Origin of the sequence: Tidjanibacter massiliensis, assembly GCF_900104605.1 — a bacterium.
GTDB lineage: Bacteria > Bacteroidota > Bacteroidia > Bacteroidales > Rikenellaceae > Tidjanibacter > Tidjanibacter inops.
This window is the reverse complement of record NZ_LT629960.1, coordinates 57,672-288,357: the sequence shown is the minus strand read 5'-3', so window position 1 is coordinate 288,357 and position 230,686 is coordinate 57,672. Positions and strand designations below refer to the sequence as shown.

Annotated in this window: 209 protein-coding genes, 5 tRNA genes, 1 other RNA gene, 2 pseudogenes and 1 riboswitch (2 of these 218 only partly in view); of the genes and pseudogenes, 97 read left to right on the top strand and 120 right to left on the bottom strand. The window is 56.9% G+C overall.

The genetic code is table 11. The features are described 5' to 3' along the window. Positions 1 to 1,830, bottom strand: the 5' portion of a protein-coding gene (locus tag BQ5361_RS02150) for a M3 family metallopeptidase (RefSeq protein ID WP_046445055.1). 312 nt of this gene lie to the left of the window's left edge; 1,830 of the gene's 2,142 nt are visible here — the first part of the coding sequence; the start codon lies at positions 1,828 to 1,830; its stop codon lies beyond the left edge, outside the window. Between the two features lie 72 nt (positions 1,831 to 1,902). Between BQ5361_RS02150 and BQ5361_RS02145 the strand changes: the two genes are divergently transcribed. The 5 genes from BQ5361_RS02145 (at position 1,903) to BQ5361_RS02125 (ending at position 5,473) form a co-directional block, all read left to right on the top strand. Then, positions 1,903 to 2,649 carry a 16S rRNA (uracil(1498)-N(3))-methyltransferase gene (locus tag BQ5361_RS02145; RefSeq protein ID WP_052130951.1) on the top strand — a complete coding sequence of 249 codons (747 nt, stop codon included), beginning with the start codon at positions 1,903 to 1,905 and terminating at the stop codon, positions 2,647 to 2,649. Next, positions 2,646 to 3,263 (top strand): chromate transporter, encoded by a 618-nt coding sequence (locus tag BQ5361_RS02140; RefSeq protein ID WP_399270629.1) that lies wholly within the window; start codon positions 2,646 to 2,648, stop codon positions 3,261 to 3,263. Before BQ5361_RS02145 ends, BQ5361_RS02140 begins: the two co-directional genes overlap by 4 nt. Further along, positions 3,260 to 3,784: a chromate transporter gene (locus tag BQ5361_RS02135; RefSeq protein WP_022063429.1), complete on the top strand. Its 525-nt coding sequence runs from the start codon at positions 3,260 to 3,262 to the stop codon at positions 3,782 to 3,784. Before BQ5361_RS02140 ends, BQ5361_RS02135 begins: the two co-directional genes overlap by 4 nt. Positions 3,785 to 3,809: 25 nt before the next feature. Next, entirely contained in the window at positions 3,810 to 4,112 is a 303-nt protein-coding gene (locus BQ5361_RS02130) for a GNAT family N-acetyltransferase (RefSeq protein ID WP_022063430.1), read from the top strand. Between the two features lie 140 nt (positions 4,113 to 4,252). Further along, positions 4,253 to 5,473 (top strand): GNAT family N-acetyltransferase, encoded by a 1,221-nt coding sequence (locus BQ5361_RS02125; protein ID WP_035471654.1) that lies wholly within the window; start codon positions 4,253 to 4,255, stop codon positions 5,471 to 5,473. A gap of 102 nt (positions 5,474 to 5,575) precedes the next feature. Here the strand turns inward: BQ5361_RS02125 and BQ5361_RS02120 are convergent, their stop codons facing one another. From BQ5361_RS02120 to BQ5361_RS02080, 9 genes are all read right to left on the bottom strand, one after another. Further along, a complete protein-coding gene (locus BQ5361_RS02120; protein WP_035471651.1) occupies positions 5,576 to 6,967 on the bottom strand; it encodes a C1 family peptidase in 1,392 nt (463 codons plus the stop codon). Between the two features lie 208 nt (positions 6,968 to 7,175). Next, positions 7,176 to 7,724, bottom strand: a complete 549-nt coding sequence (locus BQ5361_RS02115; RefSeq protein ID WP_399270627.1) for a GNAT family N-acetyltransferase — start codon at positions 7,722 to 7,724, stop codon at positions 7,176 to 7,178. Positions 7,725 to 7,796: 72 nt separating this feature from the next. Next, positions 7,797 to 8,609: a hypothetical protein gene (locus tag BQ5361_RS02110; protein WP_052130950.1), complete on the bottom strand. Its 813-nt coding sequence runs from the start codon at positions 8,607 to 8,609 to the stop codon at positions 7,797 to 7,799. Between the two features lie 167 nt (positions 8,610 to 8,776). Continuing rightward, the gene (locus BQ5361_RS10490; protein WP_022063435.1) at positions 8,777 to 9,427 is read right to left on the bottom strand and encodes a hypothetical protein; all 651 of its coding nucleotides are present in this window, start codon (positions 9,425 to 9,427) and stop codon (positions 8,777 to 8,779) included. Positions 9,428 to 9,446: 19 nt separating this feature from the next. After that, on the bottom strand, positions 9,447 to 11,258 hold the full coding sequence (locus tag BQ5361_RS02100; RefSeq protein WP_143047469.1) for a fibronectin type III domain-containing protein: 1,812 nt from the start codon (positions 11,256 to 11,258) through the stop codon (positions 9,447 to 9,449). A 163-nt stretch (positions 11,259 to 11,421) separates the two neighbouring features. Then, positions 11,422 to 12,621, bottom strand: a complete 1,200-nt coding sequence (locus BQ5361_RS02095) for an MFS transporter (RefSeq protein WP_035471643.1) — start codon at positions 12,619 to 12,621, stop codon at positions 11,422 to 11,424. A gap of 568 nt (positions 12,622 to 13,189) precedes the next feature. Next, positions 13,190 to 13,264 (bottom strand) — tRNA-Val (locus BQ5361_RS02090). Positions 13,265 to 13,446: 182 nt separating this feature from the next. Then, positions 13,447 to 14,400: a class I SAM-dependent methyltransferase gene (locus tag BQ5361_RS02085; RefSeq protein ID WP_052130949.1), complete on the bottom strand. Its 954-nt coding sequence runs from the start codon at positions 14,398 to 14,400 to the stop codon at positions 13,447 to 13,449. A 70-nt stretch (positions 14,401 to 14,470) separates the two neighbouring features. Next, a complete protein-coding gene (locus BQ5361_RS02080) occupies positions 14,471 to 16,330 on the bottom strand; it encodes a peptidase U32 family protein (protein ID WP_257525992.1) in 1,860 nt (619 codons plus the stop codon). Positions 16,331 to 16,511: 181 nt separating this feature from the next. Between BQ5361_RS02080 and BQ5361_RS02075 the strand changes: the two genes are divergently transcribed. Further along, on the top strand, positions 16,512 to 18,074 hold the full coding sequence (locus BQ5361_RS02075; RefSeq protein ID WP_154822292.1) for a phage minor head protein: 1,563 nt from the start codon (positions 16,512 to 16,514) through the stop codon (positions 18,072 to 18,074). On the opposite strand, the gene BQ5361_RS10485 is transcribed toward BQ5361_RS02075, so the two are convergent. Beyond that, the gene (locus tag BQ5361_RS10485) at positions 18,036 to 18,284 is read right to left on the bottom strand and encodes a hypothetical protein (RefSeq protein WP_074021956.1); all 249 of its coding nucleotides are present in this window, start codon (positions 18,282 to 18,284) and stop codon (positions 18,036 to 18,038) included. The genes BQ5361_RS02075 and BQ5361_RS10485 overlap by 39 nt on opposite strands. A gap of 20 nt (positions 18,285 to 18,304) precedes the next feature. Here BQ5361_RS10485 and BQ5361_RS02070 point away from each other — a divergent pair, with 20 nt between their 5' ends. Together BQ5361_RS02070 and BQ5361_RS02065 are read left to right on the top strand one after the other, a co-directional pair. Further along, the gene (locus BQ5361_RS02070) at positions 18,305 to 18,838 is read left to right on the top strand and encodes a phage virion morphogenesis protein (RefSeq protein WP_143047467.1); all 534 of its coding nucleotides are present in this window, start codon (positions 18,305 to 18,307) and stop codon (positions 18,836 to 18,838) included. Positions 18,839 to 18,851: 13 nt separating this feature from the next. Next, the gene (locus BQ5361_RS02065; RefSeq protein WP_035471636.1) at positions 18,852 to 19,292 is read left to right on the top strand and encodes a hypothetical protein; all 441 of its coding nucleotides are present in this window, start codon (positions 18,852 to 18,854) and stop codon (positions 19,290 to 19,292) included. A 467-nt stretch (positions 19,293 to 19,759) separates the two neighbouring features. On the opposite strand, the gene BQ5361_RS02055 is transcribed toward BQ5361_RS02065, so the two are convergent. The 3 genes from BQ5361_RS02055 to BQ5361_RS02045 all read right to left on the bottom strand — a co-directional run bounded on the left by BQ5361_RS02055 (position 19,760) and on the right by BQ5361_RS02045 (position 21,999). Further along, positions 19,760 to 20,302, bottom strand: a complete 543-nt coding sequence (locus BQ5361_RS02055; protein ID WP_022063445.1) for a DJ-1 family glyoxalase III — start codon at positions 20,300 to 20,302, stop codon at positions 19,760 to 19,762. A 160-nt stretch (positions 20,303 to 20,462) separates the two neighbouring features. Beyond that, positions 20,463 to 21,428 (bottom strand): tetratricopeptide repeat protein, encoded by a 966-nt coding sequence (locus tag BQ5361_RS02050; RefSeq protein ID WP_022063446.1) that lies wholly within the window; start codon positions 21,426 to 21,428, stop codon positions 20,463 to 20,465. A gap of 121 nt (positions 21,429 to 21,549) precedes the next feature. Continuing rightward, on the bottom strand, positions 21,550 to 21,999 hold the full coding sequence (locus tag BQ5361_RS02045; protein ID WP_022063447.1) for a nucleoside deaminase: 450 nt from the start codon (positions 21,997 to 21,999) through the stop codon (positions 21,550 to 21,552). Positions 22,000 to 22,125: 126 nt separating this feature from the next. Here BQ5361_RS02045 and aspS point away from each other — a divergent pair, with 126 nt between their 5' ends. The 4 genes from aspS (at position 22,126) to BQ5361_RS02025 (ending at position 25,836) form a co-directional block, all read left to right on the top strand. Further along, positions 22,126 to 23,883, top strand: coding sequence for an aspartate--tRNA ligase (gene aspS / locus BQ5361_RS02040; protein WP_035471631.1), 1,758 nt, complete (start codon positions 22,126 to 22,128; stop codon positions 23,881 to 23,883). 174 nt (positions 23,884 to 24,057) lie between these two features. After that, complete coding sequence (locus BQ5361_RS02035) at positions 24,058 to 24,495, top strand: hypothetical protein (RefSeq protein WP_022063449.1); 438 nt, start codon at positions 24,058 to 24,060, stop codon at positions 24,493 to 24,495. Between the two features lie 12 nt (positions 24,496 to 24,507). Further along, positions 24,508 to 24,972, top strand: a complete 465-nt coding sequence (locus tag BQ5361_RS02030; protein ID WP_143047466.1) for a hypothetical protein — start codon at positions 24,508 to 24,510, stop codon at positions 24,970 to 24,972. Positions 24,973 to 25,191: 219 nt separating this feature from the next. Next, the gene (locus tag BQ5361_RS02025; RefSeq protein ID WP_035471626.1) at positions 25,192 to 25,836 is read left to right on the top strand and encodes a class I SAM-dependent methyltransferase; all 645 of its coding nucleotides are present in this window, start codon (positions 25,192 to 25,194) and stop codon (positions 25,834 to 25,836) included. 214 nt (positions 25,837 to 26,050) lie between these two features. Here the strand turns inward: BQ5361_RS02025 and BQ5361_RS02020 are convergent, their stop codons facing one another. From BQ5361_RS02020 to BQ5361_RS01990, 6 genes are all read right to left on the bottom strand, one after another. Continuing rightward, complete coding sequence (locus tag BQ5361_RS02020) at positions 26,051 to 26,647, bottom strand: aminotransferase class IV (protein WP_052130947.1); 597 nt, start codon at positions 26,645 to 26,647, stop codon at positions 26,051 to 26,053. Then, a complete protein-coding gene (locus BQ5361_RS02015; RefSeq protein ID WP_035471624.1) occupies positions 26,644 to 27,630 on the bottom strand; it encodes an aminodeoxychorismate synthase component I in 987 nt (328 codons plus the stop codon). The genes BQ5361_RS02020 and BQ5361_RS02015 overlap by 4 nt, the downstream gene beginning before the upstream one ends. Next, complete coding sequence (locus BQ5361_RS02010; RefSeq protein ID WP_035471622.1) at positions 27,627 to 28,205, bottom strand: anthranilate synthase component II; 579 nt, start codon at positions 28,203 to 28,205, stop codon at positions 27,627 to 27,629. The genes BQ5361_RS02015 and BQ5361_RS02010 overlap by 4 nt, the downstream gene beginning before the upstream one ends. Before the next feature lie 551 nt (positions 28,206 to 28,756). Next, positions 28,757 to 29,164, bottom strand: coding sequence for a DUF5856 family protein (locus tag BQ5361_RS02000; protein WP_022063455.1), 408 nt, complete (start codon positions 29,162 to 29,164; stop codon positions 28,757 to 28,759). A gap of 132 nt (positions 29,165 to 29,296) precedes the next feature. Further along, entirely contained in the window at positions 29,297 to 30,325 is a 1,029-nt protein-coding gene (locus tag BQ5361_RS01995) for a hypothetical protein (RefSeq protein ID WP_035471618.1), read from the bottom strand. Beyond that, complete coding sequence (locus BQ5361_RS01990) at positions 30,312 to 30,893, bottom strand: RNA polymerase sigma factor (RefSeq protein ID WP_022063457.1); 582 nt, start codon at positions 30,891 to 30,893, stop codon at positions 30,312 to 30,314. The genes BQ5361_RS01995 and BQ5361_RS01990 overlap by 14 nt, the downstream gene beginning before the upstream one ends. Before the next feature lie 498 nt (positions 30,894 to 31,391). On the opposite strand from BQ5361_RS01990, the gene BQ5361_RS10660 reads away from it, so the two are divergent. From BQ5361_RS10660 to ung, 19 genes are all read left to right on the top strand, one after another. Then, a complete protein-coding gene (locus BQ5361_RS10660) occupies positions 31,392 to 31,550 on the top strand; it encodes a hypothetical protein (RefSeq protein ID WP_022063458.1) in 159 nt (52 codons plus the stop codon). A 21-nt stretch (positions 31,551 to 31,571) separates the two neighbouring features. Continuing rightward, positions 31,572 to 34,319, top strand: a complete 2,748-nt coding sequence (locus tag BQ5361_RS01985; protein ID WP_071424901.1) for a hypothetical protein — start codon at positions 31,572 to 31,574, stop codon at positions 34,317 to 34,319. 651 nt (positions 34,320 to 34,970) lie between these two features. Continuing rightward, positions 34,971 to 35,882 (top strand): 16S rRNA (cytosine(1402)-N(4))-methyltransferase RsmH, encoded by a 912-nt coding sequence (rsmH, locus tag BQ5361_RS01980; RefSeq protein ID WP_035471614.1) that lies wholly within the window; start codon positions 34,971 to 34,973, stop codon positions 35,880 to 35,882. Positions 35,883 to 35,896: 14 nt separating this feature from the next. Continuing rightward, complete coding sequence (locus BQ5361_RS01975) at positions 35,897 to 36,319, top strand: FtsL-like putative cell division protein (protein WP_052130945.1); 423 nt, start codon at positions 35,897 to 35,899, stop codon at positions 36,317 to 36,319. Between the two features lie 85 nt (positions 36,320 to 36,404). Next, complete coding sequence (locus BQ5361_RS01970) at positions 36,405 to 38,606, top strand: penicillin-binding protein (RefSeq protein WP_022063462.1); 2,202 nt, start codon at positions 36,405 to 36,407, stop codon at positions 38,604 to 38,606. Between the two features lie 76 nt (positions 38,607 to 38,682). Continuing rightward, entirely contained in the window at positions 38,683 to 40,164 is a 1,482-nt protein-coding gene (locus BQ5361_RS01965) for a UDP-N-acetylmuramoyl-L-alanyl-D-glutamate--2,6-diaminopimelate ligase (protein ID WP_052130944.1), read from the top strand. A gap of 81 nt (positions 40,165 to 40,245) precedes the next feature. Continuing rightward, positions 40,246 to 41,511 carry a phospho-N-acetylmuramoyl-pentapeptide-transferase gene (mraY, locus tag BQ5361_RS01960; protein WP_035471612.1) on the top strand — a complete coding sequence of 422 codons (1,266 nt, stop codon included), beginning with the start codon at positions 40,246 to 40,248 and terminating at the stop codon, positions 41,509 to 41,511. Between the two features lie 5 nt (positions 41,512 to 41,516). Next, positions 41,517 to 42,995, top strand: coding sequence for a UDP-N-acetylmuramoyl-L-alanine--D-glutamate ligase (gene murD / locus BQ5361_RS01955; protein WP_022063465.1), 1,479 nt, complete (start codon positions 41,517 to 41,519; stop codon positions 42,993 to 42,995). Further along, positions 42,995 to 44,512 (top strand): FtsW/RodA/SpoVE family cell cycle protein, encoded by a 1,518-nt coding sequence (locus BQ5361_RS01950; protein WP_052130943.1) that lies wholly within the window; start codon positions 42,995 to 42,997, stop codon positions 44,510 to 44,512. Before murD ends, BQ5361_RS01950 begins: the two co-directional genes overlap by 1 nt. A 64-nt stretch (positions 44,513 to 44,576) precedes the next feature. Then, a complete protein-coding gene (gene murG, locus BQ5361_RS01945) occupies positions 44,577 to 45,692 on the top strand; it encodes an undecaprenyldiphospho-muramoylpentapeptide beta-N-acetylglucosaminyltransferase (RefSeq protein WP_035471610.1) in 1,116 nt (371 codons plus the stop codon). Then, on the top strand, positions 45,689 to 47,068 hold the full coding sequence (gene murC / locus BQ5361_RS01940) for a UDP-N-acetylmuramate--L-alanine ligase (protein ID WP_035471608.1): 1,380 nt from the start codon (positions 45,689 to 45,691) through the stop codon (positions 47,066 to 47,068). The genes murG and murC overlap by 4 nt, the downstream gene beginning before the upstream one ends. A 195-nt stretch (positions 47,069 to 47,263) precedes the next feature. After that, positions 47,264 to 48,097, top strand: a complete 834-nt coding sequence (locus tag BQ5361_RS01935) for a cell division protein FtsQ/DivIB (RefSeq protein WP_071424900.1) — start codon at positions 47,264 to 47,266, stop codon at positions 48,095 to 48,097. A gap of 72 nt (positions 48,098 to 48,169) precedes the next feature. Further along, positions 48,170 to 49,630, top strand: coding sequence for a cell division protein FtsA (gene ftsA, locus BQ5361_RS01930; protein ID WP_035471602.1), 1,461 nt, complete (start codon positions 48,170 to 48,172; stop codon positions 49,628 to 49,630). A gap of 13 nt (positions 49,631 to 49,643) precedes the next feature. Then, positions 49,644 to 50,933, top strand: coding sequence for a cell division protein FtsZ (gene ftsZ / locus BQ5361_RS01925; RefSeq protein ID WP_022063471.1), 1,290 nt, complete (start codon positions 49,644 to 49,646; stop codon positions 50,931 to 50,933). An 85-nt stretch (positions 50,934 to 51,018) separates the two neighbouring features. Further along, positions 51,019 to 52,344, top strand: coding sequence for a gliding motility-associated protein GldE (gldE, locus tag BQ5361_RS01920; protein ID WP_022063472.1), 1,326 nt, complete (start codon positions 51,019 to 51,021; stop codon positions 52,342 to 52,344). A gap of 187 nt (positions 52,345 to 52,531) precedes the next feature. Continuing rightward, positions 52,532 to 53,182 (top strand): 4'-phosphopantetheinyl transferase family protein, encoded by a 651-nt coding sequence (locus BQ5361_RS01915; RefSeq protein WP_161940415.1) that lies wholly within the window; start codon positions 52,532 to 52,534, stop codon positions 53,180 to 53,182. 82 nt (positions 53,183 to 53,264) lie between these two features. Continuing rightward, a complete protein-coding gene (gene kdsA / locus BQ5361_RS01910; RefSeq protein WP_022063474.1) occupies positions 53,265 to 54,029 on the top strand; it encodes a 3-deoxy-8-phosphooctulonate synthase in 765 nt (254 codons plus the stop codon). Further along, positions 54,026 to 54,985, top strand: a complete 960-nt coding sequence (locus BQ5361_RS01905; protein WP_022063475.1) for a KpsF/GutQ family sugar-phosphate isomerase — start codon at positions 54,026 to 54,028, stop codon at positions 54,983 to 54,985. The genes kdsA and BQ5361_RS01905 overlap by 4 nt, the downstream gene beginning before the upstream one ends. 77 nt (positions 54,986 to 55,062) lie before the next feature. Continuing rightward, positions 55,063 to 55,725 carry a uracil-DNA glycosylase gene (gene ung / locus BQ5361_RS01900; protein ID WP_035471600.1) on the top strand — a complete coding sequence of 221 codons (663 nt, stop codon included), beginning with the start codon at positions 55,063 to 55,065 and terminating at the stop codon, positions 55,723 to 55,725. A gap of 618 nt (positions 55,726 to 56,343) precedes the next feature. Here the strand turns inward: ung and BQ5361_RS01895 are convergent. Together BQ5361_RS01895 and BQ5361_RS01890 are read right to left on the bottom strand one after the other, a co-directional pair. Next, positions 56,344 to 57,033: a hypothetical protein gene (locus tag BQ5361_RS01895; protein ID WP_022062745.1), complete on the bottom strand. Its 690-nt coding sequence runs from the start codon at positions 57,031 to 57,033 to the stop codon at positions 56,344 to 56,346. 46 nt (positions 57,034 to 57,079) lie between these two features. After that, the gene (locus BQ5361_RS01890; protein WP_161940414.1) at positions 57,080 to 57,919 is read right to left on the bottom strand and encodes a glucosaminidase domain-containing protein; all 840 of its coding nucleotides are present in this window, start codon (positions 57,917 to 57,919) and stop codon (positions 57,080 to 57,082) included. Between the two features lie 334 nt (positions 57,920 to 58,253). Here BQ5361_RS01890 and BQ5361_RS01885 point away from each other — a divergent pair, with 334 nt between their 5' ends. The 4 genes from BQ5361_RS01885 (at position 58,254) to mdh (ending at position 62,109) form a co-directional block, all read left to right on the top strand. After that, on the top strand, positions 58,254 to 58,856 hold the full coding sequence (locus BQ5361_RS01885) for a DUF4254 domain-containing protein (protein ID WP_035471597.1): 603 nt from the start codon (positions 58,254 to 58,256) through the stop codon (positions 58,854 to 58,856). 138 nt (positions 58,857 to 58,994) lie between these two features. Continuing rightward, a complete protein-coding gene (locus BQ5361_RS01880) occupies positions 58,995 to 60,056 on the top strand; it encodes a glycosyltransferase family 9 protein (protein WP_035471595.1) in 1,062 nt (353 codons plus the stop codon). Positions 60,057 to 60,654: 598 nt separating this feature from the next. Next, positions 60,655 to 61,032 (top strand): glycine cleavage system protein GcvH, encoded by a 378-nt coding sequence (gcvH, locus tag BQ5361_RS01875; protein ID WP_035471592.1) that lies wholly within the window; start codon positions 60,655 to 60,657, stop codon positions 61,030 to 61,032. Between the two features lie 135 nt (positions 61,033 to 61,167). Then, positions 61,168 to 62,109, top strand: a complete 942-nt coding sequence (gene mdh / locus BQ5361_RS01870) for a malate dehydrogenase (protein ID WP_035471590.1) — start codon at positions 61,168 to 61,170, stop codon at positions 62,107 to 62,109. A gap of 171 nt (positions 62,110 to 62,280) precedes the next feature. On the opposite strand, the gene BQ5361_RS01865 is transcribed toward mdh, so the two are convergent. The 26 genes and pseudogenes from BQ5361_RS01865 to cls form a co-directional block, all read right to left on the bottom strand. Beyond that, positions 62,281 to 63,405 carry a dTDP-glucose 4,6-dehydratase gene (locus tag BQ5361_RS01865; RefSeq protein ID WP_035471588.1) on the bottom strand — a complete coding sequence of 375 codons (1,125 nt, stop codon included), beginning with the start codon at positions 63,403 to 63,405 and terminating at the stop codon, positions 62,281 to 62,283. An 18-nt stretch (positions 63,406 to 63,423) separates the two neighbouring features. After that, on the bottom strand, positions 63,424 to 64,290 hold the full coding sequence (rfbD, locus tag BQ5361_RS01860; RefSeq protein ID WP_035471586.1) for a dTDP-4-dehydrorhamnose reductase: 867 nt from the start codon (positions 64,288 to 64,290) through the stop codon (positions 63,424 to 63,426). A gap of 41 nt (positions 64,291 to 64,331) precedes the next feature. Next, a complete protein-coding gene (rfbC, locus tag BQ5361_RS01855; protein ID WP_035471584.1) occupies positions 64,332 to 64,898 on the bottom strand; it encodes a dTDP-4-dehydrorhamnose 3,5-epimerase in 567 nt (188 codons plus the stop codon). A 249-nt stretch (positions 64,899 to 65,147) separates the two neighbouring features. Next, positions 65,148 to 66,014: a glucose-1-phosphate thymidylyltransferase RfbA gene (rfbA, locus tag BQ5361_RS01850; protein WP_035471582.1), complete on the bottom strand. Its 867-nt coding sequence runs from the start codon at positions 66,012 to 66,014 to the stop codon at positions 65,148 to 65,150. Positions 66,015 to 66,037: 23 nt separating this feature from the next. Beyond that, positions 66,038 to 67,123, bottom strand: a complete 1,086-nt coding sequence (locus tag BQ5361_RS01845) for a nucleotidyltransferase domain-containing protein (RefSeq protein WP_052130941.1) — start codon at positions 67,121 to 67,123, stop codon at positions 66,038 to 66,040. After that, positions 67,116 to 67,718, bottom strand: a complete 603-nt coding sequence (locus BQ5361_RS01840; RefSeq protein ID WP_035471580.1) for a sugar transferase — start codon at positions 67,716 to 67,718, stop codon at positions 67,116 to 67,118. Before BQ5361_RS01840 ends, BQ5361_RS01845 begins: the two co-directional genes overlap by 8 nt. Then, on the bottom strand, positions 67,705 to 68,907 hold the full coding sequence (locus tag BQ5361_RS01835) for a DegT/DnrJ/EryC1/StrS family aminotransferase (RefSeq protein WP_035471578.1): 1,203 nt from the start codon (positions 68,905 to 68,907) through the stop codon (positions 67,705 to 67,707). The genes BQ5361_RS01840 and BQ5361_RS01835 overlap by 14 nt, the downstream gene beginning before the upstream one ends. A gap of 9 nt (positions 68,908 to 68,916) precedes the next feature. Next, complete coding sequence (locus tag BQ5361_RS01830) at positions 68,917 to 69,762, bottom strand: polysaccharide deacetylase family protein (RefSeq protein ID WP_035471576.1); 846 nt, start codon at positions 69,760 to 69,762, stop codon at positions 68,917 to 68,919. Position 69,763: 1 nt separating this feature from the next. Then, complete coding sequence (locus BQ5361_RS01825; protein WP_035471574.1) at positions 69,764 to 70,924, bottom strand: carboxylate--amine ligase; 1,161 nt, start codon at positions 70,922 to 70,924, stop codon at positions 69,764 to 69,766. Between the two features lie 17 nt (positions 70,925 to 70,941). Continuing rightward, complete coding sequence (locus BQ5361_RS01820; protein WP_081976762.1) at positions 70,942 to 72,120, bottom strand: DegT/DnrJ/EryC1/StrS family aminotransferase; 1,179 nt, start codon at positions 72,118 to 72,120, stop codon at positions 70,942 to 70,944. A gap of 5 nt (positions 72,121 to 72,125) precedes the next feature. Next, positions 72,126 to 72,701 carry an acyltransferase gene (locus BQ5361_RS01810; protein ID WP_052130939.1) on the bottom strand — a complete coding sequence of 192 codons (576 nt, stop codon included), beginning with the start codon at positions 72,699 to 72,701 and terminating at the stop codon, positions 72,126 to 72,128. Between the two features lie 20 nt (positions 72,702 to 72,721). After that, complete coding sequence (locus tag BQ5361_RS01805) at positions 72,722 to 73,522, bottom strand: glycosyltransferase family 2 protein (RefSeq protein ID WP_035471568.1); 801 nt, start codon at positions 73,520 to 73,522, stop codon at positions 72,722 to 72,724. A 3-nt stretch (positions 73,523 to 73,525) separates the two neighbouring features. Further along, positions 73,526 to 74,824, bottom strand: coding sequence for a phenylacetate--CoA ligase family protein (locus BQ5361_RS01800; protein WP_035471566.1), 1,299 nt, complete (start codon positions 74,822 to 74,824; stop codon positions 73,526 to 73,528). A gap of 30 nt (positions 74,825 to 74,854) precedes the next feature. After that, positions 74,855 to 75,889 (bottom strand): CapA family protein, encoded by a 1,035-nt coding sequence (locus BQ5361_RS01795; RefSeq protein ID WP_071424898.1) that lies wholly within the window; start codon positions 75,887 to 75,889, stop codon positions 74,855 to 74,857. A gap of 44 nt (positions 75,890 to 75,933) precedes the next feature. Beyond that, the gene (locus tag BQ5361_RS01790; protein ID WP_143047463.1) at positions 75,934 to 76,809 is read right to left on the bottom strand and encodes a glycosyltransferase; all 876 of its coding nucleotides are present in this window, start codon (positions 76,807 to 76,809) and stop codon (positions 75,934 to 75,936) included. A 13-nt stretch (positions 76,810 to 76,822) separates the two neighbouring features. Continuing rightward, positions 76,823 to 77,707 (bottom strand): glycosyltransferase family 2 protein, encoded by an 885-nt coding sequence (locus BQ5361_RS01785; RefSeq protein ID WP_071424896.1) that lies wholly within the window; start codon positions 77,705 to 77,707, stop codon positions 76,823 to 76,825. 7 nt (positions 77,708 to 77,714) lie between these two features. Continuing rightward, on the bottom strand, positions 77,715 to 78,896 hold the full coding sequence (locus BQ5361_RS01780) for a hypothetical protein (RefSeq protein WP_071424895.1): 1,182 nt from the start codon (positions 78,894 to 78,896) through the stop codon (positions 77,715 to 77,717). 23 nt (positions 78,897 to 78,919) lie between these two features. Then, positions 78,920 to 79,081: pseudogene (locus BQ5361_RS10930) on the bottom strand (DapH/DapD/GlmU-related protein); the annotation flags it as partial. 461 nt (positions 79,082 to 79,542) lie between these two features. Further along, a complete protein-coding gene (locus BQ5361_RS01770; protein WP_143047462.1) occupies positions 79,543 to 81,039 on the bottom strand; it encodes a glycosyltransferase family protein in 1,497 nt (498 codons plus the stop codon). A gap of 5 nt (positions 81,040 to 81,044) precedes the next feature. Continuing rightward, the gene (locus BQ5361_RS01765; RefSeq protein WP_035474461.1) at positions 81,045 to 82,556 is read right to left on the bottom strand and encodes an O-antigen translocase; all 1,512 of its coding nucleotides are present in this window, start codon (positions 82,554 to 82,556) and stop codon (positions 81,045 to 81,047) included. A gap of 11 nt (positions 82,557 to 82,567) precedes the next feature. After that, positions 82,568 to 83,668: a DegT/DnrJ/EryC1/StrS family aminotransferase gene (locus BQ5361_RS01760; protein WP_035474463.1), complete on the bottom strand. Its 1,101-nt coding sequence runs from the start codon at positions 83,666 to 83,668 to the stop codon at positions 82,568 to 82,570. A gap of 1 nt (position 83,669) precedes the next feature. After that, positions 83,670 to 84,362, bottom strand: coding sequence for an acetyltransferase (locus BQ5361_RS01755; protein ID WP_052131154.1), 693 nt, complete (start codon positions 84,360 to 84,362; stop codon positions 83,670 to 83,672). 25 nt (positions 84,363 to 84,387) lie between these two features. Next, complete coding sequence (locus BQ5361_RS01750; RefSeq protein ID WP_071424892.1) at positions 84,388 to 85,323, bottom strand: GNAT family protein; 936 nt, start codon at positions 85,321 to 85,323, stop codon at positions 84,388 to 84,390. After that, a complete protein-coding gene (locus tag BQ5361_RS01745; RefSeq protein ID WP_071424891.1) occupies positions 85,316 to 85,732 on the bottom strand; it encodes a sugar 3,4-ketoisomerase in 417 nt (138 codons plus the stop codon). Before BQ5361_RS01745 ends, BQ5361_RS01750 begins: the two co-directional genes overlap by 8 nt. Next, positions 85,722 to 86,132 (bottom strand): sugar 3,4-ketoisomerase, encoded by a 411-nt coding sequence (locus BQ5361_RS01740; RefSeq protein WP_071424890.1) that lies wholly within the window; start codon positions 86,130 to 86,132, stop codon positions 85,722 to 85,724. The genes BQ5361_RS01745 and BQ5361_RS01740 overlap by 11 nt, the downstream gene beginning before the upstream one ends. Positions 86,133 to 86,342: 210 nt before the next feature. Then, positions 86,343 to 87,815, bottom strand: a complete 1,473-nt coding sequence (gene cls, locus BQ5361_RS01735; protein WP_022062717.1) for a cardiolipin synthase — start codon at positions 87,813 to 87,815, stop codon at positions 86,343 to 86,345. Positions 87,816 to 88,355: 540 nt separating this feature from the next. Here cls and greA point away from each other — a divergent pair. Both greA and BQ5361_RS01725 read left to right on the top strand, forming a co-directional pair. Continuing rightward, positions 88,356 to 88,829: a transcription elongation factor GreA gene (gene greA / locus BQ5361_RS01730; protein WP_022062716.1), complete on the top strand. Its 474-nt coding sequence runs from the start codon at positions 88,356 to 88,358 to the stop codon at positions 88,827 to 88,829. Between the two features lie 515 nt (positions 88,830 to 89,344). Further along, positions 89,345 to 89,779 carry a copper resistance protein NlpE N-terminal domain-containing protein gene (locus BQ5361_RS01725; RefSeq protein ID WP_052131023.1) on the top strand — a complete coding sequence of 145 codons (435 nt, stop codon included), beginning with the start codon at positions 89,345 to 89,347 and terminating at the stop codon, positions 89,777 to 89,779. A 19-nt stretch (positions 89,780 to 89,798) separates the two neighbouring features. Here the strand turns inward: BQ5361_RS01725 and dinB are convergent, their stop codons facing one another. From dinB to BQ5361_RS01690, 7 genes are all read right to left on the bottom strand, one after another. Beyond that, the gene (dinB, locus tag BQ5361_RS01720; protein WP_035472722.1) at positions 89,799 to 90,872 is read right to left on the bottom strand and encodes a DNA polymerase IV; all 1,074 of its coding nucleotides are present in this window, start codon (positions 90,870 to 90,872) and stop codon (positions 89,799 to 89,801) included. Positions 90,873 to 91,011: 139 nt separating this feature from the next. Next, the gene (locus BQ5361_RS01715) at positions 91,012 to 92,172 is read right to left on the bottom strand and encodes an endonuclease/exonuclease/phosphatase family protein (protein ID WP_035472725.1); all 1,161 of its coding nucleotides are present in this window, start codon (positions 92,170 to 92,172) and stop codon (positions 91,012 to 91,014) included. 22 nt (positions 92,173 to 92,194) lie between these two features. After that, positions 92,195 to 92,863: a rhomboid family intramembrane serine protease gene (locus BQ5361_RS01710; protein ID WP_022064142.1), complete on the bottom strand. Its 669-nt coding sequence runs from the start codon at positions 92,861 to 92,863 to the stop codon at positions 92,195 to 92,197. Between the two features lie 73 nt (positions 92,864 to 92,936). Next, positions 92,937 to 94,781, bottom strand: coding sequence for a DNA mismatch repair endonuclease MutL (mutL, locus tag BQ5361_RS01705; RefSeq protein ID WP_035472728.1), 1,845 nt, complete (start codon positions 94,779 to 94,781; stop codon positions 92,937 to 92,939). Between the two features lie 27 nt (positions 94,782 to 94,808). Continuing rightward, entirely contained in the window at positions 94,809 to 95,096 is a 288-nt protein-coding gene (locus BQ5361_RS01700; protein ID WP_052131024.1) for a hypothetical protein, read from the bottom strand. A 129-nt stretch (positions 95,097 to 95,225) separates the two neighbouring features. Beyond that, positions 95,226 to 96,404 carry a molecular chaperone DnaJ gene (gene dnaJ, locus BQ5361_RS01695; RefSeq protein WP_022064145.1) on the bottom strand — a complete coding sequence of 393 codons (1,179 nt, stop codon included), beginning with the start codon at positions 96,402 to 96,404 and terminating at the stop codon, positions 95,226 to 95,228. Positions 96,405 to 96,491: 87 nt separating this feature from the next. Then, complete coding sequence (locus BQ5361_RS01690) at positions 96,492 to 97,079, bottom strand: nucleotide exchange factor GrpE (RefSeq protein WP_022064146.1); 588 nt, start codon at positions 97,077 to 97,079, stop codon at positions 96,492 to 96,494. Between the two features lie 704 nt (positions 97,080 to 97,783). Here BQ5361_RS01690 and BQ5361_RS01685 point away from each other — a divergent pair. Beyond that, positions 97,784 to 97,854 (top strand) — tRNA-Gln (locus BQ5361_RS01685). Between the two features lie 109 nt (positions 97,855 to 97,963). On the opposite strand, the gene BQ5361_RS01680 is transcribed toward BQ5361_RS01685, so the two are convergent. After that, a complete protein-coding gene (locus tag BQ5361_RS01680) occupies positions 97,964 to 99,334 on the bottom strand; it encodes an MATE family efflux transporter (protein WP_035472733.1) in 1,371 nt (456 codons plus the stop codon). A 269-nt stretch (positions 99,335 to 99,603) separates the two neighbouring features. On the opposite strand from BQ5361_RS01680, the gene BQ5361_RS10655 reads away from it, so the two are divergent. Further along, positions 99,604 to 99,765, top strand: coding sequence for a hypothetical protein (locus BQ5361_RS10655; RefSeq protein WP_022064149.1), 162 nt, complete (start codon positions 99,604 to 99,606; stop codon positions 99,763 to 99,765). 284 nt (positions 99,766 to 100,049) lie between these two features. Beyond that, the gene (locus BQ5361_RS01675; protein WP_035472739.1) at positions 100,050 to 101,639 is read left to right on the top strand and encodes a hypothetical protein; all 1,590 of its coding nucleotides are present in this window, start codon (positions 100,050 to 100,052) and stop codon (positions 101,637 to 101,639) included. A 113-nt stretch (positions 101,640 to 101,752) separates the two neighbouring features. Here the strand turns inward: BQ5361_RS01675 and BQ5361_RS01670 are convergent, their stop codons facing one another. The 6 genes from BQ5361_RS01670 to BQ5361_RS01650 form a co-directional block, all read right to left on the bottom strand. Further along, a complete protein-coding gene (locus tag BQ5361_RS01670) occupies positions 101,753 to 103,048 on the bottom strand; it encodes a cysteate synthase (protein WP_035472741.1) in 1,296 nt (431 codons plus the stop codon). 184 nt (positions 103,049 to 103,232) lie between these two features. Further along, complete coding sequence (gene nspC / locus BQ5361_RS01665) at positions 103,233 to 104,363, bottom strand: carboxynorspermidine decarboxylase (RefSeq protein WP_035473008.1); 1,131 nt, start codon at positions 104,361 to 104,363, stop codon at positions 103,233 to 103,235. A 227-nt stretch (positions 104,364 to 104,590) separates the two neighbouring features. Beyond that, the gene (locus tag BQ5361_RS01660; RefSeq protein ID WP_143047460.1) at positions 104,591 to 106,462 is read right to left on the bottom strand and encodes a fimbrillin family protein; all 1,872 of its coding nucleotides are present in this window, start codon (positions 106,460 to 106,462) and stop codon (positions 104,591 to 104,593) included. 43 nt (positions 106,463 to 106,505) lie between these two features. Then, a complete protein-coding gene (locus BQ5361_RS10650) occupies positions 106,506 to 106,652 on the bottom strand; it encodes a hypothetical protein (protein WP_154818434.1) in 147 nt (48 codons plus the stop codon). A 369-nt stretch (positions 106,653 to 107,021) separates the two neighbouring features. Continuing rightward, a complete protein-coding gene (locus BQ5361_RS01655; protein ID WP_143047459.1) occupies positions 107,022 to 108,014 on the bottom strand; it encodes a leucine-rich repeat domain-containing protein in 993 nt (330 codons plus the stop codon). A 98-nt stretch (positions 108,015 to 108,112) separates the two neighbouring features. Beyond that, the gene (locus BQ5361_RS01650; RefSeq protein ID WP_257526416.1) at positions 108,113 to 109,330 is read right to left on the bottom strand and encodes a saccharopine dehydrogenase family protein; all 1,218 of its coding nucleotides are present in this window, start codon (positions 109,328 to 109,330) and stop codon (positions 108,113 to 108,115) included. Positions 109,331 to 109,526: 196 nt separating this feature from the next. On the opposite strand from BQ5361_RS01650, the gene pnuC reads away from it, so the two are divergent. The 4 genes from pnuC (at position 109,527) to BQ5361_RS01630 (ending at position 112,285) form a co-directional block, all read left to right on the top strand. After that, a complete protein-coding gene (pnuC, locus tag BQ5361_RS01645) occupies positions 109,527 to 110,108 on the top strand; it encodes a nicotinamide riboside transporter PnuC (protein WP_035472756.1) in 582 nt (193 codons plus the stop codon). Then, positions 110,080 to 110,742, top strand: a complete 663-nt coding sequence (locus BQ5361_RS01640; RefSeq protein WP_071424888.1) for a thiamine diphosphokinase — start codon at positions 110,080 to 110,082, stop codon at positions 110,740 to 110,742. The genes pnuC and BQ5361_RS01640 overlap by 29 nt, the downstream gene beginning before the upstream one ends. A gap of 134 nt (positions 110,743 to 110,876) precedes the next feature. Beyond that, on the top strand, positions 110,877 to 111,686 hold the full coding sequence (gene thiD / locus BQ5361_RS01635) for a bifunctional hydroxymethylpyrimidine kinase/phosphomethylpyrimidine kinase (protein WP_035472767.1): 810 nt from the start codon (positions 110,877 to 110,879) through the stop codon (positions 111,684 to 111,686). Beyond that, complete coding sequence (locus BQ5361_RS01630) at positions 111,683 to 112,285, top strand: thiamine phosphate synthase (RefSeq protein ID WP_035472772.1); 603 nt, start codon at positions 111,683 to 111,685, stop codon at positions 112,283 to 112,285. The genes thiD and BQ5361_RS01630 overlap by 4 nt, the downstream gene beginning before the upstream one ends. 351 nt (positions 112,286 to 112,636) lie before the next feature. On the opposite strand, the gene BQ5361_RS01620 is transcribed toward BQ5361_RS01630, so the two are convergent. The 5 genes from BQ5361_RS01620 to BQ5361_RS01600 form a co-directional block, all read right to left on the bottom strand. Further along, positions 112,637 to 113,410 carry a sulfide-dependent adenosine diphosphate thiazole synthase gene (locus BQ5361_RS01620; protein WP_035473011.1) on the bottom strand — a complete coding sequence of 258 codons (774 nt, stop codon included), beginning with the start codon at positions 113,408 to 113,410 and terminating at the stop codon, positions 112,637 to 112,639. 19 nt (positions 113,411 to 113,429) lie between these two features. Further along, positions 113,430 to 115,160 carry a phosphomethylpyrimidine synthase ThiC gene (thiC, locus tag BQ5361_RS01615; protein ID WP_022064162.1) on the bottom strand — a complete coding sequence of 577 codons (1,731 nt, stop codon included), beginning with the start codon at positions 115,158 to 115,160 and terminating at the stop codon, positions 113,430 to 113,432. Further along, positions 115,138 to 115,794: a thiamine phosphate synthase gene (locus BQ5361_RS01610; protein WP_022064163.1), complete on the bottom strand. Its 657-nt coding sequence runs from the start codon at positions 115,792 to 115,794 to the stop codon at positions 115,138 to 115,140. The genes thiC and BQ5361_RS01610 overlap by 23 nt, the downstream gene beginning before the upstream one ends. Before the next feature lie 67 nt (positions 115,795 to 115,861). Beyond that, a riboswitch (TPP riboswitch) is annotated at positions 115,862 to 115,958 on the bottom strand. A 258-nt stretch (positions 115,959 to 116,216) separates the two neighbouring features. After that, positions 116,217 to 117,029 carry a 1,4-dihydroxy-6-naphtoate synthase gene (locus tag BQ5361_RS01605; protein ID WP_022064164.1) on the bottom strand — a complete coding sequence of 271 codons (813 nt, stop codon included), beginning with the start codon at positions 117,027 to 117,029 and terminating at the stop codon, positions 116,217 to 116,219. 69 nt (positions 117,030 to 117,098) lie between these two features. Further along, positions 117,099 to 117,701, bottom strand: a complete 603-nt coding sequence (locus BQ5361_RS01600; RefSeq protein WP_035472774.1) for a phosphorylase family protein — start codon at positions 117,699 to 117,701, stop codon at positions 117,099 to 117,101. A 178-nt stretch (positions 117,702 to 117,879) separates the two neighbouring features. Here BQ5361_RS01600 and rnpB point away from each other — a divergent pair. From rnpB to BQ5361_RS01550, 10 genes are all read left to right on the top strand, one after another. Further along, an RNA gene (gene rnpB, locus BQ5361_RS01595) (RNase P RNA component class A) lies at positions 117,880 to 118,246 on the top strand. Between the two features lie 59 nt (positions 118,247 to 118,305). Next, positions 118,306 to 119,523, top strand: coding sequence for an S-adenosylmethionine:tRNA ribosyltransferase-isomerase (locus BQ5361_RS01590; RefSeq protein WP_022064166.1), 1,218 nt, complete (start codon positions 118,306 to 118,308; stop codon positions 119,521 to 119,523). Between the two features lie 13 nt (positions 119,524 to 119,536). After that, positions 119,537 to 121,540 (top strand): YgiQ family radical SAM protein, encoded by a 2,004-nt coding sequence (locus BQ5361_RS01585; RefSeq protein ID WP_081976814.1) that lies wholly within the window; start codon positions 119,537 to 119,539, stop codon positions 121,538 to 121,540. Positions 121,541 to 121,758: 218 nt separating this feature from the next. After that, on the top strand, positions 121,759 to 123,303 hold the full coding sequence (gene dnaB / locus BQ5361_RS01580; RefSeq protein ID WP_022064168.1) for a replicative DNA helicase: 1,545 nt from the start codon (positions 121,759 to 121,761) through the stop codon (positions 123,301 to 123,303). 117 nt (positions 123,304 to 123,420) lie between these two features. After that, a complete protein-coding gene (locus BQ5361_RS01575) occupies positions 123,421 to 124,956 on the top strand; it encodes a YifB family Mg chelatase-like AAA ATPase (protein ID WP_035472776.1) in 1,536 nt (511 codons plus the stop codon). A gap of 64 nt (positions 124,957 to 125,020) precedes the next feature. Continuing rightward, entirely contained in the window at positions 125,021 to 126,544 is a 1,524-nt protein-coding gene (locus BQ5361_RS01570) for a ComEC/Rec2 family competence protein (protein ID WP_052131025.1), read from the top strand. Further along, a complete protein-coding gene (locus BQ5361_RS01565) occupies positions 126,541 to 127,734 on the top strand; it encodes a THUMP-like domain-containing protein (RefSeq protein WP_035472778.1) in 1,194 nt (397 codons plus the stop codon). The genes BQ5361_RS01570 and BQ5361_RS01565 overlap by 4 nt, the downstream gene beginning before the upstream one ends. A gap of 55 nt (positions 127,735 to 127,789) precedes the next feature. Then, positions 127,790 to 129,130, top strand: a complete 1,341-nt coding sequence (locus BQ5361_RS01560) for a YhjD/YihY/BrkB family envelope integrity protein (protein WP_035472779.1) — start codon at positions 127,790 to 127,792, stop codon at positions 129,128 to 129,130. Beyond that, a complete protein-coding gene (locus tag BQ5361_RS01555) occupies positions 129,102 to 129,884 on the top strand; it encodes a Rossmann-like and DUF2520 domain-containing protein (protein ID WP_022064173.1) in 783 nt (260 codons plus the stop codon). Before BQ5361_RS01560 ends, BQ5361_RS01555 begins: the two co-directional genes overlap by 29 nt. Continuing rightward, positions 129,860 to 130,393, top strand: coding sequence for a KdsC family phosphatase (locus tag BQ5361_RS01550; RefSeq protein WP_022064174.1), 534 nt, complete (start codon positions 129,860 to 129,862; stop codon positions 130,391 to 130,393). The genes BQ5361_RS01555 and BQ5361_RS01550 overlap by 25 nt, the downstream gene beginning before the upstream one ends. A gap of 75 nt (positions 130,394 to 130,468) precedes the next feature. Here the strand turns inward: BQ5361_RS01550 and BQ5361_RS01545 are convergent, their stop codons facing one another. From BQ5361_RS01545 to asnS, 3 genes are all read right to left on the bottom strand, one after another. Then, a complete protein-coding gene (locus tag BQ5361_RS01545; protein ID WP_143047458.1) occupies positions 130,469 to 131,104 on the bottom strand; it encodes a hypothetical protein in 636 nt (211 codons plus the stop codon). Positions 131,105 to 131,567: 463 nt separating this feature from the next. Further along, positions 131,568 to 133,004 carry an RNA polymerase factor sigma-54 gene (rpoN, locus tag BQ5361_RS01540; protein WP_035472780.1) on the bottom strand — a complete coding sequence of 479 codons (1,437 nt, stop codon included), beginning with the start codon at positions 133,002 to 133,004 and terminating at the stop codon, positions 131,568 to 131,570. 203 nt (positions 133,005 to 133,207) lie between these two features. After that, on the bottom strand, positions 133,208 to 134,605 hold the full coding sequence (asnS, locus tag BQ5361_RS01535; protein ID WP_022064177.1) for an asparagine--tRNA ligase: 1,398 nt from the start codon (positions 134,603 to 134,605) through the stop codon (positions 133,208 to 133,210). A 226-nt stretch (positions 134,606 to 134,831) separates the two neighbouring features. Here asnS and BQ5361_RS01530 point away from each other — a divergent pair, with 226 nt between their 5' ends. The 3 genes from BQ5361_RS01530 (at position 134,832) to BQ5361_RS01520 (ending at position 138,552) form a co-directional block, all read left to right on the top strand. Continuing rightward, on the top strand, positions 134,832 to 136,574 hold the full coding sequence (locus tag BQ5361_RS01530) for a DUF4954 family protein (RefSeq protein ID WP_035473027.1): 1,743 nt from the start codon (positions 134,832 to 134,834) through the stop codon (positions 136,572 to 136,574). 62 nt (positions 136,575 to 136,636) lie between these two features. Further along, complete coding sequence (locus tag BQ5361_RS01525) at positions 136,637 to 138,013, top strand: glycoside hydrolase family 2 protein (protein WP_071424886.1); 1,377 nt, start codon at positions 136,637 to 136,639, stop codon at positions 138,011 to 138,013. Positions 138,014 to 138,078: 65 nt separating this feature from the next. Then, positions 138,079 to 138,552, top strand: a complete 474-nt coding sequence (locus tag BQ5361_RS01520; protein ID WP_022064180.1) for a 23S rRNA (pseudouridine(1915)-N(3))-methyltransferase RlmH — start codon at positions 138,079 to 138,081, stop codon at positions 138,550 to 138,552. A gap of 294 nt (positions 138,553 to 138,846) precedes the next feature. Here the strand turns inward: BQ5361_RS01520 and BQ5361_RS01515 are convergent, their stop codons facing one another. Further along, positions 138,847 to 139,851 carry a DUF898 family protein gene (locus BQ5361_RS01515; protein ID WP_161940413.1) on the bottom strand — a complete coding sequence of 335 codons (1,005 nt, stop codon included), beginning with the start codon at positions 139,849 to 139,851 and terminating at the stop codon, positions 138,847 to 138,849. A 272-nt stretch (positions 139,852 to 140,123) separates the two neighbouring features. On the opposite strand from BQ5361_RS01515, the gene lysS reads away from it, so the two are divergent. Both lysS and tpiA read left to right on the top strand, forming a co-directional pair. Continuing rightward, a complete protein-coding gene (lysS, locus tag BQ5361_RS01510; protein WP_071424885.1) occupies positions 140,124 to 141,845 on the top strand; it encodes a lysine--tRNA ligase in 1,722 nt (573 codons plus the stop codon). A 65-nt stretch (positions 141,846 to 141,910) separates the two neighbouring features. Then, a complete protein-coding gene (gene tpiA, locus BQ5361_RS01505) occupies positions 141,911 to 142,663 on the top strand; it encodes a triose-phosphate isomerase (protein ID WP_035472785.1) in 753 nt (250 codons plus the stop codon). A gap of 203 nt (positions 142,664 to 142,866) precedes the next feature. Here tpiA and BQ5361_RS01500 read toward each other — a convergent pair whose 3' ends face one another. Then, the gene (locus tag BQ5361_RS01500; RefSeq protein WP_035472787.1) at positions 142,867 to 143,442 is read right to left on the bottom strand and encodes a superoxide dismutase; all 576 of its coding nucleotides are present in this window, start codon (positions 143,440 to 143,442) and stop codon (positions 142,867 to 142,869) included. 281 nt (positions 143,443 to 143,723) lie between these two features. Here BQ5361_RS01500 and BQ5361_RS01495 point away from each other — a divergent pair, with 281 nt between their 5' ends. The 4 genes from BQ5361_RS01495 to BQ5361_RS01480 all read left to right on the top strand — a co-directional run bounded on the left by BQ5361_RS01495 (position 143,724) and on the right by BQ5361_RS01480 (position 146,337). Next, positions 143,724 to 144,233 carry an RNA polymerase sigma factor gene (locus tag BQ5361_RS01495; RefSeq protein WP_022064186.1) on the top strand — a complete coding sequence of 170 codons (510 nt, stop codon included), beginning with the start codon at positions 143,724 to 143,726 and terminating at the stop codon, positions 144,231 to 144,233. Further along, positions 144,220 to 144,816: a hypothetical protein gene (locus BQ5361_RS01490; protein WP_022064187.1), complete on the top strand. Its 597-nt coding sequence runs from the start codon at positions 144,220 to 144,222 to the stop codon at positions 144,814 to 144,816. The genes BQ5361_RS01495 and BQ5361_RS01490 overlap by 14 nt, the downstream gene beginning before the upstream one ends. Positions 144,817 to 144,959: 143 nt before the next feature. Beyond that, the gene (locus BQ5361_RS01485) at positions 144,960 to 145,826 is read left to right on the top strand and encodes an outer membrane beta-barrel protein (protein WP_035472791.1); all 867 of its coding nucleotides are present in this window, start codon (positions 144,960 to 144,962) and stop codon (positions 145,824 to 145,826) included. Positions 145,827 to 145,863: 37 nt separating this feature from the next. Beyond that, entirely contained in the window at positions 145,864 to 146,337 is a 474-nt protein-coding gene (locus tag BQ5361_RS01480) for a DUF4252 domain-containing protein (RefSeq protein WP_035472792.1), read from the top strand. Between the two features lie 168 nt (positions 146,338 to 146,505). On the opposite strand, the gene ribH is transcribed toward BQ5361_RS01480, so the two are convergent. Together ribH and BQ5361_RS01470 are read right to left on the bottom strand one after the other, a co-directional pair. Further along, positions 146,506 to 147,027: a 6,7-dimethyl-8-ribityllumazine synthase gene (gene ribH, locus BQ5361_RS01475; protein ID WP_022064190.1), complete on the bottom strand. Its 522-nt coding sequence runs from the start codon at positions 147,025 to 147,027 to the stop codon at positions 146,506 to 146,508. A 129-nt stretch (positions 147,028 to 147,156) separates the two neighbouring features. Beyond that, positions 147,157 to 147,879, bottom strand: coding sequence for a tetratricopeptide repeat protein (locus BQ5361_RS01470; RefSeq protein WP_052131028.1), 723 nt, complete (start codon positions 147,877 to 147,879; stop codon positions 147,157 to 147,159). A 243-nt stretch (positions 147,880 to 148,122) separates the two neighbouring features. On the opposite strand from BQ5361_RS01470, the gene recF reads away from it, so the two are divergent. Both recF and BQ5361_RS01460 read left to right on the top strand, forming a co-directional pair. Then, positions 148,123 to 149,235 (top strand): DNA replication/repair protein RecF, encoded by a 1,113-nt coding sequence (recF, locus tag BQ5361_RS01465; protein ID WP_022064192.1) that lies wholly within the window; start codon positions 148,123 to 148,125, stop codon positions 149,233 to 149,235. Beyond that, positions 149,232 to 149,525, top strand: a complete 294-nt coding sequence (locus tag BQ5361_RS01460; RefSeq protein WP_022064193.1) for a DciA family protein — start codon at positions 149,232 to 149,234, stop codon at positions 149,523 to 149,525. The genes recF and BQ5361_RS01460 overlap by 4 nt, the downstream gene beginning before the upstream one ends. Positions 149,526 to 149,785: 260 nt before the next feature. Here the strand turns inward: BQ5361_RS01460 and BQ5361_RS01455 are convergent, their stop codons facing one another. The 7 genes from BQ5361_RS01455 to pssA all read right to left on the bottom strand — a co-directional run bounded on the left by BQ5361_RS01455 (position 149,786) and on the right by pssA (position 157,877). Continuing rightward, positions 149,786 to 150,232: a hypothetical protein gene (locus BQ5361_RS01455; protein ID WP_035472796.1), complete on the bottom strand. Its 447-nt coding sequence runs from the start codon at positions 150,230 to 150,232 to the stop codon at positions 149,786 to 149,788. Between the two features lie 457 nt (positions 150,233 to 150,689). Continuing rightward, on the bottom strand, positions 150,690 to 151,700 hold the full coding sequence (locus tag BQ5361_RS01445; RefSeq protein WP_257587908.1) for a cation diffusion facilitator family transporter: 1,011 nt from the start codon (positions 151,698 to 151,700) through the stop codon (positions 150,690 to 150,692). A gap of 146 nt (positions 151,701 to 151,846) precedes the next feature. Then, positions 151,847 to 152,428, bottom strand: a complete 582-nt coding sequence (locus BQ5361_RS01440) for a LemA family protein (protein WP_022062911.1) — start codon at positions 152,426 to 152,428, stop codon at positions 151,847 to 151,849. Between the two features lie 63 nt (positions 152,429 to 152,491). After that, the gene (locus tag BQ5361_RS01435; RefSeq protein WP_035472801.1) at positions 152,492 to 153,391 is read right to left on the bottom strand and encodes a TPM domain-containing protein; all 900 of its coding nucleotides are present in this window, start codon (positions 153,389 to 153,391) and stop codon (positions 152,492 to 152,494) included. Positions 153,392 to 153,565: 174 nt separating this feature from the next. Beyond that, a complete protein-coding gene (locus tag BQ5361_RS01430; protein WP_081976816.1) occupies positions 153,566 to 154,924 on the bottom strand; it encodes a transglycosylase SLT domain-containing protein in 1,359 nt (452 codons plus the stop codon). A 69-nt stretch (positions 154,925 to 154,993) separates the two neighbouring features. Continuing rightward, positions 154,994 to 157,120, bottom strand: a complete 2,127-nt coding sequence (locus BQ5361_RS01425; RefSeq protein WP_081976817.1) for a putative porin — start codon at positions 157,118 to 157,120, stop codon at positions 154,994 to 154,996. 46 nt (positions 157,121 to 157,166) lie between these two features. Next, positions 157,167 to 157,877 carry a CDP-diacylglycerol--serine O-phosphatidyltransferase gene (gene pssA / locus BQ5361_RS01420; RefSeq protein ID WP_022062907.1) on the bottom strand — a complete coding sequence of 237 codons (711 nt, stop codon included), beginning with the start codon at positions 157,875 to 157,877 and terminating at the stop codon, positions 157,167 to 157,169. A gap of 251 nt (positions 157,878 to 158,128) precedes the next feature. Between pssA and ade the strand changes: the two genes are divergently transcribed. From ade to BQ5361_RS01365, 12 genes and pseudogenes are all read left to right on the top strand, one after another. Beyond that, positions 158,129 to 159,778 carry an adenine deaminase gene (gene ade, locus BQ5361_RS01415; RefSeq protein WP_035472804.1) on the top strand — a complete coding sequence of 550 codons (1,650 nt, stop codon included), beginning with the start codon at positions 158,129 to 158,131 and terminating at the stop codon, positions 159,776 to 159,778. Between the two features lie 43 nt (positions 159,779 to 159,821). Further along, positions 159,822 to 160,451 (top strand): annotated as a pseudogene (gene def, locus BQ5361_RS10255) (peptide deformylase); the annotation flags it as partial. 24 nt (positions 160,452 to 160,475) lie between these two features. After that, a complete protein-coding gene (locus BQ5361_RS01410) occupies positions 160,476 to 160,943 on the top strand; it encodes a nucleoside deaminase (RefSeq protein WP_035473045.1) in 468 nt (155 codons plus the stop codon). A 216-nt stretch (positions 160,944 to 161,159) separates the two neighbouring features. Further along, positions 161,160 to 162,239, top strand: a complete 1,080-nt coding sequence (locus BQ5361_RS01405) for a mannose-1-phosphate guanylyltransferase (protein WP_035472807.1) — start codon at positions 161,160 to 161,162, stop codon at positions 162,237 to 162,239. Between the two features lie 26 nt (positions 162,240 to 162,265). Continuing rightward, complete coding sequence (locus BQ5361_RS01400) at positions 162,266 to 163,573, top strand: UDP-N-acetylmuramoyl-tripeptide--D-alanyl-D-alanine ligase (RefSeq protein ID WP_257526450.1); 1,308 nt, start codon at positions 162,266 to 162,268, stop codon at positions 163,571 to 163,573. Positions 163,574 to 163,629: 56 nt separating this feature from the next. Beyond that, positions 163,630 to 163,989, top strand: coding sequence for a DUF488 domain-containing protein (locus BQ5361_RS01395; protein WP_035472811.1), 360 nt, complete (start codon positions 163,630 to 163,632; stop codon positions 163,987 to 163,989). Positions 163,990 to 164,594: 605 nt separating this feature from the next. After that, positions 164,595 to 167,558, top strand: coding sequence for a SusC/RagA family TonB-linked outer membrane protein (locus tag BQ5361_RS01390; protein WP_081976819.1), 2,964 nt, complete (start codon positions 164,595 to 164,597; stop codon positions 167,556 to 167,558). Between the two features lie 29 nt (positions 167,559 to 167,587). After that, positions 167,588 to 169,132: a RagB/SusD family nutrient uptake outer membrane protein gene (locus BQ5361_RS01385; protein ID WP_081976820.1), complete on the top strand. Its 1,545-nt coding sequence runs from the start codon at positions 167,588 to 167,590 to the stop codon at positions 169,130 to 169,132. Positions 169,133 to 169,154: 22 nt separating this feature from the next. Then, positions 169,155 to 170,030 (top strand): hypothetical protein, encoded by an 876-nt coding sequence (locus BQ5361_RS01380; protein ID WP_022062899.1) that lies wholly within the window; start codon positions 169,155 to 169,157, stop codon positions 170,028 to 170,030. Between the two features lie 390 nt (positions 170,031 to 170,420). After that, a complete protein-coding gene (locus tag BQ5361_RS01375) occupies positions 170,421 to 172,445 on the top strand; it encodes a transketolase family protein (protein ID WP_035472822.1) in 2,025 nt (674 codons plus the stop codon). A 272-nt stretch (positions 172,446 to 172,717) separates the two neighbouring features. Next, on the top strand, positions 172,718 to 173,203 hold the full coding sequence (locus BQ5361_RS01370) for a hypothetical protein (RefSeq protein WP_035472825.1): 486 nt from the start codon (positions 172,718 to 172,720) through the stop codon (positions 173,201 to 173,203). A 16-nt stretch (positions 173,204 to 173,219) separates the two neighbouring features. Next, positions 173,220 to 173,654 carry an RNA methyltransferase gene (locus tag BQ5361_RS01365; protein ID WP_143047456.1) on the top strand — a complete coding sequence of 145 codons (435 nt, stop codon included), beginning with the start codon at positions 173,220 to 173,222 and terminating at the stop codon, positions 173,652 to 173,654. A 352-nt stretch (positions 173,655 to 174,006) separates the two neighbouring features. On the opposite strand, the gene folE is transcribed toward BQ5361_RS01365, so the two are convergent. The 14 genes from folE to BQ5361_RS01300 form a co-directional block, all read right to left on the bottom strand. Then, a complete protein-coding gene (gene folE / locus BQ5361_RS01360) occupies positions 174,007 to 174,612 on the bottom strand; it encodes a GTP cyclohydrolase I FolE (RefSeq protein ID WP_035473054.1) in 606 nt (201 codons plus the stop codon). Between the two features lie 45 nt (positions 174,613 to 174,657). Then, the gene (locus BQ5361_RS01355) at positions 174,658 to 175,818 is read right to left on the bottom strand and encodes an amidohydrolase family protein (RefSeq protein WP_071424884.1); all 1,161 of its coding nucleotides are present in this window, start codon (positions 175,816 to 175,818) and stop codon (positions 174,658 to 174,660) included. Next, complete coding sequence (locus BQ5361_RS01350) at positions 175,724 to 176,686, bottom strand: DUF4296 domain-containing protein (RefSeq protein ID WP_081976821.1); 963 nt, start codon at positions 176,684 to 176,686, stop codon at positions 175,724 to 175,726. The genes BQ5361_RS01355 and BQ5361_RS01350 overlap by 95 nt, the downstream gene beginning before the upstream one ends. Further along, positions 176,626 to 177,840, bottom strand: a complete 1,215-nt coding sequence (locus tag BQ5361_RS01345; protein WP_081976822.1) for an FtsX-like permease family protein — start codon at positions 177,838 to 177,840, stop codon at positions 176,626 to 176,628. Before BQ5361_RS01345 ends, BQ5361_RS01350 begins: the two co-directional genes overlap by 61 nt. A 7-nt stretch (positions 177,841 to 177,847) precedes the next feature. Then, entirely contained in the window at positions 177,848 to 178,183 is a 336-nt protein-coding gene (gene rbfA / locus BQ5361_RS01340) for a 30S ribosome-binding factor RbfA (protein WP_022062951.1), read from the bottom strand. After that, positions 178,128 to 179,087, bottom strand: a complete 960-nt coding sequence (locus BQ5361_RS10250) for an outer membrane beta-barrel protein (RefSeq protein WP_052131033.1) — start codon at positions 179,085 to 179,087, stop codon at positions 178,128 to 178,130. Before BQ5361_RS10250 ends, rbfA begins: the two co-directional genes overlap by 56 nt. Before the next feature lie 78 nt (positions 179,088 to 179,165). Further along, complete coding sequence (locus BQ5361_RS01335; RefSeq protein ID WP_035472831.1) at positions 179,166 to 181,253, bottom strand: Ig-like domain-containing domain; 2,088 nt, start codon at positions 181,251 to 181,253, stop codon at positions 179,166 to 179,168. A 103-nt stretch (positions 181,254 to 181,356) separates the two neighbouring features. Then, positions 181,357 to 182,352 carry a hypothetical protein gene (locus tag BQ5361_RS01330; protein WP_035472833.1) on the bottom strand — a complete coding sequence of 332 codons (996 nt, stop codon included), beginning with the start codon at positions 182,350 to 182,352 and terminating at the stop codon, positions 181,357 to 181,359. Positions 182,353 to 182,356: 4 nt separating this feature from the next. After that, the gene (gene folK / locus BQ5361_RS01325) at positions 182,357 to 182,875 is read right to left on the bottom strand and encodes a 2-amino-4-hydroxy-6-hydroxymethyldihydropteridine diphosphokinase (RefSeq protein ID WP_022062947.1); all 519 of its coding nucleotides are present in this window, start codon (positions 182,873 to 182,875) and stop codon (positions 182,357 to 182,359) included. 73 nt (positions 182,876 to 182,948) lie between these two features. Beyond that, positions 182,949 to 184,091, bottom strand: a complete 1,143-nt coding sequence (locus BQ5361_RS01320) for a DNA polymerase III subunit (RefSeq protein WP_035472836.1) — start codon at positions 184,089 to 184,091, stop codon at positions 182,949 to 182,951. Positions 184,092 to 184,146: 55 nt separating this feature from the next. After that, positions 184,147 to 184,578 (bottom strand): dUTP diphosphatase, encoded by a 432-nt coding sequence (dut, locus tag BQ5361_RS01315; RefSeq protein WP_022062945.1) that lies wholly within the window; start codon positions 184,576 to 184,578, stop codon positions 184,147 to 184,149. A 28-nt stretch (positions 184,579 to 184,606) separates the two neighbouring features. Further along, entirely contained in the window at positions 184,607 to 186,103 is a 1,497-nt protein-coding gene (locus BQ5361_RS01310; RefSeq protein ID WP_257526459.1) for a lipopolysaccharide biosynthesis protein, read from the bottom strand. A 97-nt stretch (positions 186,104 to 186,200) separates the two neighbouring features. Beyond that, positions 186,201 to 187,286, bottom strand: a complete 1,086-nt coding sequence (gene rlmN, locus BQ5361_RS01305) for a dual-specificity RNA methyltransferase RlmN (protein ID WP_257587907.1) — start codon at positions 187,284 to 187,286, stop codon at positions 186,201 to 186,203. A 108-nt stretch (positions 187,287 to 187,394) separates the two neighbouring features. Further along, a tRNA-Ala gene (locus BQ5361_RS01300) sits at positions 187,395 to 187,468 on the bottom strand. Between the two features lie 187 nt (positions 187,469 to 187,655). Between BQ5361_RS01300 and BQ5361_RS01295 the strand changes: the two genes are divergently transcribed. Then, the gene (locus BQ5361_RS01295; protein ID WP_035472845.1) at positions 187,656 to 188,342 is read left to right on the top strand and encodes an energy transducer TonB; all 687 of its coding nucleotides are present in this window, start codon (positions 187,656 to 187,658) and stop codon (positions 188,340 to 188,342) included. 160 nt (positions 188,343 to 188,502) lie between these two features. On the opposite strand, the gene BQ5361_RS01290 is transcribed toward BQ5361_RS01295, so the two are convergent. The 3 genes from BQ5361_RS01290 to yihA all read right to left on the bottom strand — a co-directional run bounded on the left by BQ5361_RS01290 (position 188,503) and on the right by yihA (position 190,916). After that, positions 188,503 to 189,063, bottom strand: coding sequence for a cupin domain-containing protein (locus BQ5361_RS01290; protein WP_035472848.1), 561 nt, complete (start codon positions 189,061 to 189,063; stop codon positions 188,503 to 188,505). A 193-nt stretch (positions 189,064 to 189,256) separates the two neighbouring features. Further along, the gene (locus tag BQ5361_RS01285) at positions 189,257 to 190,204 is read right to left on the bottom strand and encodes a ribose-phosphate diphosphokinase (RefSeq protein WP_022062939.1); all 948 of its coding nucleotides are present in this window, start codon (positions 190,202 to 190,204) and stop codon (positions 189,257 to 189,259) included. Positions 190,205 to 190,310: 106 nt separating this feature from the next. Further along, complete coding sequence (gene yihA / locus BQ5361_RS01280) at positions 190,311 to 190,916, bottom strand: ribosome biogenesis GTP-binding protein YihA/YsxC (RefSeq protein ID WP_022062938.1); 606 nt, start codon at positions 190,914 to 190,916, stop codon at positions 190,311 to 190,313. A gap of 365 nt (positions 190,917 to 191,281) precedes the next feature. Here yihA and fbp point away from each other — a divergent pair, with 365 nt between their 5' ends. Together fbp and BQ5361_RS01270 are read left to right on the top strand one after the other, a co-directional pair. Then, positions 191,282 to 192,295, top strand: coding sequence for a class 1 fructose-bisphosphatase (fbp, locus tag BQ5361_RS01275; protein ID WP_035472851.1), 1,014 nt, complete (start codon positions 191,282 to 191,284; stop codon positions 192,293 to 192,295). 81 nt (positions 192,296 to 192,376) lie between these two features. Next, positions 192,377 to 192,703, top strand: a complete 327-nt coding sequence (locus BQ5361_RS01270) for a thioredoxin family protein (RefSeq protein ID WP_022062936.1) — start codon at positions 192,377 to 192,379, stop codon at positions 192,701 to 192,703. A 183-nt stretch (positions 192,704 to 192,886) separates the two neighbouring features. Here the strand turns inward: BQ5361_RS01270 and BQ5361_RS01265 are convergent, their stop codons facing one another. The 7 genes from BQ5361_RS01265 to BQ5361_RS01230 all read right to left on the bottom strand — a co-directional run bounded on the left by BQ5361_RS01265 (position 192,887) and on the right by BQ5361_RS01230 (position 197,887). Further along, complete coding sequence (locus BQ5361_RS01265) at positions 192,887 to 193,459, bottom strand: hypothetical protein (protein WP_052131034.1); 573 nt, start codon at positions 193,457 to 193,459, stop codon at positions 192,887 to 192,889. Between the two features lie 52 nt (positions 193,460 to 193,511). Next, the gene (locus BQ5361_RS01260; protein ID WP_081976823.1) at positions 193,512 to 194,426 is read right to left on the bottom strand and encodes a DUF4831 family protein; all 915 of its coding nucleotides are present in this window, start codon (positions 194,424 to 194,426) and stop codon (positions 193,512 to 193,514) included. A 111-nt stretch (positions 194,427 to 194,537) separates the two neighbouring features. Continuing rightward, complete coding sequence (locus BQ5361_RS10900; RefSeq protein ID WP_317614666.1) at positions 194,538 to 195,353, bottom strand: tRNA1(Val) (adenine(37)-N6)-methyltransferase; 816 nt, start codon at positions 195,351 to 195,353, stop codon at positions 194,538 to 194,540. 83 nt (positions 195,354 to 195,436) lie between these two features. Continuing rightward, complete coding sequence (locus BQ5361_RS01250; protein WP_035472857.1) at positions 195,437 to 196,207, bottom strand: hypothetical protein; 771 nt, start codon at positions 196,205 to 196,207, stop codon at positions 195,437 to 195,439. 127 nt (positions 196,208 to 196,334) lie between these two features. After that, complete coding sequence (locus BQ5361_RS01245) at positions 196,335 to 197,105, bottom strand: TIGR02757 family protein (protein ID WP_035472860.1); 771 nt, start codon at positions 197,103 to 197,105, stop codon at positions 196,335 to 196,337. A 131-nt stretch (positions 197,106 to 197,236) separates the two neighbouring features. Further along, positions 197,237 to 197,308 (bottom strand) — tRNA-Glu (locus BQ5361_RS01240). A gap of 258 nt (positions 197,309 to 197,566) precedes the next feature. Further along, positions 197,567 to 197,887: a DMT family transporter gene (locus tag BQ5361_RS01230; protein WP_035472863.1), complete on the bottom strand. Its 321-nt coding sequence runs from the start codon at positions 197,885 to 197,887 to the stop codon at positions 197,567 to 197,569. Between the two features lie 144 nt (positions 197,888 to 198,031). Here BQ5361_RS01230 and BQ5361_RS01225 point away from each other — a divergent pair, with 144 nt between their 5' ends. After that, positions 198,032 to 198,595, top strand: coding sequence for a Crp/Fnr family transcriptional regulator (locus tag BQ5361_RS01225; protein WP_035473080.1), 564 nt, complete (start codon positions 198,032 to 198,034; stop codon positions 198,593 to 198,595). A 58-nt stretch (positions 198,596 to 198,653) separates the two neighbouring features. Here the strand turns inward: BQ5361_RS01225 and rpmA are convergent, their stop codons facing one another. Both rpmA and rplU read right to left on the bottom strand, forming a co-directional pair. Beyond that, positions 198,654 to 198,914, bottom strand: coding sequence for a 50S ribosomal protein L27 (gene rpmA, locus BQ5361_RS01220; protein ID WP_022063250.1), 261 nt, complete (start codon positions 198,912 to 198,914; stop codon positions 198,654 to 198,656). A gap of 19 nt (positions 198,915 to 198,933) precedes the next feature. Continuing rightward, positions 198,934 to 199,248, bottom strand: coding sequence for a 50S ribosomal protein L21 (rplU, locus tag BQ5361_RS01215; RefSeq protein WP_022063249.1), 315 nt, complete (start codon positions 199,246 to 199,248; stop codon positions 198,934 to 198,936). A gap of 209 nt (positions 199,249 to 199,457) precedes the next feature. Here rplU and BQ5361_RS01210 point away from each other — a divergent pair, with 209 nt between their 5' ends. Continuing rightward, positions 199,458 to 200,996 carry a TIM-barrel domain-containing protein gene (locus BQ5361_RS01210; RefSeq protein ID WP_081976824.1) on the top strand — a complete coding sequence of 513 codons (1,539 nt, stop codon included), beginning with the start codon at positions 199,458 to 199,460 and terminating at the stop codon, positions 200,994 to 200,996. Between the two features lie 159 nt (positions 200,997 to 201,155). Next, complete coding sequence (cysQ, locus tag BQ5361_RS01205) at positions 201,156 to 201,998, top strand: 3'(2'),5'-bisphosphate nucleotidase CysQ (protein WP_035472869.1); 843 nt, start codon at positions 201,156 to 201,158, stop codon at positions 201,996 to 201,998. 113 nt (positions 201,999 to 202,111) lie between these two features. Here cysQ and BQ5361_RS01200 read toward each other — a convergent pair whose 3' ends face one another. Next, on the bottom strand, positions 202,112 to 202,378 hold the full coding sequence (locus BQ5361_RS01200; RefSeq protein ID WP_035472872.1) for a hypothetical protein: 267 nt from the start codon (positions 202,376 to 202,378) through the stop codon (positions 202,112 to 202,114). Between the two features lie 125 nt (positions 202,379 to 202,503). On the opposite strand from BQ5361_RS01200, the gene trkA reads away from it, so the two are divergent. From trkA to BQ5361_RS01175, 5 genes are all read left to right on the top strand, one after another. Beyond that, on the top strand, positions 202,504 to 203,841 hold the full coding sequence (gene trkA / locus BQ5361_RS01195; protein ID WP_022063245.1) for a Trk system potassium transporter TrkA: 1,338 nt from the start codon (positions 202,504 to 202,506) through the stop codon (positions 203,839 to 203,841). 51 nt (positions 203,842 to 203,892) lie between these two features. After that, entirely contained in the window at positions 203,893 to 205,452 is a 1,560-nt protein-coding gene (locus BQ5361_RS01190; RefSeq protein ID WP_052131036.1) for a GH3 auxin-responsive promoter family protein, read from the top strand. A gap of 49 nt (positions 205,453 to 205,501) precedes the next feature. Further along, positions 205,502 to 206,125, top strand: a complete 624-nt coding sequence (locus tag BQ5361_RS01185) for a deoxynucleoside kinase (protein ID WP_022063243.1) — start codon at positions 205,502 to 205,504, stop codon at positions 206,123 to 206,125. 271 nt (positions 206,126 to 206,396) lie between these two features. Beyond that, positions 206,397 to 207,746 carry a GIN domain-containing protein gene (locus BQ5361_RS01180; RefSeq protein WP_035472876.1) on the top strand — a complete coding sequence of 450 codons (1,350 nt, stop codon included), beginning with the start codon at positions 206,397 to 206,399 and terminating at the stop codon, positions 207,744 to 207,746. A gap of 112 nt (positions 207,747 to 207,858) precedes the next feature. Beyond that, positions 207,859 to 209,217: a methyltransferase RsmF C-terminal domain-like protein gene (locus tag BQ5361_RS01175; RefSeq protein WP_035472879.1), complete on the top strand. Its 1,359-nt coding sequence runs from the start codon at positions 207,859 to 207,861 to the stop codon at positions 209,215 to 209,217. A 194-nt stretch (positions 209,218 to 209,411) separates the two neighbouring features. On the opposite strand, the gene BQ5361_RS01170 is transcribed toward BQ5361_RS01175, so the two are convergent. From BQ5361_RS01170 to BQ5361_RS01125, 10 genes are all read right to left on the bottom strand, one after another. After that, on the bottom strand, positions 209,412 to 210,536 hold the full coding sequence (locus tag BQ5361_RS01170) for an AI-2E family transporter (RefSeq protein ID WP_052131037.1): 1,125 nt from the start codon (positions 210,534 to 210,536) through the stop codon (positions 209,412 to 209,414). Positions 210,537 to 210,540: 4 nt separating this feature from the next. After that, on the bottom strand, positions 210,541 to 211,215 hold the full coding sequence (locus tag BQ5361_RS01165) for a phosphatidylserine decarboxylase family protein (RefSeq protein ID WP_022063239.1): 675 nt from the start codon (positions 211,213 to 211,215) through the stop codon (positions 210,541 to 210,543). Positions 211,216 to 211,286: 71 nt separating this feature from the next. Next, entirely contained in the window at positions 211,287 to 212,108 is an 822-nt protein-coding gene (locus BQ5361_RS01160) for a phosphatidate cytidylyltransferase (RefSeq protein WP_035472882.1), read from the bottom strand. A gap of 278 nt (positions 212,109 to 212,386) precedes the next feature. Beyond that, a complete protein-coding gene (locus tag BQ5361_RS01155; RefSeq protein ID WP_035472885.1) occupies positions 212,387 to 213,892 on the bottom strand; it encodes a BACON domain-containing protein in 1,506 nt (501 codons plus the stop codon). 214 nt (positions 213,893 to 214,106) lie between these two features. Next, positions 214,107 to 216,164 (bottom strand): ATP-dependent zinc metalloprotease FtsH, encoded by a 2,058-nt coding sequence (gene ftsH / locus BQ5361_RS01150; RefSeq protein ID WP_022063236.1) that lies wholly within the window; start codon positions 216,162 to 216,164, stop codon positions 214,107 to 214,109. A gap of 84 nt (positions 216,165 to 216,248) precedes the next feature. Next, positions 216,249 to 216,599 (bottom strand): ribosome silencing factor, encoded by a 351-nt coding sequence (gene rsfS, locus BQ5361_RS01145; RefSeq protein ID WP_035472888.1) that lies wholly within the window; start codon positions 216,597 to 216,599, stop codon positions 216,249 to 216,251. A 106-nt stretch (positions 216,600 to 216,705) separates the two neighbouring features. Further along, positions 216,706 to 217,605 (bottom strand): hydrogen peroxide-inducible genes activator, encoded by a 900-nt coding sequence (locus tag BQ5361_RS01140; RefSeq protein ID WP_022063234.1) that lies wholly within the window; start codon positions 217,603 to 217,605, stop codon positions 216,706 to 216,708. Between the two features lie 153 nt (positions 217,606 to 217,758). Next, positions 217,759 to 218,370, bottom strand: a complete 612-nt coding sequence (locus BQ5361_RS01135; protein WP_257526475.1) for a uracil-DNA glycosylase family protein — start codon at positions 218,368 to 218,370, stop codon at positions 217,759 to 217,761. 207 nt (positions 218,371 to 218,577) lie between these two features. Further along, entirely contained in the window at positions 218,578 to 219,723 is a 1,146-nt protein-coding gene (locus BQ5361_RS01130) for an iron-containing alcohol dehydrogenase (protein WP_022063232.1), read from the bottom strand. 25 nt (positions 219,724 to 219,748) lie between these two features. After that, positions 219,749 to 220,261, bottom strand: coding sequence for a flavin reductase family protein (locus tag BQ5361_RS01125; protein ID WP_022063231.1), 513 nt, complete (start codon positions 220,259 to 220,261; stop codon positions 219,749 to 219,751). A 323-nt stretch (positions 220,262 to 220,584) separates the two neighbouring features. On the opposite strand from BQ5361_RS01125, the gene BQ5361_RS01120 reads away from it, so the two are divergent. Beyond that, positions 220,585 to 220,656, top strand: a tRNA-Glu gene (locus tag BQ5361_RS01120). Between the two features lie 24 nt (positions 220,657 to 220,680). Beyond that, positions 220,681 to 220,932 (top strand): 30S ribosomal protein S20, encoded by a 252-nt coding sequence (gene rpsT, locus BQ5361_RS01115; protein ID WP_022063230.1) that lies wholly within the window; start codon positions 220,681 to 220,683, stop codon positions 220,930 to 220,932. A gap of 212 nt (positions 220,933 to 221,144) precedes the next feature. Here rpsT and nfo read toward each other — a convergent pair whose 3' ends face one another. Beyond that, positions 221,145 to 221,999 (bottom strand): deoxyribonuclease IV, encoded by an 855-nt coding sequence (gene nfo, locus BQ5361_RS01110; protein WP_035473092.1) that lies wholly within the window; start codon positions 221,997 to 221,999, stop codon positions 221,145 to 221,147. A gap of 145 nt (positions 222,000 to 222,144) precedes the next feature. On the opposite strand from nfo, the gene BQ5361_RS01105 reads away from it, so the two are divergent. Both BQ5361_RS01105 and BQ5361_RS01100 read left to right on the top strand, forming a co-directional pair. After that, complete coding sequence (locus tag BQ5361_RS01105) at positions 222,145 to 223,149, top strand: DUF3078 domain-containing protein (RefSeq protein ID WP_022063228.1); 1,005 nt, start codon at positions 222,145 to 222,147, stop codon at positions 223,147 to 223,149. A gap of 39 nt (positions 223,150 to 223,188) precedes the next feature. Continuing rightward, positions 223,189 to 224,820: a S41 family peptidase gene (locus BQ5361_RS01100; protein WP_035472894.1), complete on the top strand. Its 1,632-nt coding sequence runs from the start codon at positions 223,189 to 223,191 to the stop codon at positions 224,818 to 224,820. 80 nt (positions 224,821 to 224,900) lie between these two features. Here the strand turns inward: BQ5361_RS01100 and gpmA are convergent, their stop codons facing one another. Then, positions 224,901 to 225,641 (bottom strand): 2,3-diphosphoglycerate-dependent phosphoglycerate mutase, encoded by a 741-nt coding sequence (gpmA, locus tag BQ5361_RS01095; RefSeq protein ID WP_022063226.1) that lies wholly within the window; start codon positions 225,639 to 225,641, stop codon positions 224,901 to 224,903. Positions 225,642 to 225,777: 136 nt separating this feature from the next. On the opposite strand from gpmA, the gene BQ5361_RS01090 reads away from it, so the two are divergent. The 5 genes from BQ5361_RS01090 to BQ5361_RS01070 all read left to right on the top strand — a co-directional run. Further along, positions 225,778 to 226,911, top strand: a complete 1,134-nt coding sequence (locus BQ5361_RS01090; RefSeq protein WP_052131038.1) for an ABC transporter substrate-binding protein — start codon at positions 225,778 to 225,780, stop codon at positions 226,909 to 226,911. Between the two features lie 88 nt (positions 226,912 to 226,999). After that, entirely contained in the window at positions 227,000 to 228,019 is a 1,020-nt protein-coding gene (locus BQ5361_RS01085) for a FecCD family ABC transporter permease (protein WP_035472900.1), read from the top strand. 2 nt (positions 228,020 to 228,021) lie between these two features. Continuing rightward, positions 228,022 to 228,804: an ABC transporter ATP-binding protein gene (locus BQ5361_RS01080; RefSeq protein WP_035472903.1), complete on the top strand. Its 783-nt coding sequence runs from the start codon at positions 228,022 to 228,024 to the stop codon at positions 228,802 to 228,804. A gap of 100 nt (positions 228,805 to 228,904) precedes the next feature. Next, positions 228,905 to 230,224: a signal recognition particle protein gene (gene ffh / locus BQ5361_RS01075; protein WP_035472906.1), complete on the top strand. Its 1,320-nt coding sequence runs from the start codon at positions 228,905 to 228,907 to the stop codon at positions 230,222 to 230,224. 246 nt (positions 230,225 to 230,470) lie between these two features. Beyond that, positions 230,471 to 230,686, top strand: the 5' portion of a protein-coding gene (locus tag BQ5361_RS01070) for a hypothetical protein (RefSeq protein ID WP_035472909.1). 135 nt of this gene lie beyond the right edge of the window; 216 of the gene's 351 nt are visible here — the first part of the coding sequence; its start codon is at positions 230,471 to 230,473; its stop codon lies beyond the right edge, outside the window.

Below are 230,686 nucleotides of genomic sequence, written 5' to 3'. Positions count from 1 at the left end.
CAGTCCCCGCTCCTCGTTCAGAACGCGCTTCTCAAATGCATCCAGGTCAACGGGGACATACTCCTCCATGTCGTGCAGCTCCATATCGGAATAGGAAGCCGCCGCGAGTTCCACCGTCTCGAATCCCTGATTGAACAGAGCGCTCTCCTGTATGCGCTTAATCAGGTTTTCGGGGATGACCTTGCCCGTCTGCCAATGGATGGCATAACTGCGGAGCATCTCCGGCTCGGTAGCCCAGTTTTCCATAATTTGCGAAGGCAGTTCCACGAAATCGTTCTCTACGGCAAGCAGTCCGCGATAGGGCACGTCGCTGAAGAGCGAATGGAGGGCATGCCCGAACTCGTGGAAAAAGGTGGTGGTTTCGTCCAAATCGAGCAAGGCGGGAATCGTCCCGTTCGGACGGGTGAAATTCGCCACGATATAAACCACCGGCACCACCCGTTCACCGTCCTTGTAACTCTGGTCCCGGAACGTACCGCACCACGCCCCCGGCCCCTTGCGGCCGGCACGCGGATACAGGTCCATATACAGGATGCCGAGCAGGCTGCCGTCGGTATCGTAGACTTCGTAGGCCACGCATTCGTTGTTGTAGACCGGCAGCACCGCCGGCTGGAACGTGATGCCGTAAAGCCGGTTGCTCAGCTCGAAAATACCCTGTTTGACATTTTCCAACGGGAAATAGGGCCTCAGCGCCTCCTGGTCGAGGTTATACCTCGACTTGCGTATCTTCTCAGCATAATACCACCAGTCCCACGAGGCGAAATCGTCGCTGCCGTCTTCCTTGCGCTTCAGCTCCTTCATCTCGGCAAGTTCCCCGCGGGCCCTGTCGAGCGCCGGCGTCCATATCTCGTCGAGCAGCCCGTACACGTTCTCCGGAGTCTTGGCCATGTTGGCGTCGAGCACATACTCCGCATGCGTACCGTAACCGAGCAGATTGGCCCGACGCGTGCGCAGTTCGATTATCTCGTTTATCAACTGCTTGTTGTCGAGCTCGTCACCGTGGTCGCACTTCTCTATGTAAGCCGTATAAAGCTCCTGACGCAGGTCGCGGCGCGGCGAATAGGAGAGGAAAGGCAACATGCTGGGTTTCCCGATATCGAAAAGGTATCTGTCGTCGCCGAGTCCCGCCTCTTTGGCGGCATTGCGGGCCGCGCCGCGCACGCCCGACGGCAGTCCCTCCACATCCTCCTCATTCAGCACCATCCGGAAACGCGCGTTCTCTTCGAGCAGGTTTTTCCCGAAACGGAAAGTCAGTTCCGAAAGCCGGCTGTTTATCTCCTTGAATTCGGCCTTCTGTTCGGCGGTCAGATTGGCTCCCGACCGGACGAAATCTTTGTAAACCTTCTCCACCAGACGTTTCTGCAACCGGTCGAGCCCCGCCGCATCACGGCCCTCGTACACCTTCCGGATGCGGTCGAACAGTTTCTCGTCGAGCATGATGCCGTCATAATGCTCCGACAGCATCGGCGCGACCTTCTCCTGTACGGCCTGCATCTGCGGATTGGTGTCAGCGGCCGCCACGCTCCAGAATACCTGCTCCACGCGCGTAAGCATCTCCCCGGCGTTGTCGAAGGCGAGAACGGTGTTCTCGAAATCGGGCTCCTCCGGATTCTCCGCAATGGCCTTTATCTCTTCCCGATGGAGCTTCATGGCCTCCCGGAAAGCCGGCATATAGTCCGATACCTTGATTTTATCGAACGGGGGAACGCCGTAAGGCGTATCCCATTCGGAGAGCAGCGGATTGGCACCGGCCGGCGCCTCCTTGCTGCCGCACGATGAAACTGCGGTCATAATACACACTGTGGTCAATAGCAATGGGATTTTTTTCATACTTTTATGCGTTTTTTCGATTCACCTGCGTTACTCTATATAACGTACAAAACTACGATTTTAGCGATACAAATGCAATTATTTTACACGCCCGACATCTCCCTGCCCGAATATACACTGCCCGAAGAGGAGTCGGCACACTGCATGAAGGTGCTGCGCCTGAGGACGGGCGACGAACTCCACCTGACCGACGGGTGCGGCAATCTCTACCGGGCCACCGTTCTGCAACCCGACCCGAAACACTGCCGGGTACGCATCACGGAGACGTTCCCCGAATACGGCAAACGCAGTTACGGAGTGACGGTGGCCGTCGCGCCGACCAAGAATACCGACCGCTACGAATGGTTTCTGGAAAAGGCGACAGAAACGGGCATCGACCGTATCATCCCCATCGAATGCCGCCGCAGCGAACGCCGGACGCTCAAACGCGAACGGGGCGAACGGGTAGTGACAAGTGCCGTCAAGCAGTCCCTGAAGGCCTACCGTCCACAGCTGGACGAACTGACGCCCGTAGAGGAAGTGATAGGCATGCCTTTTGACGGCGTGAAACTCATAGCGCACTGCCGCCCCGATACGCAACGGCGCTTCATCGGCGACGTGCTGCCCAGGGGCGGGAACGTCCTCGTCCTGATAGGCCCCGAGGGCGACTTCTCCGACGAGGAGATAACGGCGGCCCGGGCCGCGGGATTCACGGAGGTGAGCCTCGGCGAGAGCCGTCTGCGCACCGAAACGGCGGCGCTCGCCGTCGTGACCGCCGCAGCGCTCATAAACGGCATGAAACAGCCGGCACCCCCGAAGGAAACGGCGACAGCGTCATGAAAAAAGAGTTACGGCACATACGCAACGTACAACCGAAGGGTACAGGCAGCCTGCGGGTATGCCTCTCGCTCTTCACGACCTTTTTCAAAATAGGTGCTTTCACCTTCGGAGGAGGCTTCGCCATGATACCCCTCATCGAACGGGAGATGATAGACCGGCGCGGCTGGATAGCACGCGGTGACTTTCTCGAACTGCTTACGCTGGCCCAGTCGGCTCCCGGCCCGATAGCCCTCAACTCGGCCGTATTCGTCGGCTACAAGATAGCCGGCTACCGGGGCGCCTTCTCGGCCGTGGCGGGCGTGGTACTCCCGTCGTTCGTCATCATCCTGCTCATCGCCATCTATTTCACGGACATCCGCGAGAACCGTTACGTGGATGCCGCCTTCAAGGGAATGCGCCCCGCCGTGATTGCACTCATCGCAGCCCCCATCCTGAATCTCGCCCGCGGAATGGTCTGGTGGAAAATCGCGCTCGCGGCAATCGCGGCCGTCATCGTATGGCAGCTCGGCGTATCCCCCGTCTGGTTCATCATAGCGGGTGCGGCCGCGGGCATCCTCCATGCACTGCACGACAAACGCGGCACGGCCGGGAACGGAAAGGAGGGAATGCAATGATATACCTCCAACTGCTGCTCTCCTATCTCAAGATAGGCTTTTTCGGGTTCGGCGGCGGCTACGCCATGCTCTCGCTCATCCAGAACGAAATCGTGGTACAGCGCGGATGGCTCACATCCGAACAGCTCACCGACATTATCGCCATCTCGCAGGTCACGCCGGGCCCTATCGCCATCAACAGCGCCACATACGTCGGATATGCCGTGACGGGTACGGTCTGGGGTGCGGCCCTCGCTACGCTGGCTGCCTGCATCCCGTCGCTTACCCTGATGCTTGCGGCCACGAAGTTCTATCTCAGGCTGCGCGCCAACCGTTACGTGTCGGGCGCCATGGAAGGAATGAAACCGATGATGATAGGAATGATAATGGCCGCGGCGCTCCTGCTCCTCACCCCCGAAACCTTCATCGACTGGAAAAGCTGGGCGATACTCGCCGCCGCCTTCCTCGCTTCGTTCAAAAAGGTGAATCCTATCCTCATCATCGTCCTCTCGGCAGTGGCAGGGTTATTGCTCTATCTGTAACGGAACCGATTCAAACGATACTGCCATGAAAGATTACAGATTCAGCAACAACACCGCCAAACGGCGGTACGAACTCGACCTGGAAGACGGCCAGATAGCCATGATAGAGTATTATCTCGCACCGGGCGGAGAAGTGGCGCTCACCCACACGGAGGTGCCTTACGACCACGCGGGCCAGGGCGTCGGGAGCCAGATAGCCTTCAAGGCACTCACCGACATCCGGGAACAGGGGAGCAAGGTCATCCCCCAGTGCGGATTCGTCGCCTCCTACATCCGCCGCCACCCCGAGTGGCAGGAGCTCGTCGCGGTGCGCGAACGCACCTACTGATGCCCGCCGTGCAGGGCCTGCAGCCGAAACCCTCCGTCGGTACACGGAGGGTTTTTCATGTCCTGATGCGGACAGCGGCCACGTTCCGTTCCAATGCTCGACAATTTTCAATAAATTTGCACGGAACAAACCCGACACAAATGCACGAAAACAAGATAAAGGAGAGCCTGAAGATAAAACCCGTCAGCCTGAAATACCTCGACCAATACAATGAACTGCTGCGATATGTCTTTCAGGTCACCGACCGGGAGCTGGAGGAGAGCGGCTATGAGGACGGGGAACTGAGACGCTCCAAACGTCCTATTCTGCAGGAAGCCGACGTATTCGGCTGGTTCACCCACGACGACGAACTCGTGTCGCAGATATGTATCTATCCGTGCGAAGTGAACATTCACAGCCGCATCTTCAGAATGGGCGGCGTGACGGGAGTGGGCACCTACCCCGAATTCGCCGGCATGGGCCTGATGAACGACCTGATACGGCTTGCACTGCAAAAGATGCGCAAGGCGGAGCAGTATGTCTCCTATCTCTATCCCTACTCCATTCCCTATTACAGACGCAAGGGGTGGGAAATCATGTCCGACCACATCACCTTTACCCTGAAAGATACGGAGATACCGGAAACCGTCGAGGTGCCGGGCCATGTCGAGCGGCTCCCCGTAGGCGACGAAGACGTCAAGGGAACGTACGACCGTTTCGCCCGCTGCACGCACGGCGCCCTCATCCGCAACGATTTCGAGTGGATGGAGTATTGGCGCTGGGAGAACGAGGAGGAACGGACGGCGGCGGTCTATTACGACGCAAAGGATACCCCCCAGGGATTCCTGCTCTACTGGGTGGAGGAGGACGTTTTCCACATCCGCGAAATGGTCTATCTCACGCAGGAGGCCCGCAAGGGGCTGTGGAACTTTATCCGGGCGCACTACTCCATGATAGACGCCGTGAAGGGACACATCTACACGGGCGAACCGCTGGCCTTCCTGCTCGACGAAAGTCAGATACAGGAGACGATAGAACCCTACTTCATGGCCCGCATCGTGGACGTCGCCCAGTTCCTGCGCCTCTATCCGTTCGAAGGGAGCATACGCCCCTTCCATTTCGTCGTGACCGACCCCATGGCGGAGTGGAACAACGGCATCTTCAGTGTCGCAACCGACCGGGAAGGTACCGTCTCCGTGACCGACGAACCGGCAGGCAAAGCGGTGGAACTCGACATACAGACCCTTTCGGCCATGCTCATGGGCTACAAACGCCCCTCCTATCTCGCCAGAATCGAACGGCTGCACACCGACAAACGGACGCTGCGACTTCTGGAAGAAATCATCCCCGACGGACAGCCCTACTTCTCCGACTACTTCTGACCGGCCGGCCGACTTCCCGCCATCATCCGAAAGATGCCGGGACACGGAAAGCGGAGGGCGGATTGTCGTCCGCCCTCCGCTTTCCGCACTCTTCGTTCCGCATCAGTGCATATAGTCCCACGCGGGCAGTACGACGGGTTCGCCCGAAAGCGCCTCGACGGCCTTCTCATCCAGATACCGCTTGTGGATGACGAGCCGGAACATGTATTCGTCGAACCAGGCGTCCGTAAAGGTCAGGTATCCCTTGTTGCCGTACTCCGTACCCCAACTGTTCTCGAACTCCCACTTCACAGGCACGTCGTTCTCGTCCGTATCCACACCGATAAGCGTCATGGCATGACTCGACCCGCTCTGCCGGGTCAGTATCCGCGCCTTCTTGTCCATCGACAGGTCCACCCCGAAAAGTGCGCCGTAGTCGTACATGGCGGGGTCCATGACACCCGTCCTGCGGTTGAGGTGCTTGTTCACGTCGCACGACGCATACATGGCCTCATTATTCTTGATGGAGGCGAGCGCTGCACGCTTGATGGCGTCGTTCGGCAGGTTGAGGTACACCCAGTTCACCCCTTCGACCGTATTGCGGTAGTTGCTGATGTCATACACCCGGTAATATTCGCGCGTGGGGTCGTTCATTATCATGATGTAGTTCTCCGGAGAATAGTCGTCCGGAGTAATCTCGGCATAAAACTCCAGCGGCGTATAGGTTTTGGAGACGAGATTGCCTGCACGGTCACGGAACCTCCATTCAAATTCGACAGGAGGTTCGCCGAGGCACAGCGCCAACATCCGGTAAACGTCATTCAGCGCGGCATCCTTATGCTCCTTCACCACCGCCGCACGGGCCTTGCCTTTCGTACCGGCCAGCGCTTCCCGCAGCCTGTACCCCTCGACCCGCAGCTTCTCGTTGATAAGCGCCACCATCTGGGCCGTATTCTCCGAATGGGGAGTCTCCGGCATCACCTGCGCAGGCACCACCCCGTACTTGCCCGCAATGTTGTAATAGAGGTTCCATACCCCGCCGTCGTCGAGCGGAGCGGAAAAGTAGTGTACGACCTCCCGGTCGTCCATCGGCTTGGATGCGGTCGCGGCCACGTTTTCGAGGAAGAGGTTCGCCTTTTCGAGCATATCCCAGAAATAAAGATAGTTATGCGAAAAATCGAACTCATCCAAATTGTACTTCTCCATGACCGAAGGACGGAGTACGTTCATCGAAGTGAACATCCAGCAGCGGCCCGACTGCTTCTGGTCGGTAATTCCCTTCACATTCACCCTGTATTTGAAATAATGGTCCACCTTACCGTCGAGCCCGTGGTTCAGCGCCAGGGCCCGTATATCGCCGTTGGAGGTCAATACGTTCTGTATGGCCACGACGGACGGGTCGCCGCGGAAACGGTCGCGCATCCGCGCCACGTCATCGCCGGTTATGGACTGTGCATCGGCCGCAATACCTCCCGCAACCACGAGCGAAGCCGCCAACAAGATACCTTTCTTCATGTGTGAAATCCTTTTTTACTGTTAATACTTGCTTAGGCACAAAGATAACATTTACCGCAGGAAACCAAAAGCCCCGCAAGCTCTCCACGACGGGAAAATCTCCTCCGTTTCCACGTACCGCAACCTCAGAAAGCCGGACACTCCACGCCCTGCCGCCCATCAAAGCGACAGGGAAGGGATTCCCTCCCCTGCCTTACGGTCGCAACTTTCACCCTTCCTCCCGGAACTCCATCACATAGAGCACATGCCGCGACAGCGGATGGCCTGCCGGAACGGCCGGATGGTCGAACTCCTTCACCCGGCACATCCCGAGTTTCTGCATCACCCGTTCGGAGGGCTGGTTCTGCACAGCAGTAAAAGAGAAGACTTCCTTTAGATGAAGCGTATCACGGGCGTATGCCAGACATGCCGCCGCCATCTCCGGCGCATACCCCTGTCCCCAATACTCCGGCAGCAGCCGCCACCCTATCTCCACACCCGGAGCGAAATCCGCATCGAAATCGAAACGGTGCAGCCCGACAAACCCCACAAAATGTCCTCCGGTACGCTCCCGCACGGCAAAGAGCCCGTAACCGTACACTGCAAACTCCCGCTTTATCCGACCGAGAAACTCCACGGATTCCTCCGGCGAGAGCCGCTTCGGGAAATACCGCATCACGCGGCTGTCGGCATTCATCCGGATAAACTCCGTCGTGTCCTCCCCCCGCCATACACCCGCCCGAAGTCGTTCGGTCCGTATCACGTCGCACTCCATCATCCAACCACTTTTCCTTCCGCCGAAACGGAGCCGATGCGCCACTTCCACCCGCCGACGCACCGCAACCGGCAATCACTCCATCACTATCTCTACCTCGCCCGCATACTCCCTGTCGACCACGAGCATCAGCATAGGGCGCACGGAGTAGGAACGCCTGTCCCCCGTCTCCCGACTGTAGGTCATTATCAACTTGTCACCTATCTTCACCAAGCTCTCCACCTCGAGGTAAACGGCCTCGTCCGTCATAGGTTCTATGACGGCTATCACATACTGCGTATCAAAATCCACCGGCGTGGGGAGCGACCCCATTACGGGCGCCTTGCCGAACACCGTATCGAACTCCTCGCGCGTGGTGATGGTGGCTGCCGGCAGCCGGTCTTCGGTATAGCTGTTGTTGACGAAATAGTTATGTCCCTCGGTATAGGGAACCTTGCAACCCAGCCACAGTTCGAGCATGAACTCGCCGCCCCACGGCTCACCCGCCATCAGGCTCTCCCCTATCAGCAGATGATACGTCCCCTGCTGTTCCAAGCCGTATTCGATACTCCGGCCGAAAGGCCCGTCCGAGGTACCGTCGGGCATGACAATCTGGTTGAACCGTACATTGGCCATATCGCCGACCCCGGTAATCTCGCCGTACAGCAGGTCGCACCCGCCCGAATCGAATTCGACATCTACGGTTCTGCCCGGCTCCTTGAGAATCACCATCCGTCCGTAGCCATCCCTGACTTGCACCTTCACGGGCAGCGAATCGGCGATTACGACCTCGCCCGCAGCCGCAGCGCCTGCCACGGTCTCGCCGTTCCCGGTCTTGCCGCACCGTCCGCAGGAGAGTATCCACAACGGCAAAGCGACACACAACATAATCACAGCCAAACGTTTCATTATTCCGTCTTTTAAATTACCAATCCGTTCCGCACCGATTGCGGCGGCACTCTCCCGCCGCAATCGGTCCACAAATGTAATCAATAAACATGAACCGCGTATTCGCCCGACCGGCCGGAAACAGACAGGGAGCCTCCCGGCTCCCTGTGCTTGCCTCTTCGCAGCGGCTAAAACGTAATCGTCAGCGGCAGCATGAAACCGTACAGGAAAAATCCCGCACCCGCTCCACCGGCATAGAGCACATTGAAAGTCGGATTGATTCCTATCCGCCAGACGTTCACATAGAATCCCACCGAAGCCATGGCTCCGAACACGGAGGCCTTGTTTTGATTCACATTGGTAAAATTCGGATGAGCCTCGTCAGCCAATACAGCCGAAGCATACTCCTTTATCGGAAAAATACCGACCGCGAAATCCGAGGTCAGTCCGAAATATTTCGTTTTCCACTTCGGACTGATTCCGGCATACACCCCGCCGCCGTTCATCAGATACTGATACCCATCCTTTTCATAAGTTCCAACACTAAACTGATTATAACGCTCCCCTATTAAGGCCATCGCACCAAAAATCAAATCAAGATTCCGGTAACGTGTTTCCGTCGTAAATTTCAAATTAAACGCTTTGATATTACCCTGTCCATAAATTTTTCCTCCTTGTGTCGGATAATTCATATCCATGAAGACATCCAAGTTCAAATCTGTATTAAATATACCAAAACCGGCTTCTACCGTTATCGGTAACCGTTCCTTGGAAATCTTTTGAGCTTCCAGCGTTTGCCATAAAACGACACACAACGCCAATAGCAATACCTTTTTCATGATAGTCAATTCAATTAGCCTAATTGCCGTGTTCACTAATCAACATCTGCACTCCATAATTCGGAAAAACAACCCATTGCTCCGGATTGTCAAAATAGTATATGGATGCATTCCCACACATTTCTCCTTTATTAGAAAATTGCACACCCAATTCTGCACCTGTTCTTACTTCCAAAGCATCAGCAATTTTCACACCAATATCCGCACTAATTTTAAAACTTATGGCAGCATTCGGCAAATCGTATTCTTCAAGGCAAAACGTAATCATCGAATACCAATCCTGGTCTGAAAAACACCGCCAATCCACTACCTTTTTATCCTTAAACACCTGAGATATATTCGATTTAGAATCGAAATTGAACTCGACCTGGTTCTGTATTTCATATGTTTTTCCATCATCGGTAGCTCCTACGACTTTCAAATAAAACTCCGGTTTTCCTGCAGGCCAGCGCTCCAGCGACCAATCGGTAAACTTAATCTGTTTCACATAAACCGGCGAACTCGCATCCGCATTCCGATAAGGCGGATAAATAAAATCGTACACCGCATCGGAATTACCGATGGAATTCTCCCGATAGGCCCGGTACATAATCTTCGTTCCCCGGTACGCCGGTGAATAGATATAATTATTCACTCCACCCGATCTGGTAATCAAACGCTGATACCCACTCTGATGCTCTGGAACCATATATTCGATTACAACCCGCGAAGAATTATCACCGTCGTTATTCCAGTGAAGTTCCACATTTTTTCCACTGTAATGAGTCGTAAAACTCGATAAAGCGGCAGGCGCAGCAGGTGCCTGCACGAAAACGACATTGGACTGGCCGGATTCGGAAATTTGCTGGCCGGTTAAGGTTCCTCCCACCGAATAGGCAGAAACATAATAGTAATAATATTCATTCGAAATAAGATTGTAATCGAAATAAGTCTTATTATTACTTCCTGTAACCGTACCTATTTTCTGATAGGCGCCTCCTTTGGCTGCTTTACGGTATATATAAAAACCGTTTGCCGTACCGGAATGTTCCCACGACAATGCAACTCCCGTCGTAACCCGATTGGCTGCCAAATTGGTCGGAGCAGCAGGAGCTGTCACACCCCAACCACGCGTATCGCCTGCAACATTATCCTGATACGGATAAACAGCCTCCGGATTATATCCATCCAACAACTCGCCGTTCGCATCCGTGCGTTCACACAATCCTACGACTATAACCGGGTTTTCCGGAATATTTATCGCATCTATCCACACGAAATTTCCCGCCGCATCATATCCCGGAATCTCCGTCACAGTCGCATCGCAATAATCTTCCGGCAAAAACGCTACGACAGGTACATATTCTTCCGGATTCCAATCTTCCGCGTGCACAGGTACCGATATCTGCAGATTCGGATATAACCTCTGAAGTTCTTCTATAATATTCGTACCGGAACTCCGGGTTTCTGTCCCCTCCTCAGGGAAATAGACACTCAGCAGGTCTTTCACGGCAATCGTACCGTCCGCCGACCGTGTAACCACCGTTTCATCGTCAGCCAAAACCGTATCATCCGCAACATGTTTTAACAGGACATCATAGTCTCCGTCGAACTGTTCCAACGCATTCTCATGAATCAGTTGTCTGAATTCGGTATTTCCACGCATCGCCCGGCTGACCGACAGGGCCAGATTTCCCATCACCTCGTCATAATCCATCGTCATTGCCGACAGTCCATAACCGTCGTTACCGACAACTTCTTTACGCCCGCTCATTCCATACTCTTCCTTTCCGCAGGAAACAGCCAGAAACAGAACCGCAACGCTTGCTAAACAAAAATTAAAAATTTTCATTTCAGGTTGGTTTTAAGTTAGAACTTAGGGTTTATTTCCTTAAACAAAGTTAATATGTTTCCTGCACCAAAGCAATAGTTATATCATATTTTTTACATTCATATATATTATATGAAAATATCTTCGCGTCTATGCCTACCTATTCCCGTAAACACAAGAAATCTCACCGCAGCTTGTTCCGCTCGAAATGGGGGCCGACCTTGATATTGAAAAAGAGCGCCGAAACCACCGTCAGGCATGCCCCGACGAAATAGGCTGCATTCAGCGTGCTGACCTGTCCGATGTAACCGCCGAGCAGCAACCCGGCTCCGATACCCACGTCCCACGACGTGAGGTAGGTGGATGTGGCCGTACCGCGCTTGCTGTTGGGGGCGAGATTCACGAACAGCGTATTGAAGGCCGGGAACATCGTTCCGAATCCTACCCCGAGCAGGAGCGCGATGCCGAAGAAGACGTACCGTCCGACTGCGGGGAACTCCGTCATCAGCCATTTGCATGACGAGAGGCCGAAAAAACAGAAGCAAACGAGATAGATGCCGAAGGAGATGACGGCCACGATACGCCCCTTATCGACCTGCCGACCCGAAAACAGACGCGACACGGCCATTCCTACCGCCATCAGCGTGAAGAAAAGCCCGCTGCCCGATACGATACCGATTTGCCTTGCGTACATGGCCACATAGGTGGTGGTCATACCGTAGGGGATGGAAAGCAGCAACAGGTCGAGGCCGGCCGGAATGCCTTTGACAAGAAAGAAACGGTCGAGCGAGATGGGCTCGCGCTTCACCTGGGGTTTCACGGGTGTCCTGACAAGCAGGGCGCAGACGAGGCCGAGCGAACACGAAACGACCGAAGCGACGAAAAGCACGTCGAAACTCAGCCCCGCATCGTGCATGAAGAGCCCCACCATAGGACCGATGGACATGGCGATGTTATTGGCGAGACCGTAGTATCCCAACGCCTCGCCGCGCCTCGACGAGGGGGTGATGTCGATAACCAGCGTATTGCCGGACACGGTCACGGTACCGAACGCGAAACCGTGCACGACGCGCAGGATGATGAAAACGGCAAGCGTACCGGCGACGATGTAGCCGGCGAAAATACTCGTAAAGATGAAATAGGCGAAGATATAGAGCGGCTTGCGGGCGAATGTATCCAGCAGGTAACCGGAAAAGGGACGTATCGTCAGTGCGGCAAGCGTATAGCAGGAAAGAGCGATGCCCATCGTCGCGCTTCCGGTATGGAAGACCTCCGTCAGGTAGAAAGGGAAAACCGGCATCAGAAGATAGAATCCGAAATAAAGCAGAAAATTCGCTGCGATGATGAAACAGTAACCCGGTGTGATGAGACGTTCCTTTGTCATGACGATGCTTTTTCAGTTCTCCTTCGATTCCTACCCTGCGCCCCGCCCTCTATAGAGGCGGAAAACGCCGCGCAAAATTAAAGATAAAAGGATTACATTGTCTCTGCCTTCCGGAAGAAAGCATCCCGGAACACAGTACGGCACCATCCGACGGTTCCGATACAATCTATCCGATTCGATGCAGAACGGGACACTATCAACAATGCGAAACGGCCCCATCCATCCCGCAACAAAATCCCGCCGGTCTCCACTCGAAAACTTCCGTACCTGCTCCGTTATCACAGGGCCCGCGCCGGCAAAACCGCACTATTCTCGGACAACGAAAAAACACTTCTGCAAACAATTCTCGCCGGATTACTGCATGGAAAAAACAGGGTTCGCCGCTACCCGCACCGTACCCCTAAAATTCCTGCAAGAATAAACAAACCTTCACTCCATCGACAACCGAAGGTCTCTCCACGTTGCAGGCACCACCTTTCAAATATCATCCGATACGAGCAAATTCACCGGTGCAGTATAAAAAGAGAGCCACCCGATATCGGGTGGCTCTCAACTTCACTCTGTTGTGTGGGAGCACAGGGATTCGAACCCCGGACCCTCTGCTTGTAAGGCAGATGCTCTGAACCAGCTGAGCTATACTCCCTCGTGGTGCAATTGAAAAATACTGATAGTTTGCGGAAACCATTTCATATTTCCCAATTGCGAGTGCAAATATAGGGCAATTTTTTCTCACTCCAAATTTTTCCGAAGTTTTTTTCAGTCTTTTTTTACGACACGTCACACACAGACATAACAATCAACACGATACGCTTCCATCTTTTTCTACTACCGTCCGCTGTTTTCCGGTCGTTTCTGCGCCGGGCCCTGCATGTCTCCTCCGTAGCGGGCCCGATAAAACACTCCGAGCGGCAGCATTTTTTCCGCCCGGTCGTAAAAGAAGAGCTCCCCGAACTCTTCCGCCGAGGGTACGGGGAAAAGCTGGCCGACTATACTCTTGGCCAACAGGGCCGAAAATCCCATGGAATAGAGGTTCAGTACGAGAAAACCGTCCGTCGCCGACAGCAGCCGGGTACAGCATTCGAGCATCGGCCCGATATCCTGGCCGAGCACCCATTTCTCCCCTTCCGGGCCCCGGCCGTAAGCCGGCGGGTCGAGAATGATACCGTCGTAACTTCTGCCGCGGCGGACCTCCCGGCGAACGAACTTCATCGCATCCTCCACCACCCAACGGATACCGTCCAATCCGCTCGCCTCCATATTCTCACGGGCCCAGGTCACCACCTGGCGCACGGAATCCACATGCGTCACCTCCGCACCTGCACTCCGGGCCGCCAGCGACGCACCGCCCGTATAGGCGAAGAGGTTGAGCACGCGCGGTTCCCTGCCCAGCCGGGCTTTCAGCTCCGCAACGCTGTCATAAATGAAATTCCAATTCTCACCCTGTTCGGGAAATACGCCCACATGCTTGAACGAAGTGAGACCCAGCCGCATCCGCAGGGACATGCCGCGGTAACGATAGTCGATTCGCCACTGTTCCGGCATTCCCGCCCCCAGCAGCCACCGGCCGCGCTCCTCGCTGTTGGCATCGCGCCGGAAAACGGCGGACGCCATACGTTCCCACTCCCCTTCGGGCAGGGACTTGTGCCAGATGGCCTGCGGTTCGGGGCGCACCGTCACATAACGCCCGAAACGCTCCAGCTTCTCGAAACCGCCGCAATCGACCAACTCATAATCCTCCCACTCGGGGGACAATATCTCCGGAACATCCGTACATTTCATAAGACATTCGATTCAATCCATTTCAACACAACCGAAAATACGGAAAAGAACTCCGTACCGGAACCGCCCGTCAACCGCGTCCCTCGAAAACGACGCTCATCATACACTGCGCACAGTCGAACTCCAGACGATAGACGAACGGCCCGTGGCGAAGCCACAGCGGAGCAGGCCCTTCATCCCGCCGCCCTTTCAGACACATGCCGTGTTCGCGCCGCACACAGAACGGCGTCCGCATGACCGCCACTCCACGCAGGTCGGCCTGCAGGTCGTACCCCGGCGCAGCGCCCGCCCCGCCGACACGTTCGTAAAATCTGCGGGCCAGCCGGTTGGTTACGTTCTCCGAAGCCTCGGGCGTACCGTACGGATAACGGCATCCGGCAGCCGCCCGGGCCGGATGTCTCTCGGTCCGGCGCTCCGTCCGGTGACACAGCAACGCTTCCAACCCCTCCCGTCGCAAAGCGTTCGCCTCGGAAACCCGCACGAAAGGCACTCCCTCCGTACCGTCCGCAAAACACACCTCCGCCACATCGAACATGGTATCGCCCGACCGGACAAGCTGCGTACGGAGCATCTCCAGCACCTTCTCCGGTTCCCGCGCCGCCCCGTTGCCGCAGACAACGGAAGCCGTCGCCGAACAGCCGTCTCCATCCCGGAACTCTGCCGACACCGCACCTTCGTCAAAACTCACGGTCACGGACACCCGTACCGAACGGCGGGCACGGGCTCCCTCCAAACGCGCGCTGAACCGGCGGTCGTAATTCCGATAAATCTCCGTCCCGGCCGGAAGTTTCCACTCCTTGTTGAGCTGCACGCGCCCCCCTTCCGTACCGTTCACGTTCGTACCTGCCAACCGGCCTCCGTACATGAAACAGATGCCGTCGCCAGGGGCGAATGCCTCTCCGCCCTGCGGCTCGAACCACCCGGGACCGGAACACGCCACCCGGCAGACGAAACCGCCGACGGCCTTCGGAGTATCGGGTGTGGAAACCCCCGCCCGCCGGCCGTCGAAAAAGTATTCGGTACGTCCGCGGGAGAAGGTACGCGCCAAATCGGGCTCGAAACCCGGGTCGCTTTGCCCTTCAGAGGCCCGCACCAGTCCGGGACGGGCAGCTATCTCCCGGTCGAGACGGGTGCGGTACCATGCGACGACGTTCCGCACGTATGCCTCATCCTTGAGCCGCCCCTCTATTTTGAACGAGGTGACACCGGCATCCAGCAGGTCGCCGAGCCGCCCCGAAAGGTCCATATCCCGTACCGAAAGCAGGTGTTTGCCGGCCATTAACACGTTACCGGCGGCATCCAGCAGGTCGTAGGGCAACCTGCAGGCCTGCATACAGTCGCCCCGGTTTCCGCTGCGCGGCGACATGGTACGGCTCATGTAACACCGCCCGCTGTAACACACGCATATCGCCCCGTGCACGAAACACTCTAGCTCCACATCCGTGGCAGCCCGTATCCGCCTGATTTCCTCCAGGGAAAGGTTACGTTCGAGAATAACGCGCGAAAAACCGCAGTCGGCCAGGAAAGCCGCCTTCTCCGGGGAGGCATTGAAAGTCTGCGTCGAGGCGTGCAGCTCCACTCCTTCGAGTTCCATCTCCAGATAGGCCATATCCTGCACGATGAGCGCATCCGCACCCGCTTCGACCACCTGCCGTGCGATACGCTCGGCATCGGCGAGTTCGTCATCGAACAGGAGGGTGTTGAGCGTCACATAAACACGCACGCCGAACCGGCGGGCATACTCCGCCACGGCGGCTATGTCCGCCACGCTATTGCCGGCCGCCTGCCTCGCGCCGAAACGCGGTCCGCCCATGTAAACGGCATCCGCACCGCAGTCGATAGCGGCACGGGCACTCCGCAAATCGCGGGCAGGTGCAAGCAACTCAATCTTTCCGGGTTTCCACAACATCTCCACTTCACGACGCTTCATCGGTGCGCAAAGATACGAAATAAACCCGGCATACCGTGAGAAAAGATGCCTGTTCGACCGGCGCGCTCTCCGTGCCCCTTGCGGCCCGTGACGGTTTTTTCGCCTGAGCCCGGCTAATTATTACGCCGGGCTGCACAGTGCCCTCGACGACCTGTACGGCGATACCCTCCGCCCCGTAACATTGGCCGGGACATCCGCCCCGCGGCGGTTCCGGGCGGCAGTGTTCGAGCGGGCCGCCCGATGGCTTCACGGACGCGGAGAGTTCTCGCCCGACATGATGGAGGAGGAACCGGTCGCCGACATGGTGCGCGAGACATACCGTATTATCCGCAAGGCGATGGACAAGGGCGTGGCCGACAACGTTATCCCCGCCGCGATGGCCCGAAAGCTGGATAACAGTGCTTTCCTCTTTTCAGGATTCAAGACCGCACAGGAGCTGAAGGAGGCCTCCCTGCTGCTGCGGGAGAAAGACGGTACGGTAAAAGGCTTCTCCCGGTTCCTGACCGATATTCGGCGTATCGACGCAAACTACAACGTGCGCTACCTGGAGGCGGAGTACAATTTCGCCGTAAGCTCCGCGCAGATGGCCGCCTCCTGGGCCGAAGTATCGCAGGACGGCGACCGGTACGACCTGCAATACCGGACGGCCGGCGACGACCACGTCCGCGAGGAGCACCGCGCGCTGAACGGCGTAACGCTCCCTCCGTCGAATGACTTCTGGCGCTATTACTATCCGCCCAACGGCTGGAACTGCCGCTGTACCGCCGTTCAGGTGCTCAAAGGGAAATATCCGACATCGGACGACAAACAGGCCATACAGGCCGGAGACCGGATGACCGATACCCCGAAGAAACGTATTTTCCGTTTCAATCCCGGTATCGACGGCCAGCTTTTCCCGCCCAAACACCCATACTACAAACTGAGTAAGGAGGCGGCCGGACAGGTCAAAAAGGCGGTCGGGAAAATGGCGCAGGCAAACCGCATCGAGGAAATGATTGCCGAAATGCCCGACAACCTGACCGCCGAAGAAAAACGAGCCCTTGCCGTGCATAACATCAAACTGGAAGAGGCTCTCGGAATAACGAAAGGAAAGCCTATGACCGTGGAGCAAGCAGACAGACAATCCGCGAATCCGTGCTACGTCCCCGAATTTATTCCCGACCCGAAAGGGAATTATCAAGATAATCAGGGGAATAAGTATAGAAGGAATCCGGCGTATAAACCAGAGGATGAACAATATCACATTAATTGTCAGACCTGCGTCCCGGCTTACGCTTTACGATTGAAAGGATTCGATGTTACGGCAAAGGGAAACACAATCGGCTCGAAACTTGACTATCTCAGCGACGGCGCAAACGCTTGGGAAGTATGGAAGAATATCGACGGAACGCCAGCCCAATATACAAGTGTAAATACTTGGCTTGTAAAAAAAGGGTATAAGCAAATGTCGGAAAAACGTTATATGCAATTTTTCCAAGAAGCATGTAGCGAAGAAGGGATATACGAAATCGCGATTTATTGGAAAAACGGAGGCGGACATGCTACTGTTTTACAACGATTTGCTGACGGAGAATTAAGAAGAATAGAGCCACAAATTGATAACCAAAAAGGGTCAGGAAGAGAATGGAACAACTTAGAGTACCTGTGCAAACGAGGACGAACGACGACTTACAACGCCAGTGGAGTTATGCGGATAGACAATAAACTATTCAACATCGACTTCATCGACATCTTCGATAAATAAATCTATAATGTTGAAAACTTCTGGCCCGGTTATAGTCAACACTTGTTTGTTTGCATATTGATACACAACAGGATATCCCGTGATGGCTTCTTCGGGAAAAACAAACATATAATATTCTGCTCCCTCGTACTTGCCGAGGTAGTCTATATTATAACCATACATGTCGATTAGGCCCTTAGCCGCAATTTGTACCTGTTTTGGTATTTCCATATTACAAATATATAACGATTATGAATGAATTAGTCAAAAATATTTTATCCGACCTCCGGGTGGAAGTGCTCGACGAGTTCAACCGAAACTTCACCCGAAAGGCATTCTTCGACCGGCCCTGGCCGGCGCGGAAAATGGATACGGGACGCGGCACCCTGCTGGTCGTATCGGGAGCCATGCGCCGTTCCCTGCGGTGTACCGCCGCCCGCGGCTCCCTCTACTTCTCCTCCGAGCTGCCCTATTTCAGCATCCACAACCGCGGCGGAAAAGTGCCCGTTACCCCGGCAATGCGCCGCTACTTCTGGGCGATGTACTACCGCAACGTCCCGCCTGAAGGAGCTACCGGTAAACGGGCCGACCGCAAAAGCCGTACCGCCGCCTATTACCGCTCCCTGGCCCTGACTAAGAAAACGGAGTTCGACATCCCCCGGCGTCAGGTCGTCGGCGACCATCCCGCCGTCGGACGCATCGTCCGCGATACCTGCGAACGGAACGTGCGCGAATGGGTGGCGAAAAACATCGACCCGAAATTCACCAAAATGACACACAAATAATCCTTTTTCAAGTATGATTAAAGACACTTTAACGGCCGTAAAAGAGGCCTTGAAAACCGTCCCCGACCTGCGCTATACGGCCGAGGACTGGGGACAGCTCGATTTTTTCAACCAGCCGCCCGTGCGCTTTCCCTGCGTCCTGCTCGACGCGGAGGAAGTACGCTATTCAGACAGCGGTCGGGGCTTCCAGCAGGGAGAGGCGTCGCTCACCGTCCGCGTGGCCGATAACCGCGTTTTCAACGGCTCTTTCCAGGCCCCCGCCTCACAGGCGGAGTTCGCCATGTTCGACCTGCTCCAGGCGGTGTATCAGGCGTTACAGGGCCTCTCCGGGCCGGGATTCTCGCCCCTGACGCGCTCCCGGTGCGTCCGGGCCCGGCGGGACGACGGTATCCGCGAGTTCCGCATGTCGTTCGACTTCGCGTTCACCGACGCGGACGCCGCGAAAAAACGGTAAGAACACGCGCCGTTATTGCTCCGGCGACGCGTCGCCGTAACGCTCCTTCATCAGCTGGAGAGCTTCTATGAGAAATATAGCATACGGCATATTTTGATGCAGAAGAAACATTCTTAGCTCGGATATCGTCTGTTGCGGGGCGCACATCGTGATGTATGCGCCCCGTTCTCCGCATATTGGTTTACGGCCAGCCTCTGGACGGGCTCCGCCCCAGCCAGCTTTCTTCTCCCCGGTCATCGGTTATTCGTTTTTACATTATTATATTACAAATACATACTGTCAGACAACCGTAACCGCCGCAATGCGGCGGTTACGGTCAATCATCAATCCTGAAACGGCCTTTACTAAATATAGTAATATTCAGTTTTTGCAATCGATTCAACGTCTACAACGTCACCATCTTCGTCTGTCGAAACTGCACAAAGTTCTATATAATAGACATCGTTCCAGCACCGGTCGCCGCGCCGTCACCCCACCAGCAGTTGGGAGGCCACCTCGTGTCGTTTCGCCTCACCGGCCAGCACCTCGACGAGTGTCAGCGCAAAATCGAGCGTCAGACCGGGGCCGCGTCCGGTTATCACATTGCCGTCTACAACGGCCGCTTTATCCGTAGCCAATATCGCTCCGGACAGATACTTCTCGAAACCGGGATAGCAGGTAGCCCGCCGTCCCCGCAGGATGCCGAGTCCGCCCAGCACCATGGGCGACGCGCATATCGCAGCCACCCGGCCCCCCTTGTCGTAGAAAGCCTGCACCTCCCGTTTCAACCCCTCATGGCTGTCGAAAGCGGGAGTTCCGCCGGGGATAACCAACATCTCCGCCAAGCCGAAATCGGTCTCCTCAAAAAGTCCGTCGGCTACGACGGGAATGCCGTGACTGCCCGTTACGGTCCGTTCATCGGTCAGCGACACCGTGCGGACAGGCAGCCCCGCCCTGCGGAGCACATCGACCGTAGCCAGCGCCTCTATCTCTTCAAACCCGGTAATCAAAAACAAGAATATCGTCTTCATACTTCATCTGGTTTTAACGTGTTTTCTGCAAAGATAGAATAATCGCCGTCTTTTCCAATCTACACGGCACAAATTCACCGGTCCCGGCAAACCGAAACAACGAAAGAGCGGACGGAATTCATTCCGTCCGCTCCCGTAACGTTTATGCGTAATGCGCCCTCTATGCTTTCGTGAGTATCTCTATCTGTGCCTTCGCATCAGCCACATGGCTGCCCTCGGTCACCTTACGATAGGTAGCAACGGCCGCATCCTTGTTTTCGCTGTTCTGATAGGCCGCCCCGAGCATGAAGTAGATGTCGGACATGTCTGCAGGGTCGGTCTGCGCAGCCGCAGCGGCCTCGCCCCACTCTATCACATGCGCCCAATCCTGATTGTTGGTCGCAACCTGAATGCGCATCAGGCTGGCAGCGGGGTTCGTAGGGTCTATGGCGAGCACTTCGCCGAGTATCTCATACACTTCGTCCGCATTGCCCGCCTCGTCGGCCTCTGCGGCACGCAGCATCTGATAATAGGCCATCTTCTCCCGTGCGGCATCGGCCGGTTCCTTGTAACGGCTGTGACGCGATTCGAGTTCCACAATGTCCTTGTAAATCTTCATACCGTTCTCGTAGTCGCCCGAAGCCGCATAGCTCTCGGCCAGGAAGAGGGCAAGGTCAGTATCGGTGGGGTTGGCCTCATACCCTTTGGAGAATATCTCGATAGCTTTGTCCCACTGCTGGTTGTTGAAAGCATCCGCCCCCATCACGGTATAAGTCTGGGAGATGAGTTTACGGGAATTGCCGAGCACCTTCACATCCTGAAAAAGCTCCGCATACTGCATTGCCGAATCGAGTACCGTAAGTGCCTCGTCGAAACGGCTCTCCTTGCAGAGCGACAGGCCGTACTGGAAATAACAGGTAGGAAGCAGTTTCTGTGCCTGCTGTACCGTAGCCGAAGCGTCGGCACCGGCATTCAGTCCCATTTCAATGGTCTGTTCCAGAACGGGAATAGCCGCTCCGAAGTCCTTCGCCTGTATGAGTGCGGCCGCTTCATTGAATTTGGTGTTCACCTCGCTGACCGTCTGAGCCGACAGTCCTGTCGCGGCAAATATCGCCGCTGCGGCCAGCAAAAACTTGATTTTTTTCATCTTTTCGTCAGTTTTATTATGTGTGTTGTGTGTGTTCCGCCGTCATTCCGACCAAAGTCCGGCAACCGTCTCCCGGCTGCATGGCATGCAAAATTATCAAAATAGGCAATCACGCCAAATATCACCTGCGCAGTTTTTTGAAAAAATCCTCCATCAACGCGGCACACTCCCCGGCGAGTACCCCTGCCGTCACTTGCGTCTTCGGATGAAGCAGCTTGCCGCCCGCCGCGGAATATCCCCTTTTCGCATCGGAAGTCCCGTATACGATACGCCCCACCTGCGCCCAAGCAGCAGCTCCCGCACACATCACGCAGGGTTCAACGGTCACATAAAGCGTACATTCGTTCAGGTATTTCCCCCCTGCGGCATGCATGGCTGCCGTCAGGGCCTGCATCTCGGCATGCGCCGTAGAGTCACGGAGCGTTTCGACGAGGTTATGCCCCCGGCCCACTATCCGGCCCGATGCCACGACCACGGCGCCGATAGGCACCTCTTCCTCACTTAACGCTTTACGCGCCTCGGAAATTGCCGCACGCATAAAAAATTCATCCTCCTGCCGTCCCTTCTCCATGAAATTTCGTACTTTTGAAACCCCGCAAATGTAGTATAAACGGTCGTGCGGCGCAACAGCCGCACGCAGCAAAACGCAATCCGGCGTTTTATACTGATGATGCAGGGCCACTAAAAATTCCATAATATGTACAGGACGCATACGTGCGGAGAACTCCGCATCGACAATACCGGCACGGGCACGACACTCGCCGGATGGGTACAGAAAGTGAGAAACCTCGGCGCAATGACCTTCATCGACCTGCGCGACCGTTACGGCATTACGCAACTCGTCGTGGACGAAAACACGCCGGCCGAGGTACGTGCAGCTACGGCCGGGCTGGGGCGTGAATATGTCATACAGGCGACGGGCACGGTACGTGAACGCTCCTCGAAAAATCCCAAGATACCGACGGGCGACATCGAAGTGGCCGTCTCGGCGCTCACCGTCCTCAACCGGTCCGAGGTACCCCCCTTCACCATCGAGGAGCACAGCGACGGCGGCGACGACCTCCGCATGAAATACCGTTATCTCGACCTGCGCCGGCCACCCCTGCAGCGCAACATCCTGTTGCGCCACCGCATGGCCCAGAGCGCCCGCCGTTTTCTCGACGGAGAAGGCTTCCTCGAAATAGAGACGCCGTTCCTCATCCGCTCCACGCCGGAAGGGGCCCGCGACTTCGTGGTCCCCTCGCGCATGAATCCCGGCGAATTCTACGCCCTGCCGCAGTCGCCGCAAACTTTCAAGCAATTGCTGATGGTCTCCGGCTACGACCGCTATTTCCAAATCGTACGCTGCTTCCGCGACGAGGACCTGCGGGCCGACCGCCAGCCGGAATTCACCCAGATAGACTGCGAGATGTCGTTCGTCGAACAGGAGGACGTGCTCGAAATCTTCGAACGGTTCGCCAAGTACCTGTTCCGCGAGACGCTCGGCATCGAGTTCGGCAGTGCCTTCCCGCGCATGCCGTGGAGCGAGGCGATGGCCCGTTACGGCTCGGACAAGCCGGATATCCGTTTCGGCATGGAAATAAACGACCTCAGCGACCGGGCCCGCGGCCGGGGATTCGCAGTCTTCGATTCGGCGGAATACGTCGGCGGCATCGTCGCGACGGGATGCGCAGGCTATACCCGCAAACAGATTGACGAACTCACGGAATTCGTCAAACGACCGCAGGTAGGGGCCAAAGGACTCGTGTGGATACGCCTCGCGGAGGACGGCTCGGTCAAATCCAGCATCGACAAATTCTTCCCGGCAGAGGAGCTGCTCGCATGGGCGGCTGCCTGCGGCGCTGCGGCCGGTGACCTGCTCCTGCTGCTGGCGGGCAACCGCATGAAGACCCTCGCGGCCCTCAACGTGCTGCGTCTGGAGATGGGCGACCGGCTGGGCCTGCGCGACCCGGGCAAGTTCGCCCCGTTGTGGGTAGTCGATTTCCCGCTGCTGGAGTGGGACGAGGAGACGAAACGCTTCTACGCGATGCACCACCCCTTCACCTCGCCCAAACCGGAGGACATCCCGCTCTTCGACACCGACCCGGCGAAGATACGCGCCAACGCCTACGACTTCGTGGTGAACGGTACCGAGGTGGGCGGCGGCTCGATACGTATTTTCGACAGCGGGCTGCAAAGCCGGCTGTTCGAGACGCTGGGCTTCTCGCACGAGGACGCCGAAAAGCAGTTCGGATTCCTGATGAACGCTTTCAAATACGGCGCACCGCCCCACGGGGGCATCGCTTTCGGGTTTGACCGTTTCTGTTCGCTCTTCGGCGGAGCCGATTCCATCAGGGACTTCATCGCCTTTCCGAAAAACAATGCCGGCCGCGACGTCATGGTAGATGCTCCGGCCCCGATAGCCGATACCCAGTTGGACGAGCTGGCGCTCCGGGTCGCCGTTCCCGAACAATAATCAAGAGGAAAGCGAAAGAGATACCGAACGGGCGGGACGCCGGTCAGCGTCCCGCCCGTTTTTCATGCCGGCAACCGACGGTTTCCGACAAAAAATAGAAGGGCATGCAACAAAACGGACAGAAAAAGCATCTATCTTTCAAATACGTTGCATGAACCTGAAAAACTACCGACCATGAAACGCACCTTTCTCCACGCTCTCTGCACCGCAGTACTGTTGCTCTGTACCTCGACAGGCTGCCAACCGGAAGAGGAGGACTACTTCCTGCGCTGGATGCTCCTGAATGCGACGGACTCCGTCCTTTATTTCACCTTTAACGACAATACGCCGTTCACCGTGGAACCGGGCGAGTACCGGCTTCTGGGGACGACCGTCCTTCCGCCGGACACGAAACCCAATCCCGGGCTGCTTTTCGAACTGCACCCCGAATACCGCACGCTCTCGGTTTCGGCCGCTCCGGACGGCCCCACCCTCCGGAAGTGGAACAAGGACTACGATTTCACTTCCGACCGACAGTTCTTCGACAGTTCGCAATGGCCGGACGAAAACCGCGCCAGCCACGACTGCGACTACGTATTCCGGGTAACGCCCGAAGATATCGCCAACGAATAAATTCCTGCCGCCATGCCACGAAAACTCACTGCCATGACCTGCGCCGTCGTGCTGCTGCTCATACTGCCGACAGCCTGCAACCCGCTCGACCGGCTCTTCCAGAAACAAGATACCGACCCGGAGAGCTGCGATGTCACCTGGCTGCTGCGTAACGCCAGCGGCCGGGAACTGTGGTTCGAATTCGCCGATTTCGGTCTCCACTCCCTTCAGGCGGGGCAAAGTGCCGAAATCATGCGTACTACCGTCCGAGGCTCCGACATACAGACGAGTTTTTACGAAGTCTTCGACTACCGTCCCCAGTCGCATCCGTTGTCAATCTACACCGACGGCGGCTCGGTTCCTGCAAGGATATGGACGCTGGAGGAGCGCGACAAACCGGGGAAGCAATTCTACGACCGGGGGGCATGGACATTCGACCGCACCGATGAAGAGAGGGCCGAATGGACGTTTACCGTCACCGCAGACGACCTCGAATAACACACATCTCTTCTGCAAAGGCCGGCAGCCCTCCGGTGCTGCGCGATGCGGCAGAGCGGAAACGGACGTCATCCCCAGCGGCAGGCATCCGGTTCCCGCATCGCTCCCCATTTGTAGGTAAATGCGCAAACGACAAGCACATCACAACGGAAACATCCGTAATTTTACGGTTGCGCACTCTTTCCGTACAGGATATTCGCCGAAGGAGTGGACGGAATCATGAAAAAAAGGAACTTCATCAATTCGCTGCTGCAGCATACCCGCAGGCCGGACGGTTTCTTGGGCAGAATGATGCTGCGCGGCATGAACAACGGTCATGCGCCGCTCACCCGCTGGGGAGCGGCACACATCGAATGGCAACCGCAATGGTGTGTTCTCGACATCGGCTGCGGAGGCGGAGCCACGCTGCTCCGTCTGTTGGAACGCTGCCCGGACGGAATGGTATGCGGCGTGGACGCATCGCCCGAAAGCGTGGAATTCTCCCGACGGAAAACCGCGCGATATGCCGACCGGTGCAGCGTGGAACAGGCCACGGCCGACGACCTGCCTTACGGCGACCGGGCATTCAATGCCGTGACCGCATTTGAAACGGTCTATTTCTGGGGCGACCTGCACCGGGCTTTCGCCGAGGTGGCACGCGTCCTGAAACCGGGCGGAGTATTTCTGGTCTGCTGCGAGATGAGCAACCCCGGCAACGACACATGGACGAGCCGTATCGAGGGGATGCAGGTCTTCTCTCCGGAAGAGCTGAGCGCCGCACTGGCCGACAGTGGATTTACGGATATCGCCGTCTACCGGCGCGGCAAGGAGAACTGTTGCGTAACGGCATGCACTCCCGACGGCAGACGGACTGCGGAGGAATAAAAGGTCGAAAATACCCGCACGCGTCCATCGACCGAGGAAGTGCCGTCCGACGGGACCCTCCGTACCATACGGAAGCCGGCAGAACGAACGGTACGACGTCGTACTGCCGCATCATTCATCCCGCTACATGCAGCCGCAATCCACCCCGGCAAAGACGGAGGGACGGCAAGAAAACCCAACGGAGAGGCCGTCCGCATCTCCCAGGGAATACTTTCTATATCCGAATGTTTTTCACCGAAAAGCAGAGGTCATCCTCAAGCCCCACCATGGCATTCACGAACCAGAGATACGCATAGTGCTCCAGCTCCTCCGCCCGGATGGGCCGGGCAGTCACGCGTCCGGTCCGGAGCAGTTCCGCCCGGCGCGTCCCGGCGAGCAGCGGCCGGTCGGGGGTATAAAGACCCGACGCATCGCCCAGCACGATGTTGGAAAACGAGGAATCGGTCAGAAAGCCCTCCTGCAACAGGACGACCTCGTCGCACCCGCTTCCCCGACGCAGCTCCTCCAGCGTACTCCGGTCGGCGTACTTATACCGGTAATCGAGTCCGTCGGCACGAACCAACGCCACACTGGCGATACGGCGGAGACGATAGGGGGCGAACTCCACCCGGCGCACGGACTCGTCGTACACCACGCGGCACTTCACGAGCCCCTCGCGCATCCCCTCGGGCACCTCGGCCGGAAGACACGCTCCCGCCCCGCTTCCGAAGAAATGCTCCATGGTGGCAGTCATCCGCGCCACATGCGGCTCCGGCCGGCAGAACTCTCCGTCCTGTACCCGGATGACTTCGGTAAACAACGGCCCCTTCATACGAACGGCAGATAAACTTTCTCTATCACCTCTTCGTATTCCGACCGGCAGTCGCTGTAAGCCGTAATACCTCCGCCGCTGCGGAAATACATCCGGCCCTGTTCCTCTTCGATAAAGCGTATCAACACGGCACTGTCGAGCGTCTGCCCGTCGAAATAGCCGAACACGCCGGTATAATATCCGCGCGGTTCCCCTTCGGCCTCCCGGATGATGCGGAGCGTGGAGGATTTCGGGGCCCCCGATACCGAACCTGCGGGAAGCATATCGAAAAGGATGTCGCCCATCCGCGCCTCGTACCCGGCCGGCAGGCGGCCGGCTATCTCGGAACTCACCTGCAGGATGTCACCGCGGCGTGTGGCGATACGGTCGATGTAGCGGAACCGCTCCACATGTACCCGGTCGGCATGGATGCTCAGGTCGTTCCGCAGCAAATCCACGACGGTATTGTGTTCGGCGGTCTCCTTCGGGTCGTTCAGTATCGTCTGCCGGGCATCGGGCACGGAAGCATTGATGGTGCCTTTCATCGGATTGGTAGCGATACGACCGCCGGCGATACGCACGAAACGTTCCGGCGAAAAACAGACGAACCGTCCCGGCACATAGAGCAGGTAGGGCGCCTCGGCCCGCATGAAAATCTCCTCCAGCGACAGCCCCGAAACGACCGGAGTACGTACCGTCAGATTGGCCAGAAACGAATCGCCGCGCAGCAGACCGCGGCGCACCGTTCCGAAACGGCGGGCATATTCGGCGAACTCCATCGGCCGCGCCTCCAGCAGCGCCGCACCGCTCCCGCTCTTCCCGGCCATGCCCTCTCTGTTGCCGACCCCGTTCACCGAGAAGCCGACCGAGCTGCAAGCCAGCGGATTCTCGGCAAAGAGACCCTCCGTCATCTCGAAATTCACGGCAAAGAGGAACGGCCGGCGCCGGGCACCGCAGCGGTTCATCAGCTCCCGGACACGCCCGGCATCGAAGAAACACGTCATACGCAGTCTTTAAGAAAATTAGCGAGTATGGCGCCCCCGCAGGGCGTCATGACGGATTCCGGATGGAACTGCACGCCGTGCACGTCGTACACCCGATGGGAGAGCGCCATCACGGTACCCTCTCCGTCGCGGGCCGTCACTTCGAGACAATCGGGAATCCCATCCCCGTCCACTATCCACGAATGATACCGTCCGACCGCTATCCGGTCGGGCAGGCCGCGGAAAATACGGGGACGGGCAAGGAGCTCCACCGACGAACAGATGCCGTGCCAGACCTGTGGCGTATTCCGGAGCGACGCGCCGAAAACCTGCGCGATGGCGTGATGACCGAGACACACCCCCAGCAAGGGGCGCACCGGTGCACACCGTTCGATAAAGGAAAGCAGCTCCCCCGCCTCGGAAGGAGTCCCCGGACCGGGCGACACGATTATCCGGTCGTATGCGGCGGGGTCCGTCTCCCCCAGCCGGTCGTTCTTCACCACATGCACGTTCCCGGCAGAGCCGCACAGCTCACGGAGCATGTGCACCAGATTGAAGGTGAACGAGTCGTAATTGTCTACAAGCAATATCTCCATACCGATACTCCCGCTGTTGCAGCCCTGCGAAGTTAATACAAAAAGACGTGTACCCGCACCGCCAGGCCGGAAAATACCGCCCATTCGCGCCGCGTCCTCCCGACCCGAAAGTCCGTACGCCTCCCGACCGCCGCCGTACCGAACCGCCGCTTGTGCGACCGGACGGCAATGCTCCGGCCTTCGGACGTACCGGAGACCGGCCGCACCGCTACAAAGGATTCTGCCGAAAGCCGGCCGCACCCGCAAGACCCTTTCCCGGTTCCGCCGTCCGCCGGATACCACGCAATAGCGTCCGGCACACGACACCGTTCCGCAGCCGACATCCGCAGCCTGCACCCGATGCGGAACCGCAAAACGCAACAAAGCCGTGCCGGCCTGAACGAATACCGTTCAGCGCGACACAGCCTTTTACATATACGAGAAACCGGCTGCATACCGGAGCCCGGCAGTCAGGGTGCAGGACTTTACCACAGTAAACGTCCGGGCGCCGAGACCGGAACGAGCGCAGCGGGGTGCCGTTATGGCACCCCGCCGGCTCAGGGGAGCGGCCTTTACTGCAGCCTCTTCAGCCTGTAAAGAAGTTGCTGGATAGCTTCCTGATAGTCGTCGAGAATGGCCGTTGAAAAATCCTCCTCGAACATCTCACGCTGTTCGTCGATGTATTTGAAGAACTTCTCGCAATGCGTCTCGATATTGCGGGGGGTATTGGTCTGCGGAATGACAACCTCGATGTCGCCCTTCATGGCGTAGGTGGTCTCCACGATACGGTCCATCGCATCGGCGAGCGTCGTCAGCGCCTCGTCCAGCGCCATATGCTGTGCATAGCTGCCGGGGCCGCTCACATGCCAGTGAAAAAGCTTCAGACTGTTGTTGAAAGCGTACATCTCCCCGAAAAAGCGACCGTAATCCGTACCGGTCCGCGTCTGTTTCTGTTCTTTTGTCTTGATTGCTGTTGCCATAACCATTCGTATTAAAAGTTGTCTTTATTTGCACCGCGCCGGGCGCGGCATACTTTTCATACTGCCATAACTATGCCAAACATCCGAATGGGGACGGTAACAATCGACAGCGGTTTGCCGAACGGTTCCTGCCTACTCGTAAAGGAGTACCGTCCGGATACGTTCGCCGGAAGTCGGTTCCCAGCGCGGCCCCTCCAGCAGCAGTTCGATTACTTCCCGGTTGATTTCCGGCGAGAGGCCGGCCACTATCCTGATGCCGGAAGGCACCCCCGCATCGTTCACACGAAACTCGGCCACCACCCTGCCGCGAGCCGGCGTACCGTCTGCCAACGTCACCCTCCGACGATATTTATAGAAATACTCCGCAAACGCCGGATTGGACACCGTATCCCGCCGCGTCTCCGAAAAGGCTGCGGTATCCGCTTCCCCGTCACCGTCCCATGCCGCAGGTTCCGTACCGTTCCGCAGCACCGACGCACTCCGCGCCCCTGCATCCATACCGGCGGGAAGATTCGCCGTCGCGGCCGAACGGTCGGCACCGTTCGGCCGTAACACCGCAGCCCGATTCGCCGCACCGACCTCCTCCTGCACCGATACCTCCACGCGGTCGGTCTCCACGGCCGCCCGGGACGCAACGGGCTGTGCTGCCTGCCGCATCGTCTCCGCAACAGCCGGCGCAGCCTCTTCATCCGCTGCCGCAAAGTCCGCCGCCGGCTCTGCCTGCCCGTCTGCCGGTTCCACCCAAAATCCCTCCGACGGTTCCGCAAAACCTTCCGCAGGCACCGCAAAGTCCCCGGCGGGTTCCGTAAGGTTCTCCGCCGGAAGTCCGAAAGAGCGGACGGCTTGGGCAATCTCCTCCGAAGGAACCTCGGACGACGGCCGCCGGAGATACCATACTACCGCCACGGCGACGACCGCAGCAACCGCCACGGCACCCCGAATCAACGGTACGATGCGCCGACGACCTGCCCTGCGGCGCGGCCGGACGGCCCTGCGGGCCACCTCCTGCTCCAATTCGGCCAACTTGTCGGAATGCCCGCCGTATACCGAATCGTATCCCTCGACGGCGTCCGCCAGAAACGGGTCGGCCATCGCCTCCCGTTCGAGACGGTTGGCCTCCCGCCCGCGGCGGCTGCCGAATATGTAATCAGTCAGTTTCATCGGCCTCCTTTTCCATGCAAAGTTTCAGGTTGCGCTTACCGTTCTGGAGAAAACTCTTGATGCTCTTGACCGGCCAACAGGTCTCGGCAGAGATGTCCGCATAGGACTTGCCGCCATAGAAAAACCTGTCGATACACTCCCGCTGCTTCTCCGGCAACCGCTCCAGACAGCGTTCCAGTGCCGCGAACCGCGCTTCATCACCCTCCCCGTCCAATAGATGCACGAGCGGAGCATATTCCATAATCCGTCCCGCATCATCCGCCGGTATCTCCAGCCGTTTGCGGCGCAGCCGCTGCAGGCAGTGGTTCTTGGCCAGCGTATAGAGCCACGGGCGGAACCGCTCCACTTCGTAACGGCCGACCTTGACGGTCAGCTCCTCGAAAATATCCATGACGGCATCCCCCGCATCGTCCGGATTGCGCAGATATTTGAGACAGACACCGTACACCAAAGGCAGGTAACGGCTGTAAAGCTGCCCCAACCAGCGGTTCGTCCCGTCCTGCACATGCAGGGCGAGAAGCCGCTCATCCTCTATCGTCTCCTTATCGCACTCCTGTTCCATACCCATACCGCCACACGACGGACGTGCTACAAATATAATTATATCCGACGAACACCGAAAGCGGTCGTCGGACGACTGCCGCCCCGCGTCCGCAGATGCGGTTCGGTGGAGACAAATATACGGCTTTACGGCGAACACCGTATCGACCCCCCGTCTGCGGCCGGGGAAGCTGCACCGAATCGGAGGTACATAAATATTCACGAAACGCAAAATGCCGGCAGCCGCTTCCCCATACGGCAACAATCCGGGGAAATACCCTTAAACGCCCCTCTGGTCGCACATCCTTTTATTTTTTCATATATGTTTTTGCAAATAAAAAAATATAGTTATATTTGCTTATAACTATCTACCGTTTAAATAGCCGAAAACCGCTCAGGGCCCGCTTACGGGGGCATATACGGCATAACACACATCCTGTCCGGAGACGGAAGATAGCACGACGGACTGCACGAACATACAGCAATCGCTTTTTACACTTAATAATTAACCGTAATATTAACCAACATGAAGAGAGAAAATCAAGAAGGGAAATTCCCTTACGTAAGCCCTTCGGTCGAGACTACCAGTTTCGCAGTCGAATCGGGCATTGCCGTGTCGTTCACGGGCGAACAGGACCAGACAGCCATAGACTTTACCGTAATCGGTTCCTGGGAAGCCGAATAAACCTCTAAAATTACTTAACTTATGAAAAAGATTATACTTTTCGCATCGCTGTGTGCGCTTGCACTGGCGGGCTGTACCAAAGAGGCTGTCGAAGACAAACAGGGCACCGAAGGCCAAGGCAAGTCCATCACCATTCTGGGTACCCTGGACGACAGCAACGCAACGCGCGTCGAAATAGGTGACTATACCGCAGGCGACACGAACGTACCGCTCTTGTGGACATCGGACGACCAAATCGTCGTCGGGGCTTACGACAGCGAGGGTAACCTACTGAAAAATCAGACAAGCGGACAATACCCTATGGAATACGAGTTGTTCGACACATTCACTGCCACGACCGAAACGCCTTCGACGACCACCGACTTCCTGTACGCAGGCTATAACGGATTCCAGATTCCGACCGACGTAACGGCCGACATCTACGCGCTGACCCAGAACACGCCGCCAATGGGAAGTTCGTGGTTTACCGATTTTAAAGCTATTACAGACCCTGTCAAACGGAACCAGTCGTACGATATCCTTTACAACACGGCTGCGGACATCATGTTCCTGACCGCCCACGCTACGGCGACCAGCACCGACAATACCGTCGAGCTGCAGTTCTCGAACGCCTTTACCACCCTGATGCTGGGGCTCAAGGGCTCGGCCAAAATCGACTCCGTTGTCGTAAAGGCTGCCGGCCAGACGCTCTCCTATCCGGAAGGCGCCGTTACGGCCAACGTATTCGCACGTCCGGAACCCGGCACGAAAGGTTCGGCACTGCTGGCATCGCAGGGCGGCTCGTTCATCAACGACATGAAGGATGATGTGCTTGTCGCCGGTTCGGAAGATGTTCGTCTGACGCTCTCCAACACCCTCGCGCTGACGCCCACCACCCAGTGGATTCCCGTCATGGTGATGCCGTTCACGGGTGCCGGTACGGAGCTGACGATTACCGTTTACGGTAAGCCCGACGCTGCGACGACCGCAGACGACACCACCGAGGAACCGACCGCTCCGGCCGTCACGTCCGCAACGAGGACCCTGACGATACCTGCCGGTACCGCAGACTTCACTTCCAACTCCATCGCCTACATCAGCGTGAAGGACATCGAAGCCTCCGAGCTCGGTCAGGCAGCACCCAAAACCGAATGGCAGGCAGGCGATGTCATTCTTAAAGACGATTTCGCATGGATATCCGAATCCTGGAGCGACCAATACGACAAATACGGATGGACCGACCCCTATACCAACCCGCTCTATTCGACGTACAACTACTACAACGCAGGTGAAACCCTCGCAAGCCGCGGATACCTTTACGACGGTTACAACCTGAATGCACTCAACAGTTACAACGGTATGCTGCAAATAGGTAGCCCCGACAACGGCAACAGCAACCTCATCATTCCGATGAGCCCGCTCTTTACCTATACGGGTGACGTCGTCGTGACTTTCCGCGCGGCTCCCTACTTCACCAAATACGGTACCGGAGCCGGCGAATACGAATCGTGGGACGGTCTGGTAGCATTCAAAGCGACCAAGAACGGCACGACACTCAAAGAGGTCGAACTGGGAGCCAATAATACCGACCCGTTCACCTGGTATGAATACACCCTCCTCATTGAGGACGTAGATGCCGACACGAAACTTGTCTTCGGCGGCGACGTAGCAAATTACGACGCTCCGCGGCACATCTTCTACATCGATAACCTGAAAGTTTCCATCGCCAACGGCGAAACCGAAAATACTGCAGGTACAAAGGTAGCCGCCGAACCCGCCGAACTGCTGTTCTCCACGCCGGAACAGGTAGAGGGCAAAGCCACCATCGAAGTATCGGCAGTCGAAGAGCTGGGAGACGCATACGGCACCATCGACCAGACGACCCTGCCCAAGTTCAGCTTCGCCGTAAGCGGCCCGTGGGAACTGGTCATACCGGAAGGTACGGAACAGTGGCTGAAGGTGAACCCGCCGCAGTGGAGCGGATGGGACGACCCCAGGGACAAGACCGATAGAATGAACGACCCGTACGGCAACCAGATGACCTCCATCTGCACCATGCAGGTAATGGAAGACAACGATACCGGTGCTGCACGCACGGCAACCATCCAGCTCAAGAGCGGCGAAACCGTATTGGCTACCTACGAAATTACCCAGCCTGCGGCCGACCCGAAAACCGAGATATACAATGTAGATTTCGGACCGAGACCGGAAATGCAGGATCCGAATGATACGAATTCTCGATTTATCAACGTCACTGACCAACTGACGGCCGAACAGTGGGGTATCGGCGACTATGAGCTCAGTTTCATCAACTTGGCATACAACGCAGAGGGTATAAATCCCGGCATGCAGATAAGCGGAAGCGGTGTCAGCAAAGACTACGACGCGGCCAGCGGTGAAGGTAACCTCTACTTCATCAATGCAGTGCCTGCAGCCGGCCTTGCTGAGGGCGACATAGACCCGTCGTTCGTCATCGAAATCCCGGAAGCAACGATTTCCAACGCTACCTATCTGTACATCAACTTCGGTCTCTGGGGCCGTGCCAACTACGGCAAGGGCAATCTGGTGATGGATGTCGTGTACAGCGACGGTACGACACAGAGCATCACTCCTTCGCTCAACAGCGCCAGCACATGGGCATACTTCGAGAACCGAATAGACGTGCCGGAAGGCGTTACCTCCGCAGCCGTCAAATTCTATGCAAAGGATAAAGCTGGGTTTATGGGTACCGAATCTGCTGCCAGCAACTTCCGTATCGACGACGTGAACATCTCCGCCCGTTCGAAATAATCCTTTACGGACAACCTATTCCGGAAGCCATCCTCTGTGCAGGATGGCTTCCGTTTTTTATCCGTCCCGAAAACCTTGCACGCGGACGTTTCCGCACGGAGGATACAAGCCGCCGGACCCATCTTCCGCAGTCTCCATACGCCGTCCGACAACCGACCGGGCCAAAATTTCACCTGCCTTTTCCCAATGACCGCTGCACGGACGCCTCTCTCTGTTTCCCGCCGCTATTATCGTCGTCGTATGTTTCATTTCCTGAAAAAGTAGTACCTTTGTCTGTAATTACAGCCAATCTCCCCGCCACCATTCGAGCAACGACCGACAAACCGGTAAAGCACACATTATTACCGGATTAGCGGCAACGAAAAATGACCGATGGAGCGCCGCGGCAGACCAAAAGCAACGGAACGGCAGCAGCGCCGCGCAATCGGCGGGAGCGGGGGGCGCCCGGTGCAGAATACGGGTACCGCCACAAAGGCCGGAAATCGGCCGCCAAAAGCCAACCGCCCCAATGCCGAAGCAAACGCTCCGGCCCGGAAAGGAGGGGAGCGGACAAGCGGAAAGAACAGGACAAACCAAGCCGATAAAACAAAACGACAGGAGTGCCTGCGACACCCTGCCGGACACAATCCGCACAGGAACGGAACAAACGCGATGAACGAATACCACATACCGGTTCTTGCAGAGGAATCCATCGAGCTGCTCGACATCAGACCGGAGGGAAGTTACGCCGACCTGACGTTCGGAGGCGGCGGCCACTCCTCGCTGATACTTGCGAAGCTCGGCAGCCGGGGCAGGCTCTATGCGTTCGACCAGGACGCCGATGCGAAGGCCAATGCCGAACGCATCCATGACGACCGGTTTACCTTCATCGAAAGCAATTTCCGTTTCATGCGCGGCCAACTGCGTATGCGGGGAGTAGAGGCGCTCGACGGCGTCTTCGCCGACCTCGGCGTGTCGTCGCACCATTTCGACACTCCCGAACGGGGATTTTCATTCCGTTACGACGCCCCGCTGGACATGCGCATGAACCGCCGCGGCGGCGTGTCGGCCGCCGATATCGTGAACGGTTACGACCCCGAGAGGCTCACGCTTCTGCTGGGCAAATGGGGCGAATTGCAGACACCCTATAAAATAGCCAACTGCATCGAACGCGCCCGGACCGCAAAACCGATAGTCACCGTCAGCGACCTGACCGAGGCGGTCGCACCGTGCACGCCGAAAAAGGACGAGACCAAATTCCTCTCGAAACTGTTCCAGGCCCTGCGCATCGAGGTGAACGGAGAGATGCGGGCGCTGGAGATGGCACTCGAACAGAGCCTGAAGATGCTGCGCCCCGGCGGAAGGCTCGTAATCATATCGTACCACTCGCTGGAGGACCGGCTCGTGAAAAACTTCATGCGCAGCGGAACTTTCTCCGGAGAAGCGGAGAAGGATTTCTTCGGCAATACGGCTTCGCCCTTCCGGCCGGTAACCCGCAAGGCGGTGGTTCCGACGGAACAAGAGATAAAGGAGAATCCGCGGTCCCGCAGTGCGAGGCTGCGTGCCGCGGAGAAAAAAAAATAAACCCGCACGATAACATGGAGAGGAACGACCGCCATACGGAATACAATCCGGAGCAGGAGATGACCCGTACCGGAGACGAGAAGCCCATCGGCGCAGTGGGACAGCGGGAGCGCAGACCCAAAAGCCGGGCCGCCCGCGCCGCACAGGACGTCATCACGGGCGACTTCATGGGCGACAGCCGCCTGAGGCGTTGGTACCCGCTCGCGCTCTACTGCATCCTGCTCGTATTCCTCTACATCGGCCACGTATTCAATTTCCAGCGGCTTCAGCGCCTCGAGATACAGCAACGTATGGAGCTCAACAACGAACGCTCGCGGTCGATGGTCTTCTCCTCCATGCGGATGAACGCCTCCCGTCACAGCCGTATCGTGGAGGAGATAGAACGGCGCGGACTGAAACTCGAAGAGTCCACGGTACCGCCCAAAACAGTCCGGTAAGCACCGGAAAGAAAACAGGCATCGCAGCCGGCACACAGGCAACACACAGCACCAGACCAAAGAGGCAAAGGAGGAGAGCAAGGCAATGTCACGGACAAACAAGGGAAACAATCCGGCCAATCCGCACCAACAGAATATCAAGAGAAGCATCATGTCTCGCGTGAGGGTGCTTTACGCCGTCTTCGCCGTGATAGCCGTCGCCATCTTCGCCATGATACTCGTCACGCAGTACGGCCCCAACGGCACTCCCCTGCGCAACCGTTCCGACCTGAAGTGCTACAAGACCATCGAAGTACCCGCCTCGCGCGGCAACATCTACTCGCACGACGGCCGTATCCTCGCCACCGACTCCCCCTCCTACAACCTGTCGCTGGACTTCACCGTACTCGACATGTCCGACGAGGAGTTCGGTCGCCTCAGCGCCGCACTGGCCGACAGCCTCAGCCGGACCATTCCCGGCTATTCGAAAGACTATTTCCTGCGGCGGCTGCGCGAAATCCGTGCGAAAGCCCTGCGCGGCGGCCCTGGCAGCCAAAACCAGCGTCTGGTACGCGACAAGGTAAACCAGATACAGCTCGACCGGATAAAGACCTTCCCCATCTTCGACAAGGGACGGCTCGGCGGCGGACTCATCTATACGCAGGATGCGGAACGCTACAAACCCTACGGGACCCTCGCGGCCCGCACGCTCGGCAAGCCGGGCGAATTCGGACTGGAAGCTTCGTTCGACGACGCGCTTTCGGGCAGCAACGGACGGAACCTCTGCGTCCGCCTCGTACGCGACATCTGGGTGCCGGTCGTCTCGAAAGAGAACATCGAGGCGAAAAACGGACGCGACCTGCTGACGACCATCGACGTGGACATGCAGGACATCGTGGAGAGCGAACTGCGCAAACAGATTCTCGACAAGAACGCCACCTGCGGAACGGCCGTCATCATGGAGGTGAAGACGGGCGAAATCCGGGCTATTTCCAACCTGACGCGCTACGGCAGTACCGTACGCGACGACGAAAACCACGCCGTCACGATGCGCTGCGAACCGGGTTCCACCTTCAAGCTGGTTTCGCTCATGGCACTCATCGACGAGGCGGGCTATGGGCTCGACTACCCGGTGGACTGTACCGAGAACGGCCGCTACTACTATCAGGTGGGCAGACGCAAATACCTTGTCCAGGACTCCCACGCCGTCGGCCAGACCGACCTGCTGGGCGTCATGGAACACTCCTCGAACATCGGTTTCGTCAAAGTCATCGACGAGGAGTACCACGACTCCCCGGAACGGTTCGTCGACTTCATCCATTCGCTGGGTATCGACCGGCAGGTGAACATGCAGCTCAACGGCGGACTCAAACCCATCATCAAAGACCCGCGCCGCAAAAAGGAGACCGCATGGGATGCCCTGTCGCTCATGAAGATGTCTTACGGTTATGCCGTGGAGGTCACACCGATACACACGCTGATGCTCTACAATGCAGTGGCCAACGACGGCCACATGGTCGCCCCACGCCTGGTCACCGCAGTCATGGAAAACGGCCATGCGGTGGAACGCTTCGGAACGGAAACGGTAAACCGGAAAATATGCAGCGACAAGACGCTGCGGCTCGTGCGCCAGGCTCTCGAAGGCGTCGTGGAGGAGGGAACGGGCTCCATGATGAAAAACCCGAACTTCAAGATAGCGGGCAAGACGGGTACGGCACAGATAGCCATGAAGAACAGGGGATACGCCGACGAACGCGGCGGCCGCGACTACCTCGCCACTTTCGTGGGGTATTTCCCCGCCGACAACCCGCGTTACAGCTGCATCGTCGCCATCAAGACCTACCACGGCCCAGGCGCCCGCAACTCCTACTACGGCGCATCGCTCGCCGCACCGGCATTCAAAGCCATCGTCGAACGGGTATATGCCCTGGATGCCGAGTGGCATGCACCCCTGACCGAAAGCGACGTCCCCTCCGTGGCACCGGTCAAGGGAGGCGATGTACAGGAGATGAGGACGGCGGCCGGCCGCCTTTCGATAACGACCGACATCGCCCGCCGCGGGCAGGGATGGGCCACAGCGACGCAGGATTCCGCACGCGTGGAGGTGACGCCCGTACAATGCGAGGAAGGCGTCATGCCCGCCGTACAGGGAATGGCTCTGAAGGATGCACTCTATCTGCTGGAGAGCCGGGGACTGCGCGTGCGTGTCAGCGGCAAGGGAAAGGTGGTCGCGCAATCCATACGCGCAGGCACGCAGATAAGGGAAGGCGATGCGGTCACCATCACGCTGAAGCCAGCAGGCAACTAACCGGCCCCGCAGACAGCGGCACACAGCCGGCACATATACGAACAACGGACAACAGACGATAAAAACAGATACAGGCATGAAATTGACCGAACTCCTATCGGGCATCGAAACGCTGCAACGGGCAGGCGCTCCGGAAACCGACATCACCTCGCTCGGATTCGACTCGCGCCATGCGACGGCGGGCCAGCTCTTCTTCGCCGTCAAGGGCAGTGCAAGCGACGGGCACGACTACATGGCACAGGCGACGGCCAACGGCGCCGCCGCAGTGGTATGCGAACGGCTGCCGGAAGAGCCCTTTCCCGGAGTGGCATACATCGTCGTGGCGGACAGCTCCGCCGCGCTCGGTACCATCGCCTCCCGATTCTACGGCGAACCGAGCCACAAACTGAAACTCGTGGGCGTGACGGGCACCAACGGCAAGACCACGACCGCCACCCTGCTCTACGACCTGTTCCGCAGGCTCGGTTACAAGGCGGGGCTCATCTCCACGGTCGTCTACCGAATCGATGACGAGACGCTCCCCTCCACGCACACCACGCCGGACGCCATCCGCCTCAATGCCATGCTGGCAGAGATGGCGGAACGCGGATGCGACTACTGCTTCATGGAGGTCAGTTCCCACAGCATCGTTCAGGAACGCATCGCCGGGCTGACGTTCGCCGGGGGTATCTTCACGAACATCACGCACGAACACCTCGATTACCACGGCACCTTCGCCGAATACATACGCGCCAAGAAACGCTTTTTCGACCATCTGCCGAAAGGGGCATTCGCACTCGTGAACACCGACGACCGCAACGGAGCGGTGATGGTGCAGAATAGCGCCGCGACAACATACACCTATGCGCTGCGCAGCTTCTCGGACTTCCGGTGCCGCATACTGGAGAACACGCCCGAAGGGATGCTGCTCGAATTGGACGGACAGCAGGTATGGACGCGCTTCCTCGGACGGTTCAACGCCTACAACCTCGCCGCGGTTTACGGTGCGGCAAGGCTCCTCGGCGCGGACTGCGACGAAACGCTGCAGGCACTCAGCACGCTCACACCGGTGAACGGACGTTTCGATACGCTGCACTCTCCGGACGGAATAACGGCCATCGTGGATTACGCCCATACACCGGACGCACTGCGCAACGTGATGGATACGGTGAACGAACTCCGCAGCGGTGCGGGCCGGCTCATCGTGGTCGTCGGCTGCGGCGGCGACCGCGACCGCACCAAACGGCCCGTCATGGCACAAATAGCCGCCGAAGGAGCCGACCTGGCGCTCTTCACCTCCGACAATCCGCGCCATGAAGACCCGGACGCCATCCTCTCCGAAATGACCGCCACACTGCCCGACACGGGACGGTGGCTGACCATTACGGACCGCAGGCAGGCTATCCGGGCCGCCGCAGCCATAGCACGCAAGGGCGACTACATCCTGATAGCAGGCAAGGGACACGAAACCTACCAGATAACCGGCGACACGCGCACCCACTTCGACGACAAGGAGGAGGCAAGAAAGGCGCTCGGCATGGCTCTTCCCGGAGAGGACGGAGAGCCGTCCCGACAATAATTCCAGCCGCAGGACATCAACCGAATCATTTATAGCGTATTTTTACGGCCCGAACGACAACCCGAAAAACAGTTTACGTAAATGCTTTATTCTCTGCTCGAATACCTCGGAACCCATTTCGACCTGCCGGGAGCGGGCCTGTTCCGCTACCTTTCGTTCCGCTCGGTATGTGCAATCGTCTTTGCGCTGCTCATCGGCGCCATCTTCGGCAAAAAGATAATCGAAAGGCTCCGGCGGCACCAGATAGGCGAAGAGATTCGCAACCTCGGTCTGGAAGGACAGATGGAGAAACGCGGAACCCCCACGATGGGAGGACTGATAATCCTCGGAGCCATGCTCATCCCGGTAATACTCTTCTGCGACCTGGGCAACGTCTATATCCAGCTCATGATAGTGTCGTCCGTATGGCTCGGCCTGCTCGGTTTCGCCGACGACTACATCAAGGTATTCCGCAAACACAAGGAGGGGCTCAAGGGCAGATTCAAGATAATCGGCCAAGTGGGACTCGGCATCATCGTCGGCACGGTCATGTGCTTCAGCCGCGACATCGTCATCATCGAGAAGTCGCAGCCCAAAGCAGCCGTGGTGAACGTCCGGGCGGACAATACGGACACGGCGACAGAGGAGGGCTACACGGTGACCGCATACCCCGGCAACGAACCGCAGAAAACGACCAAGACCACCATCCCCTTCGTGAAGAACAACGAGTTCGATTACCACTGGCTCGTTCCGACCGACAAGCCGTGGGGCGACGTACTGACATGGCTCATCTACATTCTGATAGCCATCTTCATCATCACGGCGGTCTCCAACGGCGCCAATCTGACCGACGGGCTCGACGGGCTCGCAACGGGGGTATCGGCCGTCATCATCGTCATCATGGGTGCCTTCGCCTACCTCTCGGGCAATATCATCTACTCCGACTACTTGAACATCATGTACATACCCGGAGCGGGCGAACTGACGGTCTTCGCCGCCGCACTCGTGGGAGCACTCATCGGATTCCTGTGGTACAACTGCTATCCGGCACAGGTGTTCATGGGCGATACAGGCAGCCTGGCACTCGGCGGCATCATCGCCGTCTTCGCGCTGCTCGTCCGCAAGGAACTCCTGCTGCCGCTGCTGTGCGGCATCTTCCTCGTGGAGGCGGTCTCGACCATGGTGCAGGTCTCCTACTTCCGGTACACCAAACACCGCTACGGCGAAGGCAGGCGCTACTTCCTGATGGCGCCGCTGCACCACCACTACCAGAAAAAAGGGATTCCCGAAAACAAAATCGTCGTGCGTTTCTGGATAGTCCAGATACTGCTCGCAGCCATGACGCTGGTAACCCTTAAAATACGTTAAGCACCATGAAAGTAGTTGTATTGGGCGGAGGAGAGAGCGGATACGGCTCGGCCGTACTGGCTCAAGTCAAAGGGCTGGAGGTCTTTCTCTCCGACAAAGGCACGATAGCGCCCAAATACGCCGAAATACTCGACCGTTACGGCATCGCCTACGAGGAGGGCACGCACACCGAAGCCCGGATACTCGACGCCGACCTGGCTATCAAAAGTCCCGGCATTCCGGAAACGGCCCCCATTGTGGTGAAGCTGCGCGAACGGGACATACCGGTCATCTCCGAAATCGAGTTCGCCGGACGCTATACGAAAGGAAAGACCATCTGCATCACCGGTTCCAACGGCAAGACCACCACGACCACCATGACGGGCGAAATCCTCCGTGCGGCAGGATACGACGTAGCCGTCGGAGGCAACATCGGAGAGAGTTTCGCCTATACGGTCGCCACCGCAGACCGGGAGTGGTACGTACTGGAGCTGAGCAGCTTCCAACTCGACGGTATCGTCGATTTTCGGCCCGACATAGCCGTTATCACGAACATCACCCCCGACCACCTGGACCGTTACGGCAACAAGTTCCAGAATTACATCGACAGCAAGTTCCGCATCATCCGCAACCAACGGCCCGAAGACTACTTCATCTACGGTATCGACAACATGGTGATATGCCGCGAAATCGCGCTCCGGACGCCCTCCATGCGCATGCTGCCCTTTACGGCCAAGACTGCACCCGGCTGTACGGATACGCACATACCGGCCGAAGGAAGGGGGTACGAACGCCGGACAGACAACGCGTACCGTACCGAAGAGCAGGCTGCCGGAGAGGCCGGACAGTTGGTAGATGACGTGACCGTACACGACTATCCGGGAGCATTCTACATCCCTGCGGGCGTCTTCCGGGTATCGGCTGACGGACGGACTGCCATGATAGACCCCTCGCGAATGAAAATCAAGGGGATACACAACATTTACAATGCCGAGGCAGCGGCACTCGCAGCACTTGCGGCAGGCGTGTCGCCCTCCGTCGTGGAAGATACCCTGTATGCCTTCACCGGAGTGGAACACCGGATGGAACCGGCCGGGACCGTCGGCGGCGTGGAATACATCAACGATTCGAAAGCCACCAACGTCGATTCGGCATGGTATGCCCTCGACAGCATGACACGTCCCACGGTATGGATAGCCGGAGGCACCGACAAAGGAAACGATTATGACGTCCTGAAACCGCTGGCCGAACGGCACGTCAAGGCGCTCGTCTGCATGGGGGTGGACAACGCCAAGCTGATACGCGACTTTACGGGCATTGTCCCGGTCGTTTACGACACCCACTCCCTCGACGAAGCGATGCGCGTATGCACCGAGGCAGCCGAACCGGGCGATACCGTCCTGCTTTCGCCCGCGTGCGCCAGTTTCGACCTCTTCCGGAACTACGAGGAGCGGGGCCGGCTCTTCAAGGCCGCCGTTGAAAGACTAAAGGAGAACGCCGGGTGATGGAGGATGAAAAAAGACGCACGGAGGGCGGTACACCGGAGGGGCGTACCGGGAGGGGTTCCGCGGAGGGACGCTTCGCCGCATGGTCGGAAAAGGGAACGGAAGCCGCACGCATGGTGGGCGCAGAGGCCAAACGCCTCTCCGAAACCGGCATGGAGATAGGAAAGAAGGTCGGAAAGAGAAGCCGCCGATGGATAGACGCCATCTTCGGGGGCGATAAGGTATTGTGGACAGTCATCATCGTCCTGCTCATCTTCTCCATGCTGCTGACCTTCTCCGCCACGGTTTACAAGCCGGGAGGAACACCGACGGCCAAACTCATCAACCAACTCGTATTCATCGGGGCCGGCATCGCGGCGCTGCTGGTGGTACACGTCATCAAGTATCAGTTCTACGGACGCATCGCCAACGCCGTCTTCATCTTCGGGCTCATTCTGACTGTCCTGGCCATGGTCATCGGCCCCGAGGAGGCAGGAGCGCGGCGTGACCTGGATATCCCGCTCATCCACATCCGGTTCCAGCCCTTCGAGATACTGAAGATAGGCGTTATCATGGTACTCGCCAAGCAGTTGGCCCGCCGCCAAAAGAACATTGAACACACTCCTATCCTGCCGAGTTTCAATCCGAAATCATGGGTCGATGACGCCCAGCGCAACGTGGATATCATCCGCAACGAGACCATTCCGGTACTCGGCCCGATAGTCATCACCTGCATCTTCACCTTTCTCTCGGTGGGCAACTCCACCACGCTCATCATCGCCGCGACCTGTCTGGTCATGCTCTTCATCGGCCGGGTACGTATGGCCGACCTGGGCAAGATGGTCGGTGCAGTAGCACTGCTCGGCATCGTACTCTTCGCCGCCGGGCTGGGCCGAAGCGACACGGGACGGAGCCGTATGGCGAGTTTCAAACCCGACATGCTGACCAAACACGCCCGCATGACCTCCGACAGCATCGAAATATACGACTACCCGGCGCGCACGCTGCCCGACGGCAAGGTCAGCCCCGCCGAACCGAGCCAGTCCGTCAATGCCAAGATGTCGATTGCGTCGGGCGGCTTCTTCGGAAAGGGCCCGGGAATGAGCACCCACCGCTCCAACCTCGAAGAGGCCGAACGGGACTTCGCCTACGCTTTCATCATCGAGGAGTACGGCGCCGTGGGCGGTCTCGTCGTCCTGCTGCTCTACCTGTGGCTCTTCTTCCGGACGATACAGATATTCAAGAAGTGCGGAACGGCCTTCCCCAGCCTGCTGGTGCTGGGGCTCGGCCTGATGATAGTGCTTCAGGCGATGATACACATGCTCGTATCGGTATCGCTCTTTCCCGTCACGGGCCAGCAGCTGCCTCTGATAAGCAAGGGCGGCTCGTCGCTCGTCTTCACCCTCACGGCATTGGGGATGATACTCGGCGTCAGCCGACAGACTTCGGAAAAGACACTCGACAACCCGAAAGGAGAGTCGCTGTTCGAGAAAGAGACGGCCGGAAAGCAACCGGCAGGCACTCCCCGCAACCGATAGCGATACACAGCCGCCCGGCCCGCAAAGGTACGGAGCGGACGAAACAAGATAAACGACACAGGCAATGGAGAACGGCAAATTGAAAATCATCCTCAGCGGCGGCGGTACGGGCGGCCATATCTACCCCTCCGTCGCGGTGGCCGAGGCCCTGCGCAGGGAACTGGGCGACGGTGTGGAACTCCTCTTCGTGGGCGCCGAAGGGAAAATGGAGATGGAGAAACTGCCCGCCCTCGGCTACCGGGTAGTGGGCCTGCCGGTGGCCGGATTACAGCGCAAACTCGACCTCCGGAACTTCGCCCTGCCCTTCAAGGTGATGAAAAGCATCCGCGAAGCCCGGCGCACGATACGCGCCTTCGGGGCCGATGCGGCGGCCGGTTTCGGCGGATATGCCAGCGCCCCTGTCCTTTGGGCGGCACAGCACATGGGAATCCCCACCCTGATTCAGGAACAGAACTCCTACGCCGGCGTGACCAACAAGATACTCTCGCGCCGGGCCGACCGCATCTGCGTCGCCTACGAAGGGATGGAGCGTTTCTTCCCCGCCGACCGTATCCTCTTCACCGGCAATCCGCTCCGGGGGGACTTCGGCAAGGCCGCACCGCGGGCGGAAGCCGCAGCCCATTTCGGGCTGAAACCCGACATCCCCACGATACTGATAGTGGGCGGCAGCCTCGGCACACGCACGCTCAACGAAGCGATGAAACGCCATGCCGATGCACTGGGCACCCGGAACGAGGTGCAGGTTATATGGCAGACGGGCAAATACTACGAAAAGGAGATGGAGGCGTTCATGGCACAGAGGCACTACCCCAACATCTGGCGGGGAGCTTTCATCGACCGCATGGACTACGCCTATGCGGCGGCCGACGTGGTCGTCTCGCGTTCGGGAGCCTGCTCGGTTTCGGAACTCGCCCTCGCCGGCAAGGCCGTCATCTTCGTCCCCTCGCCCAACGTGGCCGAAGACCACCAGACCAAGAATGCCCGCGCCCTGGCCGACCGGGGAGCGGCCCTGCTCATTCCCGATGCCGAAGCGGTGGAAAAAGCCCTGCCCGCGGCCCTCGTCCTCGCCGGCGACCTGCCTCGCCGGGAGGAACTCGAACGGAACATCCGTACAATGGCTACACCCGACGCCGCACAGCAAGTGGCCTCTGAAATCATCAAACTCGCACGCAGACCATGACGGACACGCAAGCCAAAAATATCTATTTCCTGGGAATCGGCGGCATCGGCATGAGCGCCATCGCCCGCTATTACCTGCTCGAAGGGGTCCGGGTGGGCGGATACGACCGGACAGAAACCGCCCTCACGCGCGCTCTCGCCTCCGAAGGGGCCGACATCCATTACGAGAACGACCCGGCCCGCATCGCCGCCCCTTTCCGCAATCCGGACGACACGCTCGTCGTCTATACGCCCGCCATCCCCCACGACCACGCCGAAACGGCCTGGTTCCGCAGCCGCGGCTTCCGTATGCTGAAACGCTCGGAAATCCTCGGCGTACTGGCCGCAGACAAGTATGTCATGGCCGTGGCGGGAACGCACGGAAAGACCACCACCACCACCCTCACCGCATGGCTGAATCACGTGGCCGGCGGAGGCGGCAGCGCTTTCCTCGGCGGCATATCGAAAAATTTCGACAGCAATTTCGTACACGGTCCCGGCAGACGGCTCGCCGTGGAAGCCGACGAGTTCGACCGCTCGTTCCTCCAACTGTGGCCGGACGCGGCGGTCATCACCTCCGCCGACGCCGACCACCTCGACATCTACGGCACGCACGAAGAGCTGCGCCGCACCTTCGCCCGCTTCGCCGGACAGATAAAACCGGGCGGGACACTCATCATCAAACGGGGCGTAGAACTCCCGATAGCGAACCGGGACATCCGCACCTACACGTATGCCTGCGACGCGGAAGCCGACTTCCGCGCGACCGGACTGGAGGTACAGCCCGACGGCACCTACCGTTTCGACATCGTCTGCCCCGACCGCACCATCCCCGACTGCCGGCTGGGTATCCCCGGCCGGGTGAATGTGGAGAACGCCGTGGCCGCCGTGGCCCTGCTGTGGGTGGCCGGTTTCGATGAGGCAAAGCTCCGCGAGGGACTCGAAACCTTCCGGGGCGTGAAGCGCCGCTTCGACTTCCACATCAATACGCCGGAACTCATCTACATGGACGACTACGCCCACCACCCCGAAGAGTTGCGCGCGGCACTCTCCTCCGTACGGGGCATGTTCCCCGGACGAAAGATAACGGCCGTTTTCCAGCCGCACCTCTATACACGCACACGGGATTTCCATCGCGGTTTCGCCCAGGCGCTCTCACTGGCGGACGAGGTGCTGCTCGTCCCCATCTATCCGGCCCGTGAAGAGCCTATCGAAGGCGTATCGTCCGACATGATAGCGGAACTGCTCACCGTTCCCCACCACACCGTACCGCTGGAACACATCGCCTTCGAAACGGAAAAGGCCCGCCCGGATATCCTCATCACCTTCGGGGCAGGCAATATCGAGAATTATACGGGCGAAATCGCCCGCCGGCTGCGGGAACGGCCGAAAAAGTGAAATAAAAGGTATGCGTCACACACGCGGGGTTCCTGCCGACGGGAATCCCGCAGGAGTATGGCCTCCGCACCCCTGCACCGCGTACCGTCCATCCCCGTTCATCTCCGTTTGGATTTTTTATCGTAATTTTATGGCCGGAATCGCCCGACAGCGGCTCGGTAGCCGGGACTGCCCGCGACACGATTAACGAACGACATGAACCGCAGCCTGAAAATAGCCCTTTCGTCCATCGCATGGGCGGCTATCGCAGCGTATCTCGTCTGGGCCGGCGGCCTCGGCGAGCGCAAACGTGCGGCAGTATCGGTGCACGAAATGCGAATCTCGGTGCGCGACAGTGCGGAGATAGGAATCATACGCCCGGCTGACGTCAGGCGCTGGATAAACGCTGCCGGCCTCGACCCCGTAGGGAAACACATCGACTCGATAGACCTGATGGCCATCACGCAGACGGTCGGCTCACACGATTTCGTCCGCACCGCCAAAACCTCCGTCGGTCTGGATGGCGTCCTGACTGTGACGATGGACCAGCGCAGGCCGGTCGTACGCATCATGACCGACAACGGATACGACTTCTACTATACGGCCGACGGCTACATCGTTCCGGCCGGACGGCACTCCGCCCATTACGTACCGGTCGTTACGGGCCACTTTGGCCTGCCTTTTGCGAACGGCTTCAGCGGACAGTTAGGTGCGGGGATGGAAGAGACTGAAAAAAAGTCAAATGAAAGTTACGTATTTCTATACAAACTCATTAATTTTGTAGAATATATTGAGGATAATGAGTTCTGGAACGCACAGGTGGTGCAGATAAACGTCCTGCCGCCGCCGAATGCCCGTACCCAACCGGAAATAGAACTGATTCCGAGAGTCGGCGACCATGTCGTACTGCTCGGCTGGTTAGACGGTTACGAACGGAAACTCGATAAACTGCTGGCCTTTTACAGAAAGGCTATGCCGAAAGAGGGCTGGAACAAATGGAACTACATCAACCTCAAATACGACGGCCAGGTGGTATGCAGCAAACGGTAAGCCTCCCTGTGCCGCAGGTATGATTACAGGAGAACAGCGGCACGGCCGCTTTTTTGCAAAAGGGAAAATCACATGCAGGCGGAAAACAAGAACTACATAGTGGCCATCGACCTCGGTTCGGGCAGCGTGACGGCGGCAGCCGGCAGCAAGGACCCCGACGGCAGACTCAACATCATCGACATGGTCTCCAAACCCATGCAGGGCATGTCGTGCGGTGAGGTTATCAATATCGAACAGGTGACGGGCGCAGTCCGTGCCGCCGTAGGCGAACTGGAGGAACATCTCGGCATCAAGGTGACGGAAGCCTATGCGGGCATCTCCGGCCACGATATCAAGTGCGCCGACAGCTCCTACTTCGTCTACGTCAGCGGCGAAGACCACGAAATCTGCGAAGAGGATGTCGCCAAGCTCCACGAAAGCATGAACAGCCTCCAGCCGCCCGAAGGCATCTGCATCCTCGACCGGACGCCGCAGAAGTATGTCATCGACTCGCGCGAAGAGACGATGCAGCCCGTGGGCCGCTTCGGACAGCAGCTCGAAGCCACTTTCAACTTCATCCTCGCCAACCGGGGAAGCCTTGAAAGGCTCAACAAGGCTTTCCTGCGGCTCGGCATCGTCCAGCGCCGGCTCTTCACCAACGCGCAGGCGAGCGCAGCCGCGGTACTGACCGAAGACGAAAAGGAACTCGGCGCCGCAGTCATCGACATCGGCGCGGGATGCACGGATATCTGCATCTGGCAGGACAACATCATGCGTTATGTGGGCGTACTGCCGGTCGGTTCGGATGCCATCAACCGCGACATCCGTTCCATCGCGATACCGGAACGGTTCATCGAAAAACTCAAGACCACCCACGGTTATGCCGTGGCGGCTCAGATTCCTGAGGAGAAGCGGTCGCAGAACATCAAGATAAAGGGACGCACCCAACGGGAAAACAAGGAGATTTCGTTCTACAACCTCGCTCAGATAATCGAGGCACGTCTGCTGGACATCGTGGAGAACGTCATGGAGGAGATAAAGGAGTCGGGATATGCCGACAAACTCGGTTCGGGCATCGTCCTCACCGGCGGCGGAGCCTACCTCAAGGATATCGACACCCTCTTCCGGGAACGTACGAAATACGACGTCCGCACAGGCAGCGCCTATCCCGAACTGGTGAACGACCGGTCGCTCCCGGCAGCGGACGACATGCACCTCTCTTCGGCGATAGGTCTGCTGCTGCTCGGCCTGCAGGAGAGCCGCATAGCGGCCGACGCCGAACCGCTCCGGAAAAGAGAGAAAACAGAGGAGCAGACAGACACCGCAACCGACCGGCAGATACCGACGGATGAAGGACAGAGACCTGCGCCCGACGGCGAAGGTCTCGACATCCGGAAACAAACAGAGAACGATACCGCCAAACGTCCGTCGGATGGCGGCGATACGCCCCGCACTCCGAACAACGGCAAAGGCAAGGACAAAAAGAGACCTTTCGGAGGTATCGGCCGGTTCTTCAAGGAAATCTTCGAGGTCGTCGATGACGACGAAATATAAACCGCACCAGGCAATGACAGACGAAAACGAAGTAATCGTAGGCATCAAGCTGCCGAAAAAGAATCCCTCCATCATCATGGTACTGGGAGTCGGCGGTGCGGGCGGCAACGCCGTGAACCACATGTACGACCTGGGTATCACGGACGTCACCTTCATGGTCTGCAATACCGACCGGCAGGCCCTCAATGCCAGCCCCGTTCCCATCAAGGTTCAGCTCGGCGAAGGGCTCGGCGCAGGCAACGACCCCAACAAGGGACGGCAGGCCGCGATAGAGAGTCTCGACGACATCGTGCTGCGCTTCGAGCAGGAGGGCACCAAGATGGTATTCGTCACGGCGGGCATGGGGGGCGGTACGGGTACGGGAGCCGCACCGGTCATCGCCAAGGCCGCACGCGACCGGGGTATCCTCACCGTCGGCATCGTTACCCTGCCCTTCCACGCAGAGGGACGCAAGCGGGTAGACCAGGCCAACCGGGGGCTCGAAGAGCTGCGCAAAAACGTGGATTCGCTCGTGGTAATCCACAACGACAACATTGCCAAGATATACGGTTCGCTGCCGCTGGAAGAGGCCTTCGGCAAGGCCGACGACATTCTGGCGACGGCAGCCAAGGGTATTGCCGAACTCATCACGAGGGAAGGTAATGTAAACGTGGACTTCGCCGACGTGAAGGCCGTCATGACCGACGGCGGCATGGCGCTCATGGGTTCGGGCCGGGCCAGCGGCGAAGACAAGATAGCCAAAGTGACCGAGGCGGCGCTCTCCTCCCCGCTGCTCAACCATCAGGAGATAAAGGGGGCACGGGACATCCTCTTCAACCTCTCGTACAGCCCGGGACAGATAAGTTTCGACGAAGCCACTTCCGTACTGGAGATGATTCAGCGCAAGGCGAGCCGCGGCATCGGCGACCCGCACTCGGCCAACATCATCTGGGGAGCCGGTGTAGACCCTTCGCTCGACGATGAAATCGTGCTCACCATCGTAGCGACCGGCTTCGACAACGTGAATGCACTCGGAACCCAACAGGGACAGCAGCAGGCCGCGGAACGGCCTGCAACCGGCGGAATCTTCCACACGGCGGGCCGCAAACCGCAGACAAACGCCAACGTCATCCACGTCCGGAAGACCAACCGGCTCGGCGACATCGAAAAATACCTCGCCACCCCGGCCTACATACGCCGCAATGTCCGGCTCACCAACGCCGTCCCAGGCAGCGGCAAGATATCGAAAGTCTCGATGAAGGACGAGACCGACGCACCGCAGCAGGCGGAACAGCCCGAAAACGACCTGTTCGGCCAGCACTGACGCTCCGCCGTCCGGATACCGGAACGGCAGCAAACGCCGCTTCCCGGTACGGCACGCACCGGGAAGGAACCAATACGGATGAATTTTGATACATTTTTGCAGCATATTCCTTTATAAGGGCTTCGACGGTTCGGACATCATAAGCCTCGTCATCCTGGCCGTCCTGATATGTATATCGGCCTTCGCTTCCGGTTCGGAGACGGCCCTCTTTTCGCTGTCGCCCGGCGACATCCGGACGGTCAAAAACCGTGGGAACAAAAGCGACGAAGCTATCCTGAAACTTCTGTCCACGGAGGATTACACGCTGGCAACGATATTGATACTCAACAATCTCGTCAATATCATCATCGTCATTCTCTCAAACAACATCATCGACTCCCTGGTCACATTCACCTCAGCAGGGTGGAACTTCGCATTCAAAACGGTGCTCGTCACCTTCATTCTCCTGCTGTTCGGCGAAATCATCCCGAAGGTGACCGCATCGCACTTTCCCCTCCGTTTCGCCAGTATCATCGCCGTCCCGCTGCTCGGGGTCAGGTCGGCCTTCAAGCCGCTGTCGTGGATACTCGTCAAACTGGGCGAACGGTTCAACCGACGGGCCGCGAAAAGCCATACGAACATCTCGATGGACGAACTGTCGGACGCCCTCGAAATGACGCAGAACCAGAGCAGCGAAGAGAAGAAGATGCTCACCGGAATCGTCGATTTCGTCAATACCAATGTCGAAGACATCATGCAGCCGAGGCTCGACATCACGGCAGTGAACGTGGAGTGGGGATTCAACGAAGTGCGCAACACCATCGTGGAATCGGGATTCTCCCGCATTCCCGCCTATCGCGACAGTATCGATAACATAGAAGGCATTCTCTACGTAAAGGACATGCTGCCGTTCATCGGCGAGAGCGACGACTTCCAATGGCAGAAACAGTTACGGGAAGCTTACTACATACCGGAACACAAAAAGATAAACGACCTGCTCGAAGAGTTCCAGAGCAACAAGGTACACATGGCCATCGTCGTGGACGAGTACGGCTCCACGCTCGGCCTGCTCTCGCTGGAAGACATCCTCGAGGAGATAGTGGGTGAAATAACCGACGAAAGCGACAAGGACGAAACCTTCTACCGCCGACTGGCCGACGGCACCTACATCTTCGACGGCAAAACGCATATCTACGATTTCCTCGACGTGATGCAACTCGACGACGATACGTTCGACGACGTAAAAGGAGAGGCCGAAACCATCGCAGGGCTGATGCTCGAAATCAAACGCGATTTTCTCAAAAAGGGGGATTCCATCACTTCGCACGGCATCACCTTCACCGTAGAATCCGTAGAGAAGCACCGCATCGAAAAGATAAGGATAAAACTTCCCGAAACGACGGAACCGACACCGCAAAGGGAAGCAAACTGACCTTCCACCCCATATGCGGAAAAGGGACAACAGAACGGCAACCCGACTGTCGCTCCCCGTTCTCCGGCCCCGCCACATCAGGCAGCTGGAAAATTACGATACCGTCCGAAGACAGGCAGAGCAACGGACAACAGACGAAACGACGGACAAACCGACGCGAACGATAATAACGGATACCACCGACCGCATGGAAACGGTACGACAGGAAAAGGTATGGCAATCGGCGGATACGACGCTGGTCATCACCCCGCTGCCGGTTACGGCAGCAGCCGCTTCCCTGCTGACGGAAAGCGACCGGAGACACATCGCCTCGCTGACCTGCGACAAACGGCGTAGCGAGCAGACCGCCTGGCGAAGCATCGTCCGCCGTTTCGCCGGAGATTTTCCCATCGCCTATACGACTGCCGGTGCACCGTATCTGCAAGGCGGCGGCCCGCAGATAGGGGTATCCCACACCGACAGCGAAGCAGCCGTCATCCTTTCGGAATGGCGGTGTGCAATAGATATCGAACGCCAGGACAGAAACTTCCGCCGAATCGCAGCACGCTTCGTCTCCCCGGAAGAGGCATCCATGCCGTGCAGCGACACGGCACTCTTCCTCCCCATACTGTGGTGCGCCAAAGAGGCCCTCTACAAATTCTCCGGCCGTACAGGGCTCGGCCTCATCGAAGACCTGCGCGTACTGCGGGCGGAACCGGACGCGGGTACCCTCATGGGTGCCATCCGCAGCACCGACGGAACCTGGCGGGAGTACCCCATGCACGCTTTCACGGGCGGAGACACCGTATGCGTCTGGCTGACGGACGGGGAAACCGCACCGCCCCCTTCCCCGCAATAATACGGATAAACAGCCATATCCGCCAGCCAAACTACACAATTGCGGAATTTTTAATACCTTTACGGATATTAACGAACCGATAATGACCGAAGCAACGAATCCCATATTCATCGCCGGGCCGTGTGTGATAGAGAGCAGCGAACTGCTCGACACGGTAGCGGCGGAACTCGTCCGCCTGCATCAGCAATCGGGCGCAGAAATCATCTTCAAAGCCTCCTTCGACAAAGCCAACCGTACATCCCTCAGCTCGTTCCGCGGACCGGGCTTGGAGAAGGGACTACAAATGCTCGCAGACATCAAGAGCAGGTACGGCCTGCGCATTCTCACCGACATCCACGAAGCCTGGCAGGCCCGGCCGGCAGGAGAGGTAGTCGACATCATCCAGATACCGGCCTTCCTGTGCCGCCAGACCGACCTGCTCGTTGCCGCAGCGAAAACCGGTCGGACGGTCAACATCAAGAAGGCGCAGTTCCTCTCCGGCAAGGATATGTTCTATCCAGTCCAGAAGGTCAGGGAATCGGGCGGCAGCGAAGTATGGCTCACCGAACGCGGAAATATGTTCGGCTACAACAACCTCATCGTGGACTTCCGCAACATACCCGACATGTTCGAATTCACCCCGCGCGTCATCATGGACTGCACCCACTCGGTGCAGCGGCCCGGCGCAGGACGGGGTATCACCGGCGGCAACCGCGAGTTCGTCCATCCCATGGCCCTTGCAGCCAAGGCATTCGGGGCCAACGGCTACTTCTTCGAAGTACATCCGCAGGCCGATGAGGCGCTCAGCGATGCTGCCAATTCGCTCTTCCTCTCCGACCTTGAAAAAGTCATAACCTCACTCCTATGAGTCCGATAAAAGAGAGTGCCCTGAACACCTTCAGGGCGGAGGCCGAAGCGGTACAGTCGCTCGCTGGCCAGCTTACAGACGATTTTGAAAAAGCCGTCCGCGCGATACTCGCCACACACGGCAAAGTGATAGTGACCGGCATGGGCAAGTCGGGCTTGGTAGGCCGCAAGATAGCCGCCACGCTGGCCAGTACCGGTACCCCGTCGTTCTTCCTCCATCCGGGGGAAGCCTACCACGGCGACCTCGGCATGATAGAGGCGGGCGACATCGTGCTCGCACTCTCCAACTCCGGCCAGACCGACGAGGTGCTGCGCCTCATCCCCTACCTGCAGGAGTGCGGCAACACGGTAATCGCCATGACGGGCAACGCCGGTTCGACGCTGGCCAAAAACTCCACCTACCACCTCGACGTATCCGTCAAAAGCGAAGCCTGTCCGCTGAGCCTGGCTCCGACCTGCTCCACCACGGCACAGCTCGCCATGGGAGATGCGCTTGCGGTGGCACTGATGAACGAACGCGGATTCCGGGCCGAAGACTTCGCACGATTCCATCCGGGAGGCAGTCTCGGCCGACGGCTGCTCACCCGCGTAGGTGACGTCATGCGCAGCGAACATCTGCCGACAGCCTCACCCTCCAGCAGACTCGGCGAGGTCATCATCACCATCAGCGATGCACGCATGGGCGTGGCCGTCATTCTGGATGAAGGGAAGATAGCCGGCATCGTCACCGACGGCGACGTGCGCCGTGCCATGCTGAAATACGGGGCACGGTTCTTCGACATCACTGCGGACGAAATCATGACGCGCACGCCGAAAACGGTCAGCGTAGCCGACCGCCTCACGGATGCCGAACAACTGATGCAGGACAACAAGATACACTCGCTGATTGTGGTGGACCGCGACGGAAAGCTGGCGGGCATCGTAGAGCTCTACGACCTGATGCGCAGCGGGAAATAACGGGGTAGTAGCGGGACGCACGGCGTGCCCCCACACATACGTTTATATTACACGACAGAGCCAAACCATCGTAAACCATGGATGTCAGGATAGCACAGGACTGGAAGGAGATACTCGCACCGGAATTCGACAAGCCCTATTTCGAGGAGCTCATCGGATTCGTCAAACAGGAATACGCATCGCGGAGGATTTTCCCGCGAGGCAGCAATATCTTCCGCGCATTCGACAAATGTCCGCTCGACTCGCTGAAGGTAGTCATCATCGGACAAGACCCCTACCACGGCGAAGGACAGGCCAACGGACTCTGCTTCTCGGTGAACGACGGAGTCCCGTTTCCACCTTCGCTGCGGAACATCTTCACCGAAATAAATGCCGACACCGGCGCACCGATACCGGCCAGCGGCAACCTCGACCGCTGGGCGGAACAGGGGGTGCTGCTGCTCAACGCCGTACTGACCGTCCGGGCACACGAGGCCGCCTCCCATGCAGGCAAGGGCTGGGAGCAGTTCACCGATGCAGTCGTCAAAGCCATTTCAGAGCGAAAAGAGGGGATAGTCTATCTGCTGTGGGGCAGTTACGCACAGCGCAAAGGGGCGATTGTAGACCCGACGCGCAACCTCGTACTCAAGTGCCCGCACCCCTCGCCCTTCTCCGCCAACAACGGCTTTTTCGGCTGCCGGCACTTCTCGAAAGCCAACGAATACCTCGCCGGGCACGGCAAGGAGCCGGTGCGCTGGTAATCCGCAGTCTCCCCTGTACGGAACCGGAATCCCGGCTGCGGCAAACCGGAACAGAAGGCGGAACGACACACAAACCTACTGACACGGCAGCGGGGCCGCCTTTCGGAAAGGCGGTCCCGCTGCCGTGAAAACCGGACCTACGCCGTTCCACCGAGTCATATAGGAGACGGTATGAACGGTATCGGTCGATACCCCGGCCGAGCTTCGGCTCGACGACCAACCTGTCGCCGACCACGACATCGTATTCGACCAGATTCTTGACGACACTGCACGTCTGCGTAATCGTCGCAACGTCCCCCTGTCGGTCGAAAACATAGACCATTTCCGAATTCCACTCTTCGACGAACGCTTCATAGCTCACCGGAATGGTAACGTTCGGGTCGGGATAGCCGACAAGCGAATCCCAACCGACCGCATCGTCGTCATACGCATCGTTCATTTCGCGAATTTAAATAAGACAAAGAGAGTGAACAATACGATATACAGACTGCATATACCAACGGATGGACAGAAACGGAACAACAAGATAAAAGAGGGAAACACAGCTTCTATACAAGAGCGGGGCATCCGCAATGGATGCCCCGCTCTTACAGAACCGGCTCCTCCGGGAAGCGGACGTCACTTGTCTTCGCACTCGAATTCGTATCCGAGCCGCTTGCCCGTATGCAGCTTGGAAAGCTCGTTACGGGAGTTGAACTGCTCCACCGTCACCAGCTTCGACACGCTGTAAGGCGGCACGTAGAGGTCGAAATCGAGCGCAAACGAGATGGCCGCTTCCAATACCTCGACCAGCGCTTCCCGGTCTATCTGCCGCGTTCCGAACCGGTCGCAACGCTGGGAACATTTCCCTTTGCCCTCCACGAAATACTGCATCTGATGGTTGATGAAAATACGCCCTATCAGGTAGCCTTCGTCCTCTCCCCGATTGTACTTGAAAGAGTCGGCCAGGAAATTATAGATGTTTATCACCCCGCAATAGGCATTGTCGGCACGCTGCGCCAAATAGGGATTCTTCCATATCTCATGTCCGTCGTGAAACCGGAACACGTCGGTCTGCATGGCGAATATGAGGATGTCTTCGGCGACCTGTATCTGGGCCTCGAACTTGCCCCGGTCACGGTATTCGATACGTATGCGTTTGTCTATCTTTTCGTCCAGCTCCTCGTCCAGCTCGGCCGAGAGCTCCAGCAGAGCCTCTTTCAGCTCGTTGAACACGACGAACGTGTTGTCTGAAACCCGTTGTTTTACAGACGCCTTGTGCGTCAGCTTGTCTATTATCTCTCCCCGTAATTGACCGTCGGAATCCATCTGATTGAATCTGTGTTTTATATGTATGCTATTCGAATTTATTCCCTCAACTTTTACGCGGTCTGTCGATATAGACCTCGTCCCCGGCAGCCGGCCGGCCTGCGGGCAGGTGTTTTCGGTTGAAACGCTTCAGACGCCGCTCCGGAATACCGAGCGCCTGCGCGATGTCGGCATAGGAATCTCCGCTGCGGGCAACCACATAACGCACCCCTTCGCGGGCGAAGATACCGCGCCCGCCCACCGAATGCACCGCAACGGCATAGTTGTCTATGTCTATCGGCTCCTGCGGATAGTAGGCATCCACCATCCCGGACATGGACGGCACCATCGGTACCGCCTCGACACCCGCCAGATAGGCGGGATACTCCCCGTCGTCGAGCAGATACAGTTCGTAATCCTCGATACATTTTATCAGCGAAGCGGCATAGTGCGGCGCCGTCGCATATCCGCACTCCTTCAGTCCGTAGGCCCACCCCTTATAATCCTTCGGGTCGAGCCGGAACAATTTCTCGTACCGCGGGCTGTTCTTCAGGAACTCGGAGTGGTCGCGGTAGGAATCCTCGATGGAACCGTAACGCCGGAAACACTCCTGCAGAGCATCGTCGTCGTACCGGACGGTATCGCCTATCCAGTTATTCTTGCACTTGATGCCGAAATGGTTGTTGGAACGGCGCGACAAGTCGCTGTTGCCGTAGCGCGACTCGATGATTCCCTGCGCTATCTTGATACTCGCCGGTATGCCGTACTCTTTCTGCTGCTGAATAGCCAGCGGCGCATAGGTGGCGATATACTCTTCCCGCGTCATCTCCCTCTGGGCCAACGCATCCGCCGCCGCGCCCAGAACCGCGGCGAACAATGCCAAACGCACGAACAACTTCATAGCCATCGAATATTCCGTTAAACGGTCGCAAACACCGTACAAATATAGTAAATATATTCGATGAAAACCGAAAGTGCATGTCGGCCTAAAGGCCGATGCACGCTTGCGAAACAATTCGTTTGAAGCAAATCGACGAAAAAGCGAGCCGCCCCTCCCAAAAGGGACGGACAGCGTCCTGGCGACCGCTTTCACCGGGGAATCATGGGAATACATTCCAGCCCCGCAGTGCCGTGCGCACGGGAAGAGCAGAAGGTATTGGGAATTCGGCGGAAAAACCTTAGCTTTGTATCCTGTCGGCTTCACAAACGGCAATACATCCACAAATCATAAAACCCTTATCATGTTTACGGAACAGGCGAACAAAATATTCGAACGTTCGATAGCGGACTATCACAATTACGACAACGTGGACCATCCGATAGCCAACCCCTACACGCCGGGGAGCATCGAACATCTGCTCTACCACAAGAACTGGATAGACACCGTGCAGTGGCATCTGGAAGACATCATACGCGACCCGAACATCGACCCCGCGGAAGCGCTGCAAATCAAGCGGCGTATCGACGCATCGAACCAGGAACGCACCGATATGGTGGAGTTCATCGACAGTTGGATGCTCGACCGTTATAAAGATGTACAACCCGCTCCCGACGCCCGCATCAACACCGAAACGCCGGCATGGGCCATCGACCGCCTCTCGATACTCGCGCTCAAGATATACCACATGGAACAGGAGGCCTCCCGCACCGACACCGACGAGGCGCACCGCACCGCATGCAGCAAGAAGCTCGCCGTACTCCTGACGCAGAAGGCCGACCTTTCGATAGCGATAGAGGAGCTGCTGGACGATATAGAATCGGGCCGCAAATACATGAAAGTCTATAAACAGATGAAGATGTACAACGACCCGTCGCTCAACCCGGTTCTCTACGGTAAAAAATAGCGGCCGGGATACGTTCCGCAGCATGCGCAACGTTATTACAACGTAACCGTACGGCAGGCATCCGCTTCGCCCGTTGCGGCATCGCCGCGGGAGGAGGCGCCCGGACGGGAACGTAACCTTCCAAATACGCAATCGGTTTTGGCAAAAAAGAGAAAAGATACCGGCCACCTGCTCATTATGCGTCTTTCGGCCATGGGCGACGTGGCGATGACCGTACCCGTCATCGCGGCACTGCGGCGGGCCTACCCCGAACTCCGGATAAGCATCCTCACGAGGAGGGGCTTCCGTCCCTTTTTCCGCGACATTCCCGACCTGTCGTTCGTCGATTTCGACCCGACAGGCCGGCACAAGGGATTTTTCGGACTGGTACGCCTCACCGGAGAGATACGCGCCGCCGGAATCGATACCATCGCCGACCTGCACGACGTGCTCCGGACAAAGGTCGTCCGGACGTTCGCCCGCCTCACGGGTATCCGTACGGCGGTGATAGACAAGGGCCGGAAAGAGAAGCGGGAGATGACGCGCCGGGCGGGCAAGCGTCTCGTACCGCTGGCTCCCATGACCGAACGCTACCGCCATACGATACGTCGTCTGGGCTTCGACTTCGACATGCCGCGCGAACCGCAAACGAAGCCATGCACCGTTCCCGAACCGATTCAGGAGACGGTCGGCCCCAAAGAGGGACGCTGGATAGGCATCGCCCCCTTCGCCAAACACCGCGGCAAAATATATCCCATTCCCCTGACCGACGAACTGATAGGACTCCTCAACGAGACCTACGACCGCGTATTCATATTCGGCGGCGGCGAACACGAAAAGAGTTTCGCCGAAGGGATGGAACGACGGCATAAAGGGGTGGTTTCGGTCATCGGACGCATGAGCATGTCGCAGGAGATGGACCTCATCGGCAACCTGGATGCCATCGTCACGATGGATTCGGCCACCATGCACATCGCTTCGCTGCTCGGCGTCCCCGTGGTATCGGTATGGGGCGCCACGCATCCCTTCGCCGGGTTCTACGGCTACGGCCAACATCCGGACAATGCGGTACAGGCCGACCTCCCCTGCCGCCCGTGTTCGGTATTCGGCGACAGGCCCTGCATATCCGGCGATTACCGATGCCTCTCCTCGATACGGCCCCAGGAGATAGCGGACAGGGTGGCCAAGGCGGTCGCCGCACAGAAAAGCGACAGACGGTAACGCCCCCTACGAACCCGACAACGCACAGTTCCTGGCCGGTTTCCTGCTATTACAGCAGATACGATAACCTCTTCATGCGCCGAAAAGGGGGCGGACTGTTTACGTAAGCCGGTCCTTCCATCATCACCGCCATCGGGACGGCGCAGTCCGCTACCATCTCAGTCCCGTACCGACAACCGTACCTGCCGGTCTCGTTCTACATGGTCGGGCATAGGCAGCAACCCAATTACCCTCATCGGGGCTTCCCATTTCCCCCTTTTCGGGCTGCAAGCCGTCAGCGGGCCCGTTTGCATCGCCGTCGGTACAGTCATCATCGACATAATTCCCGCAATCCGTCTCGCACCGGCCGAAAGAAACACCCGACCGAACCTTCCCGGTACGGGCGACGACCGTTCCCGGCCACCGACCGCCGGAAAACCCCCGCTCCTCCGACCAGGGAACGTTTTTACCTGTTATATCATTCACAGTTATTTTGCGCTCTTAAAAATAAAAACTATCTTTGGCAGACATTTTGGGATGACCGTACCGAAAGGTACGGAAATTCCGAAAAGGCAAAACAAATCAAGCAGAAAAACATTAACCATCAAACTTTTCAGCAATGAACATACCTGCTAATCTCAAGTATTCCAACGACCACGAATGGGTAAGGGTGGAAGGTAACGAAGCATTCGTCGGCATCACCGACTTCGCACAGGGCCAGCTCGGCGACATCGTATTCGTTGATGTTCCCACTGTAGGCGAATCGCTCGGCCAGAACGAAGTTTTCGGTTCGATAGAGGCCGTCAAGACCGTATCCGACGCATTCCTTCCCGTAAGCGGCGAGATACTCGAATTCAACGAAGCACTCGAAAACGACCCGGCCCTCGTGAACAAGGACCCGTACGGCGCAGGGTGGATTATCAAGGTCAACATGGCCAACCCCGCCGAAGTGGATACCCTGCTCTCGGCCGACGACTACGCGAAACTCGTAGGCTGATACGGGCAGGAGGAGAGGCTCCTTTCGTCAGGTTAGGTTAATAGGTTAAGATATAGGCTCCCGTACGTCGTCCGGAAAACAATCCGGCGACAGCACGGCGGAGACCCGTAAAAGTTAAACATAAAACATCAGATTATGTCAAAAGTAACAGTTGTCGGCGCAGGTAACGTAGGCGCTACCTGTGTGAATGCGATGGCCATCCGCGAAACAGCCGGCGAAATCGTGCTCCTCGACATCAAGGAGGGGCTGGCCGAAGGCAAGGTTCTCGACATGTACCAGACCTCGACGTTGATGGACTTCGACACCAACCTGCTTGGCGTCACCAACGACTATGCAAAGACGGCGGGTTCGGATGTGGTAGTGATTACGTCGGGCATGCCGCGCAAACCGGGCATGTCGCGCGAAGACCTGATAGGCGTGAATGCCGGTATCGTGAAAGACGTGGTCACCAATATCCTCAAATACTCTCCCGACGCCATCCTGCTTATCGTCAGCAACCCGATGGATACCATGACCACGCTGGCCCAGAAGGTCAGCGGTCTGCCCACCAACCGCGTATTCGGCATGGGCGGCGCGCTGGACAGCGCCCGTTTCCGCGGATACCTCGCCAAAGCGCTCGGTGCCAGCGCGAACGACGTGGACGGCATGGTCATCGGCGGACACGGCGACACGACCATGATTCCGCTCGTCAGCAAGGCATCCTATAAGGGGGTTCCCGTCAGCGAATTCCTCGATGAGAAAACGCTCGGCGAGATAGCAGCGGCCACGATGGTCGGCGGAGCCACCCTCACCAAGATGCTCGGAACGTCGGCATGGTATGCTCCTGGAGCAGCCGCTGCCCGCATCGTGGAAAGCATCATCAACGACGAGAAGAAAGTATTCCCCTCCTGCGTACACCTCGAAGGACAGTACGGTCAGGACGACCTCTACATCGGCGCTCCGGCCGTCATCGGTCGCAACGGTGCCGAGAAGGTAATTGAAATAAACCTGAACGAAACGGAGAAAGCCGCATTCGCCAAGAGTGCGGAGGCCGTGCGCAACACCAACAAGATTCTCCACGAGATAGGCGCCTTATAGCAGCCCCTCGCCGAATACGGTTCAGGACGAAAATATGTAAGCCATCGACAGGAGTGCGACGCTCATCCTCTTTGCAGGGATGGGCGTCGCCGTTTCTCGTCGTCGCATCTTGTGGATGGCCGTTAAAAAACGGGGGCAACAAGCCCCCGTAAACCATTCGGACGACGTAACTCAACGCCCTCCGTACATCTTCTCGTAATACTTTTCGTATTCGCCGCTCGTGACGTTATCCAACCACTCCTGATTGTCGAGGTACCAGCGGACGGTTTTTTCGATGCCCTCTTCGAACTGAAGGCTCGGCTCCCATCCGAGTTCATTCTTCAGCTTCGTGGAATCTATCGCATAGCGCAGGTCGTGCCCCGCACGGTCGGTCACGTAGGTTATCAGCTTCTCGCTCGTTCCCTCCGGATTGCCGAGCAGCCTGTCCACCGTCCGGACGATGACCTTTATCAAGTCGATGTTCTTCCATTCGTTGAACCCGCCGATATTGTAGGTATCGGCAACCCGGCCGTTATGGAAAATGACGTCGATGGCACGTGCATGGTCCTCGACATAGAGCCAGTCCCGGACGTTTTCTCCACGACCGTATACGGGCAACAGCTTGCCGTGACGGATGTTGTTGATGAAAAGCGGAATCAGCTTTTCCGGAAACTGGTAAGGCCCGTAATTGTTCGAACAGTTGGTCACGATGGTCGGCAGTCCGTACGTATCGTGGAAGGCCCGCACGAAATGGTCGCTCGACGCCTTGCTCGCACTGTACGGGCTGTGCGGGTCGTACTTGGTCGTTTCATAAAAGAATTCCCTGCCATAGGCCAAATGATGTTCGCCCGAAGATGCCGTCGTCGTGAACGGCGGTTCGATACCTTCGGGATGCGTCATCTCCAGCGCCCCGTACACCTCGTCCGTGGAAATATGGTAAAACCGCTTGCCCTCGTAATCGCCGTTCCAATACTCTTTGGCCGCCTGTAACAAAGCGAGCGTCCCCAACACATTCGTCCGCGCAAAGGTGAACGGGTCTTTGATGCTCCGGTCCACATGGCTTTCGGCGGCCAGATGAATGATGCCGTCTATCGCATACTCCCGCATGATTTCGCCCATGCGCTCGTAATCGCAAATATCTGCCCGCACGAATGTATAATTGGGTTTGTTCTCGATATCCCTCAGATTATTGAGGTTTCCCGCATAGGTCAGCTTGTCGAGATTGACGATGCGGCAATCGGGATACTTGTTCACGAACAGCCTCACCACATGGCTGCCGATGAACCCGGCTCCGCCGGTAATCAGAATATTTTTCATAAACTCCGGTATTTCAATTTATTTATCTCCGCTCTGCGGCAACAGAATATCCAAACATGTCCGCAGCGATGCGCGCCAATCCGGTAGCACCGCCCCCACGGCCGCTATGCGGCTCTTGTCCAGTACGGAGTAATGCGGCCGACGCGCGGCCGTCGGATAACCCGCCGTATCGACCGGCACGACCGCAACAGGCATGTCCGCCTGGCGGAATATTTCCACCGCGAAATCATACCAGGTAGTTTCGCCTCCGTCCGTATAATGGAAGAGTTCCATGTCCTCGCCGGGCCGCTGCACCAACACCATGAGAGCGCGCGCAAGGTCCGTCGCATAAGTAGGCGTACCGTACTGGTCGTCGACCACGCTCGGCGTCTTTCCTTCGCCGGCCAGCCGCAGCATGGTTTTCACGAAATTATTGCCGAATTCCGAATAGAGCCATGCCGTACGCACGATGGCTCCGCATGCACCGGACGTCCGCACCCGTTCTTCACCGGCCAGTTTCGTCCTGCCGTAAACGCTCACCGGCCCTACGGCATCCTCCTCGCGGTAAGGCCGCGTTCCCGTCCCGTCGAACACGTAATCGGTCGATACGTGAAGCAGCCGGCAACCATACCGCACGGCGAGCGCAGCGAGCACCGCCGGCCCGTCCGCATTGATGCGTTCCGCCGCCGCTTCGTCGCTCTCGGCCCTGTCCACAGCCGTATAGGCCGCACAGTTGATGATTGCCTCCGCCCCGCACTTTTTCACAACGGCTTCCATACCTTCGGCATCGGTGATGTCGCCTTCCGGCAGGTCGGTAAAGACGAAACTGTGCGCCGGATATTCCGGCGCTATCTTCCGCAGCGACAGGCCGAGCTGGCCATTCGCCCCGGTCACTAAAATCACCATAATCTACATTTCCGCTTACAATGCCGCACGGCGGCATGCTATCAGTAAAGTTTCTCTCCGTAATCGAACAGTCGGGCCGCCTCCAGCCGGGGATGGTGCCTATCCTTTTCGGACAATACCACATCCCCCGTCGGAATTCTCCAATCAATCGCCAGCGTCGGGTCGTTCCAGGCGACGGCTCCCTCATGGTCGGGCGCATAGTATTCGTCGCATTTGTACTGGAAAACGGCCCGCTGGCTCAACGTAACGAAACCGTGGGCAAAACCGCGCGGAATAAAGAGCTGCCGATGATTCTCTCCGGTCAGCTCCACGGCCACATACCTGCCGAACGTGGGCGACCCTACGCGAATATCCACGGCGAAATCCACCACGCGCCCTTCGACGACGCGCACCAATTTGCTTTGACTGCGAGGCGGCAACTGGTAATGCAAGCCGCGAAGCACACCGTAACGGGAGCAAGACTCGTTGTCCTGTACGAATACCGTAGGGCACACCTCCCGCTCGAACTGCGCCTGTGAAAAACTCTCCATAAAATACCCCCGCTCATCGCCGAACACACGCGGTTCGATAATGACCACACCGGGAATATCTGTCTGTATAATATTCATTCTTTCTGTTTGAGTTACAATATTCCATTCTGTCCCTGCCGGCCTGTACCCCATTCTCCGGACACGCCCCGTCACCCTTTTTCGCAACGCCTCCGTCCGACAACTGTCCGGAACGCACAAAGATAGCCCTTCAGTGCGTCGCCTACAACTGCGTCCCCAAAATCACTCGGCAGTGTTCCTCGTCGTCTCTCCGCTTTTCTGGTCCGCCCATCCCCCTCCGGAGTTCCGGACCGACCGCTGCTGAAACGGTTACAACTTCAGCATATACTGCCCGTACTGGTTCTTTTTCATGGGTTCGGCCAACTCATACAGCCGTTCCCGAGTTATCCACCCCTTCCGAAAAGCTATCTCTTCCAGACAGGCCACCTTCAGTCCCTGTCGCTTCTCAATCACCTCGATGAAGGTCGACGCCTCGGAGAGCGAATCGTGCGTACCCGTATCGAGCCATGCGAAACCGCGGCCGAGCAATTTGACCTTCAGCTCGCCATCCTCCAGAAAACGCTGGTTCACGGTCGTTATCTCCAGCTCCCCGCGCGCGGACGGTTTGATGTTTTTCGCCACCTCGACCACTTTGTTCGGATAGAAATACAACCCCACCACAGCATAATTGCTGCGCGGCTGTGCGGGCTTCTCCTCGATGCTCAGCACATTGCCGTCGTCATCGAACTCCGCCACGCCATAACGCTCCGGGTCATTCACCCAATAGCCGAACACCGTAGCCTTGCCATTGTATTCGGCCGTATGTACCGCATCGGCCAGCATCGACGTAAAACTCTGACCATAAAAAATGTTGTCCCCCAACACCAGACATACGCTGTCGTCACCGATGAACTCCTCGCCGATGAGGAATGCCTGCGCCAGGCCGTCGGGACTCGGCTGCTCGGCATAGGAGAACCGCACACCGTAATCACTGCCGTCCCCCAACAGTCTGCGGAACATGGGCAGGTCCATCGGAGTGGAGATTATCAGGATATCCCGAATACCGGCCAACATGAGTACCGATATCGGATAATAGACCATGGGTTTGTCGTAAATCGGCAAAAGCTGTTTGCTTACCCCTTTGGTAATCGGGTACAGCCGCGTACCGCTCCCTCCCGCCAAAACAATTCCTTTCATGATATATATTCTATAAAATACTCCTATATTTTCGGATTTCTATCGAGAACAAATCCGGTGACAAGCTGCACCATCTCCCCAAAATAACCCTTCTGATAAATTTCCCGGTATTTCCACCGGTAACGCGACATATTGGACAGCAGTTTGAACCGCTCCCACCATTTACCTTTTCCCCTGCTGTTAATCAGATCGTTATCATTCAATACGGAACTGAGTACCCGATCTGCATACCGGCTATCCACTGTTATTTCCGGATTCTCTACCCGCAACCCGAGACCATGTACCGCAATGGCCGTCATGACATCCGCATACCGACGCATGTGATACCTGTCACACACTGCATAAAAGGTCTGCCAATCCATATTTTGCTGCTCTCGGGCGACAAAACAGGCCCAATCGCAAATATGCCGCAACCTGATTCCCTCGCCAAGAAAATGCTTCAACCCATGGAACGTCAAAAAAAGAGCATTGAACATAACCGGAGGCAGTATCATATCCGTCCCCGGAACCTTATCTTCTGCAGCACCTTCCTCCAGTAACCCTTCCAAAAAACGCTCCAATTCTTTCGCCTCCCTACTACCTCGAACTCCGATACAAAACCGATGATTCTCGACCATCAATCCTTTATACAGAATATGAGAATGTTTATATCCGGACTCTTCCAATACGGCGCCAGCTCCTACCGCAATACTATCGCCCAACTCCCTATCCTGACCCAAAAAACAATCGAAATCACCACACTCCCGATGTTCCGGCACAGGATAATACCGACTGACTGCAAAACCTTTCAGCACAACAGGACGAAAACCGGCAGCAGTCCATAGACCGGCAAGTTCCGCTCCATTCGCCAACTGCATGCAATAACGATTCTCGATATTCTCGACACTCAACGCCCACCGTAAATTGAGGTTTCTGGGCGGTCGGTTCTCTTTGGGCAACAGGGACACGGCATCGTACACAACAGCCAGAACTCCTTGACGGGCTGCCAACCGAAACAACGCTTCCCAATCCGCCCTATCCCACGCCGCAACAGACGCCGCATCGCAACGGGTATCGAACAGGGCATTACCCACAAACGTCAAAAAAGTCTCTTGTATGCGCTCATCCATGTCTCACAATTTCACCGAGAGTACCGAATATGAATTTGATATCCATCCAAAAAGACGCACGATGCACATATTCCAGACTAAGCCTCAACTTATCCGGCATTATCACCTCTCTGTAATATCGTTCGGGGTCTTCCACAGTCGCCAACAGTTCGTTCTCATTACGATAACGTATGGAAGCCGGGTCGGTAAGACCGGGGCGCACACACAGCACCTCCATCTGTTCCGGCGTATACATCGCCACATACTTACGGACTTCGGGCCTCGGTCCGACAATGCTCATATCCCCTTTTATCACATTGATAAGTTGGGGAAACTCGTCCAATTTGTATTTACGGATAAAATGCCCCGAGCGGGTAACCCGCGGGTCATTTCCTCCTACGGTTATAAGCCCCTGCCTATCCGCCCCTACTCGCATCGACCGAAACTTGTAAAGATAAAAATCACGATTTCCCCGCCCTACCCGTACCTGTCTATAAAATACAGGACCCGGCGAATCCAGTTTTATCCATACCGCAATCGCTGCAAATACAGGCGACAACACGACCAGTACCACAGAACTGGAGACTATATCGAAAATACGCTTACCTACGGCCACCTATCAACTCTGCAAAATTAGTTACCACATATTCAGCCTCCTCATCCGTCAGACGCGTATGCAACGGCAGGGTAATCTCATTGCAATACATGGCGTACGCATTCGGGTAATCCCGGATATCGAAACCGAGGTTCCGATAAGCAGTCAGCATGGGTAACGGTTTATAATGGACGTTGGTAGCAATGCCACGTTCCGCCATTCCGACGATGACCGCGTTGCGCTCCGCCTCTCCGATTCCCAGCACCCTCGTCAGGTACAGATGACCGCTGGAACGATACGTATCACCATAATGGCCCAATACCTGTACGCCGCAATCCCGCAACGCCTCATCGTAATAAGCTATCAGTTGCCGCCGTCGTGCCAGCAATCCGGGATAACGCTGCATCTGCACCAGACCGATAGCAGCCATGATATCCGTCATGTTGCATTTGTAATAGGGAGCGACGATGTCATACTCCCACCCGCCGAGTTGTGTTTTCGTCAAAGCATCTTTGCTTTGTCCATGCAACGACATCAACTGAAACTGTTTATAAAGCCACTCGTCCGCTATACCCGCAACAGGCCGCCAAGTCAACGCCCCTCCCTCCGCAGTCGTGAAATTCTTGACGGCATGAAACGAGAAGCTGGTAAAATCCGCGATTTCACCGCACATTTGTCCCTCCCGGGAAGCCCCGAAAGCATGGGCAGCATCCGCCAATACGACAATTCTGCCAAAAGCTTCCTGCAAAATACTCTCCGGTCGAAACAGGGGCCTCTTGTTCTCGACCACCGAGAATATCTTTGCATAATCACACGGAATACCGGCAAGGTCCACAGGAATGATTACTTTGGTCCGCTCGGTGATGGCTTCCGCAAGACGGTCATAATCCATCTCGTATCCATCCCGTACTGTATCGACAAGCACTACCCGCGCCCCTACGTGACACACGACGCTGGCCGTTGCGGTATAAGTGTATGCCGAAGTAATAACTTCATCACCAGGCCCGACGCCCAAAACCCGCAAAATCAGTTCCATACATGCCGTAGCGGAGTTCAGGCACACGGCCCGGCCCGTACGGCAAAACGCAGCTATCTGTCGCTCCAACTCTTTCGTACGCGGCCCCGTTGTAATCCATCCGGAACGCAAGGCCTCCGCCACCTCAACTATCTCCTGCTCTCCGATGTCAGGAGGTGAAAACGATATCTTCATCACTATACTTTACAAGCCCTCTATATTCAACTCCTTAGTCCCATGCCAATCGATTAAACTATCTGCCTGTCGCAAATCGACAAAGTCGAAATCATGAATAAATCGTTTAAACTTACCATAGTTACCACGCAACGCCACCCTATTTTTAAACTGTCGTATCAATGGTAAATGTTTCATTTGTGGTTGTCCTGGGTCAAAATCGCTCGGATGGAAATATGCCATCACATAAGAACTGCGCATCCAACAGTTCAACAAACCGTAAGGCATCACCCGAAAGTATCCGCCTCCGGAAAAAGCAATCCGTCTACCGCATATTTCCGCCATATTGATTGGAAATTCTTTCAATGCCCCTTTCGGCCCGGTAATAACAAACGGTCCATCCACCTCCAAACAAGGGAACCCACCGAACTCATGTTTCGACAAAAATACAGAAGAATCATATTTAAAACCAAGTTCTGTCAATACATCAAATACCCATGTATTCGTTTTTGTCACTGAAAACGATGGTACTCGAAATGCGTCCACCGGCTGTCCTGCAACATCTTCAATAAGACATTTGGCACGATAGGTATCATTCCGAAACTCCTGACGTGTCATTCCGCTTGCAAGTTCATGCTGATAAGAGTGGCATCCCAAATGATGCCCTGCCGCCGTAATTCGGACAATTATATTAGGATGATGTTCAGCTATCCAACCAAGACAAAAAAACGTAGCTTTCTGCTTCTGTTCATCCAATGCGCTCAATATTTTATCGACACCTTCATAAATACGAACTTCAAACTTGTCCCACTGCAAATCATGCGAATAATCGTCATGATTATACCAGTCTTCAATATCAAATGTCAATACATTCATATCAACACAGTTTTGACCGACGGAACCGAGGATTCAAATATTTGATAACTCCAGCCACACAACCGGCTAACATAGGCAGCGGGTCATTCCAATAGCCATCCTCATAAAAAATATTTTTCCCAAAAAATCTGAACCAAGACGGACGGAAACGAAAACGCTCGGGAGAAAACAGAAACCACATGACATCCAGTCCCATATAACGCAATATCTTTCCCGATTCATACCGATACTCCGGAACAGGAAGGCCCAACGTATCGCGAAGTATCACCGAAGGGAAATCCACTCCTGACACATAGGCCGCTTTTATACTCGCCGGCGTCCGCGGGTTGATTTCAATGATTTTATATGTTCCCGTATCCGCCTCCTGCATAATATCGAAATCTGCAAATCCCACCCATCCTATCCTATCAAGCAGACTGAAACACATCGCTACAAGTTCCGGTTCCTCTACGCTCTCACAATAACAACTCGTTCCGCCCTTTAACGGGAAATACCTGAGAATTCGAATAACAGTCTGCCCCAGACACTCTCCTGCAGCCCCTCTGTAAAGCATGACATTGTAATATACTCCGGTATGCCGGATATATTGCTGCAACGTACAGCTACCAAATTCCTTTATCACCGCACCAACCTTCGCCCGTACCTGTTCCGCAGATTCAACATAAACAATACCGCGGGCTCCTTCGGAAATATCCGGTTTAATCAAAGCCGGGAAACCAACATATGCCACAGCCTCCTCAAACATATCAGCGGAAATAGTGAAAGTGCGAGGATGAGGTATATCGTATTGTCGACAAATATCCATTAACCGTCCCTTATTATGAGCCGTACAAAATATCTCATAATCCGGCACCGCACATTTCACGCCGAATTGTTTTTCCAGTTCAGTTTTATTTTTACTGACAAAAGCCGCACTACCGTCACTCAACGGGATGATGACATCTATCTGATGGGTCGCAAGAAAACTCATCAATTCCAACCGGAATCCTTCCGAATCAGTTTTCACATCCGGACAAATAATACGTTTCCAAAATGCATGCGAGAAGTAACCATAGGAGATACGCGATGTCATAAAACCATACACCACACATCCCTCTCGTTTCAGCGCCCGGGCAACTGTTATACTCTGCACATCCTGTGCATCCGTCAACAATACTCTCATATTCACCCCTATACTTACTAACGTCCAATCTCCGCAGCAAGCCAATTGATTATGGACACTACCCGTTCCATATCCTTTTCCCTAAGTCCCCAATAAAACGGAATATTCAACACCTCTGCTGCAATATCAGAAGCATGTTCACAACTACGTGGACAGACTGTATAACTGAAACTAAATGCCATATCAACGCCTTTTTCGAGACACGCATCATAAAACCGTTTTTTGTCCTTCACCAAAATAGCATATTTGATACAACAAGCTTCCGAACAGACAACCGGTTTGCGCAATACCCGTGTATTCCGGATATGTTCGTCATAATAATGATACATCATTTTACGCCTCTCAATAAGTTCCGGCAGAATTTCAATTTGCGGGATTGCCATATAAGCCTGCCATGCAGCCATTCGATAACGATAATAATCATCGGGGACTAAATTTAAAGCATGCTTATCGTCGAGTTGGGCCTTCCCCTTTCGTTGCATGGTCACATAATGAAATATACGATATATGATTTTATTCCTGAGCACAAGATATATCATCCCGATTACCGTATGCTTCAGACGGAAACGTATGCCTGGAATGCGACATTCCATTACATGCTGTTCTATAGCATGAAGTTCAGCCGCATCGGCGGCTATAATAAACCCTCCTTTCGAAGGAACGGTCACAAGCTTTGTGGAATCAAAACTGAAAAAGGCATAATTCCCGAATAATCCTGTCAGCTTCCCATTATAAACCGTTCCAAGCGAAGCCGCACAATCCTCTATCACTAACGCCCCAGCCTTCCGGCAGATATCGCATATCTCCTCGATTCTGCACGGGTTGCCATATTGATGTGTCGCAATTACAATGGAATCGTCATCCACAAGATGCACCAATTTCTCCGGCAATATATTAAAATCCTCCAGGGATACCTCCACATACACTACCTGTTTACCGGCCATCAAAGCAGCCTCCGTTACTGCTTTGCATGTATAGGAAGGAACGATAACTTTCTTATGATGCAAATAAGACAACAGCAAAAACAAGCTATTCCGACCGGACGAGGTGAGCACCACATCCGCAACTCCGAAATATTGCGCAAGCAGGCGTTTCAATCGTTTGCAGTATACACTCTTCTCTCGGACAAACAGACTGCCGACAAGACGTTTCCAGGTATAATTTACTCTGGAACGAGGCAATAATCTTACCGTCATTCTCTTCACTCCGTTTTACGCATTTTCAACACCCGGGCCGGAACGCCACCGACAATAGCATAAGCAGGAACATCGCTCTTGACAACCGCCCCGGCTGCGACCACTGCGCCCTTTCCGATAGTCACTCCGGCCAATATAATAGCGCCGAATCCAATCCATACGTCATCTTCCACCACTATCGGAGCGTCATAACAATCCTGGTCCATGATTGGCACATCCGGGGTGTCAAATGAATGAGTATAAGCCACAAACATCACATTCGCAGCAGTCAGAACATTATTACCAAGCGTTATTGTTCCAGTCCTTTTCCCCGCCTGAAAAACATTGTTATGGTTAATGGAACAATGATTACCTATTCTTATCCTTTCCGGCTGCCGTAACATGACCGTAGGATGAATCTTACAATCTTTGCCGATAACAGCCTGCTGACGACCGACAATGCAGTTGACCGTATAGTACTCCAACAACCGGAATAAATCTATAAAAAAGCGTAAAGTTACGACACTCCACAATGCCGCCTTGAACCAATGCCATTTAGACGGTTTAACGTAATTATCGACCCTGACAAACTCCGCTCCCATAACAAAGTATTTCTACCAATTTATTGATACCGCCCCCCATGACTATACAAATAATTAATCAACCTGTGCCTAATTTTCTTGACCATAAAACACGGCAGCGAGACTCCGTAACACATCAGAAAAGCCACCGGTGCCGGAAACCCCAGATAGTCCCGATATATCATCAAATGATATCTAAACAACGAAGACTTATCGGAAGAAAGCGAGCCCTCATTCCCGGAACGCCATGAGCTCAACCGTTCAGGAAGGCAATACGCATAACGAGTAACCCTCAAAATATCTATCCACAAAAGCCAGTCTTGACGTTTTCGGACATTCTGCATATAAAATTTTCCAATACCTTCCGTATCATACATTACAGTCGTCGTTCCAATATAATTCACTATCATCGTACTGCGATAGGAAACACGGGGAACACGTTCGTTAATCGCAATGACATTCCCTGCCGTATCTATCACATCGGACTTGGTATAAACGAACTTATATCCCTTTTCCGACATGAAAGCTATCTGCCGTTCCAACTTACAGGGTTTCCATAGGTCATCGCTGTCGCAAAATGCAATATAACGTCCACGCGCCTCCCGAATGGAATTGTTCCGCGCTACCCCTGCACCGGAATTCGCCTCTAATCTAAACAACTTAATCCGAGTATCTTGTGCCGCATAACTCCTCACAATATCCACCGTGTTATCAGTAGAACAATCGTCCGTTATCAACAGTTCCCACTCCGTATAAGTCTGAGCCAAGACCGACTCTATCATATCCGCAATATAATTTGCGGCATTATAAGCAGGCGTAATGATTGAAACTAAATCAGACATATCTCAATCGATTGTCGTAATAAAATCTTTCAGTTTCTCCTTATGCGTGTGCAACTTTACACCCCAACGAATCGTAAACTCGATGTCATCTTTAAAGTACTTTTCCAGTTCTCTACGAACAAGGGGAGTCATCTTCTCGGCATAAGTCAAAGGTTGTTCGATATTGATAATCACTTTCCCAACCTCCTCCTGCCGCGCTTGATAGTTCAATACACACCCATCATTCAACGCTACATTTTTAAACACATAATAGAATGTCAGACTCGGATATTTCCCCGTCTTTCCGATGACATTTTTCCCGACCCGTCCACAGACATCCACAATAACCGGATGCTGCCTTCCGCAAGGGCACTCATATCCCGCATCCGCAAAAGTAACATAATCCCCCAATCTATACCTAATAATAGGGAAAGAACGAGACAACATATTGGTTACGATGATTTCTCCTTCTTCATCCTCGACATACACGTTCTCCATGCAAATATGCATGTTCTTGCCTTCAGGACATTCAAACGCAATAATACCCGCTTCTGCAGCTCCGTACTCACTCGTGCAATCCAAACCAAAAGCCTGCCAAACCTCCTGCCGATAATTCGGATATATCTTTTCCGATGTAGCCTTTATCATCTTTAGATGATAATCAGACATCGTGACTCCATGCTCGTTAATATATTTAGCCACCTCATAAATCATGGACGAATACCCACTTAGATACGATGCCTTCTTCAGTCTGTGACAAAACCGTTCAATATCGACAGGAGCATACGAAAACATACGGAACCTATTGCACAATTCATCGAGGATTCTCGTGTTGAATCTCTTTCTCTTATCGACATTATAACCCCACAGATAACCGTTCCTCTCCCACGGCATGACACCATACCAACTCATCCCTCGCATAACCGCAGCGCGATGCCCCGAATCCCACTCTTCATCGCGATAAAACAATAACGGCTGACCGGAAGAACCCGACGTCTCGGAACGCCGCAACTTATCGAAAGGATAAATCGATTGTATTTCCCGGTTATGCTGAATCAGAACGGACTTATCCGTTATCGGAAGCGCTTTCATCTCTTTCAGACTCGTCATTTGCGATGGAACGAATCCAATCTCTTTGAACATCGTCCGATAAAAAGGAGAATAGAGATAAGCAAACTTCAGAAAACTTTTCATTTTCTCCAACTGATAATAGTCCAGTTGGGCCCTTTCCCAACGGTCGCTTTTCTTCAAAAAATCGAATTGTTCCATCAACGATGGATTCCTCATTCTTGCTCCCGCCTCATATATCAGTTTTCTCAACATAACCGCCTCGAATCAATCATTTGCTATACATCATACTCTTCTGCATCGTATACCCCGTTTTGCAAAATCCTTTACAATCGCACAAACATAAGAAAATTTGAATTTAGTTATATTCTTTAAAATAATCATACGATTATCTTTCCGATAACGCCGAACTCGTTCACGCAGTAATGAGTAATACTCCTCATTACTCATATGATGCCCTATCAATGTATTGAGATAAGAGAATCGATATGCTGCCGGTACGTCTTCCTCCGCTATAATTATTGGAAAATAATCATCGCCTATGTACACATAATCAACATCGGTAACAATTTTCTCCTCCTCCACATCCAACTTCACAATAGCGGCATAACGTAATGGTTCCCAGTGCATATTGAATACAAAATTCCCTATCGAATAAAAGATGTATTTTCCTTGATAAATTTCATATCCTTGCAATAAATGCGGATGCATCCCCACTACCAAATCATATCCGATATCAATCAGGAAATGAGCAAAATGTATCTGGTCCACATACGGACGGTCAATAAACTCATTACCCCAATGCACATACGCAATCTTGAAATCCAAATGAGCATATTTCGCCAGTTCGGCCTCTATCTCTACATATTCAGGATTATACCAATATAAAGGATTCTTCTCAAAATTTTCTTTACGTTGAGAGAAACCCGTTATAGCAAACCTTTTTCCCTTATATACAAACTCAACACTACGTCGCTTACATGTACCGAAATAACAACTGCCAAACGATGTCAAATGCCCAAGCATTTCGTCAAATGCTACACGCCCGTGTTGCATCGTATGATTATTGGCTATATTATAAAAATCAAAATGCGTAATCCCCGCAAGATATTCCGGAGAAACAATGAACTGCTTACCATATATTCCCTTTTTTGAGGAAACACGTGCGGTAACCCCCTCGAAATTACCTATCCATATATCGCCTTCTTTTCGATTGATACCGGCAAAAGGATCCGCTCCTGCAGCAACCGCACTGCCGACACCAAACCCGGTATCAAAATACCCATCCGTAAGATTTACATCTCCAACAATCCCTATCATTGCCGTTTAATCAATAACTATTCCCTGTTACAGACATCGAACTGCTATACGGTAAGACCATAATATCTCAAAACATCAGTCATCTGAGAACTATTCCGGTCCTGTGCAATATTGATATCATGTAACGCTGAAGTATGAAAATATTGATAGAAAAAATCTACCGCATAATACGACACATTTTTTCCCAACACATACTTGCGTAATGTTCCTTTTTTCAATGCCATAGCAAAAAACCATATGTCGTCCGCATACGGACATAACCTCATGAAAACTTTCTCATTAAACACCTCCTCGTCAAACGCTCCAGGCGGATACAACACCCCTCCATATCCTAAAGCCATGATTTTCCGGGCATCATACGGAAAATTATCCCGTATCATATAGGACAACATCCATTTTCTATGAGGTTCCAATATTCCGTCTGGCCCATACGTAGGATACTGCACTTTCAAAGCATGTATTGATTTTTTATCCGTCTGATACGCTTCATAAAGCGTCGTTAAGAAGTTTCTGGAATAATACAAATCATCGTCCACCGTAACGATAACCTTATCTGGATAAGCCTTCAAAGCCGGTAACAATTTGGTATGCGACTTCACATCATGGCAGAATCGTATTTCTAAACCCGACCTTATGAGTCTTTTCATAAGTTTCGGAACATTATTCATACTCCACTTGGTTTCATCCAACCATAAAATAACTTTATAAGGCCGGACATCTTGCTTCAGAACAGAATAAACAGCATAGGGAGCACACCTTTTTACCCGTGCTCCATAGCTGGTTAAGGAGACAACCAAATCCGGAACATATGTGGCCTCCGTACGGCATATAGTTTTTCTCAATCGGATGTCAAACCATGCTTTTATCCGCAGACAGCATCCATTGAGAGCTCGGAAAAGTATATTTAACTTACGTTTCATCCTCTACATTAAATTATTCGTTTTTACCACCACGAACCCGATAAAACAATAATATCCTCAAATACAATACACGTTGTTCCCAAGGTATTTGCCTAATAAAGATTTTCGGAAAATGCGTTAAAGCATATACCACCCGATACGACAAGTATTGCGGATAGCTATACCATTTTTTAATAAACAGAAAATTTCCCTTCGTGGAAAGAATATTGATTTTATACGGATTACTGCCTCCCTCCAAATGTACTATTTCCGGCCCCGGTACAATACGGCATTCGTAGCCAGCCAATCCATAACGTTTCTGTAAATCATTTTCCTCATGATACATGAAAAAAATCGGGTCAAAAAATCCCTCTTGCTCGATTACCTTGCGCCGGATAAATAAATCAGCACCTATGATTACAGGCACTGTGGTACCCTCAATCGGCAAATCCGTTGACCGAATAACAGAATCATCCCTACCGAACGCAGATACTAAGACACTTTGCCATGCATTTCTCCACCGTAAATAGTCCCCATAAGAATGGCTGTATCTTCCATCCGGCCCCGACAACATACAACCTAGACAAGCAACCGTCTGCGGCAGCACAGACATCCTGTCATAGAAAATCTTCACCGCATTATTCAAGAGGTAAGTATCGGAATTCAACAAAAAGACATACTTCCCATGGGAATATTCATACCCCAGATTATTGGCTCTACCAAACCCCAGATTAATCTCACTCTCTATCAATATAATTCGTGTATCCTTTCTGAAAAACTCCCTGCTACCATCCGTCGATGCATTATCCACTAGAATTACCTCGAATTCAACGCCTTCAGTATATTGGAAAATACTGTTAATACATGCGGCCGTCAATTCTTTCGTATTGTAATTAACTATAATTATCGAAACATCCATTGCTTTTTTAATTTACATGTTCCGTTACGGGCAATTGACGTGTGCTGCCGCCAATATATCTGTTCAAATACAAAATAGGAATGAAAATGATAAACAAATAGACGAAACTACCGATAAACGGTCGCTGATAGATAACACCGTACAACAGGAAAAAATAGATGAAAAACTCTTTGGAAAACTTCAGGCGATACAGTCCGAACAAAGTAAATGTCCCCATATAAATGACAAAGAATATGATACCATAATTCACTATCACATCCTTATAGGATGCCCCTCCCTGATTATACAACGTATTCGCACTGCGCCCCAAACCGAAATAAAAATCTTTCGAATTAACGAACTCCGTTTTATACCAATAATCGAAATGTGCTTTCGTACGGTCATCTCCTGTCCACTCACCATTCTCTATCTCCAAACGGCTAAACACATAACGCTCCAAGATTTCATTTTCCTGCCACAGGTAAACTGCAAGAGCAACCAACACGGTCGTAATGACCTTATATCGTATTTTCGCAAACAATATTACGTAAATTGCAAAAATCACATAAAAGAACAAAGAGAACGAGAGAATCCCAGCAATGAAAATCGGGATATTAATCCATTTCTTAAAATTAAACTGCCGTGTCATCAGAATTGCACCGGCAATCGTTCCGACCACTCCCGGCTCATCATACATCCCAAAAAATCTGGGCAATATATCGAACGTCTTGCTGGGCATTACAAAAAAGGCATAAGCCATGTAATCATAGGACTTAAGCGTATTCAATGCATTTATAACCCTATACGGCATACCTATATCGAAGACGACGACCAAAATATATTGGATGACCGATAACAAAGAAGTAATCGAAAAAACATATACGAACTTATCAAACACCAATTTCAAAAACCGAGGGTCGGTAAAGAAAACGATTCCCATCAAACTCGTAACGACAGTTCCCACAAAAGTACCGCCCCCCATAAAAGCCAATACCAAATAAATCAGAAACAATAACGTGGTAAATACCACATAACCCGTATCACGATTTATCCGAAAATGCTTCAAAGAAATCAAAAGACACACCATCATGAAATAAGGCGAACTCACCGACCAGAAAAAGAAAGGCGGAATGGAAAACAATAGACATATCGCATATATCCATGCCTCAACCTTCTCCACGGAAGATGTCTGTATCATAGTCGTCTTCATGCCTCAATTTATTGCAGGTTTCTGATAATCCGGGCGGGATTACCCGCCACGACTGCATATGCAGGCACGTCTCCGGTCACGACACTTCCGGCTCCAATAATAGCTCCGTCACCGATATGCACTCCCGGCAATACCGTAACCTTATCTCCTATCCAAACATTCCTGCCAATTGCAACTTCCCCTTTTGAATACAGCAACCTCCGATTCGGAGCTTCCAACAATTGTTCTCGGTCAGAAACTTGCCCATGTGCATGGTCTGTCACGGTAAGGTCGCGACCCGTCAAAGTTCCGGCACCTATCACCACACGGTTAATCGCTGTAATATGTGCTCTTGGTCCCAAATTACAATTATCGCCTATTAAGATACTGGGGAGAAACTTACTCCCAGCAAATTCAGAATAGGCACTAAGAATAGTGTCCCCATGAATATGAACACCATGTCCTATTTCTATGTACTTCCCGCCTATTATTCTGATTTTCGGAGTAATCCACACATCGGAAGGACACGATTTAAACTCCCTCCGCTTATATTGCGAATAGTACATCCACCATACGAGATACTGCAACCTGCTGAGCGGTCTGAACAAAGACGTACAACAAGCAACTCCCGACAAACAATATCTCACTATCTTTTTCGCTCCCATATTCATCCTTTTCTACTGCGCACCAGATACGCCAATAAACGGCCACTGAGGACATATCCTACAAACCATCGGAATACTCGCGGGAAAAGCCATGCAGTACGAAACTTAAACTTTCTTATTACGAATCGTTTGAACGTATCCGTATAATGGTTCTCTCTATCTATATATCCTTCGCAAAAAGCATCATAATCTATGTCTACCCTTTCATAATTCCTCAGACTCGTATTACAAGTCAATATCTTCTTCAAATCGCTTCCAAATTGTTCCGGGGTAACGACTGCATCATGCAACTCTTCCCCCCGCCGTTTCCGGTATGATGCATCTTCTATCAATCGGCCTGCCTCTTCAACCAAACTAACTGCATCGGTATAGGTTATTTTATAAGGCCGATTCACACACACGACCTCCTCGATAAACCTCGCCCTATCCTCCTCCCGATTATAAGCCAATACGGGCTTTGCCGCCATGGCTGCATATTGACACATCAAGCCTCCGGAAGCCGGATACGTATTAAGGTATATATCGCAATGTTCAAAGATAGCTGTTATATCCTTTCTGAACCCTAACAAAAATATCCTGTTACAAAAATTATTTTCCTTAATGAACCTTTCAAACGGAGCGGTATCTCCCGTACCGGCATATAGCAAAACAACATCGGGGTATAAATCAAGAATGTTCTTTACAATTTCGAAATATTTCCCACCCGCGCCATAAATCTTATATAGTCCTCCTCCAGAAAACAGGACTGTCTTCCCGGCAGTATTTTCCGGGAAACCAGCGAACGGCCAGCGATTCTTTATCGGATAATAAGGTTGCAACAACAATTTTTCCCGGGCTATCCCCCTGCGTTCTTCCGAGACCGTACATCCATACGGTCTAAATTCAAAGACATAATCCGAGCAACTGCACCCCAGCCAAAACGCATGGTCGGTCAAATTGATTTGATACCTGATAATTTCGGACGGCAATACATTGAATACACTTACGGCAAAACCGGACCACGGCCATAAATGCATAAAAAGGCGCTCCGGTTGAAATGATACTATTTTATCGTACAATAACTGTGACCGGGCTTTCAAAGACAATTCCTCCGGAAGGATATATAACTCCGCTTTCTCACAAGCCTTCAGTTCACGGACGGTATCCCTCCCTTCATCTCCATATGGCCGCTCAACTATCACGAGTAACTTATCGGCATAAAACATCAAAGCTCTCAGATATTGCTGTATAATTCCTCTGTTATCCAAAAGCGCCGCCACATACATGACACAACGTCCCCCAACAGCAACATACGATTCATTCCGACAGACAAGTCGATTGGACACCTTTATAAGAATGTCTTCCAGCTCGTCATCCCGGTACATCCAGTTAAAACGGTAAGCAATTTCCGCTGCTGCATTCGTATAGGCCACGGCATCTTCGTAACGTTCCTTCTCCAACGAACTTACAGCAAGTTTTTTTACTTTGTCGTAAAACGATAAGATATCTTTTTTTCTCACAAGCATCACTTCCTTCCGCCCCTTTGGTGTAACTTTTCTGTCAAGGTTCTCAAATTTATCCGTCGATTGAATTCAAACAAAGCATACACTCCGATACACACAATCAATGCGATACCCGTTCCATAACCTGCATTCCACAATCTTTCGCCTAACGGAAAAATAAGTATCATCGCCAATAGCACCGTAAACAATCGCCAATAGCCGTTATCATATGATATACCATACCGTTTATACGCGACGAGAGCAACCCAGAGAAAATACACTGTGAAATTGAAAGTATAAGCATAGCCAATACCGTCCAACCCGAAAAAGTGAAACCCGACCAAATAAGCCGGCAGGGTAATGATTTTCGTACCTAATTCATTAAAAAGAAAAAGCCGACCGTCTCCTTTCGCCAGAAAGACAAAACTCAAACCCCACGACCCCGCCTTGATTAACGATCCGATAAGCAACCATTCTGTCATTCTGACTATTCCAATAAACTCTCCGGAATATAACAGCTCTATAAAAAATGGCATAAAAACAATCATAACAATCACAAGAGGAGCCAAAACCAATAGTGCAATCTCCGTCTGCTGGTTCATCATTGTTCTGACCACACGATTATCCGTAGCAGCTTGTGAAAGACGAGGATAGTAATCTTTGGCCATAGCCGTAAATACCAGCCCCAAATAAGTACCGTTCAAGGCCCAGCCGGCCTGATAAAGCCCGACATCAGCAATGCTTCCTGTTCTTGCGATAAATGTTTTTACTACAAATTGCACAAGCGTAACACTGATACCGCTCAACGACATCATGACACCCAATTTAACTGTTTTGAGTCCGATATGATAACTCTCCCCATATGTCAAGCGGGCATCCGGAATGTTCGCCTTTTTCACATAAAGCAGACTGACAACAGTCGTAGAAAGCGCAGTTAATATCAATGCCCATACAATACCCCGGTCCCGAAAAAAATAGAACATAGGCAACGAACATAAAAATCCGGTAACCGCACCAAAAATGTTGGCTTTTGCCATCAACCGCAGATTCCTTGTTCCCTGCAACGTAGCATAATTCCCATTATATATACCGGACAACAGTACGACGCATGACAACAGCACAAAAGAAAGGACGTATTTATTACTTTCGAACAGCCACTGACTCAACCACGGAGCCAAAACAATGGTAACAAGAGCACCGAACAATCCCGTGGCCCATATCCACCGATTAATAGCTTTCACGGTACGTGCAACTGACGAAAGGTTGTTTTGTCCTTTCGCATAAGCAATGTCCCGAACCGCACTGTCCTGCAGCCCCAGATTCGTTATGGAATATATTAGGGAAGTCGCCGAATTAAAAAGGCTCATGATACCAAACCCAGTAGTACCGAGCCATAATGCGACGATTTTGGATTTCAATATAGATACAAGTATATTAATTACCTGTACACCTCCGAATAAAGCCGTCGCCTTAAAAGCAGTTTGATATCCCTCTTGCTCTTTTTTTATCTCCTGAGTATCCATAGCTGCGGCCATTGTCATTCGACTTACCGGAATGCATTTACTGCGTTTACAACCAGCTCCATGTCCACATCGCTCATTACCGGACTCATAGGCAGACTGAGTTCCTCCGCATGTATTGTTTCAGTGATAGGAAAAACCAAACTATTCCACTCTTTATAACACTCCTGTTTATGCGGCGGAATAGGATAATGAATAATGGTTTGTATACCTGCTTCCGCCAGATACTTCTGCAGTCTGTCTCGCTCAGGACAACGGACGGGAAAAATATGGAATACATGGGCATACCAGTCTCGCACCTTCGGCAAGGTAACCAAAGGATTCACAATCCGATTGATATAATAACGCGCAACCAGTTTGCGAGCTTCGATATCCTCCTCAAGATGTTTCAATTTGACATTTAGCACAGCAGCCTGTATTTCATCCAACCGGCTGTTGCGTCCACAATATTTAAACACATACTTTTGAGCAGACCCATAATTAGCAAGCGTCCTGACCGTTTCCGCCAACTCCGGGTCATCCGTGGTCACCGCTCCCGCATCACCGAAAGCCCCCAGATTCTTACCTGGATAAAAACTATGTCCGGCCGCATCTCCCAGCGCACCTGTATGCCTATGACCGAACTGACATCCATGTGCCTGGGCATTATCTTCAATCAGTTTCAAACCATATCTATCGCATACTTCACCGATTTGGACCGTATAAGCACATTGTCCGTACAAATGTACGATAAGCACTCCTTTCGTTTTAGACGTAACCAATCTCTCAATACGATTGCCATCAATCTGGTAAGTTTCCAAATCAGGTTCCGCCAATACCGGTACGAGTCCGTTTTCCGTAATCGCAAGAATTGATGCTATATATGTATTCGCAGGAACGATTATCTCATCACCGGGCTGCATGACGCCCATTTCGATATATGCTCTAAAGATCCAGATGAGTGCATCCAAACCGTTAGCACACCCTATCGCGTATCGCGTCCCGATATAAGCAGCATAATTCTCTTCGAATTGTCGATTCTCCTCCCCCTGAAGATACCAGCCCGAATCGACAACACGTTGCACTGCTTCATGAATCTCCTCCGCATATTTAGCTGTTACGGCCTGTAAATCTAAAAATTTAACCATCCTATCTTATATTTTTAGCTGCGACCAATTTCTCTTCAATGTCGATTTCATTATACTGTCGAATTTCCGTTACAGCGGACGACAGTTTAATCGACGAAAAATCAGGCAAAGAACGTTTGACAAAGGTACAAGCCCCTACCAAACATTTCCGACCAATTTTCACACCGTCAAATACCATGGCATTGATTCCGATGAACGATTGTTCTCCAATAGTCACTTTCCCTGCAACCATTGAAGCTGCCCCAATAAAACAATGGTCTGCTATCGTAGTATAATGCCCAATCCATGCTTTGGATTTAACAAAAACATTATTCCCAATAGTAACATTAGATTCAATTACTACATTGTCTGCTATCCAACAATTTTCACCTATGCTGCCCATAGAATGAATTACTGCATTAGGTGCAATTACATTAACAAAATGAAATCCGGCATCTTTTAATCGCCAATACATTTCTTTACGCTGTCTATTAATATAGTTCCACTGAATAGGCACAAAGATTCCCACCTCATTTTTATCTATTTTCTCACTCAGCTCCTCTATCACATAAACTGGAAGACCGCAACAATATTCTTCTGTTTTATATTGATGATCCACCGCAAAAGCAATAACATCAAACAGTTTGTAATCTTTAATAAAAGAATAAATATCTTTAGCTGTATCGGCAGTTCCGATAAGGACAATCTGTTTCATTTCTCATGAACTAATTGATACTATCCTAAATCAAATACTCATAAGTATTGTACATGACTCCTCGTCCCCCAAAACCTTCCTTTTGAAAAATCAGTTTCTCATTCAAGATGGTTCCCATTTTTTCCGTCGATTGACCGAAATCAAAGACAGGAATCTCTGCATAACGCTCATTTATCAAGAAATCAAATAAAATATCAAGGGCGCCTTTGGCTTTTCCATCCTCATTCGCCGATATATATTGAACATGTAAAACCCGTCCTGTTTCAAAAACGACCGTTCCTCCCAACGGCATCTGCCCCTCTAAACAAAGAAACAACCTGATATTCTCAGGGAAACGACTTTTCAACAAAGAAATTTCGGCTAAAGAATGAACTGGCATCACACCGTATTTAAAATTCAGATTTGCCGATAATATCTCCCAAAAAGCAGCCATATCATCCGATTCCGTAACAATGAGCCCTTGTCTTTTCGCCTTACGAACACCCGATTGCCGCGACTCAGAAAATTTAAGTTTATTATTCTGATAAATAGTCGATGAAATATTACCAGCAATCAGACGAGCATTTTGCCTAAACAAGGCATACAAATCCTCCTGGGCAGGAATATCCGCATAAATATACGGAATTGCTTTATATACGACTTTTGCGACACCATTCTTTTTCAGGAAAGAATTAACCTCCTCGAAAATCTCCAACATATCCGCAACAGTTACCTTATCATTCAAAATAAACCCACCATATGTCAGTCCCTGATGCGAATACAAGATATCTCCCACTACATTTGCAGGCAAAACCGCACTCAATCTTCCTTTACGGTATATCATTAATGAACAATCTCTAAAACGGTCCGCATGATAATCCATATATCCTCTGTTAAACAGAAAGGTACCATTCTTGGATTTTTTCACAAAATCATTCCATTCACTGGCTAGACCAGCTGAATACCTCACAACCTCAACCATGTTTATAATTGATAAAGTCAGGATATTTTCTTATATAATCAGCTTCTTCATAAACCTGAGAAGCCAACACAAGGCAGACCGAACCCGAAGAGAAATCATCAAGTTCACGCCATATACCCGGCACAATGAGCAGTCCTTGATATGGTCTATTCAATACGAACGTGCGCTTCACGGTCCCATCATCCAAAATAACACTGAAACTGCCACTGGCCGCCACCATCAACTGATACAATTCTTTATGCGCATGTCCTCCGCGTGTCTCCCCGCCCGGTACATCATACAAATAGTACACACGCTTCACATCAAAAGGAACCGTTATTCCGTTCTCAACAACCGTAATGTTCCCTTTTTCATGATGATGCTTGTCCAGCTCCACCATAGTACAGTCATATACCGTATTACCTTTCATTACGAAATGATTTAAATTCCAAGTAATTCCGTATATAATCAGCCGCATTATAAGCAGTAGAGGCCAGTATCAAAGCAAGTGAATTCGTAGAGAAATTACTCAATTCACGCCACACCCCCTTAGGGACATATAAACCATAATACGACCTGTTCAACGAATAGGTACGTTTATGTACTCCGTCATCTACAAAGACATCAAAACTTCCTGATAAAGCAATGATAAACTCTTCATTCTCCTTATAGGCATGCCCACCCCGGGACTCACCTCCCGGCACATCGTATATCCAATAAGTCCTCTCGACGGCAAATGGAATATGCGCCATCTCTTCAACAAAAGACAAGTTCCCTCGCTTATCTCCTATCTTAGGAAGATTCAGTATTTTACAGTCGTATATATTCATTCAATCAAACTTAACCGTTTACGGACATGGATGCAACTGCCATAACACGACATCGTATTTTCCACACAGTCCAACTATCATACATTCACCAAAAGCCGGCTAAAATTTTTATATATAGAACAAAAATCATTCAAAAGTAGCCATTATATTTCTCTTGGACAAGAATAAGTACCTGCTACGCATCAACAACTGTCACGATAAATACCCCTCTTACAGCAGCGGGCTTGCCAAGCGGGCGAGGGATTCGTAAACGGCATGGAGATTGGGGCGGTTCTCCCACGATTCGGGGGTAACAGCAACGCTGTTGCCGATATCGCCCAGGAAGTAACCGGTCAGTTCTTCCGCCACTTTGGGGTCGTACATGATGGCCGACACCTCGAAATTATCCTCGAAACTCCGTATATCCATATTGGCCGACCCCACCGAACAGAAGTTGTCGTCTATTATCAATATCTTGGAGTGGTTGAACCCCTTGCAGAAGAAATAGACCTTGATACCGGCATCGAGCATCTCGCCGATGTAGGAACGGGAAGCCCAATAGACTATCTTGCTGTCGGAACGGAAAGGCAGGATGATACGCACGTCCACACCGCTGAGGGCCGCCACCTTGAGTGCCGTCAGAATGGCCTGGTTCGGCAGAAAATAGGGAGTGGATATGTAGATGGATTTCCGCGCCTTGTTGATGGCGGCGAAAAACGCCTGCATGATGGAAGCCCAGTCGGAATCGGGACCGGAAGAGGCTATCTGCATCGGGGAACGGGTACGTATCCGGCTCTTGGGAAAATATTTCTCGTCGTTGAGCAGTTCTTTACCGCTGACGAAATACCAATCCGTCATAAAGATGGCCTGCAGCATGTTCACCGCATCCCCCTCTATCCGCAGATGGGTGTCGCGCCACGGGCCGAACTTCGTCCCGTGCACATAACGGTCGGCGACATTAATCCCGCCCGTAAACCCTATCTTGCCGTCCACGACCACTATCTTGCGGTGGTTGCGGTTATTCAGCTTGCTCGTGAGCCACGGGAACACGACCGGCATGAAACAGCATACCCGGATTCCCATGGCCCTCAACCGCCGGGCGTGGCGGCGCTTCATGTTCCAGCTGCCGACATCATCGTATATCAGACGTACCTCCACCCCCTCTTTCACCTTCCGGGCCAACAGGTCGGTCAGACGGCGCCCCGTTTCATCATTCTCGAAAATGTAATATTCCAGATGTACGGACGATACGGCCCCTTCGATAGCCTCGAACAGCTCCTCGAATTTCGCCTTCCCGTCATTGAGTATCTTCACTTTGTTCCGTACTGTCAGGAGCGCCCTGTTGTTATTCAGCAGCAGGGTAATGATATCCTTATTGGCTTCGATGGGTTCGATGTGCTGAATATCCGGGTCTACGAGTTCGCGCAACTGCACCCGGCAAAGCCGGCCTATCTGCTCGAAATCATCTATCTCCTTGCGGTTGAAAATCTTCTCTTTCCGATAATTGCGGCCGAACACCATGTAGAAAACGATGCCGACCACGGGCAGCAGCGTAATGACGAGTATCCAGGAAAGGGCCTTGACCGGGTCGCGCAGGTCATGAACGATGACGATGACGGCGGCGGCAATAATCACGAAATACAACGCCATGATTACGCTCCGAATATCGGACATGGATATCATCGATGCGAACATACCAGCCATAACCGCCACATTACATTAGATGGACTGACAAATATAGCAATATATTCGTTGAACACCGAAAATTGCCGTCGGACGGCTGCCCGACCCGCACTCGCAGATGCGATTCGGTGGAGACAAATGCACGCAATCCGTCCGGATTCCTTCATCTACCCCGACAAACGCGCCTGACGGACTGCCGCATCCGCCAGCACGTTCCAAAATAAGCAAGAGGCAAATTTGTTTTTTCGGTTTAATTGCCTAACTTTGTAAGCGTATTCAAAAGTGAAGCAAGAGGGTTCCGGCAGCGGAATTCTTTTTTTGCATGTACCTATATAAACTGACGGTACACACCGTGAATACCGGAAGAACCGCCCCTACGCCTATCCCGGAAGGGACGTGCAAGGTACCTGACGGTCCCGTACAAGACTCGAACGCCACAGGGATTCCGGCCGATGTGTCGGGATTGCTCTTTTCAGGGAGAGGGCTGTTCCCCGTGCGTTCGGGAGTTTTTATGAATCATATTAACCGCTTAACAGCCGGAACCGACCGGCAACAGGAGTTATGGCAGAAGTTACATACATGACCCGCGAAGGGTACAACAAGCTCAAGGCAGAGTTGGAACACATGCGCGCGAAAGAGCGCCCGGCTGCAGCCGCAGCCATAGCCGAGGCACGCGACAAGGGCGACCTCTCGGAAAATGCCGAATACGATGCGGCCAAGGAGGCTCAGGCCATGCTGGAGATGCGCATAGCCAATATGGAGGCTACGCTTGCCGGTGCCCGTATCCTCGACGAGTCCAATGTGAATACGGACAAAATACAGATACTCAGCCGTGTCAAACTCATGAACCACTCCACGAACAAAGAGGTCGAGTACACGATAGTATCGGAAAAAGAGGCCAACCTGAAAGCCGGCAAGCTTTCGATAGGCACCCCCATCGCCCAAGCCCTGCTCGGCAAAAAGAAAGGCGACAAGGTCGATGTACAGGTACCGGCCGGAACGGTATGTTTCGAGGTACTCGACATCTCCATATAGATTAAAGGACACACTCCACCGACGGACTGCCGGTATGCTCAGGCGTACCGGCAGTTTTATGTTCCGTCCGACCTATCGGGCCCCGCCCCCGTTCCCCGAGCCGTGCAGGATGTCTTCCTGACACGGTGAAACGGCTCGGAGAAGCGGCTCCGTCCACACAAGCCGAACGGCGCGCCACGAATCGCCAAGGAAACCGCTCAGGTCTCCTGCATTCCGGGGAGCGTTTTTCACTTTGCCAAGAGAGATTCCCGCCGGCTGCGCGCAACCCGCCGGCCTACGATATCGGACAGACAACGCGTAATTCCTCTACCGCACCGCACGTGGAGTACGCCGACCGACATTGCCGGCAGAAAAAATTTGCTGACAATCGTTTTGCGGCAAATCCCGGAAGCATCCGGAGTTTGTCCCGGTTTTTGTATGCCGACCATATGCATGCTCCGGAAAACGTCCGGAACAAAACACTCCGGCGAAACGGGCCAAGATACCCGTACCGCCGGACAAAAATATCCGAAGCGATGAAAAAAATTCCGATTCCGTTCCTGCTGTCACTCCTTCTGTTCCTGACGGTTCCCGCATGCCGCCATACACGCCAGTCTCCTATACGGAATGGCTCCGCTCCCGAGGTAGCTGCGGCAGTGGATTCCCACAACTCCCGCAATGCGCTCGACTGGGAGGGAAGCTATTCGGGAATCCTACCCTGCCCCGACCGTGGTACGGCAACCGTAAGGCTGACGCTCTCCGGGAGCAAATACCAGCTGCATATCCTCTACGGGAACGGAGAGACGAAAGAAACCGAAGGCGAATTCGTTTGGGATACCACGGGCGGAATCATCACGCTGCACGGAGAGGTTTTCCCATCCGTCTATCGTGTGGGCGAGAACCGTCTCATTCCGTACGGACCGAACGGCAATCCGCTTGGTCTTCCCGACTTGGAGAAAGAGGGACATTAATGCCACGCCCTCTTCCCTCTCACTCCTCCGGAAAATCGAATTCGAGCTGTCCGCACTGCGGCTGTTCGAGGTCGGCGGGATTGCCGATACTCAGCCCCAGCAGCCTTACCTTGCCGTAGATAAGGTCTACGCCCGACAGCAGACCGAGCGACGCATCGAGGAACTGTCCATACTCTGTCACGAATCCAGGAAACGTATGACTTCGGGTTATCTGCCTGAAATCGGAATACTTAATTTTGAGCGTCACCGTCCGCCCGTAGAAATCGCGCCGGCCCGCACGACGCCAAACCTCCTCCGCCGTAGCACGCAGTTCGCGTTCGAGCATCTCCGGTTCCCCTATGTCGGCGAAAAAGGTATTCTCGCATCCCACCGACTTGCGGACCCTGTCCGGCGTGACCTCACGGTTATCTATTGCACGGGCATTGAGATAATACGTATGCCCCGCCTTGCCGAAGTGCCATACCAGTTCGGCCTCGCTGCGCATCTTCAGGTCCGCTCCGGTATGGATGCCCATCCCGTGCATCCTGTCGGCGGTCACCTTCCCGACTCCCCAGAACTGCTCTATCTTCAGCCCTTCGACGAAGGCCTCGGCCTCTTCGCCCGTCACCACCGTCAGTCCGTCGGGTTTGTTGTAATCCGAAGCTATCTTGGCGAGAAACTTATTGACCGACACGCCGGCCGATGCAGTCAGACCGGTGGCCTCCCTTATCCGCCGGCGAATGTCCGAAGCGATGATGGTGGCCGAAGGCATGTTGTAGTGATTCACCGTGACATCGAGGTAAGCCTCGTCGAGCGAAAGGGGCTCCACCCGGTCGGTATAGTCGAAAAAGATATCCATTATCCGGTGCGACACTTCCCGATAGACGTCGAACCTCGCCGGCACGAACACGAGTCCGGGACATCGCGCCAGTGCGGCCCGCGACGACATGGCCGAACGCACCCCGTACCGGCGGGCCTCGTAGCTCGCAGCAGCTACCACCCCCCGTTCGCCCGAATGTCCCACGGCAACGGGCACTCCCCGCAGCCGGGGATTGTCCCGCTGCTCGATGGAGGCATAGAAAGCATCCATATCGATATGGATTATCTTACGCATCGGCAGGATGAGATGAAGAGACTATACGGAAGAGGCGGTACGGCAGCCATCTTTCGGCGGTACAGGGGCTGGACAAGCGGCCCCGTCCAATCATAACGGAAAGCGGAGACCCGATAGTACGCACCGTTCCCGAAAGGCCCTACTCCGCCGCAAGTTCCAGACCGGCGGCTACCGGCATATGGTCGGAATAGACATTGTCGAACGTGTAGTAGTGCAAGACCTCCACCCCCTCCGAGACGAGGATATAGTCTATCCGGAACATGTTGAAAAGCCTGTCGTACGTACCCGAAGTCCCCGACCCCTTCTCTACGAAAGCATCGCGGAGACCGTGCGTCACCCGCCGGTAAGCGAACGACGCAGGCGTATCGTTGAAGTCACCGCATACGACAACCGGATAGGGCGACTGCGCAACATACTCCGCCACCAGTTCGGCCTGGGGAGCACGGCGCATATAGCTCTCGCGCAGTTTGCCTGCTATCTCCGAAAACCGGGCCCGCGTACGCTCTTCCGAAACGAATTTCAGACTGGAAAGGTAGTCGATATCGTCGTTGTCGATATAAGTGGAATTAAGATGATTGTTGAACACCCGTACCGTATCCCGCTGTATCCGGATGTCAGCCCACATGGAGAAGGCACGGTCGCTGCCGTCGGCAGGCAGCAGCCCCGAAGCCACTATCGGATAACGGCTGTAAATTCCCAATCCCGTGAAATAACTCCCCTCCGACCATTCGAGTTCGTAGGGAAATGCCTTGTAGTATTTCAGGTCGGGTATAAACGAATTGACAGCGGGTTTGGAGAGGTCGCCGCCGAGCTCCTGAAAACAAACGATATCGGTATTGTTGGCATTGACGAGGTCGGCTATCAACTGTACGGTGGGCTTTCCCTCTCCGGCGAAACGGTTGTTGAACCCCATCACATTGTAACTCATAACCACCAGTTCACTCCGCGAGGGTTTGGGCTCCGCATAACGCTTGCGCAGGTCGGGCCGATAGAAACGGCCTGCCGCCCCGATTCCGAGCAGGAGCACCGCAGCCACACCGAACGCATACTTCTTCCATCGTACCACCCACCACAGACCCAACAGTACCTCGGCGACATAGATGGCCGGAAAGACCAGGCCGGGAAAAGCGAATATCCATGCTTTGCGGGGGTCGATATACGCCGCCAGGTAGGCGGTAACGAGCAACAGCGTACACAAGACCGTCAGCACGAGCATGACGATGTCGATTATCCTGACAGCCAACGGAGCACCCGACCGCTGCCGTCGGGCCTTCTTCTGGTAATACCCGTAATCTTCCATGACAACCGCGGAGCGGTACCCGCTAATAATATATCCAACCCTTCTTCTTCCAATACCACAGCAGCAGCCAGCCGAAGAGCATGCCGCCCAGATGGGCGAAGTGGGCCACGCCGCCGCGGCCGCTGATGCCCGCTACGAGTTCGATGACACCGTATATCACCACGAACCATTTAGCTTTCAAAGCGATGGGTGGAAAAACAAGCATAATGACGTTGTTCGGATGAAGCAGGCCGAACGCAAGCAGCAGGCCGAATACCGCACCCGAAGCGCCTATCGTATAGGTATGCGCATAACGGGCGAGCAAGGCGGGCGGCACACCGGGGTCGGCAGCGGCGGCCGCATACTCTATCCAGTTCACCCCGAGCTGTATCAGCCCGGCCCCGATACCGCAGACGATGTAATAGGTGAGGAAACGCCGGCTGCCGAGGTCGTATTCCAATCCCCTGCCGAACATCCACAGGGCGAACATATTGAAGAAGATATGCCCGAAATTGGCATGCAGGAACATATAGGTCAGCGGCTGCCAGATATGGAAATCGCCCCCTTTCCAGAAACTCAGCGCCCCGAATTCGAGCAGCGCATTGCTTATCCTTCCCGGCAGCAGTATCTCCGCCAGAAAGACGAGAATGTTTATTATCAGCAGGTTCGCCACTACGGGCGGGGTTCTGAAAGCCCCGTTAGCTATCGCCATGACAATCTGTTTTTCTTTCGTTCACACCGGCCCGCAGGCCGTAACCGTCCGCCCGTCTTCCGGCGGCACGCCGCTACTTTCGGAAAAGTTTCCTTATCTCATCCGGTGCCATCCGGACGAGGACCGGACGCCCGTCATAGGTATGGTTATACCGTCCGCCGTCGGAGAGCGCCTCCATGATAGCGGTCATCTCGCCTTCGGAGTAGCCGGAAGGCGCACGCTTCGCCCCGTCGCGGGCCAGTACGGCCGCCAGACGCTCCCGCCCCTCTTCGACAGGCTGCGTTCCGTCTGAAAGGGCATCCATGATGTCGTACAGCAAATCCTGTATCTCATCGACCGAGAAATCGGCGGGAATGCCCGTCACCTCGATGCTGTTTTCATCCCGTCTGACATACTCAAATCCCAGCGCGAGAAACTCCTCGTACCGCTCGGTCAACAGTGCGGTATCATCGGCCGAAAAGACGAGTACCTCCGGAAACATCAGTTTCTGTGTGACGGAGGTTTCGTTGCCCAGCATCACCCGGTAACGTCCAAACAGAATAGCCTCCCTGGCTCGCCGAAGGTCTACCAGCACCAGCTCGCCGGAACAGGAGGTGGCCGCATAACCGCCTCCCAGCGCGAGTGCGCCACGGAAGCCTTCCGCCGAGTCGCCGAACGGCAGCTCTCCGCCGCCCGGTCCCTCCTCGATATACTCCAGCACGGAGCTGTCGAAACGCTCCACGGCATCGTCCCGGCCGATACCGGCCAAAGTATCGTACCCGCCGGTAAAATCCGACAGCCCCGCCTGCGAACGCCGCCCCATCCCTTCGCTCCGGAAAGGGTTGTACGAAGGATTGGTCGCCGCGGGGGGTATCCGCTCTATCGGGCCCTCTTTCCTGACGGGAATCTCCACGCTTCCCCCATCGTCGAAATCCATGAACGAAACGGCTCCCGTTTTGGCGAGCGATTCCCGCACCGATGCGTGTATTATCTGCCATATCGCGGGCCCGTCGTCGAACCGTACCTCTATCTTCTGGGGGTGGATATTCACATCTATCTTGTCGGGGTCCACCTCGAAAAAGAGAAAATAGGAGGGCTGCGTTCCGGCGGGAATCAGCTTCTCGTAAGCCTGCATGACGGCTTTATGAAAATAGGGGCTCTTGAAGAACCGGCCGTTCACGTACATGTACTGCTCGCGGTTGGTCTGCTTGCTGGACGAAGGCTTTCCGACGAAACCGGTGATTTTCACCAGCGACGTCTCGGTTCCCACTTCCAGCAGATTGCCGGCGGCGTGCTTTCCGACAAGACCCACGATTCGCTGCTTGAGTCCCGAAGGATGGAGCGTGTACACCGGAGCATCCTCCCCGTAAAGCGAGAACGACATCTCCGGATGACACATGGCCACCCGCCTGAACTCTTCGGCGATATGACGCGGTTCGGTCGTACTCTTGTCCAGAGCCCGGCGTCGGGCCGGTACGTTGAAGAAGAGATTTTTCACCGCGAACTGGCTCCCGACCGGCGCCACGACATTCTCCTGCGACTGGAAGCGGCTTCCTTCGACGACCAACTGCGTGCCGAGCTCGTCCTCCGGCCGGCGCGTAGTCAGCTCCACATGCGCGATGGCCGCGATGGAGGCCAGCGCCTCGCCGCGGAACCCGAACGTATGCAGCGCATAGACATCCTCTATGCGCGTTATCTTGCTCGTCGCATGCTTGTCAAATGCCATCCGCGCATCCAGAGGCGACATACCCTCTCCGTCATCGATGACTTTGATAAGCTCCTTGCCCCCGTTGCGATAACTCACGGTGATGGCTGTCGCACCGGCGTCCACGGAGTTTTCCATCATCTCCTTGACCACCGATGCGGGACGGTTCACCACTTCTCCCGCCGCAATCTGGCTTGCGACGGTATCGGGCAGCAATCTTATCTTGTCTGGCATCCTGTAAACTGCGGAAAATTAAAACGGTCAACTGATTACCCACACCACGGCCACGACCAGCGCAGCGAGTATCACCAGCAGGAAAAGCACGCGTCCCGTCCTTCTCCTGCCGCGCCGGCGGCCGGCCTCCGACTCCATCATGCGCTGCATTCTCCGCCGGCGCAGCATATCGCCGGGAACATACTCCCCCTCAGTTGCGGGACGCGCTCCGAGCAGCTCTTCGCGCCGCTTCTCACGCGCCTCCTTCTCCGGGTCATAATAACGCGGCCGGTAATCGAACTGTCGCGGTTTGGGCGTATAAAAGAATCTTGCCATACTTCTGCGGGGTTACGTGACGTTGCCTTCGGTCCGAACGGTCATAATAACGCGCGTCCGTACCGTTCAAGTATCCGCTGCCGGAACCGAAAGTGCACGAACGCCGCTGTGACCGAACAAATATACTCCTTATCTGAAGAAATTCCGCATGCGCTCGAATATATTTTGTTCCGGCCGCGAGTTGTCGGGCGTGCCGAACGACGGACTCTGCGCAAGCTGTTCGACCGTCTTCCGCTCCTCAACAGAGAGTTTCGACGGCACGTCGATGTCAACCACGACCAGAATGTCGCCCCGGCCCCGGCCATTGATATCCGGAATACCCTTCCCGCGCAGGCGCAATACGCTCCCCGCCTTGGTCCCGGCTGCTACCTTCACCTTCGCACGGCCTTCCACGGTCGGAACCTCTATCGTTCCGCCCAGCACCGCCGTCGGTATCGAAATTTTATGGCTGTGCAGCAAGTCGTTGCCGTCGCGCACGAGCTGCGGGTCGCGCTCCTCCTCGATGACCACCAGCAAATCGCCGTTGATGCCGCCTCTGCGGGCCGCATTCCCCTTGCCGCTGACCGACAGCTGCATGCCTTCGCCCACACCGGCAGGTATCTTTATCTCCACGACCTCCTCGCCGCGTACAACACCTTCCCCCTTGCACTTGGGACACGGGTCGGTAATGACCTCGCCGCTGCCCTGACATGTAGGACAGGCACGCTGCGTCTGCGTCCGCCCGAAGAAGCTGTCAACCACCTCGGTCACCACACCCGTTCCGTTGCAGGTCTTGCATTTGGAAACTCCCGAAGGGGTACGGGCCCCGCTGCCACCGCACTGGTCGCAGACGACGAACTTGCTTATCTTCAACTTCTTCGTCGTCCCGTTCACGATTTCCTTAAGCGTCAGCCGTACCTTTACCCGCAGGTCGGAACCCCGGTTCACCCGACGGGCTCCGCCGGCCGAACCGCCAAAACCGCCAAAACCGCTGAAGCCTCCGAAACCGCCGCCGAAGTGACCGCCGAATATATCGCCGAACTGGCTGAATATATCCTCCATGGAGAATCCGCCGCTGCTGTACGTTCCGCCGCCCGCCGGGCCGTTCATGCCTGCGTGTCCGAACTGGTCGTAACGCGCCTTCTTGTCCGGATTGCTCAGGACATCATACGCCTCGGCCGCCTCCTTGAACTTCTCCTCAGCCTCCTTGTCTCCCGGATTCTTGTCCGGATGGTATTTCAGGGCGGCCTTCCGATACGCCTTTTTTATCTCATCTGCGCTGGCGCTACGTTCCACGCCCAGCACCTCATAGTAATCCCTTTTTGCCATATCAAATCACGGGACGCAACGTCCCCGCCTCTTATCTTCTCTTTTACGATACCCGCCGCCGGGCCGGCTTTCCGTCCGGATACGGCGCTACTCGCCTACCACCACCTTGCTGTGGCGTATGACCTTGTCGTGCAGTTTGTACCCTTTCTGTACGACATCGACGATTTTCCCCTTCTGTTTCTTGTCCGGAGCCGGTATCTTCGCTACGGCTTCATGAAAATCGGTATCGAGCTCCTGCCCGAAAGCCTCTATCTCCGACAGCCCTTTGGTACGGAGCGTATCCCTCAACTTGTTCGAGATAAGCACCACTCCCTCACGGACAGCCTCCACGTCCGACGCCTTCTGCGTGGCATCAAGGGCCCGTTCAAGGTCGTCCATAACCGGCAACAATGCCTTGATGACATCCTCGCCGGCGGAAGAGATAAGGTCCATCTTCTCCTTCAGCGTCCGTTTGCGGTAGTTATCGAACTCGGCCGAAAGCCTGACGTACTTATCGCGCCACTGCGCAGCCTCTTCTGCCATTTTTACAGCGGCGGAGTCCTTTTCAGCCTCCTCTTCTGCCATCTTGACACCGGCACCCTCCGTCGCTTCCTGCGGACCGTTTCCGGCGGCATCGGCAGGTTGTTCCTTAACTTCCTCTTGTTCTGACTTTTTCGTCTCCTTATCCTTACTCATGGCTATCTGTTTGATTTTTTCCGCCCTTACAGGCTCAAAATATATACCAAGCACACGCGGCCCACAATCATGCCACATGGAGCAGGCAGAGTGCAAAATAACGGAAAATTAACGGGTTTAGAAAATTTCAGCCGAGGCCTTTCCTCCGGGGATGCAAAAAACACGTTCCGGGAGGTATATTCCCGGAACGACACAACACAACTAAAACTGATAAAATCTGACACAGACCGCCGTATACGGACGGCCTATCTCTTTGCTGCAAAACCTTTTCCTTTCTTTTACAGTATCCCTCTCACACTGCATCCGCACGACATACTCCGGTAAAGCACGGGATTACCGCCACAAAAATAATCTGTTTTTCTCGACTTTCAAATATTATTTATCGTTAATCAATAATAATATATCAAATTCCGCATCATACCATCCCCGCATTCCGCACCTGCGCATCCTGCCGCATCGAGACGACCGGAAAACTGTACACCGCCGTATTTTAATAGACGGACAACCTCTCTTTCCCATAACAACCGAAAGAGATAATTTTCTCATACGCACCATATGCGATACATAATAATATTTATTACAAATATAAACAAATCACAATATACTATGCAATACATACAATACATTTTTTCGATAAAAAACACGAAAAATGTTGCGGGAATAAAAATTTAGCCCTATTTTTGCTCCGCTTTTTCAAGGAATATTGGGCTATGGTGTAATGGTAACACTACAGATTCTGGTCCTGTCATTCTTGGTTCGAATCCAGGTAGCCCAACAGGAAAAGCGAAAGGGAGGTACGGATATCGTATCTCCCTTTCTGTTATACGGGTGCGGCCCAGGCTCGTCCGCGCCGCAGCACATGCCCCCATGCACGACGGCCTGGGTCAGGAAACGGCCGAATGCCGCATGGAGTGCCGGCGTCCGATACGAAAAACTGCCGCAATCACCACCGCTGTCAGAATCTCCGACAGGGGCAGGGCCAGCCAAATGCCCACTGCACCCAACGCCCTGGGGAGCAGAATAAAGCTCGGTATCAGAAACATGAATCCGCGCAGCATGGCAAAACACGTAGCAGGCAGCACCTTCCCGATGCTTTGGTAATACCCTACCACGGCAAGGTTCGCAATAAAGAAAATGAACCCCGCCCCGATATAGGGGAACCCCTCTATCGCAATACGTGCGGCGATATCGCCGGGATTCAGGAAAAGTCCCACGAGCTGTTTCGGGAAAAGCACGAAAGCGGCCGTCGCCACCGTACCGCACATCAGAGCAGCAGTCAATGAAGCTCCCAGAGTCGCATGCACCCGTTCCGTCTTTCCGATGCCCGCATTGAAACTGATAATCGGCTGGGCAGACTGCGCGATGGCATTTCCTATCATAAAGACGAAGGGCAGATAGTAACAGCTCACGCCGAAAGCCCCCACTCCATCGTCCCCGAGATACTGCATGAAGACGTGGTTCCCGACGAACATCAGCGTCGCCATCGTCGCCTCGCCCAGCAGCGCCGAAAATCCCAGCCGACATTGGCTGCCTATGTTCCGTCCGAAAAATGCGAAGGCCTTCTTGCCGAACCGCAGGCGGCACAGACGCAGGTGCCGCGCCCGAAACGTCAGGTAACCCGCCGCGATGCACGTTCCCGTCAGGCAGCTTATCGAAGTCGCGAATGCCGCCCCCCTCACGCCCCAGCCGAAAGGAAAAATAAAGAGCCAGTCGAGCACCACATTGACGAAAGCAGCAAGCAGGTTGCACCACATGGCGAGTTTCGGAGCACCGTCCAGACGCAGGGCGAACATGGCGACCGCCGTCCACAACGTAAAGAGCATCGAAGGGGCGAACCAGACGAGATAATCCACCACCATCGGCAGCAAACGTTCGGAAGAGCCGAGCCAATAGGCCGTCCCCTCCGGAAAAAGCATGACGGCGCCGACCAAGGGCAGAGCGACGGCCGTCACGAAAAGCAGCGCCTGGGTGACATTCACACGCGCCATGCGGGCCCTGCCCCTCGAAAGGCAAAGGGATGCGGTTATCGAACTGCCCATTCCCACCATCAGGCCGAAGCCCGTCAGCACCATCAGCAGCGGCACACAGATATTGACCGCCGCGATTCCATCGCTCCCCACGCCGTGTCCGATAAAGATGCCGTCTATCGTCGTCACTGCCGACACGCCCAACATGCCGAGCAGGGTGGGAAAAAATACCTGCCCGAACAAGACCGAAATCTTCTCGGTACCCCATTCAATCGTCTTCTGTTTCATACTGCAACATTTCGGTTGGCAAGACGCCCGCCGCACCGCCCCAACGAGAAGTGCCGAATAAGCCGATTGGTTCTACCCAGCCATCTTATCCGGCACCTCCGCCCTCCGATGAGGATTACAAAACGTCCTGTTTTCGTTATGTCGCCGCAAAGATGGGTCAAATAATCCGGACGTCCAAACCCTCTTCCGACCCCGGCCGGCGGACCGCTGGCAGGGTATTTGATACCTGAACCGGAAACGACAAAACTCGAATCAAAAAAATACAGGCTATGAAAAAGGAAGAGAAGCTATCGGCGGAGCTCCGCGAGAAGGTGGCAGAGGTCAGACTCGACAATGAGGGAAAACCGGAAAACCAGAAGGTCACACGCAAAGAGGTCGCAGCGGAGGTCAAAAAGATAAACCCCGACTGCAACAGTCTCGACCGGGGATAACGACCGACGGCTACACGACCCGGAACATCCCGGCCGGCAGCGACAGCACTCCCGTCTCCGCAGTGTAAAGACGGCTGCCAAACTCCGCAGGCGGCGCGAAAACATTCGCGCCGCCTGTTCCGTATTGCGGCCGATAGGTCTCCGCGAAACACCCGCCGCCCGTCGGGGAAATAGGGCTTCCCCCTGCATTTTACGCAACCAATGCAACAAAACGCCTCCTTCATGCATCATACGGATAAACGGGATGTTCTACCCGCCCGTTAAACGAACCTAAACCGAATACCATGAACTTCAAAAGACTGTTCTCTGCGATGTTTGCTATCGCATGGGCTACCGCCTGTACCACCACCTGTCCACCACCTCCTCCGCCGCCTCCACCACCGCCACCGTCGGGGCCTCCCCTGTTCACCGAACTCTCCGGAGCAGAATATTACGGTGACAAGTTCGGCGGCGACGTCGGCTACTACCGTCTCACCTTCACCGAAGGGGATTACGAACTCCGAATAGGACTGTTCTCCTGCACGGTAGACGAAACCATCTTCGCCATCAGACTGGTCGCCGGCACCTACGAATATGCCGAGCGGGAGTCGCTTTGCATCAAAACCTTCTTTCCCGCCGATAACACGGCGGACGAAGGCTCGCTGCTCATGGACCACGGTACCCCCATACCCCTCACGGACGGACAGCTCTCCATCCTCTCCTCTGCGGGCGGCTACCTCATCCGCGGAGAGTTCTACGCCGGCGAACAGCTTATCCAATGCAAATACAGCGGTCCCATCCACATCGACGACCGGAGCGACCGGTTTCTGCACCGAGCCGACAGGCTCTCCCTCCGATACATAGGCGGATATCCGCTCCATGCACCGCGACACGGCCTGCTGCATATCGTCATGGAGCATTCCGAAACTCCCGGCGAAGGACTGCAGTTGGCCCTGACCGTTCCCTTGCCCGAAGAGGGTAGCTACCCGGCCGACAACGTGACGCTCCCGACGGGCATCTTCCACGTCTCCACGGATTGGGAGCGCACTTACAGAGTGCTGAAAAGTTATGCCAATGAATTTCAGACACTCGAATACACCCTTGTCGACGGAACAATCGCCTCCGGCATACTCATCGACGACGGCACCATCTCCATCACCGACGACGAAGGCGTCTATAAAATCTCTACCGAACTGACAGGCATCCGTTTCACCGTAACGGACGGTTCCATACATCTGCACCAACGGAGCGATATCATCCGTTGGGAGTTCGAAGGCGTACCGCCGACACACGCAATAGACATGACCGCTCCCGCCTCTTCGCTCGACAGCGACCTACAATTGACCGGTTTGTCACTTTTCCGGGCCGACACCGACGACTCATGGCCGCCCCGCGACAAAAAGGGAAACGTTCCGGGAAAATTCTGGCGCATCCTGCTGTATGAAGAGGGAGTAACGGTTCTGACCGCCCCCGACGGTACCCTCTCCGTCAGCGGCGAGGGAGACCTGATAGGTATTCAGCTACTAGCCGACTCGGCCGCAACCCTACCGCTGGGCAGCTACCCGCTGTACGACCGGTACGAAATCCCCGAAGCCGCGGGATATGCCCTGCCGGGAACTCCGGAGGTAAACTGCGGGCAGGCGTCGATATTCGATACGGGTGCCGGCTGCTGGTATGCGCACTTTGCCCCCGACAGCACGGGAACATCCGCCCCGACTCTCCGTGCAGGAGCCGTCCAAGGCGAAACGATACTCTGCGAAACGGCCGACGGCCAACTGCAAATCGACCTTTCGCTGAAAGATAAATACGGCCACGCCGTGACGGGGAATTTCCTCTACCCTCTTTCTCCGGAGGAGGTGCTCCCACCAGCCGGAGAAGCACCGGAAGCACCCTGAACAGGCGACACGGCAGGCGGAACCTGCGGCACGGCCTCTCCTGCCGGGAAAAAAGCGGGCAGGCCCCGACGGACCTGCCCGATATAACCCGACGAAGTCACCGCAGGAAATGACTATTGGACGAACAGGGCCTCCGTCCTGCCGATGATATCCGTTTCGGAAGCCGTCAGAGGGAATACGATGGAGGGTTTCAGATACCACATCTGCCGGCCCGCCTTGTAGCGTCTCTCCCCGCCTCCGGTCACGTTCAGCATGACGACATCCTCCCTGCCTACCTTGCCCTGCTTCACGGCCTGTATCAGCGAATCCACCGCCACCGCAGCGGCATGGTGTATGTCGATGCCCTCCGTCTGCTCGAAAAGTTTGGACGCCCGGCGAAGGGCCGCATTGGTCGAAACGAAGAAATCGCCGCCGCTCTCTTTCAAGGCATCGTACAGTCCGCCCGCCAGACCGTAAGGGGGACGGCGGTTGGATAGCACCTTGGCATCGATGATACCCGCATCGCGGCGTGCGCGGTGGTCGTCGTAGGGCAGCATGTGCCGCGAGTCGGCCCGCCACGCATCGTACATCGGAACGAAGGGAGCGTTCTGCGAAACCATGAGCTTCATACGGTTGGGGCCGAAGCGACCGTCCGCCTCCAGGCGCATGGCCGCTTCCCATGCGGCGATGGCGCCCGTTCCACTGCCCACGGCCTGGAAATAGTAGTCCGGGATACGCCCGATGAAGGCCGCCGCAGAAAGCACCGTGGTCGCCATACCGTCGCGGCGCGCCACATTCTTGGCACCTCCTTCGGCGATGAAACGCCCCGATTTGAGCGCCACATTGCTCAGATGAATGGCATCGAAATAATCGCCACCCTTCTGGGCGGCTATCAGCTTCACGCAGTCGTTGAGCGGTTCCTCGAACCACAGCGCATCGAGATTGTCCTCCGGTACGCTCAGCAGCAGCGGTATATTGTTTTCCGAACACACCTTCGCGAACGCACGCGCGGTATTGCCCGCCGAGGCCACGACAAGTATGCGTCCGGCCGACTCGTCGAAACGGCCGCATACGCTGTACGCCTCGGTCTCCTTGAAGGAACAGGTGGTCATCTCCGCCCCCTTTTCCGGGAAATAGCCGCTGAACGTAATATAGAGGTTATCGAGTCCCAGATGGGCGGCCAGTCCCTCGCTTTTGTAGGTTACCGGTGCGGCCGACCCCTTCAGGGTACGCCGGACGGGAAGCCAGTCGCAGAACTTGTAAATTCCGCTGTCGTCGCTCCGTATATCGATGCACTTCACTTCATATTCGGTTCTGATAAGGGAAGGGGTATTGCACTGCCTGTCCTCAAGCACCAGACCATCGTCTTCGAACACGCGTCCCGTAGCCACACAGCGCAGTTTATACTTCGTAGGCCGGAAATCTTCCATATCTATCTATTTGGTTTGGACTGCAAATATAGCAAAATTATATTCGCTGAAATACGAAAGTGCATGTCGGGCCAAAGGCCGGCGCACGCTCGCAAAGCAATTCGTTTGAAGCAAATATAAAAAACATATTCGATGAAAACCGAAAACGGTCGTCGGGCGAAAACCTGGCCTGAGGTCGCTCTCCTCACGACATTCTGTCACGGAAATCGCGGTAACCGAACCGTTTTACCACTTCCAGCTTCCCGTTTTCATGCACAATGGCTATCGAGGGGTGGGAAACCCCGTTGAACATCGTGGTCTTCACCATCGTGTAGTGTATCATATCCTCGAACACCACCCGGTCGCCCACCGAAGGTTCCGTATCGAACGCCCAGTCGCCCTTGTAATCGCCCGCCAGGCAGCAGTTGCCGCCCATGCGCCAGCGCACCTCCCCGGGCCGGGGCTCGTGCGCCCCCACGATGGCGGGCTTGTAGGGCATCTCCAGCGTATCGGGCATGTGGCATGCGAACGAAACGTTCAGCATCGCCGTATTCACCCCGCCATTGCGGACAATATCCTCCACTGTCGCAACGAGCCATCCCGTACGCCATGTGAACGCACTCCCCGGTTCCAGAATGATGCGCAGGTGGGGATACCGCGCGCGGAACCCGCGCAGGATATCGATAAGTTCCTCCTCGTCGTAATCTTCCGCCGTCATCAGATGGCCACCGCCCATGTTCACCCACCGCACCTGCGGCAGCAGGTGGCCGAACCGCTCCTCGAACGCCCCGAGCGTCGCGCGCAGGTCGGCCGGCCGCGACTCGCAAAGGGTATGGAAATGAAGCCCCTCCACCCCTTCCGGCAGCCGGGGCAGGTCGGCAGCCGGAATACCGAGCCGCGAATCGGGCGACGCCGGATTATAGAGGTCGGTCGCCACCGTCGAATAGGCCGGGTTCACCCGCAGCCCGCAGGATATGCCGTTCAGCAGGGCCCGGGCGCCGAAGCGCTCCCACTGTCCCAGCGAATTGAACGTAATGTGGTCGCTGCAACGCATTATCTCCGGAAAATCGTTTTCGGTATAGACAGGCGCATAGGTATGCGCCCGGCTGCCATACTCTTCGAGCACGAGGCGCGCTTCCGCCACGGAACTCGCCGTAGCCCCGTCGGAATGTTCCCGCAACAGCGGGAATATGCGCCACATCGCACACGCCTTCAGCGCCACGATTATTTCTACACCCGCAGCCCGACGCACCTTGTCGATGACCGCAAGGTTCCTGCACAACAGCCGTTCGTCGAGTACGAAGCAGGGCGACGGCACCTTATCGAAATCCACCATGACAACAATTTCTGCAAATATACGAATATTCGCCGAAGGCTGAAAGCGGTCTTCGGACGACAGCCCGACCCGCAGAGACAGGCGCGATTCGTCCGAATCAGCCGGAACCATCCACCCGTAAACGCCGGTACGGCAGCGCAAAGTGCGCTGCCGTACCGGTATCGGAAAAGATATACCGGGCGGCCTTTCCCGGGTGCCGCCCGGCGCCCCTGCGGGGCCAAGCGGCATTACTGTATGTCGGAATAATCGGGCCTGTCCGTTCCGGCAGCACCGGCTCCCCGGTACAAACCGGTACGCGCCTCACCTCCGTTTACGGTCACGTTCGTATAGCTATTGTTTTCATTGAACGTATATTCATACCAGTCGTTCCCGACCACAGGCTTTGCCTGACGTCCCGCACCGTCGGTATCCACAACACCCGTCAGATGCGTATTCTCGACCGAGCAGTTCTCGATGCGTCCCGTACAGCGTCCCGCAATACCGCCCGTATAGAACTCGGACCTGACAGCTATACCGCCACCAATCGAAGTACCACCGCGCCACGTATTGACCAACGCTGCATCGAATACCCGGCAATTTACAATCGACGACGCCGCACCCGCTTCACTGCCTGCATAATCCGTATTCTTTTCAAAAGAATCCACTCCGGTTTCCAGTGCACCTACGATACCACCTACATAACAGTTATATGCATTGGCATCTATCAGTGCAGTCATATTCGTAGACACGGACCCCGTGAACGAACAGTTCGCAGCCTCGAGTACCGCCCCCATAGGAACGAACCCTACCAGACCGCCCCCGAACATGTGGTTGGAGTCACCGTATCTGGTAGCCGTTATGGAACCGGAAGCATGCACGTTGTCGAGCGTCAGCGTACCGTCCTTCACCTTACCCACGATAAGGCCGCCTTCGCTCGCATCGCCTTCCAGCGACTCCACTTTCACGTTCAGGTTCACGATTGCGGCATCGCCCGTGGTTGTAGCGAAAATACCGGCCTGCTCGCTGCTCACCGAGCCGACCGTACCCATGTCTATGGTATGTCCGTCGCCGTCCAGCGTTCCGCCGAAATCGGTGATGTTAGGCATCGCATCCAGCGTCATGTCATCGGTCAGGATGAAATAGCCGTCCTTGTCGTTGTTGATGGCATCGAGGGTTCCATCCTCGATATAGGTCACCTCCTCGTTCTGGAGCGAAGCCACATCCATCTTCACGGTGTAACGCGTGGCCGCCGCGAGCTCCGTAGCCGCGAAACTCGCCGTATATCTCTTGCCGCTCTGCCCCGACCGGGTAATGACCGTCACGTCCATCCGCGCAGACCGGCCGCCGAGGTCGAGCGGAACGATGCCGACCATATATCCGGCCGGGTCGCCGGATGCGGAAACACCGGGAAGCACCCGCACCGCCGCGTTCACATCCGCAGCCGAGAAGACGGGCTCAGCGGTGCCTGCGAAATCCACCGTACCGCCGTCATAGAAGGTATATCCGTCAAGACCGACCGTTACCGACTGTACCGTTTCACCCTCCGCAAGGCCCGTCACGTTCACATCAAGACGCGCCAGAGAGGGACGGAAAGCGAAACCGGCCGGCAGCGTAAACTCCGTAGTCCCCGCCTCGACGGAATACTCGCCCGTCGCGTAAGCCACTCCGAGGGTATAATCCGACAGGTTTCCGTTCTGTACGGCGGGCAGCCCGAAAGCGAGTGTCCCCGCCCGCAGGTCGGCATTCACGCCGGTCACTCCCGACCCGTAATAGTAGGCGTATATTTTGGTCAATACCGTAGTCTCCTCGCCGACAGTCACACTCCCCGTAAAGTCGGAAACGGCCCCCGCCTGCGACGCCCTGAACTCAAAAGGCCCGTATGTCCGGCCGGCAGCATCCGCGAAACCGACCATGATTACGTCGTCCTCTTCCCACAGGGCGGCCAAATCGTCGTATGAGACACGCGTATCCCCCTCCGACACATAAACTCCCCGCGTCAGGGCACCGATGGTCATCTCTATTGTGCGCATCCCGCCGGCAGATGCTCCGGGTTCGCTCCCGGTACAGGAAGCGAGGAGCGCAACGGCCCCCGCCGCCAACAACAACAATTGCCTCTTCATACTTTCTTCTCCCCTGAAATCGTTTTTAAATTGTACGTCCGTTCTACTCCCAGGGCTGCAGTTCGCCCCCCTCTTCGTAATCGCCCGCCGAAGGCAGGGATTGTGCGATGCCCGTTTCGAGCCTGACCTCCGTCGTTTCAATCTTCGGTGCCGCATAAGCGGCGCGGATATCCTCCTTGATACTCATCATGCCGATAAAGAACATTAAAAAGTTAAACCTGTATTTTTGAATTTCATTATCAATCACTCAAGGTGTTCCGCCGGCCCATGCGACCCGAACCCGTTTTGTTTCCGTTACGAAGCCGCCGTACCGATACCGCATCCGGCCGCTCCACACGAATTTCACGCTGCAAACTTATACTACAAAAAACATTAATATATAGCAACTTACAAACATTTTTTCCAGAATTTGCAAACACTTCCTCCTGCGGTACGGCGCCGTCCAATTTCCACGCGGCTCATAGCTGCTCATCCGCTGGGATTTACGCAGCCCGTCAGGCATAAAAAACACCGGCGGGCAATTGCCCGCCGGTGCTGTCGGAGCCGTCACGGCCCTCGGTTATTTCACGACCACTTCGGCCGTATCGTCCTTCAGGAGCGTCTCCACCTTCTGTCCTTTCCGCTGGTAAATCGTTCTGAGGTCGGGACACCCTGCACAATAGACCCCCTCCATTCTGGATGCGCACCCGCTGATATCGAGCTCCGTGAACTTGTTCAGTCCGGCATAGATGAGCGCAAGCTCCGGATTGTTGCTGAGGTCTACGGAGAGCATGTTGCACGAAACGATATTCAACTCTTCCAACGCCGGATTGTGCGTCACGTCGATTTCGGTGATGTTACCGCTTCCGACCGACAGCCGCCGAAGCCCCGCCATCGCCGACACATCCACCGAAGGAATCCGCGTACCGGAACAATCCAGCACCTCCAGTCCGGAATTGTTGCTCAAATCCAACTCCGCCAACGCTTCGTTGCCGGAAACCGACAGTTCACGGAGCGCCGCATTGGCTCTCACATCGACCGATGCCAGTCGGTTACTGCCGAGATTGAGCACCTCCAACGCCGTATTGCCGGAGACATCCACCGCAGCCACCCCGTTCCAGGCGATATTCAGCTCCCGCAGCGCAGTATTCGCACGCACGTCAAGCGATTCCAGCTCGTTGCGGCTGAGGTTGAGTACCTCCAGTTTCGTATTGGCCGACACATCCAGCCCCGTCAGCGGCCGCGTATGCTCGAAATCGCCGCAGAACTCGAAGGTCTTCAGGTTGGGGAAAGAGGCGATACCCTCGACGGAGGCGATTTCCCAATTCTCCGTTACCCGAATAGCGGTGACCTCCTCGGCCTCCGCTTTCGAAATGCGGCCGTCTTTGTCCTTGTCGAACTGCTTTACCAGAAAGGCGGAAAAGAGCGGGTCGGGTATCTCCACATATTCCTCCTCCAAGGAGCCTCCCGGTTTCCCGTTGTCATCGCCAGTTCCTGTGCCTCCTGCGGGTTCGGAACACCCCGCCAGCCAGAGGCATGACGAAGCGAACAACAGCCAAATGCTTCTTTTCATCTGTTCAATAGGTTTTAAGGTTAAAAAATACGATTCTCAGGAAACTTTTCCGGCCGGAGAATTCCGGCCGGAAAAGTCGTAAGATAACGGTGTCCGTGTCACAATTCGAGGTTCACGTCGAACAGCTCTACCCACGGCAGGCCTCTCTCGCCGATTTCGGCCATGAAGGGGTCCGGGTCGAACTCCTCTACGTTGAAGACGCCGGGCTTCTTCCAGAGACCACGGGCGAACATCTCCGCCCCAAGCGCGGCAGGCACACCGGTCGTAAAGCTGACCGCCTGCGTGCCGGTCTCCCGAAAGGCTTTCTCGTGGTCGCAGTTATTGTAGATGTAATAAGTACGTTCGCGGCCGTCCTTAACGCCCTGAATACGGCATCCTATCGAAGTCATGCCCGTATAGTGTTCGCCGAGCGATTTGGGGTCGGGCAGCACGGCCTTGAGGAACTGAATGGGCACTATCTCCACCCCGTTGTAGACGATGGGGTCGATGCGGGCCATGCCGATGTTCTGTATCACGCGCAGGTGCGTCAGGTACTCCTGTCCGAAAGTCATCCAGAAACGGGCCCGGCGGATGGAGGGATAGTGTTTCACGAGCGATTCGAGCTCCTCGTGATAGATAAGATACGACTCGCGCTCCCCTATCTCCGGATAGGTCAGCGGTTTGTGTATCTCGTGCGGAGCGGTCTCCACCCACTTGCCGTTCTCCCAGTACTTGCCGGGCTGCGTCACTTCGCGGATGTTGATTTCCGGGTTGAAGTTGGTGGCGAACGCCATGCCGTGGTTACCCGCATTGCAGTCCACGATATCGAGGTAATGTATCTCGTCGAAGTGATGTTTGGCGGCATAGGCCGTGAATATGGAAGTGACGCCGGGGTCGAAGCCGCAGCCGAGGATGGCCGTAAGCCCTGCCTCGCGGAACCTGTCCTGATAGGCCCACTGCCATGAATATTCGAAATGGGCCTCCTCCTTGGGTTCGTAATTGGCCGTATCCAGATAGTTCACGCCGCATTCGAGACACGCGTCCATAATCGTCAGGTCCTGGTAGGGAAGCGCCACGTTGATGACGATATCCGGCCGGAAAGCCCGCATCAGCGCCGTCAGCTCCTCGACGCTGTCGGCATCCACCCGGGCCGTCTTAATCCTTCCTCCGCCCACCGCGGCGGCTATGTCGTCGGCCTTGCTCTTGGTACGGCTCGCCAACATGATTTCCGTAAACACCGGACTGGCCGCCACCTTGTGCGCCACCACGGTTCCCACACCGCCGGCTCCGATTATCAGTACCTTGCTCATTGCTAAGTTATTTAATTGATTGGACAATTCAATCCTGTGCGGCACACCTGTCTGCCGTCTGACAAAGATATAATATATTCGACGAAATCCGAAAGCACATTTCAAACCGACATCCGACGCGTATCCGCACCGGCAGGCAACCTGTCCGAACAAAGAGCCGCCGCGGCTGCGAAGGCCCGCGGAAGATGATTATCTTTGTACTCCGGACAACCCCGTACCCGGCATGAACTATCTGGAGACAATCGGTACGGCCGTAGGACTCGCATACCTGTGGCTCGAATACAGGGCCAGCATCTGGCTCTGGCTCGCCGGCATCGTCATGCCGGCCATCTACATCTTCGTCTATTACAGTTCGGGATTCTATGCCGACATGGCCGTCAACGTCTATTACCTCGGTGCCGGCATATACGGTTGGTTCATGTGGAGAAAACGGGGCGGTTCCGGCGAAGAGGCTCCCATCGCGAGGATGCCCCTCCGCCTCGTCGCGCCGCTCGCGTTCCTTACGGCCGCAGTGTTCGCCGCGACAGCCGCCATGCTGGTGCACTTCACCGACAGCACAGTGCCCTACGGCGACAGTTTTACCACGGCGCTGAGCATTACCGCCCTGTGGATGCTCTCGCGCAAATATGCGGAGCAGTGGCTCGTGTGGATAGCGGTCGATATCGTCTCCGCAGGTCTGTACTTTTACAAGGGGCTCTGCCCCACCGGAGTTCTCTATACCCTGTATGCCGTCGCGGCAGTGGCGGGTTACTTCAAATGGTTAAAAATGATGAAAAATGGAAAGACGACACTTCCGGATGCCTGACGCCGCAACAGCGCCCGAAACGGTTATCCTCGCCGACGGCGAATACCCCGCGGAGGGGATTCCCGCAACACTCCTCGCCCAGGCCCGCTATGTGGTGTGCTGCGACGGGGCGGCCGACGCCTATACCGCCCGCGGTGGCATCCCGTCGGCCATCGTGGGCGACGGCGACTCCATCGGCCGCACGACGGCCCAGCGGTTCCGGGACATCCTGCACATCGTCCCCGACCAGGAGACCAACGACCTTACGAAAGCTTTCTCCTTCTGCATGGAGCAGGGCCGCAGGGAGCTCACCATACTCGGTGCCACCGGCGGCCGCGAAGACCATGCGATAGGCAACATCGCCCTGCTGGCCGACTATGCCCGGCAGGCCGACGTACAAATGGTGACCCCCTACGGTGTCTTCAATGCCGTGGAAGGTGCGGCGACCTTCGACAGCATGCCCCGGCAGCAGGTCTCCATTTTCACCATCGTACCGGGCACACGCATCTCCGTCCGGGGCCTGCGCTACACTCCCCCCGCAGAGGGATTCCGTTCGTGGTGGTGCGGTACGCTGAACGAAGCCGAGACCAATACCTTCGCCATAGAGACCGACGGCCCCGCCCTCCTCTTCCGTACCTTCCTCCGCAAAGCGTGACTCCCGGCAGGGCGACCGGGTGGGATGACACGCCCATACGCCCGGTCGCCGCAGACCGGAATGTCCGCCGGTTTCCCTATCTTTGCAGAAACGCCGCACCCCTGCCCCGGCAGGCCGGCCAACCACCCGAAAACATGAACACACCGCCCGTCATTCTCGCCATAGCAGGTTCCGACCCCTCCGGCGGAGCCGGCATACAGGCCGACATCAAAACCGTCTCGGCGCTGGGAGGCTATGCCGCCGCAGCCGTCACGGCCATTACCGTACAGAATACCCGCGGGGTGGCGCAGGTGGAGTACCTCTCCCCCGAAACGGTCGGACGCCAATGCGGGGCCGTCATCGAAGACCTCTCCCCGGATGCCGTCAAAATCGGCATGACAGGCACGCCCGCCATCATCTCCGCCATCGCGGAGGTATTGGAACGATACGGATGCCGGAACGTGGTCTTCGACCCCGTGGCCCTTTCCACGAGCGGCAAAATACTAACCCAGCCCGACGCCCTTGAAACCGCCTGCAACCGTCTATTTCCGCTCTGCCGGGTGGTGACGCCCAACCTGCCCGAAGCATCGCTGCTCACGGGAGAGCCCATCACTGACGAGGAGGAAATGCGCCGTGCGGCCCGGCTGCTCCACGAACGCTACGGCTGCGCCTTCCTGATAAAGGGCGGCCACCTCGGCGCAGACCGGCCCACCGACATCCTGTACGACGGACGGATGTACGCCTATACGGCCGACCGCATCGAGACCTCCAACCTCCACGGAACGGGCTGTACACTCTCGTCGGCCATCGCCACCCTGCTCGGCAGGGGGCTCCCGCTGGAGACGGCCGTAGGCAGGGCAAAGGAATACGTAACCGCCGCCATCGAAGCCGCACGCACCCTGCAAATCGGCCGGGGCAACGGCCCGCTCTGGCACTTCCCCGGCAAGACAGACGACACGCAATGAAACTGATAGTCATCACCTCCCCCGAATTTCTTCCGGGCGAAACGGAACTCATGCAGGCCATGCTCGAAGAGGGGCTCGACCGGATACACCTGCGCAAGCCGGGATGCACGGCCGCCGAGCTCGCCGCACTGATAGAACGGTTCCCTGCCCCCTTCCGCCCCCGCATCACCCTGCACGACCACTTTCCCCTCCAGCGCACCTACGGCTTGGGCGGCGTACACCTCAACGGCCGCAATCCCGACCTGCCCGACGGCTACCGCGGCACGGTCAGCCGGTCGTGCCACTCGCTCGAAGAGGTGGCCGCACACCGCACGGCGACGGACTATCTCTTCCTGAGCCCCGTCTTCGACAGCATCTCGAAACAGGGGTACCGCTCCGCCTTCCCGCCCGCAGCGCTGCGCGAAGCGGCTGCCGCGGGAATTATCGACGAAAAGGTGCTGGCTCTCGGAGGTGTATCGGAAGCGAATCTGCCGGAGGTGCGCGATTACGGTTTCGGAGGCGCCGCCCTCCTCGGCGACATCTGGGCACGCTTCCGCTCGCCGGCCGACACCGCAGAGGTACTCCGCCACTTCAGACGCCTGCTGCAAGCCGCCCGCTGACCCGCTCCCGGTTCTTTTTCCACGGCATCCGAATCTGCATCCCGGCTGCCCCGCCCGGACACATCTCCCTACGCCGACAGCCCGACCCTCCGCCCCGGACGCACCGTCCCCGAACACGAAGCGTTTCCCCGACATGCAAACCGCCACTGTGCAACACGACCGCCGACCTCATTGCCAGCGCCGAGAACAATCCGCTTCCCGCCCCGAACGGCGAAGGCAAAAGTCTCCCGCCCCGCACACCGCCCGCCCCGTGTTTCACCCCTTCCCACCTTTCCGCAGCCTGCACCATACGAAAAAAAGAAGCCGCCCGCCTTTTCTGGCGGGCGGCAAATACGCGGACGCCGCAGGGCATCACTTTTTCAGACGGGCGATTATCTCGTCGGCCACCTTTTTGCCCGACATGAGCATCCCGCCGAATATCGGCCCCATGCGGGGCGTACCGGAAACCGCCGAAGCGGCCATGCCGCACACATAAAGTCCGGGGTAGATCTCCTTGGTACCCTTCACCACTTCATCCTCGCCGGCGGTCACGTCGAGCGAACGTTCGCCTACGACGCCCCCCGTTTCGGTATTGAGCCGCGCGCCGTTCTTGCGGGCTACCGTGGCAGCTATTTCGCTGTCGTGCCCCGTACCGTCGATGACCACCCTGGCCAGGATGTTGAGCGGGTCCACATGCAGCCCTTCGCGCAGCACCGGCGTCCAGTTCACCACGACACCGCTCACGCGGTTCTCCTTATAGACCACGTCTTCCACCGAATAGCAGTTGAATACGGTCGCTCCGGCATGTACCGCATGATAAAGGAGCGCCGAAGTGCTCTCCACCGAATCCATCACGTAAAGTCCTTCACCGAAGGGGGCATAATTTATCCCAAACTCGCGCACGATATCCATCGCCTCCTCCTGAATCACTATTTGGTTGAACATCATGGCGCCGCCCCACATGCCTCCGCCGGGAGCGAGTTTACGGTCGAACTGCGCCACCCGAAGCCCCGCCTTGGCGAGGTAGTAGGCCGCCACGATACCCGAAGGCCCGCCGCCCACGATGGCTACGTCCAATTCCAGATTTTTCTGGAGCTTGTCGAAATAGGTACTTACGATTCCCTGCGATACTTTCGTCTCAATCATATGCTTCATCTGTTTTTAGTTATTGCTGTCCACTGATACCGTCGTCCTCCCCGCCTGCCGTGTAATCGCAGTCGCGGAGCTGCTGGCTGATGCGCATGGCGCAGAAATGCGGCCCGCACATGGTGCAGTACTTGCCGTTGAGGTGGTTTGCCTCGCGGTAATAGTGCAGCGCGCGTTCCGGGTCGAGACTCAGGTTGAACTGGTCTTTCCAGCGGAATTCGTAACGCGCCTTGCTCAGGGCATTGTCGCGCACGTCGGCTCCCGGATGCCCTTTGGCGAGGTCGGCCGCATGGGCGGCTATCTTGTAGGTCACCACCCCTACGCGCACGTCCTCCTTCTGCGGCAGGGCGAGGTGCTCCTTAGGGGTTACGTAGCAGAGCATGGCCGTCCCGTACCACCCTATCAGCGCGGCGCCGATAGCGCTCGTGATATGGTCGTAGCCAGGTGCTATGTCCGTCACCAGCGGCCCGAGCGTATAGAAGGGGGCGCCGTGACATTTCTCTATTTGACGATCCATGTTCTCCCGTATCTTGTGCATGGGAACGTGCCCCGGCCCTTCGATGAAGGCCTGCACGTTTTTCGCCCAGGCCCGCTCGACCAGCTCGCCCATGGTATCGAGCTCGGCGAACTGCGCCCGGTCATTGGCGTCGCGGATGGCTCCCGGACGCAGACCGTCGCCGAGCGACAGCGCCACGTCATACCGCGCACAAATGTCGCAGATATCATCGAAATGTTCATAGAGGAAGCTCTCCCGGTTGTGCGCCTTGCACCACTGCGAAATGATGCTGCCTCCGCGGCTGACCATGCCGCACAGGCGGTCGTTGGCGTAGTGAATATTCCTCAGCCGGATGCCGCAGTGAATGGTGAAGTAGTCCACCCCCTGCTCGCACTGCTCTATCAGGGTGTCGCGGAAAAGCTCCCACGTCAAATCCTCGGCACGGCCCTTCACCTTCTCCATAGCCTGATACATCGGCACCGTCCCGACCGGCACGGGACAGTTGCGGATTATCCATTCGCGCGTCTCGTGGATGTTGTCGCCCGTGGAGAGGTCCATCAGCGTATCGCCGCCCCACTTGCAGCTCCACACGGCCTTCTCCACCTCCTCCTCGATGGTGGACGAAGTGGCGGAATTGCCGATGTTGGTGTTGATTTTGACCAGGAAACGGGAACCGATTATCATCGGCTCGGCCTCGGGATGGTTGATGTTGGCCGGCAGCGCCGCCCGTCCTGCGGCGATTTCCTGTCGGACGAACTCCGGCGTGATGTAGGAGTCGATGCCCAGCTCGCGGCAGTTCATGTTCTCGCGGATAGCCACATACTCCATCTCCGGGGTAATGATACCCTGTTTGGCATAATACATCTGCGTCACCTGACACCCCTCCTTGGCCCGGTAAGGAAGCTGTATGTGCTCGAAACGCAGATGGTCGAGGCTCCGGTCGGCGAGCCGTGCCCGGCCGTATTCGGAAGTGATGCCGGGGAGCCGTTCCACCTCCCGCTTCCGTATCCACTCCTCCCGCAGCCGGGGCAGCCCCTTGCGCAGGTCTATCGGCACAGACGGGTCGCTGTATGCCCCGCTGGTATCGTAGATGTACACCGGAGGATTCTCCGTAAGTACCTTCTCCCCGTCCTTCACGACCACTGTGGGCGTCAGCCGCACACGCCGCATCCCCACGCGCAGCTCCGGATAGAGGGAGCCAGGCATATAGACCTTTTCGGAATCGGGGTAGTTAATTTTGATTTTGTCTTCCATAGTTATCTGAAACTTGTTTCGCAATCTGCATGACCCTCCGCATCTCGCCCACCGGGTCTGCGGCACGCAATACGCTCCCGCTGAGCGCAATACCGCTGAGTCCGGCTCCGGCCAGGGCAGACATATCCTCGGCCGTCACACCGCCGATGCCCACCACGGGCAGGTCGATGCCCTCCTCCCGCATACGAGCGGTTATGGCCCGGTACCCTTCGAGCCCCAGAATGGGGGCGAGTTTCTGTTTGGTCGTGGTGTAGCGGAACGGGCCGCAGCCGATATAGTCGGCGCCCCCCTCGTAATGGATACGGACATCCTCGAACGTATTGGCCGTTCCTCCGATACGGAACCCCGGCCCGAGCAGGCGCCGGGCCTCCCTTACCGGCATGTCCGCCTTGCCGAGATGCACGCCGTCGGCATGCAGTCTGCCGGCCAGCTCCACGCGGTCGTCGATGATGAATACCGCTCCGGCAGCACGGCACAGGGCCAGCGCCTGACGGGCGACCTCCTCCGCTTGCGTGTCGGACGCCTCCTTCATGCGCAACTGTATCCAGCGGCATCCTCCCTCCAGTGCAATACGCACGGAGTCGAGGTACGTGATGGTATCGGTATGATGTGTGATGAACTGTACGCCGAACATCGTTCCACTCCCATTTTAATATCGGTCAAGGAAAACGAAAGTGCCCGAATGCGCACGAAAAGAAAGCAATATACTCAGAAAAAATCCCTACGACGGTATTGACCGTATCAGGTTCATTGGGTATAATCTCAGCCGCCCCCACGGAGGCACCCCCTTTTTCCGGCAACAAATAAACGGATAATATCCGGGAAATCCAACTGTCCGCCCCGGAATTTGACGGAATTATTCCATCTATACCCTGCTATGCGCCGGAACGGCCATCTACCGAACCGGAAATGCTTTTTGCCGACTGCCGGAAAGGAAACCGCCGGCGCAGACGGCTATTCGAATTACCCCGCCTGCCATCCGACTGACAAACAGGATAGGAAAGAATTTCACGCCTTCAACTGAATTACGCCACGAAAGAGAAACAGTACCTGCACTCAAGCCCGGAACAACGTTGCAGAGGGCATGTCGAGCAGTCTGGCGACCGCTTCGGCACCCTCCGGGCCAATATCCAGCGAATAGTCGTTCACGAAGAATTCGATATGGTTTCTTATCACCCCTTCGTCCAACTCCTGCGCATACTCCCGGACGAAGGGTAACGAATCGGCCGGATGCGCGAAGGCATAGGCGATGCTCCGGCGCAGCACACGTTCCGCCGTCCCGGCCACCTCCGCAGGCAGGTTCCGGTCGGCGACGATGACTCCCAGCGGCAGGGGCAGCCCGGTCGCCCGCTCCCACTCCACACCGAGGTCGGCCAGCAGAAAGAGCCCGTAACGGCGATAGACGAAACGTCCCTCGTGTATCAGCACCCCCGCATCGCACTCGCCCCGCCCGACGATGTGCGGAATATCGGAGAAGAGATAGGCCCGTTTGTCGGAAAGGTGCGGAAAGAGACGCTCCATGAGCAGGTTCGCAGTAGTGTGCATCCCCGGTACGGCGATACGCATCGAACAGTCGTCCGTCGCGGCACTTTCGTCGCCGGCCACCAGCAGCGGGCCGTTGCCGCGTCCCAGCGCACTCCCGCTGCGCAGAGCGCAATAACGGTCGGCGACCTGCGGCAGGACGGCATAACTCGCCTTGCTGATGTGCGGACGTACTCCCTCCGCGGCGGAGAGTCCCGCATTCAGCTCCTCTATATCCTTGAAGACGACCTCGAACTCCAACCCTTCGGTATCGATGCGTCCGTTGAGCATGGCATCGAACATGAACGTGTCGTTCGGACACGGCGAAATGGCAAGCGATAATTTCATACGTCCAACTGTCTATTACTGAATCTTCGTTCCTCCGTCCCGAAGACGGCCCGTCCGTCCGGCAACTCCTTACGACCACTCCCGCACGGCGTCGATGAACCTCCCGACATCCTCCGCAAGCCTTCCGACCGCCTCCGCAATCCGCCAACGGCCGCGCTCCTCGCCGATATAATTCGATATGCAGCGAAGCTCGGCGAAAGGCACCCCCAGCGCACCGCATACGGCGAAGAAACCGGCTCCCTCCATATTCTCTATGCCGGCCGCACTCTCCGCCCTCACGGGTGTTCCCGCGACGGCGACCGTATCCGAGGCTACGCTCCGGAAAAGGGGCGGCACGGACGTGGGGTTATCGTAAAAGTTGTTCTTCACGTCGTTCCCGTCCACCGGCAGCGGAATGAAACGCCCCTCGCGCAGCGTCCCCACATCGGCGGCATATTCGCGCGACACCATCACTGTATCGCCCTTCGCCAGCCCGACGGACGGATGTGCACCGGCAATACCGGCCAACAGGATGAAGTCGGGTCTCCGTGCAGCGAGGACACCCGCCGTGCGCGCAGCACACTCCACGGCACCGATACCGCACCGCCACACCTCCGCCGTACCTCCGGCGGAACCAAGCATGAACGGCCTGGCCTCCCCCCAGGTAGGGTACATCACGACTATCCTCATCATTCCCGCGCTATATCCCGACAAAGATAGCAAAAGATAAGGATTATCGCTCGGCTGCCGGGCCACCGCGACGTTTCGGACACCGTCCGAAAGCCCCTCCGTCCGACCGGCCCGATGCGGAATAATCGGGGGAAGCGGTCGGATTCCCGCCGATTATGACTACTTTTGCGGCACGGAGAGCCCGCCGCGACGTTCCGCCGCTGCCCCGCGAGGGGGAGAGGAAAGTCCGGGCAACGCAGAGCACCGCACTACCTAACGGGTAGATGTCCGTGAGGGCACAGTCAAGGTAACAGAAAACGACCGCCCCGGTTCGGGGTAAGGGTGAAAAGGCGGGGTAAGAGCCCACCGCCCGCCGTGGCGACACGCGGGGCCGTACCACTTGCGGGTTGCAAGGCCATGTATACCGGCATTCAAGGGTTGCTCGCCCGCTGCCGGGGGGTAGGCCGCTTGAGCCTGCGGGAGACCGCAGGCGTAGATAAATGGCGGAAACGTGCCGCGGTGCGAGCCGCGGCACGCACAGAACCCGGCTTACAGGCGCATGCGGGTCTCTCTTTTTTTTGACAACCGGATGCGGCCGTGCCGTACGCCATATTCTCCCCGCACACGCATGACACCAAAAGACAGCGTCAACATATCGGATTTCGACTATCCTCTGCCCGACGAACGCATCGCGCGTTTCCCGGCCGACGAACGCGATGCATCGCGGCTGCTCGTGTACCGTAGGGGCGCCCTCTCGGAGACCCGTTTCCGCGGCATCGGCGGAGAGCTGCCCGAAGGGGCCGTGCTGGTGTTCAACAACACGAAAGTGATACGCGCACGCATCGTCATGCACAAACCCAGCGGCGCACGCGTGGAGGTCTTCTGCCTCGAACCGCACGCCCCGGCCGACTACGAACGTGCTTTCGCGGCACAGGGCGAGTGCCGGTGGCAGTGCATCGTCGGCAACCTCAAGAAGTGGAAGGAGGGACCGCTCGCCATCGACTTCGACTGCAACGGCGTTCCGTGCCGGGTGCAGGCGTGGCGCGAAGGCACGGCGGGGACCTCGCAGGTGGTGCGCTTCACATGGGACGCGGCACTGAGTTTCGGCCAGCTGCTCGAACACCTGGGCCGCATCCCGATACCGCCCTACCTCGGCCGCGACAGCGAAGAGATAGACAACACCCGCTATCAGACCGTCTACTCCCGTTTCGAAGGCTCCGTAGCCGCCCCTACGGCCGGTTTGCACTTCACCCCGGAACTGATAGAGAGACTGCGCAGGGAAGGAGTACGCACCGAAGAGGTGACGCTGCATGTGGGTGCGGGCACCTTTCTTCCCGTCAAGACGGACAATCCCCTGCAGCACACCATGCACACCGAACACTTCGAGGTAACGGCAGCCACGGTACGCCGCCTCGCCGCAGCGGCGGCAGGCAGGCACATTGTCGCCGTGGGCACCACCTCGGTACGGACGCTGGAATCGCTCCCCGTACTGGGATGGCGGATACTCCGCGAGGGCAACCCGCATACCGACACCCCCGTGGGACAGTGGGAAGCCTACGACCTACCGGCCGAAGCCGACGGTGCAGAGCTGCTCGGCACGCTCGCCTCGTACATGGAGGCCGCCGGCACCGAAAAGCTGCAGGCCGCCACGCAGATTATGATAATGCCCGGTTTCACCTACCGGCTGACTTCGGGTATGATAACCAATTTTCACCAGCCAAAAAGCACGCTGCTGCTGCTGGTATCGGCATTCATCGGCGAAGAGTGGCGACGCCTCTATGATTACGCCCTCTCGCACGGTTTCCGTTTCCTCAGCTACGGCGACAGTTCGCTGCTGCTCCCGTAAACCTTCCCGAGACATGACCCGCCCCCCCATCACACACTCCGCAGCGGAGTGGCTGCCCACTACCGTCAAAGAGGTCGAAGCGCTCGGCTGGGACTATCTGGACATCATTCTCTTCTCAGGCGACGCCTACGTAGACCATCCCGCATTCGGTGCAGCCGTAATAGGCCGACTGTTGCAGGCCGAAGGCTACCGCGTGGCCATCGTACCGCAGCCCAACTGGCGCGACGACCTGCGCGATTTCCGCAAGTTGGGCAAGCCGCGGCTCTTCTTCGGCGTATCGGGCGGCAGCATGGACTCCATGGTGAACCACTACACGGCCAACCTGCGGCTGCGGAGCGACGATGCCTATACACCGGGAGGAAAAGCAGGATTTCGGCCCGACCGCGCCGTGACGGTCTATACCCGCATACTGAAGTCGCTCTATCCGAATACGCCCGTAGTCATCGGCGGCATCGAGGCCTCGCTCCGCCGCCTGACGCACTACGACTACTGGAGCGACTCGCTGCATCCATCCCTGCTCATCGACAGCGGCGCCGACCTGCTCATGTACGGCATGGGCGACAAATCCATCATCGACGTGGCACGGGCGATGAAAAACGGTTTCAATGCCAAACTCCTGCGCCGGCTGCCGCAGGTGGCTTTCCTCGCCGACGAAGGGTACGTCGCCCGTCTGGCACCGGAAACGACGCTTACGCTCCACTCCTATGAGGAGTGCCTCGCCTCCAAACGGGCCTTCGCCGAGAATTTCGTCCGCATCGAGACCGAGAGCAACCGCCTCCGACAGGAGAAGATACTCGTGGAATATGCAGCCGGAAAACCGGTGGTGGTGAATCCGCCCTACCCCGCACTGACGGAAGCCGAAATCGACCGCAGTTTCGACCTCCCCTATACGCGCCTGCCCCATCCACGCTATACCGGCAAGGGCGACATCCCCGCCTACGAGATGATTAAATACTCCGTGAACATTCACCGGGGCTGTTTCGGCGGATGCAGCTTCTGCACCATATCCGCCCATCAGGGCAAATTCATCTCCTCGCGCAGCGAACGTTCCGTACTGGCCGAAATCGAGAAGGTCACCCGCATGGAGGGCTTCAAAGGGTATATCTCCGACATCGGCGGCCCCTCGGCCAACATGTACGGCATGGGAGGCCGCGACACATCGCTGTGCAGCCGGTGCACGCGCCCCTCCTGCCTGCACCCGAAACCCTGCCCCAATCTCGACAACAGCCATGCCCGGCTGCTGGCGCTCTACCGGCGGGCGACGGAAATCAAGGGCGTCAAGAAAGCCTTCATCGGCAGCGGTATCCGTTACGACCTGTTCGACCGCAGCGACGGCGGGGCCTACCTGCGCGAAGTGGTCGTAAACCACACCTCCGGCAGGCTGAAAGTAGCCCCGGAGCACACCGAAGACGAGGTACTGAAGCTGATGCGCAAGCCGTCGTTCGCACTGTTCCGCGAGCTGAACGCACAATTCAACGACATCTGCCGCCGCGAAGGGCTCCGCTACCAGCTCATCCCCTATTTCATATCGAGCCATCCGGGCTGCACCGAAGCCGACATGGAACGCCTCTCGGCAATCACGCGCTCGCTCGACTTCCGGCTGGAGCAGGTACAGGACCTTACTCCCACCCCCATGACGCTCAGTTCCGTGATGTTCTATACGGAGAGCGACCCCTACACGGGACGTCCCCTCTACGTGGCGAAAAGCCAGGACGAAAAGCGCCGCCAAAAGAGCTACTTCTTCCGCAATGCCGACGGCACCCTGCGCAGCGACCAGCTCATCCCCCGCCGAGGCAAGCACGGACAAAGCCACCCGAGCCGCCCTGCCGCTCCGAAACCGGACAGGCAAAACGAGCACCCCGCAGGCAAGGGGCGCGATACGGCGCAGGCCATCCGCCGGGCCTTCGGGGAGTACGACACGGCCCGGAACGACCGCAACAGCGGGCGGCCCGGACACGGCGGCCCGGACAGGTTCTCCGCAGCCGCAGGGAAAAAGCCGAAAGGCCGCAACCGGTAGCCCCCTCCGGCCACCGCACAGCAGCCGTTTCCCGCAGACTGCTCCGGGCCGGAAACGCAGCCATCCGCCTCCCCGCGACGGAATCCTTCGGAAGGCACTCCGTTCCACCGGCAACAGGGCTGCGTCCTCCCGAAACCCGAAAAAGGGTCCGGATTCAAACAGGGGAATAAAGAGACGCCCTTTTTTCGTATCTTTACCCTCCAATCCGAGGGATACTTATGGCTAAGAACTATACACCCAACCAAAACAACCGACAGGCATACGACACGCTCACGGAAGGCGCCGCCACCCTGCCGCCCCAGGCGGTGGAGCTGGAGGAGGCCGTGCTCGGCGCCCTCATGCTCGAAGGCGACAGCATCACCACCGTGCAGGAGTTCCTGACGGCCGACGCATTCTATCTCGACACGCACCGCATCATCTACCGCGCCATTGAAGAGCTCTGCTCGGAAAACAAGCCGGTGGACCTGCTTACAGTCACCGAGAAACTCAAGCGGCAGAAAAAACTGAAAGAGGTGGGCGGCGCCCCTTTTCTCGCCCAGCTGACGCAGAAGGTGGCCTCGGCGATGAACATCGAGTTCCACGCCACCATCATCGCACAGAAATACGTGCAGCGGGAACTCATCCGCGCCTCGACCGAGATACAGCGCCGCTCCTACGATGAGAGTACCGACGTGACCGACCTGATAGACTACGCCGAAGCGGAGATTTTCAAGGTTTCGGAGGGACACATCAAGCGCGATATCCAGAGCGCCAGTCTCGTTTTCGACAAGGCGATGAAGGCCATCGAGGAGGCGCACGCACAGGGCGGCACGATGAACGGCGTCCCGACCGGCTTCACCCGCCTCGACCAGCTCACGCTGGGATGGCAGCCCTCCGACCTCATCATCATCGCAGCCCGTCCCTCGATGGGCAAGACCGCCTTCGTCCTCTCCATGGCCCGCAACATGGCCATCGACCACGAAAAGCCCGTGGCTTTCTTCTCGCTCGAAATGAGTTCCGTGCAGCTTATGATGCGCCTCATCGTCGCCGAATCGGGGCTCTCCTCGGCCGACGTGCGGAGCGGCAAGCTGACCGCCGAGCAGTGGCGCCACCTCGAACAGACGACACGCATCCTGCCCACCGCTCCGCTTTTCATCGACGATACGCCGGCCCTCTCCATCTACGAGCTCCGCTCGAAGGCCCGCCGTCTCAAGGCACAGCACGACATCCAGATAATCATCATCGACTACCTGCAGCTCATGACGGGCAACGCCGACAGCCGCGGCAACCGTGAACAGGAGGTGGCCTCCATTTCTCGCGGTCTGAAATCCATCGCCAAGGAGCTCAACATCCCCATCATCGCCCTCTCGCAGCTCAACCGCTCCATCGAGTCGCGCTCCGGCCTCAAACGGCCGCAGCTCTCCGACTTGCGCGAATCGGGGGCCATCGAGCAGGATGCCGACATCGTGGCCTTCATCCACCGTCCGGAATACTTCGGCTTCACACAGGACGAAGACGGTAACCCGACGGCGGGTATGGCCGAAATCATCCTCGCCAAGCACCGTAACGGCGCGACGGATACCGTAAAACTGCGCTTCCGCAAGGAGCAGGCCCGCTTCCTCGATTACGATGACGAAGCGGGGACGATGATAGAGAGCAGTATGAACGACGACGATTACGGTTCGCTCTCCGGAGCCGGAGCCGCAGAGTTCGACAGCGACCTGAACGGAGGCGGCTCGTTCGGACGCCCCATGCGGACGTTCGACGAGGAGAGCCCCTTCTGATGCGGGTACGCCCTCCGGAACGGCACCTGTCCGGCAGCCCATCCGTTGCCCCAGCCCCGCTCCGAAGAACGACGGACCGAAACCCCGTTCCCGAACCAAACGCAACAAAGCTACGCCATGTTCACGAAATGTTACGCAAGCGCCCTCGTCGGAATAGAGGCCATGACGGTGGAGGTGGAGGTCAACATCACCCCCGGTCTGGGCATGTTTCTGGTCGGGCTGCCCGATAACGCCGTGCGCGAAAGCCAGGAGCGCATCCGTTCGGCTTTCGACAACAGCGGACTGAAGATGCCCGGCAAGAAGGTGGTCGTAAACCTCGCACCGGCAGACGTCCGCAAGGAGGGCTCTTCGCTCGACCTGACCATTGCCGTAGCCATTCTCGCCGCAGCGGGACAGGTAGCCCCCGACCGGCTCGGCAGCTACATCATCATGGGGGAACTCTCGCTCGACGGAACGGTAAAACCCATCCGCGGAGCCCTTCCCATTGCGGTCAATGCCCGCCGGAACGGTTTCAGGGGATTCATCCTACCACGGGAGAACGCCGCCGAAGCAGCCGTGGCCGAAGGATTGGAAACGATAGCCGCCGGTTCCCTGAAGGAGGTGGTCGATTTTCTGAACGGCGACGCAGCCGTCCCACCCTACGTCCACGAAACGACGGGAGGCGACGGAGCAGAGTCGCCTTACGAAGAGGACTTCGCCGACGTCAAAGGACAGGCCCACGTCAAGCGTGCCCTCGAAGTGGCCGCTGCCGGAGGCCACAACGTCATCATGATAGGTTCGCCCGGGTCGGGAAAGACGATGCTCGCCCGGCGCATGCCCACCATCATGCCGCCCATGACGACCGCCGAATCGCTCGAGACCACCAAGATACACTCCATAGCCGGAAAGCCGGGAAGCACACGGGGCCTCATGACGCACCGCCCTTTCCGCGCTCCGCACCATCTCGCCTCGCAGGTAGCTCTTATCGGCGGGGGCACCAATCCCCAGCCGGGCGAAATCTCCCTCGCCCACAACGGCATCCTCTTTCTCGACGAACTGCCCGAATTCGGCCGCAACATGCTCGAAGTGCTACGGCAGCCGCTGGAGGAGAAGAAAGTGACGGTCGCCCGCGCGAAGTACACCATCGAATATCCCGCCAACTTCATGCTCGTGGCAGCCATGAATCCCTGTCCGTGCGGCTACTACAACCACCCGACCAAGGAGTGCGTATGCAGCGCCGCCTCGGTATCGCGCTACATCAACCGCATTTCGGGTCCCCTGCTCGACCGCATCGACCTGCATGTGGAGGTCACCCCCGTCGCGCTGGACGAAATCTCCGGCACGGCACCGGCCGAAAAGAGCGCCGCGATACGCGAACGGGTGGTCGCAGCGCGGGCACGGCAGGCCGCACGTTTCGCCGGGACGAACGGCATCCATACCAACGCCATGATGAATCCGGCCATGCTCCGTGAGTTCTGCCGCCTCGACGCGGCATGCAGCGCCATGCTCGGCCGTGCGATGGAACGGCTCGACCTTTCGGCCCGCGCCTACGACCGCATCGTGAAAGTGGCGCGTACCATCGCCGACCTGGCCGCATCGCCCGACATCCGGCCCGAACACATTGCCGAAGCCATCAACTACCGGAGTCTCGACCGGGCCGGCTGGGGCCGGTAGTGACCGAACCCCGCCCCTCCCTCCGGAACAAGCGCCACAGCGCCCCCGGAACCCACCCGCCGCCATGAAAAACGCATCCCACATACGACCGGTACCGTTCGCCCGCATCCTGCCGGCGGTCGTTGCCGGCATCGTCGCGGCGAATGCCGTACGGTTCCCCGTCTGGCCGGTCGCCACTGCCGCCGGAGTGGCACTCGCCGCTGCCGTCCTGACCGGACGGAGGCCTGCCGCCGCATCACTGCTGACCTATACAGCCATCTTTCTTTCGGCCGCAGCCGTGACATTGGCCACCCAACCACGGACGGTGATGCCGCACGGCCAGCGGCTGGTAATGACCATGGCCGTAACCGACACCCCCGAAGCAGCCGGACGCTGGACGAAAACGACCGTCCGCATCGACCGTTACCGCGCTTTCGCAGGCGGCGACACCGCCTGGCATTTCTCCGGAGAAAAGGCGGTGGCCCGTTTCGATACCTCCTTCCGCATCCGACCCGGAGAGCGCCTCATCGCCACGGGGTACGCCGGCGAGCTCGGCAGTGCAGACTACGCATGGTACGCCCGCCTGATGCAACGGCGCGGATACAGCCAGTCCGTCTGGATAGACGGGAGACAGAAACTCCTCTCCCTGCCGGGCCGGCACCTCACCCCGCGCTACTGCGCTGCCCGGATGCAGGCTGGCGCAGCCGAAAGACTCTCGCGCCTCGGCCTGCCACCCGCAGCGTACGGTACAGCCGCGGCCATGAGCATCGGTTACCGCGGCGGCCTGCCGGCCGGAGTACGCGACGATTACGGCACCACCGGTGCATCGCACCTGCTCGCCGTATCGGGTCTCCACGTGGGTATCGTCGCCATGCTGGTGAACCTCCTGCTGTGGCTGCTGCCCGCCTTTCGCTACGGTCACATCATCAAAAATGCCGCGGCCATCACGGCAATATGGCTCTATACGGCACTTACCGGACTTCCGCCATCGGCAGTCCGGGCAGCCATGATGTTCACCGGAGCCCAGCTCGCACTCGCCGCATCACGGACAGGCAACAGCGCCAACATCCTGCTCGCCACCGCAACCGTCATGCTGCTCGTCAACCCCAATTATCTCTACGACATCAGTTTCCAGCTCTCCTTCACGGCCGTCGCCGGCATCTTTCTCTTCTACCGGCCGCTGTACGGCCTCGTACATAGCCGCATCAAGGCGCTCAACGCCTTCTGGGCAATCTTCATGGTAGGGCTCGCCGCCTCGCTCGCCACCGCCCCGCTCGTATCGTACTACTTCGGACGCATTCCGCTCATCGGCATCATTCTCAACCCGCTGCTCATTCTGACGGCCAACGCGACCGTCCTCCTCTCCCTGCTCTGGATAATTGCTCCCTTGCCCCTGCTGCAAGGCCCCTTCTCCGCGGCCATAGGCGCCGCAGCCGGATTGCAGAACGCTGTAGTCGGCCTCGCCGCGGAAAAGAGCTGGGCCTCGTTCCCGCTGCGGCTGGAAGCGTGGCAGGTGATAGCGCTTTATGCCGCGGTACTTGCCGCCTGCCTCCTGCTGCGGGGACGAAAGACAAAACACAACGAACCTTCCCTTTCAGAAACGATATGACAACCGAAGACATACTGCTGCTCGATACGCCGCTGCTGCGACAGCTCACGGAAGAGAATATCGGCCGCGACCCGAATGCCGTGGCACTCGACAAACGCATCGCACATGCCGGACTGGTCGCCACACAAGTAAAATATCTCCAGCGGGCCCGCCGCAAACTGCCCTCCTATTACGAAGCACGGGCCATCCTCCCGCCTCTGGCCTTCGAGCAGTCGAGCAGCGAAGCCGCCGCGACCCGCAAGAGCTGGAGGGGCGATGTGTGCATCGACCTCACCTGCGGACTGGGCGTGGACTCTTTCCACCTCTCCCGCCGTTTCGCCCGCGTCATCGCCGTAGAACGGGACGCCGCACTCGCCAGGGCGGCGGAAATCAACTTCCGCCGCCTGGGAGCGGACAACATCACCGTGGTCTGCACCGCGGCTGAAGAGTTCCTGAACAAATTCGCCGCAGCAGACGGCAGGGCCGACCTGATATACGCCGACCCCGACCGCCGCTCCGCCGCAGGGCGCAAACTGGTACTACCGGAAGATTGCAGTCCGGACATCCTGCAACTGCTGCCTCTGCTGAAGCAACTTTCCAAACGGACAGCCGTCAAACTTTCGCCGCTTTTCGACGTGGCCGAATGTTTCCGTCTCTTCGGAACAGGGTGTAATGTGGAAGTCTTCTCGCTCGGAGGCGAATGCAAGGAAGTTACCGTCGAAATGAGCGACACCGATACGGAAGGCAGCCTCGGCGCCGCCATCGCCGGGCGGGGACGCTGGAGCTATCCCTACCCGGTATCCGCATCCGCCACGACCGCCGGATTCGCACCGCCCTACCGCTACACGGTCATCCCCGATGCCGCACTGCGCAAGGCGCGGCTGACGGCCCGGTATGCAGCCGAAGAGATGCCGCAGGCATTCGCCGTACCGGGCGACAGCTACCTTTTTACGAATACGCTGCCCGCAGGGGCAATACCCGGCAAAGTTTTTGAGGTCGAACGGATGGAACGGTTCGACCCGTCGTGCCTGAAACGGGAACTGCGTCGGCGGGGTATCCGTTCCGCCGACCTTTACACGCACGGTTTTCCCCTCGCCGCTCCGGAACTCGCCCGCAGGCTCGGCATCCGCGAAGGGGGCAGCGTTCGGCTCGCCTTCACCGCCGTCGGGCCGACGCTTTGGGTTATCGAATTAAAAGAGGTAATTTTGTAACGGCACAACGGGCGGCGGCCCTGCGGTACGAAGCGCCATAAAAACCGGACTAAGGATGAAATCGTTTTTCAAAAAAGCCAAGAAATTCGTCGGACACGACGTCTGGGAGAAGACGGAAGCCGACTTCTCCTCCCGCAAAGAGTGGTGGTTCGTCCGTCAGGCCCGCCTCATCCTCTACACCGCGCAGGGTGTACAGCATCACAATACGGTCGTCCGCTCGGCGGCGCTCACCTTTTTCACGCTCATGTCGCTCGTTCCGATGCTCGCGCTGGCATTCGGCATCATCAAGGGATTCGGACTGGAAACAGCCCTTGAGAACTACCTTTTCGAAAGATTCTCGGAGAACAGCGCACTGATAAGATACATCCTCAACTTCGCCAACAACGTACTCGTGCGCACGAGCGGCGGACTCGTCGCCGCGAGCGGACTCGTCGTACTCGTATGGGCGGCAATCCGTGTCTTCGGCAACGTCGAAAACGCATTCAACACGATATGGGAGGTCCAGAAGCCACGCAGCCTGACAAGACGTGCGAGCACCTATGCCGCAGTGATATTCGTCATGCCGCTGCTGGCCGTCATGCTCGCGCTGGTACTCTCCTACATCCGGACACTCATCGCCAACTACGCCTCCATTCCGTACAGCGTACTCTACGCCATCGGTTCGTTCGCAGTGCTGTGGCTCCTCTTCGCAGGCGCCTACAAAATCATTCCGAACACCAAAGTGCGCTTCCGCCACGCGGCGATGGCGGCCCTCATCGCCGCGATTGCCTTCTCCGTATTCCAACTCGTATATGTCACGCTGCAGAGCGGCGTATCGTCCTACAACATCATCTACGGCAGCTTTGCCGCAGTCCCCCTGTTTCTGTTCTGGATACAGGCAAGCTGGCAAATCGTCCTCTTCGGAGCCGAACTCTCGTTCTCCTACCAGAACGTGGAGAGTTTCGTGCAGGAACAGGACGCCGCGAGTGTCAGCTACGACAACCGACGCAAAGTGATGCTCGCCTCCCTCACGGTCATCATACGGAGTTTCATGCGCGGCGAAGGAGGCATCTCCTCCGAGGCGATAGCGCGGGAGCTGAAACTTCCCGTCCGACTGGTGAGGGACATCAACTATACGCTCGACGAGGCGGGGATGATACTCCCCATATCCTCGGACAAAAGCCAGAAGACGAAGATATACGTTCCGGCACGCGACATACACACCCTCACACTGCACGAAGCCGTGCGGGCGGTCGAACGGGCCGGTTCCGCGGTACGCGACTTGTGCGGCAACCGCTATCTGCGCGAAATCTCCGGCATCATGGATGAAATCGACAGAAAGATAGACACGTCGGACGACAACATACTTCTGATGGAGCTTATAAAGGATGGAGATAACGATAATAGGGAGCGGTAATGTGGCGGCAGCCCTCGCCGGAGCCGTCGCCGGACAGGACAGCCTGCACCTGAAACAACTATGCGCACGCAACCCTCTCCGCGGCCGGGAGCTCGCCGACCGGTACGGAGCCGAATACATTGCCCGACCGGAGGAGACGGCAGAGGCCGACCTCTACCTGATAGCCGTCAGCGATTCGGCGGTGGAAGAGGTTTCCGCACGGCTGCGCACGCCTCCCGGCGCCACGGTAGCCCATACCTCCGGAGGGCTCGGCATCGATTCGCTGCGGTGCGTCGCCGCCGACCGGGCCGTATGCTATCCGCTGCAAACCTTTTCGGCGGGACGCAGCATCGATTTCCGCACCGTCCCCCTCTTCATCGAATACACCACCGACCGGGCCGGCCGCACCGTCCGGGACTTCGCGGAGGCGCTCTCCGACTGTGTCCGCGAAGCCGACAGCGCCCGACGTGGCAGACTCCACGCAGCGGCAGTCTTCGCATGTAACTTTTCCAACCACCTTTACGCTATCGCGGGCAGGCTGCTGGAGAAGGAGGGACTCGATTTCGGCATACTGGGGCCGCTGGTACTCGAAACGGCAGCCAAAGCCGTAGCGACGGACAATCCCGCGGCCGTACAGACCGGTCCCGCGGTCCGCGGCGACACCGTCACCATGCGCCGCCACGAGGCCATCCTCGCACGCGAAAACGACGAACGATACAACAAGATATACAAATTACTGAGCGAAAGCATATGGGAAACTTCAAAGAGGACATAGCACGGACCGAGGCGTTCGTATTCGACGTAGACGGAGTATTCACCGACGGGAACATCATGCCTCTGGCCGACGGCGATTTTCTGCGCGCCTACAATGCCAAGGACGGCTATGCGGTAAGCTACGCCGTCAGGCAGGGATACAAGATATTCATCGTTACGGGCGGCCGCGGCGACATTCTTTACAAACGTTTCAGCTATCTCGGCGTCACCGAGCTGCATGTCAACGTATCCGATAAGATAGCCGTTCTGAGCGGAATCATGGAACGGCACTCCCTCGACCCGGAAAACGTCCTGTTCATGGGCGACGACATTCCCGACCTGGAGTGTATGCAGGCGGTAGGACTCCCCGTCTGCCCGGCAGATGCCTCATGCGAAATCATCGAGGCTTCGCGCTACGTATCGGAATTCCCCGGCGGCCACGGCTGTGTACGCGACATCATCGAACAGGTGCTGCGGGCACAGGGGAATTGGGCACGCCACCTGAAAGGGATACATGCGGTATCGGCCTGAAACCGCGGGAACGCACCGGGACACGAAGGGCGACACAAAATTTGTGTCGCCCTTCGTGTCCCCTCCGAGCCGCTTTCAGGCCAGCAGCAGTACCGCGACGGCGAGCAGGAAGCCGCCGGCAAACCCTACGGCCACCTGAGCGGGCGTATGTTTTCCGAGACAGAGCCGGGCCGAACCCAACACGCCGGAACACAGAACCGCACCGCAGAATACCCAGACGAGATTGGTATAACCGGCATACAACAGGATGGCGACCATACCCGTCGCCGCACCCGCTGCCGTCATGTGCAGGCTGACCTGCCACCGCAGGTTCACCAACAGCGCGAAAAGCGTACAGGCCATGGCGGCGAACATCATCCGCCGGAGCAGGAACAGCATGGGAGAGGAGCCGAGCATCCAGCCGCACAGCCCGTAACACAGCGCCACAATCAGCATCGGCAGCGTGCGTTCGTGGCGCCGGGAAAGCGAAAAATCGCCGAGAAGCCCGAACACCCGCATCAAAAGAATCCCCAGCGCAGGTACGACAAGCGTATCGACCGTGACTACCATCAGGATATAACGTTTTATCCCGACGGGCAGGTAGATGGGCAGGATTCCCGTCCCGAAAAGTATCAGCAACAGCCATACCGGCATCAAAAAGGGATGCAACAAGTATGATACGCCCCGACTGAGCGAGGCCCACACGCTGCGCTCCTCCATGCAAGTATCCATAAGCAAATCCTTCCGTTTTTAACCGCCGGCTCCGGAACCGGCCGAACGGTCGGTAAAGTTACGATTTATCGCGTTACGGTACAGGAAAACCTCTCTTTTATTCTACTATTCTACGAATTCATGCGATACCGACCAGTGCGCACGCCGTTCAACCACTCGGCCCGCCCACCGCAGCCGTTCCCCGAACATTCCTCCTTCCCGCCTCTCTTCCCCGGACGGGATACGGACGGGATACGGGCCGGACTCGCCGCATGACCTGCCGGAAACACGCTCTCCGGCTCGCATACCCAAAAAGAGAGGCCGTATCGAATCGGACAACAGGTCCGACACGGCACAGCCTCTCCGCTATCTAAGAATCGGTAAAATTACGGGGTACGAAAAAAAGCCTGCTTCACAAGGAGGGCCTGGCGGCAACGAGGCTGCCGCTGCAATCGGCCACAGCCGCCTTTGCATCCCTGCGGTTTCAGAGTTCCTTGCGGAGCCGGGCCACCGGAATTCCGAGCATCTCGCGGTATTTGGCCACCGTACGCCGGGCGATATGGTAGCCCATGTTGTTGAGTATCTCCATGAGTGCCTCATCCGTCAGCGGTTTGCGCTTATCCTCCCGGTCGATACACTCGGAGAGAATGTTCTTGATTTCGTATGAGGAGACCTCCTCGCCGCTGTCGGTCTGCATCGCCTCCGAAAAGAGCTGCTTGAGGGAGATGATACCGAATCCCGTCTGGACGTACTTGCTGTTCACCACCCGCGAAATAGTGGAGACGTCGAGCCCCGTCATATCGGCGATATCCTTCAATATCATCGGTTTGAGTTTACTCTCATTACCGTCGAGGAAATACTCCCGCTGATAATCCACGATGGCCTGCATCGTCCGCATCAGCGTATCCTGCCGCTGCTTGATGGCCGATATGAACCATTTGGCGGAATCTATCTTGTTCTTCACGAACTGGAGAGCCTCCTTGTCCTCCTGCGACGGATTGCCGGAGGAGTGTGCCATCTGCCGTATCATGTCGGCGTATTTGCGGTTTATCTTCAGTTCGGGGACGTTGTAGGAGTTCAGCCGGAGCATCAGTTCGCCGTCCCGCTCGTCGAGGATGAAATCGGGTATCACGTAGGGCGAGGCGATGTTCCCTCCCTCGTTGTAGAGGTTGCCCGGCTTGGGCGAAAGGCGCTGTATCTCCTCGATGGCGGCACGGAACTGCTCCTCGCTTATTCCGAGACGCCCCATTATCTTCTCGAAATGTTTCTTGGTAAACTCCGTGAAACAGTTCTCCAGAATCCGTTTGGCCAGCACCTGGGCAGCAGTCAGATTGCTGCGGCGCTCCAACTGCAGCAACAGGCACTCCCGTATGTCGCGGGCTCCCACCCCGGGCGGTTCGAGCGACTGTACCACACGGAGCCCCTCCTCCAGTTCCGGTATGTCTATCTCCTTGCCGTAATTGAATGCGATGTCGTCGGAAATGGACTGCAGGTCGAGCCGCAGGTAACCGTCGTCGTCTATGTTGCCTATGATGTAACGGGCTATTTCGAACTGTTCCTGAGGCATTTCACGGTAAGAGAGCTGTTCCGTCAGGTACTCGTGCATGCTCATTCCCTCGAACAGCACCACCTGCCGGGCCTTGTCGTCGCGCGAATAGTTATTGACATAGGATTTATAGGCGGGCGTTTCGGCCTCCTTGAGGTACTCTTCCATCGACACCTCTTTAGGCATGCCGTTGTCCTCGGTGCTCTCTTCGGCGGTCTGCTGTTCCTCTTCGAGTACCGGGTTCTCCTCAATCTCCTGTTTGACGCGCTGTTCCAACTGCAAGGTAGGCAGTTCGAGCAGCTTTATCATCTGTATCTGCTGCGGCGATAGCTTCTGAAGCTGTTTTAAAACTTGTTTCTGGTTAATTGCGGGCATAAATCGCTTGCTGTCGTTTCGGACGGCCCGCCGCTCTTTCGGCAGACGGGCCGTCACAGGTTACTTCATCTCTTTCTCTCCGACCTCCAATCGGGCAGCATCCGGCAACATACGTCCGTATCGCCTCCGGTGCAGAACGGCACTCTCCCGGCTCTTACCAAAGACCATGCCAGAAACCGCACCACGCACGCAGGCCGCCGCCGTCAGAACTCCGCATTCTTGGGAGTGCGCGGAAAAGGTATCACGTCGCGGATATTCGCCATGCCGGTCACGAACAGCAACAACCGCTCGAAACCGAGACCGAAACCGCTGTGGGGTGCCGAACCGAAACGGCGCGTATCCATGTACCACCAGAGCGTATCCATACTCATGCCGAGCTCCCTGATGCGCGCATCGAGTTTACCGTAATCGGCCTCCCGCTCCGAGCCGCCGATTATCTCGCCTATCTTCGGGAAGAGCACGTCCATGGCGCGGACGGTCTTGCCGTCGTCGTTCTGTTTCATGTAGAACGCCTTGATTTCCTTCGGATAGTTGATGAGGATGACCGGTTTCCGGAAATGCCTCTCCACCAGATAGCGTTCGTGTTCGCTCTGCAGGTCGCATCCCCACTCCACCGGGAACTCGAACTTCTCGCCGCTGGCCTTGAGTATCTCCACCCCTTCGGTGTAGTCCAGCCGGACGAACTCTTCCGCCACGACCGAACGGAGCCGTTCGACAAGGCCGTCGTCGTACATCTTGTTCAGGAATTCGAGGTCCTCCATGCAGTTGTCGAGCGCATAGCGAATCAGGTATTTGAGGAACTCCTCGGCCAGGTCCATGTTGTCCTCCAGCTCGTAGAACGCCATCTCCGGCTCAATCATCCAGAACTCGGCCAAATGGCGCGGCGTGTTGGAATTCTCCGCACGGAATGTAGGCCCGAAGGTATATATCTGCGAAAGTGCAGTAGCTCCCAGCTCGCCCTCCAACTGCCCCGACACGGTCAGGTTCGTGGAGCGGCCGAAGAAATCCTGCGAATAGTCTATCCTCCCCTCTTCGGTACGGGGCGGATTCTTCAGGTCGAGCGTCGTCACCTGGAACATGGCGCCGGCACCCTCCGCATCGGAAGCCGTTATGATAGGCGTATGCAAATAGTAAAATCCCTTGTCGTTAAAAAATTTGTGGATGGCAAAGGCCATCGCGTGGCGGATGCGCAGCACCGCACCGAAAGTATTGGTACGCGGACGCAGATGCGCTATCTCACGCAGGAATTCGAGCGTATGGCCCTTCTTCTGAAGCGGATACGTTTCGGGGTCGGCCTCGCCGTACACCTCCAGCTCCCGCGCCTGTATTTCGACACGCTGGCCGGAACCGGCCGATTCGACAAGCAAACCGCGCGCGCAGATGCAGGCGCCGGTGGTTATCCGCTTCAACAATTCGCCGTCGAAAGCGGCGACATCGGCCACTATCTGGATATTGTTAATTGTCGAACCGTCGTTGAGGGCGATGAACGCCACGTTCTTGTTTCCCCTCTTGGTACGTACCCATCCCTTTACGACCACTTCGGTATCCACCCGGCCGGAGCGCAGCAGCTCCGCGACCATCGTCCTTTTCACTTCCGACATTGCGTTAATACTTTATTCGTTACGATACTTTTTTCAAACCAAACGCAAATATCGGCATTTTTTCCCATACTCACGCAGGAAAGACGTCACAAATGGGCCGGAAAGCCGCAAAAAACATCCCTGTACCGCACCGACGACACGATTGCCTTGTCCGTTCCGTACAAATCGAATATCTTTGTCAGTGTGCGGACGCGTGTTCCGCATCACGCATTAACCGGCCATGCTTATGGAAGATTACAGGAAACTGACCGCCGATGAGCGCGGCAGACTGCAGGCACAGGGCTGCACGGCAGAGGATTGGGATTCGATAGAGGTAACGACGGACTTCACGCCCGACACGGTACGCGGCTGCGGTTTCCGCGGAACGGTTCGCATCGGCACGGGCGTCCGTCTGCGCAACGTCGGGCGCCTGTCGGGATGCGACATCGGCGCAGGCGCTACGGTGGAAGACACTTCGGCGGTGGAGGCCACGGGGCGCAGCAGCTTCGGCAGCGGCATTCCCGCAGCGGCGGTGAACGAAGCCGGCGGCCGGGAGATTCCGCTCTTCACGGGGCTCACTTCGCAACTCGCCTACATCATCGCCATGTACCGCCACCGGCCGGCCACCGTCGAGCGGCTGCTCGGCATGGCGGAACGGGAGTTCACTCTCCCCGCGGCAGCGTCGCTCTGCACGGTAGGGCCCGGCACCCGTATCTCCTCGTGCGGCATACTGCGAAACGTAGCCATCGGGCCGGATGCCGTCGTGGAAGGGGCATCGTTCCTCAGCAACGGGACGGTCGCCTCCCATCCGGGGCAACGGACCTACATAGGCCCCGGCGTGAAGATGCGCGACTTCATCGTGTGCGGCAACAGCATCATCGACAACGGGACGGTCGCCGAGCGCTGTTTCTTCGGGAATGCCACCCGTGCCTCGGCCCTCACGGCGACCGATTCGCTCTTCTTCGCCGGAAGCCACTGCGACAACGGCGAAGCATGCAGCGTACTGGCCGGCCCCTACACCATATCGCACCACAAATCGACGCTTCTCATAGCGGGCATGTTCTCCTTCTTCAATGCCGGGAGCGGAACGAACCAGAGCAACCACCTGCTCAAGTCGGGCCCCGTCCACCAGGGCATCCACCAGCGGGGCTGCAAATACGGGAGCGACGCCTACATGATGCTCCCGGCGCTCGACGGCGCCTTCACCACGGTGATAGGACGCCACAAATCGCATCCCGACACGGAATGTTTCCCCTTTTCGCTGCTCATCGAGCAGGAGGGATACTCCTGGCTGCTGCCCGGCAGCAACCTCGCCACCGCCGGCGCGGCCCGCGACCTGGCCAAATGGCCGCAGCGCGACCGGCGCGACCGGTATGCGGGCGACCTCATCAACTTCGAGGAGTGCAACCCCTACATCGCCGAACGCATCACCGCCGCCATCGCCGCCTGCGAAGAACTGCTCGGCAGGGAGACGGGCGACGTCTGCACCTACCGCAGGCTCCGCATCCGGACGGGCATGCTCCGCCGGGGACTGCGACTCTACCGCCTCGCCCAGGAGAAGTACCTCGGTGCGATGCTGGCTGCCGGGAAAGCGCCTGATGCAGACGGAACCGGCCGATGGGCCGATGCAGGAGGCATGTACATCCCGCTGCGGGTAATGGAAGGCATTCTCGACCGCATCGACTCCGAAGAACTTGCCTCGACGGCGGAGGTGTGCGGCGCGCTGAAGAAGGCCCACGAACGGTACGGTGAATACGCCGCAGGGTGGGCGTTCCACCGATTGGAGGAGCTGCTCGGTCACCGTCCGACAGCCGTTGACATCGAAGCCGCCATCGAAGCGGGTACGGCCGCAGCAGCAAAACTCGCCGCCATGGCGGCAGACGACATGCGCTCCGAACAGGAGGCCTCCATGGCCATAGGATACGGCATCGACGCGCCGGATGACGAGGGACGCATGGCGGATTTCCGGGCAGTGCGGGGAATCCGATGAACAGCAAAGCCGCCTACCTGTGCATGACACAAACCGGATACGGAACCAGATTGACAGCGAGAATGAAACCACTTTACAGATACCTCTTCGCGGCAATGCTCCCGGCAGCCGCCCTCTCCCCGATGTACGCTTCCTCCCCCGCCGACACGACGGCGGTGACAGCGAAAGCCCCGCTGCCCCTCCCCGCCACCGGATACGAGGGACGGCTTCTGCGCAGCGAATTCATGAGCTACACCATCCGACAGAACGCCGCGAACGACGACCGGGAGGCCGAATGGAACTATCTCCCGGTAGAGAACTTCACCCAAAGCCGTACCGCCGACGGAAACATCGTCTATACGGCAACGGTGGAACTGCCGGAGTTCTGGGCCGACCGCATCATCATGCTGCACTGCGAAGGGGGGCGCAACAGCCACCGCGTCTCGGTCAACGGCACGGCGGTCGGCTCTGCCCGCGACAGCGGCACCCCCTCGGAGTTCGAGCTGCCGAATGCCGTAGCGGGCCGCACGAACACGCTCCGCATCGAACTGACCGCCGACACGGACGAACCCGAATCGGGACTCCGCCGGCAGCGGGCCGACCTCACCTCGTGTTTCCTCTATTCCCAGCCGCGCACCCGCATCTGGGATTATGACGTGTCCACCGTCCTGACCGGCAGTGACGGCGAACTGACCGCCCGCGTCGTCGTCGAGAACCGTTACCCTTCTGAAGAGACCTTTTCACTCTGTTTCGATGTCTTCTCGCCCGAAGGACGGGTGGAAGAGTACGGCACGAAACGCGTAACGCTCCCGGCCGGAGACCGCGACACAGTCACGCTGCGGGCCACGATATACGGAGCGGGGAAAAAGCTGTGGAGCGCCGAGAAGCCCGCCCTCTACCGACTCACCCTCTTCGTCCGCAAGGGAGACCGCATCCTCGAATACGTTCCCGTAAACGTGGGCTTCGGCACCGTCTCCCATGCCGAAGGGAGAGTCTATCGCAACGGGAAACCCGTCGAACTGCGCCCGGCACGCTGCAACGCGACGACGCCCGCAGCGCTGCGACGCGAGATAGCCGCCCTGAAAAAAGAGGGCTTCAACACGCTTTGGCCCGACACTCCGCAGCCCTGGTGGTTTTACGATATCTGCGACCGTACCGGCATGTACGTGATAGACCAGGCCAACATCAACACCTCCTACGAGACGGGGAACCGGCGCATCGGAGGATGCCTGAGCAACGACCCGGCATGGCTGCCCGAATACATGGAGCGGACGCAGGCGATGTTCCGCCGCTCCCACACCCATCCGTGCATCGTCGCATGGTCGCTCGGCGGGCAGAGCGGCAACGGATTCAACCTCTACCGCACCTATCTGTGGCTGCGAACCGCCGACCCGAACCGGCCGATACTGTACGACGGAGCCGGCGGAGAATGGAACAACGACCTGCCCCTCACCCGCTGACCGGCACAAACCCCGGCCGAGCGCCCCCAACAGCGCTGCGGCATCGGAGACAACAACAGACACCCATGGGAATAGACCTCATACTCGTAGGCAAAACCGACTCGGCGGAGATAGCCGCCCTCATGGCGGACTATTCGAAACGCATCAGCCGATACGCCAGATTCTCCGTCGTTTTTCTTCCCGACGTCCGCAACGCCGGGAAACTGCCCGTACAGATACAGAAACAGGCCGAAGGAGAGATGATACTCCGACAGACAGCGCCGGGCGACTACGTCGTACTGCTCGACGAAAAGGGAACGGAGATGCGCTCGGTGGAGTTCGCCGCGTGGCTCGGAGGAAAACTCACCGGCAGTGCCCGACGGATATGTTTCATCGTGGGAGGCCCCTACGGTTTCTCCGGCGAAGTCTATGCCAGGGCCGATGCCATGCTTTCGCTTTCGCGCATGACCTTCTCCCACCAACTCGTACGCACCCTCTTCACCGAACAGCTCTACCGCGCCTTCTCCATCCTGCACCATGCCCCTTACCATCACGAATGAGGAGACAAAGGCGGCAAACATAAAAAAACAAGGAGGGAATCTTCGCGATTGCCTCCTGTTTTTTTGGGGATAACACCCAAAACTACTAACCCAAACTTAAATAAATGAAGAAACCTTTACGGATTGTCTTCGGTATGGAAACGCGGATAATCCGAATTTATTATCCGCTTTTCGGCTTTTTCAAGGCCGTCGCACCGAAGAAATCGACATTTATATTTAAACAAATTATGTGCCAACTTCCCTTCTGCCGATACAAATCCATGATGACTGTCAGCCGGACCGCCGACAGGAGCGTCACAAGGTACATTCCGGCATAGGCTCCCTGCCGCGCTCCTCCTGCACCTCGACATAGGAACGTCCCACGAGAAGCGAGGCCACACGGGCGTATGCCCACGGGAAATAGAGTCCGAGCGTCACGACCGTCAGCAACAGTTGTCCGAGGACGAACAGGTAGTTGCGGCCGGGCTGCATGGTGAATCCGAACCGGTCTTCAACCTCTTCCCGTCCGAGCACCAGCCGCCCCACATAATACCGCCACACCCGAAGCAGGGCCATGGGATAATAGAGGCCCAGCGTGACCAACACAAGCAGAGCCTGTCCAAAAACGAAACATCCGGCCCGCCAGCCGCACACCGTCGAGAGCAACCGTTTGCCGCCGTAAGTGAAATCAACGAACCATTTCACGGCCACCGCCCTGTACACACAGACGAAGGCCAGCAGCAAAATATAGAGGAACCAGCAAAGCACATACATCCCCTCCGTCCCGGCCGAAGCCCGCATCATCACGACCGGCACCAGCGAGTACACGACAAAAGCCGGAGCCACGCAAAGAAGCACCGCATAACTGAACAGGGCCGAAGCGCTTCCACGGAACTCCAGCGCATGGAAACGGAACGAAGTCCCCTCGGCGAAATAACGCACCACATCCCGGATGAACCAGGGCAGGTAGACACCCAGCGTCACCGTACCGAGCAGGATACCCTTCGTACAGAGTGCCGCATAACGCCGGGGCGGGTAGTCGGCCTCGAACCGCTCGCCGGAGAGCGCCATGCCGCCCGCCGTAGCCCGCACGAAAAAGTAGAGGGCGAAACAGCAGGCCGCCTGCATCACGACAACAAACAGCAGGCAGCACATCGCAAAGGCCGCGAACGACCAATCCAGCAACGGTTCGGGCGACGCATACCGCTCCGCAAAACGGAGGAAAAGCAGCGTTCCGCCGACAGCCGCCGCCCACGCCGCCAAAAAAGGGAGAAACAGCGATTTTCCCTTCAGGTCAATACAGAAATAACTCCTCATCATCAACAGAATCATTAAATCATATCCGGCTTCCTGCCGGAAACGAACGGAACCGTCCGCTTCGGCCCGGTTATCCCAGAACCCCGCCGACAGACGGCATCCGTACTGCAATATAGGGAAAACGTTCCGAAAAGCGCCGTCTTTCCCCGCGTTTTATCCGTAGCGGGACAAAAAATTTGCCATATAACGCCCGATACGCCAGTCAAATTGCGTAATGCGGGAAATTCTTCCTAATTTTGTGTTTTGGAGAAACACCCGGAAAATTATTAACAGCCATGTCATATAACGAACTCAGCGAACAGGAACAACTGCGCCGCAATTCGCTGGCGGCACTGCGGGAGCTCGGTATCGAGCCCTATCCCGCCGCAGAATATCCCGTCACGGCCACGGCTGCGGAAATAGCCGCAGACTTCGACCCGGAGAAAGGCAACTTCCAGCAGGTCAGCATCGCAGGCCGCATCATGGGGCGCCGCATCATGGGCAGTGCCTCCTTCTTCGAACTACAGGACCACACGGGCCGCATACAGGTGTACATCCGCCGCGACGATATCTGTCCCGAAGGTGACCCGACCCTCTACAATACCGTATTCAAAAAACTGCTCGACATCGGCGACTTCGTCGGCGTGAAGGGCTTCGCTTTCATCACCCAGACGGGTGAACTCTCGGTACACTGCCGCGAACTCACCGTATTGGGCAAATCCATCCGTCCGCTGCCGGTGGTCAAGGAGAAGGACGGCAAGGTATACGATGCCTTCACCGACCCCGACACGCGTTACCGTCAGCGCTATGTGGACCTTGTGGTGAACCCGCAGGTACGGGAAGTATTCGCCAAGCGGGCCAAAATCATCGCCACCATGCGCCGTTTCTTCGACGAACGCGGCTACCTGGAGGTAGAGACCCCCATTCTGCAGCCCATACCGGGCGGCGCTGCGGCACGTCCCTTCATCACGCACCACAATACGCTCGATACGGACCTCTACCTGCGCATCGCCAACGAACTCTACCTCAAGAGGCTCATCGTGGGGGGCTTCAACGGTGTCTATGAATTCGCCAAGGATTTCCGCAACGAGGGAATGGACCGCACCCACAACCCCGAATTCACGGTGATGGAGATATACGTCACCTACAAGGATTACCTCTGGATGATGGACTTCACCGAGGAGATGGTCGAACAGGTGGCACTCGCCGTAAACGGCACCACGGAACTCGAAATATGGGGGCAGCAGGTCAGCTTCCGCCGCCCTTTCCGCAGAATAACGATGACGGATGCCATCCGCGAGAAGACCGGTTTCGACATTACCGGCAAAAGCGAGGAGGAGCTGCGCGAAGCGTGCCGCCGGTTGCATGTGGAAACGGACGAGACAATGGGCAAGGGAAAGCTGATAGACGCCCTCTTCGGCGAATACTGCGAACGCGACCTCATTCAGCCCACTTTCGTCATGGACTACCCCATCGAGATGTCGCCGCTGGTGAAACGCCACCGCAACAATCCCGACCTGACGGAACGGTTCGAACTCTTCGTGGCCGGCAAGGAGCTCTGCAACGCCTACTCCGAACTCAACGACCCGATAGACCAGCTCGACCGCTTCCAGGAGCAGCTCCGGCTGAGCGAGAAGGGCGACGACGAGGCGATGTTCATCGACATGGACTTTGTCCGCGCCCTCGAATACGGCATGCCCCCCACCTCGGGTATGGGCATGGGCATCGACCGCCTGACGATGTTCATGACCAACCAGCCCTCCATTCAGGACGTCCTGCTCTTTCCGCAAATGAAACCCGAAAAGGGCGTCGTCCGAGACAATCCGGAGAAGTATGTCGAAAAAGGCATTCCGGAGGAGTGGGTGCCGGTACTGCACAAAATGGGATTCCTGACCGTCGATTCGCTGAAGAAACTCTCGGCAGGGAAACTGTTCAACGACCTGTGCGGATTCAACAAGAAGAACAAGCTGGGGCTGAAGAACCCCACGGCGGAAGAGGTGAAAGGGTGGGTGGAATAGCAGCCGCCCCGGCACCGCAGACTCCTGAAACTTCAAACCGTATCACAAACCAAAAACTTGGGATAATGAGAAAAAAAATCGTTGCGGGCAACTGGAAAATGAATACCCTGCCCGCAGAGGGAGTGGAACTGGCCAAGGCCGTCGCAGCCAGGCGCCACGAAACGGACAGCAGCGTGGAACTCATCGTCTGTCCGCCGTTCACCCACCTCAGCGAGGTGGTGAAGGCTACGCGCGGCAAAGGCGTAGCGGTCGGTGCGCAGAACTGTGCCGCCGAGGAGAAGGGAGCCTACACGGGCGAAGTATCGGCCGCCATGCTGGCCGCACTCGGCGTGGAGTACGTCATCCTCGGCCACTCGGAAAGGCGCGAATACTACGGTGAAACGAGTGCCACGCTCAACCGGAAACTCGCCATGGCATACACCAACAACCTCATTCCGATATACTGCGTGGGCGAAAAGCTCGAAGAACGCGAAGCGGGCCGGCACTTCGACATCGTCGGGGCACAGCTCCGGGAGGTGGTCTATAACCTGACACCCGAACAGTTCACCTCGCTCGTCGTAGCCTACGAACCCGTATGGGCGATAGGTACCGGCAAAACGGCTACATCGGAACAGGCTGAAGAGATGCACGCCCACATCCGTCGGACGCTGGCCGAAAAATTCGGCGCTGCCGCCGACGCCACCCCGATACTCTACGGCGGCTCGTGCAAACCCTCCAACGCCCAGGAACTCTTCGCAAAACCCGATGTGGACGGCGGTCTCATCGGCGGAGCGGCCCTCGAAGCGGATTCGTTCATCCGAATAGGCCAATCGTTCTAAAGCCCCGGGCGAACTGCGAATGACAGAAAAGGCAGGAGAAATTCTCCTGCCTTTTCGTCGTCTCCGTTTCCGGACCGTAGAGACACACGATGTCCCCGACAGCAGACAACCCTCTCCTCTCGCCACAACGACACGACACATGCAAAAAGGGGGCAGCGCACAAACGGCGTTCCCCTCTTTTATGTTTATGTTATGCCACAGCCCTAAAACCGCTCTCCGACCTTTTTCCAGTCGATGACATGCCAGGTGGCTTTGACCGAATCGGCCCGGCGATTGCGATAGTCGATATAGTAGGCATGTTCCCATACGTCCATCACCATGAGCGGTGTCCGGCCGTTTCTTATCGGATTACCGGCATTGGATTCATTCACGATATCGAGCGCACCCGACGCGTCCTTCACCAGCCATGTCCAACCCGACCCGAACAGTCCGGTAGCCTTCTTCTCGAATTCGGCCTTGAAACTATCGAAAGAACCGTATTTCTTCTCCAACGCATCCAGCAGCTTTCCCTCCGGTTTCTCCTGCGGCTTCGGCGAGAAGGTATTGAAGTAAAAGGTGTGGTTCCACACCTGCGCGCCGTTGTTGAAAATCGGCCCTTCAGCCCGACGAATAATCTCCTCCAGCGATACATCCTCATACTCCGTACCGGGGATGAGCTTGTTGAGGTTATCCACGTAAGCCTGCAGATGCTTTCCGTAATGGTATTCTATCGTCTCCCTGCTGATATGGGGCTCCAACGCATCTTTCGCGTAGGGCAGTTCCGGCATTTTATGTGTCATAACGTTATTGATATTAAGTGTAACATGTTTTTTTCTGTTTATGTCAGATACGGCAAAATCCATACCATCCGCAACGGTTTTCCCGCAGGCAGGCCGGAATCGCAGCGAAAAAGCAACCATTTACCAATCAATAATTTCAATGACCGGATAAAATCTGCCTATACCGTCGTTTCCTGTCCGAAATTCGCAAGAAAAGACCGTTTTTTCCGGAGACGGTGTTATATTCGTCCCCGTCCGACGTCTTTGATATAGACGCAAGGAAAAGGCCTCGACCGGAGTTTATGGACCAAGCAGAGTTCGCTGCACGCCTCATACCACTGAAAGACAAGATATTCCGTTTCGCACGGGCTATCCTGTCGGACGTATCCGAGGCCGAAGATGTCACGCAGGACGTTTTCGAAAAGCTATGGAAAAGCCGCGGTTCGCTGGACGGCTGTACGAATCTGGAGGCTTTCGTCATGGTCAGCGTCCGCAACCTCTGTTACGACAGACTCCGCAGCCGGCGGACGAAACAAGAGAAACTCGGCATGCTCCGCAACGAAACGGACAACGCGGCACAGGAATGGGCGACAGACCATCTCGACACGCACGAACTGCTCCGCAGGGCAATGGAAACGCTGCCGGAAAAACAGCGCACCATCATGCATCTGCGCGACATAGAGAACTACGATATCGACCGCATCGCAGAGATAGTGGGCATGGAAGGGCCAACCGTCCGGGTACTGTTGTCAAGGGCCCGCAAGAGGGTCAGAGAGAGATTCAAAGCAATAATGGATTATGGCATCGGATAAAGAGATAAGACGATTGCTCGCCCTCTACTTCGACGGAGCGACAACCGACGCACAGGAACAGGAGCTGCGGGAATTCTTCGCCCGCGACACGGTACCGGCCGACCTGGCATACGCGAAGGCCATGTTCGGCGCCTTCGCGACAACGGCCGCAGATACCTGCAGCTTCACGGATGCCTTGCTCTCCGAACGTCTCCTCCGGCGGACAGAAGGTGAAGCCGAATGCCATCCCCGGCAAGGCCGGCGTGTCCGTCTTGCCGCGCTCCTCACGACCGTCGCAGCAGCCGTCGCCGTCCTCTGTACACTCTACCTCTCCGACCGCAGAGAAAATACGGAAATCTACTGCTACCTCAACGGCGAGCCTGTCACCGACATAGACATCGCTCTCCGCCAGGTCAATATGGCGGAAAGATTGCTGAAAGCCGGGGTACACTCCACAGCGACAGGGGCGGATGCAATCAGAGAAGCGGGCCGGTCGCTGGACGCCCTCCGAACGGCAAGGAACATCATGGAACATGTGAAAAAGGCCGCGGAAGAGGTCGACAGCCAGGAACAACCCGCGGGTCCTGCACCCCGGAGGGAGTGACAGACTACACATCCCTGCGGCCGTACGCAACCTCTTCCCGTCATACGACGGCAGCTTTCCCGACAGATACGACAACACAGCAATCCCGGACACATACGGGGTCATATAAAGGTAACTATAAATTATAAACAATATATATTCCCATGAAAAGGTTTGCTTTTTTACTCGCCGTACTGGTATCTGCGGTCATGGATATCGAAACGGCAGAGGCCCAGCACACGGTTACCGGCGACAGGAGACAAGTAGTGATAACGAATCCCGACGGAGAACGGGTCGTCGATATACGACAGCCCGACGACGGACGCATCGTGGTGCGGGTGGCGTCGGTCGAAATAGTCATGAATGACAACGGCCGGGAACGTACCGCAGGCGCTCCCGTTCCGCCGAAACGACGGGCTGCGGCATTCGGCGACTCAGACTTCCAATCCTTCTTCGAGCTGGGCATCAACACACTGCCACGGCCGGACTACACGCTGTACGGTACGCTGCCCGACGGGCTGTATGACTTCATGGACCTGAACAACGCCAAATCGCTTCAGTTCGCCTTCTCGCTCAGCGATGTGACGCTCTACCTCAACGCCTCCCGAAACCTCTCCCTCACGGCGGCACTCCAGCTCGTCTTCAACGAATACGTCTTCTCCCAGAACGTAAGGCTCACGAAACAGAACGGCATGCTCGTACCCGAAGCCATTGCTCCGAGTTACAAAAAATCCAAACTAAGCACCTCCTCGCTTCAGGTACCGGTCGTATTCACTATCGGCCGTTCCGACATGTTCCACCTGTCGCTGGGCGTTTACGGCGGGGTGTGCATAGGCAGCCATACGAAGATAAAGTTTCCGAAGGAGAAGGCTTACGGCATGTACATGAATCCATTTTATGCGGGTATCACCGCCCGGGCGGGTTTCCACGGCTTCTACATCTACTGCAACTACGGAGTGACAGACCTGTTCAAATACGGCAAGGGACCGGCCGTATCGCCCATGACCATCGGGCTCGGATTCGGTTTCTGACGCTGCATCAACTCCCCTTACCAAAAAGGACGATACCATGAAAAAGTTATTGATACTGACGGCCCTCTGCTGCTGCCCACTGCTCTCCTACGGACAGACGGACGGCTTCATGAAGCTGTATGAGAAATATTCGGGCTGCGAAGGATATACCACGGTAGAGATGGCGGGCGAAATGTTTCGGGCCATCAATGACGCCGACGGCACCGATTCCGGAGCGCCCGGACTGAATAACGTAAACCGAATGATTATCATCGTGGCGGAGACCGGCAACAAGGTATTCGCCGAGGAGGTCAAAGCGGTGCTCCAAAGCGGGGAATACGCAACGGTCAGTGCCGTACATGACGGCAGCCAAAGCGTAGAGTTTTTCATCCGGCAGGAGGAGGGGCATACGACGGAAGTGGTGATGAACGTTTACGACGGAACGGAACACATCGTCATGCTGCTCGACGGCTATGACCTCAACATCAGCCAGATTTCCCGCATCACGGGCCCTGGCATCTCCATACCCTGACCGGACGGCCGGCCTGAGGCAACTGGCCGGGCGGCCAGACAGGTTCCGCAGCGGCGGTCGCAAGAAAATATCCCGCCGTATCGGGATACGAGCGGTTTCCCGGTGGGACAGATAAGGGGACGCGTATCAACGCGTCCCCTTATCTGTCCCACCGGCTGCCAATATCCGTCAGTTCACATTGCGGGGATTCATACTCGCCTCCGCAGAGAGTTCGAACTCGCGCTGCAACCTTACCATTTTGACAGCAGCCACCGCGGCCTCGTCTCCCTTGTTGCCCAACCGACCGCCGGCCCGGTCAAGCGCCTGCTGCTGGTCGAGGGTGGTCAATACGCCGAACGCCACCGGCATATCCCACTCCAGCATGACATCGCTGATACCCTTCGTCGCTCCGAGGCAGACGTAATCGAAGTGCGGCGTCTCGCCCTTTACCACGCAGCCGAGCGCAATCACGCCGTCCACATCGGTATGTTCCGCAAAGAAACGCGCTCCCATGGGGAGTTCAAACGTGCCCGGCACGTATCGTACGATGATGTTCTCGTCGCTGCATCCGCATTCGCGCAGCGTCCTCACGGCTCCGTCCCGCAGTGCGTTGGTTACTTCCGGATTCCACTCCGAAACGACAATGCCGAATTTCATATCGGCCGCAGAAGGGAGCGGTGCCTCAAAATGTGAAAGGTTTTTGGTCGCCATAGTTCAAATCGTATTGTTTTCAGTCCGCATATCGCCGCAGGTCTCGTCTCCGTATCCAGCACGCGAATGCAAACAGGCTGCCGCTTGCGCCGTACAGCCTGTTCATTTTGTCTTCCACCACGGAAGCTGCTATCGGGCCTGTTCGAACTCCCCGATAAGTTTGTCGATATCTCTCGCCTCAAGGCTCGAAGCGTACTCCGTCTTGATGCGTTCGCAGACATTCACAGCCTCCTCCATCCTGCCGAGTTCGGCATATACGAAGGCAAGTTTGCGGAGATAATAAGGAGTGGAGAGCACATTGTCGGCAGCATCCGCAGCCTGGGCATACAGCACCTCGGCCTTGGCGTAATCGCCGCGTTCGACGCAGATGTCGCCCTTGAGTCCAAAGTTCTGCGCGTTGATTATCACGCCAGGCGCTCCTTTTACCTTCTTGTATTTGTTGAGGTACTCCATTGCCGCATCGAAATCGCCGAGCTTCATGTAGCACACGCCGGCATAGTGGGCCGCGAGACGTCCCGGACGGGTGGCGCCGTACTGTGAAACGACGTCGAGAAAACCTGCATTGCTGCCGTCGCCCTCGAGTGCGGCCGTATAGTCCTCTGCTGCGAAAAGCTGTTCGGCAACGAACATCATCTCGGCGGCCTTGACGGCACGGGGCCTCTTCACGAGGTATTCGTAAGCGAAATAGCCGCCCACGACAATCACCACTACGAGCAGTCCCGTAAGCAGCTGCTTGGTATATTTCTGGAAAAACAGTTCGGTCTTATCGAGAGCGGTCTCGATTTTCTGTTCCGGGTCTACATGTTCCCCTTTCCTGGGTTTAGAATTAGCGTTCGTGGATTTAGTGGCCATAAATAAAACAAGTTAATTACCGGTGCCCCGTCCCCTGCGGAAGGGCCGCCGCAAGTCAAACTGCTTGGTGTTCCCAATTCAAACGACAAAAATACACCTTTTTACGAAAAAACATGACGGCGGCTGCAATAAATTTTCCCGGCAGCGCCCTTTTCCGGCGCCGTACCGGAACACGCATTTCATAAATCCCGCGGGAATCGCTACCTTTGAGGGAAAGTTGCACATAACGCATCCCGTCCGCACATGTATATCCGCAAACTGTCGCTGCTGAACTTCAAAAACATAGCACAGGCCGACCTCGAACTCGCTCCGGGCATCAACTGCTTCACGGGACGCAATGGGGCCGGCAAGACCAACGTGATAGACGCCGTATGGTATCTGGCGATGTGCAAAAGTTCGCTTGCCATGACCGACGGGCAGAGCGTGCGCCACGGCGAAGAGTTCTTTCTGCTCAACGGGGAGTATCTGTCGGACGGCGGCCGCCACGAAACGGTGACCTGCTCGTTCAAGCGCAACGGCGGCAAGACGCTCAAACGCAACGGCAAGGAGTACGAACGGCTCTCCGAACACATCGGTGCGGTTCCCACGGTCATCGTATCTCCGGCCGACATCTTTCTCGTCAGCGACGCCGCTGACGAACGGCGCAAATGGCTCAACTCGTTCATTTCGCAAAACGACCGGGAATACCTCAACGCACTCATCCGTTACAACCATGCGCTCGCCGAACGGAACCGGTTGCTCAAGCAGCTCCGCTCCGCCGCACAGGGCGACCTGCTCGAAGTATTCGACATGCAGTTGGAGGCGCACGGCAGGGTAATACATGCCAAAAGAGCGGAAACGATAGAGAAACTCGGTCCAATCGTCGCACGGCATTACCGCGCCATATCGGGTGACCGCGAAAAAGTGGAGCTCTCCTACCGCTCCGAGCTGAACGGCGCCACGTTCGGCGAGGTGCTGGCGGCGGCACGCGACAGGGACATCGCGAACCAGTTCACTACAAGCGGTGTCCACCGCGACGACATGGTCATGCGCATCGGCGGATATCCGTTGAAGAAATACGGTTCGCAGGGGCAGCAGAAATCATTCCTGATAGCACTGAAACTGGCGCAGCACGCCATCATCGCGGAAGAGACCGGCGAACGCCCCATCCTGCTTCTCGACGATTTATTCGACAAGCTGGACGCTTCGCGTCTCGAAGCGCTCATCACCCTCGTCGGAGACGGAAGTTTCGGACAGACCGTCATCTCCGACTGCAACCATACGCGGCTGACCTCCATACTCGACAACTGCGGAGCACGTTATACGCTTTTCACCGTGGAGGAGGGCGAGATAACCGAGGAGAGGAGGGAAGCATGAGGCGGAGCAGACCGATGAGCATAGGCGAACTTTGGTCGGGATTCGTCGAGGAGAACCCGACGAGGATGCGACGGCTTGCCGAGGCGCGGATACCCGACCTGTGGCCGGAAGTCGTCGGCCCCGGCGCCGCGTCGCTTACGCGGTCGCTGACCATGCGCAACGGCGTACTCTACGTGGCCCTTACCTCTTCCGTGGCACGCCACGACATCTTCATGCGGCGTACCGAACTCCGTCATCGGCTGAACGAGCTGCTCGGCATGAACGTCGTCTCCAACATCATCGCCAAGTAATCCGCCCGCGCGGCCCGTACAGCCTTGCATCGTTCATGGCATAGGAAACTGGAAAGTTGACAGGAGAGAAGAAGACGATGATTTCCGGAATCGGTCTTGTATGTTTTGCATAATCCCAATCCGACCGGCGTTGAATGGCAGGCACAAACCGGAACTCTTCCATACCCACACGATGATAGTTAAATATACAGAAAATTATCATAAAAACAAAGCGGAGCGACAAAATATCGCTCCGCCTGTCATATAAAAGTCTGAAAATATTATTCTATCGGTTCTCCGTCCTTGAAATAATCGTCGGTAAAGACATATTCGTAATGGAGGACGGTATCGCTTGCCGACGTGAGCGTATAGGTCTTCTCTCTCAACAAGTTGTTTGTTGCTCCCCGTTCAAAAACTTTTACCTTTTCGTTTTCAACCAGCAAATACACTCTGGATGTATTTAGCCAGCCGAAAGGTTCTACGAAAGTCTTACCACTAAATACTATTGTGTTTTCTTCTCCGGGCAATATCGTAAGCGTTTTGTACAAATCCTCCGGATTGACGATTTCATCATCCGGCACACGGCCGTAATAGCATTCAATCGTAATCGTCGAAGCCGTCTGATTGATATAAGTATAGTGCGTATAATGTGTATAATCCGGATGACAAGAAATAATGCCTAATGCAGTCAGGCATCCGACAATCGTAAAGAATATTCTTTTTTTCATACGTATATGTGTTCAGGTTAATGGTTTCTCCTGTCTTTTATTGTTAGACGCAAAGCGTTGCCGTTTCGTTGCATCGCCGTTGCGAAATCTTCCAAAATATCTTCCAATTATAAAGATAGGAAAAACTCCGACACCTTCCTGCCTGCGTCGGTAAAACTTGCCGTAACTTCTGTCCTTTATACAATTTTACGGCGCTCGGGCACAGCCGGCCCCCTGAGTATATGTGAAGATAGGGCACTGCGATGCCGGGCACCATTCATTCCTACCGGATGTCCTTTCGGCTGCACTGTTTCGTTCGTCCATCGACATTCACCTACCCGAAAAGCTCATAATCACCAAAAGGGAAGACAAAGGAAAATACCCCGCAGCAATCATGCAGGACGAGCTGTTCGGCATAGGAATCGAATAAGCAGCGGGCTGCACCTGAACAGGTGCAGCCCGCTGCTTATGATACCGGTTACCGACAGGAATGGCACTCTCCCGCCGAGCAGGCATTACCGCCGGGATACTCGAATTCGAGCGTAGAATGCGTGATACCCATTTCGGCCAAATCGTGTTTCACAGCCGCCTTCACCCGGCCCTCTTCTTCGGCCGAATCTATCACCACATGCGCGGTCAGCGCATTCTCAGTCGTACTCAATGCCCATATATGAATGTGGTGAATGTCGTGTACGGCCGGCTCCGCTTCCATGATTCGGCGGCGCAGCTCCTCGGGAGCAACGACTCCGGACGGCACCCCATCGAGCGAAAGCCGCAGGCTGTCGAACAGCAGATGCGTCGTGGAAACGAGTATGACGGCAGCTATCACGAGCCCTATTATCGGGTCGATGACATACCAGCCGGTCGCGCTTATCACGATACCCGATACCACCACACCGAGTGAAACAAGGGCATCGGCCGCCATGTGCAGGAAAGCTCCCTTGACATTCAGGTCGCGCTTACGGTCTTTCATGAAAAGCCATGCAGTAAAGGCATTTATCACGATGCCGACGCCGGCCACCCACGCAATGGCACCCCCTTCGACGGGATGCGGTTCGCGCAGTTTGCCGATACTCTCCCAGACGATGACACCGACCGCGACGAGCAGGATGCAGGCATTCAGCAGCGAAACGAGCACCGTACTCTTCTTGTATCCGTACGTATATTTCGAATTGGGTTTTACCCGTGCCAGTTTGAAGGCCAGCAGTACCAATACGAGGCTGACCACATCGCTCAGGTTATGACCTGCATCGGAAATCAGCGATACGGAGTTCAGAAAAAAACCGGCAGCGAGCTCGACGACGACATACGCCACATTCAGTACAATACCGACCAAGAACGCCCTGTTCAGATGGTCGAGCGGCTCCGCATGGGCATGGCTGTGGGCATGTCCTCCATGCGCAGGGCCGTGCCGTTTTCCGGAGGCCGGTTCGCCGGTCTCCGCCGCAGGGCCGCGAACCTTTCCGCCTCCTCTATTCATTTCGTCCATCTCTTTTTCATCCATTCGTTTCCGTCCGGACAGCCGGCTGCCGTTCCGGTGAAAAAAGGTTCCGGCCGGGACATCGAAGACATCGGGCACGGCCGACCGGCCGCACCCGACAAGTCCTCCCTTTCGTCCCGAGGCCGACGGCCGTACTAAAACTCCACTACCGGAGCCGTCGCACTGCCTTCAGCCGCTTCGAAATAGGGATACTGTCCGAATCCGAACAGTCCCGCTATGATATTGGTCGGGAAGCGGCGTACCCGTGTATTGTAAGCCCGCGCCGCCTCGTTGAAATTGCGGCGTTCGGTAGCGATACGGTTCTCCGTCCCTTCGAGCTGTGCCTGCAGCTCGGAGAAATTCTGGTTGGCCTTCAGGTCGGGATAGTTCTCCTGTATCATCAGCAGGCGGCCGAGTGCAGCGGTCAGTTCGCCCTGCGCGGCCTGGTATTTCTCGATGGCCTCCGGCGTCAGATTGTCGGCATCTATGGTCGTCTGCGTGGCACGCGCACGGGCAGCCACCACACCCTCAAGGGTTTCGGACTCATGCGACGCATACCCCTTGACCGTATTCACAAGATTGGGTATCAGGTCACTGCGCCGCTGATACTGGTTCTCCACCTGCGACCATGCAGTCTTCACTCCCTCCTCCTGCTTCACGAGCGAGTTATACCCCGTTGCGAACCAGATGACCAGTACGGCCACGATGGCTATCGCGATTATCCATCCTTTCTTCATTGTTTTCCGAATTTTAATTGATGTCTTATGTTCTGTAAATCCAAGTTTATCCTATGTTCCCGGTCAGAAACTTCCGCGGGCACCGCCGCCGCCGAAACTGCCGCCGCCGAAACCTCCTCCGAATCCGCCGCCGTGACCGCCCATACCGCCCAGCATACCGCCGAGACCTCCGCCTATTATCATACCGCCCGTGCCGCCTCCGCCGCTGTGGTCGCTGCTCCGCCGCTTCACCACATAACCGCAGTTGCGGCAGACGTAGGTGGTCTCCTCCACCACCTCATTCCTCGTCCGGGAGATGACCTCGGTACCGACACGCTTCAGCGTCCGCTTGTGACAGCGCGGACAACGTCCGGCGAACACGAGGGCGATAATGATAACAAGAAGCGGCACGCCGAAGAAAAAGAAGAGCATGCCAATCGCCCCGCCGTCGTCCTCGGAGAGTTCCGCAGGCGGCCGGCCGTTGAGCACGCCGGCGATGGCGGCGACTCCCTCCGTCATCCCGCGGTCCCAGTCGCGCTCCCGGAAGGCCGGCAGCATATAATTATTGATTATCCTCTTCAACAGGGCATCCGGCAGGTCGCCTTCGAGACCGTATCCGGTCTGTATCTCTATCGCTCCCTGGTCGACGACGAGCAGAATGCCGAGCCCGTCATCCGCCTCCTTGCGCCCCACTCCCCAGCGCGTAACGAGCTGCTGCAGAAAGTCGAAGGGTACTTCATCCCCGATGGAGTTCACGGCCACGACAACGACCTGGGCCCTGCCGCTCTCCTTCAGCGAATAGAGCATGGTGTCGATGCGGTAAACCGCCGACTGCGACAGCAGCCCGTCGGGGTTGCTGACGAAGCGGGTTCGGTCGGCCGCCTGCACATTGGGAATATCCTCCACGCGATAGGCTCGCGAACTACCGAAGAGGGTATTCGCAGCACAAAAGGCGAACAATAGGATGACAAACAATTTCCGCATATCAGAAGCGATTACGCAACATACGATGCAAATGTATAATTTTTACTCAAAACAGCCGCCTCGGCCGACGAATATCGGGCCTAAAAACACGGGGTTCCCCTCTTTCCTTCAAAATTCCTGCCGGACGGCAGTCCTCCATGGGACCGTACAGGAGCAGGCACCGCACGAATCCCATCACTCGACCACTTTCCGATAGGTATAATATTTCTGTTTGACACCATCCACGAAAGCGAGCGTCTCGCCGTATCCGCTGAAACGGCGATAGGTCACCGAATCGCACATATAGTCACCGTCGCCCATCAGGGCGAGGCAGCGCGACACAGCCTCCCACGAATCGGGATTCTCCCCTTCGGCCCGGGCGAGCCGGCGGGCATCCCGGACTGTCCCTATTCCGCAGTTATAGGCGGCCAGAATGATGCTGAGGCGCGACTCGTCGGGAGTGCCCTCCGCAAATCCCAGCGATTCGTCGATGCTTTTGATGAGTTTCGCCGCCAGCGTGATGTTCACCTCCGGGTCGGAGAGTCTCCGCTGGTCTATCTTGAAATGGCGGGCCGTGACGGGCATTATCTGCATCAGTCCGCAGGCCCCGCTCGGCGACACGACATTATGCCGGAAACGCGACTCCTTGTAAGCGATAGCCGACAGCAGGCGCCAATCCACCCCCTCCCGCATACCGACCTCCCGTATCATGCCGTCCCATACCGAGATGCCGTTCGGCACACGGCGGTCACCCTCCGCACCGCCGAAACACCGGCCATTTCCCCGGCCGGAGTAGACATCGCACAGCGCGGCATACTCCTCCGTCCGGCTGTATCCGCCGAACCAACGTACGAAATCGTAATACAGGGCAGGATTTTCGGGCGAAAAGACCATGCTGATGTCCACCCGTTCCGCAAATTCATAGACGGTCGCCAATCCCGGGACAAACTCCCCTACCACGGCCGCTTCCCCCTGCTCGCATATCAGAAAGTCGGACTCTCCGCGGGCAAGCCCCGCAGCGAGTTCATATACATTCAGCGGCGAGATGTACAACTGCGCACCGGCAAGCGAATCGAGCAACCCGGCATAACTCGCCGTACGGGTAAACCCTTCGGGCATCACCACCCGACCGCTGCCGACCGTCCCGGAAAGACCGGTTCCGCCGCACGGACGCTCCCTTCCGGCAAGCATGACATAGGTGGTCGTCCTGACCGGAAGCGACAGCGCTCCGGCCTCCACATCGGAAGAGACCGCAACACCGACATCCGTCAAACCGCTTCTGAGATTGTTCCACATACGGGCCGAAGACACCCCTGCGGTAAAATCGAGTTCCCGTCCCCCGTTCTCCGCATACGCCTCCATCAGTTCGCAGAAATAGCCGTAACGCTCTCCGCCTACGACGAAGCATCCCGGTATGCCGGCAGCCGCCGAAACCCTGACCGGCCGGCCGTAACCCGCAGCGAAATTCCGGCCGTCACCTCCTCCCTCCCCCGTACCGCATTCGCACAGGATCAGCAGGAAGAGCATGACAGGCAATATTCGTCTTTTAAACATTCATCAAATTTCTCCGGGCAGCTTTTCCGCTCCGACGGAACCGATACCGCACGCTCCCGCGCACGGCCGTCAGTCATAGAATCCCCACGAGATGCCTATCTTGAATACGCGCTTGTTGAGCGGATAGTGGAGTACCTGGAAATACTCCCTCGTATTGAAGAAATCCTCGCTCAGATGTGCCACTTTCAGCAGGATACGCATACGTTTCCACTTGGCGGCAATGTACACGTCGAGCATCGGGTAACCGCCTATCTGCTGCGCCCGCTGGTTGTAGAACTGTCCGGTCGCCGGATTGTACCCGAATGCGTAATATTTGGTATTATATCTCCCGTCCACCCCTATCTTGAGGCGCAGCACGTCGCGCACGGCGTCGAACTCGAAGAAATAGGAGATATAGGCGCTGACTAAAGGCACGGGGACTACCTGCTGGTCGGTACTCCATTGCAGCAATACCCTGTGGTTCAAATGAAGGCCGCCTATGCGGAAATCCTTCCTGGCATACACTCCCGTCACGCTGACGGCATGCAGGGCCTGGCTGGGCATGGCATTCGCGCCGTAATACACCCGGTTGCCGAGCACGCTCTGGTAAAAGGCCGCCTCCGCATTGACGGTCGGGGCGGTCAGCTTTACCTCAAGACGGGTCTCATTCTCCTTCCGAAAGGAGTTGTTCCATATGAAATGGTTAGAGGAAAACGTCTGGCTCCAGTAGGAAGGCTCGTGCAGCGAATAGCTGAACCTTCCCGTGAGCGAAACGGGATGCTCCTTGAAATAGACGCTGAGCGTCGCATTGGCCTCGGCATCGAGGTCATGCTGTCGGTAGCCCAGAGGCACGTACCGCAGCTTTCCGTTCCATTGGAAATACTTTTTGAACTTGCCGTCCACCGCACCGTAAACGTAGAAACTCTCCTTCTTGACGGGTTTCATATTGCCCGTCAGGTAATCCTGCTGACGGAACTGGTAATAACGGTGCGCATCCAATCCGACCCCCGCATCCACCGTTCCCACGATGGCATCCCGGTCCCAGGGCTGGAGCTGGACGAACAGCCTGTTGGAGAGTTTCGATTCGAAGGTCGAGTCGCGCGAGGCGGTACCGTTGAAATACCAGTGCTCGTAAAAGGGCGTCGTCGGTACCGGCGCATCGGCCGACCCGCCGTCCTTACTGGGGGTCTGCATGCCGGAATAGGTATCGGTATAAACCCTGTTCCAACTGTCGTACTGTAGCGAGTATCCCACGTAAATGGCCGGCACGCCTGCCATCGAAAAGTCGTCGTCGGTCAGGCGGCGCAACGGGATACCGTAACTGTGGAAGGTATAGAAAGTATTGTTCTTCAATATATTTCTCGCATCCGATAACATAAAGGGGATTTCGAACGGGCGCTCCTTCTTCACGCCCGTGATATACCAGTCGTCCACTACGCCGCCGTTCTCCTGCATACGGATGGTATTGAAGATATATCCGGCGTAACCGGTATACCGTTTGCCGTTGTGCGACACGCCGAGCGAGAAATCCGTATCGCGCGTGGCCTGGTTCATGTAGATGCCGCGCGTTCCCATCGTATGATACGTCACGTTGAATCCCGTCGAGGGAGTGATGTTCTGCGCGTGTAGAATGGAGATATTCTCCTCCGCATACTGCCGCTGTCCGGCGGTGATGTACCCCAGTTGGGTAAGCGGTTTCTTCACATTGTAGAACGGGGCGCTCTCCGGAGTGTAAAGATAGGAGTAGAGCGGCTGGGCCATCTGGAAATCCCGGAACTGCGGACGGTCGTAGAACCCCAGCGGGATGGAGGGGGCCCCGAGATTGCCGAGATAGGCATCGCCTACGTCTTTCTTCAGGAAGGGATAATCCACCTGAAAGTCGTACAATATCGTATCAATGCGCGTCATCTCTATCCGGTTCATGGACATGTTGATGTTCCACGCGAAGTTGTTCTGCGAACGTATCGAATCGTTGAAGAAGTAGGATTCCAGCGGTTTGCGCTCCTTTTTGGTGGTATCCATCCTGGCCGAATCGAGTGGCCCTTCCTCAGTCTGGAACGGATTGGCGCCAATGCCGCCGGGGGTCTGGAAATTCATGTCGTTGAAATCGCCCATGCCGGGATTCAGCGTATTGAAGCTCTGTCCGCTAACCTCCGCACAGAACGGCATAACGAACACGGCAAGGACCGTTATGATTTTATATTTCAGACCGCGCATCCAAAAACGGGGTTTCCAGCCGCAAAGATAACATTTTTTCGCCACGTCACTTACACCTACCCACAAGCCATATCACAAGCGAATAGAGGATATAGAGCAGGATGGCGAGCCCGACGCCCGGCATGCCGGCGACCAGAACGATGACCAGCGACACCAGCAGATAGGTATACCGCACCTCGTTGCCCGCGAAGCCGAACCCCTCGAACTTCAGCGAAAACATGCTCACGGGAGAGACCATCAGCAGAGCCAGCACCACCCCTGCGGCGAGTACGGCCCACTGCATCCATGCCGCCGCCGGCAAACCGATACGGCCCGACATGTACCAGCCGAACGCCCCCACGAACAGGGCGCAGGCAGGTACGGGCAACCCGACGAACTCCCGCTTCTGGTCGTCCGAAACGTTGAACCGGGCGAGCCGCAACGCCCCGCAGGCCGTTATCAGCAGCATCACCGCGCTCCATGCGCCGTATCCTCCGGCGAGATAGTAGATTTTCATGGCGACGACGGTTGGCAGCACGACGAAACTGACCATGTCGGCCAGCGAATCGAGCTGGGCTCCGACAGGGGAATATTGCCCGGTGAGCCGCGCCACGAACCCGTCGAGGAAATCGAAGAGGGCTGCCGCCAACATGAGCACGAACGCCACGCGCAATGCCCCGGCCGACTGGAGCGACACCATCGATATAATGCCCAGCGTACCGCACAGCAGATTGGCGAGCGTAATGATATTGGGCAGCGTGATAAGCTTTGCTTTCATGTCTTTCTCTCTGTTTTCACCCGTTTCTTCCGCAAAGGTAATAAATCCGAACGACCGATGCCCCATTCCACCGGTTATTTCCGCCGTGCCGGCCCCCGCACTCCGTTTCACCTACAACGTCGTCCGCTTCCGGTTATTGCCCTTTTCGGAAAACGGGAGCACCGAAGGATTAAAATCCGGCCGGAAATCCTGCAAATCCGGGAGAAATCCCCATTTTTGTACCGGGAACATCAATTTCAATAAGGAACGACATGAAAGCAATATTGATGAAGGGCGGTTCCGTGGCGGACGGTCAGCGGGGAACGGTCTCCCGTGCCGACGTACTCGTCCGGGACGGCCGGATAGCCGCAGTCGGAGAAGGTCTTCCGGCCGCCGGAGCCGAAACGCTGGACTGCACGGGACTGATGGTCACGGCAGGTTTCGTGGATGCGCATGTACACATCGAGTCGAGCATGGTACTCCCCTCCGCCTTCGGAGAAGCGGTACTGCCGCACGGTACCACATGCGTGATAGCCGACCCGCACGAAGTGGTGAACGTGGCCGGAGCCGAAGGACTGCGGAGTTTTCTCGACGAGGCCGCTGCAGCCCCCGTCGGCATTTTCACCGCCGTTCCTTCGAGCGTCCCCGCCACCATGCTCGACACCAACGGCGCGGGCGAGTTCCTCGCCGATGCGATGCGGGAATTCGCCGAACGCCCCGACGTGGCCGGACTGGGCGAAGTGATGTGTTACTACGACGTAGCCGAACGCCGTCCGGAAATCATGGCGAAAATCGCCCTCTTCCGCGACAAGACCATCGACGGCCATACGGCCGGCATGCCGGCCGACCTGCTGGACGCCTACATCGGGGCCGGTATCCGGAACGACCACGAGTGTACCGACGCCGCAGGCATGCTGGAGCGCTACCGGAAGGGAATGAACATCTATATCCGGGAAGGGAGTGCGGCCCGCAACGCGGAGGTACTGCTGCGCTGCGTGAAAGAGCGGGGGCTGGACACTGCGCGGTTCGCGTTCTGCACCGACGACAAGCACCTGGCCACCATCGCAGCGGAAGGACACATCTCCTATATCGTCCGCATGGCCCGCCGGCTGGGCTTCGGATGGGGCGAAACGGCCCGCATGGCCTCCTGGAACCCCTGCCGTTTCTACGGTCTGGAAGACCGCGGCAACGTCCGCGAAGGATACGTTGCCGACCTCGTCGTCACGGACGACGCCTGCAACCGCATCGTCTATGTCATAAAAGACGGCCGGTTGGTCGCCGCGGAAGGCCGTCTCACCGGCACGACAGGCTGCGGCGCCGCCCCGCGCCGCGACTTCCCGAATACCGTCCGTTTCAGAGAGATGCACGCAGCGGACTTCACCCTGCCCGATACGATGAAAAAGGTGGCCATCGAATTGGTGGAGGGACAGCTTCTCACACGCAAAACACCCCTGGCCGATGGGGAGTGGCGGGGACTGACACGCCTGGCCACGGTGGAACGCCACGGCAGGAACGGCAACATCGCCGTCTGCATGCTCAAAGGGTACGGCATCCGCAACGGAGCCGTCGCCACCAGCGTCTCGCACGATGCACACAACGTGGTCTGCGCCGGCGACAACGCAGCGGACATAGCCGTGGCATGCAACCGGCTGCGTGAACTCGGCGGCGGATATACGATAGCCTCCGGCGGCAGGATTGTCGGCGAACTTCCCCTGCCGGCATACGGCCTGATGTCCGCCGAGAATGCCTCCACGGTCGCCGAAACGATACATCATCTGGAAAAGCAAGCCCACGCCATGGGCGTGAACCGCCGCATAGACGCCTTCACGACACTCTCTTTCGTAGCCCTGCCGGTCATACCCTCCCTGCGCCTGCTCGATACGGGACTGTACGACGTGGACGAAAGCCGGTTCATCCGGTAGACGGAGCCAGTCGGCCTGCCGGTACGCGGCAGGCCAAACGACAATGAACGACAACAAAAAACGAACCATGTACCAGCCAGCCTCCATTCTCCGAACGGCCGCCCTGTTGCTGACCTGCACCGCACTCGCCGCATGCGGACCGAAAACATCCGACCGAGGCTTCACGGACGAAGAACGGGCACTGATAAGACCCGACGGCGGCCCGATGCGCCTGCTCTCCGTGAACGACCGCAACGACTCCCTCCTTCTGCGTACCCAATCGAAACCGCTGGACGACGGAATGCTGCACACGGAGGAGTTCGAACGGCTGGTCGCCGGCATGCTGGCGACCGTACGTGACCCCGCGAACGAGGGCGTAGGCATCGCCGCACCGCAGGTAGGTATCCTGCGCCGTCTCATCGCCGTACAGCGTTTCGACAAACCGGGCGAACCTTTCGAACTGTACGTCAATCCTGAGATAACCGGCTACGGGGACGACACGGCCGCCGGACAGGAGGGATGCCTCTCCATTCCGGGCATCGTCGGAACGGTGGTACGCCCGCAGGAGATTACCGTACACTACCGGACTCTCCGGGGCTCCGACACTACGGAGCGGGTCACGGGCTACACGGCGGTCATCTTCCAGCACGAAACGGACCATCTGAACGGTATCCTGTTCACCGACAGAGCCGTACATACAGAACAATACTGCGATACCATGACGAAAGAAGAGTTGATGAAAAAGGCCATCGCCCTCTCGGTAGCCAACGTGGCGGAAGGCGGAGGCCCGTTCGGGGCGGTCATCGCCCGCAACGGCCGAATCGTGGCGACGGGCACCAACCGCGTAACGGCCGAGAACGACCCCACGGCCCATGCCGAAGTGCAGGCGATACGGGAAGCGGCCCGGCGGCTGGGTACGTTCGACCTGAGCGGATGCGAAATATACACCTCCTGCGAGCCATGTCCCATGTGCCTGGGCGCCATCTACTGGGCGCGGCTGGACAAGGTATATTTCGCCAACGGGAAAGAGGACGCGAAGGCCATCGGTTTCGATGACTCGCTGATATACGACGAACTGGCCCTGCCGCGCTCCGAACGGCGGCTCCCCTCACAGGAGCTGATGCGCAGCGAGGCACTCGAAGCCTTCCGCCTCTGGAGCGCGAAGCCGGACAAAACGGCCTACTGACGGCAGACGGGAAAGAGCGGCAGCCGCCCCGAAGAACTCTCCGTGTTCCGGCGAGCGGTGGCGGCCGACGGAACACGACAACGGAACGGGTGCAATTCGCAGCAGAAAGCGTTTGGCCGATGCGCTATTTTTTCCTACTTTTGTTTATCCGGTCCGAAATGCAAGCCGGAAGATGAAATCATTGTTTCGACAGCAACCACAATCCATCCCAAAGCGATGAACAGCCATATCTATTGCGTTATCATGGCCGGCGGGGCCGGAACCCGCTTCTGGCCCATCAGCCGCAGCGGCAGGCCCAAACAATTCCTCGACATCTTAGGAACGGGGAAAACCTTCATCCGGAGCACCTTCGAACGGTTCGCGGAGTTCGTCCCGGCAGAAAACTTTCTCGTCGTCACGAACAGCACCTACCGCGACCTCGTACTCGAACAGCTGCCGGAAATCGCACCGCAACAGATACTGGCCGAACCGCTCGGCCGCAACACCGCACCCTGCATCGCCTACGCCGCTTTCCGGCTGAAGGCCACCGCCCCGGACTCCACCATGATAGTCACGCCGTCGGACCACCTCATCCTCAATGAACCGGCTTTCCGGAACGTCGTGGAAGAGGCGGTCGAGTTCGCCTCCTCGCACGAGGCATTGGTGACCATCGGCGTACAGCCTACCCGTCCGGCGACCGGCTACGGTTACATACAGGTAGACCAGCCCATGCGCCGGGACGGTCTGAACAAGGTGAAGACCTTCACCGAAAAGCCCAATCTGGAACTGGCCAAAGCCTTCCTACAGTCGGGAGAATTTTTCTGGAATTCAGGAATATTCGTCTGGCAGACCCGCACGATACTGGAGTCCATGAACCGGATGCTGCCCGAAACCTGCCAGCTCTTCGCCTCCATCGAGGGAGACTACGGCACCGACCGGGAGCAGGAGGGAATAGCACGCATCTACCCCGAATGCCGTGCCATTTCGATAGACTACGGTATCATGGAGAAGGCGAACAACGTCTATGTGCGCTGCGGCGATTTCGGCTGGAGCGACATCGGCACATGGGGTTCGCTTTACGAATACCTTCCCAAGGATGCCGACGGCAATACCGACAGTCCGGACTGCATCCTGTTCGACACGCACGGATGCCTTATCAAAAAACCGGAGGGGAAACTCGCCGTGGTGGAGGGACTCGACGAATTCATCGTCATCGACACCGAAGACGTGCTGATGATATGTCCGAAAGAGAACGAGCAGAACATCAAGAAGTTCATAGACACCGCACGCTTCACCAAAGGAGACAGATTCATTTGACGCCCGCACCATACACCTTCAGCCACATGCCATCGCAACAGCAAATATCGGAACTATACGACCTCTATACGGCGCATCCTGCCGTCACTACCGACAGCAGGCACATTCCCGAAGGCGCCATCTTCTTCGCCCTGCGCGGCCCCTCCTTCGACGGCAACGCCTTCGCGGCCGAAGCCCTGCGGAAGGGCGCGGCCCTCGCCGTGGTGGACGACCCCGAAGCCATTCCTTCCGGGACGAATCCCGGCAGGGATTATTTCCTTGTCGATAACGTACTCCAGACGTTGCAGGAGCTGGCAGCCATGCACCGCACGCGGCTGGGTATCCCCATACTCGCCATCACCGGCACCAACGGCAAGACCACCACGAAAGAGCTCGTACATGCCGTCCTGTCGCAGAAATACCGGGTATATGCCACACAGGGCAACCTGAACAATCACATCGGCGTCCCGCTGACGCTGCTGGCCATGCCCGCCGGCATCGAATTCGGTATCGTCGAAATGGGGGCCAGCGCCCCGGGCGAAATAGCCGCCCTGTGTCGTATCGCAAAACCCGATTACGGCATCGTCACCAACATCGGCAAGGCACACCTCGAAGGCTTCGGAGACGAAGAGGGGGTGAAGGCCGCCAAAGGGGAGCTTTACGACCGGCTGGCGGCCGACGGAGGAGTGGCTTTCGTCCGGCAGGACGATGCGACGCTGGCCGCAATGGCCGCACAGCGCCCTACGCTGAAAACGGTCCGGTACGGAGCCGAGGCGGCTGACGGCCTCAAAAGCCAGCTTGTCGGGAACTACAACCGCTTCAACATCGCCGCGGCAGCGACCATCGGGCGCCACTTCGGCGTGGGAGAGAAAGAACTCTACGGCGCCATTCGGGACTATGTCCCGACTATCAACCGCTCTCAGATAATACGTACGAAAAACAATATCGTCATTGCGGATTGCTACAACGCCAATCCGTCGAGCATGCGGGCAGCCCTCGACTGGTTCGGCAAACTTTCACCTTACGACCTGGACGCGACCAAATCGGAGAAGATAGCCATTCTCGGAGACATGCTGGAACTGGGCAAATGGAGCGCCGCGGAACACCGCACCATACTGGAGCTGATACTCGGCATGGATTTCAAACGGGTAGTCCTGATAGGGCAGGAGTTCTGCGACGCCGCAGCCGCGGCCGACCTGCGGGAGGCGACACAGAAAATGTCGCTCATGACCTTCCCCGACATGGATGCCGCCCTCTTCTACCTGCGGGAACGGCTCGCTTACGTCAAAAACAAAGTAGTCCTGCTGAAAGGCTCGCGCGGAATGGCGCTGGAACGTATCGTCCGCTACCTCTGACCGCCCCCCGACGGCAAGGCATACTTTTTGCCCCCTCATGCGGAAAAATTTCCGCCATGACACGCATACGCATCAAAAGGGTTTACGAACCCGAATCCCCCGACGACGGCTACCGGGTATTGGTCGACAGGCTGTGGCCGCGCGGCATCCGCAAGGATGCGCTTCACTACGACTCCTGGGAAAAGGAGGTAGCCCCGTCCGCCGCGCTCCGCACATGGTACCATCAGGACCCGGCGGGCCGATGGGATGAATTCCGGAAACGGTACCTGTCGGAACTGGAACACTCCGGGACGGCGGCAGCATTCGCCGGGAAGATACGGGAACTCCCCACAGTCACCCTGCTCTTCGCCTCCCGGAACGCCGCCGAAAACCACGCGCTCATCCTCCGGGAATACCTCGAAACCACCCCCGCATAACACCTTCCGGACGGAGTGTACCCCCGCGGCGTTCTCCGCCCGTCCTGTCCGCAAACGGCTCCGGTCCGTCCCTGCGGCAAAAAACGACAAATTGTCAACTATCGCACATTTCGAAAGATTCGCAACATCCGCACTGCGGATATAGCCGGAACATCGGTTTACCGACAACCGGAACGATAAAAAACAATCTTTCAAAAAAGTCCTACGGCGGTTCGGCACTTCACGCCCGAACCGCCCCTATTCCTCGCCGCAGCCCTGTTTTTCTCGGTTTTTTTTGTGTTTTTACAAAATATCCGTATCTTCGTTCCGCCGTGTGTGATGTCCAAAACCGCGGCAGCACTATCGCACTATGTACGGGCGACAAGCAAGACGCATTGCAAACGAAAGTATTCATCTCTGTTACCGTGGCTTTCAGCGAAAGGTCGCGGTAACGGTGCCGCATGTTCAACTTTAAAATATACGCAACACGGCATGGCTCCGCAGAAAACGGCGGCCGAATCCGACAAAGGGATGATGCCATGCAGGAAATGAAAGAAACTTTAAAACAAGCTAAGCACAAGAAGAAAGGTCATCACATTTAACAACACAAACTAAAATTAATTCGTATGAGAAAAATCGTACTATCAGTTTTCACGATGCTGATAATGTGCTTCCAACTGGCCGCACAGAATCAGCGGGTAACTGGTACCGTAACCGATGCGGCATCGGGTGAACCCGTCATGGGTGCGACCGTTGTCGTAAAAGGTACGCAGAACGCTGCCGTCACCGGCATGGAAGGAGAATACACCCTCAACAACGTTCCCGCGAATTCCGTTCTGGTTTTCGAATACCTGGGATACGCCAAACAGGAGGTAACCATCACGGCGGGCATGACCGTTGCGAATGTGAAACTCTCCGAAGACAACGAACAAATCGAACAGGTGGTCGTGATAGGTTACGGTTCGGCGCGTTCGGTGGGTTCCGTAACGGGTTCCGTTTCCGTCGTGGATGCGAACATTCTTAACGACAAACCCGTGATGAACGTCGCCGACGCACTCTCCGGCCAGGTATCCGGTATGTCCGTCATGACAAGTTCCGGTGAACCTTCCCAGAGTTCGTCCATCCGTATCCACGGTGCGGGCTCCATCAGTGCAGGTACCGAACCTCTTTACGTCATCGACGGTATGCCCTCGTCGGCCAACCAGTTCCTCGCCATCAACTCGAACGATATCGAGAACATGGTGACGCTGAAGGACGCATCCGCAACCTCCATTTACGGTTCGCGTGCTGCGAACGGCGTTATCTACGTGACGACCAAGAAGGGCAGCCGCAGGGCACAGAGAGCCCAGTTCCGTTTCAGCGGCAACTACGGCGTATCCACCCCTGTAAACAACAAGTTCCGCCAGATGAACGGCTACGACCTGCTCGACTGGCAGCTCTATTTCGGCGAAATCTCGCAGACAGACTACGCAACCTACAAGGACAGGCTCGATACCTTCGGCGCAGTGGACTGGTTCCGTTATATCTACCAGACCGCACCTACCTACACGGGTGAATTTTCCGTAAACGGCGGTAGCGAGAACATCGGCTATTATGTATCCGGAAGTTACATGAACCAGGACGGTATGGCACCGCAGTCGAGCATGGAACGCTACACGATGCGTACCAACCTCTCCGCACAGGCCAACTCCTGGCTGCGTATCAACCTCAACCTCGCGGCAGCGGTGGACAAACGCGAATCCACTCAGGGAGCCACGACCTCACAGGGTCTGAACCCGACGTCGGTAACCAACTTCCCGATATACATGGCCACCTACATGACCAGGCAGTATTTCGACGAAGAGACCGGCCGGATAGAGGATTATCTTCTCTTCCCGAACAACATGATTGACCCGTACTACGTCATGGAGAAAGCGCCGCAGTGGGGCAACAACCATCTGCTCAACGGTAACTTCTCCATCGTGCTGACTCCCGTCAAGGGCCTCACGATAACCAGCCTGAACGGTATCGACGGGAATTACAGCACCTACACCTTCACCGGCCTCCCGTCACACTTCGCCTCGGGCGGTACGGGTAGCCGTACGCGTCAGTTCTCGCAGTACTACACCCTCTCGACCAGTAACACCATCGAATACAAATTCGAGCCTATCAAGGATATGCACAACATCACCCTGCTCGTCGGCCAGGAAGGCATCGACTACTACTCGCAGGGATTCATGGCAGGTTCGAGCGGCCAGATTGACGATGCCCTCTACCTGATAGGAAAAGGTACGCAAGTCAAAATGTCCGACGTCGGCGAAAGTTACAGCAGCTACAACATGCTCTCGTTCTTCGGCCGCGTGAACTACGAATACGGCAGGAAATACGCCTTCGACCTCACGCTCCGCAACGACGCGTCTTCGCGGTTCGGTAAGGACAACCGCAACGCGCTGTTCTACGCAATCGGCGGTATGTGGAACATCAAGGAGGAGAATTTCCTCAAGGACAACCGCGTACTCACCGACCTCAAACTGCGCGTGACCTACGGTACGCAGGGTAACTCCTCCATCAGCAACTATGCGAGCCTGCGCCTCGTATCGACGGGAGCCAACTACGGCGACGTATCGGGCAAATACTTCGCATCCACCGGTAACAACTACCTCGGATGGGAGAAGCAGGGCCTGTTCAACGTAAGCCTCGAATTCGGTCTGTTCAACTGGCTGTCGGTTTCGGCAACCTACTACGACCGCCGTTCCAGCGACATGTTGTACGACGTACCCTATCCTCCGTCGTCGGGTATCACCTCCAGAGGCGAAAACGCCCTCAAGATGAAGAACCAGGGTGTCGACCTCGATATCAACGCCACCCTGTTCCATAACGACGACTGGAACATCACCATCGGCGCTGTATTCGGCTACAACAACAACAAGATAACCCAGCTTTACGGCACCACGACCTCGATTCCCCAGCCCGATTCGTTCCGTACGTACGAGGTAGGCAAATCCGCATGGTCGTTCTACATGCCCGTATTCATGGGTGTAGACCCGCGCGACGGTAAGGCCATGTACGACGACGGCAACGGCAACCCCGTAAAGGATACCAACCTCGCCGCATACATTACGCTCGACAAGCAGTACATTGCACCGTACAACGGCGGTTTCGACCTGAGCGCAAGCTGGAAAGGTCTCTCTCTCCAGGTGAACTTCGCATATCAGCTCGACAAGTGGCTCATCAACGGCGACCGCTTCTTCAACGAAAGCAGCAACATCGTACCGAGGACAGCCCGCCCCGAATACATGAAGAACATCTGGCGCGAACCGGGACAGGTTACCAATATTCCGAAATACGGCGAAACTTCGCTCTACAGCACGGCATATCTGGAAAACGCTTCCTACCTGCGTCTGAAGAACCTCTCGCTCTCCTACCAGCTGCCGCAGTCGCTCCTCAAGAAGACCGGCTTCATTCAGGGCGTAAAATTCTCCGTTGTAATGCGTAACCTTTGGACGCTCACCAACTACACCGGATACGACCCCGAATACGACAGCTCGATTATCTACGGTATGTACCCGAACACGCGTCAGTACTCTTTCGGTCTGGAACTCGTATTCTAATAATTAACGATTAATATAAAACCAACTATATGAAAAATATAATGAAAGTTGCACTGCTAATGCTCCTCGCGGGAAGCATAGCAAGTTGTAATCTCGACAAATACCCTGACGGCGACGCGATACCCGAAGAGCAGGCGTTCACTACCTTCAAGGACGCCGGCCAGTTCCGCCTCAGCCTCTACTACTTCGCCCGTCAGTGTTTCTCGTCGTACACCGTCATCCCGGTGAACATGCAGGCGGAAGGTATCAATGCTACGCTGGATTACGGTAACCAGATGGGCTTCCAGTACACCTGGACGTTTGCCGACAACGACGGCTACGTAGAACAGCTCTGGACATACTGCTACGGCGGTATCTACCAGATTAACTACTTCATCCAGAAAGCCAACGAACTCATCGAACGGGACAACTCGCTGGAAGAAGGCAACGAAAACAAGATGACGGAAAGCGAACGCGAACAGCTCAACCTCTATATCGGCGAAGCCCGTCTGTTCAGGGCCATGATAAACCACCAGCTGGCCACGTTCTACTGCAAGGACTACAATCCCGAAACGGCTAAGACCGACTGGGGTATCATTCTGACCGACAAGGTCGATGTGAACGCAAGGAATAAAAGGTCTACCCTGTTCGACACGTACGACTTCATCAACAAAGACCTCACCGCAGGCAAGGAGGCTCTGGAGCGCTACTACAATGAGCTCGGCAATCCTACGCAGTATTATTATCTCTCTCCGCTGACCGCCCAGTGCCTCGAAGCGAAGATACTGCTGCACACCGACCAGTATGAAGCCGCTGCCACCGCTGCCGCTGCCATTGCAGACGCCTCGATACTCATCAACAATGCCGACGCATTCGCCGACATGTGGAAGAACAACACCAACGGTACGGAAATCCTGTTCCAGTTCTACGCCAGCCTGAACGAAGGCCGTTCGCAATACGGCAGCATGTTCTGCGAAGACCCGTACAACGACGGCAAACAGGTACAGCCGCTCTATCTGCCCTCCGCATGGCTGCTGAACCTCTATGCTTCCAACGACATCCGTTCGCAGGTATATTTCAGGTCGGACGTGCCCATACTCAGCGGTACGACGCTCTACACCGGAGTGAAATACATCTCCAAGTATCCCGGTAACCCGGCCCTGAATACGACGGCCACGACCAACGAACTCATGCAGAACGTAGTCGTTTACCGAAGCGCAGATTTCGTACTGATGGCTGCGGAGGCTTATGCACAGGCAAACAATCTCGACGGAGCCAACAAGTATCTCGAGAAACTGCTTACCGCACGTATCCCGGGCTATACTTACACACCGTACGCATCGATAGACGAAGTATTCGCCGCTATCAAGCAGGAACGCCTCAAAGAGATGTTCATGGAAGGCAACCGTATCGCGGACCTCAAGAGGTGGGGCGACGCAATGGACCGTACCGGTCAGGACCCGCAGGCAAGCTCGCTGGTAGTAACCACCGGCCTTTACCTCAACATCCCCGCTACGGACTACCGTTTCGTATGGCCTATACCGCAGTCGGAAAAAACATCCAACCCGAACATCTCGGACCAATTGAACTGGTAATAAACGGTTAATCAAACACATTATGAAATACATCAAAGTAATATTCTTAAGCATATTGGGCGCTGCGGCACTCTCTTCCTGCCAAAAGGACGAAGGTCCTATCGACCCCGGCACTGCCGTGGTCAATTTCGGACAAACTTCGGTAACGGTAAGTGAGAACTCGGGATTATTCACTGTGCCGCTCGAACTCACCGGCGAACCCGGAGGATACCCCGTGACCGTCAATATCACCGCAACCGGTGTGGACGACATCGACCAGGTACTGCTCATCACATCGACTACGATTAAGATTACGGAAAACAACGATTCGTTCGTACAGATGATTCCGGTATGGCAGCCTACCATCAACGACGACTTCACCGTTACGCTCACCATCGAAAGCGCCAACGGCGCCAACATCGGTTCGAGCAACACCTGCAACGTCACGATTGAGAATGTCATGGCCGTACAGTATGGTCAGTACACTTTCAAAACCTCGAACGGCTCCCCCTCGGAGTGGACTCTTATCCTGCGGGAAGGTGCTAACGGAACCTATATCATGGAGAACATGTTCGACGTAAGCGATTCGCCGAAACTCATAGGTGAATTCGACGCAGAGAACATGCAGATGACATTCGACGGCCGCGTGAACGGTTTCGGCGATGCGAACTACAACGGCAAGATTGGCTGGGGCCAGCGGGGCAGCGACTACCTCGCCTTCCAGTGCAGTTCGCCCATGGTATTCACCGTGAATGAAAACATGGAACTGGAAGGCACAAATGCTCAGTTCTTCTTCCTGCTCCTCATCATGGATGAAACCGGTTCAGCCATTACCAAACAGGAAACCCTGGCATCCTTCAACGGCGGTGTCTGCACGTTTGAAGGCGAAATATCAGGCGATACGGAATGGCCTTTCTAAAGTATTCCTGAACAAAAAGAAAAACCGGCTGAAGATTTCAGCCGGTTTTTCTTTTCCTCACGCACCAACGGACATCCGGCCAGCCTTCCCCTCTCCTTAGGCCGACAGTCACACCGACCGTTCTTTCGGCCGTTTCCCCGGCCGCATCCGGTTCCGGCAGTAAGCCGTATGTCACTCGCTCCCAAATGAACGCACGACGAAGAGCCCGACAACCAGCCGCCGACGCCCCCACCAAAGGCAGACAGATTATCAGGAAAAAGTACGGAACGACAAATAGTTGGGAGGAACCGTGTTTCTTTCATACGAAATACCTAAATTTGCGATGCCGTTGCATACCGGCACGGTCGGGTGACGAACCCGAAGAGCTATAAAATTCACTACTAATTAATCATGGACAACACAATCACCAACAGGGCGGCGGACAACATCAGGATACTGTCTGCGGCAATGGTCGAAAAGGCAAAATCGGGACATCCGGGCGGAGCCATGGGAGGCGCCGACTTCATCAACATCCTCTATTCGGAGTTCCTGAACTATGACCCCGACAAACTCGATTATCCATTCCGCGACCGTTTCTTCCTCGACCCGGGGCACATGTCGCCGATGCTCTATTCGGTCCTCGCACTGGCCGGCATCATGCCTGCCGAAGAGTTGCAGCACTTCCGCCAGTGGGGAAGCCATACCCCCGGACACCCGGAGGCAGACCTCGCACACGCGATAGAGAACACCTCCGGCCCGCTCGGACAAGGACATGCGATGGCGCTCGGCGCTGCCATTGCCGAACGCTTCCTCGTCGCACGGTTCGGTGAATGGATGGCCCACAAGACATACGTATACATCTCCGACGGCGGTATCCAGGAGGAGGTGGCACAGGGCGTAGGCCGCATGGCCGGATTGCTCGGACTCGGCAACTACATCATGTATTACGATGCCAACAACGTCCAGCTCTCAACCACTGTCGAGGAGGTCATGAACGAGGACATCGCAGGCAAATACCGTGCATGGGGCTGGAACGTCATCAGCATAGACGGTCACAACCCCGACCAAATACGCGAAGCGCTGACTGCAGCGGGCAGGGAGACCGAACGCCCCACCCTCATCATCGGCAGGACCGTCATGGGGAAAGGGGCCCGCGGAGCGAACGGCGAAAGTTTCGAGAACAAGGTATCGACCCACGGACAGCCTCTCTCGGCTGCCGGTGCAGACATCGCCGCAACCATCAGCAACCTCGGCGGCAATCCCGACGACCCGTTCGCCATCTTCCCGCAGAGCCGCAAACTGTACGAGGCACGTGCGAAAGAGCTGCGCAACTGGGTGGCCTGGATGAAGGAAGAGGAGGCCAAATGGCGCCGTGAAAGTCCTGAACTCGCCGGAAAGCTCGATTCCTTCCTCAGCGGCAAACTCCCCGAGATAGATTTCGATGCGATAGACCCCGGCAAGGACGTCGCTACGCGGGCGGCATCCGCCAAGGTGCTGGGCGTATTCGCGGAAAAGATAGGCAACATGATAGTCGCCTCGGCCGACCTCAGCAACTCGGACAAGACGGACGGCTTCCTCAAAAAGACGAAAGCCTTCGCCAAAGGCGACTTCTCCGGACAGTTCCTCCAGATGGGCGTCAGCGAGTTCACCATGGCCTGCATCATGAACGGTATGGCCCTGCACGGCGGCGTAATTCCCGCATGCGGTACCTTCTTCGTCTTCTCCGACTACATGAAACCGGCCATCCGCCTGTCGGCCCTCATGAGGCTGCACGTCGTCTATATCTGGACGCACGACTCGTTCCGCGTCGGTGAGGACGGCCCCACGCACCAGCCCATCGAACAGGAGGCACAGATAAGGCTCATGGAGCACGTCCACAACCACCGGGGCGAACGGTCGATGGTCGTACTGCGTCCCGCCGACGGCCAGGAGACGGTCGCCGCATGGAAATTCGCCATCGAGGAGCAGCGCCCCGTAGCGCTCATCCTCTCGCGCCAGAACATCAAAGACCTGCCCGGCGACCGCAAAAAAGAGGCGAAAAAACTGCACAAGGGGGCTTACGTGGTAGCCGATGTCGCAAAACCCGACGTGCTCTTGATAGCAGACGGTTCGGAAGTCTCCACACTGGCCGACGCCGCACAGCTCCTGGCAGAGGAGGGTATTTCGGCGAGAATCATATCCGTTCCCTCGGAGGGACTGTTCCGCGACCAGGGTACGGCGTATGTCCGCGAGATACTGACGCCGGGAGTACCGCGCTACGGCCTCACCTCGGGGCTCTCCGTAAACCTGCGTACCCTTGTGGGCGACGACGGGTTCATACACGGTCTCAACCATTTCGGATACTCCGCACCGTACAAGGTACTCGACGAGAAGTTCGGCTACAACGGCCCCAGCGTAGCGGTAGAGGTGAAAGAGTTCCTCAAGAGCCTCCAATAAGAGATACGAACCGACTGAATGAAAAGGAAGGGCCGGGAAGCCCTTCCTTTTCATTTACCATTATCCCAATGGCGCATCTTCGCCAGCCGAAAGAGCATCGTTTTTCCGACCTGCAAACCGAACAGACGAGACGGGCGATATTACCGCCATATTAAAATCCGGCGATACAGACGCCCGTATATATACTTTGATATTCGGGATGTTATCATTAAATTTGTTTGAACGGATACAGTTATCACCATCCGCATGACAAAATCTAAAACCGCAAGCCTATGAAAACCCTCACTCGAATTTTGTTGCTGTGCCTATTTCCCGTCTTGGCTACCGGTTGCGAAAAAGAAGTGATTACCCGGTATGAACAAACAGGATATAATGAATATAAGTTTATCAATAATTCTTCGAAAGATGTATTCGTCGCGTATGAGTCATTCGATGATGGCATAAGACGAGATGGATTTATGATAGCTACAGGTGGTTGTCATTCCGTTTATAAAATGTACTCTGATCCATACAGTGATACGAATAGTCCATTCTTTTTATATGGCTCATTCTCCAAGTATGTAGATTGGCTATATTTTTATACTGATGAACTTTATGTGGTATTCGAGCCTTCACCGGAGAGTCCTTATTTCGATGCTTTTTACGATTCGGTCTATACTGAAAACCATATTACTTACCATGTCTATACCATTACGGACGATTTCTTCAAAGATGGGCGGCCGGTAGAAGAACTCGGAGACGGAATTATAATCGGATAACGTAAAACTTCGACCTATGAAAAAAATATATGCGATAGGTATGTTATGCGTATTGGCAGCAAGCTGCCTTTCATGTCGCAAACAGGTAGAGCGAATCGAATATTTACCGAACTATCATCAGGTGTATCTGTTTCAGAACAAGAGTTCCAGCGACTATGTTCTGTTCCGGATTTACTCTTCTGGGCCGGGCGGTAGGGCTGAAGACGGTTTTTTCGTGGGGAAAGGCTATAAGGATGATTCCTATCACGATGTTTACTCGTTCGACGGTGCGAATCCGTTCTACCTGCTGCCGGATGCGACCGAGAACTATACGACCATATCCAACGGCAAGGTATATGTCGTCCAGCGTCCCGGCGATGCGGGAAGCGTGTACGACGATGCGTTTTGGGAAGAAGCGCATTATCGGTTCGTCGTAACGGATAAACTGTTCGAGAACGGAACGCCTTTATAGACCGAGTGTATCGCAGACAAAAAGGGAAAGGTTCTGCATCTTTCCCTTTTTCCATATATCACCACACGCCACGGAAAGACCGCTCCTGCCGCAGTCGGCTTTCCCCGCGTTACCCGCCAGAGGCCGCCTGATGGTCCCTCAGGGCTTTTCGCACCGTACGACCGGTTCCGGCGACAGACTTCCGAATCCGCAGAAGAAAAATACCGCACACCGACGCGTCATGCCCTTGTGTATTCCGCACCGAAGAGAAGAGCGCTCCCAAACGAGGATTCCGTTCCCCGCAGAAGAGCCGTATCGGACGCAAGAAGACGGCTACAGGGAGATGCTCCCGGACGTTCGCACCGCCGCTATACTACCGCAAGTTGCTGCTGATGATTTGCAGGAACTCCTGCCGCGTATTCTGATTCTTCAGGAACGCCCCGGTAAACGCCGAAGTAGTCGTCACGGAGTTCTGCTTCTGAATGCCGCGCATCTGCATGCAGGTGTGCGCCGCCTCGATGACGACCGCAACGCCCATCGGGTCCAAAGCCTCCTGGATACAGTCCCGAATCTGGACCGTCAGGCGCTCCTGCACCTGAAAACGTCGGGCGAAACACTCCACCACCCGTGCCACCTTGGAGAGGCCCGTAATGTATCCGTTGGGAATATAGGCCACATGCGCCTTGCCGTAAAACGGCAGCATGTGATGTTCGCACATGGAGTACAGTTCGATATCCTTGACGACGACCATGTGGCGGTAATCCTCCCTGAATTTGGCCGAAAGAAGTATCTCCTTCGGGTCTTCGCCGTACCCCTTCGTAAGAAAGGCCATGGCTTTCGCCACCCGTTCGGGCGTCTTCAGCAGCCCTTCTCGCGAAGTATCTTCCCCCAACAGTTCGAGTATCCGTTTATAGTGGCCGGCGAGTTCCTCCACCGTCCGCACGTCGTATATGTCTTCCCTTTCGTACAGTTTGTCCATCTCCGTCATTGCGTTTAGTCCGCAAAGGTATCACATTTTCCGATGCTATAAAAGCCGTTCCGCCCGCGAATCCTCCGTAAGTCTCATATTCCCCCAGTCCAGGCCGCTCAGCAACACCGCACCCGACCGGGAACCGGCCTCGAATCCGCCCAGCCGCTCCTCCATGCCCAGCGCCTGCGCTCCGTTCCCGGTAGCCCAAGCGAGCAGCTCTTCGAGCGGCACGTCGCCCAGCGCCCGCAGCTCGGCCACCATGTCCAGCGCCGTATTCGACGCCAGCGAATCGGTTCCGACAGCTATCCGCACCCCCTTGCCACGCAACAGTCCGACGGGCGGCGAGAGCCGCGATATGTAACGGTTCGAGCAGGGACACAACACCCACGTCACTCGTCCGGTGAAATGGGCTTCTATCCGTTCCACATCCTCCTGCGTCACGCAACAGTTATGTACGAGAAGTATATCCCGCCCGGGCGGTACCGAAGCCGTAATGCGCATCGCCGGCGAACCGTACTCGGCGAAATCTATCGCCGTCCCGCGCTGCGCATACCACGCAGCCAGTTCGCCGCGCCCTTCGAACAGTTCACGCTCCGCAGGACTCTCCATAAAGTGTACGGAAAGCGGCCCGGTACCCGATGCCACGGCCGAACGGAACGCCGCATCCTGCAGGGAATAGGTAGCATGGGGGGTGACCGTACAAGGCAGCCCGCAGGCCTCCGCACGCCGTACGAGCGGCTCCAGCCCCCGTGCCGACGAAGCGCCCAATCCGAAAAGTTCGAGAAAACTCAGATAGTCCACCGGACTGTCCGCCTTGACGGCAAAGGAGGAATCGCCGTTGCAGACATCGCCTACCCCGCCAATCCCCTGACGCCACATCCGCCGGTCGGCCTCTGCAGCGGCCAATTGCCGCTCCTCCGGCCCTTTCAGGCCGCGCACCTCTCCCATGCCGCGGGCGAAAGCGGTAAACCCTCCCCCCTGCGGAATGGCTCCCTTCAAATAGGAGAGTTCCAGATGGCAATGCGCATTGACGAAATCGGGGACAAGGATGCCGTTATAGAATTCGACTCCGGCACAGGCATCCACATTCCCGGGAACCTCCACCCCCGCTACCCGGCCGTCACTCGACCACGAGACTATCGCATTGCGCAACAACGAGCGGCGATGGTACACGTAATGCGCGGCTATCCGCCTTCGGAGCGTAATATTCTTCATATTCCCTGTCGTCTATCATCAACCGATAACCGTATTCATGCGACAGCACCCTGCGGGCCTCTTCGAGCGGCGGCTGGTAAACGACCACCAGCGAATCTATCGTAAGGTGCATTCGCTTCGGTTTCTCGGGATAGTTGCCGAACTTCACGGCGAGCTCCGTTACGTCCTCCCCTCCGGAGAGCACGACATTGTGTTTTATGCGCCTCCCGCTCAGCATGCGCAGCGTAGAACTCGACCGGACAAGGCTGTCGTCCGTCAACAAGGCATGGCGGTTGGTCAGATTCTTGTTTCCGTCGAGCGAATCGATAAGATAATAGTAGGTTATATCGACCTTGCCGGCACCCTCTTCCAACGGCACCCGCAAGGTGAGCGCCGCCGAATCGGCCAGGCTCCGGATGGTGATAAGCGAGTCGCGGAACACCTCGCGGCGGCTCACGGCATACGCCATGCTGTCGATAAGGTCGAGAACACGCACCCGTTCGGTTACGGCCGCCTGTTCGGCCTCGAGTTTCGCTATCGCCGCCTCCACGATGTCCGTCAGCCGGAAACTCTTCCGCTTCGTGGCATCCGTTATCGTCTGCCGGAAGTCCTCGGCCGTGTAGCCGTACTTGCCTATCAGGGGACCATAGATGTCTACGCTGTCGAACCGCAGATTCATATTATTCCGTTCCATATAGGCATTCAGGACATACATGTCCTTGAAGATATCGGCGAGCGTCTCCTCCGGTATCTGTTTGTATCCCCTGCAGGAAGCGAACAGTGCAGCGACGCACGCGAGCACCGCACATAACCTGTAAACCAATGCCTTCATAATCTTACCGACGACTTGGGTATCATTCTCGATACCGTTAATCCGTTTATTATCCATGTCACGCCGAATGCCGCCGCCGCGACGGCCACGATGTCCCAGAACCGCACGACCACCGGATAGGCATCGACCAGAAACGACGCAGCCCCTATCTTGATGATACCGAAATGCTGCTGCACGAGCGCAAAAGCCAGCCCTACGGCGAGACCACCCGCCGTTCCGAGGCCGCTTATCAACATGCCCTCCTTCACGAAGATACGCCTCACGAAACCGACGTCCGCCCCCATCGTAAACAGTATCCCGATGTCGGGCCTCTTGTCGATGATAAGCATCACGAGCGAACCGATAATGGAAAAGGAGGCTATCACCAGCACCAGCAGGCTGATGAAGAAAATCCCCAGCTTCTCCAGCTTCATGATGCGGTACATGGAGGCTTTCTGTTCGTAACGCGTCATCACCCTGAAATCGTCGCCCAGCCCCGCCGCCAATTTTTTCCTGACGCTCTCCGGTCGGCCTCCTCCCGCCTTGACCGCAATAGCCGAAGCCTTTCCCGGATAATCCAGCAACTCCTGCGCGAAACCGAGCGTGCTGAGCACATACGTCCCGTCGGTCTCCGCATCGAGCCGAAAGATACCGGCGGGAAAGAGCCCTGCCGTCCGGTAACCGTCTATCGGAAGCAACGACGAATATTCGCCGCGCCGCACCGCATAGACGTTCAGCGGGTCGTACAGGGCGGTCTTCACCCCGAGGTCGTAAGCAAGCCCCTGCCCGACCACCGCCTGTTCCATATCGCCGAAACGCAGTTCGTAATCGCCGTACGCAATGGTCTCCCGTACGGGAACCACCCCTTCGTAACGCTCGTCCACGCCGCGCAGCCGGGCCGTGGTCTGCCGACCGCGGTACTCCAGCAGCACATTCTCCTCCAACAGGTAGGAGAAAGATTCAACACCCGCCTCAGCGAACGCCTCTTCATCCACAGAGGCAATGTCGAACACCTTGCCTTCGGCGGGAACCACGACAAGCTCCGGGTCGAAAACGCCGTACATGCTCTTCACCAGTCCGTCGAATCCGTTGAACACGGAGAGCAGGATGACCATGGCCGCGACCGGTACCCCCACCGCGAAGATGCTCACCCTCGATATGATGTTTATCACCGAAAGGGAACCCCGCGAGGAGAGGTATCTGCGTGCGAAAAGCGACGATATGCGGCCCACGGCACTTCTACTTTAAAAGGTTGTCGATGTTCTCGATATACTCCAGCGAATCGTCCAGGAAGAACGACAGCTCGGGCACCGATTTGAGCTGGTTGCGGATACGCGTCCCCAACGCCTTGCGGATGCGCCATTCGCCGGCATTTATGCCGTTCATTATCTCCGCACTCCGCTCGAACGGGAAAATGCTCAGGTATATCTTCGCATATCCCAAATCGGGACTCATGCGCACCGAAGTCACCGTCACCATGACGCCCCGCACGAGGTCGGCCGCCTCTTTGGTGAAGATGTCACTGATGTCCTTCTGTATCTGCTTCGCTACCTTGCTTTGTCTTGTCGATTCCATACTCTTCCGTTATTATCTCTTCCGGAACGACCGCAGCATCCTCCGTACCGGTTGTTCCGGCCGTCTCGGTTTCCCCGACAACCGCGGTCGTCTCCTCTTCCGTTATCTCTCCTATACCGGCCGTCTCCTCCGTTTTCTTCATCTCCTCCAGCTCCTGCTGCGCACGCTTGGCCTCCCTTTTGGCGATGATGCGTGCATACCAGGGCGGCGGCAGGGGGGTATGCGGCTTGTCGCCCAAACGGTAAAAGAATCCGAGCGACAGGCTGATGTTGTCGAGCGGCGAACGCACCGGATTGCCCGCATAGACGGCACTGTTGCGCATAATGTCGCCGTAACTGAAATAGTAACGCCCCTCCAGCATCAGTTCCCATTTGCCCATGACGACATTGAGACCGATGCCGCCGAGAAGTCCGTACCCGAGCGGGTTATCTTTCACGAGCGTCATGTGATAGGGCCCTTCCGTAACGGTATTCCCGCTCTTCACCCACTCATATGCGCCGACATTGTACGATGCCCATATGCCGGCATTCAGGAAGACGCGCAGCCGGTTATCACTGAAATTCATGTGGATATGCCATATCAACGGCAGATTGACAGTGCTATAGACACGGCGGGTATAATCCTCCGAGTCGAGGCTCGCCTGTTCCTGATAAGCCCGCTGCAGAAATTCGAGTTCGGCCGCTACAGCCCCTATGTACCTCACCTTACCGTAATATTTCCATTGAATCCCGGCGGACCAGGTTCCCCACACCCACTTCATGGGATACCACGAAACGGGAGCGAAACGGCCGTAACCGACTCCCCATCCCGCCCGGGCGCCTATGTAGTGCTGCGCACGCACGGGCAGCACGAAAACTGCGAGCAGTGCCGCCAATACGACTCCCTTTGTGACTGTTCTCTTCATCAACGATACGCTGTCGGCACGCTTGCCGTAATTATCAAAATCCTCTTCTTTTCGCGCAGTATCCGCTCTCCTCCGGTCTTAGAACATCCTGTTGCCGGTATTGAACGCCCCAGTGGGGTTGAAAGCACCGCTGGCATTTCGGCTGCGCTGCGTATTCTGCTGTTGTTGCTGCTGCTGGGCCTTCTTGATACGTTCCTCGATAAGGCGCTGGGCACGCAGCAGTTCCTGCTTGCGCAACTGTTCGCGTATATCCATGATGTCCACCGGTTTGAACAGGTCGGCCATATCCACCGTTATCTCTATGTCCCAGTTGGCCTTCATGGCTATCATTTCGTTTCCCGATTCGGGAATGTATATCTCCACCCGCTCCGGCTGTTTGCGGAGAATCAGGTCGCCCGTATCCCACTGTCCGTTACCGTTCACATCGTCTATGACGCGCAGCTTCACGTCACCCGGATTCACGTAGCGGAAGATGTATTTGCCCGTCACGGCATCCCGCTTCTCCTGCAGGACGGAATTCTTGTCGTTCAACAGCTGAAGAATATACCGGCTGGAGTCGGTCTGCCCCTTCACGTTCACCGTCAGCGTGCCGAACTTGTCGGGCGACAGTATCGAGAAATCGGCCTTTATCGAGTCGTTACGCTGTCCGGCCACGTCGAGGAAGACGCTGTCGGGGATGACGAGCTGATATTTCTGCTCCGGAATCCACTGGGCCGAAAGCATCCACTTGCGGATATCCACCGAATCGCGCCGCAGTTCGTACCTCACCCGGTACATATCCTCTCCCTCACCGAAACGCACGAGCGAGATACGGCTGCTGTCCATCTCCACGAGCGGATAATCGAAACTTATCGTCACGTTGTCCTCGGGATTTATCTCCCCGCGGGCGCTGAGGTTGTACTTGAACGGATTGGGCTTTTCGGGCGGCGTATAGGTCTCTCCCTCGCGTTCGGCCCGTTCGCGTTCCTTCTCCTCCTTCTCTCTGGCACGCTCCTCCTCTTTCGTTTCGATGTATTTCCAGAACAGTTTCAGCTTGTCGGTATTCGGTACGAGCTGATTGAGGCTGTCGTGCTTGAGGTAGGTAATCCGTCCGGTAATGGTATCGGGCAGCTCCTCCCCCGGAACGTCGAGCCACAGGTTGATGGTATCCCGGCCGGGAGTGACATACTCCGTTATGATACGCGAGGAGTCGATGCCGTCCAGTACCAGCGAATCTATCTGCGGATAGGGGGCGTTGAAATAGAGCTCTATCTTATGCTGGAGGGGCCGCTTCTGTTCGGCCAGGTTCTGCCGTTTGAACTGCCGGTCGGTGAACATGCGGATGAAAAGCTGCGGCTCGGCGGTCATATAGCGGCGCGTCGTATCGTACCATGCCATGAAATCAGGCAGGTCGGAGGGGTTGAATACACCGTCGAGAAACCCTATCTTGTCCACACCCGGTTCATAGGCGAGATTGCCGTTGGTATCCTCGATGGCATATACCCGATAATCTATCGGTTTCAGGTTCTGGGCGATAAAGATACCGTTGTTCTCGGCCCTCGCGATAGCGTCGGGTTTGACATTGAATACGGTCGAATCGAACGCCGGCAGCGAATCGGGCCGGAAAGGGTCGGCAAGCCGCAGGAAAGGCTCGCGCAGGAAAGCCGAATCGGCCGCATCGTAGAAGAAGATGAGCGTCTTCTTGACACTGTCCTTCTTGTAGGCATCGACCGTATATCCCGACATGAACATGGAGTCTATCTCCGGACCGGTGGAGAAGACGTAACGGAAACCGTTGAGCGGATTCCCTTCGTTGTTGTCGCAGACACTGCTCCCGAAATTCAGTGCATAGGTGGTATTGGGTTTCAGCGTATCGAGGATATCTATCTGTACTCCCCGCCCCTTGACGAGGAGGGTGGGTGTCTTTTTCAGCTGCGGGGAGGTGAAAAACTCTTTCTGCTGGTCCTTGAGCTGTACGTACTCGTCGAACGTGATGTAGATACGGGTTCCCGTGAAGTTCGTCGTATTGAAAGCGGGCGTAGCCCCCATCACCTTGGGAGGAATGGTGTCTTTCGGCCCCCCCTGGGGAGCCCCTATGTTGGCGCAACGCCAAAAGAACGCGGAACTGAACAACGTCAGAGCCGCTATTCCCAACCATGTCTTACCGTGCGGGATACCTCTTTCCATTCGTTTACGAATCCTCTTGTCCATATTCTGTTGCCTCCGAATACACGGCCGGAGGAAACCGGCTCTTTCCGGCTTTTTACCCGCGGGGCCTCTATCCTCGCCGTCAGCTCTCCGGTTCCGGTTCCGGAACGGGGGTGTCGGGCCGCTCCACCACGACGGTCCAGATATCCGAGGTCCATGTATCGCCGGACTTGTTCAGGTCCACCGACAGCGTCTTCGTCATCTCCACGGGATTGCTGGAGAGGTCGAGGTAGCCGTAGGCATAAATCTTGTTCTCCGCCTCCTGGGCCGGGTCGGCATAGAGCACAAGCATCACGCTGCTGTCGGAGAGTTCCATCGTCAGTTGTTTGTCCACCCAGACGGCCTCGACATCAAACGGGAATTCGACATACTCGTCGGAATCCTGCTCTTTCTTCCTCTCGGCTCTGCCCGACGCTGCCTGCTCCCACGAAGTTACCCTCCCGCCGTTGGCTTTGTCGAAGCCGTAATAGGCGTAGCACCGGGCCGACGTCATCAGGGTCGACCGATACTCCCCCTCCCTGAACACGGCAGGAGTTATCCGCAGTTGCGTCCGTATGGGAATATGGACATCCTTGTAGCCGTAGAATTTCCACGGCGTCTTGACCACCGGTTCATCCGCCCCCTCTTTCCAGTCGAGCGGGGTGAACTTTATCGTCACATACATGTTCGCCAATCCGGCGACGACATTGGCGTTGCCCGTAGCCCACATGGGATATGCCGTATCCACCACCAGCAGCATGACCGGCGTGGTGGCGAACCTCAGGTCGAAAACGTTTCCGGCCTCGCCGGACGCCTCCGCCACCATGTCGTAGCTGCGCGTGCGCGACGGGTCGCCCACCGCGGTGGCAATCCCCGCCCGTGCATTCTCGATGGAGGTAACCTCCCATTCGTCGGGGTTCACGAAAAAGGCGTACACCTTCGCGGTCGTCAGCGGAATAGGCTCCGTCACGCTCTTGCGTTCCTGCCACGTCACCGTCAGACGGTAGTCGCAGCCCAGAACGGGTTTACTGCACGAAACGGCCAGCGAACAGACCGCCGCCGTCACCAGCACCACCAAAGCCAACCAACCTCTTTTCATCGCCTCACGCCTCCCCGTTATGCACCGCGGCCTGCCTTGCCAGCAGCTCGCCGCGAAGCTGTTCAACCGTTTTTCCCAGAACGGGATGCACCTTCTCCGGCGCTATCTCGGCAAGCGGAGCAAGCACGAAATCCCGCTCCTGCATCAGCGGATGCGGCAGCTTGAGCCGGGGCGTATCCACCACCGCATCATCGTAAAAAATGATGTCGATGTCTATCAGCCGCGACGAATAGGGTTCGCCCGTACGCGCCTTTTCGGCGGCTTCCGCCTCACGGTCGCGCCCGAGGCGCCCCTCTATCTCCTGCAGCGCAGCGAGCAGCTCCTCTGGGGCGAGGTCGGTATCGACCTCCATCGCCTGATTCTTGAAATCGTCTGCGGCGGTGAATCCCCACGCCTTGCTTTCGTAGACGTGCGAACAGCGCAGCACGATGCCTATGCCGGCATTTATCATCTGCTGTGCCTGTCTCAGGCGCGGCTTCACATCTCCCATGTTGCCGCCCGTTATGATTATAGCCCTTGCCATCTCCGTATAACTGCTTATCCATAATGCTGCGGCATCTCCGCAGCCTCTCCGCACGGAAAAACCCGTGCCGTACCTACTGTCTGCGCCCAATCAGCTTGCTAACCGACAGAGCGTAATGCGTGAAGACTATCTTCGCATTGCCGTTCTGGCTTATATGCAGCAGGGCGGTACGGTTCTCCTCCGCCAACTGCTCGATATTGCCGTTGCCTACGAAAGGGGCGAACTTTTCGCAGAACTCCCTTTCCCGTCCCCAAAGATAGGATATATTTCCCATTCCTGCCGAAAGCATGTAACTTTCCCGCAACAGGGAAACTGCATATCTGAAAAAACGTTTCTGGGCTTCGCGCCCCAGCGACGCCATATTCTCGGCCCATCCCAGCAGCTCCAGGTGCCGGTCGTTGTAACTGAAACGCATGAGGCTCGCGAAATTGTCGAAATCCTCCCCGGACGCCTCCCCTTCCGGACGCTCCGCAATCTTCCGCAGCTCCACCATATCGCCTCCGGCAAGCCGGGCCAGCGCGGCGGCCTTCTGCGTCTCCATGCCGTACGTACCGGCCAGCCACCGTTCCATGTCGTCCGCTCCGACGGGAGGCACCCCGACCTCCTGAACACGGGAGAGGATGGTGGGCAGGAGCATTTGCGGGGCCACCGAGACCAGCAGGAAAAGCGTTTTGTCCCACGGCTCCTCCAATATCTTCAACAAACCGTTCGAGGCCTCCACTCCCATCTTCTCCGGCAGCCATATCACCACCGCCTTGTACTCGGCCTCGAACGCCTTAAAAGAGAGTTTGCGTATGATTTCATCCGCCTCGCGTTTGGCGATGAGCCCCTGCTGATTGTCGAGCCCAATCCGCCCGTACCACATCTGCTCGTCGAAATAGCCCCCCGTCGTAAGCACCGCCTCCCGCCACTGGGGCAGAAAGGCATCGCTCATGGGTTTCTGCGAACCGCTCCGGGAAGTATTGGTAGGGAAGACGAAATGCACGTCCGGATGAACCAGTTCCGCCATCTTGATACACGACGGACACCGACCGCAACTGTCGCCGTCGTGCCGGTCCGTACAGTTGATATACTGTACATAGGCCAACGCGAGGGGCAGCGTTCCCCTGCCGCTGTCGCCCGTAAAGAGCTGGGCATGGCTTACACGCCCCTCCCCGACACTGCGGCGCAGCATCGCCTTCACCTCCTCCTGTCCTATGACATCCGCAAACCTCATGCTCTTCTCTCCTTTCCGCCGAAAACGGCATCTGTGCCGCGGACACGTCCGCAGCCTATCTTCCCGTCGAACCGAAACCACCCGCTCCCCGGGCCGTATCGGAGAGCGTCTCGGACGCCTCCCACTCCACGCGTTCGTGCCGGGCAACCACTATCTGCGCTATCCGCTCGCCTGGTTTTATCTCGAAAGGCGTATCGGAGAGGTTCACAAGAATGACCTTGATTTCCCCCCGGTAATCGGCATCAATCGTCCCCGGCGCATTGAGCACCGTCACCCCGTATTTCGCCGCCAGCCCGCTGCGCGGACGCACCTGCATTTCATAGCCCGCCGGCAGCTCGACGAAAAGTCCCGTCGGGACAAGCGCCCGGCACAGGGGAGCCAGCACGATACCCTCCGCAATGTCGGCCCTCACATCCATTCCGGCCGCAAGGGGCGTTTCATAATTCGGCAATTCGTATGCCGACCTGTTTATAACTTTAACGACCATAGTCCCGTAATCTTGTGCCGCCGGACGATTATCGTCCACGGCGGATGACCGACTTCACCAATCCGCCCAAATCGATTCGCTCCCTTCGGACGGCATAACCTGCAAATATAACCACCAAAACCAAATAAATCAAATACCTCAGCCAACCCGTCAGACCGCCGCACAGCACTCCGGCACCGTACAGCAGAGCTCCGAGCAGCACATACTCCCCTATCCGCTTCAGGTCGTAGGGCACGGGGCAATACCTCCTGTTGAGCAGATAACTGAGCGCTACCATCGCCGATTCGCACACCAGTCGGGCGACGGCGGCCCCCACGTAGCCGAGCGACGGAACGAGCAGGATGTTGAATGCCACGGTGAACAGCAGCCCCGTACCGGTCACGTAGATAGCGTATTTCGTCGCTCCGGTCTGCTTGTACCAGAAGGAGAGATTCAGCACGATACCCGACAGCATATTGGAGAGCAGCACAATAGGCAGTATCCACACTCCCTCGCGGAAATCGCGTCCGAGAATCAGGGCGAACAGGTCGCGGAACAGAGCGATGAACAGGAAGATGAAGATGGAGACGATGATGAAATATTTCATGGCCTCCGCATTGGTTCTGCGGAAGTCGTCGCCCTTGAACTCGGCCAGGAAAAAGGGTTCGGCGGCCAGGCGGTACATGGAGGTGAAGAGTGTCATCACCACGCCGAGCTTGATGACAGCCCCGTAGACACCCAACTGTTCCAGAGCATATTCGCTGCCGCCCGGCGTGAGCCACAGCACCATCTGCCGGTCGATGAACTCGTTGGCCGTCCCGGCTATCCCGCTCAGCAGAAGCGGAAGCGAATAGACGAGCAGGCTGCGGGCGAGCCTCCGGTCGATACGGGGCGCCACCCCGCCGCACATGGGCAGGATGAGGAGCAGCGTCACGGCACTCGCCGCGAGATTGGCCACGAAGACGTAACCGGGTCCCATCGCAGGGTCGTAAGCCCACGGCAGAATGCCCCGTCCGGCCAGCGACGGCAGCCATCCGTAAAAAAAGAAGCAGAGGGCGAGGTTCACGACGACCGAAACGAGCCGCAACAGGACATACCGGCCCGAACGCGACTGTTCCCGCAGCCTTGCAAAGGGAATGGCCGTCACCGCGTCGAGGGCCACGATAGCACCCGTCATCCATATATAAGAGGGGTGTGCGGCATACCCCATCCACTCCGCTATCGTCCCGTTGAACAGCAGCACCAGGACGAAAAAGAGCACGGAGACGAGCGACACCATCCCCCAGGCCGTAGCGAATACCCTACGCTTCTCCCCCTCGCCGGACGCCTTGCCGGCAAACCGGAAATAGCCCGACTCGAGTCCCATGGTGAGTATCACGAGCACGAACGGAATGACGGCATAGATATGGCTGACCACACCGTACTGCGCCCTTCCCATCACGCGGGTGAGGTAAGGTACAAGCAGGTAATTCAGCAACCTTACCAGCACGGTGCTTATCCCGTACACCATGGTCTGGCCGGCAAGTTTGCGCATCTGATTCGACATGGCGGAGTATGCTTTGAAAACGATTGTCAAAGGTACGAAAAAAGGCGGCACCGCATACGGCCGGCTCCCCGGAACATGCGGTGCGGCGCACCGGCCGCTATGCTTCGTCTCCGGCCTCCTCCATCTGCTTTGTGGAGAGCAGACCGCAGGCAGCCTGTATGTCCTCCCCGCGCGAAGCCCGGACGGTAGTAACGATACCCTTGCGGGAAAGCGCATTCCGGAAAGCCTCCATCCGCCGGTCATCGGGACTGAAATAGGGCGAACCGGGTATCTTATGAAACCGTATCAGGTTGATGCGGCACTTCAGGCCGTCGAGCAGGCGGGCAAGCTCCTTCACATGGGCCGGCGAGTCGTTCATGCCGGCGAGCACGATATACTCGAAGCTGACGCGCCGCTGTCCGCCGAAATCGTAACGGCGCAACAGCGATACGACATCGCGCACGGAAAAGGCCCGCTCCACGGGCATTATCTCCGCACGCTGTTCCGGAAAGGGATTATGAAGACTGACGGCCACATGCACCCGGCTTTCGTCGAGCAGGCGGCGCAGGCCCGGCACCACTCCGGCGGTCGAGACCGTTATACGGGTCGGACTCCAGCCATACCCCCACTCCGCGGTGAGTATTTCCAGCGAACGCAGCACCTGGTCGGGGTTATCCAACGGCTCCCCCATCCCCATATATACCATATTGGTAAGTCTGCCGCGTTCGGGTAGCGAGGCCATCTGGTTCAGAATATCCCCCGACGTGAGCTGTCCGCGAAGCCCCTGACGCCCCGTCATGCAGAAACGGCACCCCATGCGGCACCCCGCCTGTGAAGAGACGCAGAGCGTGGCCCGGTCGCCGTCGGGAATATAGGCCGATTCAACGTAGTGCCCGTCGGCCGTACGGTAAAGGTATTTTTTCGTTCCGTCACGCGAAACGGCCACCGACCGGGGAGCCTCGAGACCGAGACGATACGAAGAGGCGAGCGCTTCGCGGGCGGCTTTGGAAAGGTCGGTCATCGCGGTGATGTCGGTGCATCCCCGCCGGTAGAGCCACGATGCCATCTGCCCGGCAGCGTAACGCGGCAGACCGAGACCGGCGGCCGCTTCACGCAACTGCCCCAACGACATGCCGTACAGCGCCGGACGGCCACTGTCCTCACTCTCCCCTCCGGCCTCTCCGCCAACCATATACTGCGACATCGAACTACAGAATCACCGAAAAAATCAGGCCGTCCCGAATGTTCGGACGGCCGTTTATGGAATTTCCGCTGTCCGTGCATCTTATTAACAGAAATACGGACGGCTGCGTGGAGAATACCGGAATCGAACCGGTGACCTTTTGAATGCCATTCAAACGCTCTAGCCAACTGAGCTAATTCCCCGTAACTGTTCTGCACCGCAAAGATAATGCTTTTTACTTGTAAAACAACAGTCCGGGAGGAGGATAAAACAGCGTACGGGCCCAAAAAAAAGCGAACGGCCGTTTTTTTCCGATTTTTGTTCTTATATTTGTGAATCGGAAAAGTCTGTTTAAACCCGGAATAACAATAAAAACACGCACGTATATCTATGGAAGTCAAAAAGAGCAAAAAGGCCGACCTTGAGAACAGGAGGGGCTTGTTCATGGAAATCGGGCTTATCGTTGCCCTTGCCGCCGTCATCATCATGTTCAGCGTCAGCCAGCGCGAAAAAGTGGTCGAAGTGATGGCACCCGTTGCGACGGTCGATGAAGTCGAGATGATAGACGTCACGACCGAGAAGGAACCCGAACCCGAACCCGTACAGCACCAGCAGACCGTAGCGGTCATCACCGACGTCCTGAATGTGGTAAGGAACGACACCAAGATAGAGACCAGCATCGGCTGGGTGGACTTCGAAGACGAAGACATCGAAATCGCGCCGATACAGGTAGAGACCGAAGAGATAGAGGAGGAAACGATATTCATCGTAGCCGACCAGAAACCCTCTTTCCAGGGAGGAGACCTCAACGTCTTCCGCAACTGGGTACAGGCGCGCCTCTCCTATCCGCCTTTGGCACAGGAGAACAACATACAGGGCACCGTAACCGTGAAATTCGTCGTGGAGAAAGACGGAAGGCTGACCAACATACAGGTACTGAAGAGCCCCGACAAGACGCTCTCGGACGAAGCGGTAAGCGTACTGTCCAAATCTCCGAAATGGGAGCCCGCCCGTCAGCGCGACGTGCCGGTGCGTTTCAGCTACACGATGCCTATCGTATTCAAACTCCAGAACTAACGATTCCCATCCGATAAAAGCGAAAGGGAGTATCATCGGATACTCCCTTTCGCTTTTTCATCTTCTGCCGCACGACTGCCACTCCTGCCTTCTCTGTCGCGGTACAACCGTACCTCAACGACAACACACCCCTGTCGCACAGCGACGGCTCCCTGCCGCCCTATTGCATTGTTTCCCGATATACCGTCCCCCGCAGCGCATCGTCGGAATAGACATGCAGGCTATGTCCTGTCGGACTCAAGCAGGTGATGCGATGGATATGGTTCTCGAAGCTCCCTTCCGCACCGACGGCATAAAAACCGAGCGGCGCCTCCACGACGACCGAACGCTGCAGGCGGGCGTATCCCGCTGCGGCCGGCTCAAAAATTTCGACGAGAAATCTCCCGTCCGCGAAAAAATAGCCGGCGAACTGCGGATGGGCATGGATACTCGTCCGGTTTCCCTCCTGCCAACTCATCACGATGGCCTCCCACCCCGTTTCGGGAGAGCGTCCGAGATAGGTACGACGGTAGCCGTCGGCGGAATAGTCATCGAACCCGTCCAACGCATGGTCTCCGAGCCACGACATGACATACTCCTCTATCCGTTCGCCCAACCCGTCGTCTACCGCACGGGTATGCGTAACCTCCAGCAATCCGGAGAAAAAGGAGGCGTATCCGTCGTATTCGAGCGACGGGACGGCCAGATTCCCGGCTAACGTATCCGTATTCATCTTCTGCATTTTCGATTGTTTCCGAAACAAAAGTAAAGGTTCCGTCCGAAAACGACAACAGCACAAATGCGTATCGTACATCCCGTTTTACACCCATCCGCCGCCCACCGGCAAAATTGCCGCAAGTACCCGAAAAACGAAAACGGGACCGGAATGTTTCCGGCCCCGCATAAGTATTCCGCACGGAAGATACGCGGCAGTGCTACTTCACGAAGACGAACTGCGAACTTATCTCCTTATAGTTATGTACGCGCTCAATAACATCTGCGAACACGTCTGCCGTACTGAGCACCGTTATCTTCGAGGTATCCTTATCGGTACGGAGCGGAATGGTGTCGGTGACGATAACCTCGGCAAGCTGGCTCTCCTTCAGGTTCTCGTACGCCTTGCCCGAGAGCACCGGATGGGTAGTCACGGCACGGACGCTGCGGGCACCCATCTCCATGAACATGTTGGCGGCCTTGGTAATCGTTCCGCCCGTATCTATCATATCGTCCAGCAGGATGATGTTACGGTCCTTCACCTCGCCGATGGCTATCATCTTCGCCACCTCGTTGGGCTTGTTGCGGTGTTTGTGGCATATCACGAGCGGAGCGTTGAAGTAAGAGGCGTAACTGTTGGCCCTCTTGGCCCCGCCTATGTCCGGAGTGGCTACCGACAGGTTCTCCAAACCGAGCGACTCGATGTACGGCACGAAAATACGGCTGGCATAGATGTGATCGAGCGGCACGTCGAAAAAGCCCTGTATCTGGTCTGCATGCAGGTCCATGGTGATGATACGGTCCACGCCTGCCGACACGAGCAGATTGGCCACCAGCTTGGCGCCTATCGATACGCGCGGACGGTCCTTGCGGTCCTGACGGGCCCAGCCGAAGTAGGGAATCACGGCGATAACCTTATACGCCGACGCCCTCTTGGCCGCATCTATCATCAACAGGAGCTCCATGAGGTTCTCGGCGGGCGGAGGAGTGGACTGTACGATGAAAACGGTACATCCGCGGATACTCTCCTCGAACGCGGGTTGGAATTCGCCGTCGCTGAACCTGCTGACCGACAGGTCGCCCAGTTCGCATCCGTAACTCTCGGCAATCTTCGCGGCCAGTTCGTGCGAACCGCTGCCCGCAAAGATTTTCAGTTTGTGAATAGCCATCAATGTAAGTTGTTAAGGGATTTTGTTTTGTGTGTTACCTTTCCGCAAAGGTAAGGTATTATCCGGAACGATATCACATTTCCGTCCCGTTTTTATTAAGAAACTTTTACGGTTCTTCCGCACGCCGCAGGCACTCCCCTATGAAGCCGAGAATCTCCTCCCGCCCCGAACGTTTCACCGACGAGGTACGGAAAACGGGCGGCAGCTCCTCCCACTCCTCCAGCAGCCTCTTTTCGTAGAGGCCAATATTGGCATTCGCCTGCCCGGCGGAGAGCTTGTCGCACTTGGTGAACACGACGCCGAACGGTACGCCCTCCCGTCCGAGCATCCGCATGAAATCGAGGTCTATCGGCATGGGGGCATGGCGCGAATCGACCAACACGAAGAGAAACCACATTTTCTTCGCCTTCGTGACGTAATCCGTTATCAGCTTCCCGAATTCCCTCCGGTCGCTCTTGGAGGCTTTCGCATACCCGTAACCGGGCAAATCGACGAGATACCACTGCCCGTTTATCAGGAAATGATTTATCAGTTTCGTCTTCCCCGGCGTGGCCGAAACCTTGGCGAGCGAACCGTTGTCGGTCAGCATGTTGATAAGCGATGACTTGCCCACGTTGCTGCGCCCGATGAAAGCGAATTCGGGCAATCCGTCGTCGGGTATCTGCGAAATCCTGCCGCTGCTGAACGCGAAACCGGCCGATGTTATCTTCATCATTCCATGGTGTTTCCCACAAAGATAGCCTTTTTGTCCGAAAGCCGCAATCCCGCAGCGGTACGGTATGCAGACGTATGCCCTGCTCCGGCGGCGCCCCCATACGATAACGGCCGCCTTTCCGTTAACGTTTCGACCGGCAGCAGGAACATTCCGGAAGGCCCTGCCGAACGTTCGAAGAAACGATTTATTAAGTTTATATAACAATCTGACTATCAATGATTAAATATTTAAAATATTTTAAAAATAGACAAACTCATTAAAAGCGGGCAATATGGGCGAAACTATTTTGCTTATTCCGCCGCAAGGGGCTATATTTGTGTAAAAATTAACAATCTTAAAACGTCTAACCATTTTTACCTGACATGGAAAAGTCAATCACACTCAATGAATTCATCATACACCAACAAGCCGAGTTTCCCGAAGCGACGGGCAATTTCTCCTGTCTGCTGCACCATATAGGCATCGCGGCCAAAAAGGTGAATCGGGAAGTGAACAAGGCGGGCCTGGTGGATATCCTCGGCCGTTCGGGCTGCGAAAACGTACAGGGCGAAGAGCAGCAGAAACTCGATGTCTATGCCAACGAAGCCTTCATGGAGGAGCTTCAGGCAAGCGGCGAGTGCTGCGGCATCGCTTCGGAAGAGAACGAGGATGTGACGACCTTTCATGAGGGGCTTTGCCGCAATGCCAAATACATCGTCTGCATGGACCCGCTGGACGGTTCGTCCAACATCGACGTGAATGTCTCGGTCGGGACGATATTCTCCATCTACCGGCGCAAATCACCCATCGGCGAAGCCGCCGTGCTGGACGACTTCCTGCAAAAAGGCTCCGAGATGGTCGCTGCGGGATACATCATCTACGGCTCCTCCACAATGCTCGTCTACACGGTCGGCCGCGGTGTGAACGGCTTCACGCTCGACCCGTCGCTCGGCGAATTCTGCCTCTCGCACCCCAACATCAAAACACCGGCTAGCGGCAAGATATACTCCATCAACGAAGGCAATTACGAGAAATTCCCCGTCGGGATAAAGAAATACATCAAGTACTGTCAGGAGAAGGATGCTAAAACCAACCGGCCCTACACCTCCCGCTACATCGGCTCGCTGGTAGCGGATTTCCACCGCAACATGCTCAAGGGCGGCGTCTTCATGTACCCCTCGACCGACAATCATCCCAACGGAAAACTGCGCCTCCTGTACGAATGCAACCCCATCGCATTCATCGCGGAGCAGGCCGGCGGCCTCGCCTTCAGCGAGGAGGGCCGCATCCTCGACCTGCAGCCCGAGGCCATCCACCAGCGTGTGACCTTTTATGCCGGCGCCCACGACATGGTTATGAAAGTAAAGGAATTTTTAAACTTTTTTAATAACATCTGACAGGCCGGAGCCGCTGTCAGCCGCACGACTCCGGTACGGAAATTGCGCAACGACGAACGGACAGACGAATTCTGCAACCAAATGGAAGGATACGAAAAAATGTCGGACAATTTCAACGAAGTGACAGGAGGAGAAACGCCCGTATTGGTGGATTTCTACGCCACGTGGTGCGGGCCGTGCAAAATGATGGGGCCGGTACTCGCAGAGCTCAAACAGCGTTTCGGCGACAGGCTGCGCATCATCAAGCTGGATATCGACAATCCGGCCAACGCGGAAACCGTCCGTCGGTACGGAGTACGTTCCGTCCCTACGCTGATGCTTTTCCGCCGGGGCGAACTGCTCTGGCGCGAGAGCGGCGCCCGCCGGACGGATGAAATGGCCGCCATACTCGACCGGTATATCGGCTGACACACGGAGCGCTACGGACCGATTATGCTAACGAAAGGGGAAGGTCAATGACCTTCCCCTTTCGTTTTTCTCAACACCCCGGCATATACCGGAAACCGCCGGCAGCACGACCGTATCTTTCCTGTACGCTCTTCCCCGCCCGGCGACCCGTGTTATTTCTGCTGTTCCCTGCGGCTTTGTAGGCTACAACTCCGGTGCAGACTCCTTCCCAGCCTCCGCGAGCGCCTCAGCCGCCTTGCGCACCAATACGCTCCCATCTCCGGCAAAACGGGCCGCCAGCGTATCGCTGTCCACTCCGTCCGGCAACCGGCCGTCGCTACCGCGCATCCGCGAAAGAGCCAACAGGGCACTGTAACGGAGCAGCGACGGAGCATCCTCCGCCAGCCACTTTTCGGCCAGCGGCCGGGCCAGCGACGTATGCGAGAGCAACGAAAAAGCGAGGTTCTCGGCGAGTTCGGAATTCTTCACCCCCGCTCCCCAGAAAGCGAGTTCGTCGGCAGAGACTGCACAAGGGTCGGCTATTACGAAAGCCGACAGGAGCAGCTCACGTAGATTCTGCCCGTAAAGAAACCGGGCAAAAGCGTGGTCGGGCGCGAACAGGGAGGCCGCACGCCGGACGGCATGCAGGCTGACCCCCCAATTGCATTCGTAACGGATACCCAACTGTTCCATGCGCTCCACCACCGCACCGTTGATATCACGGCGCAGCATCCGCACCAATGCGGCCATCTTCTCCCTATTTTCCTTCATCTCCATGACACGCCTCCCGTATCAACATTTGCATCGGTTCCGGAATCGTTCCCTGCGCCTATCTTACGGGCAGGATGGTTCTTACGCCGTATTGATATACGGGAAGTACGGCATTTCCGAGTTCGGTCCTATCGAACATCACGCGACAGTCCGTCATATCCGCAACGGCATACTCCGCTTCGTCGGAACGCGGCGTCCGTTTCCGCTGGGGTGGATAGGCCGTCACGGCCACCCCCTGCGGCCGGCACTCCAGCACCACCGGTTCGCCGGAGAGGTCGTCGGCAGGCAACAATCCGCGGTCGTCACGGAACCGGCACACGACAAAGGTACGGCCTTCGGCATCCGGAACGACATAGTAACGCACCGTATAGGTCGTCACGGAACGTTTTCCGAAAAACAGTTCGAGGTATTCGTTCTCCATGCGGTCTATCCGTTCCACCGCCGTGGCGAGCCCGGCCCCATAGACCGTCTCGGCATAATCGCCCGTAATGAGCTCCGTCCGCCTGCTACGCAGGTCGAATATCGTTTGGGCGGCATCCCTCGCCGCATTCTCCAGGCTGCTGCCGGAGGCGCTGCGGCGGTCGGGAAGTACCCGCGGGAACTCCTCCGCGCTGCCCGTATCGGCGTATATTTCCGTATGGGGAGCAGGTATCGGACCGGGATTCAGGTCGCGTGTCACGACAGGGTCGTAACGGCTGACGACCGCCGAACGGAGCGTATAGGTCTCCTTGTCGGCGAGCGGCGCTATCACCCCGAAATACTTCTGGGCGAAACGGGCGTACGGCCCGGTCACGACGCTCTCGCGGGCCACCGTAATATCGACCACCACGGTCGTCTGCGGCATGGCATAAACCCGCCGGCCATCCGGCATCACCGCATCGCCTACGGGAGCCACGTCGAGCACCTGTCCGTAAGCCGTACCCGTACAAACCGCCAAAGCGGCTGCAGCGAACATCATCCTAATCTTTCCCATATCTCATGCTTTTTTGTATGTCTGTCGTCCTCTCCGGCGCACTGCGCACCGGAAAACAAGCAGTACAAATCTAACGTTTTTTGAGGGAAATAAAAACTGTCGGCGGGAGTTTCAAAAGCGCAGATAGAAATCGCCCGTCAGCCTGCGGTACTCATCCGTATAGCTCCCAGGGCCCTCGCCTGTCTCTATTGTCAGGGTGTCTTCGACGGGCATCGCCCCGCAGCTTCCAGCGAAAGCGAATTCGAGCAAGACGCGCTTGGGAGATATTCCGGGAAGGGTAAAGACACGTGTACGACGGTTCAGTCCGAACCCGGCGACGCGGGCCCCGGCGAGAAAACGCTCCTCGCTGTCGGCCGGCAACACTACCGAAAAGAGACCCTCCGGCGCCAACAGACGGGCAGCATGCTGCAGCAGTTCACCATAAGGGAGCGAATCGGCGTGGCGGGCCACCCTGCGTCCCGCATGGGGAGAGGGCAGCGAATCCACGAACCACGGCGGATTGGAAACGATATGGTGATAAAGCAGTTCGGGAGGGACTGTTGCCGACTCTCCTTCTTCGGAACAGTCTCCGGCAGCAGTCTCTTCACCGCCATCCGGTACGCTCGCCACGTCCCTGCCGCCCCACAGGGGTTCCGACACCCCGGGACGGAAAATCCCGATTCCGCAGCGATACACCCTGACCGCATGACTCCACGGCGACGATGCGGCATTGGCCGCGGCCTGTACCGCTCCCGCACCGTCCACCTCCACGGCATCGACGGTCGCCCCACCGGGCACATCCTCCGTGCGCTGGGCGAGCATCAGAGCTATCACCCCCGTTCCCGTACCGATATCCAGATAACGCGCAGGGCCCGGCAGCACCCGTGCCCACGCGCCGAGCAACACGCCGTCGGTACCCACTTTCATGGCCGTATCCGACTGCTCCACGACGAACCGTTTGAACCTAAACCAACTGTTGGACATTCCACAAACCGGCAACCGCCCTCCCCGGGCCGAAACCGTTCCTGCATTTAATAATACGTTATCTTTCTCTCCTCTATCCGGTACGGCACCCGTTCCCCGCCTTCGGCCATACGATACACCGTCCGGAAGGTCCAATTACCCGCGCCGTCGAATACGGTATAGGTCATCTCGGCAGAACCGGCCGCCGCGCCGTTCACGAACCTCTCCACCCTGACCGGATTGCCGTTTCCATCGTAGGAATATTTCAGCACCTCCGTACCGTCGGCCGCCGTCCGCTCCTGCCTTACCGGCAATCCCCGCCTGTAACGGGTTCGGAACGTCACGCTGCCATCCCCGCCGACCGCCACGCTCTCGGACCGGTTCCTCCTCCACTCGGTACGCTCTTCCGACACTTCGTTTCCCTCCTCGTCAAAGGTGCGGCGCACATGACACCGGCCGTTCCATTCGAATTCGACCGTCCGGTCGCCGCCGTAACGAACCGAACGGGACACGATACGTTCCGGCCTCCCGCTGCCGTCATAGACGAACTCTTCCCATTTCACCACATGGCCGCCGCACAGATACTCCGTACCGGTGACATATCCCCTTTCATCGAAACGGTACGAACAGCACGACTGCATATCGTCTACCCGCGGCCCTTTCGTTACCGTTCCGCCGCACGCTTCGGCTTCATAGGCCGATACATCAAGTGACCTCACGTTCCCCCGAAGCCCCATCCTTTCAAGGCTGTTCACCGCATCGCCGCCGGAACATCCGGCGAAAGCCGCCACAACGGCCGCCATGCACACGTTCCGGAATCCATTGACGACACTCTGCATGATACCTCCATCGTTTAACGTTATACATCAATATCTCTACACAATCTCCCGACCCGCCATCGGAATCTCCGCAAAACGGTGCGACGGACACTCCTCGGGCCACGTACAGGCGGCAAACCGTCTCTGCCTACCGGAGATAGCCGGCGATGCCCGCACCGAAGAGCGCAAAATCATACTTCACAGGGTCGTCCGCATCCAGAGCGCGCAGCGCCTCCGTCACCTCTTCGACAGTCCTCCAGTCGTTCTGTCTCCGCTGCAGCAACCCGAGAGCACGCGCCATCGCTCCGCTGTGGACATCGAGCGGCAGATAAAGAGCCGAAGCAGGTATGCGTTTCCACATCCCGAAATCCACGCCGCGGCCGTCGTCGCGCACCATCCAGCGCAGATACATGTTGAGTCTCTTGCAGGAGGCTTTCCGTTCAATGGAGGAGACGTGTTTTTCGCAGCGGACGGGATGGTCACAGGCGAAAAACTCACGCCGGAATTCGGCAAGCACGATACGCAGGTCGCCCGTCGCGGCATAACGTTCCTCGAAAAATTGGCCGATGCCGCCCCATACGGTACAAAGTCTGCGCAGTGCCAGAACGAACGCAATGAAATCCGTTCCGTTGAAAGTACGGTGCACGAAATGTCCGAGCGGCCGCAGCTCCTCCGGCGAAGCGTGCAGCGTGAATTCGTAAGGCGCCCCGTCCATCAACTCCATCATGCGCCGGCCACTCCTCACGATGGCCCGACGGTTGCCCCACGCGACAGTCGCCGCCAGAAAACCGGCTATCTCCCTGTCCTCGCGCCCCGTAAAGAGATGGGGTACGGACACGGGGTCGTTCTCTATGAAATCCGCCGTGTCGTACCGGTCGTAAAACGCATCGAGCAGCTCCTTCAAAACCTCTTTCTCCATCCGTCACCGTCCATTCTTCCGCGAAGGTACTCAAAAAGCCCTACACCGACAACGGTACGCAAGAGACCCCCGAATGAAAATACCCAAATACGGCAGGCGCCGGACTTTTACAAGTCCGGCGCCTGCCTCGGTACTCCATACCAGAATCGAACTGGTATTTGCAGAATGAGAATCTGCTGTCCTAACCGTTAGACGAATGGAGCGGTTCTCTGCAAATCCGGGATTGCCTCCCGAAAGCGGGACAAAAATAGAACAAATATCCGAAACCGCCAAACAACTCGCAAAAAAATCGGCATCTCCTCCCTGCGGCAGGCGCTTTCCCTCTTCGTACCGTCTGTACCAACCGCTGCCGCACACTGTCCCCGACTCCTCTCGTTCTCCCTCAGAGCCGCCCAATCCGCCTTGCCGCCCGACATACCCGGCGGCTTTCTGCAACCCGTTCCCACCCCGAACGACTGCTGTCAGACCATTTTCAGCCCCACCACAGAAGCTATCAGCGTACAAATGAAAAAGAGACGTGCGAAGGAGACCGGTTCATGGAAAAACACGATGCCGAGCACGACCGCTCCCACAGCCCCGATACCCGTCCACACGGGATAGGCGGTACTGACGGGCAGCGTATGCACGGCCTTTGCAAGCAACAGCATGCTGATGACCACACAGGCGAGAAAGCCCGCTCCCCACAGATACCACTCCGTACCCGCAGCCTCTTTCATCTTACCCAGACAGAATGCGAAACCCGACTCAAAAAGTCCGGCAACAATCAGAAGAAACCAATCCATAAATCCTGTATTGTACGATTAAACAATCCGACGGGCAAAGTTATCCCGTTTCCGCCGCAACCCTCTTTACATTTGATAAGAAAACACCGGACAACGCTTTCCGAGAGATATTCCGTACCTTTGAAAAGAAATACGAACCCGACCATGGAACTGCAGGAGATACTCAACGCCATCTACCGGATACCGGAAGCCTCGGCCGACCGGCTCGCATCCTGTTCGGTACGAATCGACCGGCCGAAAGGGTGCCGCATACTGGAGGCCGGAAAGGTCGAAACGGACCTCTTCTTCATCGCACGGGGGATTGCCAGAGCCTATATTCCGAAAGGGGACAGAGAGATAACGTTCTGGATAGGCCAGGAAGGCACCGCTATCGTATCGTTGAGAAGCTACGTATGCAACGGAGCGGGATATGAAAGTGTGGAGCTGATGGAAGACTCCTCGCTGTACCGCCTTAGGCGCAACGACCTCGACACCCTCTACCGCGAAGATATCCACATAGCCAACTGGGGCAGGAAATTCGCCGAATCGGAATTCCTGCGGACGGAAGAGAGGCTCATTCCCCTGCTTTTTACGACGGCCTCGGAACGTTACGAACTGCTGCTGACACAGCATCCCGACCTGTTGCAGCGCATGCCGCTGGAGTGCCTGGCTACCTATTTGGGCGTCACTCCCGTCAGTCTGAGCCGCATCCGGGCGAAACGGAAATAAAAACGAAAAGCGGACACCCGTCGCCGGGTATCCGCCTCTATCGAACTCCGTCTCCGAACTATTCGTTCACCGGAGTAACGCTCACGTAAGACCTGCCGTTGGTTTTCTTCACGAAAGCCACCGTTCCATCCACGAGGGCGAACAGCGTATGGTCTTTACCCATGCCCACATTCTCACCGGGGTTGTGTACGGTACCCCGCTGGCGTACGATGATGTTGCCCGCCTTTGCGAACTCGCCGCCGAACAATTTCACTCCGAGCCGCTTGCTTTCCGACTCACGACCGTTCTTAGAGCTACCTACTCCTTTCTTGTGTGCCATCTTCTGCGAATTTTAGGTGTTAAGCGACTGTGATGTCTTCGATGAGTACCTGGGTAAGGTACTGACGGTGTCCGTTCTTCACCTTGTACCCTTTCCTGCGTTTTTTCTTGAACACGATAATCTTGTCATCCTTGAGGTGACGTACTATCTTCGCGCTCACGGAAGCTCCTTCTACCACAGGTGAGCCTACCTTGACCTGACCGTCGTTATCCGTTAGCAGGACTTTGTCGAAACTCACGGAGGAACCTTCGTCCCCCTGAAGACGGTTGACATAGAGTTTCCGACCTTTCTCAGCCTTGAACTGTTTGCCTGCGATTTCTACTATTACGTACATATATTCTTTTAAAGAATTTGCGAATCAGCGTGCAAAGATAACGATTTTCCCCGCGCCAAGCAAACATCCGCAAAATTTTTCCCGTTTTCGGGACAGCATACCCATACCGCGGTATTGCGCCGATGCGGGATTTTGCTTTATTTTGCATGACATTTTCCGGCAAACGCTCCGCAGGAACGTCTGGTGGATATCCCTAAACCAACCACGCCATGCACAGGAGATTTCCAATCCTCGTCACGCTCGCCTTGCTGTCGGCCGCCCTTCCGGCACAGACACCCCATACGATACGCATAGAACCGCTCCGCAACGAAAAATGGTGGGGGCTCTTCGCGGGGGGAGGCCCGGCACAACCTTTCGCCGCACCGTTCGACAGCAGTAACTGCGACAGTTGCGGAACATTCACCATCCCGTTCATGATATCGAGCGGCGGCCGCATGATGTGGAGCAGTGCTCCGGCCGATGTCGTTTTTGACGGCAGCCTCTTCACCGTAACTCCGTCGGGCACGCAGCCAACCGTCGCAAAGGGAGGCCGGACGCTACGCGAAGCATACCTCTACTGCGTACACAAATACGCCTGGCCGAAAGGCACCGCTCCGGCCCGCCACCCCTTCATGCGGCCCGTTTACGACACAGGGCTGTCGGAAGCCCTCATCGCCGCAGGCGGTACCGCCCTGCTCGCCGCAGCCGATTCCATTACCGCCCACGGCTACCCGCCCGGCCTGCTGCTCATCCCGGACGGCTGGCAGGACCACTCCGGAGAGGGGGGCCTCGACCGCAACCTCTATGCCTCTTTCCGCGATACGGCGGATGAACTTACCCGGCGCGGATTCGACGTAATGTTCACCGTCACTCCCTACATTCCCGCCGCCGGGCAGCGTTACATCGAAGCACGCAGAAAGGGCATGCTGCTCGAAGACGCGGAGGGCCGGCCTGCCGTCATCCGTCTGCCGTCCGGTTACTACGCATGTCTCGACGTGACCCTGCCGGAAGTTACGGCCTACTTTGGCGAACTGCTCGACAACCTCCGGAAAGAGGGAATCACGGCACTCCGTTTCGACTGCCACCGTGCCCTCGACATCCTGCCTCCCGGAGAGCGCACGGAACGCTATCTGACCGCCTGGGCCGCACTCGGCGAACGCTACGGCGCAGCCATGTACCCCCTTGCGGAACAGACCCAGACACAGTGGCGCCCCTATTCGGTCGCACTCTCGCCGGAAATTTCATGGGAGTCCATGCGCCGCGCCTTGACAGACGCCATCCATGCGGGACTTACGGGACATATCTATCCCTACCTTTCGCTGACCTCCTCGGCCGGACACTGCTCCGACGAGACGATGCTCCTGCGTGCCGTACAGCTCGCCCTGTTTATGCCCATAGCGGCCGTTCCGCCCGACGGCAGTCTCTTTCCGACAGGCACCTGCCGGAAAGAGATGGAAAAGGCCGTGGGGTTGCGCATGGAGATGAACGGCTACATGGAAGAGCTGCTGCAGGAGGCCGGGACGACGGGAGAACCGCTGATGCGCCACATGGAGTACCAATTCCCCGGACAGGGATTCTGGGACTGTACAGACCAATACATGCTCGGCTCCCGATACCTCGTCGCGCCGGTACTCGACGACACGGGCCGACGAACCGTAAGACTGCCGCGCGGAACATGGATATCCGCCGACGGTACCCGCTACAAAGGACCACGGGTGATAAACGTGGATGTAAGCGACGGAAGCATCCCCCTCTTCCGGCTGCGATAACACGGCAGGAAAAAGAGGCGGGTTCCACCGCAATACCGCGGCACGAAGGACGTTGGCTCCGTAACGAAAAAGAAAAAACGAACGGAATGACAAACAACCGGCGAATGGTATGAAAAATGCGGCTGCCGGTCATAAACGAACAATGCGACAAATACGCTTATGATAACCAGGGAACAAAAGGAATACCTGCTGCCCAAGGCATACAACGCGGCCATCCGGGCCGGGGCCGTGATACTCGACATCTACAACAGCGGCGACCCGATAGATGTGGACATCAAGAGCGACCGGTCGCCTATCACGGTGGCCGACCGCCTGGCCCACTCCGTCATCCGGGAGTATCTCGGCCAGACACGCATCCCGCTTCTCAGCGAGGAGGGACGCGAAATGCTCTACGCCGAGCGCAAGGACTGGGACCTCTTCTGGATGGTGGACCCGCTGGACGGAACGGTGGAGTTCATCAAAGGCAACGGCGAATTCACGGTGAACATCGCCCTCATGGCCGACAACCGGCCCGTCTTCGGGGTGATATACGTACCGTACCGCAAACGGATATACTTTTCCGACTCCGACCTCGGCGCCTTCCGCTCCTGCAATACAGAAGCAGACCCCGAAGCGGAATACGTCTATGCGGAGATTACCGCCGGAGCCGAAGCGCTCCCCCTGACCGACTGCCGCAACCGTCCGCTAAAGGTGGCCGTCAGCCGTTCGCACAGCGACGGGGAGACCGCCCGCCATCTGGAGGAGCTACGGAAAAGACATCCCGACGCAGAGGTGCTGCAACAGGGGAGTTCCTATAAACTCTGCCTGATTGCAGAGGGTTCCGTAGACTACTATCCGCGCACCACCGAGACCTACGAATGGGACACGGCGGCCGGCGAATCCATCATCGCCCTCGCCGGCGGAAGCATCTATTCGCTCGACGACACCGCCCCGCTCCGGTACAACAAGGAATCGCTGGTCAACCCCCGCTTCGCCTGCCGCAGCAAATGGTTCGGTGACTGAGCCGCGGCAGTCGCCGTCACAACCACACGGGGATGTACCCTCAGGTACATCCCCGTATCTTATCCCGGTTTCAGCCACGGTGCAGCCCTTCCGCTTCAGGCCCGCACCGACAATTACCGGTCCGCCGCCTCCCGTTTCCGTTCGGGCGAACAGCTTCCGCAATCGCCGCCGCACGCAATATCGCACGACGAGGAGTCCAATCCGTCGAGTTCGCGCGTCTCCTGAATAACGCATTTGATACCCCGCGCACGCATGTTCTCGTTCTCGCTTATCTCCGACTGGATATTATGTCCCTTGAAAATCAGCGTCAGCGACATTCCCACCACGAAAAAAGCGACCAGCCCGACCGCTATCAGTATGACTATAAGCGTATTTGACATATTTTCTGCAAATTGAACCGACATGTAACCGCACCGTAACAGAATTATTGGCACGATTTTGACTAATCCCCGGTAAAGTTATTAAATTTGTGCGGATAATTTGCGGACAAATTCATAATATCTCGATGAAGATAATCATTGCGGGGGCCGGCGAAGTGGGCAACCACCTGGCGAAGATGCTCAGCGGCGGCCACCACGACATAACGGTCATCGATGCCGACGCCAGGCTGCTCGACGACGTGGAGGGAATGTCCGACATCGTGACGATAGAGGGCGACTGCACCACTTTCGCCACGCTCCGGAAAGCCTCCGTACGCAAGGCCGACCTCTTCATCGCGGTGAACCACGAGGAGAACATCAACATCATCGCCGCCATCCTCGCCAAACAACTCGGCGCACGCAAATCCATCGCCCGCATCGACAACAACGAATACCTTGAGCCGAACAATAAGGAGATGTTCATGAACCTGGGCATCGACTACCTGTTCTATCCGGAGAAGATAGCCGCACGGGAGGTCATCAATCTGCTGGGACACACCTCCACCACCGAGTACGTGGACTTTTCGGGGGGCAGGCTCGCGCTCGTGGTTTTCCCGATAGATGCCTCCTCGGAGTTTACGGGCAAGACGGTGGCGGACATCAACGCCCTGAGCGGCGCGTCGTTCCGCCCGGTGGCCATCAGCCGCGACGACAAGACCATCATCCCGCACTCGCGCGACATGTTCTACGAGGGAGATACGGTCTATATCATCACCAACAACGAGGCGGCCAAGACGGTCATGAACTATTCGGGCAAGACGAACGTCTCGATAAAGAACCTGATGATACTCGGCGGCAGCCGCATCGGCGTCCGGATAGCGACCGAACTGCAGGACGAGCTCAACGTCAAGCTCATCGAATACAATCCCGACAAGGCCTACAAACTCGCCGAAACGCTCGACCGGACACTCATCATCAACGAGGACGGACGCGACATAGATGCCATGACCGAAGAGGGTATCACCAGCATGGACGCCTTCGTGGCAGTCACGGGGCGCTCGGAAACGAACATCCTCACCGCCATGCTCGCCAAACGGATGGGGGTGAAGAAGGTCATCGCCGAGGTCGAGAACCTCACCTACATCAACCTCGCCGAAAGCATCGGCATCGACACCATCGTCAATAAAAAACAGATAACCGCCAGCCGCATTTTCCGCTTCACGATGGACACCGACGTGCAGGCCATCAAATGCCTGACCGGCAGCGAAGCGGAGGTGCTGGAGTTCGTCGTCAAACCCGACGCTCCCATCACGAAATCGACGCTGCGCCATGCGGGGTTCCCGGACAACGCCATCATCGGCGGCATCGTGCGCGGCGACAAGGTATTCATCCCCGACGCCGATTTCCGCATCAACGCCTACGACCGCGCGGTAGTCTTCTCGCTGCCGGGGGCGATACCCAAAATAGGCAAATATTTCAACTGACGGAGGAACCCGCCATCCGAACCGACGCCCGAATTCCAACCCATACCGCACATGGCCGCAATAACAAAACTCATCAACCTTTATTTCTCCGACCGTCTCCGCGAAATCGACTACTTCCGCGAGCACCCGGCCGAGGTACAAGAACGCCAGTTCCGCTACCTGCTCGCCAACGGCGCGAAGACCGAGTTCGGACGCGACCTCGGCATGAAGGGCATTGCCACGCAGCAGCAGTTCCGCGACCGGATACCCATTTACGACTATGAAACCATCAGCGAGTTCATCGACCGCACGCGCCGCGGCGAACGGCACGTCCTGTGGCCGGAAGAGGCCAAATGGTTCGCCAAATCCTCCGGAACGACGGGTTCGAAAAGCAAATACATCCCCGTTACCCTGGCCGGAATGCGCAAATCCCACATGCGGGGACCGAAAGACATCATGGCGCTCTACTGCCATCTCTACCCCAAAACCAGCGTAGTGAACGGGAAGATGCTGACGCTGGGCGGTTCCAAACGCATCGAACGCGAAGGGGACAACATGATGTCGGGCGACCTGTCGGCCATCCTGATAGAAAATACGCCTGCCATCGCCAACATCCTCCGCATTCCCGACAAGAAGACGGCGCTGATACCGGACTTCGACGAAAAGGTGCGGCTCATCTCGGAACAGTCCACCCGGCAGGACGTGCGTTCGTTCACGGGCGTCCCTTCGTGGAACCTCGTCATGCTCAACCGTGTACTGGAATACACCGGCAAGGAGAATATCCTGGAGATATGGCCCCATATGGAACTCTTCGTCCATGGCGGGATGGATTTCCGACCGTATCAGGCGCAGTACCGGAAAATCATCCCGTCGCCCGACATGCACTACATGGAGACCTACAACGCCTCGGAGGGCTTTTTCGCCATCGCCGAGGAGCCGGGTCGACAGGAGATGCTGCTCATGCTCGATTACGGTACCTACTACGAATTCCTGCCCACCGACCGGCTCGGCGACCCGACCGCCGCCGTACCGCTCGAAGGCGTGCAGACCGGAGTGAACTACGCGATGATAATCACCAACTGCAACGGTCTGTGGCGCTACATGATAGGCGATACCGTCCAGTTCGTTTCCACTTCACCCTACACCATCCGCATCACGGGACGTACCAAGCACTACATCAACGCTTTCGGCGAAGAAATCGTAATAGACAACGCCGAATCGGCCATGCACGACGCCTGTACGGCGACAGGGGCCGAAGTGGCCGAATATACCGTAGCTCCCGTCTACATGGAGGGACGCAGCAAAGGCGCGCACGAATGGGTGGTAGAGTTCCGTACTCCGCCGGCCAGCCTGCCAAAGTTCACGCAGGCGGTAGACGAGGGACTCAAACGGGTGAACTCCGATTACGAAGCCAAGCGTTTCAAGGATACCACGCTGACCGAGCCCAAAATAACCGTCGTACCGGCGGGAACCTTCGAACATTGGCTGAGGGCCCACGGCAAAGTGGGGGGCCAGAACAAGGTTCCGCGCCTCTACAACGACCGGACCTATGCCGAAGAGCTCATCCGGGCCGCAGCAACGGAGAGGGCAGAAACGCCCCTTGCGGTACACAGCGACCGGACCGAAGCCTGACAGCGACCGCAGTGCTCCGCCGCAGCGACACGAAAACGACACGAAGACCATGTACATCGCCATTTCAGGAAATATAGGCAGCGGCAAGACCTCGCTGACCGAGATGCTGACCGACAGGCTCGGCGGCACCGCCCTTTTCGAGGAGACGGGCAACCCCTACATAGCCGACTTCTACGAAGACATGAACCGCTGGGCGTTCAACTTTCAGGTCTATTTTCTGGGCTGCCGGATGAAACAGGGTCTCCAGATAAAAGAGACGAAAGGTTACGTCATCCAGGACAGAACCATCTACGAAGACGCCCACATATTCGCCGGCAACCTGCACGAAATGGGGCTCATGTCGTCGCGCGACTTCAATACCTACATGAAAATTTTCGACCTCTCGGCCAACCTGATACCTACACCCGACCTGCTCATCTATCTGCGCGGCGGGGTACCCACGCTCGTAAGCCAGATTCTCAAGCGCGGCCGCAGCTACGAGATGAACATCGACCTCGACTACCTCGAAAGGCTCAACAACCGCTACAACGATTGGATAGACAACATCTACCGCGGCCGCGTGCTGACCGTAAACATAGACAGCGAGGACTTCGTCCTCAATCCGGCCATCGTGGACGACATCGTGCAGCGGATAAAAGAGGCCGAAACATCGGCGGCGCATCCCGCCCGATAGACGACAGGTGACCACCGACCTCTTTCCGGAAAAGCCGCACCGCAGCGACGATGCCCCGGCAGCGGAGCGACGCTCCAACCCCGCAACGCTTCCCGCCGCCGAAGAATCGCCGAAATATTCAATAAAGTATGCGGCAAGACGATATAATTTGCATACCTTTATTGTTCGGTAACGACGCCGGACATTCCCGGTCGGCCTTCTCGCCGTATCCTTATGGAACGTACCCGACCAGCCGTTATCCCGAAAACCGAACGAGACACCGTCGAACGCCATGAAAACGATTCTTACGCTGGCCGCAACACTGCTCCTCGCATACGGAAGCACGGCCGCCCCGAACGCAGTCCCCGCCTGCGACGACACCGGAACCGTCGTCCATACCGCCAAACCCCGCAGGGTAAAAGGCAGCGAACGCCTGGTCACCCGAGACCTGGGGAGAATCGGCGCGTACGAAGTCCTGTACGTCTCCGACGGCATCGAAGCCGTCGTTTCCGCAGCGGTCTCCACGCTGGTCATAACGGCCGACGACAACGTTATCGACCGCATCGTCACCCGTTCCGACGGCAAACGGCTGACGATGCGCATCGACGCACGTTCGATAACGGACTGTACGGTACGCGCTGTCATACCGGCCTCCGCGGCACTCCGGACGCTCGAAGCCGAAAGTATGGGCACCATACGCTGCGAAGTACCGCTCGGAAACGGACCGGTAACGGTACGGTCCTCCGAAGGGAGCAGGATTGCCGCCGACATCCGGACCGGAGACGACATCCGGGTACATGTATCCGGATGCAGCCGGTTCGAAGGAGCCCTAAAGGGCAATAACTGCAAAATTACGGTAACGGAGGGCTCGCAGACCGACACCCGCATCGAGGCGTCCGGCATCTGCCGCGTCGATGTCTCCGCATCCAGCCGGGCGAGCGGTTCGCTGAAGGCACACCACTGCGCCTTATCGCTGACAGAAGGTTCCGTCGCCGACATGCCGGTAACGAGCACCGGCGAAAGTACGCTTGTAATATCCTCATCGAGCCGGTTCAACGGGGCTCTGAAAGGCAATAACTGCAAAATTACGGTAACGGAAGGCTCGGTATTCGATGCCCCGTTCACCTGCAAAGTACACGGAGAAATCCTCCTCGACGCTTCGAGCCGCTTCGCAGGCGATGCATCCGCCGGCAACTCGCTCCACATCAAACTGACAAACGGCTCGGTCATGCACGGCAACACCGATGCTACCGTAATCCTCGTACACACGGCAGCATCGAGCCGCTACGAAGGCAACATCTCGGCCGAAGGACAGGCCGAGATGAAAAGTACCGACGGCAGCGCCATAGCGGGTGCTTTCGCGGGCGGCCACATCTATGCCGTATCCACCGCTTCATCCCGCATCGCCCTAACCGGCAGCACCCCCGTCCCCTCGGCCGTCATCGAAGTCGCCTCCGGCAGTCGGTTCAGCGCTCCCGCCCTGCCGTTACGGAACTGTTCCGTAACGGCAACGTCGTCGGGACACGCCGAAGTCCGCTGCACCGACGAACTGCTGGCAACCACCTCGTCGGGCGGTACAGTCTTCTACAATGGCGACTGCCGTGTAACGACGAACAATCCCTACGTCCGCAAACAGGACTGATACATGGCTCCGGCCCGCACCAGCCCTACCGAAAATACCGGATACACAGACGACACACATCCGTACCGTTCCTTATCGGCGGTACGGCATACGATAATAACTTCGACCGACAATGACCGTTTCACTGCCCGAAGCATTCATACGCAACATACGCCGGGACATTCCCGGCGATGCAGACGCCCTGTTCAGCGTATTGGACGGCACGCCGCCGGTATCGGTACGTTGGAACCCCTACAAGACACAATCGCCCGCAGAAGGTATCCCGGTGGCATGGTGCCGTTACGGACGCTATCTGCCCGAAAGGCCGTCGTTCACGACCGACCCACTGTTCCACGCCGGGGCCTATTACGTACAGGAGGCCTCCTCCATGTTCGTCGAACACCTTCTGCGCTCGACGACAGAACCGGAAGGGGCGCGTATCCTCGACCTGTGTGCCGCACCGGGCGGCAAAGCCACCCTCTACTCCACCCTCGCGGGCGGAGATGGCATCGTAATAGCCAACGAAGTGATACGCAGCCGGGCACTCATCCTTGCCGACAACATCCGCAAATGGGGCATCGGCAATACGATGGTCACCAACAACGACCCGGCCCATTTCGCCGGCCTGGGCGAGTGGTTCGACGCGGTGGCCGTAGATGCCCCCTGCTCCGGAGAGGGGATGTTCCGCAAAAGTCCCGAAGCCCGCGGGGAGTGGAGCGAGGCGAACGTCCGGCTGTGTGCAGCCCGTCAGCGCCGAATCGTATCCGACGCATGGGCGGCGCTCCGTCCCGGAGGAGTCCTGATTTACAGTACCTGTACCTTCAACCGGACGGAAGATGAAGAGAATGTGCGGTGGATTGCCGAGGAACTCGGCGGAGAGGATGCCGGAGCGATGGTTCCGCCCGACTGGGGCATCGAAGAGCGTGAGGCCGGCGGAGTACGCTGTTTCCGTCTCTGGCCCCACCGTATCGCCGGCGAAGGCTTCTTCGCCGCGGCCATCCGCAAGGGCGGCCAACGGGGACGCCCCCTTCGGCCGAAACCACGCAAAACACTCTTGGCAGAGGCGTCGCGCAGCGAAACGGCCGAATTGTCCCGCTGGGTAGGGCAGCCCGACCTGATGCGTTTCGCCCGTATCGGCGACAGCCTCTACGGCTACTATGCGACACCTTTCGCCGACATCCGCAGCGCAGCCGAGTACCTCAACACGCTCCATTCGGGCATCTGCATGGGACAAATGTTCGGAGGCCGGCTGAAACCCGACCACTCGCTGGCGATGTTCCACGACCTCGCCCGCAGCGCCGCAGCCGAAACCCCGCTGTCGTCCGACGAAGCCCTGCACTACCTGCGCCGGGAAGATTTCGCTCCGCAGGCAGAGGCCGCCGAAGGGATGAACCTCATGACATTCGAGGGCTACGCATTGGGATGGGCCAAACGCATCGGAAACCGGTTCAACAACCTCTACCCGAAATCCCAGATGATTCTGAACAAATAGGGCTCCGCGGACAAACGCCGCGCCGAGTCTCTGCGGGATACACTCCCGACGAACGGACGAAACCGATAGCGCCCCGGCAAACACGATACGCCGAAACAATACGGGCAGGAGTCCGTCGTTGCACACGGCCTCACAACAGCAGATGCGGACGATTTCCGACCACCGCATACGCAACCGGTTCTCCCCGGCCGTTCCTACATTTTTTCGGTCAGTTTCCGGACTATCTTGAAATGGTTGAAGAACTCCTTGGCGATGACGCGCAGAACGGTATAGCCCGGTATGGCGAAAAGCATCCCGACCACACCGGCGAAGTGGCCGGCCATGAGTATCACGATGAATATCTCCAGCGGATGGGCATTGACGCTGTTGGAGTAGAGGAGCGGCTGCAATAGGAAGTTGTCTATCATCTGGGCCGCCAGAATGGTGATGGCCAGCGAGAGCACGATGAAGGTCATGGTCGTCCCGCCTCCCACGAAAGCCATGCTCACCAGCAGGCTTATCCCGAAGCCGAGCCACGGTCCCACGTAGGGAATCACGTTGAGCACCCCGACGATAAGTCCGATGAAGAAGGCGTTCTGGGGAAGGTATCCACAGCATATCAGGGAGATGGAGACCATAAGCATCATGATGGTGGACTCGGCGAGTATCCCGATGAAATAGCGCGAGAGCAGCGATGAAGCGGAACTCAGCGCATGCTTCACGTTTCCTTCGTATTTAGTAGGCGTGACCGCGAGAATTATCCTCAGGAAAAGATTGTCGTCCTTGAGAAAGAAGAACGTGATGAAAGTTATCGAAAAGAGCGCTATCACTGCATTCGCCACGCCCGACACAATGGAACCGAGGAAGTTCTGCAATTTTTCGGGATTGAACAGCCGTTCCACCTGCGCCCCTATCGTATCGGAAATGGAGATGGTGGAGACGTTCAGCGAGAAATACTCCTCGAGGAAATTCTGCAGTTTGCGCAGCGGCTGCTCGAACGAGGCGAGAATGGTGGAGAAGTCCACCGATGCCAGCGCGGTAAGCTTGTCGAAAACGAGCGGGATGAAGATGGCGAACATGGCGACGCCCACCCCCCACAGCAGAAGCAGCACCACAAGCGCGGCGAGCCAGTCGGGCACGGAGCGTCCCCGCACACGCACCCGCTTCATCAACTTCGCCAACGGAGTACCGATGATGGCCAATACGGCCGACACGATGATATAGCCGACTATATCGCGGAAATACCACACAAGCAACAGGCCCGCCAACGTGGCGAGCACACCGACCGCATACCTGGTCCAGTGCACCGTCGGCTTGCTCTCGTTCCCCGTACCGTTCATACTCCTATTCTCTGTGCAGTTTCGCAAGCGGCGTCTGTCCGCCCCGTACCCTGTCGCCCAGACCGACGAGCACCTCGCAGTCCAGCGGCAGGAAGATGTCTATCCGCGAACCGAACTTGATGAAGCCATACTTGGCGTTCTGTTCGGCCCGCTCGCCCACCTTCGCATAATTGACTATCCGGCGGGCCACCAGTCCGGCTATCTGCCGGAAGAGTATCCTCTCATGCCCCGTATCGACCACGGTCGTGGTACGTTCGTTCTCTTCGGACGACTTCGGATGCCATGCCACGAAAAAGCGCCCCAGATGGTTGTTGCGATAGACTATCTCGCCCCCTACGGGATACCAATTCGCATGTACGTTGGTGATGGACATGAAGACCGAAAGCTGCAGACAGCGCTCCTTCAGGTACTCCCCCTCGAAGACCTCTTCGATGACAACCACCTTACCGTCGGCACTGGAGAATACCGTATCCGGGTCGCTCCGGTATTCGCGCCGCGTGGGTTCGCGGAAAAAGAGCGCCACGCAGACGCAGAGCCCGAAGAGCAGAACCGCCACTGCCCAGAAGAGCCATACGGGCATCCCGGCGTACTTCACGGCGAACGCCATGCCCACCGCAACGGCCGCGAAAACCGCGAACGTACACAAAACAATGGAATATCCCTCTCTGGCAAGTCTCATTGGCAAGGAATTTATTCGGTCTCTCCGCCGTTACCGGCCGCGGAGCCGCAGCACGCGCCCCTTTCCGGGCACTAACCGGCAAAGATAGTAAAATATGCGAAAACAAATGGTACGGAGAAAATCAATGCATCGAAACGGTCCATAAACCCTCCGTGTCCGGGAATGATGACCCCAGAATCCTTGACGCCCGCCGACCGCTTGAACATGGATTCGACCAGGTCGCCGAGCACGCCGCTGACCACGACCACAAGAGCGAGTCCGCCCCACCACACCATGTCTTCGCCGCGCAGCCAACCGCACATCACACCGAAAGCAACGGCGAAAAGCAGTCCTCCTGCAAATCCCTCCCACGACTTCTTGGGCGACACCCGCTCGAACATCTTGTGTTTTCCGAACAGTACCCCCGTCAGGTAAGCGAATATGTCGTTCACCCACACCGTAAAGATATAACAGAGTATCGTCCATGCGTCGTAGCTTCCTCCGTAAAAAGCCACGAAGCACATCAGCGACATCGGCAATGCGGCATAGACGAGCCCTCCGACCGCAACGGCGATATGTATGAAAGGTTCGGGCGGCCTGCGGCGGAGTTCGTACACGAATATCACATACAGCAACGGGAAGAAAATGGAGAGCCACACGACCGGCAGCGTACCGCGTGCCACAAGGAAACTCATCGCGACGGCCACGCCTCCTACGGCAACCGGATAGACACGGTCGACGGAAAGGCCCTTTTTCGCCGCCATACGGTAGAATTCCCAGAGGCTGCCTACGCATATCGTCAGCATCAGTGCCGCAAAACCGTACTCCGATACGGAGACCGCACCCACGACGACCAGCAACAGCACCGCTCCGCTCAGCGTCCTCACCGCCAATTCCTTACCAAACTTCGCCATACATTACAGCTTTGCGGGCCGTCCGGCCGTCCCGATTCGGCGCCCCGGCATGCGACAACCCCGCATAACAGGGACAAAAATATGGAATAATTCCGAACCGCCTAAATCACAATCCGAAAATACGCTTTTTTCCGCCGACGGGCAAACCGGCAGTGCAGAATCTCCATGCAGACTGCCGTACCGTATCCCGTATCCGACACATGCAAAAACCGTGCGGGCGGGAATGGTCGTTCCCGCCCGCACGTCAGGCGAATCCGTGCTTTACGTACAACCTCCGGTCAGGACGCAGGCTGCGGCGTAGGCGTCGATGCCACCTTCAGCTCCAGTGTGCCTGTGCGCGTCCCCGTTATCCGATAACCCGCATCATCCACAAAATCGAAAGTCAGCGTATACGCTTCGCCGTTCCTTGCCACCGTCACGGTACCTTCGACTATCGGTGCGGAACCGACATACTCATCCTCGACGAGCCGGTAATACCAACTGCCGTTCGGATTTATGACGCTGTTGGATTCGGAGCCGGCAAGTACCGTGAACGGTTCCCTCGAGTTCTCGTCGTAGATGTCCTCCGTCACCACCCGGTAGGTACCTTCCGGCAACCAATATTCGTTGTCGTCGTTGAAATAGATGACCGAAGAACGTATCGTCATCTCCAGCCGCGACCCGCTGCCGTAATACCCGACCGAATAGGGCCAACTGACCTTCACATACTCCAAATCGGCCCCCCACAACGACATGTACCAGGTGGTCGTCCTGAAATCGGTCCAGTCATCGACGGGTATGACGCTCAGATTGCCGCCCCCGCCGGGGAGGTCCTCCATGACCGCGTCCCCGGTCAGGTCGCTCAGGAACTCCCGGCCGGCCTCCTGTGTCACCGCGACGGCGATATCGGGAACGTCGTCCTGGCCGGAGGTAACGACCACATACCCCGACCGCTCCTCAAGCGTGGCATTCGTCTCCACGTTCACAATGAAATAAGAGTCTCTTTCGGATACGATGGAAATCCATTCCACCGGATTGCCGGACGTATCCGGAGTATCGGACGTCACTACCTTCCAGTCTACGGCAACGGCAGCGACATTCACCGTCTGTCCCAGCATTTCCGCCCTACTGCCGAAATGCAGTTCACGTACATCCACACCGAGCGAGGGCTGAAGAACCCGTCCCTCCTGCACCACCTTCACCGCTTTGGGGCCGACCCCCGCGACATCCGCAGAGATGACGACACTCCCCGAGCGCGGTTCGGTTGCCGGATTGTCGGCCACCGTCACGACGGCCGTTCCCTCTTTCCGGACCACCGTCACCCAACTCCGGCATGCCTCGTCCGCGGCGACCGTCCACTCGAGCGTTCCCCCGCCGACCGTCACGGCAATCTCCTGCGCCGGCGCATCCTCTCCTGCAAAGGACAGCGAGGCGGGTTCCACCGACAGTGTATAACTGCTGCCGGACTGAACGACCGTTATCCGTTTCGGTTCGAGGTCGGGAGAGGCCGGTACGAGGGTCACGGCTCCGCTGCGGGACTCCACCCCCGAATTGTCGGCCACCGCAACGGCAACCCCGCCCGTTCTCTTTTCGACGGAAATCCAGGCCCTCGACTCGTCGCTCATAGTGCAGTCCCAATCCACATTGGAGGTCACGGCAACGGTCTGCACCGCCGCACCCACGGCCTCGAACTCAAGGTTCGTCGTTTCGAGCTTCAAGAAAGCCCGTTCCAGCTCCTGCTCCCCGCACGCGACGGAAAGCACGCCAAACACTGCAAAGAACAGCAATTCCCATACTCTTTTCATAACATAGAAGTTTTGGTTATCATGTATCTGTCGCAAGATAGCACAAGGGCGCAAAAAATGCAACAACATATTATATAGCAATACTTTACACCACAGACTCCTCAGCCAGAGACAAAAGAAGGGAGGGAACCGCTGTTCCCTCCCTTGACCGGCTCCTGTTTGCGGAGCCCTCTTTCCGAACCGTCCGCCGGGACGGTATATGAACATCAGGCCGTCACTTCTCCGGCTTCTCTCCCCAATCGGGTGCGGCACCCGGCTCGGCGACAGTTTCCCCGCCGAATGCCAGTTCGGCATCGGTCACCGACACGGGGTCGGAATCGGCCGCTCCGGCAGCCGCTGCCGCCTCCGCCTGCTCCCGTTTGATATCCTTGATACGCTTGCCGAAGATGCGTTCGAGGTCTTCGGAGAAGACCACTTCCTTCTCCAGCAACAGCTCGGCCAACTGCGTAAATCCGTCTCTGTGTTCGCGAAGCACCTTCGTGGCGAGCGCAAAGGCATCATCGAGCAGCCGTTTCACCTCCTTGTCGATAAGTTCGGCCGTCTGCTCGCTGTAAGGTTTGGTCAGCGCCATCTCTCCCTGTCCCGACGAGTCGTAATAGCTCATGTTGCCCACCTTGTCGCTCATACCGAGATAGGCCACCATCGAATAAGCCTTTTTCGTCGCCACCTCCAGGTCGTTCAGCGCTCCCGAACCGAGCGTGTCGAAGACAAGCTTCTCGGCGGCCCGTCCGCCGAGGGTGGAGGCGATATCGTCCATTATCTGTTCCCGCGTGGTCACCTGCCGCTCTTCGGGCAGATACCATGCGGCACCGAGCGCCCGACCGCGCGGGATGATGGTCACCTTGATGAGCGGATTGGCGTATTCGAGTATCCAGCTCACGGTGGCGTGTCCGGCTTCGTGGTAGGCGATGAGCCGCTTCTCCTCCGGCGTGATTATCATGTTCCTGCGCTCCAGGCCGCCCACGATTCGGTCGATGGCGCTGAGGAAATCCTCGCGTTCGACGAACTTCTTGTCGTGCCGTGCTGCGATAAGGGCCGCCTCGTTGCAAACATTGGCGATATCGGCACCGGAGAAACCCGGCGTCTGCTTGGCGAGAAAATCGCGGTCGAGATTGGGGTCGAGTTTGATGTTGCGCAAGTGCACGTCGAATATCTCCGCCCGCTCCTTGACGTCGGGCAGTCCGACCTCTATCTGCCGGTCGAAACGCCCCGCACGCATGAGCGCCTTGTCGAGAATGTCGGCCCGGTTCGTGGCGGCAAGAATAATGACACCCGAATTGGTACCGAAACCGTCCATCTCCGTCAGGAGCTGGTTGAGCGTATTCTCGCGTTCGTCGTTGCTGGAGAAGCCGGCATTCTTGCTGCGGGCACGTCCCACGGCATCTATTTCGTCGATGAAGACGATGCAGGGCGCCTTCTCCTTGGCCTGGCGGAAGAGGTCGCGCACGCGCGATGCCCCCACCCCGACGAACATCTCCACGAAATCCGAACCGCTCATGGTAAAGAACGGCACATTAGCCTCACCGGCCACCGCCTTGGCAAGCAACGTCTTACCCGTTCCGGGAGGGCCGACGAGCAGCGCTCCCTTCGGTATCTTTCCGCCGAGTTCGCGGTACTTCTGCGGATTGCGCAGGAAGTCCACAATCTCCATGATTTCCACCTTCGCTTCCTCCAGTCCGGCCACATCCTTGAAAGTCACACGGTCCTTGTTGTTGGCATCGAACACCTGCGCCTTCGCCTTGCCTACATTGAAAACGCCCCCCTGACCGCCTGCGGCATTCTTCGAAGCATTGCGCATCATGACAATGAAGAAGACCATCAGCAGGATAAAGGGGAGGAAACCGAGCACATCGAGCCAGATGTTGTGCTTCGTTTCATACGTAAGCAGCACAGCCTGCCCGTACTGCTCCTCGGCTCTGTCCAGGTCCTGCCGGAAGGTAGCCACATCGCCTATATTGAAGACGAACTGCGTCCCGCGGCGCGGAATGTTCTTGTATTCGGGCCGGGCGGCATACTTCTCCACTGCTTCGCTGCGGAGCCGGACGTTGGCCTGCTCCTTGTTCACCACCTCGATGCTTTCGACATCTCCGTCGGCTATCATCTGCTCCACGGTGTTCCAATTGGTCTTCACGGGCGATTCGCTGCCTCCCAGCCACGACCACCCGATGATGAGCAGGAACAACAGCCCGTATATCCACATGCCGTAGCCCATCGGCCGTATCTGGGGGCGCCGGCCCCCGCTGTTCTTATTGTTCTGGTTTTTGGATGCCATCTCTACATTTACGTTCTGCAATATTGATGCGGCATGCGCCCGACGCTCATGCCGCGAAACATTAACGCGTTTATCCGCATTTTATTACTCCCACTCGCCGTAGCGCACCGAGGGGGCGTCGGCCCAAAGCTCCTCCAGCCGGTAGAACTCGCGGGCCTGCGTCTGGAAAACATGAACCATGATATCCACATAATCCACTACCACCCAGATGGCGTTCTGCATGCCCTCCGTCCTGCGCGGCCGCTGGCCGAGCGTTTCGAATACCTTCTCCTCGATGCCGTCCGCAATGGCGGCCACCTGCGTGGTGGATTCCGCACTACATACCACGAAGGCATCGGCCACCGCTCCGTCGAACCCTCTCAGGTCGAGCGACAGGATGTTCTTTCCCTTCTTGTCCTCTATCGCCGAAACTATCGTTCCCAACAATTCATCCATACAGTCCTAATAATATAATGTATTACACAGGGCGCCGGCAAATGTACATCTTTTTTGTCACAATCCGGCCGACCGCACCCACGGCCGCGGCGGCAGCCCGGTCCTTTCACTCCCCGGCAGCGCCTCCCACAGCGGCCACCGACTCCTTAAGCACCTTGACGATGGAGTCCTTCACATAAGTACGGCGGACGGCCACCGCTATCTTGCGCGACACGGCCCCTTTGGCAAGCGGCTTCACCTGAGCGGCATGCTCCTGCGGCACGTACGGCACCGCCATCTCCGGGATGATGGTCATGAACTCCGTATTGTCCACTATCCGCATCAGCGTTTCGAGCGAACCGCTCTCGAAGTAGTACGAGGCATGCGCCCCGCCCTTCGAAGGACAGAGGTCGAGTATCTGGTCGCGGAAACAGTGCCCCTCCGAAAGCAGAAGCATCTCTTTCAGGTCGAGGTCCTCGAGCCGGATGTTGGAGCGCTCGAAGAGCCTGTGTCCCGGCGAAAGGTAAGCATAGAACCTGTCATCGAAGATGCAATCCTCGGTAATACCCTCCGGACAGGTACCGCCCGCAAGAATGGCGGCGTCTATTTCGTCGTGTTCCATCGCCCGGACTATCTGCGGAGTTATCATCTCCTTGATTTCGAGGTGTACGTCGGGACAGCGTCCGGCAAAATCCTGTACCATCCGCGGCAGCAGATAGGGCGCCACGGTCGGTATCACGCCCAGCCGCAGCACGCCCGACACGGTTCCCTTGAGCACGGCCACGTCCTCATAGACCGAATTGAACATCTTCACGACATCCCGGGCCCGTTCGGCGACCACCTCTCCCGCCTGCGTCAATATGACCGGTTTTTTCGACCTGTCGAGCAGCACCACGCCGAGCTCCTCCTCGAGATTCTTTATCTGCATGCTCAGCGACGGCTGAGTGACGAAACTCCTTTCGGCCGCAAGCGAAAAGCTGCCGAAATTCACCACCGCAAGCAGATATTCCAACTGTACAATCGTCATCTCAGAATCTATACCGAATCACAAAAGTATAAAAAATAACTATACGGCAAAACATCCCTTTCCCGAACGGCCGGCATCCTCTCCCCTCCGCTCTCTGGCTTTCCGCTTCCGGCCGAGGTTCCGAGACCCGCCGTCGGCCCCACAAGACGTCTTTCAGGGGACAAGTCCCGTTTCGGCGAACATCTTCCCGTAAACGGCCGCCTTTTCGGCCAACGGTTTGGGATAGGCCCGCGATGTGGAGGGCATACGGTAAAAGCGTACCATGCGGCCCGAAAATTCGAATTCGGAAAAACAGCCCACCGCGGGAGGTTCGCACCCTGCGACTGCAGCCAACGTGTCGGCCGCCTTCTGTCCCGTAGCCGCCACGGCCCGACACGCCGGCAGCCTTTCCAGCATACCGGCCAGGTCGAACGGACGCACCACCTCAAGAAACCTGTCCGACGCATTGCCGCGGGCCCGGACCACTTCGGCCGCAGTATCGGAAAGGGCGATTCCCCGCTCCCGACAGAACGTCTCCACCGCTTCCCGGTCGAAATGCCGTCCGTCCGGAGCGACGAACCGCTCCCGGTCGCCGTAAAACACCAATCCCATCACACGCCACATGTCGTTCTGGAAATTGGGATAGTAGAACTCCATCGACCAGCGCGAACGGGCAGGCGGAAAACTGCCGAGCATCAACAGCCGTGCCCCCTCCGGCAGAAAAGGTTCGAGGGGGTGCGCTTCGGTCATCCGCCCGCTGGCGGCCTCTTTCCCGTCATTAACCATATGATTAAAACTCTCCTTGTTCTTTGTCGGCATCCTTCGCGCTGCAAAAAGAACGAACGACAGCCGGCCAGCTTTTCCGCCGGGCCACGAACCGACGTTTCCGACGAAAGATATCCTACCGGGAGGCAATGTACGCATCTCCTCCCGGCAGGATACCGCGCCGGTGCCCGGCGAATCCCGGTGCTCCGCGGACGGATACCGGAAAATCTACTTCACCTCCTCAAGGATACGGCGGGCCACCGTACCGGTCACGTTATGCCCCTCGCCGAATGCCACGCCCCGCTCATTGAAGCGGCGCTCGATTTCGCATATCGTATCCTCCCCTATCCCGACTTCGTGGAGCCGCGTCTGCAACCCCAGCGAACGGAAAAACCGCTCGGTAGCGTCGATGGTCCGCGTAGCGCGCTCCTCGTCGCTGCCCTCCGTGATACCCCATACGCGCTCGCCGTACTGGAGTATCTTCGCCATCTTCTGGTCACGCAGTACCTTCAGCAGGCCGGGGAAGACGATGGCGAGCGTATGTCCGTGCGTCAGGCCGTTGATGGCCGTCAGCTCGTGCCCGATTTGGTGCGTCGCCCAATCCTCCGTAACCCCCATGGCGATAAACCCGTTGAGTCCCATGGTGGCGCACAGCATGTAATCGGCCATGGTGTCGTAATCGTGCGGCTCTTCCAGTACCCTGGGAGCTATCTCCACCAACGTCTGGAGAATACCCTCGCTCCAACGGTCCATCAGCGGCGACTGCCCCGTCACGGTCATATACTGCTCCATGACATGGATGAAAGTATCCGCCATGCCGGCCGCCCGCTGGTATTTCGGCAGCGAGAAAGTGGTCTGCGGGTCGAGTATCGAAAAACGGGGATAATCCACCTTCATACCGTACTTCTCTTTCGTCTCGATGCTCGATATGACGGCGTTGCGGTTCATCTCCGACGCCGTAGCAGGCAGTGTCATCACATCGCCGAACGGCAGGATTTCCCCGATGAGGCTGCCGTCGCGCACCAAATCCCAGGCATCGCCGTCGTAACGCACGGCAGCCGCTATCAGTTTCGTCCCGTCGAGTACGGAACCGCCTCCGACCGAGAGCAGAAAATCCACCCCCTCGCGCTTGCACTGTGCGACCGCCTTGCGGAGCGTCTCTATTTTGGGATTGGGTTCGATGCCCCAGAACTCGATGTAGTCGCGGCCGGCCAATGCCGCCGTGACCTGTTCGTACACACCGTTCTTCTTCACGCTTCCGCCGCCGAAGGTCACCATGATTTTCACTCCAACAGGTATCTCTGTCGCGAGGCGGGCTATCATCCCCTTGCCGAATATCAGTTTGGTCGGGTTCTGAAAAATGAAGTTCTCCATGCTTTTTCTCCTAAATTAATTACGGTTACTCCCTGACATATACCTTTTCTATGGCACAAATATAGAGATAATGGAAATCTTTTTCAGGATACCACGCGTCTATCAGCTCCTTCTCCAGAAATTCCGCGGGTCCGAACCGGTCGCGGTACATCTTGCGGCACTCCAGCACGATTTCGGCACCGCCGATGCAGGGCGTTCCGGCCGGCGTATGCTCCACGGTCAGTCCCGCCCGGGCAATCTTCTCCTCCGTACGTCCGCTGTGCGCCCCGCAGTAAGCCAGCGCCCGGCGGTACTCCTCCCCCATGAATGACAGGGTAAGCCGCGGCTCGGCATCCACGAACTCCCTCGTATAACGCTGCGGCCTGATGTAAACGGTCGCAGCCGGCTGCCCCCATATCACACCGATACCGCCCCAGCTGGCCGTCATGGTATTGCACTGCTCCCCGCTGCCGGCCGTAACGAGCATCCACTGCCGGCCTATCATTTCGATTACATTACCGGGCATCCTATCGGCCGGTATCTCCTTATAACCTTTCATAATTCCTCCTTTTTTAATCGATACGGCGACCGGGCACCCGTCCGTTCCGAACCGTTCCGCCGCATGTCGTCGGGACTCCGGCCATTGACAGAACGCTTTCCCGCCGGTACGACATACGCGCGCCGCCGTTTTTGTCTGAAAACGAATTTTCACGGGCAAACAGCTTGCCGTACCCGCTTCCGTACCGCATTTAATTGCCTATTCAAAGATAAACCATTTACACTCTGCGGGAAGCGCTCTCACCGATTTTTTTTTGAAAATATTTGCACCTAACGCTTTTTTACCTATCTTTGCACCGCGAAAGTTTCAGACGACCTTTCCACGGCCCATTCGTCTATCGGCTAGGACGCAAGATTTTCATTCTTGAAAGAGGAGTTCGATTCTCCTATGGGCTACAAAGTTAAAAACAGCAACAAGACATGGCAAATCATAAATCGTCACAAAAGAGGATTCGTCAGACCGAAGCGCACAGGCTTCAGAACAGATATTATCACAAGACAACCCGCAATGCCGTGAAGGCACTGCGCAACACGACGGACAAGGCCGCTGCCGAAGCACTCCTGCCGAAAGTAAGCGCCATGCTCGACAAGCTCGCCAAGAGGAATGTCATCCATGCCAACAAGGCCGGCAACCTCAAAAGCAGCATCCAGAAGCACGTAAACGCATTGTAAGCCGCAGAGGCCGCACGCCGTATGCGCAAAAATACAGGGTATGCAACATTGCATACCCTTTTTGCATTATGGCTACCCCGCCCTTCCGGAACGGCCCATACCGACCGCCATTTGCATATCCGTAACCTTCCACGATACGCTGCACCGTCCGCCTTCGCGGCGCGAAGGCACTGTTTCTGCCGGTCGCAACCGTTTTCGGACGAAGAGCCGGGTCACTCCCTGCCGTCTGCGAAGCCGTAGAGCATGGCTATCTCGGCAGGCCACCGCTCCTCCACGGGGGTTTCGAGTATCAGCGGCATACCGTCGAAACGGGAATCGGCCGCAATATAGCGGAACGCTTCGAGCCCTATCGTACCCTCGCCCAACGGCGCATGGCGGTCCACACGGCTGCCGAGCGGCTTCATGGCATCGTTGAGGTGCATGCCTCTCAGGTATTTCATTGGAACCGTCCGGTCGAGCAGCGCGAACGTGGCGTCGCAAGCCGCGGCGGACGAGAGGTCGTACCCGGCTGCAAAAGCATGGCAGGTGTCGATACAATACCCCACCCGCGACTTGTCCTCCACCCGGTCGATGATATAGGCAAGGTGCCCGAAATCAAAGCCGACATTGGAACCCTGTCCGGCGGTATTCTCTATGACGGCCGTCACTCCTTCCGTCTGCTCCAACGCGATATTGATACTCTCGGCTACCCGGTCAAGACACTCCTCCACGGTTATCTGTCCCAGATGACTGCCGGGGTGGAAGTTGAGCCGGTCGAGGCCGAGCTGGCCGCAGCGACGCATCTCGTCAACGAAAGCCTCCCGCGACTTCTGCAATTCGTCTTTTCCCGGATGTCCGAGATTTATCAGGTAACTGTCATGGGGCAGTATCGCCTGCGGAAGATAGCCGTTCTCGCGGCAGGCCCGGCGAAAAGCCTCGATGGTTTCCGGTTCGAGAGGGGCCGCACGCCACTGGCGCTGGTTCTTGGTAAAGAGGGCGAAACCTCCCGCCCCTATTCCATGGGCATTCACGGGAGCGTTCTGTACGCCGCCCGAAGCGCTCACATGTGCTCCGAAATACTTTTTCATTCCGTTTTCCATTCTACGGCAAATATAACACAATCCGGCGAACCGCAGACCGTCGGCCCGGCAGAAGTGTATGCTTTCAGCGAAAGGCACATACCGTTCAATGCTTTTTTTGTACATTTGCATCACGAGAAAACCGCGCATGGCGATGAAAACAGGTCTGCCGATAAATACATTGCTGAAAGCCCTCTGCATAACCGCGTGCTGCACCATGTTGGGAACGGGCACCTGCCATGCGCAGTTCACTATCCGAAAATCCGCGGCCGAAACCCAGGAACCTCCCAGGGTCTTCGACCGGCTTCCTGCCGTACAGCCCCGGAATGACTATTTCGACCCCGCGGCCGAACGGGCAAAACGGCTCAAACTTCGCAAAGAACGCAATACAATAGAGTTCAATGCCTCGCTCGAAACCTCACTGCAACAGTTCGAACACTGGACGGGCAGCGGGAGCAACAACTTCTATGCACTCGCCAACATCTTTTTCCGGCATCAATACAAAAAGGAGAAGTTATCGATAGACTACCGGGCGGACGCCACCTACGGCATGAACTTCATCGACGACGCCTTTTTCAAGAACAAGGACGAATTCAAAATCAACTGGCAGCTGGGCTGGGAGATGCACCGCAACTGGTCTTACTCCGCCTCGATAAATATCCGCAGCCAGTTCTCGCAGGGATACAAGTCGCGCACGGAACACATCCTCGTCTCGGACTTCATGTCGCCCGGCTATTTCGACATCGCCGCGGGTTTCACCTACGCCAAGGCGGGCAGTCCCTTCAAGATAACGCTCTCGCCCCTGGGCGGCAACATCGTCACCGTACTCAACGACATGCTTCCCGAAGACGGCCGCTACGGCGTACCTGTCGGCGAACGGGTCACCGGAAAACTCGGTTACTCGGCCGATGTCTTCTTCGACCGGGCGTTCGGAAAGAAGGAGTGGCTACGCTACCGCTCCGACCTCTATTTCTTTCTCCCCTACACCGAACCGGACAATCCCACGGTCAGGTGGGAGAACACGTTCGAGATAAGGATAACCAAATTCATCTCCACCAAACTTTACGGACAGCTCTACTACCGCAAGGAGGACAGTACGGCACTCCAGTACCAATACTCGTTCATGATAGGGCTGAAATACGTATTCAGGAACAAATAACCGTTCCGGCGGCAACCGGACGAAAACCGAAAGCAAACCATGGAAAAGAATTCGAAAGGCAGCATACTCACCCCCATTCTCCTGTCGGCAGCGCTCGTACTGGGCGTGGTGATAGGTCTCTTCGCCGGCCGCAACAGCGTGGACAGGAGGCTGCGCAGTCTGGCCGGCGAACTCGATTCGCCGGGCGGCAAGATAAGTTACGCCCTCTCGCTGATAGACCGCTACTACGTGGACCCGGTAAGTACCGACTCGCTCGTGGAGGCGCTGATGCCCGACCTCATGTGGTACCTCGACCCCCACTCGGTCTATATCCCCGCCTCGGAACTGGCCGAGGTAAACATGCCGCTCGAAGGGGAATTCGACGGCATAGGCATCACGTTCAACATGTCCACCGATACCATCATCGTCCTGAATGTCATTCCGCAGGGGCCGAGCCAGAAGGCGGGCGTACAGAACGGCGACCGGATAATCCGCATCGACGACTCGCTCGTGGCCGGACGGAAACTTCCGATGGACGACGTGATGAAGATGCTGCGCGGACCGCGCGGTACGCAGGTAACGGTATCCGTCCAGCGCAAGGGAATAGATGACCTCGTTCCCATCGCCATCGTGCGCGACAAGATACCGGTGAAAAGCGTGGATGCCGCCTACATGCTCACTCCCGACATCGGTTTCCTGCGCATCACCACCTTCTCGCAGTACACCCACGACGAAATGGTACGCGCCCTCGGCGAACTCCGCCGGGAAGGGATGCGCAAACTGATAATCGACCTGCGCGGCAATACGGGCGGTTACCTTGGACAACCCATCCGCATGGCGAACGAATTCCTCGCCGACGGCAGACTCATCGTCTATACGGAAGACCGCAACGGCGACCGAATGGAGGAGTACAGCGACGGGAAAGGGGGCTATCAGGATGTGGAGTTGGCCGTGCTCATCGACGAGAACAGCGCCTCCTCGAGCGAGATATTCGCCGGGGCTCTGCAGGACAACGACCGCGCCACGATAATCGGCCGCCGCTCCTACGGAAAGGGGCTCGTCCAGCAACAGATACCATTTACGGACGGTTCGGCCATCCGGCTGACCACGGCCCGCTACTACACGCCCACGGGCCGCTCCATCCAGAAGCCCTACACATCCGCCGACAGCACGTACGGATACGACATCTACAATCGTTACCTGCACAACGAACTCTTCTCGGCAGACAGCATCCACTTCGACGACAGTCTGAAGTTCGTGACGCCCGGCGGCAAGACGGTCTACGGCGGCGGGGGCATCATGCCCGACCTTTTCGTTCCGCTCGACACCACGGAAATGACGCCCTATTACATGGAGGTAGCCGGACGAAACATCCTCTACCGCTATACCATGGAGTATGCCGACCGCAACCGGGAAAAGATTAATGCCGTAGAGAGCATCGCACAGCTCGACAGTCTGCTCGACGCCGACACGGGAATGTTCGACGACTTCGTCCGTTATGCCGAACGCAACGGCGTGGCCCCCGACCGGTGCCAGATACGCCAATCCGAGCGGCTGCTCCGGGCTCTTCTACGAGCCTACATCGGGCGCAATACCCCGCTGGAGGAGACCGGATTCTACGCCAACTATTACGTAGTGGACGCACCGGTACTGAAAGCCCTCGAAGTGTTCGGCGAGCCGCACCGGGAGTAACCGCAGAGAGGGTTTCCAAGGAAAGCGGAGGAGGCCGATGCCTCCTCCGCTTTCCTTGGAAACCCGTCGCGGCCTGCCCGTCAGCCCGCCTGCCCGGCCACCTGTTCCATCATCCGTCTGATTTCTTCCTCATCGCCGAGGAAATAGTCGCGGCGCAGGCGCAATGCATCGTCGAATTCGAATACGTAAGGAATCCCTGTCGGCAGATTAAGGTTCACGATATCCTCGTCGGATATTCCCTTCAGTATTTTCACTATCGCCCGGAGCGAATTGCCGTGGGCCGCCACCAGCACCTGGTCGTACCGGTCGAGCGAAGCGAGAATGCAGTTCTCCCAATAGGGTACAACACGCTCCACGGTATCCTCCAGCGATTCGGTACGCGGCAGCATCCCGGCCGGCACCTCGCTGTAACGGACATCGAACCGGGGATTGCGGGGGTCGTTGTCGGGGAGCGGGTCGGGTGCGACATCGTAACTGCGGCGCCACAGGAACACCTGTTCGCTGCCGTACTTGCGGGCCGTCTCCTTTTTATTGAGCCCCTGCAGGATACCGTAGTGCTTCTCGTTCAGCTGCCAGCTCTTCTCCACGGGAATCCAGTCGAGGTTCATCATATCGAGTGCATAATTGAGCGTCTTGACGGCGCGTTTTAGATAGGAGGTGAACGCCATTCCGAAACTGAGGCCGGCCTCGCTCATCATGCGGCCCGCCCTTTTGGCCTCTTCCACCCCGTTTTCCGTCAGGTCCACATCGGTCCAGCCCGTAAACCTGTTCTCCTTGTTCCAAACGCTCTCGCCGTGGCGGAGCAAAACTATCCTTTTCATATTCGCTGCAATTCAAACCCCGGCGGAGACCGGAGCAAATCCCGTCAGAGAGTTGCATCTTTAATGCCATACGAAGAGGGCACGCCGAAAAAAGTGCTAATTTTGTTCCTCGATGAGACAAACGACGAAAATCCGAATGTTGCCGGCCGTATGGGCGGCAACACTTCTGCTCTGCGGCTGTGCAGAGACTTCGACCGTCCGCCTCTCCGGTGAAGAGGCATATGTTCCCCGTCATGCGGAGGGCTATTCGATATACGCGACCGACGGAGCGTCCACCGTCATCGAAATCCGCAACCCGTGGCAGGGGGGCGACAGCGTCCGGACCCAGCTTTTCGTCTCGCGCGGGAACGAACTTCCGCCCGAAGGGTTCGACGGCGTAACGGTCGCGGCACCCGTGCAGCGAGCCGTATGCTTCTCCTCGACACACGTCGCCTTCCTCGACGCGCTGGATGCGACGGACGCCATACGGGGCGTATCGGGGGCCGAATACATCTCCAACAAAAAAGTGCGCGAACGTTACCGGGAGGGCGACATACGCGACGTGGGATACGACACCAATGTCAATTACGAACTGCTGGCGAGCCTGCGGCCCGACATCGTATTCATCTACGGCGTAGGAGGAGAGAACACCGCCGTGACCGACAAATTCCGCGAACTGCACATCCCGTTCGTCTACATCGGAGAATATATGGAGACCACGCCGCTTGGCAAGGCGGAATGGCTCGTCCCCTTCGGCGAACTCACCGACCGAAGGGAGGAGGCCGCCGCACTCTTTACGGACATCGAGACACGGTACGATTCGCTGCGGATGCGGGCGGCCGCCTTCGCCGAACGTCCCTCGGTCATGCTGAACGCCCCCTACCGCGACGTATGGTTCGTGCCGGGCGACCGGAGCTACATGGTACGGCTCATCGAGGATGCGGGCGGCCGCTACATTTTCGCCGGGGAGGAAAGTTCTGTCAGCCGGCCCATAAGCGGCGAGGCCGCCTATCTGGCCGCACGGCAGGCCGATGTCTGGCTGAATCCCAACCAGGCAGGGAACATCGGCGAACTCAAGACACAGAATCCTAAATTCACCGACATCCGCTGCGTGGAACAGCGGCGCGTTTACAACTGTACGCGCAGGAAGACTCCGGGCGGAGGAAGCGACTTCTGGGAGTCGGGAGCGCTGCACGCCGACCGCGTACTGCGGGATATCATCCTCTGCCTGCACCCCGAAGCGGCCGTACCGGACGAAGAGGGCATGTATTACTTCGAACGGCTCGAATAGTCCCGTCAAGGCGTCCGGGAGGCCCTCGGCGCCCGTGTCAGGGCAGAACGAACAGCGAAGCAACCACACTTACAGAACCGCACGGACATTGAAAAGGAGAACCGCCATACTGATGCCGGCCGTCACCATGCTGACGGTGCTGCTGCTGCTGGCCGACATGGCCGTCGGTTCCACATCCATTCCGCTGAAGGAGCTGTGGCGCAGCCTGACGGGAAACGGTTCGGACGAAAGTATCCGCTACATCATCCTGAATTTCCGTATTCCCAAAGCGGTGACGGCGCTCCTTTCGGGCGCAGCGCTCTCGGCCGTCGGACTGCAGATGCAGACCCTCTTCCGCAATCCGCTGGCAGGCCCCTATGTCCTCGGCGTCAGTTCCGGCGCAAGCCTCGGCGTGGCGCTCTTCACACTCGGAATGCCCTTGCTGGGCATCTCCGCCTCGTCGGTCTGGTGGGGAGGCATCGGCGCAGTAGGCGCCGCATGGGTGGGAGCAGCCACCATCCTGCTCATCATCATGGCCGTCACCACCCGCATCAAAGATATCATGGCGATACTCATCATGGGCATGATGTTCGGGAGCGCCGCCACCGCAATCGTCGAGATACTTCAATACATGAGCCCCGAAGGGGCCGTGAAATCCTATGTGGTATGGACGATGGGAAGCCTCGGAGGGGTGCTGCTCTCCGAACTGCGGATACTCGTCCCCGTCCTCGCCGCGGGACTCGCCCTCTCCGTATCGCTTATCAAGCCGCTCAACATGCTGCTGCTAGGCGAGAACTACGCCCGCACCATGGGACTCGACATCCGGGCCACGCGGCTCCGCATCTTCGCATCGACCATCCTCCTGGCCGGAACAGTGACCGCCTACTGCGGCCCCATCAGCTTTCTGGGTCTCGCCGTACCGCACATCGTCCGCATGGCCTTCCGGGAGGCCGACCACCGCATCCTCATGCCTGCCTCGATGGTCTGCGGCGGCGGCATCATGCTGCTGTGCGACCTGGCCTCGCAGCTGCCGTCCTCCGACATGACGCTGCCGATAAACACCGTTACCGCCTTCATCGGCATCCCCGTTGTCATCGCGGTGATATTCCGCACACGCAAAAACGCCTGAAGATGGAGTACGAAAGGATAAATACCGTACAGCTCCACGGCCTCACGCTCGGTTACCGCGACCGGGTGCTCTTCACGGATGCCGGCATCGGGTTCGGCTGGGGGGAGTTCACCGCCCTTATCGGTCGGAACGGTACGGGCAAAAGCACCCTGTTGCGCACCATCGCCGGGCTTTCCAAACCGCTGGCGGGCCACATCACCGTCAACGGACTAAGGACGGACGAAATGTCGCGGCGCGAGATAGCGGCCACGATTGCCTTCGTCTCCACCGAGGAGGTGAAGGTGGAAAACCTGAAGGTATCGGACGTCGTAGCACTGGGCCGCGCCCCCTATACCAACTGGGTAGGTTCGCTGACCGAAAACGACCGAGCGAAGGTAACGCACGCGCTCGCGCTCGTCGGGATGCAGGAGTTCTCCGCCAAGGGCATCGACACGCTCAGCGACGGTGAGAGGCAACGGGTGATGATAGCACGCGCCCTCGCGCAGGACACCCCCATCATCCTGCTTGACGAACCGACCGCATTCCTCGACCTGCCCAACAAATACGAAATCGGCCTACTCCTGCGCCGCCTCGCCCACGATGAAGGAAAATGCATCGTCTTCTCGACGCACGACCTGGCCATCGCACTGGAACTGTGCGACACAATAGCCCTGCTCGAAGGAGGACGGTTCCATTACGGCACGACCGACATGCTCGTCGAAAGCGGCGACCTGGGCAGGCTGTTCCGGGACACCGCCCTGACATTCGACCCGGATACCCGCAGCGTCAGGCTCCACGGCGAATAGCAAGCCTTCCTCACCGGCCTGCCCCCCCCCGGCGGGGTTTTCATATTTGCGGGGAAATCGCTACATTTGCAGGCTACGAAACAAACAACACGGATAAACCATGTTCGAGAACTTAACCGACAGGCTGGAGAGGTCTTTCAAGATACTGAAGGGCGAAGGACGGATTACCGAAATCAACGTTGCCGAAACGCTCAAGGAGATACGCCGCGCGCTCATCGACGCCGACGTGAACTATAAGGTAGCCAAGACCTTCACCGACGAGGTAAAGCAGAAGGCCCTCGGCGCCAACGTGCTGACCGCCGTCAAGCCGGGGCAGATGATGACCAAGATAGTCCGTGACGAACTTGCCCTGCTCATGGGCGGTACGGCCTCGGACATCAATCTCGACGGCCGACCGGCCGTCATCCTCATCGCCGGCCTGCAGGGTTCCGGTAAGACCACCTTCTCCGGCAAGCTCGCCAACCTGCTGAAGAGCAAGCGAAGCCGCAGCGTCCTGCTCGTCGCGGGCGACGTCTACCGGCCTGCAGCCATCGAACAGCTGAAGATACTCGGCCAGCAGGTAGGCGTGGAGGTCTACACCGAAGAGGGCAACAAGAACCCGGTGGAGATAGCGGAGAACGCCATAAAATATGCCCGTGGCAAGAACATCAACACCGTCATCGTCGATACGGCCGGCCGCCTGGCGGTGGACGAAGCGATGATGGAGGAGATAGCGGCCGTCAAGAGAGCCGTCAAGCCCTCCGAGACCCTCTTCGTGGTGGATGCCATGACGGGACAGGATGCCGTGAACACTGCCAGAGAGTTCAACGAACGACTGGATTACGACGGCGTGGTGCTCACGAAGCTCGACGGCGACACCCGCGGCGGTGCAGCCATCTCCATCCGTTCGGTGGTCAACAAACCGCTGAAGTTCATCTCGTCGGGCGAAAAGATGGATGCCCTCCAAGTATTCCATCCGGAACGCATGGCCGACCGTATTCTCGGTATGGGCGATATCGTGTCGTTCGTGGAACGCGCCCAGGAGCAGTACGACGAGGAGGATGCCCGCCGGCTGAAAAAGAAGATTGTCAAGAACCAGTTCGACTTCAACGATTTCCTCGACCAGATAGCCCAAATCAAGAAGATGGGCAACATGAAGGACCTGATGGGCATGATACCCGGTGTCGGCAAGGCCATCAGAGACATCGAGATTTCGGACGACATGTTCAAGCAGACCGAGGCCATCATCCACTCGATGACACCCGCCGAACGCAGCAATCCGGAAATCATCAACCCCAGCCGCAAGGAACGCATCGCCAAAGGGAGCGGAACGACGCTTGCCGAGGTAAACAAGCTGCTCAAACAGTTCGACCAGACGCGCAAGGTGATGAAGTCCGTCGCCACGATGAAGCCGGGTATGGCCAAAGGGCGCCGCAAGTAATCCGTACACGGAAGCCCGCCTGCCGCCGCACGGCGGAGTGCTGTACACACAACCCAACAGAACAATTCTCCATGGCGATATCGCCATGGAGAATTGTTCTATGAAGGCCGTTCCATCGGGCCGCAAGCTTCCGGCGAAAACCGCCGTTTCCGTCAAAAACGCCTCCGCAGGTATCCTGAATCTGCGATAATTTGCTACTTTTGCCATAAAGGGAAGGGCACGATGCCTTCCGTAAAAAGAGAGTCCATGCAATTGACGGAAGAAGAACTGTTGGTGGAATCGGATGAAGACCTCGAGATAGGGGCGTCGCTTTCGGTCGGTCTCGACGACCGCAACCGCATGGTCGTTCAACTGGAGTACGTGTATTACGACGACCATCGGAGAGACAACACCCTGTATGCCCTCCTTGACCAGGAGGAGACGACAACGCTGGCGGACAGGCTGCACGTTTCGACCGCCGAG

What these genes read in the sequence shown, in the direction of transcription:
- BQ5361_RS02135 (WP_022063429.1), top strand. Translation starts at nt 3,260, where the DNA reads ATGATATACCTCCAACTGCTGCTCTCCTATCTCAAGATAGGCTTTTTC.
- nfo (WP_035473092.1), bottom strand. Translation starts at nt 221,999, where the DNA reads ATGAAAAAGTATTTCGGAGCACATGTGAGCGCTTCGGGCGGCGTACAG.
- kdsA (WP_022063474.1), top strand. Translation starts at nt 53,265, where the DNA reads ATGACCGAAGCAACGAATCCCATATTCATCGCCGGGCCGTGTGTGATA.
- BQ5361_RS01455 (WP_035472796.1), bottom strand. Translation starts at nt 150,232, where the DNA reads ATGAAAAAAAGAATATTCTTTACGATTGTCGGATGCCTGACTGCATTA.
- BQ5361_RS01795 (WP_071424898.1), bottom strand. Translation starts at nt 75,889, where the DNA reads ATGATAGGGATTGTTGGAGATGTAAATCTTACGGATGGGTATTTTGAT.
- BQ5361_RS01570 (WP_052131025.1), top strand. Translation starts at nt 125,021, where the DNA reads ATGAAAAACGCATCCCACATACGACCGGTACCGTTCGCCCGCATCCTG.
- folE (WP_035473054.1), bottom strand. Translation starts at nt 174,612, where the DNA reads ATGGACAAACTGTACGAAAGGGAAGACATATACGACGTGCGGACGGTG.
- BQ5361_RS01310 (WP_257526459.1), bottom strand. Translation starts at nt 186,103, where the DNA reads ATGTCGAATCAGATGCGCAAACTTGCCGGCCAGACCATGGTGTACGGG.
- BQ5361_RS01250 (WP_035472857.1), bottom strand. Translation starts at nt 196,207, where the DNA reads ATGCAGAGTGTCGTCAATGGATTCCGGAACGTGTGCATGGCGGCCGTT.
- BQ5361_RS10485 (WP_074021956.1), bottom strand. Translation starts at nt 18,284, where the DNA reads ATGGAAATACCAAAACAGGTACAAATTGCGGCTAAGGGCCTAATCGAC.
- dut (WP_022062945.1), bottom strand. Translation starts at nt 184,578, where the DNA reads ATGGTCGTTAAAGTTATAAACAGGTCGGCATACGAATTGCCGAATTAT.
- BQ5361_RS01395 (WP_035472811.1), top strand. Translation starts at nt 163,630, where the DNA reads ATGACACGCATACGCATCAAAAGGGTTTACGAACCCGAATCCCCCGAC.
- BQ5361_RS01760 (WP_035474463.1), bottom strand. Translation starts at nt 83,668, where the DNA reads ATGGTTAAATTTTTAGATTTACAGGCCGTAACAGCTAAATATGCGGAG.
- BQ5361_RS01500 (WP_035472787.1), bottom strand. Translation starts at nt 143,442, where the DNA reads ATGACACATAAAATGCCGGAACTGCCCTACGCGAAAGATGCGTTGGAG.
- BQ5361_RS01560 (WP_035472779.1), top strand. Translation starts at nt 127,790, where the DNA reads ATGAAATCGTTTTTCAAAAAAGCCAAGAAATTCGTCGGACACGACGTC.
- BQ5361_RS01390 (WP_081976819.1), top strand. Translation starts at nt 164,595, where the DNA reads ATGAGAAAAATCGTACTATCAGTTTTCACGATGCTGATAATGTGCTTC.
- BQ5361_RS01975 (WP_052130945.1), top strand. Translation starts at nt 35,897, where the DNA reads ATGGAGAGGAACGACCGCCATACGGAATACAATCCGGAGCAGGAGATG.
- pnuC (WP_035472756.1), top strand. Translation starts at nt 109,527, where the DNA reads ATGAACTATCTGGAGACAATCGGTACGGCCGTAGGACTCGCATACCTG.
- dinB (WP_035472722.1), bottom strand. Translation starts at nt 90,872, where the DNA reads ATGCGTAAGATAATCCATATCGATATGGATGCTTTCTATGCCTCCATC.
- BQ5361_RS01175 (WP_035472879.1), top strand. Translation starts at nt 207,859, where the DNA reads ATGACCGTTTCACTGCCCGAAGCATTCATACGCAACATACGCCGGGAC.
- BQ5361_RS01155 (WP_035472885.1), bottom strand. Translation starts at nt 213,892, where the DNA reads ATGAAAAGAGTATGGGAATTGCTGTTCTTTGCAGTGTTTGGCGTGCTT.
- cysQ (WP_035472869.1), top strand. Translation starts at nt 201,156, where the DNA reads ATGATAACCAGGGAACAAAAGGAATACCTGCTGCCCAAGGCATACAAC.
- ffh (WP_035472906.1), top strand. Translation starts at nt 228,905, where the DNA reads ATGTTCGAGAACTTAACCGACAGGCTGGAGAGGTCTTTCAAGATACTG.
- murG (WP_035471610.1), top strand. Translation starts at nt 44,577, where the DNA reads ATGGAGAACGGCAAATTGAAAATCATCCTCAGCGGCGGCGGTACGGGC.
- BQ5361_RS01355 (WP_071424884.1), bottom strand. Translation starts at nt 175,818, where the DNA reads ATGAAGAATATTACGCTCCGAAGGCGGATAGCCGCGCATTACGTGTAC.
- ftsZ (WP_022063471.1), top strand. Translation starts at nt 49,644, where the DNA reads ATGACAGACGAAAACGAAGTAATCGTAGGCATCAAGCTGCCGAAAAAG.
- BQ5361_RS02130 (WP_022063430.1), top strand. Translation starts at nt 3,810, where the DNA reads ATGAAAGATTACAGATTCAGCAACAACACCGCCAAACGGCGGTACGAA.
- BQ5361_RS02020 (WP_052130947.1), bottom strand. Translation starts at nt 26,647, where the DNA reads ATGAAGGGGCCGTTGTTTACCGAAGTCATCCGGGTACAGGACGGAGAG.
- recF (WP_022064192.1), top strand. Translation starts at nt 148,123, where the DNA reads ATGTATATCCGCAAACTGTCGCTGCTGAACTTCAAAAACATAGCACAG.
- BQ5361_RS01365 (WP_143047456.1), top strand. Translation starts at nt 173,220, where the DNA reads ATGAAAAAAATATATGCGATAGGTATGTTATGCGTATTGGCAGCAAGC.
- trkA (WP_022063245.1), top strand. Translation starts at nt 202,504, where the DNA reads ATGAAGATAATCATTGCGGGGGCCGGCGAAGTGGGCAACCACCTGGCG.
- BQ5361_RS01745 (WP_071424891.1), bottom strand. Translation starts at nt 85,732, where the DNA reads ATGAAAGGTAATACGGTATATGACTGTACTATGGTGGAGCTGGACAAG.
- BQ5361_RS02065 (WP_035471636.1), top strand. Translation starts at nt 18,852, where the DNA reads ATGATTAAAGACACTTTAACGGCCGTAAAAGAGGCCTTGAAAACCGTC.
- rpmA (WP_022063250.1), bottom strand. Translation starts at nt 198,914, where the DNA reads ATGGCACACAAGAAAGGAGTAGGTAGCTCTAAGAACGGTCGTGAGTCG.
- BQ5361_RS01190 (WP_052131036.1), top strand. Translation starts at nt 203,893, where the DNA reads ATGGCCGCAATAACAAAACTCATCAACCTTTATTTCTCCGACCGTCTC.
- BQ5361_RS01550 (WP_022064174.1), top strand. Translation starts at nt 129,860, where the DNA reads ATGGGAAACTTCAAAGAGGACATAGCACGGACCGAGGCGTTCGTATTC.
- BQ5361_RS01400 (WP_257526450.1), top strand. Translation starts at nt 162,266, where the DNA reads ATGCCATCGCAACAGCAAATATCGGAACTATACGACCTCTATACGGCG.
- BQ5361_RS01600 (WP_035472774.1), bottom strand. Translation starts at nt 117,701, where the DNA reads ATGATGAGGATAGTCGTGATGTACCCTACCTGGGGGGAGGCCAGGCCG.
- BQ5361_RS02085 (WP_052130949.1), bottom strand. Translation starts at nt 14,400, where the DNA reads ATGAAATGTACGGATGTTCCGGAGATATTGTCCCCCGAGTGGGAGGAT.
- BQ5361_RS01605 (WP_022064164.1), bottom strand. Translation starts at nt 117,029, where the DNA reads ATGAAATTATCGCTTGCCATTTCGCCGTGTCCGAACGACACGTTCATG.
- BQ5361_RS01905 (WP_022063475.1), top strand. Translation starts at nt 54,026, where the DNA reads ATGAGTCCGATAAAAGAGAGTGCCCTGAACACCTTCAGGGCGGAGGCC.
- BQ5361_RS10660 (WP_022063458.1), top strand. Translation starts at nt 31,392, where the DNA reads ATGAAGAGAGAAAATCAAGAAGGGAAATTCCCTTACGTAAGCCCTTCG.
- rpoN (WP_035472780.1), bottom strand. Translation starts at nt 133,004, where the DNA reads ATGCCCGCAATTAACCAGAAACAAGTTTTAAAACAGCTTCAGAAGCTA.
- BQ5361_RS01185 (WP_022063243.1), top strand. Translation starts at nt 205,502, where the DNA reads ATGTACATCGCCATTTCAGGAAATATAGGCAGCGGCAAGACCTCGCTG.
- BQ5361_RS01425 (WP_081976817.1), bottom strand. Translation starts at nt 157,120, where the DNA reads ATGCGCGGTCTGAAATATAAAATCATAACGGTCCTTGCCGTGTTCGTT.
- BQ5361_RS01545 (WP_143047458.1), bottom strand. Translation starts at nt 131,104, where the DNA reads ATGGATACTTGCATGGAGGAGCGCAGCGTGTGGGCCTCGCTCAGTCGG.
- BQ5361_RS01260 (WP_081976823.1), bottom strand. Translation starts at nt 194,426, where the DNA reads ATGGGAAAGATTAGGATGATGTTCGCTGCAGCCGCTTTGGCGGTTTGT.
- BQ5361_RS02140 (WP_399270629.1), top strand. Translation starts at nt 2,646, where the DNA reads ATGAAAAAAGAGTTACGGCACATACGCAACGTACAACCGAAGGGTACA.
- BQ5361_RS02015 (WP_035471624.1), bottom strand. Translation starts at nt 27,630, where the DNA reads ATGACGTGTTTCTTCGATGCCGGGCGTGTCCGGGAGCTGATGAACCGC.
- ftsA (WP_035471602.1), top strand. Translation starts at nt 48,170, where the DNA reads ATGCAGGCGGAAAACAAGAACTACATAGTGGCCATCGACCTCGGTTCG.
- BQ5361_RS01135 (WP_257526475.1), bottom strand. Translation starts at nt 218,370, where the DNA reads ATGGTTAATGACGGGAAAGAGGCCGCCAGCGGGCGGATGACCGAAGCG.
- BQ5361_RS01660 (WP_143047460.1), bottom strand. Translation starts at nt 106,462, where the DNA reads ATGAAGAGGCAATTGTTGTTGTTGGCGGCGGGGGCCGTTGCGCTCCTC.
- BQ5361_RS01995 (WP_035471618.1), bottom strand. Translation starts at nt 30,325, where the DNA reads ATGAAACTGACTGATTACATATTCGGCAGCCGCCGCGGGCGGGAGGCC.
- aspS (WP_035471631.1), top strand. Translation starts at nt 22,126, where the DNA reads ATGTACAGGACGCATACGTGCGGAGAACTCCGCATCGACAATACCGGC.
- gpmA (WP_022063226.1), bottom strand. Translation starts at nt 225,641, where the DNA reads ATGAAAAGGATAGTTTTGCTCCGCCACGGCGAGAGCGTTTGGAACAAG.
- nspC (WP_035473008.1), bottom strand. Translation starts at nt 104,363, where the DNA reads ATGGTGGATTTCGATAAGGTGCCGTCGCCCTGCTTCGTACTCGACGAA.
- BQ5361_RS02115 (WP_399270627.1), bottom strand. Translation starts at nt 7,724, where the DNA reads ATGATGGAGTGCGACGTGATACGGACCGAACGACTTCGGGCGGGTGTA.
- BQ5361_RS01285 (WP_022062939.1), bottom strand. Translation starts at nt 190,204, where the DNA reads ATGGCTATTCACAAACTGAAAATCTTTGCGGGCAGCGGTTCGCACGAA.
- BQ5361_RS01865 (WP_035471588.1), bottom strand. Translation starts at nt 63,405, where the DNA reads ATGAAAAATATTCTGATTACCGGCGGAGCCGGGTTCATCGGCAGCCAT.
- BQ5361_RS01245 (WP_035472860.1), bottom strand. Translation starts at nt 197,105, where the DNA reads ATGGAGAAAGAGGTTTTGAAGGAGCTGCTCGATGCGTTTTACGACCGG.
- BQ5361_RS01845 (WP_052130941.1), bottom strand. Translation starts at nt 67,123, where the DNA reads ATGGATGAGCGCATACAAGAGACTTTTTTGACGTTTGTGGGTAATGCC.
- BQ5361_RS10250 (WP_052131033.1), bottom strand. Translation starts at nt 179,087, where the DNA reads ATGAAGAGAACAGTCACAAAGGGAGTCGTATTGGCGGCACTGCTCGCA.
- BQ5361_RS01230 (WP_035472863.1), bottom strand. Translation starts at nt 197,887, where the DNA reads ATGGATTGGTTTCTTCTGATTGTTGCCGGACTTTTTGAGTCGGGTTTC.
- murD (WP_022063465.1), top strand. Translation starts at nt 41,517, where the DNA reads ATGAAAGTAGTTGTATTGGGCGGAGGAGAGAGCGGATACGGCTCGGCC.
- mdh (WP_035471590.1), top strand. Translation starts at nt 61,168, where the DNA reads ATGTCAAAAGTAACAGTTGTCGGCGCAGGTAACGTAGGCGCTACCTGT.
- lysS (WP_071424885.1), top strand. Translation starts at nt 140,124, where the DNA reads ATGTCATATAACGAACTCAGCGAACAGGAACAACTGCGCCGCAATTCG.
- BQ5361_RS01640 (WP_071424888.1), top strand. Translation starts at nt 110,080, where the DNA reads ATGGAAAGACGACACTTCCGGATGCCTGACGCCGCAACAGCGCCCGAA.
- BQ5361_RS01430 (WP_081976816.1), bottom strand. Translation starts at nt 154,924, where the DNA reads ATGTTTAAAAGACGAATATTGCCTGTCATGCTCTTCCTGCTGATCCTG.
- BQ5361_RS01200 (WP_035472872.1), bottom strand. Translation starts at nt 202,378, where the DNA reads ATGTCAAATACGCTTATAGTCATACTGATAGCGGTCGGGCTGGTCGCT.
- BQ5361_RS01690 (WP_022064146.1), bottom strand. Translation starts at nt 97,079, where the DNA reads ATGAGTAAGGATAAGGAGACGAAAAAGTCAGAACAAGAGGAAGTTAAG.
- BQ5361_RS02000 (WP_022063455.1), bottom strand. Translation starts at nt 29,164, where the DNA reads ATGGCAACAGCAATCAAGACAAAAGAACAGAAACAGACGCGGACCGGT.
- BQ5361_RS01385 (WP_081976820.1), top strand. Translation starts at nt 167,588, where the DNA reads ATGAAAAATATAATGAAAGTTGCACTGCTAATGCTCCTCGCGGGAAGC.
- thiC (WP_022064162.1), bottom strand. Translation starts at nt 115,160, where the DNA reads ATGGAAGACAAAATCAAAATTAACTACCCCGATTCCGAAAAGGTCTAT.
- rsfS (WP_035472888.1), bottom strand. Translation starts at nt 216,599, where the DNA reads ATGGATGAATTGTTGGGAACGATAGTTTCGGCGATAGAGGACAAGAAG.
- BQ5361_RS10490 (WP_022063435.1), bottom strand. Translation starts at nt 9,427, where the DNA reads ATGAAAAAGGTATTGCTATTGGCGTTGTGTGTCGTTTTATGGCAAACG.
- BQ5361_RS02025 (WP_035471626.1), top strand. Translation starts at nt 25,192, where the DNA reads ATGAAAAAAAGGAACTTCATCAATTCGCTGCTGCAGCATACCCGCAGG.
- ribH (WP_022064190.1), bottom strand. Translation starts at nt 147,027, where the DNA reads ATGGCGACCAAAAACCTTTCACATTTTGAGGCACCGCTCCCTTCTGCG.
- BQ5361_RS01765 (WP_035474461.1), bottom strand. Translation starts at nt 82,556, where the DNA reads ATGGCCGCAGCTATGGATACTCAGGAGATAAAAAAAGAGCAAGAGGGA.
- BQ5361_RS01100 (WP_035472894.1), top strand. Translation starts at nt 223,189, where the DNA reads ATGGAAAAGAATTCGAAAGGCAGCATACTCACCCCCATTCTCCTGTCG.
- BQ5361_RS01590 (WP_022064166.1), top strand. Translation starts at nt 118,306, where the DNA reads ATGACACCAAAAGACAGCGTCAACATATCGGATTTCGACTATCCTCTG.
- BQ5361_RS01445 (WP_257587908.1), bottom strand. Translation starts at nt 151,700, where the DNA reads ATGGACGAAATGAATAGAGGAGGCGGAAAGGTTCGCGGCCCTGCGGCG.
- BQ5361_RS01830 (WP_035471576.1), bottom strand. Translation starts at nt 69,762, where the DNA reads ATGAATGTATTGACATTTGATATTGAAGACTGGTATAATCATGACGAT.
- BQ5361_RS01800 (WP_035471566.1), bottom strand. Translation starts at nt 74,824, where the DNA reads ATGTTGAGAAAACTGATATATGAGGCGGGAGCAAGAATGAGGAATCCA.
- yihA (WP_022062938.1), bottom strand. Translation starts at nt 190,916, where the DNA reads ATGAAGATAACATCGGCCGGTTTCGCGTTCAGCAGCGGCAGGATTTCG.
- BQ5361_RS02120 (WP_035471651.1), bottom strand. Translation starts at nt 6,967, where the DNA reads ATGAAGAAAGGTATCTTGTTGGCGGCTTCGCTCGTGGTTGCGGGAGGT.
- BQ5361_RS01440 (WP_022062911.1), bottom strand. Translation starts at nt 152,428, where the DNA reads ATGAAGAAAGGATGGATAATCGCGATAGCCATCGTGGCCGTACTGGTC.
- BQ5361_RS01680 (WP_035472733.1), bottom strand. Translation starts at nt 99,334, where the DNA reads ATGAAACAGAAGACGATTGAATGGGGTACCGAGAAGATTTCGGTCTTG.
- BQ5361_RS01320 (WP_035472836.1), bottom strand. Translation starts at nt 184,091, where the DNA reads ATGAGGTTTGCGGATGTCATAGGACAGGAGGAGGTGAAGGCGATGCTG.
- BQ5361_RS01620 (WP_035473011.1), bottom strand. Translation starts at nt 113,410, where the DNA reads ATGATTGAGACGAAAGTATCGCAGGGAATCGTAAGTACCTATTTCGAC.
- BQ5361_RS01915 (WP_161940415.1), top strand. Translation starts at nt 52,532, where the DNA reads ATGGAAACGGTACGACAGGAAAAGGTATGGCAATCGGCGGATACGACG.
- BQ5361_RS01410 (WP_035473045.1), top strand. Translation starts at nt 160,476, where the DNA reads ATGACGAAAGAAGAGTTGATGAAAAAGGCCATCGCCCTCTCGGTAGCC.
- BQ5361_RS01460 (WP_022064193.1), top strand. Translation starts at nt 149,232, where the DNA reads ATGAGGCGGAGCAGACCGATGAGCATAGGCGAACTTTGGTCGGGATTC.
- BQ5361_RS02055 (WP_022063445.1), bottom strand. Translation starts at nt 20,302, where the DNA reads ATGAAGACGATATTCTTGTTTTTGATTACCGGGTTTGAAGAGATAGAG.
- BQ5361_RS01805 (WP_035471568.1), bottom strand. Translation starts at nt 73,522, where the DNA reads ATGTCTGATTTAGTTTCAATCATTACGCCTGCTTATAATGCCGCAAAT.
- BQ5361_RS01525 (WP_071424886.1), top strand. Translation starts at nt 136,637, where the DNA reads ATGAAACCACTTTACAGATACCTCTTCGCGGCAATGCTCCCGGCAGCC.
- BQ5361_RS01700 (WP_052131024.1), bottom strand. Translation starts at nt 95,096, where the DNA reads ATGGCAAGATTCTTTTATACGCCCAAACCGCGACAGTTCGATTACCGG.
- BQ5361_RS01160 (WP_035472882.1), bottom strand. Translation starts at nt 212,108, where the DNA reads ATGGCGAAGTTTGGTAAGGAATTGGCGGTGAGGACGCTGAGCGGAGCG.
- BQ5361_RS01555 (WP_022064173.1), top strand. Translation starts at nt 129,102, where the DNA reads ATGGAGATAACGATAATAGGGAGCGGTAATGTGGCGGCAGCCCTCGCC.
- BQ5361_RS01270 (WP_022062936.1), top strand. Translation starts at nt 192,377, where the DNA reads ATGGAAGGATACGAAAAAATGTCGGACAATTTCAACGAAGTGACAGGA.
- BQ5361_RS01755 (WP_052131154.1), bottom strand. Translation starts at nt 84,362, where the DNA reads ATGAAACAGATTGTCCTTATCGGAACTGCCGATACAGCTAAAGATATT.
- asnS (WP_022064177.1), bottom strand. Translation starts at nt 134,605, where the DNA reads ATGTCGGAAGTGAAAAGGACGATGGTCGCGGAGCTGCTGCGCTCCGGC.
- BQ5361_RS01725 (WP_052131023.1), top strand. Translation starts at nt 89,345, where the DNA reads ATGAAAAAAATTCCGATTCCGTTCCTGCTGTCACTCCTTCTGTTCCTG.
- BQ5361_RS01350 (WP_081976821.1), bottom strand. Translation starts at nt 176,686, where the DNA reads ATGGATAATAAACGGATTAACGGTATCGAGAATGATACCCAAGTCGTC.
- ftsH (WP_022063236.1), bottom strand. Translation starts at nt 216,164, where the DNA reads ATGGCATCCAAAAACCAGAACAATAAGAACAGCGGGGGCCGGCGCCCC.
- dnaJ (WP_022064145.1), bottom strand. Translation starts at nt 96,404, where the DNA reads ATGGCAAAAAGGGATTACTATGAGGTGCTGGGCGTGGAACGTAGCGCC.
- rfbC (WP_035471584.1), bottom strand. Translation starts at nt 64,898, where the DNA reads ATGAATATTATACAGACAGATATTCCCGGTGTGGTCATTATCGAACCG.
- BQ5361_RS01740 (WP_071424890.1), bottom strand. Translation starts at nt 86,132, where the DNA reads ATGAATATATACGACTGTAAAATACTGAATCTTCCTAAGATAGGAGAT.
- BQ5361_RS01610 (WP_022064163.1), bottom strand. Translation starts at nt 115,794, where the DNA reads ATGTTCGGCGTACAGTTCATCACACATCATACCGATACCATCACGTAC.
- BQ5361_RS01965 (WP_052130944.1), top strand. Translation starts at nt 38,683, where the DNA reads ATGAAATTGACCGAACTCCTATCGGGCATCGAAACGCTGCAACGGGCA.
- rfbD (WP_035471586.1), bottom strand. Translation starts at nt 64,290, where the DNA reads ATGGTGATTTTAGTGACCGGGGCGAATGGCCAGCTCGGCCTGTCGCTG.
- BQ5361_RS01950 (WP_052130943.1), top strand. Translation starts at nt 42,995, where the DNA reads ATGGAGGATGAAAAAAGACGCACGGAGGGCGGTACACCGGAGGGGCGT.
- BQ5361_RS01885 (WP_035471597.1), top strand. Translation starts at nt 58,254, where the DNA reads ATGTTTACGGAACAGGCGAACAAAATATTCGAACGTTCGATAGCGGAC.
- BQ5361_RS01895 (WP_022062745.1), bottom strand. Translation starts at nt 57,033, where the DNA reads ATGGATTCCGACGGTCAATTACGGGGAGAGATAATAGACAAGCTGACG.
- BQ5361_RS01575 (WP_035472776.1), top strand. Translation starts at nt 123,421, where the DNA reads ATGTTCACGAAATGTTACGCAAGCGCCCTCGTCGGAATAGAGGCCATG.
- BQ5361_RS01820 (WP_081976762.1), bottom strand. Translation starts at nt 72,120, where the DNA reads ATGACGGTAAGATTATTGCCTCGTTCCAGAGTAAATTATACCTGGAAA.
- BQ5361_RS01750 (WP_071424892.1), bottom strand. Translation starts at nt 85,323, where the DNA reads ATGGTTGAGGTTGTGAGGTATTCAGCTGGTCTAGCCAGTGAATGGAAT.
- BQ5361_RS01835 (WP_035471578.1), bottom strand. Translation starts at nt 68,907, where the DNA reads ATGAAGATATCGTTTTCACCTCCTGACATCGGAGAGCAGGAGATAGTT.
- BQ5361_RS01405 (WP_035472807.1), top strand. Translation starts at nt 161,160, where the DNA reads ATGAACAGCCATATCTATTGCGTTATCATGGCCGGCGGGGCCGGAACC.
- BQ5361_RS01515 (WP_161940413.1), bottom strand. Translation starts at nt 139,851, where the DNA reads ATGATGAGGAGTTATTTCTGTATTGACCTGAAGGGAAAATCGCTGTTT.
- ade (WP_035472804.1), top strand. Translation starts at nt 158,129, where the DNA reads ATGAAAGCAATATTGATGAAGGGCGGTTCCGTGGCGGACGGTCAGCGG.
- BQ5361_RS01165 (WP_022063239.1), bottom strand. Translation starts at nt 211,215, where the DNA reads ATGAGACTTGCCAGAGAGGGATATTCCATTGTTTTGTGTACGTTCGCG.
- BQ5361_RS01785 (WP_071424896.1), bottom strand. Translation starts at nt 77,707, where the DNA reads ATGGATGTTTCGATAATTATAGTTAATTACAATACGAAAGAATTGACG.
- rplU (WP_022063249.1), bottom strand. Translation starts at nt 199,248, where the DNA reads ATGTACGTAATAGTAGAAATCGCAGGCAAACAGTTCAAGGCTGAGAAA.
- BQ5361_RS01985 (WP_071424901.1), top strand. Translation starts at nt 31,572, where the DNA reads ATGAAAAAGATTATACTTTTCGCATCGCTGTGTGCGCTTGCACTGGCG.
- BQ5361_RS01675 (WP_035472739.1), top strand. Translation starts at nt 100,050, where the DNA reads ATGAACTTCAAAAGACTGTTCTCTGCGATGTTTGCTATCGCATGGGCT.
- BQ5361_RS02110 (WP_052130950.1), bottom strand. Translation starts at nt 8,609, where the DNA reads ATGAAACGTTTGGCTGTGATTATGTTGTGTGTCGCTTTGCCGTTGTGG.
- BQ5361_RS02070 (WP_143047467.1), top strand. Translation starts at nt 18,305, where the DNA reads ATGAATGAATTAGTCAAAAATATTTTATCCGACCTCCGGGTGGAAGTG.
- BQ5361_RS02045 (WP_022063447.1), bottom strand. Translation starts at nt 21,999, where the DNA reads ATGGAGAAGGGACGGCAGGAGGATGAATTTTTTATGCGTGCGGCAATT.
- rsmH (WP_035471614.1), top strand. Translation starts at nt 34,971, where the DNA reads ATGAACGAATACCACATACCGGTTCTTGCAGAGGAATCCATCGAGCTG.
- BQ5361_RS01180 (WP_035472876.1), top strand. Translation starts at nt 206,397, where the DNA reads ATGAAAACGATTCTTACGCTGGCCGCAACACTGCTCCTCGCATACGGA.
- BQ5361_RS01825 (WP_035471574.1), bottom strand. Translation starts at nt 70,924, where the DNA reads ATGAGAGTATTGTTGACGGATGCACAGGATGTGCAGAGTATAACAGTT.
- BQ5361_RS10655 (WP_022064149.1), top strand. Translation starts at nt 99,604, where the DNA reads ATGAAAAAGGAAGAGAAGCTATCGGCGGAGCTCCGCGAGAAGGTGGCA.
- BQ5361_RS02095 (WP_035471643.1), bottom strand. Translation starts at nt 12,621, where the DNA reads ATGACAAAGGAACGTCTCATCACACCGGGTTACTGTTTCATCATCGCA.
- BQ5361_RS01210 (WP_081976824.1), top strand. Translation starts at nt 199,458, where the DNA reads ATGCACAGGAGATTTCCAATCCTCGTCACGCTCGCCTTGCTGTCGGCC.
- folK (WP_022062947.1), bottom strand. Translation starts at nt 182,875, where the DNA reads ATGGCAAGGGCTATAATCATAACGGGCGGCAACATGGGAGATGTGAAG.
- BQ5361_RS01710 (WP_022064142.1), bottom strand. Translation starts at nt 92,863, where the DNA reads ATGGCGATAGCTAACGGGGCTTTCAGAACCCCGCCCGTAGTGGCGAAC.
- BQ5361_RS01565 (WP_035472778.1), top strand. Translation starts at nt 126,541, where the DNA reads ATGACAACCGAAGACATACTGCTGCTCGATACGCCGCTGCTGCGACAG.
- BQ5361_RS01170 (WP_052131037.1), bottom strand. Translation starts at nt 210,536, where the DNA reads ATGAACGGTACGGGGAACGAGAGCAAGCCGACGGTGCACTGGACCAGG.
- BQ5361_RS01810 (WP_052130939.1), bottom strand. Translation starts at nt 72,701, where the DNA reads ATGGGAGCGGAGTTTGTCAGGGTCGATAATTACGTTAAACCGTCTAAA.
- BQ5361_RS01435 (WP_035472801.1), bottom strand. Translation starts at nt 153,391, where the DNA reads ATGCGGAAATTGTTTGTCATCCTATTGTTCGCCTTTTGTGCTGCGAAT.
- BQ5361_RS01130 (WP_022063232.1), bottom strand. Translation starts at nt 219,723, where the DNA reads ATGGAGAACTTCATTTTTCAGAACCCGACCAAACTGATATTCGGCAAG.
- gcvH (WP_035471592.1), top strand. Translation starts at nt 60,655, where the DNA reads ATGAACATACCTGCTAATCTCAAGTATTCCAACGACCACGAATGGGTA.
- BQ5361_RS02010 (WP_035471622.1), bottom strand. Translation starts at nt 28,205, where the DNA reads ATGGAGATATTGCTTGTAGACAATTACGACTCGTTCACCTTCAATCTG.
- BQ5361_RS01520 (WP_022064180.1), top strand. Translation starts at nt 138,079, where the DNA reads ATGGGAATAGACCTCATACTCGTAGGCAAAACCGACTCGGCGGAGATA.
- fbp (WP_035472851.1), top strand. Translation starts at nt 191,282, where the DNA reads ATGGAAAAGTCAATCACACTCAATGAATTCATCATACACCAACAAGCC.
- BQ5361_RS01485 (WP_035472791.1), top strand. Translation starts at nt 144,960, where the DNA reads ATGAAAAGGTTTGCTTTTTTACTCGCCGTACTGGTATCTGCGGTCATG.
- rpsT (WP_022063230.1), top strand. Translation starts at nt 220,681, where the DNA reads ATGGCAAATCATAAATCGTCACAAAAGAGGATTCGTCAGACCGAAGCG.
- BQ5361_RS01585 (WP_081976814.1), top strand. Translation starts at nt 119,537, where the DNA reads ATGACCCGCCCCCCCATCACACACTCCGCAGCGGAGTGGCTGCCCACT.
- BQ5361_RS01655 (WP_143047459.1), bottom strand. Translation starts at nt 108,014, where the DNA reads ATGAAAAGAAGCATTTGGCTGTTGTTCGCTTCGTCATGCCTCTGGCTG.
- cls (WP_022062717.1), bottom strand. Translation starts at nt 87,815, where the DNA reads ATGGCTGGTATGTTCGCATCGATGATATCCATGTCCGATATTCGGAGC.
- BQ5361_RS01935 (WP_071424900.1), top strand. Translation starts at nt 47,264, where the DNA reads ATGAACCGCAGCCTGAAAATAGCCCTTTCGTCCATCGCATGGGCGGCT.
- BQ5361_RS02050 (WP_022063446.1), bottom strand. Translation starts at nt 21,428, where the DNA reads ATGAAAAAAATCAAGTTTTTGCTGGCCGCAGCGGCGATATTTGCCGCG.
- BQ5361_RS02030 (WP_143047466.1), top strand. Translation starts at nt 24,508, where the DNA reads ATGCCACGAAAACTCACTGCCATGACCTGCGCCGTCGTGCTGCTGCTC.
- BQ5361_RS01530 (WP_035473027.1), top strand. Translation starts at nt 134,832, where the DNA reads ATGGAAGATTACAGGAAACTGACCGCCGATGAGCGCGGCAGACTGCAG.
- BQ5361_RS01470 (WP_052131028.1), bottom strand. Translation starts at nt 147,879, where the DNA reads ATGGCCACTAAATCCACGAACGCTAATTCTAAACCCAGGAAAGGGGAA.
- thiD (WP_035472767.1), top strand. Translation starts at nt 110,877, where the DNA reads ATGAACACACCGCCCGTCATTCTCGCCATAGCAGGTTCCGACCCCTCC.
- mraY (WP_035471612.1), top strand. Translation starts at nt 40,246, where the DNA reads ATGCTTTATTCTCTGCTCGAATACCTCGGAACCCATTTCGACCTGCCG.
- BQ5361_RS01090 (WP_052131038.1), top strand. Translation starts at nt 225,778, where the DNA reads ATGTTGCCGGCCGTATGGGCGGCAACACTTCTGCTCTGCGGCTGTGCA.
- BQ5361_RS01105 (WP_022063228.1), top strand. Translation starts at nt 222,145, where the DNA reads ATGAAAACAGGTCTGCCGATAAATACATTGCTGAAAGCCCTCTGCATA.
- BQ5361_RS02125 (WP_035471654.1), top strand. Translation starts at nt 4,253, where the DNA reads ATGCACGAAAACAAGATAAAGGAGAGCCTGAAGATAAAACCCGTCAGC.
- BQ5361_RS01890 (WP_161940414.1), bottom strand. Translation starts at nt 57,919, where the DNA reads ATGGCTATGAAGTTGTTCGTGCGTTTGGCATTGTTCGCCGCGGTTCTG.
- BQ5361_RS01265 (WP_052131034.1), bottom strand. Translation starts at nt 193,459, where the DNA reads ATGGAGATGAAGGAAAATAGGGAGAAGATGGCCGCATTGGTGCGGATG.
- pssA (WP_022062907.1), bottom strand. Translation starts at nt 157,877, where the DNA reads ATGAAAGCAAAGCTTATCACGCTGCCCAATATCATTACGCTCGCCAAT.
- BQ5361_RS01380 (WP_022062899.1), top strand. Translation starts at nt 169,155, where the DNA reads ATGAAATACATCAAAGTAATATTCTTAAGCATATTGGGCGCTGCGGCA.
- BQ5361_RS10650 (WP_154818434.1), bottom strand. Translation starts at nt 106,652, where the DNA reads ATGATGAGTATCAAGGAGGATATCCGCGCCGCTTATGCGGCACCGAAG.
- BQ5361_RS01080 (WP_035472903.1), top strand. Translation starts at nt 228,022, where the DNA reads ATGGAGTACGAAAGGATAAATACCGTACAGCTCCACGGCCTCACGCTC.
- BQ5361_RS01330 (WP_035472833.1), bottom strand. Translation starts at nt 182,352, where the DNA reads ATGAAAAGAGGTTGGTTGGCTTTGGTGGTGCTGGTGACGGCGGCGGTC.
- BQ5361_RS01495 (WP_022064186.1), top strand. Translation starts at nt 143,724, where the DNA reads ATGGACCAAGCAGAGTTCGCTGCACGCCTCATACCACTGAAAGACAAG.
- BQ5361_RS01290 (WP_035472848.1), bottom strand. Translation starts at nt 189,063, where the DNA reads ATGCAGAAGATGAATACGGATACGTTAGCCGGGAATCTGGCCGTCCCG.
- BQ5361_RS02080 (WP_257525992.1), bottom strand. Translation starts at nt 16,330, where the DNA reads ATGAAGCGTCGTGAAGTGGAGATGTTGTGGAAACCCGGAAAGATTGAG.
- BQ5361_RS01790 (WP_143047463.1), bottom strand. Translation starts at nt 76,809, where the DNA reads ATGAAACGTAAGTTAAATATACTTTTCCGAGCTCTCAATGGATGCTGT.
- BQ5361_RS02145 (WP_052130951.1), top strand. Translation starts at nt 1,903, where the DNA reads ATGCAATTATTTTACACGCCCGACATCTCCCTGCCCGAATATACACTG.
- mutL (WP_035472728.1), bottom strand. Translation starts at nt 94,781, where the DNA reads ATGCCAGACAAGATAAGATTGCTGCCCGATACCGTCGCAAGCCAGATT.
- BQ5361_RS01480 (WP_035472792.1), top strand. Translation starts at nt 145,864, where the DNA reads ATGAAAAAGTTATTGATACTGACGGCCCTCTGCTGCTGCCCACTGCTC.
- BQ5361_RS02100 (WP_143047469.1), bottom strand. Translation starts at nt 11,258, where the DNA reads ATGAAAATTTTTAATTTTTGTTTAGCAAGCGTTGCGGTTCTGTTTCTG.
- tpiA (WP_035472785.1), top strand. Translation starts at nt 141,911, where the DNA reads ATGAGAAAAAAAATCGTTGCGGGCAACTGGAAAATGAATACCCTGCCC.
- dnaB (WP_022064168.1), top strand. Translation starts at nt 121,759, where the DNA reads ATGGCTAAGAACTATACACCCAACCAAAACAACCGACAGGCATACGAC.
- BQ5361_RS01715 (WP_035472725.1), bottom strand. Translation starts at nt 92,172, where the DNA reads ATGGAAGATTACGGGTATTACCAGAAGAAGGCCCGACGGCAGCGGTCG.
- rbfA (WP_022062951.1), bottom strand. Translation starts at nt 178,183, where the DNA reads ATGGAATCGACAAGACAAAGCAAGGTAGCGAAGCAGATACAGAAGGAC.
- BQ5361_RS01490 (WP_022064187.1), top strand. Translation starts at nt 144,220, where the DNA reads ATGGCATCGGATAAAGAGATAAGACGATTGCTCGCCCTCTACTTCGAC.
- BQ5361_RS01970 (WP_022063462.1), top strand. Translation starts at nt 36,405, where the DNA reads ATGTCACGGACAAACAAGGGAAACAATCCGGCCAATCCGCACCAACAG.
- murC (WP_035471608.1), top strand. Translation starts at nt 45,689, where the DNA reads ATGACGGACACGCAAGCCAAAAATATCTATTTCCTGGGAATCGGCGGC.
- BQ5361_RS01335 (WP_035472831.1), bottom strand. Translation starts at nt 181,253, where the DNA reads ATGGAAAGAGGTATCCCGCACGGTAAGACATGGTTGGGAATAGCGGCT.
- BQ5361_RS01990 (WP_022063457.1), bottom strand. Translation starts at nt 30,893, where the DNA reads ATGGGTATGGAACAGGAGTGCGATAAGGAGACGATAGAGGATGAGCGG.
- BQ5361_RS01670 (WP_035472741.1), bottom strand. Translation starts at nt 103,048, where the DNA reads ATGGAAGATTTCCGGCCTACGAAGTATAAACTGCGCTGTGTGGCTACG.
- BQ5361_RS01225 (WP_035473080.1), top strand. Translation starts at nt 198,032, where the DNA reads ATGGAACTGCAGGAGATACTCAACGCCATCTACCGGATACCGGAAGCC.
- BQ5361_RS01140 (WP_022063234.1), bottom strand. Translation starts at nt 217,605, where the DNA reads ATGACGATTGTACAGTTGGAATATCTGCTTGCGGTGGTGAATTTCGGC.
- BQ5361_RS01125 (WP_022063231.1), bottom strand. Translation starts at nt 220,261, where the DNA reads ATGAAAGGTTATAAGGAGATACCGGCCGATAGGATGCCCGGTAATGTA.
- BQ5361_RS01630 (WP_035472772.1), top strand. Translation starts at nt 111,683, where the DNA reads ATGAAACTGATAGTCATCACCTCCCCCGAATTTCTTCCGGGCGAAACG.
- BQ5361_RS01375 (WP_035472822.1), top strand. Translation starts at nt 170,421, where the DNA reads ATGGACAACACAATCACCAACAGGGCGGCGGACAACATCAGGATACTG.
- BQ5361_RS02035 (WP_022063449.1), top strand. Translation starts at nt 24,058, where the DNA reads ATGAAACGCACCTTTCTCCACGCTCTCTGCACCGCAGTACTGTTGCTC.
- ung (WP_035471600.1), top strand. Translation starts at nt 55,063, where the DNA reads ATGGATGTCAGGATAGCACAGGACTGGAAGGAGATACTCGCACCGGAA.
- BQ5361_RS01780 (WP_071424895.1), bottom strand. Translation starts at nt 78,896, where the DNA reads ATGAAGACGACTATGATACAGACATCTTCCGTGGAGAAGGTTGAGGCA.
- rlmN (WP_257587907.1), bottom strand. Translation starts at nt 187,286, where the DNA reads ATGTCGCAGTATATGGTTGGCGGAGAGGCCGGAGGGGAGAGTGAGGAC.
- BQ5361_RS01295 (WP_035472845.1), top strand. Translation starts at nt 187,656, where the DNA reads ATGGAAGTCAAAAAGAGCAAAAAGGCCGACCTTGAGAACAGGAGGGGC.
- BQ5361_RS01370 (WP_035472825.1), top strand. Translation starts at nt 172,718, where the DNA reads ATGAAAACCCTCACTCGAATTTTGTTGCTGTGCCTATTTCCCGTCTTG.
- greA (WP_022062716.1), top strand. Translation starts at nt 88,356, where the DNA reads ATGGCAGAAGTTACATACATGACCCGCGAAGGGTACAACAAGCTCAAG.
- rfbA (WP_035471582.1), bottom strand. Translation starts at nt 66,014, where the DNA reads ATGAAAGGAATTGTTTTGGCGGGAGGGAGCGGTACGCGGCTGTACCCG.